At 49.8% G+C, this 220,557-nt stretch carries 252 protein-coding genes, 1 tRNA gene and 51 pseudogenes (2 of these 304 cut by a window edge); 156 read left to right on the top strand and 148 right to left on the bottom strand.

Annotation, left to right across the window (positions count from 1 at the left end; all coding sequences use genetic code 11):
* A protein-coding gene (uvrA, locus tag ACQGXV_RS12450) for an excinuclease ABC subunit UvrA (RefSeq protein ID WP_440866558.1) crosses the window boundary here: on the bottom strand, positions 1-1,044 show its 5' end (the start). Its footprint begins 1,788 nt before the window's first position; only the first 1,044 of its 2,832 coding nucleotides appear in the window; it begins with the start codon at positions 1,042-1,044; the stop codon falls past the left edge of the window.
* Positions 1,045-1,348: 304 nt separating this feature from the next.
* Between uvrA and ACQGXV_RS12445 the strand changes: the two genes are divergently transcribed.
* The gene (locus ACQGXV_RS12445; RefSeq protein ID WP_440866557.1) at positions 1,349-1,891 is read left to right on the top strand and encodes a single-stranded DNA-binding protein; all 543 of its coding nucleotides are present in this window, start codon (positions 1,349-1,351) and stop codon (positions 1,889-1,891) included.
* A gap of 331 nt (positions 1,892-2,222) precedes the next feature.
* Here the strand turns inward: ACQGXV_RS12445 and ACQGXV_RS12440 are convergent, their stop codons facing one another.
* The 3 genes and pseudogenes from ACQGXV_RS12440 to ACQGXV_RS12430 form a co-directional block, all read right to left on the bottom strand.
* Positions 2,223-2,435: a hypothetical protein gene (locus ACQGXV_RS12440; protein WP_440866556.1), complete on the bottom strand. Its 213-nt coding sequence runs from the start codon at positions 2,433-2,435 to the stop codon at positions 2,223-2,225.
* Positions 2,436-2,627: 192 nt separating this feature from the next.
* A pseudogene (locus ACQGXV_RS12435) lies at positions 2,628-2,879 on the bottom strand (3-phenylpropionate dioxygenase); the annotation flags it as partial.
* Between the two features lie 94 nt (positions 2,880-2,973).
* Positions 2,974-3,627: an SDR family oxidoreductase gene (locus ACQGXV_RS12430; RefSeq protein ID WP_440867397.1), complete on the bottom strand. Its 654-nt coding sequence runs from the start codon at positions 3,625-3,627 to the stop codon at positions 2,974-2,976.
* A gap of 97 nt (positions 3,628-3,724) precedes the next feature.
* Between ACQGXV_RS12430 and ACQGXV_RS12425 the strand changes: the two genes are divergently transcribed.
* Positions 3,725-4,531 (top strand): transposase family protein, encoded by an 807-nt coding sequence (locus tag ACQGXV_RS12425; RefSeq protein WP_440866555.1) that lies wholly within the window; start codon positions 3,725-3,727, stop codon positions 4,529-4,531.
* 13 nt (positions 4,532-4,544) lie between these two features.
* Here ACQGXV_RS12425 and ACQGXV_RS12420 read toward each other — a convergent pair whose 3' ends face one another.
* Complete coding sequence (locus ACQGXV_RS12420; RefSeq protein ID WP_440864265.1) at positions 4,545-5,756, bottom strand: IS256 family transposase; 1,212 nt, start codon at positions 5,754-5,756, stop codon at positions 4,545-4,547.
* A 29-nt stretch (positions 5,757-5,785) separates the two neighbouring features.
* On the opposite strand from ACQGXV_RS12420, the gene ACQGXV_RS12415 reads away from it, so the two are divergent.
* The 4 genes from ACQGXV_RS12415 (at position 5,786) to ACQGXV_RS12400 (ending at position 8,271) form a co-directional block, all read left to right on the top strand.
* A complete protein-coding gene (locus tag ACQGXV_RS12415) occupies positions 5,786-5,998 on the top strand; it encodes a hypothetical protein (protein ID WP_440866554.1) in 213 nt (70 codons plus the stop codon).
* Between the two features lie 405 nt (positions 5,999-6,403).
* Positions 6,404-7,209, top strand: a protein-coding gene (locus tag ACQGXV_RS12410; protein ID WP_440867396.1) for an IS5 family transposase whose coding sequence is annotated in 2 segments (ribosomal slippage) — positions 6,404-6,754 and positions 6,757-7,209 — 804 coding nt in all. Because the reading frame shifts where the segments join, the coding sequence is not laid out codon by codon here.
* A gap of 78 nt (positions 7,210-7,287) precedes the next feature.
* On the top strand, positions 7,288-7,875 hold the full coding sequence (locus tag ACQGXV_RS12405) for a LysR family transcriptional regulator (RefSeq protein WP_440866553.1): 588 nt from the start codon (positions 7,288-7,290) through the stop codon (positions 7,873-7,875).
* Positions 7,876-8,130: 255 nt separating this feature from the next.
* The gene (locus ACQGXV_RS12400; protein ID WP_440866552.1) at positions 8,131-8,271 is read left to right on the top strand and encodes a hypothetical protein; all 141 of its coding nucleotides are present in this window, start codon (positions 8,131-8,133) and stop codon (positions 8,269-8,271) included.
* Positions 8,272-8,298: 27 nt separating this feature from the next.
* Here ACQGXV_RS12400 and ACQGXV_RS12395 read toward each other — a convergent pair.
* The 5 genes and pseudogenes from ACQGXV_RS12395 to ACQGXV_RS12375 all read right to left on the bottom strand — a co-directional run.
* Positions 8,299-9,049 (bottom strand): annotated as a pseudogene (locus ACQGXV_RS12395) (IS256 family transposase); the annotation flags it as partial.
* A gap of 39 nt (positions 9,050-9,088) precedes the next feature.
* Positions 9,089-10,063, bottom strand: coding sequence for an IS30 family transposase (locus tag ACQGXV_RS12390; protein WP_440862690.1), 975 nt, complete (start codon positions 10,061-10,063; stop codon positions 9,089-9,091).
* Positions 10,064-10,098: 35 nt separating this feature from the next.
* Positions 10,099-10,332 carry a hypothetical protein gene (locus ACQGXV_RS12385; protein WP_440867863.1) on the bottom strand — a complete coding sequence of 78 codons (234 nt, stop codon included), beginning with the start codon at positions 10,330-10,332 and terminating at the stop codon, positions 10,099-10,101.
* 102 nt (positions 10,333-10,434) lie between these two features.
* Complete coding sequence (locus tag ACQGXV_RS12380) at positions 10,435-11,646, bottom strand: IS256 family transposase (RefSeq protein ID WP_440866551.1); 1,212 nt, start codon at positions 11,644-11,646, stop codon at positions 10,435-10,437.
* A 60-nt stretch (positions 11,647-11,706) separates the two neighbouring features.
* Positions 11,707-12,297, bottom strand: a pseudogene (locus ACQGXV_RS12375) (IS5 family transposase); the annotation flags it as partial.
* Between the two features lie 84 nt (positions 12,298-12,381).
* Here ACQGXV_RS12375 and ACQGXV_RS12370 point away from each other — a divergent pair.
* Both ACQGXV_RS12370 and ACQGXV_RS12365 read left to right on the top strand, forming a co-directional pair.
* Entirely contained in the window at positions 12,382-12,540 is a 159-nt protein-coding gene (locus tag ACQGXV_RS12370; protein WP_440866550.1) for a hypothetical protein, read from the top strand.
* Positions 12,541-12,594: 54 nt separating this feature from the next.
* A complete protein-coding gene (locus ACQGXV_RS12365; protein WP_440866549.1) occupies positions 12,595-13,599 on the top strand; it encodes an Rpn family recombination-promoting nuclease/putative transposase in 1,005 nt (334 codons plus the stop codon).
* On the opposite strand, the gene ACQGXV_RS12360 is transcribed toward ACQGXV_RS12365, so the two are convergent.
* From ACQGXV_RS12360 to ACQGXV_RS12340, 5 genes and pseudogenes are all read right to left on the bottom strand, one after another.
* Complete coding sequence (locus tag ACQGXV_RS12360; protein WP_440866548.1) at positions 13,583-14,242, bottom strand: tail fiber assembly protein; 660 nt, start codon at positions 14,240-14,242, stop codon at positions 13,583-13,585. The two genes, ACQGXV_RS12365 and ACQGXV_RS12360, sit on opposite strands and share 17 nt — an antisense overlap.
* On the bottom strand, positions 14,242-14,451 hold the full coding sequence (locus ACQGXV_RS12355; protein WP_440866547.1) for a hypothetical protein: 210 nt from the start codon (positions 14,449-14,451) through the stop codon (positions 14,242-14,244). The genes ACQGXV_RS12360 and ACQGXV_RS12355 overlap by 1 nt, the downstream gene beginning before the upstream one ends.
* Positions 14,439-14,702: a phage tail protein gene (locus ACQGXV_RS12350; protein WP_440866546.1), complete on the bottom strand. Its 264-nt coding sequence runs from the start codon at positions 14,700-14,702 to the stop codon at positions 14,439-14,441. Before ACQGXV_RS12350 ends, ACQGXV_RS12355 begins: the two co-directional genes overlap by 13 nt.
* Positions 14,703-14,767: 65 nt before the next feature.
* Positions 14,768-15,397 (bottom strand): annotated as a pseudogene (locus ACQGXV_RS12345) (IS256 family transposase); the annotation flags it as partial.
* A gap of 201 nt (positions 15,398-15,598) precedes the next feature.
* Positions 15,599-16,177 (bottom strand): annotated as a pseudogene (locus ACQGXV_RS12340) (IS256 family transposase); the annotation flags it as partial.
* A gap of 269 nt (positions 16,178-16,446) precedes the next feature.
* On the opposite strand from ACQGXV_RS12340, the gene ACQGXV_RS12335 reads away from it, so the two are divergent.
* From ACQGXV_RS12335 to groL, 3 genes are all read left to right on the top strand, one after another.
* The gene (locus ACQGXV_RS12335; protein WP_440866545.1) at positions 16,447-16,917 is read left to right on the top strand and encodes an FxsA family protein; all 471 of its coding nucleotides are present in this window, start codon (positions 16,447-16,449) and stop codon (positions 16,915-16,917) included.
* 209 nt (positions 16,918-17,126) lie between these two features.
* Positions 17,127-17,420 (top strand): co-chaperone GroES, encoded by a 294-nt coding sequence (locus tag ACQGXV_RS12330; RefSeq protein ID WP_440866544.1) that lies wholly within the window; start codon positions 17,127-17,129, stop codon positions 17,418-17,420.
* Positions 17,421-17,455: 35 nt separating this feature from the next.
* The gene (gene groL, locus ACQGXV_RS12325; protein ID WP_440866543.1) at positions 17,456-19,111 is read left to right on the top strand and encodes a chaperonin GroEL; all 1,656 of its coding nucleotides are present in this window, start codon (positions 17,456-17,458) and stop codon (positions 19,109-19,111) included.
* Here groL and ACQGXV_RS12320 read toward each other — a convergent pair whose 3' ends face one another.
* Positions 19,112-19,315 (bottom strand): hypothetical protein, encoded by a 204-nt coding sequence (locus ACQGXV_RS12320; RefSeq protein WP_440866542.1) that lies wholly within the window; start codon positions 19,313-19,315, stop codon positions 19,112-19,114.
* Between the two features lie 177 nt (positions 19,316-19,492).
* Between ACQGXV_RS12320 and ubiC the strand changes: the two genes are divergently transcribed.
* Together ubiC and ubiA are read left to right on the top strand one after the other, a co-directional pair.
* Entirely contained in the window at positions 19,493-20,041 is a 549-nt protein-coding gene (gene ubiC / locus ACQGXV_RS12315; protein ID WP_440866541.1) for a chorismate lyase, read from the top strand.
* 6 nt (positions 20,042-20,047) lie between these two features.
* The gene (gene ubiA, locus ACQGXV_RS12310) at positions 20,048-20,917 is read left to right on the top strand and encodes a 4-hydroxybenzoate octaprenyltransferase (RefSeq protein ID WP_440866540.1); all 870 of its coding nucleotides are present in this window, start codon (positions 20,048-20,050) and stop codon (positions 20,915-20,917) included.
* Between the two features lie 68 nt (positions 20,918-20,985).
* Here ubiA and plsB read toward each other — a convergent pair whose 3' ends face one another.
* Positions 20,986-23,451: a glycerol-3-phosphate 1-O-acyltransferase PlsB gene (plsB, locus tag ACQGXV_RS12305; protein ID WP_440866539.1), complete on the bottom strand. Its 2,466-nt coding sequence runs from the start codon at positions 23,449-23,451 to the stop codon at positions 20,986-20,988.
* 128 nt (positions 23,452-23,579) lie between these two features.
* Between plsB and ACQGXV_RS12300 the strand changes: the two genes are divergently transcribed.
* A complete protein-coding gene (locus ACQGXV_RS12300; RefSeq protein ID WP_440866538.1) occupies positions 23,580-23,948 on the top strand; it encodes a diacylglycerol kinase in 369 nt (122 codons plus the stop codon).
* 120 nt (positions 23,949-24,068) lie between these two features.
* Positions 24,069-24,680 carry a transcriptional repressor LexA gene (gene lexA / locus ACQGXV_RS12295; RefSeq protein WP_440866537.1) on the top strand — a complete coding sequence of 204 codons (612 nt, stop codon included), beginning with the start codon at positions 24,069-24,071 and terminating at the stop codon, positions 24,678-24,680.
* 67 nt (positions 24,681-24,747) lie between these two features.
* Here the strand turns inward: lexA and zur are convergent, their stop codons facing one another.
* Both zur and ACQGXV_RS12285 read right to left on the bottom strand, forming a co-directional pair.
* Positions 24,748-25,269, bottom strand: coding sequence for a zinc uptake transcriptional repressor Zur (gene zur / locus ACQGXV_RS12290; RefSeq protein WP_440866536.1), 522 nt, complete (start codon positions 25,267-25,269; stop codon positions 24,748-24,750).
* 97 nt (positions 25,270-25,366) lie between these two features.
* A complete protein-coding gene (locus tag ACQGXV_RS12285) occupies positions 25,367-26,068 on the bottom strand; it encodes a pirin family protein (RefSeq protein ID WP_440866535.1) in 702 nt (233 codons plus the stop codon).
* 108 nt (positions 26,069-26,176) lie between these two features.
* On the opposite strand from ACQGXV_RS12285, the gene ACQGXV_RS12280 reads away from it, so the two are divergent.
* Positions 26,177-27,073: a LysR family transcriptional regulator gene (locus ACQGXV_RS12280; RefSeq protein WP_440866534.1), complete on the top strand. Its 897-nt coding sequence runs from the start codon at positions 26,177-26,179 to the stop codon at positions 27,071-27,073.
* A gap of 28 nt (positions 27,074-27,101) precedes the next feature.
* Here ACQGXV_RS12280 and ACQGXV_RS12275 read toward each other — a convergent pair whose 3' ends face one another.
* From ACQGXV_RS12275 to ACQGXV_RS12260, 4 genes and pseudogenes are all read right to left on the bottom strand, one after another.
* Positions 27,102-28,097: a glutathione S-transferase family protein gene (locus ACQGXV_RS12275; protein WP_440866533.1), complete on the bottom strand. Its 996-nt coding sequence runs from the start codon at positions 28,095-28,097 to the stop codon at positions 27,102-27,104.
* Between the two features lie 478 nt (positions 28,098-28,575).
* A pseudogene (locus ACQGXV_RS12270) lies at positions 28,576-29,902 on the bottom strand (IS91 family transposase).
* Positions 29,886-30,152, bottom strand: a complete 267-nt coding sequence (locus tag ACQGXV_RS12265) for a hypothetical protein (RefSeq protein WP_440864957.1) — start codon at positions 30,150-30,152, stop codon at positions 29,886-29,888. The pseudogene ACQGXV_RS12270 and the gene ACQGXV_RS12265 overlap by 17 nt, the downstream one beginning before the upstream one ends.
* A complete protein-coding gene (locus tag ACQGXV_RS12260) occupies positions 30,136-30,483 on the bottom strand; it encodes a helix-turn-helix domain-containing protein (protein WP_440866532.1) in 348 nt (115 codons plus the stop codon). The genes ACQGXV_RS12265 and ACQGXV_RS12260 overlap by 17 nt, the downstream gene beginning before the upstream one ends.
* Before the next feature lie 90 nt (positions 30,484-30,573).
* On the opposite strand from ACQGXV_RS12260, the pseudogene ACQGXV_RS12255 reads away from it, so the two are divergent.
* A pseudogene (locus ACQGXV_RS12255) lies at positions 30,574-30,951 on the top strand (IS5 family transposase); the annotation flags it as partial.
* A 12-nt stretch (positions 30,952-30,963) separates the two neighbouring features.
* Here the strand turns inward: ACQGXV_RS12255 and ACQGXV_RS12250 are convergent.
* A protein-coding gene (locus ACQGXV_RS12250) for an IS3 family transposase (RefSeq protein WP_440866531.1) occupies positions 30,964-32,129 on the bottom strand; the annotation gives its coding sequence in 2 pieces (ribosomal slippage) (positions 30,964-31,886 and positions 31,886-32,129; 1,167 coding nt in all).
* A gap of 75 nt (positions 32,130-32,204) precedes the next feature.
* Here ACQGXV_RS12250 and ACQGXV_RS12245 point away from each other — a divergent pair.
* A pseudogene (locus tag ACQGXV_RS12245) lies at positions 32,205-32,669 on the top strand (IS5 family transposase); the annotation flags it as partial.
* Positions 32,670-33,143: 474 nt separating this feature from the next.
* Here ACQGXV_RS12245 and ACQGXV_RS12240 read toward each other — a convergent pair.
* Positions 33,144-33,434, bottom strand: a pseudogene (locus ACQGXV_RS12240) (transposase); the annotation flags it as partial.
* A gap of 21 nt (positions 33,435-33,455) precedes the next feature.
* Here ACQGXV_RS12240 and ACQGXV_RS12235 point away from each other — a divergent pair.
* Both ACQGXV_RS12235 and ACQGXV_RS12230 read left to right on the top strand, forming a co-directional pair.
* A complete protein-coding gene (locus ACQGXV_RS12235; protein WP_440862584.1) occupies positions 33,456-33,821 on the top strand; it encodes an IS630 transposase-related protein in 366 nt (121 codons plus the stop codon).
* Positions 33,745-34,278, top strand: a complete 534-nt coding sequence (locus ACQGXV_RS12230; RefSeq protein WP_440862665.1) for an IS630 family transposase — start codon at positions 33,745-33,747, stop codon at positions 34,276-34,278. The genes ACQGXV_RS12235 and ACQGXV_RS12230 overlap by 77 nt, the downstream gene beginning before the upstream one ends.
* 8 nt (positions 34,279-34,286) lie before the next feature.
* On the opposite strand, the pseudogene ACQGXV_RS12225 reads toward ACQGXV_RS12230, so the two are convergent.
* The 5 genes and pseudogenes from ACQGXV_RS12225 to ACQGXV_RS12205 all read right to left on the bottom strand — a co-directional run.
* Positions 34,287-35,343: pseudogene (locus ACQGXV_RS12225) on the bottom strand (IS256 family transposase); the annotation flags it as partial.
* 4 nt (positions 35,344-35,347) lie between these two features.
* Positions 35,348-35,998, bottom strand: a complete 651-nt coding sequence (locus ACQGXV_RS12220) for a transposase family protein (RefSeq protein WP_440866530.1) — start codon at positions 35,996-35,998, stop codon at positions 35,348-35,350.
* Between the two features lie 54 nt (positions 35,999-36,052).
* Positions 36,053-36,298 (bottom strand): hypothetical protein, encoded by a 246-nt coding sequence (locus ACQGXV_RS12215; RefSeq protein ID WP_440866529.1) that lies wholly within the window; start codon positions 36,296-36,298, stop codon positions 36,053-36,055.
* Between the two features lie 83 nt (positions 36,299-36,381).
* Complete coding sequence (locus tag ACQGXV_RS12210; protein ID WP_440866528.1) at positions 36,382-36,567, bottom strand: hypothetical protein; 186 nt, start codon at positions 36,565-36,567, stop codon at positions 36,382-36,384.
* A 27-nt stretch (positions 36,568-36,594) separates the two neighbouring features.
* Positions 36,595-36,999 carry an aspartyl protease family protein gene (locus ACQGXV_RS12205; RefSeq protein WP_440866527.1) on the bottom strand — a complete coding sequence of 135 codons (405 nt, stop codon included), beginning with the start codon at positions 36,997-36,999 and terminating at the stop codon, positions 36,595-36,597.
* Between the two features lie 604 nt (positions 37,000-37,603).
* Between ACQGXV_RS12205 and ACQGXV_RS12200 the strand changes: the two genes are divergently transcribed.
* The 3 genes from ACQGXV_RS12200 to ACQGXV_RS12190 all read left to right on the top strand — a co-directional run bounded on the left by ACQGXV_RS12200 (position 37,604) and on the right by ACQGXV_RS12190 (position 40,065).
* The gene (locus tag ACQGXV_RS12200; RefSeq protein ID WP_440866526.1) at positions 37,604-38,443 is read left to right on the top strand and encodes an ABC transporter substrate-binding protein; all 840 of its coding nucleotides are present in this window, start codon (positions 37,604-37,606) and stop codon (positions 38,441-38,443) included.
* A gap of 130 nt (positions 38,444-38,573) precedes the next feature.
* Complete coding sequence (locus tag ACQGXV_RS12195; protein WP_440866525.1) at positions 38,574-39,326, top strand: amino acid ABC transporter permease; 753 nt, start codon at positions 38,574-38,576, stop codon at positions 39,324-39,326.
* A gap of 1 nt (position 39,327) precedes the next feature.
* Entirely contained in the window at positions 39,328-40,065 is a 738-nt protein-coding gene (locus ACQGXV_RS12190; RefSeq protein ID WP_440866524.1) for an amino acid ABC transporter permease, read from the top strand.
* A gap of 15 nt (positions 40,066-40,080) precedes the next feature.
* Here ACQGXV_RS12190 and yieH read toward each other — a convergent pair whose 3' ends face one another.
* Positions 40,081-40,746, bottom strand: a complete 666-nt coding sequence (yieH, locus tag ACQGXV_RS12185) for a 6-phosphogluconate phosphatase (protein ID WP_440866523.1) — start codon at positions 40,744-40,746, stop codon at positions 40,081-40,083.
* Between the two features lie 320 nt (positions 40,747-41,066).
* On the opposite strand from yieH, the gene ACQGXV_RS12180 reads away from it, so the two are divergent.
* From ACQGXV_RS12180 to ACQGXV_RS12160, 5 genes are all read left to right on the top strand, one after another.
* Positions 41,067-42,404: an NCS2 family permease gene (locus ACQGXV_RS12180; protein WP_440866522.1), complete on the top strand. Its 1,338-nt coding sequence runs from the start codon at positions 41,067-41,069 to the stop codon at positions 42,402-42,404.
* Between the two features lie 612 nt (positions 42,405-43,016).
* A complete protein-coding gene (locus ACQGXV_RS12175; protein WP_440866521.1) occupies positions 43,017-43,916 on the top strand; it encodes a transposase family protein in 900 nt (299 codons plus the stop codon).
* Positions 43,917-44,034: 118 nt separating this feature from the next.
* On the top strand, positions 44,035-44,400 hold the full coding sequence (locus tag ACQGXV_RS12170; RefSeq protein WP_440866520.1) for an IS630 transposase-related protein: 366 nt from the start codon (positions 44,035-44,037) through the stop codon (positions 44,398-44,400).
* Entirely contained in the window at positions 44,324-44,857 is a 534-nt protein-coding gene (locus ACQGXV_RS12165; protein ID WP_440867179.1) for an IS630 family transposase, read from the top strand. The genes ACQGXV_RS12170 and ACQGXV_RS12165 overlap by 77 nt, the downstream gene beginning before the upstream one ends.
* A 594-nt stretch (positions 44,858-45,451) precedes the next feature.
* Positions 45,452-45,898: a transposase gene (locus ACQGXV_RS12160; RefSeq protein ID WP_440866519.1), complete on the top strand. Its 447-nt coding sequence runs from the start codon at positions 45,452-45,454 to the stop codon at positions 45,896-45,898.
* A 45-nt stretch (positions 45,899-45,943) separates the two neighbouring features.
* Here the strand turns inward: ACQGXV_RS12160 and ACQGXV_RS12155 are convergent, their stop codons facing one another.
* The 3 genes from ACQGXV_RS12155 to ACQGXV_RS12145 all read right to left on the bottom strand — a co-directional run bounded on the left by ACQGXV_RS12155 (position 45,944) and on the right by ACQGXV_RS12145 (position 47,310).
* Complete coding sequence (locus ACQGXV_RS12155) at positions 45,944-46,867, bottom strand: IS5 family transposase (RefSeq protein WP_440866518.1); 924 nt, start codon at positions 46,865-46,867, stop codon at positions 45,944-45,946.
* Positions 46,868-46,978: 111 nt separating this feature from the next.
* The gene (locus ACQGXV_RS12150; protein ID WP_440866517.1) at positions 46,979-47,119 is read right to left on the bottom strand and encodes a hypothetical protein; all 141 of its coding nucleotides are present in this window, start codon (positions 47,117-47,119) and stop codon (positions 46,979-46,981) included.
* Positions 47,113-47,310 (bottom strand): DUF1187 family protein, encoded by a 198-nt coding sequence (locus ACQGXV_RS12145; RefSeq protein WP_440866516.1) that lies wholly within the window; start codon positions 47,308-47,310, stop codon positions 47,113-47,115. Before ACQGXV_RS12145 ends, ACQGXV_RS12150 begins: the two co-directional genes overlap by 7 nt.
* 655 nt (positions 47,311-47,965) lie before the next feature.
* Here ACQGXV_RS12145 and ACQGXV_RS12140 point away from each other — a divergent pair.
* Positions 47,966-48,973 (top strand): hypothetical protein, encoded by a 1,008-nt coding sequence (locus tag ACQGXV_RS12140; protein WP_440866515.1) that lies wholly within the window; start codon positions 47,966-47,968, stop codon positions 48,971-48,973.
* Between the two features lie 616 nt (positions 48,974-49,589).
* On the opposite strand, the gene ACQGXV_RS12135 is transcribed toward ACQGXV_RS12140, so the two are convergent.
* Positions 49,590-50,081: a transposase family protein gene (locus ACQGXV_RS12135; protein WP_440867395.1), complete on the bottom strand. Its 492-nt coding sequence runs from the start codon at positions 50,079-50,081 to the stop codon at positions 49,590-49,592.
* Between the two features lie 85 nt (positions 50,082-50,166).
* Here ACQGXV_RS12135 and ACQGXV_RS12130 point away from each other — a divergent pair, with 85 nt between their 5' ends.
* The 3 genes and pseudogenes from ACQGXV_RS12130 (at position 50,167) to ACQGXV_RS12120 (ending at position 51,633) form a co-directional block, all read left to right on the top strand.
* Positions 50,167-50,400: a hypothetical protein gene (locus tag ACQGXV_RS12130; protein WP_440866514.1), complete on the top strand. Its 234-nt coding sequence runs from the start codon at positions 50,167-50,169 to the stop codon at positions 50,398-50,400.
* A 4-nt stretch (positions 50,401-50,404) separates the two neighbouring features.
* Positions 50,405-51,229: pseudogene (locus ACQGXV_RS12125) on the top strand (IS256 family transposase); the annotation flags it as partial.
* An 86-nt stretch (positions 51,230-51,315) separates the two neighbouring features.
* Complete coding sequence (locus tag ACQGXV_RS12120; protein WP_440866513.1) at positions 51,316-51,633, top strand: helix-turn-helix domain-containing protein; 318 nt, start codon at positions 51,316-51,318, stop codon at positions 51,631-51,633.
* Between the two features lie 37 nt (positions 51,634-51,670).
* Here the strand turns inward: ACQGXV_RS12120 and ACQGXV_RS12115 are convergent, their stop codons facing one another.
* A complete protein-coding gene (locus ACQGXV_RS12115; RefSeq protein WP_440866512.1) occupies positions 51,671-52,570 on the bottom strand; it encodes a transposase family protein in 900 nt (299 codons plus the stop codon).
* Between the two features lie 94 nt (positions 52,571-52,664).
* Here ACQGXV_RS12115 and ACQGXV_RS12110 point away from each other — a divergent pair, with 94 nt between their 5' ends.
* Together ACQGXV_RS12110 and ACQGXV_RS12105 are read left to right on the top strand one after the other, a co-directional pair.
* Complete coding sequence (locus ACQGXV_RS12110) at positions 52,665-53,330, top strand: IS30 family transposase (RefSeq protein WP_440866511.1); 666 nt, start codon at positions 52,665-52,667, stop codon at positions 53,328-53,330.
* 158 nt (positions 53,331-53,488) lie between these two features.
* Positions 53,489-54,061: a hypothetical protein gene (locus ACQGXV_RS12105; protein WP_440866510.1), complete on the top strand. Its 573-nt coding sequence runs from the start codon at positions 53,489-53,491 to the stop codon at positions 54,059-54,061.
* A 142-nt stretch (positions 54,062-54,203) separates the two neighbouring features.
* On the opposite strand, the pseudogene ACQGXV_RS12100 reads toward ACQGXV_RS12105, so the two are convergent.
* Positions 54,204-55,055, bottom strand: a pseudogene (locus tag ACQGXV_RS12100) (IS256 family transposase); the annotation flags it as partial.
* Between the two features lie 70 nt (positions 55,056-55,125).
* Here ACQGXV_RS12100 and ACQGXV_RS12095 point away from each other — a divergent pair.
* Entirely contained in the window at positions 55,126-56,049 is a 924-nt protein-coding gene (locus ACQGXV_RS12095; protein ID WP_440866184.1) for an IS5 family transposase, read from the top strand.
* 84 nt (positions 56,050-56,133) lie between these two features.
* On the opposite strand, the gene ACQGXV_RS12090 is transcribed toward ACQGXV_RS12095, so the two are convergent.
* Complete coding sequence (locus ACQGXV_RS12090) at positions 56,134-56,295, bottom strand: hypothetical protein (protein ID WP_440866509.1); 162 nt, start codon at positions 56,293-56,295, stop codon at positions 56,134-56,136.
* Here ACQGXV_RS12090 and ACQGXV_RS12085 point away from each other — a divergent pair.
* Positions 56,279-56,674 (top strand): phage antirepressor KilAC domain-containing protein, encoded by a 396-nt coding sequence (locus ACQGXV_RS12085; protein ID WP_440866508.1) that lies wholly within the window; start codon positions 56,279-56,281, stop codon positions 56,672-56,674. The two genes, ACQGXV_RS12090 and ACQGXV_RS12085, sit on opposite strands and share 17 nt — an antisense overlap.
* A 138-nt stretch (positions 56,675-56,812) precedes the next feature.
* On the opposite strand, the pseudogene ACQGXV_RS12080 reads toward ACQGXV_RS12085, so the two are convergent.
* Positions 56,813-57,604 (bottom strand): annotated as a pseudogene (locus tag ACQGXV_RS12080) (IS5 family transposase); the annotation flags it as partial.
* Positions 57,605-57,631: 27 nt separating this feature from the next.
* Here ACQGXV_RS12080 and ACQGXV_RS12075 point away from each other — a divergent pair.
* The 4 genes from ACQGXV_RS12075 (at position 57,632) to ACQGXV_RS12060 (ending at position 59,876) form a co-directional block, all read left to right on the top strand.
* Positions 57,632-57,820, top strand: coding sequence for an IS630 transposase-related protein (locus ACQGXV_RS12075; protein ID WP_440863229.1), 189 nt, complete (start codon positions 57,632-57,634; stop codon positions 57,818-57,820).
* Complete coding sequence (locus ACQGXV_RS12070) at positions 57,744-58,277, top strand: IS630 family transposase (RefSeq protein ID WP_440862665.1); 534 nt, start codon at positions 57,744-57,746, stop codon at positions 58,275-58,277. The genes ACQGXV_RS12075 and ACQGXV_RS12070 overlap by 77 nt, the downstream gene beginning before the upstream one ends.
* Before the next feature lie 45 nt (positions 58,278-58,322).
* The gene (locus ACQGXV_RS12065; protein WP_440867394.1) at positions 58,323-58,556 is read left to right on the top strand and encodes a tyrosine-type recombinase/integrase; all 234 of its coding nucleotides are present in this window, start codon (positions 58,323-58,325) and stop codon (positions 58,554-58,556) included.
* A 315-nt stretch (positions 58,557-58,871) separates the two neighbouring features.
* Positions 58,872-59,876: an Rpn family recombination-promoting nuclease/putative transposase gene (locus ACQGXV_RS12060; RefSeq protein ID WP_440866507.1), complete on the top strand. Its 1,005-nt coding sequence runs from the start codon at positions 58,872-58,874 to the stop codon at positions 59,874-59,876.
* Here the strand turns inward: ACQGXV_RS12060 and ACQGXV_RS12055 are convergent.
* The 7 genes and pseudogenes from ACQGXV_RS12055 to ACQGXV_RS12025 all read right to left on the bottom strand — a co-directional run bounded on the left by ACQGXV_RS12055 (position 59,860) and on the right by ACQGXV_RS12025 (position 64,426).
* Positions 59,860-60,519: a tail fiber assembly protein gene (locus ACQGXV_RS12055; protein ID WP_440866506.1), complete on the bottom strand. Its 660-nt coding sequence runs from the start codon at positions 60,517-60,519 to the stop codon at positions 59,860-59,862. The genes ACQGXV_RS12060 and ACQGXV_RS12055 overlap by 17 nt on opposite strands.
* Positions 60,519-61,715, bottom strand: coding sequence for a phage tail protein (locus tag ACQGXV_RS12050; protein ID WP_440866505.1), 1,197 nt, complete (start codon positions 61,713-61,715; stop codon positions 60,519-60,521). The genes ACQGXV_RS12055 and ACQGXV_RS12050 overlap by 1 nt, the downstream gene beginning before the upstream one ends.
* A complete protein-coding gene (locus tag ACQGXV_RS12045; RefSeq protein WP_440867179.1) occupies positions 61,676-62,209 on the bottom strand; it encodes an IS630 family transposase in 534 nt (177 codons plus the stop codon). Before ACQGXV_RS12045 ends, ACQGXV_RS12050 begins: the two co-directional genes overlap by 40 nt.
* Positions 62,133-62,498 (bottom strand): IS630 transposase-related protein, encoded by a 366-nt coding sequence (locus tag ACQGXV_RS12040; protein ID WP_440863104.1) that lies wholly within the window; start codon positions 62,496-62,498, stop codon positions 62,133-62,135. Before ACQGXV_RS12040 ends, ACQGXV_RS12045 begins: the two co-directional genes overlap by 77 nt.
* 67 nt (positions 62,499-62,565) lie before the next feature.
* Positions 62,566-62,844 (bottom strand): hypothetical protein, encoded by a 279-nt coding sequence (locus ACQGXV_RS12035; protein ID WP_440866504.1) that lies wholly within the window; start codon positions 62,842-62,844, stop codon positions 62,566-62,568.
* Between the two features lie 361 nt (positions 62,845-63,205).
* A pseudogene (locus ACQGXV_RS12030) lies at positions 63,206-64,141 on the bottom strand (IS256 family transposase); the annotation flags it as partial.
* A 156-nt stretch (positions 64,142-64,297) separates the two neighbouring features.
* Entirely contained in the window at positions 64,298-64,426 is a 129-nt protein-coding gene (locus ACQGXV_RS12025) for a hypothetical protein (protein ID WP_440866503.1), read from the bottom strand.
* A gap of 72 nt (positions 64,427-64,498) precedes the next feature.
* On the opposite strand from ACQGXV_RS12025, the gene ACQGXV_RS12020 reads away from it, so the two are divergent.
* Complete coding sequence (locus ACQGXV_RS12020; RefSeq protein WP_440867393.1) at positions 64,499-65,224, top strand: transposase family protein; 726 nt, start codon at positions 64,499-64,501, stop codon at positions 65,222-65,224.
* Between the two features lie 37 nt (positions 65,225-65,261).
* Here the strand turns inward: ACQGXV_RS12020 and ACQGXV_RS12015 are convergent, their stop codons facing one another.
* The 7 genes from ACQGXV_RS12015 to ACQGXV_RS11985 all read right to left on the bottom strand — a co-directional run bounded on the left by ACQGXV_RS12015 (position 65,262) and on the right by ACQGXV_RS11985 (position 67,807).
* A complete protein-coding gene (locus ACQGXV_RS12015; protein ID WP_440866502.1) occupies positions 65,262-65,408 on the bottom strand; it encodes a transposase in 147 nt (48 codons plus the stop codon).
* 116 nt (positions 65,409-65,524) lie between these two features.
* Positions 65,525-66,067: a transposase gene (locus ACQGXV_RS12010; RefSeq protein WP_440866501.1), complete on the bottom strand. Its 543-nt coding sequence runs from the start codon at positions 66,065-66,067 to the stop codon at positions 65,525-65,527.
* Between the two features lie 12 nt (positions 66,068-66,079).
* Positions 66,080-66,313 (bottom strand): integrase core domain-containing protein, encoded by a 234-nt coding sequence (locus ACQGXV_RS12005; RefSeq protein ID WP_440867392.1) that lies wholly within the window; start codon positions 66,311-66,313, stop codon positions 66,080-66,082.
* Between the two features lie 183 nt (positions 66,314-66,496).
* Complete coding sequence (locus ACQGXV_RS12000) at positions 66,497-66,622, bottom strand: hypothetical protein (protein ID WP_440866500.1); 126 nt, start codon at positions 66,620-66,622, stop codon at positions 66,497-66,499.
* Entirely contained in the window at positions 66,612-67,235 is a 624-nt protein-coding gene (locus ACQGXV_RS11995; RefSeq protein ID WP_440866499.1) for an IS3 family transposase, read from the bottom strand. The genes ACQGXV_RS12000 and ACQGXV_RS11995 overlap by 11 nt, the downstream gene beginning before the upstream one ends.
* Positions 67,232-67,510: a transposase gene (locus ACQGXV_RS11990; RefSeq protein ID WP_440862591.1), complete on the bottom strand. Its 279-nt coding sequence runs from the start codon at positions 67,508-67,510 to the stop codon at positions 67,232-67,234. Before ACQGXV_RS11990 ends, ACQGXV_RS11995 begins: the two co-directional genes overlap by 4 nt.
* 42 nt (positions 67,511-67,552) lie before the next feature.
* On the bottom strand, positions 67,553-67,807 hold the full coding sequence (locus ACQGXV_RS11985) for a hypothetical protein (protein ID WP_440866498.1): 255 nt from the start codon (positions 67,805-67,807) through the stop codon (positions 67,553-67,555).
* 536 nt (positions 67,808-68,343) lie between these two features.
* On the opposite strand from ACQGXV_RS11985, the gene waaA reads away from it, so the two are divergent.
* Together waaA and coaD are read left to right on the top strand one after the other, a co-directional pair.
* Entirely contained in the window at positions 68,344-69,630 is a 1,287-nt protein-coding gene (gene waaA / locus ACQGXV_RS11980; RefSeq protein ID WP_440866497.1) for a lipid IV(A) 3-deoxy-D-manno-octulosonic acid transferase, read from the top strand.
* Between the two features lie 22 nt (positions 69,631-69,652).
* Positions 69,653-70,141: a pantetheine-phosphate adenylyltransferase gene (gene coaD / locus ACQGXV_RS11975; protein WP_440866496.1), complete on the top strand. Its 489-nt coding sequence runs from the start codon at positions 69,653-69,655 to the stop codon at positions 70,139-70,141.
* 51 nt (positions 70,142-70,192) lie between these two features.
* Here the strand turns inward: coaD and ACQGXV_RS11970 are convergent, their stop codons facing one another.
* The 5 genes from ACQGXV_RS11970 to ACQGXV_RS11950 all read right to left on the bottom strand — a co-directional run bounded on the left by ACQGXV_RS11970 (position 70,193) and on the right by ACQGXV_RS11950 (position 73,030).
* Entirely contained in the window at positions 70,193-70,990 is a 798-nt protein-coding gene (locus ACQGXV_RS11970) for a glycosyltransferase (RefSeq protein WP_440867391.1), read from the bottom strand.
* A gap of 180 nt (positions 70,991-71,170) precedes the next feature.
* Positions 71,171-71,980 carry a bifunctional DNA-formamidopyrimidine glycosylase/DNA-(apurinic or apyrimidinic site) lyase gene (gene mutM, locus ACQGXV_RS11965; RefSeq protein WP_222158570.1) on the bottom strand — a complete coding sequence of 270 codons (810 nt, stop codon included), beginning with the start codon at positions 71,978-71,980 and terminating at the stop codon, positions 71,171-71,173.
* An 81-nt stretch (positions 71,981-72,061) separates the two neighbouring features.
* Positions 72,062-72,229: a 50S ribosomal protein L33 gene (gene rpmG / locus ACQGXV_RS11960; RefSeq protein WP_026738454.1), complete on the bottom strand. Its 168-nt coding sequence runs from the start codon at positions 72,227-72,229 to the stop codon at positions 72,062-72,064.
* Positions 72,230-72,240: 11 nt separating this feature from the next.
* Positions 72,241-72,477, bottom strand: coding sequence for a 50S ribosomal protein L28 (gene rpmB / locus ACQGXV_RS11955; RefSeq protein WP_195314938.1), 237 nt, complete (start codon positions 72,475-72,477; stop codon positions 72,241-72,243).
* Between the two features lie 322 nt (positions 72,478-72,799).
* The gene (locus ACQGXV_RS11950; RefSeq protein WP_440866495.1) at positions 72,800-73,030 is read right to left on the bottom strand and encodes a hypothetical protein; all 231 of its coding nucleotides are present in this window, start codon (positions 73,028-73,030) and stop codon (positions 72,800-72,802) included.
* Between ACQGXV_RS11950 and ACQGXV_RS11945 the strand changes: the two genes are divergently transcribed.
* Positions 73,029-73,706, top strand: a complete 678-nt coding sequence (locus ACQGXV_RS11945) for an IS30 family transposase (RefSeq protein ID WP_440866494.1) — start codon at positions 73,029-73,031, stop codon at positions 73,704-73,706. The two genes, ACQGXV_RS11950 and ACQGXV_RS11945, sit on opposite strands and share 2 nt — an antisense overlap.
* Before the next feature lie 37 nt (positions 73,707-73,743).
* On the opposite strand, the gene ACQGXV_RS11940 is transcribed toward ACQGXV_RS11945, so the two are convergent.
* Positions 73,744-74,643, bottom strand: coding sequence for a transposase family protein (locus ACQGXV_RS11940; protein WP_440862939.1), 900 nt, complete (start codon positions 74,641-74,643; stop codon positions 73,744-73,746).
* Between the two features lie 85 nt (positions 74,644-74,728).
* Between ACQGXV_RS11940 and ACQGXV_RS11935 the strand changes: the two genes are divergently transcribed.
* Positions 74,729-75,043, top strand: coding sequence for an IS30 family transposase (locus ACQGXV_RS11935; protein ID WP_440867322.1), 315 nt, complete (start codon positions 74,729-74,731; stop codon positions 75,041-75,043).
* Here ACQGXV_RS11935 and ACQGXV_RS11930 read toward each other — a convergent pair.
* From ACQGXV_RS11930 to ACQGXV_RS11910, 5 genes and pseudogenes are all read right to left on the bottom strand, one after another.
* Positions 75,029-75,799: a hypothetical protein gene (locus ACQGXV_RS11930; RefSeq protein ID WP_440866493.1), complete on the bottom strand. Its 771-nt coding sequence runs from the start codon at positions 75,797-75,799 to the stop codon at positions 75,029-75,031. The genes ACQGXV_RS11935 and ACQGXV_RS11930 overlap by 15 nt on opposite strands.
* A gap of 166 nt (positions 75,800-75,965) precedes the next feature.
* Positions 75,966-76,418, bottom strand: coding sequence for a transposase family protein (locus ACQGXV_RS11925; RefSeq protein WP_440867390.1), 453 nt, complete (start codon positions 76,416-76,418; stop codon positions 75,966-75,968).
* Positions 76,419-76,429: 11 nt separating this feature from the next.
* Positions 76,430-76,789 (bottom strand): annotated as a pseudogene (locus ACQGXV_RS11920) (IS5 family transposase); the annotation flags it as partial.
* 201 nt (positions 76,790-76,990) lie between these two features.
* Positions 76,991-77,448 (bottom strand): annotated as a pseudogene (locus ACQGXV_RS11915) (IS5 family transposase); the annotation flags it as partial.
* 20 nt (positions 77,449-77,468) lie between these two features.
* Positions 77,469-77,648 carry a hypothetical protein gene (locus ACQGXV_RS11910; protein ID WP_440866492.1) on the bottom strand — a complete coding sequence of 60 codons (180 nt, stop codon included), beginning with the start codon at positions 77,646-77,648 and terminating at the stop codon, positions 77,469-77,471.
* 46 nt (positions 77,649-77,694) lie between these two features.
* Here ACQGXV_RS11910 and ACQGXV_RS11905 point away from each other — a divergent pair, with 46 nt between their 5' ends.
* Positions 77,695-78,060, top strand: coding sequence for an IS630 transposase-related protein (locus ACQGXV_RS11905; protein ID WP_440862584.1), 366 nt, complete (start codon positions 77,695-77,697; stop codon positions 78,058-78,060).
* Entirely contained in the window at positions 77,984-78,517 is a 534-nt protein-coding gene (locus ACQGXV_RS11900) for an IS630 family transposase (protein ID WP_440862665.1), read from the top strand. Before ACQGXV_RS11905 ends, ACQGXV_RS11900 begins: the two co-directional genes overlap by 77 nt.
* Positions 78,518-78,536: 19 nt before the next feature.
* Here ACQGXV_RS11900 and ACQGXV_RS11895 read toward each other — a convergent pair whose 3' ends face one another.
* From ACQGXV_RS11895 to ACQGXV_RS11860, 8 genes are all read right to left on the bottom strand, one after another.
* Positions 78,537-78,707, bottom strand: a complete 171-nt coding sequence (locus ACQGXV_RS11895) for a transposase family protein (protein WP_440866491.1) — start codon at positions 78,705-78,707, stop codon at positions 78,537-78,539.
* Positions 78,685-79,896 carry an IS256 family transposase gene (locus tag ACQGXV_RS11890; RefSeq protein ID WP_440862551.1) on the bottom strand — a complete coding sequence of 404 codons (1,212 nt, stop codon included), beginning with the start codon at positions 79,894-79,896 and terminating at the stop codon, positions 78,685-78,687. Before ACQGXV_RS11890 ends, ACQGXV_RS11895 begins: the two co-directional genes overlap by 23 nt.
* Positions 79,897-79,946: 50 nt before the next feature.
* On the bottom strand, positions 79,947-80,147 hold the full coding sequence (locus ACQGXV_RS11885) for a hypothetical protein (protein WP_440866490.1): 201 nt from the start codon (positions 80,145-80,147) through the stop codon (positions 79,947-79,949).
* Between the two features lie 41 nt (positions 80,148-80,188).
* On the bottom strand, positions 80,189-80,722 hold the full coding sequence (locus ACQGXV_RS11880) for an IS630 family transposase (RefSeq protein WP_440862665.1): 534 nt from the start codon (positions 80,720-80,722) through the stop codon (positions 80,189-80,191).
* Positions 80,646-81,011, bottom strand: coding sequence for an IS630 transposase-related protein (locus tag ACQGXV_RS11875; RefSeq protein ID WP_440862584.1), 366 nt, complete (start codon positions 81,009-81,011; stop codon positions 80,646-80,648). Before ACQGXV_RS11875 ends, ACQGXV_RS11880 begins: the two co-directional genes overlap by 77 nt.
* 259 nt (positions 81,012-81,270) lie before the next feature.
* On the bottom strand, positions 81,271-81,513 hold the full coding sequence (locus ACQGXV_RS11870; protein ID WP_440866489.1) for a hypothetical protein: 243 nt from the start codon (positions 81,511-81,513) through the stop codon (positions 81,271-81,273).
* Between the two features lie 12 nt (positions 81,514-81,525).
* The gene (locus tag ACQGXV_RS11865) at positions 81,526-81,675 is read right to left on the bottom strand and encodes a hypothetical protein (protein WP_440866488.1); all 150 of its coding nucleotides are present in this window, start codon (positions 81,673-81,675) and stop codon (positions 81,526-81,528) included.
* Positions 81,676-81,757: 82 nt separating this feature from the next.
* A complete protein-coding gene (locus ACQGXV_RS11860; protein ID WP_440866487.1) occupies positions 81,758-82,219 on the bottom strand; it encodes a hypothetical protein in 462 nt (153 codons plus the stop codon).
* A gap of 141 nt (positions 82,220-82,360) precedes the next feature.
* Here ACQGXV_RS11860 and ACQGXV_RS11855 point away from each other — a divergent pair, with 141 nt between their 5' ends.
* The 7 genes and pseudogenes from ACQGXV_RS11855 to ACQGXV_RS11825 all read left to right on the top strand — a co-directional run bounded on the left by ACQGXV_RS11855 (position 82,361) and on the right by ACQGXV_RS11825 (position 87,035).
* Positions 82,361-82,708: a transposase gene (locus ACQGXV_RS11855; protein WP_440866486.1), complete on the top strand. Its 348-nt coding sequence runs from the start codon at positions 82,361-82,363 to the stop codon at positions 82,706-82,708.
* A gap of 162 nt (positions 82,709-82,870) precedes the next feature.
* A pseudogene (locus ACQGXV_RS11850) lies at positions 82,871-83,482 on the top strand (IS5 family transposase); the annotation flags it as partial.
* Positions 83,483-83,861: 379 nt separating this feature from the next.
* Entirely contained in the window at positions 83,862-84,947 is a 1,086-nt protein-coding gene (locus ACQGXV_RS11845) for a heavy metal translocating P-type ATPase (protein ID WP_440866485.1), read from the top strand.
* A gap of 82 nt (positions 84,948-85,029) precedes the next feature.
* Entirely contained in the window at positions 85,030-86,343 is a 1,314-nt protein-coding gene (locus tag ACQGXV_RS11840) for a heavy metal translocating P-type ATPase (RefSeq protein ID WP_440866484.1), read from the top strand.
* A gap of 57 nt (positions 86,344-86,400) precedes the next feature.
* Entirely contained in the window at positions 86,401-86,550 is a 150-nt protein-coding gene (locus ACQGXV_RS11835; protein ID WP_440866483.1) for a hypothetical protein, read from the top strand.
* Positions 86,510-86,707 (top strand): heavy-metal-associated domain-containing protein, encoded by a 198-nt coding sequence (locus ACQGXV_RS11830; protein ID WP_440866482.1) that lies wholly within the window; start codon positions 86,510-86,512, stop codon positions 86,705-86,707. Before ACQGXV_RS11835 ends, ACQGXV_RS11830 begins: the two co-directional genes overlap by 41 nt.
* Positions 86,691-87,035 carry a metal-sensitive transcriptional regulator gene (locus ACQGXV_RS11825; protein WP_440866481.1) on the top strand — a complete coding sequence of 115 codons (345 nt, stop codon included), beginning with the start codon at positions 86,691-86,693 and terminating at the stop codon, positions 87,033-87,035. The genes ACQGXV_RS11830 and ACQGXV_RS11825 overlap by 17 nt, the downstream gene beginning before the upstream one ends.
* Before the next feature lie 44 nt (positions 87,036-87,079).
* Here the strand turns inward: ACQGXV_RS11825 and cpxA are convergent, their stop codons facing one another.
* Together cpxA and cpxR are read right to left on the bottom strand one after the other, a co-directional pair.
* Positions 87,080-88,453 (bottom strand): envelope stress sensor histidine kinase CpxA, encoded by a 1,374-nt coding sequence (gene cpxA, locus ACQGXV_RS11820; protein ID WP_440866480.1) that lies wholly within the window; start codon positions 88,451-88,453, stop codon positions 87,080-87,082.
* 16 nt (positions 88,454-88,469) lie between these two features.
* Positions 88,470-89,168, bottom strand: a complete 699-nt coding sequence (cpxR, locus tag ACQGXV_RS11815; RefSeq protein ID WP_440866479.1) for an envelope stress response regulator transcription factor CpxR — start codon at positions 89,166-89,168, stop codon at positions 88,470-88,472.
* Positions 89,169-89,503: 335 nt separating this feature from the next.
* Between cpxR and ACQGXV_RS11810 the strand changes: the two are divergent.
* Positions 89,504-89,710, top strand: a pseudogene (locus tag ACQGXV_RS11810) (Spy/CpxP family protein refolding chaperone); the annotation flags it as partial.
* A gap of 392 nt (positions 89,711-90,102) precedes the next feature.
* Here the strand turns inward: ACQGXV_RS11810 and ACQGXV_RS11805 are convergent.
* From ACQGXV_RS11805 to ACQGXV_RS11785, 5 genes and pseudogenes are all read right to left on the bottom strand, one after another.
* Positions 90,103-90,750: a transposase family protein gene (locus ACQGXV_RS11805; protein WP_440866478.1), complete on the bottom strand. Its 648-nt coding sequence runs from the start codon at positions 90,748-90,750 to the stop codon at positions 90,103-90,105.
* A gap of 120 nt (positions 90,751-90,870) precedes the next feature.
* Complete coding sequence (locus ACQGXV_RS11800; protein ID WP_440866477.1) at positions 90,871-91,200, bottom strand: helix-turn-helix domain-containing protein; 330 nt, start codon at positions 91,198-91,200, stop codon at positions 90,871-90,873.
* A gap of 89 nt (positions 91,201-91,289) precedes the next feature.
* Positions 91,290-91,757 (bottom strand): annotated as a pseudogene (locus ACQGXV_RS11795) (tyrosine-type recombinase/integrase); the annotation flags it as partial.
* 35 nt (positions 91,758-91,792) lie between these two features.
* Positions 91,793-92,728: an IS3 family transposase gene (locus ACQGXV_RS11790; RefSeq protein ID WP_440867389.1), complete on the bottom strand. Its 936-nt coding sequence runs from the start codon at positions 92,726-92,728 to the stop codon at positions 91,793-91,795.
* 46 nt (positions 92,729-92,774) lie between these two features.
* Positions 92,775-93,404 (bottom strand): annotated as a pseudogene (locus ACQGXV_RS11785) (IS30 family transposase); the annotation flags it as partial.
* Between the two features lie 152 nt (positions 93,405-93,556).
* Between ACQGXV_RS11785 and ACQGXV_RS11780 the strand changes: the two are divergent.
* Positions 93,557-93,895, top strand: coding sequence for an IS630 transposase-related protein (locus ACQGXV_RS11780; protein WP_440862928.1), 339 nt, complete (start codon positions 93,557-93,559; stop codon positions 93,893-93,895).
* Positions 93,819-94,352, top strand: a complete 534-nt coding sequence (locus tag ACQGXV_RS11775; protein ID WP_440862665.1) for an IS630 family transposase — start codon at positions 93,819-93,821, stop codon at positions 94,350-94,352. The genes ACQGXV_RS11780 and ACQGXV_RS11775 overlap by 77 nt, the downstream gene beginning before the upstream one ends.
* Before the next feature lie 21 nt (positions 94,353-94,373).
* Here ACQGXV_RS11775 and ACQGXV_RS11770 read toward each other — a convergent pair.
* Positions 94,374-94,565: pseudogene (locus tag ACQGXV_RS11770) on the bottom strand (ATP-binding cassette domain-containing protein); the annotation flags it as partial.
* Positions 94,566-94,850: 285 nt separating this feature from the next.
* On the opposite strand from ACQGXV_RS11770, the gene ACQGXV_RS11765 reads away from it, so the two are divergent.
* Positions 94,851-95,930: an oxidoreductase gene (locus ACQGXV_RS11765; protein ID WP_440866476.1), complete on the top strand. Its 1,080-nt coding sequence runs from the start codon at positions 94,851-94,853 to the stop codon at positions 95,928-95,930.
* Between the two features lie 38 nt (positions 95,931-95,968).
* Here the strand turns inward: ACQGXV_RS11765 and ACQGXV_RS11760 are convergent, their stop codons facing one another.
* From ACQGXV_RS11760 to ACQGXV_RS11720, 9 genes are all read right to left on the bottom strand, one after another.
* Positions 95,969-96,400 (bottom strand): HipA domain-containing protein, encoded by a 432-nt coding sequence (locus ACQGXV_RS11760; protein WP_440867388.1) that lies wholly within the window; start codon positions 96,398-96,400, stop codon positions 95,969-95,971.
* Between the two features lie 165 nt (positions 96,401-96,565).
* Positions 96,566-97,336 (bottom strand): type II toxin-antitoxin system HipA family toxin, encoded by a 771-nt coding sequence (locus tag ACQGXV_RS11755; protein WP_440866475.1) that lies wholly within the window; start codon positions 97,334-97,336, stop codon positions 96,566-96,568.
* Positions 97,337-97,395: 59 nt separating this feature from the next.
* The gene (locus ACQGXV_RS11750) at positions 97,396-97,599 is read right to left on the bottom strand and encodes a hypothetical protein (protein ID WP_440866474.1); all 204 of its coding nucleotides are present in this window, start codon (positions 97,597-97,599) and stop codon (positions 97,396-97,398) included.
* Positions 97,556-97,900, bottom strand: a complete 345-nt coding sequence (locus ACQGXV_RS11745) for a helix-turn-helix domain-containing protein (protein WP_440866473.1) — start codon at positions 97,898-97,900, stop codon at positions 97,556-97,558. Before ACQGXV_RS11745 ends, ACQGXV_RS11750 begins: the two co-directional genes overlap by 44 nt.
* 288 nt (positions 97,901-98,188) lie before the next feature.
* The gene (gene rsmJ / locus ACQGXV_RS11740) at positions 98,189-98,935 is read right to left on the bottom strand and encodes a 16S rRNA (guanine(1516)-N(2))-methyltransferase RsmJ (protein WP_440866472.1); all 747 of its coding nucleotides are present in this window, start codon (positions 98,933-98,935) and stop codon (positions 98,189-98,191) included.
* Positions 98,932-100,974 carry an oligopeptidase A gene (prlC, locus tag ACQGXV_RS11735; RefSeq protein ID WP_440866471.1) on the bottom strand — a complete coding sequence of 681 codons (2,043 nt, stop codon included), beginning with the start codon at positions 100,972-100,974 and terminating at the stop codon, positions 98,932-98,934. Before prlC ends, rsmJ begins: the two co-directional genes overlap by 4 nt.
* A gap of 234 nt (positions 100,975-101,208) precedes the next feature.
* Positions 101,209-101,418 carry a DUF2623 family protein gene (locus ACQGXV_RS11730; protein WP_440867387.1) on the bottom strand — a complete coding sequence of 70 codons (210 nt, stop codon included), beginning with the start codon at positions 101,416-101,418 and terminating at the stop codon, positions 101,209-101,211.
* 56 nt (positions 101,419-101,474) lie between these two features.
* On the bottom strand, positions 101,475-102,398 hold the full coding sequence (locus tag ACQGXV_RS11725) for an IS5 family transposase (protein WP_440862815.1): 924 nt from the start codon (positions 102,396-102,398) through the stop codon (positions 101,475-101,477).
* 61 nt (positions 102,399-102,459) lie between these two features.
* Positions 102,460-102,600, bottom strand: a complete 141-nt coding sequence (locus tag ACQGXV_RS11720) for a DUF2623 family protein (RefSeq protein WP_440866470.1) — start codon at positions 102,598-102,600, stop codon at positions 102,460-102,462.
* A 260-nt stretch (positions 102,601-102,860) separates the two neighbouring features.
* On the opposite strand from ACQGXV_RS11720, the pseudogene ACQGXV_RS11715 reads away from it, so the two are divergent.
* Positions 102,861-103,879, top strand: a pseudogene (locus ACQGXV_RS11715) (IS3 family transposase); the annotation flags it as partial.
* 77 nt (positions 103,880-103,956) lie between these two features.
* On the opposite strand, the pseudogene ACQGXV_RS11710 reads toward ACQGXV_RS11715, so the two are convergent.
* From ACQGXV_RS11710 to ACQGXV_RS11685, 6 genes and pseudogenes are all read right to left on the bottom strand, one after another.
* Positions 103,957-104,508 (bottom strand): annotated as a pseudogene (locus ACQGXV_RS11710) (IS3 family transposase); the annotation flags it as partial.
* 457 nt (positions 104,509-104,965) lie between these two features.
* Complete coding sequence (locus ACQGXV_RS11705; protein ID WP_440862518.1) at positions 104,966-105,940, bottom strand: IS30 family transposase; 975 nt, start codon at positions 105,938-105,940, stop codon at positions 104,966-104,968.
* 142 nt (positions 105,941-106,082) lie between these two features.
* Positions 106,083-106,576, bottom strand: a pseudogene (locus tag ACQGXV_RS11700) (transposase); the annotation flags it as partial.
* 94 nt (positions 106,577-106,670) lie between these two features.
* Complete coding sequence (locus ACQGXV_RS11695) at positions 106,671-107,540, bottom strand: phosphoribulokinase (RefSeq protein WP_440866469.1); 870 nt, start codon at positions 107,538-107,540, stop codon at positions 106,671-106,673.
* Between the two features lie 110 nt (positions 107,541-107,650).
* Entirely contained in the window at positions 107,651-107,878 is a 228-nt protein-coding gene (locus ACQGXV_RS11690; RefSeq protein WP_196908059.1) for a YheU family protein, read from the bottom strand.
* A complete protein-coding gene (locus ACQGXV_RS11685; RefSeq protein ID WP_440867386.1) occupies positions 107,875-108,870 on the bottom strand; it encodes a hydrolase in 996 nt (331 codons plus the stop codon). Before ACQGXV_RS11685 ends, ACQGXV_RS11690 begins: the two co-directional genes overlap by 4 nt.
* 234 nt (positions 108,871-109,104) lie before the next feature.
* On the opposite strand from ACQGXV_RS11685, the gene ACQGXV_RS11680 reads away from it, so the two are divergent.
* On the top strand, positions 109,105-110,004 hold the full coding sequence (locus ACQGXV_RS11680; RefSeq protein WP_440866468.1) for a transposase family protein: 900 nt from the start codon (positions 109,105-109,107) through the stop codon (positions 110,002-110,004).
* Positions 110,005-110,016: 12 nt separating this feature from the next.
* On the opposite strand, the gene ACQGXV_RS11675 is transcribed toward ACQGXV_RS11680, so the two are convergent.
* The 7 genes and pseudogenes from ACQGXV_RS11675 to ACQGXV_RS11645 form a co-directional block, all read right to left on the bottom strand.
* A complete protein-coding gene (locus ACQGXV_RS11675; protein WP_440866467.1) occupies positions 110,017-110,448 on the bottom strand; it encodes a helix-turn-helix domain-containing protein in 432 nt (143 codons plus the stop codon).
* 207 nt (positions 110,449-110,655) lie between these two features.
* The gene (locus ACQGXV_RS11670; protein ID WP_440862665.1) at positions 110,656-111,189 is read right to left on the bottom strand and encodes an IS630 family transposase; all 534 of its coding nucleotides are present in this window, start codon (positions 111,187-111,189) and stop codon (positions 110,656-110,658) included.
* Positions 111,113-111,478 (bottom strand): IS630 transposase-related protein, encoded by a 366-nt coding sequence (locus ACQGXV_RS11665; protein ID WP_440862584.1) that lies wholly within the window; start codon positions 111,476-111,478, stop codon positions 111,113-111,115. The genes ACQGXV_RS11670 and ACQGXV_RS11665 overlap by 77 nt, the downstream gene beginning before the upstream one ends.
* Positions 111,479-111,516: 38 nt before the next feature.
* Positions 111,517-112,204, bottom strand: a pseudogene (locus tag ACQGXV_RS11660) (transposase); the annotation flags it as partial.
* Between the two features lie 48 nt (positions 112,205-112,252).
* Positions 112,253-112,513, bottom strand: a pseudogene (locus ACQGXV_RS11655) (helix-turn-helix domain-containing protein); the annotation flags it as partial.
* On the bottom strand, positions 112,510-112,992 hold the full coding sequence (locus ACQGXV_RS11650; RefSeq protein ID WP_440863617.1) for a transposase: 483 nt from the start codon (positions 112,990-112,992) through the stop codon (positions 112,510-112,512). The gene ACQGXV_RS11650 and the pseudogene ACQGXV_RS11655, both read right to left, overlap by 4 nt.
* A gap of 500 nt (positions 112,993-113,492) precedes the next feature.
* The gene (locus ACQGXV_RS11645; protein ID WP_440866466.1) at positions 113,493-115,400 is read right to left on the bottom strand and encodes an ABC transporter ATP-binding protein; all 1,908 of its coding nucleotides are present in this window, start codon (positions 115,398-115,400) and stop codon (positions 113,493-113,495) included.
* 133 nt (positions 115,401-115,533) lie between these two features.
* On the opposite strand from ACQGXV_RS11645, the gene kefG reads away from it, so the two are divergent.
* From kefG to ACQGXV_RS11610, 7 genes and pseudogenes are all read left to right on the top strand, one after another.
* Positions 115,534-116,088 carry a glutathione-regulated potassium-efflux system ancillary protein KefG gene (kefG, locus tag ACQGXV_RS11640; protein WP_440867385.1) on the top strand — a complete coding sequence of 185 codons (555 nt, stop codon included), beginning with the start codon at positions 115,534-115,536 and terminating at the stop codon, positions 116,086-116,088.
* The gene (kefB, locus tag ACQGXV_RS11635; RefSeq protein WP_440866465.1) at positions 116,088-117,902 is read left to right on the top strand and encodes a glutathione-regulated potassium-efflux system protein KefB; all 1,815 of its coding nucleotides are present in this window, start codon (positions 116,088-116,090) and stop codon (positions 117,900-117,902) included. The genes kefG and kefB overlap by 1 nt, the downstream gene beginning before the upstream one ends.
* A gap of 29 nt (positions 117,903-117,931) precedes the next feature.
* Positions 117,932-118,129 (top strand): YheV family putative zinc ribbon protein, encoded by a 198-nt coding sequence (locus tag ACQGXV_RS11630; RefSeq protein ID WP_440866464.1) that lies wholly within the window; start codon positions 117,932-117,934, stop codon positions 118,127-118,129.
* A gap of 92 nt (positions 118,130-118,221) precedes the next feature.
* Positions 118,222-118,752 carry a peptidylprolyl isomerase gene (gene slyD / locus ACQGXV_RS11625; RefSeq protein WP_440866463.1) on the top strand — a complete coding sequence of 177 codons (531 nt, stop codon included), beginning with the start codon at positions 118,222-118,224 and terminating at the stop codon, positions 118,750-118,752.
* Positions 118,700-118,990, top strand: a complete 291-nt coding sequence (locus tag ACQGXV_RS11620) for a hypothetical protein (RefSeq protein WP_440867862.1) — start codon at positions 118,700-118,702, stop codon at positions 118,988-118,990. Before slyD ends, ACQGXV_RS11620 begins: the two co-directional genes overlap by 53 nt.
* A 280-nt stretch (positions 118,991-119,270) precedes the next feature.
* A pseudogene (locus tag ACQGXV_RS11615) lies at positions 119,271-120,005 on the top strand (MFS transporter); the annotation flags it as partial.
* A gap of 210 nt (positions 120,006-120,215) precedes the next feature.
* Positions 120,216-120,553: pseudogene (locus ACQGXV_RS11610) on the top strand (transposase); the annotation flags it as partial.
* A 42-nt stretch (positions 120,554-120,595) separates the two neighbouring features.
* Here the strand turns inward: ACQGXV_RS11610 and ACQGXV_RS11605 are convergent.
* Positions 120,596-120,736: a hypothetical protein gene (locus tag ACQGXV_RS11605; RefSeq protein WP_440866462.1), complete on the bottom strand. Its 141-nt coding sequence runs from the start codon at positions 120,734-120,736 to the stop codon at positions 120,596-120,598.
* Between the two features lie 29 nt (positions 120,737-120,765).
* On the opposite strand from ACQGXV_RS11605, the gene ACQGXV_RS11600 reads away from it, so the two are divergent.
* Positions 120,766-121,977 (top strand): IS256 family transposase, encoded by a 1,212-nt coding sequence (locus ACQGXV_RS11600; protein WP_440863481.1) that lies wholly within the window; start codon positions 120,766-120,768, stop codon positions 121,975-121,977.
* A gap of 13 nt (positions 121,978-121,990) precedes the next feature.
* On the opposite strand, the gene ACQGXV_RS11595 is transcribed toward ACQGXV_RS11600, so the two are convergent.
* Positions 121,991-122,812, bottom strand: a complete 822-nt coding sequence (locus tag ACQGXV_RS11595; RefSeq protein ID WP_440866461.1) for a transposase family protein — start codon at positions 122,810-122,812, stop codon at positions 121,991-121,993.
* 86 nt (positions 122,813-122,898) lie between these two features.
* Here ACQGXV_RS11595 and ACQGXV_RS11590 point away from each other — a divergent pair.
* The 12 genes and pseudogenes from ACQGXV_RS11590 to ACQGXV_RS11535 all read left to right on the top strand — a co-directional run.
* Positions 122,899-123,678 (top strand): annotated as a pseudogene (locus tag ACQGXV_RS11590) (IS3 family transposase); the annotation flags it as partial.
* Between the two features lie 164 nt (positions 123,679-123,842).
* Positions 123,843-124,058 (top strand): annotated as a pseudogene (locus ACQGXV_RS11585) (C4-dicarboxylate ABC transporter); the annotation flags it as partial.
* Positions 124,059-124,166: 108 nt separating this feature from the next.
* On the top strand, positions 124,167-124,499 hold the full coding sequence (gene cutA, locus ACQGXV_RS11580; protein ID WP_440866460.1) for a divalent cation tolerance protein CutA: 333 nt from the start codon (positions 124,167-124,169) through the stop codon (positions 124,497-124,499).
* Positions 124,475-126,208, top strand: a complete 1,734-nt coding sequence (locus ACQGXV_RS11575; RefSeq protein WP_440866459.1) for a protein-disulfide reductase DsbD — start codon at positions 124,475-124,477, stop codon at positions 126,206-126,208. Before cutA ends, ACQGXV_RS11575 begins: the two co-directional genes overlap by 25 nt.
* A gap of 239 nt (positions 126,209-126,447) precedes the next feature.
* Positions 126,448-127,029 carry a transcriptional regulator gene (locus tag ACQGXV_RS11570; protein ID WP_440866458.1) on the top strand — a complete coding sequence of 194 codons (582 nt, stop codon included), beginning with the start codon at positions 126,448-126,450 and terminating at the stop codon, positions 127,027-127,029.
* Positions 127,030-127,159: 130 nt separating this feature from the next.
* Positions 127,160-127,235, top strand: a tRNA-Phe gene (locus ACQGXV_RS11565).
* A 285-nt stretch (positions 127,236-127,520) separates the two neighbouring features.
* On the top strand, positions 127,521-127,787 hold the full coding sequence (locus ACQGXV_RS11560; RefSeq protein WP_440864957.1) for a hypothetical protein: 267 nt from the start codon (positions 127,521-127,523) through the stop codon (positions 127,785-127,787).
* Positions 127,788-127,809: 22 nt separating this feature from the next.
* Positions 127,810-128,127: a transposase zinc-binding domain-containing protein gene (locus ACQGXV_RS11555; RefSeq protein WP_440866457.1), complete on the top strand. Its 318-nt coding sequence runs from the start codon at positions 127,810-127,812 to the stop codon at positions 128,125-128,127.
* A gap of 78 nt (positions 128,128-128,205) precedes the next feature.
* Positions 128,206-128,799 (top strand): transposase family protein, encoded by a 594-nt coding sequence (locus ACQGXV_RS11550; protein ID WP_440866456.1) that lies wholly within the window; start codon positions 128,206-128,208, stop codon positions 128,797-128,799.
* Positions 128,800-128,907: 108 nt separating this feature from the next.
* Positions 128,908-129,303 (top strand): transposase family protein, encoded by a 396-nt coding sequence (locus ACQGXV_RS11545; protein ID WP_440867384.1) that lies wholly within the window; start codon positions 128,908-128,910, stop codon positions 129,301-129,303.
* Positions 129,304-129,356: 53 nt separating this feature from the next.
* On the top strand, positions 129,357-129,677 hold the full coding sequence (locus tag ACQGXV_RS11540) for a transposase (RefSeq protein ID WP_440866455.1): 321 nt from the start codon (positions 129,357-129,359) through the stop codon (positions 129,675-129,677).
* On the top strand, positions 129,601-130,230 hold the full coding sequence (locus ACQGXV_RS11535) for a transposase (protein WP_440866454.1): 630 nt from the start codon (positions 129,601-129,603) through the stop codon (positions 130,228-130,230). The genes ACQGXV_RS11540 and ACQGXV_RS11535 overlap by 77 nt, the downstream gene beginning before the upstream one ends.
* Here ACQGXV_RS11535 and ACQGXV_RS11530 read toward each other — a convergent pair.
* The gene (locus tag ACQGXV_RS11530; protein ID WP_440866453.1) at positions 130,183-130,680 is read right to left on the bottom strand and encodes a hypothetical protein; all 498 of its coding nucleotides are present in this window, start codon (positions 130,678-130,680) and stop codon (positions 130,183-130,185) included. The genes ACQGXV_RS11535 and ACQGXV_RS11530 overlap by 48 nt on opposite strands.
* A gap of 231 nt (positions 130,681-130,911) precedes the next feature.
* On the opposite strand from ACQGXV_RS11530, the gene rph reads away from it, so the two are divergent.
* Together rph and pyrE are read left to right on the top strand one after the other, a co-directional pair.
* The gene (rph, locus tag ACQGXV_RS11525) at positions 130,912-131,649 is read left to right on the top strand and encodes a ribonuclease PH (protein WP_222158574.1); all 738 of its coding nucleotides are present in this window, start codon (positions 130,912-130,914) and stop codon (positions 131,647-131,649) included.
* Between the two features lie 148 nt (positions 131,650-131,797).
* A complete protein-coding gene (gene pyrE, locus ACQGXV_RS11520; RefSeq protein WP_222158573.1) occupies positions 131,798-132,445 on the top strand; it encodes an orotate phosphoribosyltransferase in 648 nt (215 codons plus the stop codon).
* A gap of 105 nt (positions 132,446-132,550) precedes the next feature.
* Here pyrE and slmA read toward each other — a convergent pair whose 3' ends face one another.
* From slmA to coaBC, 3 genes are all read right to left on the bottom strand, one after another.
* Positions 132,551-133,147, bottom strand: coding sequence for a nucleoid occlusion factor SlmA (slmA, locus tag ACQGXV_RS11515; protein ID WP_440866452.1), 597 nt, complete (start codon positions 133,145-133,147; stop codon positions 132,551-132,553).
* A 136-nt stretch (positions 133,148-133,283) separates the two neighbouring features.
* Positions 133,284-133,742, bottom strand: a complete 459-nt coding sequence (gene dut, locus ACQGXV_RS11510; RefSeq protein ID WP_264645462.1) for a dUTP diphosphatase — start codon at positions 133,740-133,742, stop codon at positions 133,284-133,286.
* Positions 133,711-134,955: a bifunctional phosphopantothenoylcysteine decarboxylase/phosphopantothenate--cysteine ligase CoaBC gene (gene coaBC, locus ACQGXV_RS11505; RefSeq protein ID WP_440866451.1), complete on the bottom strand. Its 1,245-nt coding sequence runs from the start codon at positions 134,953-134,955 to the stop codon at positions 133,711-133,713. Before coaBC ends, dut begins: the two co-directional genes overlap by 32 nt.
* Before the next feature lie 396 nt (positions 134,956-135,351).
* On the opposite strand from coaBC, the pseudogene radC reads away from it, so the two are divergent.
* A pseudogene (gene radC / locus ACQGXV_RS11500) lies at positions 135,352-135,780 on the top strand (RadC family protein); the annotation flags it as partial.
* A 10-nt stretch (positions 135,781-135,790) separates the two neighbouring features.
* On the opposite strand, the pseudogene ACQGXV_RS11495 reads toward radC, so the two are convergent.
* Positions 135,791-136,294 (bottom strand): annotated as a pseudogene (locus tag ACQGXV_RS11495) (IS30 family transposase); the annotation flags it as partial.
* A 127-nt stretch (positions 136,295-136,421) separates the two neighbouring features.
* On the bottom strand, positions 136,422-136,838 hold the full coding sequence (locus tag ACQGXV_RS11490; RefSeq protein WP_440866450.1) for a transposase: 417 nt from the start codon (positions 136,836-136,838) through the stop codon (positions 136,422-136,424).
* A gap of 89 nt (positions 136,839-136,927) precedes the next feature.
* Here ACQGXV_RS11490 and ACQGXV_RS11485 point away from each other — a divergent pair.
* Positions 136,928-137,299: pseudogene (locus tag ACQGXV_RS11485) on the top strand (IS256 family transposase); the annotation flags it as partial.
* A gap of 16 nt (positions 137,300-137,315) precedes the next feature.
* On the opposite strand, the gene ACQGXV_RS11480 reads toward ACQGXV_RS11485, so the two are convergent.
* Positions 137,316-138,454 (bottom strand): IS3 family transposase gene (locus ACQGXV_RS11480; protein WP_440866449.1). Its coding sequence is split into 2 segments (ribosomal slippage): positions 137,316-138,217 and positions 138,217-138,454, totalling 1,140 coding nucleotides; the frame shifts between segments, so codons are not numbered across the junction.
* 31 nt (positions 138,455-138,485) lie between these two features.
* Here ACQGXV_RS11480 and ACQGXV_RS11475 point away from each other — a divergent pair.
* Positions 138,486-139,007: pseudogene (locus ACQGXV_RS11475) on the top strand (IS256 family transposase); the annotation flags it as partial.
* Positions 139,008-139,110: 103 nt separating this feature from the next.
* Here ACQGXV_RS11475 and ACQGXV_RS11470 read toward each other — a convergent pair.
* Positions 139,111-139,563, bottom strand: coding sequence for a hypothetical protein (locus ACQGXV_RS11470; RefSeq protein WP_440866448.1), 453 nt, complete (start codon positions 139,561-139,563; stop codon positions 139,111-139,113).
* Between the two features lie 116 nt (positions 139,564-139,679).
* On the opposite strand from ACQGXV_RS11470, the gene ACQGXV_RS11465 reads away from it, so the two are divergent.
* Together ACQGXV_RS11465 and ACQGXV_RS11460 are read left to right on the top strand one after the other, a co-directional pair.
* Positions 139,680-139,802 (top strand): DNA-binding protein, encoded by a 123-nt coding sequence (locus ACQGXV_RS11465; RefSeq protein WP_440866447.1) that lies wholly within the window; start codon positions 139,680-139,682, stop codon positions 139,800-139,802.
* A 298-nt stretch (positions 139,803-140,100) separates the two neighbouring features.
* On the top strand, positions 140,101-141,024 hold the full coding sequence (locus ACQGXV_RS11460; protein WP_440862815.1) for an IS5 family transposase: 924 nt from the start codon (positions 140,101-140,103) through the stop codon (positions 141,022-141,024).
* 170 nt (positions 141,025-141,194) lie between these two features.
* On the opposite strand, the gene tpiA is transcribed toward ACQGXV_RS11460, so the two are convergent.
* Both tpiA and ACQGXV_RS11450 read right to left on the bottom strand, forming a co-directional pair.
* Positions 141,195-141,962, bottom strand: coding sequence for a triose-phosphate isomerase (gene tpiA / locus ACQGXV_RS11455; protein WP_440866446.1), 768 nt, complete (start codon positions 141,960-141,962; stop codon positions 141,195-141,197).
* A gap of 103 nt (positions 141,963-142,065) precedes the next feature.
* Positions 142,066-142,659, bottom strand: a complete 594-nt coding sequence (locus ACQGXV_RS11450; protein WP_440867383.1) for a DUF1454 family protein — start codon at positions 142,657-142,659, stop codon at positions 142,066-142,068.
* 715 nt (positions 142,660-143,374) lie between these two features.
* Between ACQGXV_RS11450 and ACQGXV_RS11445 the strand changes: the two genes are divergently transcribed.
* Entirely contained in the window at positions 143,375-143,701 is a 327-nt protein-coding gene (locus ACQGXV_RS11445) for an FAD-binding protein (protein WP_440866445.1), read from the top strand.
* 138 nt (positions 143,702-143,839) lie between these two features.
* Here ACQGXV_RS11445 and ACQGXV_RS11440 read toward each other — a convergent pair whose 3' ends face one another.
* On the bottom strand, positions 143,840-144,373 hold the full coding sequence (locus ACQGXV_RS11440; RefSeq protein WP_440862665.1) for an IS630 family transposase: 534 nt from the start codon (positions 144,371-144,373) through the stop codon (positions 143,840-143,842).
* Entirely contained in the window at positions 144,297-144,662 is a 366-nt protein-coding gene (locus tag ACQGXV_RS11435) for an IS630 transposase-related protein (protein WP_440862584.1), read from the bottom strand. Before ACQGXV_RS11435 ends, ACQGXV_RS11440 begins: the two co-directional genes overlap by 77 nt.
* Before the next feature lie 171 nt (positions 144,663-144,833).
* On the opposite strand from ACQGXV_RS11435, the pseudogene ACQGXV_RS11430 reads away from it, so the two are divergent.
* Positions 144,834-145,322: pseudogene (locus tag ACQGXV_RS11430) on the top strand (IS5 family transposase); the annotation flags it as partial.
* 156 nt (positions 145,323-145,478) lie between these two features.
* Positions 145,479-145,955: an IS5 family transposase gene (locus ACQGXV_RS11425; protein ID WP_440867382.1), complete on the top strand. Its 477-nt coding sequence runs from the start codon at positions 145,479-145,481 to the stop codon at positions 145,953-145,955.
* Between the two features lie 99 nt (positions 145,956-146,054).
* On the opposite strand, the gene ACQGXV_RS11420 is transcribed toward ACQGXV_RS11425, so the two are convergent.
* On the bottom strand, positions 146,055-146,195 hold the full coding sequence (locus tag ACQGXV_RS11420; RefSeq protein ID WP_440866444.1) for a hypothetical protein: 141 nt from the start codon (positions 146,193-146,195) through the stop codon (positions 146,055-146,057).
* On the opposite strand from ACQGXV_RS11420, the gene ACQGXV_RS11415 reads away from it, so the two are divergent.
* From ACQGXV_RS11415 to pitA, 3 genes are all read left to right on the top strand, one after another.
* The gene (locus tag ACQGXV_RS11415) at positions 146,178-146,738 is read left to right on the top strand and encodes an FAD-binding protein (protein WP_440866443.1); all 561 of its coding nucleotides are present in this window, start codon (positions 146,178-146,180) and stop codon (positions 146,736-146,738) included. The two genes, ACQGXV_RS11420 and ACQGXV_RS11415, sit on opposite strands and share 18 nt — an antisense overlap.
* Positions 146,739-146,773: 35 nt before the next feature.
* A complete protein-coding gene (locus ACQGXV_RS11410; protein WP_440866442.1) occupies positions 146,774-147,748 on the top strand; it encodes an IS30 family transposase in 975 nt (324 codons plus the stop codon).
* Positions 147,749-148,095: 347 nt separating this feature from the next.
* The gene (gene pitA / locus ACQGXV_RS11405) at positions 148,096-149,598 is read left to right on the top strand and encodes an inorganic phosphate transporter PitA (protein WP_440867381.1); all 1,503 of its coding nucleotides are present in this window, start codon (positions 148,096-148,098) and stop codon (positions 149,596-149,598) included.
* Positions 149,599-149,652: 54 nt separating this feature from the next.
* On the opposite strand, the pseudogene uspB reads toward pitA, so the two are convergent.
* Positions 149,653-150,027: pseudogene (uspB, locus tag ACQGXV_RS11400) on the bottom strand (universal stress protein UspB).
* Positions 150,028-150,516: 489 nt separating this feature from the next.
* Here uspB and ACQGXV_RS11395 point away from each other — a divergent pair.
* The 6 genes and pseudogenes from ACQGXV_RS11395 (at position 150,517) to ACQGXV_RS11370 (ending at position 153,432) form a co-directional block, all read left to right on the top strand.
* Entirely contained in the window at positions 150,517-150,654 is a 138-nt protein-coding gene (locus ACQGXV_RS11395) for a hypothetical protein (protein WP_440866440.1), read from the top strand.
* 120 nt (positions 150,655-150,774) lie between these two features.
* Positions 150,775-151,209: a universal stress protein UspA gene (gene uspA, locus ACQGXV_RS11390; RefSeq protein WP_252317672.1), complete on the top strand. Its 435-nt coding sequence runs from the start codon at positions 150,775-150,777 to the stop codon at positions 151,207-151,209.
* A gap of 488 nt (positions 151,210-151,697) precedes the next feature.
* Positions 151,698-152,471: an IS30 family transposase gene (locus ACQGXV_RS11385; RefSeq protein WP_440866439.1), complete on the top strand. Its 774-nt coding sequence runs from the start codon at positions 151,698-151,700 to the stop codon at positions 152,469-152,471.
* Positions 152,472-152,942 (top strand): IS630 transposase-related protein, encoded by a 471-nt coding sequence (locus ACQGXV_RS11380; protein ID WP_440863899.1) that lies wholly within the window; start codon positions 152,472-152,474, stop codon positions 152,940-152,942.
* Positions 152,828-153,295: pseudogene (locus tag ACQGXV_RS11375) on the top strand (IS630 family transposase); the annotation flags it as partial. The gene ACQGXV_RS11380 and the pseudogene ACQGXV_RS11375, both read left to right, overlap by 115 nt.
* Positions 153,256-153,432 (top strand): hypothetical protein, encoded by a 177-nt coding sequence (locus ACQGXV_RS11370; protein WP_440867861.1) that lies wholly within the window; start codon positions 153,256-153,258, stop codon positions 153,430-153,432. The pseudogene ACQGXV_RS11375 and the gene ACQGXV_RS11370, both read left to right, overlap by 40 nt.
* A gap of 368 nt (positions 153,433-153,800) precedes the next feature.
* On the opposite strand, the pseudogene ACQGXV_RS11365 reads toward ACQGXV_RS11370, so the two are convergent.
* Positions 153,801-153,923, bottom strand: a pseudogene (locus ACQGXV_RS11365) (glycine C-acetyltransferase); the annotation flags it as partial.
* 243 nt (positions 153,924-154,166) lie between these two features.
* Between ACQGXV_RS11365 and rfaD the strand changes: the two are divergent.
* The 12 genes from rfaD (at position 154,167) to ACQGXV_RS11305 (ending at position 166,243) form a co-directional block, all read left to right on the top strand.
* On the top strand, positions 154,167-155,099 hold the full coding sequence (gene rfaD, locus ACQGXV_RS11360; RefSeq protein WP_440866438.1) for an ADP-glyceromanno-heptose 6-epimerase: 933 nt from the start codon (positions 154,167-154,169) through the stop codon (positions 155,097-155,099).
* A gap of 129 nt (positions 155,100-155,228) precedes the next feature.
* Positions 155,229-156,278: an ADP-heptose--LPS heptosyltransferase RfaF gene (gene rfaF / locus ACQGXV_RS11355; RefSeq protein ID WP_440866437.1), complete on the top strand. Its 1,050-nt coding sequence runs from the start codon at positions 155,229-155,231 to the stop codon at positions 156,276-156,278.
* Positions 156,278-157,297 carry a lipopolysaccharide heptosyltransferase RfaC gene (rfaC, locus tag ACQGXV_RS11350; protein WP_440866436.1) on the top strand — a complete coding sequence of 340 codons (1,020 nt, stop codon included), beginning with the start codon at positions 156,278-156,280 and terminating at the stop codon, positions 157,295-157,297. The genes rfaF and rfaC overlap by 1 nt, the downstream gene beginning before the upstream one ends.
* 164 nt (positions 157,298-157,461) lie before the next feature.
* On the top strand, positions 157,462-158,655 hold the full coding sequence (locus ACQGXV_RS11345) for an O-antigen ligase family protein (protein ID WP_440866435.1): 1,194 nt from the start codon (positions 157,462-157,464) through the stop codon (positions 158,653-158,655).
* A gap of 388 nt (positions 158,656-159,043) precedes the next feature.
* On the top strand, positions 159,044-160,126 hold the full coding sequence (gene rfaQ, locus ACQGXV_RS11340; RefSeq protein WP_440866434.1) for a lipopolysaccharide core heptosyltransferase RfaQ: 1,083 nt from the start codon (positions 159,044-159,046) through the stop codon (positions 160,124-160,126).
* A 10-nt stretch (positions 160,127-160,136) separates the two neighbouring features.
* Positions 160,137-161,261 (top strand): glycosyltransferase family 4 protein, encoded by a 1,125-nt coding sequence (locus ACQGXV_RS11335; RefSeq protein ID WP_440866433.1) that lies wholly within the window; start codon positions 160,137-160,139, stop codon positions 161,259-161,261.
* The gene (rfaP, locus tag ACQGXV_RS11330; RefSeq protein WP_440866432.1) at positions 161,262-162,071 is read left to right on the top strand and encodes a lipopolysaccharide core heptose(I) kinase RfaP; all 810 of its coding nucleotides are present in this window, start codon (positions 161,262-161,264) and stop codon (positions 162,069-162,071) included.
* 20 nt (positions 162,072-162,091) lie between these two features.
* A complete protein-coding gene (waaB, locus tag ACQGXV_RS11325) occupies positions 162,092-163,174 on the top strand; it encodes a lipopolysaccharide 1,6-galactosyltransferase (RefSeq protein ID WP_440866431.1) in 1,083 nt (360 codons plus the stop codon).
* 30 nt (positions 163,175-163,204) lie between these two features.
* Complete coding sequence (gene waaO / locus ACQGXV_RS11320) at positions 163,205-164,224, top strand: lipopolysaccharide 3-alpha-galactosyltransferase (RefSeq protein ID WP_440866430.1); 1,020 nt, start codon at positions 163,205-163,207, stop codon at positions 164,222-164,224.
* A gap of 18 nt (positions 164,225-164,242) precedes the next feature.
* Positions 164,243-165,229 carry a glycosyltransferase family 8 protein gene (locus tag ACQGXV_RS11315; protein WP_440866429.1) on the top strand — a complete coding sequence of 329 codons (987 nt, stop codon included), beginning with the start codon at positions 164,243-164,245 and terminating at the stop codon, positions 165,227-165,229.
* 23 nt (positions 165,230-165,252) lie between these two features.
* Complete coding sequence (locus ACQGXV_RS11310; RefSeq protein ID WP_440866428.1) at positions 165,253-165,759, top strand: hypothetical protein; 507 nt, start codon at positions 165,253-165,255, stop codon at positions 165,757-165,759.
* Between the two features lie 187 nt (positions 165,760-165,946).
* The gene (locus tag ACQGXV_RS11305) at positions 165,947-166,243 is read left to right on the top strand and encodes a hypothetical protein (protein ID WP_440866427.1); all 297 of its coding nucleotides are present in this window, start codon (positions 165,947-165,949) and stop codon (positions 166,241-166,243) included.
* Between the two features lie 484 nt (positions 166,244-166,727).
* Here the strand turns inward: ACQGXV_RS11305 and ACQGXV_RS11300 are convergent, their stop codons facing one another.
* Complete coding sequence (locus ACQGXV_RS11300) at positions 166,728-167,048, bottom strand: CatB-related O-acetyltransferase (protein ID WP_440866426.1); 321 nt, start codon at positions 167,046-167,048, stop codon at positions 166,728-166,730.
* Between the two features lie 180 nt (positions 167,049-167,228).
* Here ACQGXV_RS11300 and ACQGXV_RS11295 point away from each other — a divergent pair, with 180 nt between their 5' ends.
* A complete protein-coding gene (locus ACQGXV_RS11295) occupies positions 167,229-168,152 on the top strand; it encodes an IS5 family transposase (RefSeq protein ID WP_440866425.1) in 924 nt (307 codons plus the stop codon).
* A gap of 682 nt (positions 168,153-168,834) precedes the next feature.
* Here ACQGXV_RS11295 and ACQGXV_RS11290 read toward each other — a convergent pair.
* Together ACQGXV_RS11290 and ACQGXV_RS11285 are read right to left on the bottom strand one after the other, a co-directional pair.
* Positions 168,835-169,401 carry a transposase gene (locus ACQGXV_RS11290; RefSeq protein WP_440867380.1) on the bottom strand — a complete coding sequence of 189 codons (567 nt, stop codon included), beginning with the start codon at positions 169,399-169,401 and terminating at the stop codon, positions 168,835-168,837.
* A 144-nt stretch (positions 169,402-169,545) separates the two neighbouring features.
* Positions 169,546-169,716 (bottom strand): annotated as a pseudogene (locus ACQGXV_RS11285) (IS256 family transposase); the annotation flags it as partial.
* A 135-nt stretch (positions 169,717-169,851) separates the two neighbouring features.
* Between ACQGXV_RS11285 and bhsA the strand changes: the two are divergent.
* Positions 169,852-170,112 (top strand): multiple stress resistance protein BhsA, encoded by a 261-nt coding sequence (bhsA, locus tag ACQGXV_RS11280; protein WP_222159009.1) that lies wholly within the window; start codon positions 169,852-169,854, stop codon positions 170,110-170,112.
* Between the two features lie 70 nt (positions 170,113-170,182).
* On the opposite strand, the gene yidA is transcribed toward bhsA, so the two are convergent.
* Positions 170,183-171,004 carry a sugar-phosphatase gene (gene yidA, locus ACQGXV_RS11275; RefSeq protein ID WP_440866424.1) on the bottom strand — a complete coding sequence of 274 codons (822 nt, stop codon included), beginning with the start codon at positions 171,002-171,004 and terminating at the stop codon, positions 170,183-170,185.
* 89 nt (positions 171,005-171,093) lie between these two features.
* Between yidA and ACQGXV_RS11270 the strand changes: the two genes are divergently transcribed.
* From ACQGXV_RS11270 to ACQGXV_RS11260, 3 genes are read left to right on the top strand one after another with little or no spacing between them, the layout of a single operon-like run.
* On the top strand, positions 171,094-171,606 hold the full coding sequence (locus ACQGXV_RS11270; protein WP_440866423.1) for a cache domain-containing protein: 513 nt from the start codon (positions 171,094-171,096) through the stop codon (positions 171,604-171,606).
* A 35-nt stretch (positions 171,607-171,641) separates the two neighbouring features.
* Entirely contained in the window at positions 171,642-171,908 is a 267-nt protein-coding gene (locus tag ACQGXV_RS11265) for a hypothetical protein (protein ID WP_440866422.1), read from the top strand.
* A complete protein-coding gene (locus ACQGXV_RS11260) occupies positions 171,892-173,112 on the top strand; it encodes an IS91 family transposase (protein ID WP_440866421.1) in 1,221 nt (406 codons plus the stop codon). Before ACQGXV_RS11265 ends, ACQGXV_RS11260 begins: the two co-directional genes overlap by 17 nt.
* 1,318 nt (positions 173,113-174,430) lie before the next feature.
* On the opposite strand, the gene ACQGXV_RS11255 is transcribed toward ACQGXV_RS11260, so the two are convergent.
* Together ACQGXV_RS11255 and ACQGXV_RS11250 are read right to left on the bottom strand one after the other, a co-directional pair.
* Positions 174,431-175,018, bottom strand: coding sequence for an IS91 family transposase (locus ACQGXV_RS11255; protein ID WP_440866420.1), 588 nt, complete (start codon positions 175,016-175,018; stop codon positions 174,431-174,433).
* A gap of 22 nt (positions 175,019-175,040) precedes the next feature.
* Positions 175,041-175,307, bottom strand: coding sequence for a hypothetical protein (locus tag ACQGXV_RS11250; protein WP_440864957.1), 267 nt, complete (start codon positions 175,305-175,307; stop codon positions 175,041-175,043).
* Positions 175,308-175,443: 136 nt separating this feature from the next.
* Here ACQGXV_RS11250 and ACQGXV_RS11245 point away from each other — a divergent pair, with 136 nt between their 5' ends.
* Positions 175,444-175,854 (top strand): hypothetical protein, encoded by a 411-nt coding sequence (locus ACQGXV_RS11245; RefSeq protein WP_440866419.1) that lies wholly within the window; start codon positions 175,444-175,446, stop codon positions 175,852-175,854.
* Between the two features lie 32 nt (positions 175,855-175,886).
* Positions 175,887-176,078 carry an IS630 transposase-related protein gene (locus ACQGXV_RS11240; protein ID WP_440866418.1) on the top strand — a complete coding sequence of 64 codons (192 nt, stop codon included), beginning with the start codon at positions 175,887-175,889 and terminating at the stop codon, positions 176,076-176,078.
* Here ACQGXV_RS11240 and ACQGXV_RS11235 read toward each other — a convergent pair.
* Positions 176,064-177,038, bottom strand: coding sequence for an IS30 family transposase (locus ACQGXV_RS11235; protein WP_440862690.1), 975 nt, complete (start codon positions 177,036-177,038; stop codon positions 176,064-176,066). The genes ACQGXV_RS11240 and ACQGXV_RS11235 overlap by 15 nt on opposite strands.
* A gap of 62 nt (positions 177,039-177,100) precedes the next feature.
* On the opposite strand from ACQGXV_RS11235, the gene ACQGXV_RS11230 reads away from it, so the two are divergent.
* Together ACQGXV_RS11230 and ACQGXV_RS11225 are read left to right on the top strand one after the other, a co-directional pair.
* The gene (locus tag ACQGXV_RS11230; RefSeq protein ID WP_440866417.1) at positions 177,101-177,358 is read left to right on the top strand and encodes an IS630 transposase-related protein; all 258 of its coding nucleotides are present in this window, start codon (positions 177,101-177,103) and stop codon (positions 177,356-177,358) included.
* On the top strand, positions 177,282-177,731 hold the full coding sequence (locus tag ACQGXV_RS11225) for a transposase (RefSeq protein WP_440867379.1): 450 nt from the start codon (positions 177,282-177,284) through the stop codon (positions 177,729-177,731). Before ACQGXV_RS11230 ends, ACQGXV_RS11225 begins: the two co-directional genes overlap by 77 nt.
* Before the next feature lie 54 nt (positions 177,732-177,785).
* Here ACQGXV_RS11225 and ACQGXV_RS11220 read toward each other — a convergent pair whose 3' ends face one another.
* On the bottom strand, positions 177,786-177,953 hold the full coding sequence (locus tag ACQGXV_RS11220; protein ID WP_440866416.1) for a hypothetical protein: 168 nt from the start codon (positions 177,951-177,953) through the stop codon (positions 177,786-177,788).
* Here ACQGXV_RS11220 and istB point away from each other — a divergent pair.
* Both istB and ACQGXV_RS11210 read left to right on the top strand, forming a co-directional pair.
* Positions 177,925-178,530 (top strand): annotated as a pseudogene (gene istB / locus ACQGXV_RS11215) (IS21-like element helper ATPase IstB); the annotation flags it as partial. The gene ACQGXV_RS11220 and the pseudogene istB sit on opposite strands and share 29 nt — an antisense overlap.
* Before the next feature lie 86 nt (positions 178,531-178,616).
* The gene (locus tag ACQGXV_RS11210) at positions 178,617-178,832 is read left to right on the top strand and encodes a hypothetical protein (RefSeq protein WP_440866415.1); all 216 of its coding nucleotides are present in this window, start codon (positions 178,617-178,619) and stop codon (positions 178,830-178,832) included.
* A 174-nt stretch (positions 178,833-179,006) separates the two neighbouring features.
* Here ACQGXV_RS11210 and ACQGXV_RS11205 read toward each other — a convergent pair whose 3' ends face one another.
* Entirely contained in the window at positions 179,007-179,471 is a 465-nt protein-coding gene (locus tag ACQGXV_RS11205; protein ID WP_222159112.1) for a tRNA (cytidine(34)-2'-O)-methyltransferase, read from the bottom strand.
* 135 nt (positions 179,472-179,606) lie between these two features.
* Between ACQGXV_RS11205 and ACQGXV_RS11200 the strand changes: the two genes are divergently transcribed.
* Entirely contained in the window at positions 179,607-179,882 is a 276-nt protein-coding gene (locus tag ACQGXV_RS11200; RefSeq protein ID WP_440866414.1) for a DUF2756 domain-containing protein, read from the top strand.
* 4 nt (positions 179,883-179,886) lie between these two features.
* Here the strand turns inward: ACQGXV_RS11200 and ACQGXV_RS11195 are convergent.
* From ACQGXV_RS11195 to ACQGXV_RS11180, 4 genes and pseudogenes are all read right to left on the bottom strand, one after another.
* Positions 179,887-180,916 (bottom strand): annotated as a pseudogene (locus ACQGXV_RS11195) (AEC family transporter).
* 175 nt (positions 180,917-181,091) lie between these two features.
* Positions 181,092-181,838 (bottom strand): annotated as a pseudogene (gene ugpQ / locus ACQGXV_RS11190) (glycerophosphodiester phosphodiesterase).
* On the bottom strand, positions 181,838-182,911 hold the full coding sequence (locus ACQGXV_RS11185) for a sn-glycerol-3-phosphate import ATP-binding protein UgpC (protein ID WP_440866413.1): 1,074 nt from the start codon (positions 182,909-182,911) through the stop codon (positions 181,838-181,840). Before ACQGXV_RS11185 ends, ugpQ begins: the two are co-directional and overlap by 1 nt.
* Positions 182,912-182,917: 6 nt before the next feature.
* Positions 182,918-183,121, bottom strand: a pseudogene (locus ACQGXV_RS11180) (glycerol-3-phosphate transporter); the annotation flags it as partial.
* A 35-nt stretch (positions 183,122-183,156) separates the two neighbouring features.
* On the opposite strand from ACQGXV_RS11180, the gene ACQGXV_RS11175 reads away from it, so the two are divergent.
* Entirely contained in the window at positions 183,157-183,522 is a 366-nt protein-coding gene (locus tag ACQGXV_RS11175; protein ID WP_440862584.1) for an IS630 transposase-related protein, read from the top strand.
* Positions 183,446-183,979: an IS630 family transposase gene (locus tag ACQGXV_RS11170; protein ID WP_440862665.1), complete on the top strand. Its 534-nt coding sequence runs from the start codon at positions 183,446-183,448 to the stop codon at positions 183,977-183,979. The genes ACQGXV_RS11175 and ACQGXV_RS11170 overlap by 77 nt, the downstream gene beginning before the upstream one ends.
* Positions 183,980-184,062: 83 nt before the next feature.
* Here the strand turns inward: ACQGXV_RS11170 and ugpA are convergent, their stop codons facing one another.
* Positions 184,063-184,908, bottom strand: a complete 846-nt coding sequence (ugpA, locus tag ACQGXV_RS11165) for a sn-glycerol-3-phosphate ABC transporter permease UgpA (protein ID WP_440867378.1) — start codon at positions 184,906-184,908, stop codon at positions 184,063-184,065.
* Between the two features lie 34 nt (positions 184,909-184,942).
* Between ugpA and ACQGXV_RS11160 the strand changes: the two genes are divergently transcribed.
* Both ACQGXV_RS11160 and ACQGXV_RS11155 read left to right on the top strand, forming a co-directional pair.
* Complete coding sequence (locus ACQGXV_RS11160; protein WP_440862584.1) at positions 184,943-185,308, top strand: IS630 transposase-related protein; 366 nt, start codon at positions 184,943-184,945, stop codon at positions 185,306-185,308.
* Positions 185,232-185,765, top strand: a complete 534-nt coding sequence (locus ACQGXV_RS11155) for an IS630 family transposase (RefSeq protein WP_440867377.1) — start codon at positions 185,232-185,234, stop codon at positions 185,763-185,765. The genes ACQGXV_RS11160 and ACQGXV_RS11155 overlap by 77 nt, the downstream gene beginning before the upstream one ends.
* A gap of 157 nt (positions 185,766-185,922) precedes the next feature.
* On the opposite strand, the pseudogene ACQGXV_RS11150 reads toward ACQGXV_RS11155, so the two are convergent.
* Positions 185,923-186,480, bottom strand: a pseudogene (locus tag ACQGXV_RS11150) (extracellular solute-binding protein); the annotation flags it as partial.
* Between the two features lie 85 nt (positions 186,481-186,565).
* Here ACQGXV_RS11150 and ACQGXV_RS11145 point away from each other — a divergent pair.
* Positions 186,566-187,411: a transposase family protein gene (locus tag ACQGXV_RS11145; protein WP_440866412.1), complete on the top strand. Its 846-nt coding sequence runs from the start codon at positions 186,566-186,568 to the stop codon at positions 187,409-187,411.
* Here the strand turns inward: ACQGXV_RS11145 and ACQGXV_RS11140 are convergent.
* Together ACQGXV_RS11140 and ugpB are read right to left on the bottom strand one after the other, a co-directional pair.
* Positions 187,408-188,619: an IS256 family transposase gene (locus tag ACQGXV_RS11140; RefSeq protein ID WP_440862551.1), complete on the bottom strand. Its 1,212-nt coding sequence runs from the start codon at positions 188,617-188,619 to the stop codon at positions 187,408-187,410. The two genes, ACQGXV_RS11145 and ACQGXV_RS11140, sit on opposite strands and share 4 nt — an antisense overlap.
* A 212-nt stretch (positions 188,620-188,831) precedes the next feature.
* A pseudogene (gene ugpB / locus ACQGXV_RS11135) lies at positions 188,832-189,611 on the bottom strand (sn-glycerol-3-phosphate ABC transporter substrate-binding protein UgpB); the annotation flags it as partial.
* A gap of 551 nt (positions 189,612-190,162) precedes the next feature.
* On the opposite strand from ugpB, the gene ACQGXV_RS11130 reads away from it, so the two are divergent.
* On the top strand, positions 190,163-191,206 hold the full coding sequence (locus ACQGXV_RS11130; RefSeq protein ID WP_440866411.1) for a methyl-accepting chemotaxis protein: 1,044 nt from the start codon (positions 190,163-190,165) through the stop codon (positions 191,204-191,206).
* Here the strand turns inward: ACQGXV_RS11130 and ACQGXV_RS11125 are convergent.
* Positions 191,199-192,364, bottom strand: a protein-coding gene (locus ACQGXV_RS11125; RefSeq protein ID WP_440866410.1) for an IS3 family transposase whose coding sequence is annotated in 2 segments (ribosomal slippage) — positions 191,199-192,121 and positions 192,121-192,364 — 1,167 coding nt in all. Because the reading frame shifts where the segments join, the coding sequence is not laid out codon by codon here. The genes ACQGXV_RS11130 and ACQGXV_RS11125 overlap by 8 nt on opposite strands.
* A 71-nt stretch (positions 192,365-192,435) precedes the next feature.
* A pseudogene (locus ACQGXV_RS11120) lies at positions 192,436-192,783 on the bottom strand (ABC transporter substrate-binding protein); the annotation flags it as partial.
* Positions 192,784-193,530: 747 nt separating this feature from the next.
* Here ACQGXV_RS11120 and panM point away from each other — a divergent pair.
* Positions 193,531-193,932 carry an aspartate 1-decarboxylase autocleavage activator PanM gene (panM, locus tag ACQGXV_RS11115; RefSeq protein WP_440867376.1) on the top strand — a complete coding sequence of 134 codons (402 nt, stop codon included), beginning with the start codon at positions 193,531-193,533 and terminating at the stop codon, positions 193,930-193,932.
* Between the two features lie 265 nt (positions 193,933-194,197).
* On the opposite strand, the gene ACQGXV_RS11110 is transcribed toward panM, so the two are convergent.
* The 7 genes and pseudogenes from ACQGXV_RS11110 to ACQGXV_RS11080 form a co-directional block, all read right to left on the bottom strand.
* The gene (locus ACQGXV_RS11110; RefSeq protein WP_440867375.1) at positions 194,198-194,596 is read right to left on the bottom strand and encodes a helix-turn-helix domain-containing protein; all 399 of its coding nucleotides are present in this window, start codon (positions 194,594-194,596) and stop codon (positions 194,198-194,200) included.
* Between the two features lie 171 nt (positions 194,597-194,767).
* Positions 194,768-194,890, bottom strand: coding sequence for a hypothetical protein (locus tag ACQGXV_RS11105; protein ID WP_440866409.1), 123 nt, complete (start codon positions 194,888-194,890; stop codon positions 194,768-194,770).
* Positions 194,891-195,207: 317 nt separating this feature from the next.
* Positions 195,208-195,942, bottom strand: a pseudogene (locus ACQGXV_RS11100) (IS5 family transposase); the annotation flags it as partial.
* Positions 195,943-195,951: 9 nt separating this feature from the next.
* Positions 195,952-196,293 (bottom strand): annotated as a pseudogene (locus ACQGXV_RS11095) (transposase family protein); the annotation flags it as partial.
* A 27-nt stretch (positions 196,294-196,320) separates the two neighbouring features.
* A protein-coding gene (locus ACQGXV_RS11090) for an IS3 family transposase (protein ID WP_440866408.1) occupies positions 196,321-197,480 on the bottom strand; the annotation gives its coding sequence in 2 pieces (ribosomal slippage) (positions 196,321-197,225 and positions 197,225-197,480; 1,161 coding nt in all).
* Positions 197,481-197,540: 60 nt separating this feature from the next.
* A complete protein-coding gene (locus tag ACQGXV_RS11085) occupies positions 197,541-197,672 on the bottom strand; it encodes a hypothetical protein (protein ID WP_440866407.1) in 132 nt (43 codons plus the stop codon).
* The gene (locus tag ACQGXV_RS11080; protein WP_440866406.1) at positions 197,673-197,999 is read right to left on the bottom strand and encodes a helix-turn-helix domain-containing protein; all 327 of its coding nucleotides are present in this window, start codon (positions 197,997-197,999) and stop codon (positions 197,673-197,675) included.
* A 29-nt stretch (positions 198,000-198,028) separates the two neighbouring features.
* Here ACQGXV_RS11080 and ACQGXV_RS11075 point away from each other — a divergent pair.
* The 6 genes and pseudogenes from ACQGXV_RS11075 to ACQGXV_RS11050 form a co-directional block, all read left to right on the top strand.
* A pseudogene (locus ACQGXV_RS11075) lies at positions 198,029-198,892 on the top strand (IS256 family transposase); the annotation flags it as partial.
* Positions 198,855-199,001 carry a hypothetical protein gene (locus ACQGXV_RS11070; protein ID WP_440866405.1) on the top strand — a complete coding sequence of 49 codons (147 nt, stop codon included), beginning with the start codon at positions 198,855-198,857 and terminating at the stop codon, positions 198,999-199,001. The pseudogene ACQGXV_RS11075 and the gene ACQGXV_RS11070, both read left to right, overlap by 38 nt.
* 32 nt (positions 199,002-199,033) lie before the next feature.
* Complete coding sequence (locus tag ACQGXV_RS11065) at positions 199,034-199,399, top strand: IS630 transposase-related protein (RefSeq protein ID WP_440862584.1); 366 nt, start codon at positions 199,034-199,036, stop codon at positions 199,397-199,399.
* Positions 199,323-199,931 (top strand): IS630 family transposase, encoded by a 609-nt coding sequence (locus tag ACQGXV_RS11060; RefSeq protein WP_440867374.1) that lies wholly within the window; start codon positions 199,323-199,325, stop codon positions 199,929-199,931. The genes ACQGXV_RS11065 and ACQGXV_RS11060 overlap by 77 nt, the downstream gene beginning before the upstream one ends.
* Before the next feature lie 148 nt (positions 199,932-200,079).
* On the top strand, positions 200,080-200,586 hold the full coding sequence (locus tag ACQGXV_RS11055) for a transposase (protein ID WP_440866404.1): 507 nt from the start codon (positions 200,080-200,082) through the stop codon (positions 200,584-200,586).
* A gap of 143 nt (positions 200,587-200,729) precedes the next feature.
* On the top strand, positions 200,730-201,362 hold the full coding sequence (locus ACQGXV_RS11050) for an aminotransferase class III-fold pyridoxal phosphate-dependent enzyme (RefSeq protein WP_440866403.1): 633 nt from the start codon (positions 200,730-200,732) through the stop codon (positions 201,360-201,362).
* A 79-nt stretch (positions 201,363-201,441) separates the two neighbouring features.
* Here the strand turns inward: ACQGXV_RS11050 and glyS are convergent, their stop codons facing one another.
* From glyS to ACQGXV_RS11035, 3 genes are all read right to left on the bottom strand, one after another.
* Positions 201,442-203,511: a glycine--tRNA ligase subunit beta gene (glyS, locus tag ACQGXV_RS11045; protein WP_440866402.1), complete on the bottom strand. Its 2,070-nt coding sequence runs from the start codon at positions 203,509-203,511 to the stop codon at positions 201,442-201,444.
* Positions 203,512-203,516: 5 nt separating this feature from the next.
* Entirely contained in the window at positions 203,517-204,431 is a 915-nt protein-coding gene (gene glyQ, locus ACQGXV_RS11040) for a glycine--tRNA ligase subunit alpha (protein WP_440866401.1), read from the bottom strand.
* 165 nt (positions 204,432-204,596) lie between these two features.
* Positions 204,597-205,409 carry a sulfite exporter TauE/SafE family protein gene (locus tag ACQGXV_RS11035; RefSeq protein WP_440866400.1) on the bottom strand — a complete coding sequence of 271 codons (813 nt, stop codon included), beginning with the start codon at positions 205,407-205,409 and terminating at the stop codon, positions 204,597-204,599.
* A gap of 220 nt (positions 205,410-205,629) precedes the next feature.
* Between ACQGXV_RS11035 and ACQGXV_RS11030 the strand changes: the two genes are divergently transcribed.
* The 20 genes and pseudogenes from ACQGXV_RS11030 to ACQGXV_RS10935 form a co-directional block, all read left to right on the top strand.
* Positions 205,630-205,896, top strand: a complete 267-nt coding sequence (locus ACQGXV_RS11030; protein WP_440862817.1) for a hypothetical protein — start codon at positions 205,630-205,632, stop codon at positions 205,894-205,896.
* Positions 205,897-206,293: 397 nt separating this feature from the next.
* Positions 206,294-206,734 (top strand): annotated as a pseudogene (locus tag ACQGXV_RS11025) (transposase); the annotation flags it as partial.
* 43 nt (positions 206,735-206,777) lie between these two features.
* Positions 206,778-207,143, top strand: coding sequence for an IS630 transposase-related protein (locus tag ACQGXV_RS11020; RefSeq protein WP_440862584.1), 366 nt, complete (start codon positions 206,778-206,780; stop codon positions 207,141-207,143).
* Positions 207,067-207,600 carry an IS630 family transposase gene (locus tag ACQGXV_RS11015; RefSeq protein ID WP_440867239.1) on the top strand — a complete coding sequence of 178 codons (534 nt, stop codon included), beginning with the start codon at positions 207,067-207,069 and terminating at the stop codon, positions 207,598-207,600. The genes ACQGXV_RS11020 and ACQGXV_RS11015 overlap by 77 nt, the downstream gene beginning before the upstream one ends.
* Before the next feature lie 43 nt (positions 207,601-207,643).
* The gene (locus ACQGXV_RS11010; RefSeq protein WP_440867373.1) at positions 207,644-207,880 is read left to right on the top strand and encodes a transposase; all 237 of its coding nucleotides are present in this window, start codon (positions 207,644-207,646) and stop codon (positions 207,878-207,880) included.
* A gap of 82 nt (positions 207,881-207,962) precedes the next feature.
* Positions 207,963-208,307 (top strand): transposase, encoded by a 345-nt coding sequence (locus tag ACQGXV_RS11005; protein ID WP_440866399.1) that lies wholly within the window; start codon positions 207,963-207,965, stop codon positions 208,305-208,307.
* Positions 208,249-209,223 carry an IS30 family transposase gene (locus ACQGXV_RS11000; protein WP_440862518.1) on the top strand — a complete coding sequence of 325 codons (975 nt, stop codon included), beginning with the start codon at positions 208,249-208,251 and terminating at the stop codon, positions 209,221-209,223. Before ACQGXV_RS11005 ends, ACQGXV_RS11000 begins: the two co-directional genes overlap by 59 nt.
* Before the next feature lie 12 nt (positions 209,224-209,235).
* Positions 209,236-209,415: a hypothetical protein gene (locus ACQGXV_RS10995; RefSeq protein ID WP_440866398.1), complete on the top strand. Its 180-nt coding sequence runs from the start codon at positions 209,236-209,238 to the stop codon at positions 209,413-209,415.
* A 233-nt stretch (positions 209,416-209,648) separates the two neighbouring features.
* Entirely contained in the window at positions 209,649-210,092 is a 444-nt protein-coding gene (mioC, locus tag ACQGXV_RS10990; protein ID WP_440866397.1) for an FMN-binding protein MioC, read from the top strand.
* Between the two features lie 405 nt (positions 210,093-210,497).
* Positions 210,498-212,390: a tRNA uridine-5-carboxymethylaminomethyl(34) synthesis enzyme MnmG gene (gene mnmG, locus ACQGXV_RS10985; protein WP_440866396.1), complete on the top strand. Its 1,893-nt coding sequence runs from the start codon at positions 210,498-210,500 to the stop codon at positions 212,388-212,390.
* Between the two features lie 83 nt (positions 212,391-212,473).
* Positions 212,474-213,094 carry a 16S rRNA (guanine(527)-N(7))-methyltransferase RsmG gene (rsmG, locus tag ACQGXV_RS10980; protein ID WP_440866395.1) on the top strand — a complete coding sequence of 207 codons (621 nt, stop codon included), beginning with the start codon at positions 212,474-212,476 and terminating at the stop codon, positions 213,092-213,094.
* A gap of 618 nt (positions 213,095-213,712) precedes the next feature.
* Positions 213,713-214,075: pseudogene (atpI, locus tag ACQGXV_RS10975) on the top strand (F0F1 ATP synthase subunit I); the annotation flags it as partial.
* Positions 214,076-214,117: 42 nt separating this feature from the next.
* Entirely contained in the window at positions 214,118-214,888 is a 771-nt protein-coding gene (gene atpB / locus ACQGXV_RS10970; protein ID WP_440867372.1) for a F0F1 ATP synthase subunit A, read from the top strand.
* 50 nt (positions 214,889-214,938) lie between these two features.
* On the top strand, positions 214,939-215,178 hold the full coding sequence (gene atpE, locus ACQGXV_RS10965; RefSeq protein WP_005976545.1) for a F0F1 ATP synthase subunit C: 240 nt from the start codon (positions 214,939-214,941) through the stop codon (positions 215,176-215,178).
* A 60-nt stretch (positions 215,179-215,238) separates the two neighbouring features.
* A complete protein-coding gene (gene atpF / locus ACQGXV_RS10960; RefSeq protein ID WP_440866392.1) occupies positions 215,239-215,709 on the top strand; it encodes a F0F1 ATP synthase subunit B in 471 nt (156 codons plus the stop codon).
* Between the two features lie 14 nt (positions 215,710-215,723).
* On the top strand, positions 215,724-216,257 hold the full coding sequence (atpH, locus tag ACQGXV_RS10955) for a F0F1 ATP synthase subunit delta (RefSeq protein ID WP_440866391.1): 534 nt from the start codon (positions 215,724-215,726) through the stop codon (positions 216,255-216,257).
* Between the two features lie 12 nt (positions 216,258-216,269).
* A complete protein-coding gene (gene atpA, locus ACQGXV_RS10950) occupies positions 216,270-217,811 on the top strand; it encodes a F0F1 ATP synthase subunit alpha (protein WP_440866390.1) in 1,542 nt (513 codons plus the stop codon).
* 52 nt (positions 217,812-217,863) lie between these two features.
* Positions 217,864-218,739: a F0F1 ATP synthase subunit gamma gene (gene atpG / locus ACQGXV_RS10945; protein WP_440866389.1), complete on the top strand. Its 876-nt coding sequence runs from the start codon at positions 217,864-217,866 to the stop codon at positions 218,737-218,739.
* A gap of 47 nt (positions 218,740-218,786) precedes the next feature.
* On the top strand, positions 218,787-220,169 hold the full coding sequence (gene atpD / locus ACQGXV_RS10940; protein ID WP_440866388.1) for a F0F1 ATP synthase subunit beta: 1,383 nt from the start codon (positions 218,787-218,789) through the stop codon (positions 220,167-220,169).
* A gap of 19 nt (positions 220,170-220,188) precedes the next feature.
* Positions 220,189-220,557, top strand: partial view of a F0F1 ATP synthase subunit epsilon gene (locus tag ACQGXV_RS10935; RefSeq protein WP_222158961.1) — the 5' portion only. It continues 51 nt past the right edge of the window; the window shows 369 of its 420 coding nt (coding positions 1-369); the start codon lies at positions 220,189-220,191; the stop codon falls past the right edge of the window.

The following is a 220,557-nucleotide window of genomic DNA, read 5'->3' as shown; positions in this document are numbered from 1 at the left end:
AAGAATGACGTGACGAATTTTTTCACTCAGGCTGTCGTAGGGTGCCTCGACATCAAAACGGTAATGCTCCGCCAGTGAACGCAGCATCTGAAAATAGTAAAAGTTGCGTCGATCCCAGCCGCGAATTGCACCACCCGCCAGCGACAGCTCACCGTTTTGCACCACACGCGCTGGATCGAAGAACTGTTGCACGCCCAACCCATCACAGCTCGGACAAGCGCCAGCCGGATTGTTAAAGGAGAACATGCGCGGCTCCAGCTCATGCATGCTGTAGCCACACTGCGGACAAGCAAAGTTGGCGGAGAACAGCAGCTCGGGCAACTTGCTGTCATCCATATCCGCCACGATGGCGCTACCGCCGGAAAGCTCCAGCGCGGTTTCAAACGATTCCGCCAGACGCTGTGCCAAATCTTCACGCACCTTGAAACGATCGACCACCACTTCAATGGTGTGTTTCTTCTGTAATTCCAGCTTGGGCGGATCGGAAAGATCGCACACTTCGCCGTCGATACGGGCGCGGATATAGCCTTGTGTCGCCAGGTTTTCCAGCGTTTTGGTGTGCTCCCCTTTGCGATCTTTAACAATGGGGGCGAGCAGCATCAGGCGAGTTCCTTCCGGCAGCGCCAGCACGTTATCCACCATCTGGCTGACAGTCTGTGCCGCCAGTGGCACGTCGTGATCCGGACAGCGCGGCTCACCCACGCGGGCAAAGAGCAGGCGCAAATAGTCGTGAATCTCGGTGATGGTACCCACAGTTGAGCGCGGGTTATGAGATGTGGATTTTTGCTCGATGGAAATCGCCGGTGACAACCCTTCGATATGATCGACGTCCGGCTTCTCCATTAACGAGAGAAACTGGCGCGCATAGGCAGACAACGATTCAACGTAGCGCCGCTGACCTTCCGCATACAGGGTATCAAACGCCAGCGACGATTTACCGGATCCCGACAACCCGGTGACCACAATCAGTTTATCGCGGGGAATTACCAGATTGATATTTTTGAGGTTATGAGTACGGGCACCACGAACTTCGATCTTATCCATTCACATACATCCCGAAGTTAACGCTATTTTCATCATCCCGCAGGCGGAGATAACCGGTACGAAACGTGCAATTATGACACAAAAAAACACCCGCTGCGTTTTTTAGCACCGCAGATGGCGGCTCAGTGGGGGACATGCAGAAGAAATACGCTAACAAAAAACTGAATAAACATCCAGCGCTCTGATGCAACAATGTAACCAATAAAAAAAGTGTGGATGCAACATCGCGGGTACTCAGCACAGTGCTGGCATGTTATGATTTCTGGCTTAGACTTTACGTATTGACTCATCAGGAGACACAAGCATGGCCAGCAGAGGCGTTAATAAAGTGATTCTTGTCGGGAATCTGGGGCAAGACCCGGAAGTCCGTTATCTGCCGAACGGTGGTGCCGTTGCTAACCTGACTCTGGCCACGTCGGATACCTGGCGCGACAAGCAGACCGGCGAGCAGAAAGAGCGCACAGAATGGCACCGCGTCACGCTGTACGGCAAGCTGGCTGAAGTGGCTGGAGAATACCTGCGTAAAGGCTCGCAGGTGTATGTCGAAGGTCAACTGCGCACGCGTAAATGGCAGGATCAGGGCGGGCAGGATCGTTACACCACGGAAGTGGTAGTAGACATTTCCGGCTCCATGCAGATGCTGGGCGGCCGTCAAGGCGCTGGCGCACCAGCAGGCGGCAACGCAGGCAACAGCGCACCGCAAGGTGGCTGGGGACAACCGCAGCAGCCTCAGGGCGGTCAGGCTTTCAGCGGTGGTGCACAGCAAGCACCGCGCCAGCAGAACAATGCCCCGATGCCTGGCGGCAATGAACCGCCGATGGACTTTGACGACGATATTCCGTTCTAAGTTTTTGGTTCAGCAAAACCATAACGTCCTGCTAAAGCAGGACGTTATGGTTGAAGGATTCATGTTAAAATGCATAACTGCACGACACCGCGCCCTCTCTACTATTTCACCATTCCCCCGTTATACAGCTCATCACCTCTTCCCGAATTAATCATTTCGTCAACATGCTGCCGACGCTCAGAACGAGCTCTCGCACTCTTCGCGCGCTCTTCCAGATATTTCTCTTCTCGTTGGCGTATAACTTGCATGTTTTTTTTGACCGATTAAAGCTGGCACAGGTGCTTTTACTCAACGTATCAATGGTTGCCTTGATCTTTTCCAAGTTAGCCATTTATGATTCATGATGCGGGTAAGAAGAGGTTTCTATTTTATTGGTCAGTTGCTTTGTACGCGCATTTACCGTATCTATGTCGTTTAACACCTGCATAAGACTCTTTGCATTAGGACGCTGCCAGAGTGTCGGATTTCGCAAATCGCAATTAAACGTCGTCACCTGATTTTCAACGTATTTCACGGCTTTTCTCAATCCCACGATATCCTTCATACGGACCGTTTTGGCACTGGTTGTGATTTCTCTATGGGCCGCACTGGTTTGATTACTGTTTACTGTCGAGATACTTATCATTACCGCTGATACCCTTACATTACTAAATTCAGCGGAAATGCTATAAGGTGATCGATGGGTAATATTCCATTTACAGTTCGCGATCAGGGCCCCGTCCGGCGTCTGAATCGATTATCGCAACGCGTGCTGAGTTTCCCGCTCAGCCACCTGTGCTTTTGCCGTTTTCTGCATCATTCGACGCAAGCGAGAGAGCCCAACATCATGTTGGTAGAGGTATTCGTAAGCGTTCGCGTCCGGTGCCAGGTTTTCCAGCAAGAGTCTATCCTGTTCCAGTACGGCCCAATGCAATTTCTCTAAACGGTTTCGGTACATAAAACGCCACATATCACGTTGCCAGCCCGCTACACGACGGAATTTGTTAAAAGGCGCTACCCCGACACAGGCAGCAGTGTTGACGAGAAAAGCAAGCAACGCAGACACGGCAAGGGCAACGCCAGAGAATTGACGTTGCCCACGCTTAACGTAAGGTATACCCACCATAACAATAGAGCGTGTTGCCCGTCATGTGCGTATTGTCGATCAGAAACAGCGCCGCGTCGGCCTGCTCTTCGACCGTAGCAGGGCGTTGCAATACATTGAGTTTGCACCACTGTTGGTAAGCCGCTTCGCGCACCTGCGCCGGACGTTGCTGCCACAATGTGCTGTCGGTCGTTCCCGGTGATAAGCAATTTACCCTGCGTGGCGCCAGTTCAACAGCCAGTCCGCGCGCCAAGCCCTCAAGGGCAGCATTGCACGCGGCATAAGCGGGCGCGCCAAGGGGACGCGCATAAGCGGCACCTGACATCAATACCACCGCCGCATCCGGCAACAACGAGGGCAACGCGGCATAAACCGCCCAATATTGACCCCAAAATTTTGCCTGAAACAGCGCTTCGCTGGTCTCCAGGCTTCCCTCCTGAAACGCGCCCGTGGTGTAGGATGCGGCGGGCGTAAACAGCCCGGCAAGCGAGGAAGTTTGCGCAAAGAAGGCGGCCAGAGAAGCGCGATCGGTAACGTCGACAACATAGGCAGATGCCCGATCGCCCAGCGCTCTGAGCGCAGTAGCCCGCTTTTCTGCCGAACGCCCACCAATTACCACGCGATCGCCGCGAGCGACCAGTCGCTGAGCCAGAGCGAATCCAATAAACTAGTTGCTGAATAGAGACTTGCATTTTTTGTCAGGCTATTGAGAATAAAAAGAGGTTTAACTTAGAGAATAAAGGTTTGAAATGATCAACAAAGAGCGGTTGTTACGAGATAATCGTTTATGTAAAGCAATCATTGGATTATCAGTCGAAGAATTGAAAAATTTAGCCGCTGAATTTTCAGCTTGTTATTTGATTTATCGGAAAAAGAATCGAAAAGATCACGAGCGGCAGATGGGTGCAGGGCAGAAAGGATTTATCCCAACCCCATTAGATAAACTGCTTTTTATTTTATTGTATTTAAAATGTTATCCGACCTATGATTTGCAAGGACTTCTTTTTGGTTTAGATAGAACACGGGTATGTCGCTGGGTAAAAATATTATTGCCGGTTTTAGAGATGACCTTGGGGCGAGAATGTGTTTTGCCCGCTCGTCAAATTCGCTCTGCTGAGGAATTTTTTCGCGCCTTTCCTGGAGTTAAAGACGTCTTTATTGATGGGACAGAGCGACCTGTCCAAAAGCCTAAGAATCTGCGTCGGCGAAAAAAAATGTATTCGGGAAAGAAAAGACAGACCACTCGAAAAGGGCTTATTATGACTGACGAAACAAGGCAAATTGGATTTATCCCCATGAGCAAAAATGGGCGCCGTCACGATAAACGCTTACTCGATAAAGTCGATATAATTCGCCATATTCCTCCTGGGGTAACCATCTGGGCAGATACCGGTTTTCAAGGTATAGATAAACAGCATCCTAATACACAAATCCCAAAAAAAGGAACTCGAAAAAGACCTTTATCGCCTGAACAAAAACAAGAAAATAAAATAATCTCGGGCATCCGTATTACAGTTGAACACGCCATCGCGGAGTCTGTAAAGAATTTTGTGTAAATGGCTCCATTGCTTAACCGGAGATTCGTTCTCCATACATCAACATGAATTGGCTCATAGCAGGTTTCCAGTCTCTGATTGGCAAGGTCCATTTAGCAGAGATATTATGCAAGGCTAGATAGAGTAATTTTATCACCGAGTCATCCGTTGGAAATATTCGTCGCGTTTTCGTTATCTTGCGCAATGAAGCATTTAACGACTCTATCGCGTTGGTGGTGTAGATAACCTTGCGGATCTCCGGCGGAAAGTCAAAAATGACGATGAGACGTTCCCAATTATTTCTCCACGACGGGCTGATCGTCGGGAACTGTTCATCCCATTTGGCCGCGAAGGCATCCAGGGCCTCTTCAGCGCCCTCTAGCGTTGCGGAACTATAGATGGTGCGCAGGTCAGCAGCAACGGCCTTACGCTCTTTCCAGCCGACGTAGCGCAGCGAGTTCCGCACCTGATGCACAATGCAGAGCTGTACCCGCGTATGCGGGTAAACAGCTTCAATGGCATCAGGAAAGCCTTTCAGGCCATCGCAGCAGGCGACGAAGATGTCCTTTAGCCCACGATTTTTCAGTTCTGTCATCACAGATAACCAGAACTTGGCCCCCTCAGTTTTGGCTATCCATAGCCCCAGCAGCTCTTTTTCGCCCTGGCCGTTGACGCCGAGGGCCAGATAAACAGACTTGTTGGCCACGGCTCCGCCGTCCTGGCTTTTGACAACAATACAGTCAAGGTAAACAATGGGATAAAGCGCATCCAGCGGCCGTTGCTGCCAGCGCTTAACTTCATCCATCACAGCATTGGTCACTTGAGAAATGAAGCCAGCGGAAACATCGACCCCGTAGACTTCTTTAAAGTGTGCCTGAATATCACGGGTTGATAACCCTCTGGAATAGAGAGAAATAATGCGGTCATCGAAGCCGTTAAGCTGTTTTTCGTTCTTACCGATCAGTGTCGGCTCGAAGGTACTGTTGCGGTCGCGCGGAATATCGAGCTCGATCTCCCCATTTTGGCTACGTACGCTCTTGGATGTCTTGCCATTGCGTGAGTTGCCTGAATGATTACCAGCCGGGTCATGCTTAGCATACCCAAGGTGCATCTCCATCTCAGCTTCAAGAACCCGTTCCGCCAGTCTTTTAGTCAGCACCTTGAGTAGGCCTGATTCACCCAGCAGATCCTGAGGGGAGTGACAATCTTGAAGCAGTTGGTCAATAAGTTCGTTGCTGATAGGCATTTTGTTATCCTTTGAAGGTTTTCCTCAAAATGCCATTTACACAGATTATTTTACAGTCTCCCATCGCGGGTATCAAGCGCCTCGGTTGCATGACCCAAATTTCACGGAATCGTAGACCCTTTATTGATGATATAGCCAACCGACTTAAAAATGATTACATCCTATGCCCTGATATGCGGCAAAGAAGCATAGCTGGCTGTTATCAAAATAATGTCGCTTGGCTATACCTTCTTACTCCTTAGCGCCGGTCTTTGGAATTTCCATCTCAGAACAGCGTAAAATTTACTTCAATCACCGAAACACCCTTATTTCACTATTAAGCAACACGCTTAATGCCTGAAGTGCCACCCAGGATGGCGTAAGTTTGTATATTTTTCATAACACAGAGCTTAGAACCTATCCCAAAAGGAATTGTCAGTTAATAAGTAATGGCAATTTCTGAGGGAAGTATGGGCTTTGTTGAATAATTTAACCGTTTGATTTACATCTCCTTTAGTTAGAATGCATTTACAGAGAATGTATTTTGTTAGAACGACAAATCAAATAGTTAGCACAATAAAAAGCATTCCGAGAGGAAAAACTAGTCGTTGAAATTTTATAATGCTTATATAAATCAGTATCTTAAATTATTCAACAAAGCCGGAAGTATGGCAATCAATAAGTGGCAGATCAGCGATGAACTCTGGGGGAAAATGGTTCCGTTGCTCCCGGAACACAAAACCCACCATCCGCTGGGTACGCATCGCAGGCGGGTTGATAATCGTGCCGCAATGAACGCCATTCTCTTTGTGCTCAGAACGGGTTGCCAGTGGAATGCCCTGAATGCCACCGGGATATGCTCGTCAAGCTCCGCTCACCGCCGCTTCCAGGAGTGGCGGGATGCAGGAGTTTTTGAACGGTTCTGGCAGAACGGGTTGCTGGCCTGCGAGCAGCTGGATGCTATCGACTGGTCATGGCTGTCGATGGATGGTTGTATGACGAAGTCACCGCTGGCAGGCTCAAAAAAACAGGACGGAATCCCACAGACCGGGGGAAACAGGGTGTAAAGCGTAGCCTGATGACCGATGCGAACGGGCTTCCCCTCTCTCTGGTTGTCTCAGGGGCAAATACCCACGACATAAAGCTGGTTGCTGATACTCTCGACGCCCTTCAGACGGGCAGACCCGGCAGAAAGCTCCGCCTCTGTCTGGACAAAGGCTATGAAGCCGGATGGCTGGAGGCCTGTCTGAAAAGTCGTCGTTACGAACCTCATATCCAGTCAAGGAAAGAGGAGTCGGAAGCCATCAAAAACACGGATTTTAAAGCTCACCGCTGGGTAGTGGAGAGAACGCACAGCTGGATGAATCGCTTTCGTCGGGTTCTGACTCGCTGGGAGAAGAAAGTCGAAAATTATGAGGCGATGCTGCATTTTACCTGCGGCATCATTGTCTGGAATAAAATCCTATTGGGATAGGCTCTTATTGGCGAATATCATTCCGGTAAAATGAAATAAACTATCAACATTTATTCCTGATATTCAGCAATAGGCGCTATGCGACATTACCCTGGAGATGACATCGGCGTATTTCTGGCCGTCTGTGACAGCGGCAACTTCACCGCAGCAGCAGACCTGCTTGGGCTCACCCCTTCAGCGGTCACCAAAGCCATTCAGCGATTGGAAAACCGCCTGAAAACGCCATTATTTACCCGCACCACCCGGCAGCAGACCATAACGGCAGAGGGTGTGATTTATCGGGATGCCTGCCGAGCAGCAAGACTCGAGGTTGATCGCGTCGAAATGCTGCTTGCCAGTATCACAGCAGAACCCGCAGGCCAGCTAGCGGTAAGCGTACCGCCGCTGCTCGGCGCACAGGTCATCACACCCGCTCTGTTGGCGCTGTGCCAGCAGTGGCCGCAATTGAGTATCAGTGTCTCGGCCTCTGTCGAAATGGCTGACCTGTTCGATGGGTCTGTCGATCTTGCCGTACGTGTAGGAGAATTGCCGGATGCGGCAAGGATTGTCGCAAAAAGATTGGGTACGCAACGCATCGTCCTGTGCGGTACGCCGGGTTACTTTGCTCACTCGCCACCGCTTCACGGCATCGACGATCTTCAGCGCCACACCGACTTTGTTGAATAATTTAAGATACTGATTTATATAAGCATTATAAAATTTCAACGACTAATTTTTCCTCTCGGAATGCTTTTTATTGTGCTAACTATTTGATTTGTCGTTCTAACAAAATACATTCTCTGTAAATGCATTCTAACTAAAGAAGATGTAAATCAAACGGTTAAATTATTCAACAAAGCCCGCCACACCCTGATTGGCACGCTGAAAGAGGGCTACGCCGCTCCCTGGCACTTTCAGTTGGCGGACAAAACACATCGGGTGATGACGCCCGATACCCGTTTATTACTGGATGGCGCACTACTGACCGTCAACGCTATCAAGGCTGGATACGGTCTCGGCAGGGTGCCCTACTGGTTAGTCAAGGAGGAACTCGAGCGCGGTTTGCTGGTTAGGAGTCTGTAAAGAATTTCGTGTAAATGGCTCCATCGCTTAACCGGAAATCCGATCTCCATACATCAACATGAATTGGCTCATAGCCGGTTTCCAGTCTCTGATTGGTAGGGTCCATTTAGCCGAGATATTATGCAAGGCTAGATAGAATAATTTTAGCACCGAGTCATCCGTTGGAAATATTCGTCGCGTTTTCGTTATCTTGCGCAATGAAGCATTTAACGACTCTATCGCGTTGGTGGTGTAGATAACCTTGCGGATCTCCGGCGGAAAATCAAAAATGACGATGAGACGTTCCCAATTATTTCTCCACGATGGGCTGATCGTCGGGAACTGCTCATCCCATTTGGCCGCGAAGGCATCCATGGCCTCTTCAGCGCCCTCTAGCGTTGCGGAACTATAGATAGTGCGGAGGTCAGCAGCAACGGCTTTACGCTCTTTCCAGCCGACGTAGCGCAGCGAGTTCCGCACCTGATGCACGATGCAGAGCTGTACCCGCGTATGCGGGTAAACAGCTTCAATGGCATCAGGAAAGCCCTTCAGGCCATCGCAGCAGGCGATGAAGATGTCCTGTAGCCCACGATTTTTCAGTTCTGTCATTATAGCCAACCGACTTAAAAATGATTACATCCTATGCCCTGATATGCGGCAAAGAAGCATAGCTGGCTGTTATCAAAATAATGTCGCTTGGCTATACAGATAACCAGAACTTGGCCCCCTCGGTTTTGGCTATCCATAGCCCCAGCAGCTCTTTTTCGCCCTGGCCGTTGATGCCTAGAGCCAAGTAAACGCACCATTCCCAGTCGAAACGCAACAAAACGGTAGGGCATTATGCCGCCTGTAAGTGCGTTAAAAATACCTCATTTGGAGAACGATAACCCAGCGATTTTCTGCCTCGCGTATTGAGCAGGTGTTCGAGTGCTGCAACCTTGCGATGGGTGACATAATTGAAGTCCGTTCCCTTCGGGTAAAAACGCCGTATCAGCCCGTTGGTATGCTCATTCAACCCGCGTTCCCAGGAATGATATGGCCGGGCAAAGTAGACCGGTGCCCCCGTGACTTTTGTAATTTCCCCGTGCTGGGAAAATTCAGAACCGTTGTCAGCAGTCAGGGTTTTAAACTCGCAGAAGGTATTGGCAACGATGTCCCTGAAGGCCGCTACCACTGTCTCTGCTCGCTTGTTGGGCAGTTTGCGAATGATGACCAGCTTGACGGCTTTATCGACCACCGTCAGCAGGAATGATTTCTGATCTTTGCCAAAGATGGTGTCAATCTCGAAATGCCCGGGTTCCTGCTTGAGGTCAGCAACGGCCGGCCGCTGCTCAATGCCAACACGGTTGGGAATAGGACCGCGTTTGTTCTCATCGGTCTGATAGTTATACCGTTTACCCCGATGAGGGAGCTGCTGATACAGCTCACCGCCGGCCCGGCGCTCCTGCTGGATATAGCGATAGAGCGAGTTCTTGCTGACGGACAGGCCAAATTCCAGGACCAGGCGCCCACTGATGACCTCAGGTGAGGTGTGGGTAGACAGCGCCGTTCTGATAAAGTCCTGAATGTGCGGTTCAAGCTGGTTAATCACGCTGTCCGGCCGTGTTTTCTGCCGCCGCCCTCTGGCCAACGTTTCGGCCCTTCTGCAGGAATAGACCCCGTTGAAAGCGGCGTCGGTATTGCGTCTGAGTTCCCTGCTGATGGTAGAACGAGGAAGCTCCAGTTCCCGGGCGATGGTGGCCTGGTTAACCCCATCACCACGCCGCTTTTCGATGTAGAACCGTTCTTTGTGAGTCAGATGTTTTCCCTGCATGCAACGGGATCTCCAGTAGGGCCAGAACGGTGATTTTATCCGACTCTGGCCAGTGGGTCACTTTGTTGCGTTTCGAGTGGGAATGGGGCAACAGACTTGTTGGTCACGGCTCCGCCGTCCTGGCTTTTGACCACAATACAGTCAAGGTAAACAATAAGCGTGTTGCTTAATAGTGAAATAAGGGTGTTTCGGTGATTGAAGTAAATTTTACGCTGTTCTGAGATGGAAATTCCAAAGACCGGCGCTAAGGAGTAAGAAGGTATCATCAATAAAGGGTCTACGATTCCGTAAAATTTGGGTCATGCAACCGAGGCGCTTGATACCCGCGATGGCGGAGTCTGTAAAGAATTTTGTGTAAATGGCTCCATTGCTTAACCGGAGATTCGTTCTCCATACATCAACATGAATTGGCTCATAGCAGGTTTCCAGTCTCTGATTGGCAAGGTCCATTTAGCAGAGATATTATGCAAGGCTAGATAGAGTAATTTTATCACCGAGTCATCCGTTGGAAATATTCGTCGCGTTTTCGTTATCTTGCGCAATGAAGCATTTAACGACTCTATTGCGTTGGTGGTGTAGATAACCTTGCGGATCTCCGGCGGAAAGTCAAAAATGACGATGAGACGTTCCCAATTATTTCTCCACGACGGGCTGATCGTCGGGAACTGCTCATCCCATTTGGCCGCGAAGGCATCCAGGGCCTCTTCAGCGCCCTCTAGCGTTGCGGAACTATAGATGGTGCGCAGGTCAGCAGCAACGGCCTTACGCTCTTTCCAGCCGACGTAGCGCAGCGAGTTCCGCACCTGATGCACAATGCAGAGCTGTACCCGCGTATGCGGGTAAACAGCTTCAATGGCATCAGGAAAGCCTTTCAGGCCATCGCAGCAGGCGACGAAGATGTCCTTTAGCCCACGATTTTTCAGTTCTGTCATCACAGATAACCAGAACTTGGCCCCCTCAGTTTTGGCTATCCATAGCCCCAGCAGCTCTTTTTCGCCCTGGCCGTTGACGCCGAGGGCCAGATAAACAGACTTGTTGGCCACGGCTCCGCCGTCCTGGCTTTTGACAACAATACAGTCAAGGTAAACAATGGGATAAAGCGCATCCAGCGGCCGTTGCTGCCAGCGCTTAACGTCATCCATCACAGCATTGGTCACTTGAGAAATGAAGCCAGCGGAAACATCGACCCCGTAGACTTCTTTAAAGTGTGCCTGAATATCACGGGTTGATAACCCTCTGGAATAGAGAGAAATAATGCGGTCATCGAAGCCGTTAAGCTGTTTTTCGTTCTTACCGATCAGTGTCGGCTCGAAGGTACTGTTGCGGTCGCGCGGAATATCGAGCTCGATCTCCCCATTTTGGCTACGTACGCTCTTGGATGTCTTGCCATTGCGTGAGTTGCCTGAATGATTACCAGCCGGGTCATGCTTAGCATACCCAAGGTGCATCTCCATCTCAGCTTCAAGAACCCGTTCCGCCAGTCTTTTAGTCAGCACCTTGAGTAGGCCTGATTCACCCAGCAGATCCTGAGGGGAGTGACAATCTTGAAGCAGTTGGTCAATAAGTTCGTTGCTGATAGGCATTTTGTTATCCTTTGAAGGTTTTCCTCAAAATGCCATTTACACAGATTATTTTACAGTCTCATAACGGGCGTCATAAGCACCGTCTGCTGACACTTCCCTGATTTTTCGGTGGGTTTGGTTAATCAGGCCCGGCAGTGCCTGCGCATCTGTCGTTCCGCTGAGCGATAAGTCGGCACAGATAATCTCATGCGTCGCACTGTCTGCTGCCAGATGAAGCTTGCGCCACACTCTTCGTCTGTCAGCCCCATGCTGCCTGACTTTCCATTCACCTTCGCCAAAGACCTTCAGACCGGTACTGTCGATGACCAGATGCGAGATTTCACCACGCGTTGGCGTTTTTATGCTGATACTGACGGTTTTTGCCCGCCGACTGACCAGAGAGTAGTCCGGGCAGCGCAGTGGCAGGCTCATCAGTGTAAAAACCGAGTCGACAAAGCCCTGTAATGCCCGGAGCGACAGGTTAAACACGCGCTTTATCATCAAAACCGTGGTAACAGCCATATCGGTGTAGTAAAGCGGCCGACCACGACCTTCAGGCGAAGAACTGTCAGTCCATGCAGCGATGGCCGACTCATCAAGCCAGACCGTCAGGGAGCCGCGGGCTTTGTTGAATAATTTAACCGTTTGATTTACATCTTCTTTAGTTAGAATGCATTTACAGAGAATGTATTTTGTTAGAACGACAAATCAAATAGTTAGCACAATAAAAAGCATTCCGAGAGGAAAAATTAGTCGTTGAAATTTTATAATGCTTATATAAATCAGTATCTTAAATTATTCAACAAAGCCGGAGCCGCGTTGTCTGAGTGCTTTGTTGTAGGTGGGCCAGTTGGTGATTTTAAACTTTTGCTTTGCCATGGGGAGCTGCTATCGGGAGCGATGATAGTGCTTTGATCCGGCGATCCCCTGAAAGTTCGATTTATTCAACAAAGCCCGTATACTGCGCCAATGACAACATCCTCACTCTCACAACACGATTCGCTGTTCAAAAAGTTTCTCGGCGATATCGCTGTGGCACGAGACTTTTTGGAAATCCATCTGCCGCCCCACCTGCGTGAACGCTGCGACTTCAGTACGTTGGCAATGGAGTCGGGCAGCTTTATCGAAGACGACCTGCGCACCCAGTGTTCGGATATGCTCTATTCCGTGCAGACGAATGCGGGGAAAGGCTACATTTATACACTCATCGAGCACCAGAGCAGGCCAGAAAAGCTCATGGCATTCAGGCTGCTACGGTACAGTGTGGCAGCCATGCAGCGGCACCTTGAGCAAGGTAACGAGACCTTACCCGTGGTCATCCCGCTCCTGTTCTACCACGGCACCACGTCGCCCTACCCCTACAGCACCCAATGGCTCGATTGCTTTGCTGACCCTGAACTGGCAGAATCAGTCTATACGCAGGCATTCCCGCTCGTTGATATCACCGCTATGCCGGATGACGAAATCCTGACCCATCGGCGCGTGGCGTTGCTGGAACTGGTGCAGAAGCACATTCGTACCCGTGATATGCTGGAACTGGTTAACGAACTGGCCGGATTGCTCGAGCAGTGGGCCGTACCAAAAGAGCAGTTCCGGGGCTTGATGTATTATATTCTCGAACGTGGCAATACCTCGAACGCCGAACAATTCTTGCAGGGGATCGCCACCAAAACCACGGATTACCGGGAGGACGTGATGACTATCGCAGAACAGCTTGAAGCTAAAGGCGAACAGCGCGGCATCGAAAAGGGAATTCTTCTCGGTCGCCAGGAAGGTCGCCAGGAAGGTCGCCAAGAAGGTCGCCAAGAAGGTCGCCAAGAAGGTCGCCAAGAAGGTCGCCAAGAAGGCGAGCATAGCGCCTCGCTCAAAATTGCAAGGCAACTTCTTGCTGATGGTGTAGGAAAATCAGCCATCAAGCGCTATACCGGCCTGTCCGATGATGAACTGGCTTCCCTGTTCAACCACGGGCATTAATCCCCGCCTTTTCCGCGTCCGGCGGCTCAGGCCAGTTTATATCCGCCGCTTTGCTTATATCCAGCCGATTAAGCAGCACGCGGTATTTCTTCCACGCAACAAGTTGCGCCCTTTCTGTCTCCGTGGCCATATCGAGGTCTACCGCATCCTGAAGTGGCTGAATACGCGTATTCGCCACGGTAAGACGTGAGGTTAACGCCTGTTGTGCCTCCTGCTGCGCAGCTCGTGATTCAGCCGCTTGCTGGGCTTGCGTGTCTGTCACCCATTTTTTCCCGTTCCGCACATCAAATTCGGTTTGTGGTTTCAGTAACGTGAGGTTATCCGGCAGTTCGCCGAATTGGGAAACAATCTGTTCCTGACGTGTTTCGGTACTGTAAACTGTCTGGCCGCGATTATCCTCCACGTGCTCCCATGACTTGCCATCTGCCGCGCGACATAGCGCTTGCCCAACAGGCGGTAACTCTGGCTTATCGGGGTAACTGTGGGCTGGAAGGCCTACATCGAACATGAGGTATTCCATGCTGGCGCTTTGGTATTCGCGCGTGACCGGGTGCGCTTGATAAACAGTGATCCAACCCGCCTTTTTGCTGATGCCGTTTGCGCCTAATTCTGCGGTTTCAATATCAGTTGAATAGATGCTCATTATGCGGCTCTCACGATGTAGTTAAAGGCAATGTTGCGTGGGCGGGTTTCGTTCGCGGTTCGCGTTTGGCGTGATGAATCAAAAACAGCACGGGCACCCGTATTAGTGCGCGTTGATGTTGCGTCGAAATTAACCAGCGCGGTGCGGTCGATGTATAAGGCCCCTGCAGGGGGATAATTGACAAATTTATCAGCGGTCATATCGTCCATTTTGCTGTTATCGGTTGCATCGCATCTCCCTGTGCACTGAGTAAGGCACGTCCGGCATCAACCCCGCGTCCATCATCAGCACCACGAATAAACTCACCGCGCAGGTCAGGTAAATGACCGGATGGGTAGAGCTCCGCGAGAATCGGATAGGCTGTTTTATCAAACGCCTGTCCGTTGCATTTCAGCCAACCAGATGGCGCAACGTCACCGGGATACGGCAGTGGAATGCCTGCAATCTCACGGATGGACAATGCGCCTATTGAGTCTGGTGTTAATGCAGAGTCTGTAAAGAATTTTGTGTAAATGGCTCCATTGCTTAACCGGAGATTCGTTCTCCATACATCAACATGAATTGGCTCATAGCAGGTTTCCAGTCTCTGATTGGCAAGGTCCATTTAGCAGAGATATTATGCAAGGCTAGATAGAGTAATTTTATCACCGAGTCATCCGTTGGAAATATTCGTCGCGTTTTCGTTATCTTGCGCAATGAAGCATTTAACGACTCTATCGCGTTGGTGGTGTAGATAACCTTGCGGATCTCCGGCGGAAAGTCAAAAATGACGATGAGACGTTCCCAATTATTTCTCCACGACGGGCTGATCGTCGGGAACTGCTCATCCCATTTGGCCGCGAAGGCATCCAGGGCCTCTTCAGCGCCCTCTAGCGTTGCGGAACTATAGATGGTGCGCAGGTCAGCAGCAACGGCCTTACGCTCTTTCCAGCCGACGTAGCGCAGCGAGTTCCGCACCTGATGCACAATGCAGAGCTGTACCCGCGTATGCGGGTAAACAGCTTCAATGGCATCAGGAAAGCCTTTCAGGCCATCGCAGCAGGCGACGAATATGTCCTTTAGCCCACGATTTTTCAGTTCTGTCATCACAGATAACCAGAACTTGGCCCCCTCAGTTTTGGCTATCCATAGCCCCAGCAGCTCTTTTTCGCCCTGGCCGGGCTTTGTTGAATAATTTAAGATACTGATTTATATAAGCATTATAAAATTTCAACGACTAATTTTTCCTCTCGGAATGCTTTTTATTGTGCTAACTATTTGATTTGTCGTTCTAACAAAATACATTCTCTGTAAATGCATTCTAACTAAAGAAGATGTAAATCAAACGGTTAAATTATTCAACAAAGCCCCCTGGCCGTTGACGCCGAGGGCCAGATAAACAGACTTGTTGGCCACGGCTCCGCCGTCCTGGCTTTTGACAACAATACAGTCAAGGTAAACAATGGGATAAAGCGCATCCAGCGGCCGTTGCTGCCAGCGCTTAACTTCATCCATCACAGCATTGGTCACTTGAGAAATGAAGCCAGCGGAAACATCGACCCCGTAGACTTCTTTAAAGTGTGCCTGAATATCACGGGTTGATAACCCTCTGGAATAGAGAGAAATAATGCGGTCATCGAAGCCGTTAAGCTGTTTTTCGTTCTTACCGATCAGTGTCGGTTCGAAGGTACTGTTGCGGTCGCGCGGAATATCGAGCTCGATCTCCCCATTTTGGCTACGTACGCTCTTGGATGTCTTGCCATTGCGGGAGTTGCCTGAATGATTACCTGCCGGGTCATGCTTAGCATACCCAAGGTGCATCTCCATCTCAGCTTCAAGAACCCGTTCCGCCAGTCTTTTAGTCAGCACCTTGAGTAGGCCTGATTCACCCAGCAGATCCTGAGGGGAGTGACAATCTTGAAGCAGTTGGTCAATAAGTTCGTTGCTGATAGGCATTTTGTTATCCTTTGAAGGTTTTCCTCAAAATGCCATTTACACAGATTATTTTACAGTCTCTTATTGCGCAATGAAATTTATGTCTACAGGTTGAAAATGCTCGCTTGCGCTACCACTTCATTAAATTATAAGGGTTGATGTTGGATCTCCGGTGATATGTCTTCATGATGGCCGGATACACAATAGATGACGGCAGCCTGTCAATCAGGCGGGCATCGTTCGTACTAGTTTCTTTTATAACAATCAGTTAAATAAATCAGGAGAATCCAGTGCGCTGGTTACCGCTATTCCTACTCTTTCTTTTTGCCTACATTGAAATTTCGCTGTTCATCCGCGTTGCGGAAGTGCTGGGCGTCGCGGTCACGTTGCTGCTGGTGGTGTTTACCTCCTGTATTGGCGTTTCTCTGGTGCGCAATCAGGGCGTGAAAACGTTTATTCAAATGCAGCAGAAAATTGCGGCAGGAGAGAGCCCTGCGGCGGAGATGGTCAAAAGCGTATCGCTGGTATTGGCGGGTTTTTTGCTGCTGCTGCCCGGTTTTTTCACCGACTTCCTCGGATTGCTGCTGCTGTTGCCTCCGGTGCAAAAGCGCTTGACGGTCAAACTGATGCCTCATCTGCACATTTGGCGCGGCGCTGGCACGACCTCGTCCGGCAGTAACGGTAATACCTTTGACGGTGAGTTCTACCGCAAAGATGACGAGCGCAATAACCTCGAACATAAAGATGATCAAGACAAATGATGTTGGTTGAGAAAAAGATTTTAACTATATGTCTTTTTTATCTTTTTTTAATTTCACCTCATCAGATTTTCATCGCTATCGCAAAAAAAACTTTTTTCTCCCTTGAAGGGAACCGAATCGTCCCCACTTAGAAATGCACAAGGCGTGTATGAGAATTTACCCGGCGTTAATCCCAAACTGATATGGACTTTATCAAAGGAGAGCTATCAATGAAAATTCGTCCATTGCATGACCGCTTGATCGTCAAGCGTAAAGAAGTCGAGTCCAAATCTGCTGGCGGTATTGTTCTGACCGGTTCTGCTGCGGCTAAATCTACCCGTGGTGAAGTACTGGCAGTGGGACATGGTCGCATTCTGGAAAACGGCGACGTAAAACCGCTGGATGTGAAAGTTGGCGATATCGTCATTTTCAATGATGGCTATGGCGTAAAAGCCGAGAAGATCGACAACGAAGAAGTCCTGATCATGTCTGAAAGCGACATCCTGGCGATTGTTGAAGCGTAATCATCTGAATCGAACGAATTTAAGGGAAATAAACCATGGCAGCTAAAGACGTAAAATTCGGCAATGACGCGCGCGTAAAAATGCTGCGCGGCGTGAACGTTCTTGCTAACGCAGTAAAAGTGACCTTAGGCCCGAAAGGCCGCAACGTCGTTCTGGATAAATCTTTTGGTTCTCCGGTCATTACCAAAGACGGTGTGTCCGTAGCGCGTGAAATCGAGCTGGAAGACAAGTTCGAAAACATGGGCGCGCAGATGGTGAAAGAAGTGGCCTCCAAAGCGAACGACGCGGCGGGCGACGGCACCACCACGGCAACCGTACTGGCACAGTCTATCGTTAATGAAGGTCTGAAGGCCGTTGCCGCAGGCATGAACCCGATGGATCTGAAACGCGGTATCGATAAAGCGGTTATCGCTGCGGTTGAAGAACTGAAAAAACTGTCCGTACCTTGTGCTGATACCAAAGCCATTGCTCAGGTCGGTACCATCTCTGCCAACTCTGATGACACAGTGGGTAAACTGATCGCTGAAGCCATGGAAAAAGTGGGCAAAGAAGGCGTTATCACTGTAGAAGAAGGCTCCGGCTTACAAGATGAACTGGCCGTTGTGGAAGGGATGCAGTTCGATCGCGGTTATCTCTCCCCGTATTTCATCAACAAACCAGAAACCGGTTCCGTTGAGCTGGAAAGCCCGTTCATCCTGCTGGCTGACAAAAAGATCTCCAACATCCGTGAAATGCTGCCAGTGCTGGAAGCTGTTGCCAAAGCAGGCAAACCGCTGCTGATCATTGCAGAAGATGTTGAAGGTGAAGCGTTGGCGACGCTGGTGGTGAACACCATGCGCGGTATCGTTAAAGTTGCCGCGGTGAAAGCACCGGGCTTCGGCGATCGTCGTAAAGCCATGCTGCAAGATATCGCAACCCTGACTGCCGGTACTGTTATCTCTGAAGAGATCGGTCTGGAACTGGAAAAAGCCAAGTTGGAAGACCTGGGTCAGGCAAAACGCGTTGTGATCAACAAAGACACCACCATCATCATCGACGGTGTGGGTGATGAAGTGGTGATTCAAGGTCGTGTTGGTCAGATTCGTCAGCAGATCGAAGACGCGACTTCTGATTACGATCGCGAAAAACTGCAAGAACGCGTTGCCAAACTGGCAGGCGGCGTTGCCGTTATCAAGGTTGGCGCAGCCACTGAAGTGGAAATGAAAGAGAAGAAAGCACGCGTTGAAGATGCGCTGCACGCGACCCGTGCTGCCGTTGAAGAAGGCGTGGTTGCCGGTGGTGGTGTGGCGCTGATTCGCGTCGCTAATGCCATTCGCCATCTGCAAGCTGAAAACGAAGATCAGAACGTCGGTATTCGTGTTGCGCTGCGCGCAATGGAAGCACCGCTGCGTCAAATCGTGGAAAATGCCGGTGAAGAACCTTCCGTTGTGGCTAACAACGTGAAAGCAGGCGAAGGTAACTACGGTTACAACGCCGCAACAGAAGTTTACGGCAACATGATCGACATGGGTATTTTGGATCCGACCAAAGTAACTCGTTCTGCACTGCAATATGCTGCATCCATTGCTGGCCTGATGATCACCACCGAATGTATGGTGACCGAGTTGCCGAAAGAAGATAAAGGCGACTTAGGTGCTGCTAGCGGTATGGGCGGCATGGGCGGTATGGGTGGTATGGGCGGCATGATGTAATCAACGCCGGGCACAGGCGCGTTGCGCTGAGGCCCGGATAGATAGCATCAACACGCTATTACGCTCAACATGAACACTATCTGGTATATCGCCAGATAGTGTTTTTTTATGTCCCTGTTTTCGTTTTTTTCTGAGCAAATGGCGATCAAATCTTGCCTGTGCGCTATCAAAGATTAAAAAAATGTTATCATATTGCGCACTCAACGGTGGCGGGGTGTGCCGAGGCGTGATGGTTGTGCGCTACAATAGGTGCCGCAGTATGCATTTCACCAAACCCGGCGAGCAAGACTAACGCTACCGGCGTGAATGATGAGAGTGCAACATATCGCAACGGTATCGAGGCCATCGTCATGCATCAACAGCCACCATTGGAGTAGGGATATGTCCGATGCAGCGCTAACACTGCTGCGCACCATTGAATGGTTGCACGCGACCGATTGGTTAAAAGAAACTCCGATGGCGTTGCCATCCCCCGTCGATACCTGGCTAAAAGAGACCGGTTCAATGACGCAGCGGCTGGAACGACATTGCACGCAGTTGACGGTGGTGCCGTACTATAATGGTTACATTGCGACTGAGATGCTGGGTGATGAACAGCGTGAGTTACCCGACAGCGCGCGTTATTGGTTGCGAGAGGTGATAATCTACGGTGATGGACAGCCCTGGGTGGCCGCCAGAACCTTGATTCCACCCTCGGCCATGGACACCTCGGTGTCGGCGTTGACAACGCTTGGTGATACACCGCTTGGGCGCTATCTGTTCAAACAGGATTCCCTGCAACGCGATTACATTCACATTGGACGCTGTGAAAACCTGTGGGCTCGGCGATCCCGCCTGCGTTTGTTTAATCAGCCAATACTGCTGACAGAATTGTTTTTGCCCTCGTCGCCTGCGTATCATTTTCAAGGCGTTGACCAGGGTAACCGTTAAGGAGAAATGACGTTGGAACGAAGTATGACAGCGGGAAAATGGGGCGCTTATTGTCGGTTAATGCGAATTGATAAGCCGATTGGTTCCCTGCTGTTGCTCTGGCCAACCCTCTGGGCATTATGGTTGGCGGGTGGCGACGTACCGAGACCGTGGACGCTGTTGGTCTTCGTCGCGGGGGTATTTCTGATGCGTGCGGCAGGTTGTGTGATCAATGATTACGCTGACCGCCATTTTGATGGGCATGTAAAACGTACCGCGTCTCGTCCCTTACCCAGCGGCCTGGTGAGCGAGCAATCGGCAAAAGTACTGTTTGTTGTTCTGGTGCTGATGGCGTTTGCGCTGGTGCTGACATTGAATCGGATGACCATTTGGCTCTCCGTGGCGGCGTTGGCATTGGCATGGATATACCCTTTCATGAAACGCGTCAGCCACCTGCCGCAGTTTGTGTTGGGTGCGGCATTTGGCTGGTCGATCCCCATGGCCTATGCCGCCGTGAGCGAATCCCTGCCGGCCAGCGCTTGGATTATGTTTTTAGCCTACATCTGCTGGACTGTCGCCTATGACACGCAATATGCCATGGTCGATCGCGATGATGACCTCAAAATTGGCATTAAATCCACCGCGATTCTGTTCGGGCGCTTTGATACCTTGATCATCGGCTTGTTGCAGGCGAGCATGCTGGCGTTGATGGTGGTGCTAGGCATGCAGATGAAACTGGGGGCGGTATTTTACCTCAGCGTGCTGATGGCGGCGGGGCTGTTCGGCTATCAGCAATGGCTGACCGCCGGGTGTGAGCGTGATGCCTGTTTCCGTGCGTTCCACAACAATAACTTTGTGGGGATGGTGTTGTTTGCGGGGATTGTGCTGGGGCTGTGATGGTACCCGGCATCACACATGGCGTGTGATGCCGGAGTAAAGCGGCAATAAACCGCGCAGTAGCGTAACTAAGCTTGCGTTACTTCCTGCTTCTCGTCTTCCGATTCAGCGCTGGCCGGTGTGCTGGCACTTTCAATTGTCAACCTGACTTCCGGTGTGATCAAATCGCTAAGGGTGCGGTAGAGTTCCAAGGTATTGCGCGTATCCACGCTGCTGCTGTCGCTGATGTAACCCTCTTGACGCAGCGTGGCAACCAGCGTTGAGAACACCGCCTTATCAAAGAACTCAGGCGCGTTAATGCCATGCAGCACGGACAGACGCTGCGCCATATTGCGGCTCTCTTTTTCCAACGTACCGCGGTTCATTTCCGGGTTAGAACCGAGCAATGACAGCGTAATCGCGTAGCGTTGCAGGGTTTCCCGCACGCCGGCAGCCAGCAGTTGGAGTGTGCGAATACGCAGCGGGTTCAGCACCAGCGTATCTTGCTTGATGACAATCAGTTCCTGACGCACCAGCTCAGCGGTCAACGTTTCAATGACGGCAGGCAGCGCTTCTTTGCTGTAATGCAAGAACAGTTCGGCTTGAATTAATGGGTAAATCAACGACATCTGTCGTGTTAATTCACCCGGCGTGATCCTTCCGCGGTGCATGACAATGCTGGCAATCATCGATGGCAGCACCAGCAAGTGCTGGATGTTATTGCGATAATAAGTCATCAACACGGCCTGTTCACGCGGCAGAATGATGATCTCGCCAATATTGTCTTGCTCGACTTCGAATTTATTCATCGCCAGCGCGTGTTCCAGCAGTTCCGGCGCGGTCTTTTTCGGTGCGGTGACATCTTTGCTGTAAGGCACATTGCGCAGCAGTTGCAAATAGCAGTCCAGTTGCTCATGCATTTGCTCACGGGTCAGCGCACGCTGACGTGACGCCAGCAGTGCCGTGGAACACAGGTTCATGGCGTTCGCGGCGGCAGCATTGTTAATGCGCACCATGATGATATCGGCAATATCCTGCACGGTAGGCGTGAGCCAGGTAGGGCGCTGTGCTTCAATCGGATCGATAGCTTCGCGCCATTGCGGCACGTGGTGGTTGAGGTAAGGCGTCAAAGACAGCGGTTCGCCAAAATTCACATAGCCTTGCCCCAGGTTGCGCAGCTTGCGTAACCCTCGCACCATCTTCATGAAGCCCTCTTTCTCTTTGGTGGCACCGCGCAGTTCTTTCGCATAGGTGCCCACTTCCATCACATGCTCATAACCCACATAGATCGGCACCAGCGTGATAGGGCGGGTACCGCCGCGCAGCATTGCCTGAAGGGTCATGGCCAGCGTGCCGGTCTTGGGCTCCAGCAATCGACCCGTACGCGAACGTCCCCCTTCCATAAAGTACTCAACGGAGTAGCCGCGTGAGAACAGTTCGCCGAGATATTCGCGGAAAATGGTGGAGTAGAGTTTGTTGCCTTTGAAGGTCCGGCGAATAAAGAAAGCCCCCAGGCGGCGGAAAATAGGACCTACGGGCCAGAAATTCAGGTTGATACCGGCCGCGATATGGGGAGGAACCAGACCTTGATGATACAGCACATAAGAGAGCAGCAGGTAGTCCATGTGGCTACGGTGACAAGGCACGTAAACCAGTTCATGGCCATCCTGTGCCAACTGGCGCACGCGCTCGGCATTATGCACATTGATGCCTTGATACAGGCGGTTCCAGGTCCAGCTCAGAATGCGATCGGAAAGTCGCACGGCTTCATAAGAGAAGTTCGCGGCGATCTCTTCCATCAGGGCGATGGCATTTTGCTGCGCTTTCTCATGGGAGATTTTCTTGCTGCGTGCCTCATCTTCAACGGCTTTCTTGATGGCCTTAGAATCCAGCAGCTTGTGGAATAACTCTTGACGTACTGGCAAGCGTGGGCCAACGGCGGCCAGACGCTGACGGGCAAAGTGCATGCGGGCGACACGCGCCAGTTTGTGCGCTATGGTTTTGTCAGTGCCGTGTTCGGTGGCCATGTGCCGCAGCGACACGATGCTGGAGAAGCGCACAAAGCTGTCGCGTCCCAGCCAGAGCACCGCAAAAAACTTCTCAATGCCATTCAACAGACGCAGGTGCGGCGTTGCGCCGTGCTGTCCTTCGCGGCCCGGAGAGCGGCCAAACATGACAGAAACGGGCACCATCTGTACATCGAGATAGGGATTGTTACGGTGCAGATCCAGATAATCATGGAACAGTTTGACGGATTCCTGCTTGGGCGTGTAATAGCGGAACACGCGCGGGCCATCGTTAATAAACACGTGGCTGGGCAGTGATACACCGTCAATTTCAGTCGGTTCCAGCGGATCGGGCAGTTCTAACGCTTTGCATTTTGCGCGCAGCGTCAGTAAATCCGCCTGTGAGTTATAGGGCAGCACATAAAGGATGGGGCGAGACGGATCTAGCCCTAACTCCGCCACGGGATCGTTAGGAATTATCTTGCTTTTCACTAACAATTTAAGTCGGAAATTCAGTAATTTATAGTAAATTTTACGCCAGCCGGACATAACAACCAGAAGCCTCATGAGTAGCAATGCGCCGCAAGGATACCAGAAAGTACACGGGAGATCTGTGGTGTGAGACAACGGTGTTACGGGAAAATTGCAAAAAATCTCTGATAAACGGGTGAAAAAACATGAATAAGGCTACCGGGGTAACTCGGATTATCAAGGCAACCGGGTACTCTCTCAAAGGGCTGAAACAGGCATGGCAGCACGAAGCTGCATTTCGGCAAGAACTGATGCTGCTGGTGGTGGCGGTGTTGGTTGCGTGTTGGTTCACCGTATCACTGCTGGAGCGGCTATTGCTGATTGGCGTGGTGGTGGTGGTGGTGCTAATGGAGTTAGTCAACAGCGCGATTGAGGCAGTAGTCGATCGCGTGGGGACGGAGCACCATGAACTGTCCGGGCGCGCCAAGGATATCGGATCGGCGGCTGTGTTTGTGGCCTTGGTCTTTGCCGCCGTTGTCTGGGTGAGCATTCTCTGGCCTCTGGTACTGGGGTGATTTCAGCATAATTTTGGGGCAATGCTCATAAAAACACGGGTATTTGCCTCTCTGTCATTCCCAAGCCGCGATGACCTGTATATACTCACAGGTAGACTGTATAAACAACCAGGGGGCGGGATGAAAGCATTAACAACCAGACAGCAGCAGGTCTATGATCTGATTCGCGATCATATTGCGCAGTCCGGCATGCCGCCAACGCGTGCCGAGATTGCCCAGCGACTGGGTTTCCGCTCACCGAACTCGGCGGAAGAGCATCTGAAGGCGCTGGCGCGTAAAGGCGTAATTGAAATCGTCTCCGGTGCATCACGCGGGATCCGCCTGCTGATGGAAGAAGAAAATGCCGGCCTGCCGCTGATTGGTCGTGTTGCTGCGGGTGAACCGCTGCTGGCGCAAGAACACATCGAGTGCCACTATCAGGTCGATCCGGCCATGTTCAAGCCGCACGCAGACTTTCTGCTGCGTGTCAGCGGTATGTCGATGAAGGACATCGGGATACTGGACGGTGATTTGCTTGCCGTGCATAAAACGCAAGAAGTGCGTAACGGACAGGTAGTGGTGGCGCGCATTGAAGATGAAGTGACGGTTAAGCGCTTGAAGCGTCAAGGTAATACCGTACAACTTCTGGCGGAGAATGAGGCCTTTGCTCCCATCGTGGTTGATTTGCGTGAGCAGAGCTTCAGTATCGAAGGGCTGGCCGTCGGCGTTATCCGCAACGGTGAGTGGAGTTAAATCCCGTTAACCGACAGGGCGTTTCTTTTCAGGAAAAGCCTTGTCGGGGACGTGATGCACTTTCAGATCAACGACCGGGTTTCGCATTTTTGATGGGCACCGTATGGTCGTGGTGGCAGTGCCCGTGTTCACGGCAATCAGCTACTTGCTGACAGGCCTCGCACAGGCCATGCGCTTCCACCACGCTGTGGCGCAGCGTAAAATTGGCGCTTTGTGCCAATTGCTGAAGAATGGCTTCAATGCCTTCCGTCTGACGTTCTGTCACTTGTCCGCAGCGATCGCAAATAAACAGCGCTGAAGTATGGCTATGCTCTTCAATGTGGTGACACATGACATAGCTGTTGGTCGATTCCACGCGGTGGATAAACCCTTGCTCCAGCAGAAAATCCAGTGCGCGATAGACGGTAGGGGGCTTGGCTTGCGGTTCTGAAGCGCGCAGCAGATCCAACAGATCGTATGCACTGATCGCGCCGTGTTGCTGCGCCATCAGCCGAAGCACTTCGAGTCGCTGTGGCGTAAGGCGTACGTTGCGCTGTTGGCAAATGCTTTCCGCCTGGGCAAGGAGTTTGTCTTGGTCGCTTGAATCCATTGGCCTGATCCTACCGCATGATGATGAACATGTTGTCCATCTTACCATGTAAGGCATGGATCGCGCTGTGATAATCCATCAGTGGGTTTAATGCGCCTCAGGCAACCAGATCGATAAGCAGCGCACGCAGCGGGGCTTTGGCGCGGATAGTCAGCTGTTTTTCCTGCTGAATGAAGGCGCCGTCTCCACACTGTAACATCGTTGCGTTCTCTTGCGGCGTCATGGCTTCCATTGCACCGTGAATCACCTGAAAATAGGCGCGATTGCCGTTGAGCGTAAACGTGTGCTGTTCGCCTTCTTCCAATTGCAGATGGTGTACCCAAACCTGCTGGCGAAGTTGCAGGATGCCGTTTTCACCTTCCGGTGAGGCGAGCAGTTTGACCTTTGCATCGCACAGTGCAAGCCGTTGCAGCGCGCTGTTTTCCCGTGACGGGCAGGCGTTGAACCACAGCTGCAAACGTGTCAGCGGCGTTGTATCGCTGATACTGTGCTCGCTGTAACTCACCGCAGGCTGTGCGGCTAATAGCAGGACGTCGCCCGCTTTTGCGCGGATATGGCCTCCGTTGCTGTCGCGATATTCCGCTTCACCTTGCAGCAGAATATTTAAAATATCGACCTGCGGGTAGGTGCGTGGCTGAAATGCCGAGCCAGGCTTGAGGACTTCCTGATTCAACACGCGCAGTGAGGCAAAGCCTAACAGCTCAGGATCGAAATAATGGCCGAAGGAGAAGGTGTAGCGCGCTTGCAGCCAGCCGTAGTCAGCTTGACCGCACTGTTCCGCTGTTCTGCATATGATCATGGTTCTGCACCTCAAAAATTACACTAAACAAATAGTAATTGTGTGGACGTTGGATTGTTAGCTAGTTAATCTGGTCGGTATATTCAAAATTCCTGAATGAGTGAATAAATGGCAAAAGAACGGGCATTAACGCTGGAAGCGCTGCGAGTTATGGGTGCCATCGATCGCCGTGGCAGCTTTGCGGCAGCGGCTGATGAGTTGGGGCGCGTGCCGTCGGCGCTGAGCTACACCATGCAGAAGCTAGAAGAAGAGCTCGACGTCGTGCTTTTTGATCGCTCAGGGCACCGCACAAAATTTACCAACGTGGGGCGTATGTTGCTCGAACGGGGGCGAATCCTGCTTGAAGCTGCCGATAAACTGACCACCGATGCGGAAGCGCTGGCGCGTGGCTGGGAAACCCATATTACCATTGTCGTTGAAGCGCTGATCCCTACCGAGAAATTGTCTCCCCTGTTGGATAAGCTGGCGCTGAAGGCCAATACCCAGGTGTCATTGCTGACCGAGGTACTGGCCGGTGCCTGGGAGCGTTTGGAGCAGGGGCGGGCCGATATCGTGATTGCGCCTGATATGCACTTTCGCGCTTCGTCTGAAGTGAATACGCGCAAGCTATACACCATGAACAACGTTTACGTCGCCAGTCCGGATCACCCTATTCATCAGGAGCCTGAGCCGCTGTCGGATGTGACACGCATTAAATATCGCGGGATTGCCGTGGCGGATACCGCGCGCGAACGACCGGTATTAACGGTGCAACTGCTGGATAAGCAGCAGCGTTTAACGGTGAGTTCTATTGATGATAAACGCCGTGCGCTATTGGCGGGATTGGGCGTGGCGACCATGCCTTATCCGATGGTCGCCCAGGATATTGCTGAAGGTCGCTTGCGGGTTGTCAGCCCGGAATATTCCATGGAGAGCCAGATTATCATGGCCTGGCGTCGTGACAGCATGGGCGAGGCAAAATCCTGGTTCTTGCGCGAATTGCCCAAAGCGCTGAACCAGGCGTGATGTGATGCTCGCGACGGTCTGTTACTGATTAATTCGTCCGCTGATTAAACCTGTCACGTCCGTGCGGCGCACTCAGGTCGTTTTCTGGCCCGATGGAAATAATGCCGTGCGGATTGATTGTGCCGTGACTGCGGTAGTAGTGATGGCGGATATGCGGGATGTTCACGGTTTCTGCAATGCCAGGAAGCTGGTAAATATCGCGCAGGAAGCCAAACAGATTCGGATAGTCGGCCAGCCGACGTTTGTCACACTTGAAGTGGGTATGATAAACCGGATCGAAACGCAGTAACGTGGTCCACAGACGAATATCCGCTTCGGTCAGTGCGTTGCCTGTCAGGTAACGCTGCTGCGCCAGACGGACCTCCAGTGTGTCCAATGCCTCAAATACGCCCTTGACCGCTTCATCATAGGCGCTTTGTGAGGTTGCAAATCCCGCTTTGTATACGCCGTTATTGATGGTGGGATAAATCCATTCGTTTAACGCATCAATCTGCGTGCACAGCGCCTCCGGGTAGTAATCGCCGGGCGTGGCCCACATTCCATCAAACGCCGAATTAAACATGCGGATAATATCGGCGGATTCATTACTGACGATGGTATGGCGCGCTTTGTCCCACAGTACCGGAACGGTAACGCGTCCACTGTAATCGGCATTGGCATGCAGGTAGAGCTGATAGAGAAATTCATGCTGATAGAGCGAATCACCGGTGGTGTCAGGAAAATCGATGCCGAAAGTCCAGCCCTGATCCAACATCAACGGATGCACTACGGATACACCGATGTGTTCCTGTAACCCTTTAAGCTGGCGCATGATCAAGGTGCGGTGCGCCCAGGGGCAGGCGAGCGAAACATACAGGTGGTAGCGATTAGTTTGGGCTTCAAAGCCACCTTCGCCCGTGATGCCAGGTGTACCATCCGGGGTTATCCAGTGGCGAAATTGTGCCGTGGTACGTTTGAAGTGACCGCCTGTCTTGCTGGTGTCATACCAGGTATCGTGCCATACGCCATCGATTAGTTGTCCCATGAGTCCTCCATCATCAATGTAAAAACCAGGGCACAGAGTGCTGCGCCGCTGGTGCGAGGGTTATGCCTGGTGTTGGCATCAAACTAGGTTGGTATAAAACTACGGTGTTACCACTTTTTAACGCCTAGGAATTTCAAACTTTTTGGGGCCCCTGATTTCGGGGGCTGGCAACGATGAAAACCGGCTTTTTTATCGTGAATGCCTCTGTGTTTGGGTGATTTTTGAACACATTGCGCGTTTTTTGATTACATCGCCGAATTCCAGGCAGAGTTTCCCCGCATTATGGCTTTGTTGAATAATTTAACATGCTGATTTACATAATTATTATAACACTTCAACAACTAAGTTTTCCAGCCGTAATGCTTTTTATTGTGCTAACTACTTGATTTGTCGTTCTAACAAAATACAGTCTCTGTACATGCATTCTACCTAAAGAAGATGTAAATCAAACGGTTAAATTATTCAACAAAGCCCCGCATTATCCAACGTAACGCATTCGCGCTATCTCCCCGGCGTTCGCGATTCGCTTCTCCAGGGCCGTTGCCGGCAGCGCCCGGCTGAACGCCATTTTTGCCCCGCACAGCAGGCAGGCAGGCAGGCAGGCAAACGGGTCTGTATTCAGTAATCCCTGACTCAGCGTTGTGTATGTCACTGGCGCTGCTTTTTTCACATTATCCTGCCCCAGGGCTTTTCTCACCAGAGGCAACAGTTTTCCCACTACGCGGTTAGCCAGAAAACCAAAGTAACGCACCATCCGGAAATGCTTCTCCGGTATATGCTTTATCAGCCGCAGTATAGCCAAGCGACATTATTTTGATAACAGCCAGCTATGCTTCTTTGCCGCATATCAGGGCATAGGATGTAATCATTTTTAAGTCGGTTGGCTATATCAGCTCACGCTGACTGAGCGCCAGGTCTTCATGCCTCCCCGTCCGGTGATCCAGAAAACGCAGGGTGATGCGGCTTCCCCCGTCGTAGTGTGCCAGTCGCGCACCCGACACAGGCAGTTTTTTCAGGTACCGGCCCAGGTACTTTGCTGTCTGCCGGGGATGTTTCGTCGGCTTCGCAAAATACACGTGCCAGTAAATCTCTCCCTGCTCATTTTTCCCCTGGCTGAGGATAAAGCGCTTCCATTCATCATAATCCCGGATGTGAGCCAGCTGCGGCGGCAGAACAAGAGACTCCCATGCAGACAGCAGATACTGGCGTACATTCCATACCCAGCGCGCCCTGACCTTCGGCAGGGCAAACGACAGTTTTTTCCAGGCACCGTGCTCATTTATGCCGCCGGAGGTCCACGACAGGTGAATATGGCAGTTCCAGTTAAGCTGGCGACCATACGTGTGAAGAGCGCCGAAAATACCGGTGGTCAGGCCCCGCTGCTCCGCAGCGTACAGCAGGTTGTCCGCCGCCAGCGCAAAGAGGCCATTCAGCAGCCAGCGGTTGGCTTCAAACAATGGCCACAGGGTATCCGGCATCGTGAATGTGCCGTGCTGGCACGGCGTATCCGGCAGGCGGGCCATCATGGTGGCAATCCACAGGTCGGTGGCCTTTTTGCCGCAGGTCGGACATCCGCGTCCGTGGCAGCTCTGATGGATGTAACGGTGGTGAGTGCAGTCGGGGTTGCTGCAGCGAAATTCCCGGCTGCCCGTCAGTGGGGTGCCGCAGGCCAGCATCTTTGTGACAACCTCAATCTCTACAGGCCGGAGCGGGTATGCCTCCATGATGTCAGCCCATGCCCTGTTGCGCTGAAACAGCGTCTTCATGGGGCGGGGCTGTATGCCGGTATCATCCGTGCGGGTCATCGGAGAGCATCTCCGCTTCGGTTTCGTACAGGTCAAACCGGCGACAGGTATGGCAGAAGGCAACGTAGTGGTACGGAGAATCAGGGAATTCACTGTAGAAGGTGGTCCAGAACCACTCTGTGCAGTCAGGATCGTTGTCAACGAAAAGGCGGAATTGCTGGTAAGGGAGGTTGCCCTGTCGGACCACCGTTTTGAAAATCTGCTTAACCATTTTTGTATGAACGCGCTGATGCTCAGGGGAATGTGACACGGGATAACCTTCGGCTGGCGGGTTTCAGAATATCGCTATTCTGCCACACTTCGATTTGCAGCCGCCAGGCTGCTTCGTTCTGAAGGTGTGGCTCCAACGGGTAAAAAGCATTGTTTGGCAGAGGCTTATGACGGCGTTCCCGGGCCAGAGTGTCCGCCCTTCTACAGCAGTAGACACCATTGAAAGTAGGGTCAGTATTGCGTCTGAGTTCCCTGCTGATGGTCGAGCGAGGCAGAGCAAGCTCTCTGGCGATGGTAGCTTGGTTGACACCTTCACCACGCCGCTTTTCGATGTAGAACCGTTCTTTCTGAGTCAGATGTTTTCCCTGCATGCAACAGGCTCTCCAGTATGGCCAGAACGGTGATTTTATCCGACTCTGGCAAGTGGGTCACTTTGTTGCGTTTCGAGTGGGAATGGGGCCTGGCTTGATGAGTCGGCCATCGCTGCATGGACTGACAGTTCTTCGCCTGAAGGTCGTGGTCGGCCGCTTTACTACACCGATATGGCTGTTACCTCGGTTTTGATGATAAAGCGCGTGTTTAACCTGTCGCTCCGGGCATTACAGGGCTTTGTCGACTCGGTTTTTACACTGATGAGCCTGCCACTGCGCTGCCCGGACTACTCTCTGGTCAGTAGGCGGGCAAAAACCGTCAGTATCAGCATAAAAACGCCAACGCGTGGTGAAATCTCGCATCTGGTCATCGACAGTACCGGTCTGAAGGTCTTTGGCGAAGGTGAATGGAAAGTCAGGCAGCATGGGGCTGACAGACGAAGAGTGTGGCGCAAGCTTCATCTGGCAGCAGTGTAGTGGTCAACTAAATTTGGCCACCCTACCTGACTGTTGATGGAACAGCCGTTCTGATTCATTTGGTGTTAACCCACCGTTATACCAGTGAGGTCTGACATCGCTATAATAATGGGTTATGTAGCGAATAATGGATGATTGAGCAGTACTAAAGCTTTGGTAGCCAGTCGTTGGCACCCATTCAGTCTTCAGACTACGGAAGAATCGCTCCATCGGACTATTATCCCAACAATTTCCTCTGCGACTCATACTTTGGGTCATCTGATAACGCCACAATGCCTGCCTATACTGACGACTGGTGTAATGGCTTCCTTGGTCACTATGAAACATGACTTGTTTGGGATGCCCACGCAGTTCCCAAGCCATTTGTAGTGCTTTGGCTGTTAATTCTGAATCTGGCGAAAACGACATTGCCCAACCCACGGGTTTTCGGGCAAATAAATCTAATACCACCGCCAGATACGCCCATCGGTCGCCTGTCCAAATATAGGTTACATCGCCGCACCAAACCTGGTCAGGCTTGGTAACAGCGAACTGCCTATTGAGCAGATTTGGAATATCAATACGTTCATTTCCACCGCGGTTGTATTGATGTTTTCTTGTTTGGCAACTAACGAGGGTTAATTCTTTCATCAACTTACCCGCTAACCACCGCCCAAGTTTCACGTCGTGTGTATTGGTAACCATCGTGGCGATAGTCCTTGCGCCCGCAGACCCGCCACTAACGTTCCACGCTTCGCTGACCAGGCTACGTTTTATCGTCCGCTCAATATCTGGCTCCTTAGGTCGACACCAATAGCGATAACTGCTTCGGTGAACATTAAAAATACGACACAACGCTTTCACTGGATAAAGCGCTCTTAGCTTTTCAACTACCGAGAATTTTTCAGTGAGTCGGACATTAAGAGCGCAGTAGCCTTTTTTAAGATGGCATTCTCCATTTCCAGTCGGTGGATTTTTTTCTTCATTTCTCTGAACTCAATTTGTTCAGGTGTTAATGGCAGACCAGGCGATGTTTTCCCTTGACGTTCTAAACGAAGGGCTCTTACCCACCGGCTAATCGCTGAAAGACTGACGTTAATGGCTTTCGCGGCTTCCTGGTAGGTATAATTTTGGTCAAGGACTAATTTGGCGGTTTCACATTTAAATTCAGCAGTAATTATTTTACTCATTTTGGCACCTATAAAAATTATGAGGTAAGCATATCACCTCTACTTAGGTGGCCAAATTCAGTATGCCACTACACAGACAGTGCGACGCATGAGATTATCTGTGCCGACTTATCGCTCAGCGGAACGACAGATGCGCAGGCACTGCCGGGCCTGATTAACCAAACCCACCGAAAAATCAGGGAAGTGTCAGCAGACGGTGCTTATGACGCCCGTTACTGCCACGATGCGTTGCTAAGAAAGAAAATCAGGCCCCTTATCCCGCCGCGAAGCGGAGCCAAATACTGGCCGGACAAGTACCATGAACGTAACCATGCGGTGGCGAATCAGCGTCTGAGCGGGAGTAATGATATGTGGAAAAAGAAAGTGGGTTATCACCGGCGTTCAGTGGCAGAAACAGCGATGTTCCGCATAAAAACTTTGCTGGGTGGCCATCTGAGCCTGCGTGACTATGAGGCTCAAGTAGGTGAAGCCATAGCGATGGTCAAAGCGCTGAACCGTATGACGTTGTTGGGTATGCCACACAGCGTCAGGATAGGATAACAGGTGTAGCAGAGGGAGTCATCCTGTCGGCTAATTCTGATTTATTCAACAAAGCCCGCCAGAAAACAAACGGCAATGGACGCCACCAGCAAACACCGCCGCCTAATAACGAACCGCCGATGAAATTCGACGACGAGCCACCATTCTGATTTAACCCAACCATCACCGCAGCGCTATATCCAACATGGAAGGATTTGTGCTGCCGAACGAAGCAGCCTGGCGGCTGCAAATCGAAGTGTGGCAGAATAGCGGAGTCTGTAAAGAATTTTGTGTAAATGGCTCCATTGCTTAACCGGAGATTCGTTCTCCATACGGCTTTATTTAATAATTTAACCGTTTGATTTACATCTTCTTTAGTTAGAATGCATTTACAGAGAATGTATTTTGTTAGAACGACAAATCAAATAGTTAGCACAATAAAAAGCATTCCGAGAGGAAAAATTAGTCGTTGAAATTTTATAATGCTTATATAAATCAGTATCTTAAATTATTCAACAAAGCCTCTCCATACATCAACATGAATTGGCTCATAGCAGGTTTCCAGTCTCTGATTGGCAAGGTCCATTTAGCAGAGATATTATGCAAGGCTAGATAGAGTAATTTTATCACCGAGTCATCCGTTGGAAATATTCGTCGCGTTTTCGTTATCTTGCGCAATGAAGCATTTAACGACTCTATCGCGTTGGTGGTGTAGATAACCTTGCGGATCTCCGGCGGAAAGTCAAAAATGACGATGAGACGTTCCCAATTATAGCTAAACGACTTAATTTTGATTACATTATTTAAATGAGCTATTCAATTGATTTTAGACGTAAAGTGATATCTACACGGAAAAACGAAGGGTTGAGTATCCGAGAAACAGCGAAGCAATTTCGGATTGGCCCTGCCTCTGTATCGCGTTGGATTAATCAAATAGAGTCAAAAGCATCGACCACGCGTCAGCGAAAGATCGATAAATCCGAGTTGATAAAAGATGTTGAACAATATCCAGATGCTTACCAAAAAGAACGTGCAGAGCGTTTTGGCGTTTGTCAGAAGGCCATTTGGCAAGCGCTTAAAAAGCTGGGATTGACCTATAAAAAAAACTCTACGTCATCCGAAAGCCGACGAAAACGCCCGGCAGGGATTTCAACAAAAAAAACAACAGTATGAAAAAGAAGGTAAACCTATTGTTTTTATTGATGAAAGTGGTTTTTCACACGATGCCCCACGGACTCACGGCTATTCCCCAAAAGGTCAACGGTGTTTTGGCCTGAAGAACTGGGGAGCTAGGGGAAGAACAAATGTTATCGGCGCTTTATTAGGCACAACGCTGTTTGCTATCGGATTATTTGATATCAATATTAACAGCGATGTTTTCTATGCCTGGGTCACACAAGTCCTTATCCCAGTACTCCCTAAAAACAGTGTAATCATGATGGACAATGCCACTTTTCACAAAAAACATAATATTCAACAAGTCATCATCGATGCAGGGTATATGGTGGAGTATTTGCCTACATATTCGCCAGATCTTAACCCAATTGAGCATAAATGGGCACAAGCAAAAAGCAAAAAAAGAGAGATGGGTTGCGATACAGAGAGTTTGTTCTCAGTCCATATGGTGTAATCAAAATTAAGTCGCTTGGCTATATTTCTCCACGACGGGCTGATCGTCGGGAACTGCTCATCCCATTTGTCCGCGAAGGCATCCAGGGCCTCTTCAGCGCCCTCTAGCGTTGCGGAACTATAGATGGTGCGCAGGTCAGCAGCAACGGCCTTACGCTCTTTCCAGCCGACGTAGCGCAGCGAGTTCCGCACCTGATGCACAATGCAGAGCTGTACCCGCGTATGCGGGTAAACAGCTTCAATGGCATCAGGAAAGCCTTTCAGGCCATCGCAGCAGGCGACGAAGATGTCCTTTAGCCCACGATTTTTCAGTTCTGTCATCACAGATAACCAGAACTTGGCCCCCTCAGTTTTGGCTATCCATAGCCCCAGCAGCTCTTTTTCGCCCTGGCCGTTGACGCCGAGGGCCAGATAAACAGACTTGTTGGCCACGGCTCCGCCGTCCTGGCTTTTGACAACAATACAGTCAAGGTAAACAATGGGATAAAGCGCATCCAGCGGCCGTTGCTGCCAGCGCTTAACTTCATCCATCACAGCATTGGTCACTTGAGAAATGAAGCCAGCGGAAACATCGACCCCGTAGACTTCTTTAAAGTGTGCCTGAATATCACGGGTTGATAACCCTCTGGAATAGAGAGAAATAATGCGGTCATCGAAGCCGTTAAGCTGTTTTTCGTTCTTACCGATCAGTGTCGGCTCGAAGGTATAGCCAACCGACTTAAAAATGATTACATCCTATGCCCTGATATGCGGCAAAGAAGCATAGCTGGCTGTTATCAAAATAATGTCGCTTGGCTATACTGTTGCGGTCGCGCGGAATATCGAGCTCGATCTCCCCATTTTGGCTACGTACGCTCTTGGATGTCTTGCCATTGCGGGAGTTGCCTGAATGATTACCTACCGGGTCATGCTTAGCATACCCAAGGTGCATCTCCATCTCAGCTTGAAGAACCCGTTCCGCCAGTCTTTTAGTCAGCACCTTGAGTAGGCCTGATTCACCCAGCAGATCCTGAGGGGAGTGACAATCTTGAAGCAGTTGGTCAATAAGTTCGTTGCTGATAGGCATTTTGTTATCCTTTGAAGGTTTTCCTCAAAATGCCATTTACACAGATTATTTTACAGTCTCCTGTTCTGAGATGGAAATTCCAAAGACCGGCGCTAAGGAGTAAGAAGGTATCATCAATAAAGGGTCTACGATTCCGTAAAATTTGGGTCATGCAACCGAGGCGCTTGATACCCGCGATGGCGTGTTCAACTGTAATACGGATGCCCGAGATTATTTTATTTTCTTGTTTTTGTGCAGGCGATAAAGGTCTTTTTCGAGTTCCTTTTTTTGGGATTTGTGTATTAGGATGCTGTTTATCTATACCTTGAAAACCGGTATCTGCCCAGATGGTTACCTCAGGAGGAATATGGCGAATTATATCGACTTTATCGAGTAAGCGTTTATCGTGACGGCGCCCATTTTTGCTCATGGGGATAAATCCAATTTGCCTTGTTTCGTCAGTCATAATAAGCCCTTTTCGAGTGGTCTGTCTTTTCTTTCCCGAATACATTTTTTTTCGCCGACGCAGATTCTTAGGCTTTTGGACAGGTCGCTCTGTCCCATCAATAAAGACGTCTTTAACTCCAGGAAAGGCGCGAAAAAATTCCTCAGCAGAGCGAATTTGACGAGCGGGCAAAACACATTCTCGCCCCAAGGTCATTTCTAAAACCGGCAATAATATTTTTACCCAGCGACATACCCGTGTTCTATCTAAACCAAAAAGAAGTCCTTACAAATCATAGGTCGGATAACATTTTAAATACAATAAAATAAAAAGCAGTTTATCTAATGGGGTTGGGATAAATCCTTTCTGCCCTGCACCCATCTGCCGCTCGTGATCTTTTCGATTCTTTTTCCGATAAGTCAAATAACAAGCTGAAAATTCAGCGGCTAAATTTTTCAATTCTTCGACTGATAATCCAATGATTGCTTTACATAAACGATTATCTCGTAACAACCGCTCTTTGTTGATCATTTCAAACCTTTATTCTCTAAGTTAAACCTCTTTTTATTCTCAATAGCCTGACAAAAAATGCAAGTCTCTATTCAGCAACTAGTTTATTGGTTGCTTTTTGTTAAGCCACCCGCCTCAGCCATCGGTTTATTGCTAAACAATAATTCAAGCGATAGCTTGTTCTCTTTGACATAATTGAGGAATTCATTGGAAACGAAACTGTGATCGGCACCGGTATCCATGCGAAAGGCCACATCATTATTTTTATATTTAAACCAGAGTTGTGGCATTCGGTTGTAACTGTCATCATAGCCGGTTCACGCTTGATAATCCGATGCGGAGGGGAGCGTGTCTGAAATAATCACCTTTTTCTTGTCATTATCGACTTTCCAATTGAAACGCCTAAAGGTATCGATGCCGATGATGCCGTCTATCTTTGTTCCCATCGATTGCGTCAGCAGTGACAAATCGAGTGAAACCCATATGTCGCTGTCATTGATCTCTTTTGTGCCAATGACGAAAGCGGTTGGTTTCAATAGGGAGAATCGATGGCCTTCTAAGCGTCCGGAAACCGTTGAGACATTTGAAAATTCCTGGCGATAATTCTGTGGGATTTCTGATGAGAGTAAGGGGCGAGTTATCGTGTTCGCTATTTTCTCATCAATAAAGGTTACGCTGGCACTGGTATCAACGAGAAAGTTTAATGTTTTGTTGTTTATCACGACCAGAATGACAATATCATCTTCGATACTCGTTTCGAGAACCGTCCCGTCTCTTTTATTATTTGGTGTTTCACGCTGGTTCTTTTACAGATAATCACATCCGGTCACGCTTGATAAACAAAGCTGATGCTATTTGGGTTATTTTTTCATTGCTTAGAGGCATTTTTATTCCTGTTTGCTGAATTTTTTTTGAAAATTCTATTGCTATTAACTTAAACAGTATATAAACAATTCTTTGGTTTGCGATAATTAGACTTATTCTTAAGTATGGGGCGCCTTGATTGGACGGTGTGTAATAGGGCAACGGAATTTTTTTACATGTTGAAAGCATAGTCGATTTCCAACCGCGATGGTTACCTGAACGAGGCTGACTGGCTCGGTGGTGATTTCAGTGTGCAATACACGATCTAAACCCACGCCCCGGACGAATCGTCCGATTTTGTCCTTCATCACCTGGGTTTTCTCTTTGCTCAAACGCCTTCTTCGAGTCTGAAACTCGGCTATGTGAAATAAGATTATAATATTATCCATTTTTATTATTTCCTGATTGCCTCGCGGGCTGTTAGCGTGCTGGCTAACAAAACGTAGAAGGGTGATAAGGGAAATGGCGAAAAAACAAGTTGTTACATTAACGTTATTGGCGGGTTTGATTTCTGTTTCCGGTATCGCTCAGGCGGACAAGCTGGATGATATTCAGAAAGCGGGCGTAGTAAAAATTGCGGTGTTTGACAGCAACCCGCCGTTTGGCTTTGTCGATCCGCAAACCAAAAAGCTGGTGGGTTATGATGTGGATATCGCGGAGGCCATCGGCAAAGCACTGGGTGTGAAAGTCGAACTGCGTGCTACCAACCCGGCTAACCGTATTCCCTTGCTGACCTCGCAGAAAGTTGATTTGATCGCCGCCAATTTCACCATTACCGATGAGCGCGCCAAGCAGGTTAATTTCAGTATTCCTTACTTCGCTACCGGACAGAAATTTATCGCCCGTAAAGGCGTGCTGAAAACGCCAGAAGATATTAAAGCGCTGCGTATCGGTGCGGATAAAGGGACCGTGCAAGAGATCACGTTGCGTGAACATTACCCGACGGCAAAAGTCATCTCTTATGACGACACACCTCTTGCTTTCGCCGCCTTGCGCAATGGTAACGTACAGGCCATTACTCAGGATGATGCCAAGCTGGTTGGCTTACTGGCCAACGTGCCAGATGCGCAAAAAGCCGAGTTTGAGATCTCTCCGTTTAGCATCACCAAGGAATACCAAGGGGTGGGCGTACCTAAGGGCGAAGATCGCCTGACAAAAAAGATGGATGAAACGCTGCTGCAACTGGAAAAAACCGGTGAAGCGAAACAGACCTACGATCGCTGGTTTGGGCCGACCACAAAATTTGCTCAACCGCGTGGTGATTTCACCTTTGCGCCGTTGGATAAACAACCTAAAGCCTGATGCCATTATTCGTCCACACGTGCCAACGTGAGGCTACAGGACGTTTCAGGTAACACTGCATTCTGCCCTCTGTCGACCAGAGGTCATTGTCGTTTCTGCAACAAAGCGTTTTTACTACCGCGAATAGGGTATGACATTGACTGAAAGCGTTGCTTCTTTTTTGGAAAACTGGCTGCTGGCACCTCGTTATCTGTCATGGTTGTGGCACGGTTTTTTGCTGACACTGTGGCTTTCACTGTGTGTGGTTGTGCTATCAACACTGCTGGGAATGGTGCTTGCCGCGGCAAGAGACAGCCAACGTAACCTCTTGCGCTGGCCGGTAATCGCTTACAGTGCTTTGTTTCGCAATACGCCGTTGCTGGTGCAGCTGTTCTTTTGGTATTTCGGTGCGGCGCAGTTGCTGCCGGGCGCACTGTTGCAATGGCTGAATTCACCCCATGATGTGGCCATTGCCTGCCATGTTTTGAGTTGGCCCTCTTTCGAGTTTCTTGCTGGATTGATTGGCCTGACGCTCTATTCTAGCGCGTTTATTGCCGAAGAGATTCGGGCAGGAATAGGTGGCGTCGCGCGTGGACAAAAACACGCATCGCTGGCATTGGGGCTGACGCCCTGGCAAGCCATGCGTTATGTGGTGCTGCCTCAGGCGCTGAAAATTGCTATGCCACCGCTGCTGGGGCAATACATGAATATCATCAAGAATTCCTCTCTAACGATGGCGATTGGCGTAGCTGAACTCTCTTACGCCTCACGTCAGGTAGAGACCGAAACCTTGCGAACCTTTCAGGCGTTCGGTGTGGCGACGGTGTTGTATATCGCTGTCATTGCGCTGATTGAGGGCTGGGGCATGTGGCGGCAACAACGTCAATTGGCGCGAGGGCACTAACGTGGATTTTACGATTATCAGCGATAACCTCAGCTATCTGCTGTGGGGCACCTTTCCTGAGGGGCCGCTTGGTGGCGCTGCATTGACGCTCGTCATCAGTGCATTGGCCGGTATCGCTTCTGCGGTTTTGGGCACGGTGCTGGGGGTGGCGCTGGCGATGTTTCGCGGCTGGCTGGGCGCGCTGTTGGCGCTGGTGCTGGGTTTTTTCCGCGCTATTCCAGTGATCATGCTGATTTTCTGGACTTACTTCCTGCTGCCCATCGTATTTGGTGTCGATATTCCTGAAATCACCACCGTGGTGTGTGCGCTGGCGTTTATTGGCGCGGCCTATCTGGCGCATGGCGTCAAGGCGGGGATTGTCGCTATCAGTCAGGGGCAGTGGCAGGCCGGGCTGTCGTTGGGTTTCAGTCGCTGGCGCGTACTCTGGTTTATCGTGCTGCCTCAGGCACTACGCATGATGGTGCCATCGTTTATCAACCAGTGGATTTCCTTAATCAAGGATACGTCGCTGGCGTATATCGTGGGTGTGGGCGAATTGACGTTTCTGGCCACGCAGGTTAACAACCGCAGTATGGTCTACCCCACTGAGGTGTTCCTGTTTGTGGCGCTGGTTTACTTTATTATCTGTGTGGCATTGGAGCTGCTGGCGCATCGCGTTAGCCAGCGCTATGCGGTGCATGCGCGGGTTGAAGCGCCAAAACGTCGGTTTTGGTGGCGCTGGCGGCCGCGCCCAGCGTAGCGCGGCCTGCTCCCGTCAGGCGGTGATGTTCCAGCCTTTTTCGCGCCACAGTTGCGGTAAGTCACCCATATTGTGGAAGGTGGTGACCAGCGGGTGATCGATGGGCGGATTGTGCGGGTCGGCGCAGTAGTAGTACACCGGAATGCCCGCCGCGATACCCGCTTCCACGCCTGAAAATGAATCTTCCACTAGTAGGCAGTTCTCCAGATTGACCTGCATCTGCTGAGCGGCGTGATAAATAACGGCAGGATCGGGTTTCCATTTTTTCAAATCGTAACCGCTATACAGACGATCGGCGAAATGCTCACGCAGCCCGGTTAATCCGAGCGAGTGGTGCATTTTGCTGACCGGACCGTTCGACACCACGCCCATTGGCACGGTAATCGCGGCAAGCAGTTCTGGAATGCCGTCAATAGGTTGCAGAGATTCTTCAAACAGCCGGGCGATCTCTGCACGGAAGTGTTTTTCCAGCGTTTCAGGCACCACCGTCAGACCATATTGTGCACTTACACGGTCGATAATGTCGTAGAGCTTGACGCCTTTGTAGGTCTTGATGACCTCTTCAAGCGACAACTGTAAGCCATACGGAATAAAAATATTCACATAGGCCTGGCAACAAATCACTTCGCTGTCGACCAGCGTGCCATCACAATCGAAAAAAACACAATCAATCGAAGACATGGGGTTCCTTATTGGTAACGCGTGTGGTTCATCCACTACTTTACCCCACGGCGTCAGTATTTTGACCTTACTGGGCATAAACACGATAAAAGCCTGTTTTTCACCTGGTTTTCATCTTTTGTTCTGAAGGCTTAGAGATATGGCTCGTTCGCTGTTTTTCTCGCGTATTTGCAGGAAAAAGGCTACCTGATGCCGTTGAAGGCGACGGTTGCGATAACGTCTGCTTATAGCAAGAAAAAAAACCGGCCAATGGCGTTAATCTCTGTACATTTTGTTATAGGATACCCACCGACCATAATTCCTTATCTGGAACGTTGATAATGAAAACATCACAACCCGAGCTTGCGGGAGAGCAAGGCTTATTGGAGCGCGTATTCAAACTGCGCCAACATGGCACTACGGCGCGTACGGAAACGATTGCTGGGTTCACGACCTTTCTTACCATGGTGTATATCCTTTTCGTAAACCCGCAGATTCTGGGTGTCGCGGGCATGGATACCCAAGCGGTATTTGTGACCACCTGTCTGATTGCTGCGTTTGGCAGTATTTTGATGGGACTGGTGGCTAACCTGCCGGTTGCATTGGCTCCTGCCATGGGGCTGAATGCCTTTTTTGCGTTCGTCGTCGTCGGCGCCATGGGGATTTCCTGGCAGGTCGCGATGGGCGCTATCTTCTGGGGCGCAGCCGGCTTTTTGATACTGACCCTTTTCCAAATTCGCTACTGGATGATCGCTAATATCCCGATCAGCTTGCGTTTAGGGATTGCCAGCGGTATCGGTTTTTTTATTGGCATGATGGGCTTGAAAAACGCCGGTATCATTGTTGCTAACCCGGAAACGCTGGTGACCATCGGTAATCTGACGTCTCATAGCGTTCTGCTGGGCGCGCTGGGCTTCTTTATCATTGCGGTACTGGCCTCACGTAACATTCACGCCGCTGTGCTGATTTCCATTGTGGTGACCACGTTTATTGGCCTGTTGCTGGGTGATGTGAAATTTTCTGGCGTGTTTTCTATGCCGCCAAGCGTCACGTCCGTGGTTGGTCATGTCGATCTGGCGGGATCGCTGAATTTGGCGCTTTCCGGCGTGATTTTCTCCTTTATGTTGGTCAACCTGTTCGATTCCTCCGGCACCCTGATTGGTGTGACGGATAAAGCCGGGCTCGTCGACGCACGCGGTAAATTCCCGCGTATGAAGCAGGCGCTTTACGTTGATAGCATTAGCTCGGTGGCCGGTTCCTTTATCGGTACCTCCTCCGTGACCGCGTATATCGAAAGTTCTTCCGGTGTTTCAGTTGGTGGGCGCACTGGGCTGACGGCGGTTGTGGTTGGTCTTCTGTTCCTGCTGGTGATTTTCCTCTCTCCATTGGCCAGTATGGTGCCTGCTTATGCGGCGGCTGGCGCGCTGATTTATGTCGGGGTGTTGATGACCTCAAGCCTGGCGCGCGTGAAATGGGACGATCTTACCGAAGCGGTGCCTGCGTTTATTACTGCGGTAATGATGCCGTTCAGCTTCTCCATCACGGAAGGGATTGCCCTGGGCTTTATCTCCTATGTGGTGATGAAAGCAGCGACTGGACGCTGGCGTGAAATCAGCCCTTGTGTGGTGGTGGTTGCTGCGCTGTTCCTGCTGAAATTTATCTTTATCGACGCGCATTAATTGCACGCGTAGCCAGTGATAAAAAGCCCCGCTTGCGGGGCTTTTTTTATGTCAAGCTGAAGGGACTTTCTCAGTGACGTGGCTGGTGAGCTTGATGTAACTGCGCGATTGTCGTTGCTGCTGGATTATCTCACCGGTTTTATGCATCACGCCGTTCCCCTGATAACGCCAGGTCATTAAATGGTTTATGGTCGGCGTCCGCGCGCAGGCCCAGGCCAGATAGCCATCGATATCACTGATGGCTTCCAGTGAGGGGAAGTATAGCCAACCGACTTAAAAATGATTACATCCTATGCCCTGATATGCGGCAAAGAAGCATAGCTGGCTGTTATCAAAATAATGTCGCTTGGCTATAGGTTGAGCGTAATCGACCGGAGGCAGGGTGCAGCGGCAGGTTATCGCCATGGCTAAACTCAGGGTCCGATATTTTCGTGATGGCTTGTCGGAGGGTACAGAGCTGTGTTGCAGCTTCTAAGGGATCGCTTTGGGCGTTGATCCAGGCGGTTTCTGCTGGCGTTTTCGTCTGTAAACTAGTTGCTGAATAGAGACTTGCATTTTTTGTCAGGCTATTGAGGATAAAAAGAGGTTTAACTTAGAGAATAAAGGTTTGAAATGATCAACAAAGAGCGGTTGTTACGAGATAATCGTTTATGTAAAGCAATCATTGGATTATCAGTCGAAGAATTGAAAAATTTAGCCGCTGAATTTTCAGCTTGTTATTTGATTTATCGGAAAAAGAATCGAAAAGATCACGAGCGGCAGATGGGTGCAGGGCAGAAAGGATTTATCCCAACCCCATTAGATAAACTGCTTTTTATTTTATTGTATTTAAAATGTTATCCGACCTATGATTTGCAAGGACTTCTTTTTGGTTTAGATAGAACACGGGTATGTCGCTGGGTAAAAATATTATTGCCGGTTTTAGAGATGACCTTGGGGCGAGAATGTGTTTTGCCCGCTCGTCAAATTCGCTCTGCTGAGGAATTTTTTCGCGCCTTTCCTGGAGTTAAAGACGTCTTTATTGATGGGACAGAGCGACCTTTCCAAAAGCCTAAGAATCTGCGTCGGCGAAAAAAAATGTATTCGGGAAAGAAAAGACAGACCACTCGAAAAGGGCTTATTATGACTGACGAAACAAGGCAAATTGGATTTATCCCCATGAGCAAAAATGGGCGCCGTCACGATAAACGCTTACTCGATAAAGTCGATATAATTCGCCATATTCCTCCTGAGGTAACCATCTGGGCAGATACCGGTTTTCAAGGTATAGATAAACAGCATCCTAATACACAAATCCCAAAAAAAGGAACTCGAAAAAGACCTTTATCGCCTGAACAAAAACAAGAAAATAAAATAATCTCGGGCATCCGTATTACAGTTGAACACGCCATCGCGGGTATCAAGCGCCTCGGTTGCATGACCCAAATTTTACGGAATCGTAGACCCTTTATTGATGATACCTTCTTACTCCTTAGCGCGGGTCTTTGGAATTTCCATCTCAGAACAGCGTAAAATTTACTTCAATCACCGAAACACCGGCTTTGTTGAGGCTTTGTTGAATAATTTAACCGTTTGATTTACATCTTCTTTAGTTATAGCTAAACGACTTAATTTTGATTACATTATTTAAATGAGCTATTCAATTGATTTTAGACGTAAAGTGATATCTACACGGAAAAACGAAGGGTTGAGTATCCGAGAAACAGCGAAGCAATTTCGGATTGGCCCTGCCTCTGTATCGCGTTGGATTAATCAAATAGAGTCAAAAGCATCGACCACGCGTCAGCGAAAGATCGATAAACCCGAGTTGATAAAAGATGTTGAACAATATCCAGATGCTTACCAAAAAGAACGTGCAGAGCGTTTTGGCGTTTGTCAGAAGGCCATTTGGCAAGCGCTTAAAAAGCTGGGATTGACCTATAAAAAAAACTCTACGTCATCCGAAAGCCGACGAAAACGCCCGGCAGGGATTTCAACAAAAAAAACAACAGTATGAAAAAGAAGGTAAACCTATTGTTTTTATTGATGAAAGTGGTTTTTCACACGATACCCCACGGACTCACGGCTATTCCCCAAAAGGTCAACGGTGTTTTGGCCTGAAGAACTGGGGAGCTAGGGGAAGAACAAATGTTATCGGCGCTTTATTAGGCACAACGCTGTTTGCTATCGGATTATTTGATATCAATATTAACAGCGATGTTTTCTATGCCTGGGTCACACAAGTCCTTATCCCAGTACTCCCTAAAAACAGTGTAATCATGATGGACAATGCCACTTTTCACAAAAAACATAATATTCAACAAGTCATCATCGATGCAGGGTATATGGTGGAGTATTTGCCTACATATTCGCCAGATCTTAACCCAATTGAGCATAAATGGGCACAAGCAAAAAGCAAAAAAAGAGAGATGGGTTGCGATACAGAGAGTTTGTTCTCAGTCCATATGGTGTAATCAAAATTAAGTCGCTTGGCTATAGAATGCATTTACAGAGAATGTATTTTGTTAGAACGACAAATCAAATAGTTAGCACAATAAAAAGCATTCCGAGAGGAAAAATTAGTCGTTGAAATTTTATAATGCTTATATAAATCAGTATCTTAAATTATTCAACAAAGCCCTTTGTTGAATAATTTAACCGTTTGATTTACATCTTCTTTAGGTAGAATGCATGTACAGAGACTGTATTTTGTTAGAACGACAAATCAAGTAGTTAGCACAATAAAAAGCATTACGGCTGGAAAACTTAGTTGTTGAAGTGTTATAATAATTATGTAAATCAGCATGTTAAATTATTCAACAAAGCCCGAAACACCCTTATTTCACTATTAAGCAACACGCTTTGTGTATGGATCGATGCGACATGGGCGGGACGCAGATGGACAATCTCGATATCAATCCCCACTTTCCCCTCTTCGCTAAGCAGTATTGACTGCATAGGCCAGGCTGAAATCAGGAAGCCCCATTCCCACTCGAAACGCAACAAAGTGACCCACTTGCCAGAGTCGGATAAAATCACCGTTCTGGCCCTACTGGAGAGCCTGTTGCATGCAGGGAAAACATCTGACTCACAAAGAACGGTTCTACATCGAAAAGCGGCGTGGTGAAGGTGTCAACCAAGCTACCATCGCCAGAGAGCTTGCTCTGCCTCGCTCGACCATCAGCAGGGAACTCAGACGCAATACCGACCCTACTTTCAATGGTGTCTACTGCTGTAGAAGGGCGGACACTCTGGCCCGGGAACGCCGTCATAAGCCTCTGCCAAACAATGCTTTTTACCAGTTGGAGCCACACATTCAGAACTTCATCAGTCAGGCGCTTTCCACTCACTCTTCACCTGAAATCATCAGTGGCCGTTTGCACCTGGAATTCGGTATATCTGTCAGCAAGAATACGCTATATCGCTATATCCTGCAGGAGAGACAGGCTGGCGGGGGGCTATATCAGCAACTTCCTCATCGGGGAAAACGTTACAGGTACAATGGGCTTTGTTGAATAAATCAGAATTAGCCGACAGGATGACTCCCTCTGCTACACCTGTTATCCTATCCTGACGCTGTGTGGCATACCCAACAACGTCATACGGTTCAGCGCTTTGACCATCGCTATGGCTTCACCTACTTGAGCCTCATAGTCACGCAGGCTCAGATGGCCACCCAGCAAAGTTTTTATGCGGAACATCGCTGTTTCTGCCACTGAACGCCGGTGATAACCCACTTTCTTTTTCCACATATCATTACTCCCGCTCAGACGCTGATTCGCCACCGCATGGTTACGTTCATGGTACTTGTCCGGCCAGTATTTGGCTCCGCTTCGCGGCGGGATAAGGGGCCTGATTTTCTTTCTTAGCAACGCATCGTGGCAGTAACGGCCGTCATAAGCACCGTCTGCTGACACTTCCCTGATTTTTCGGTGGGTTTGGTTAATCAGGCCCGGCAGTGCCTGCGCATCTGTCGTTCCGCTGAGCGATAAGTCGGCACAGATAATCTCATGCGTCGCACTGTCTGCTGCCAGATGAAGCTTGCGCCACACTCTTCGTCTGTCAGCCCCATGCTGCCTGACTTTCCATTCACCTTCGCCAAAGACCTTCAGACCGGTACTGTCGATGACCAGATGCGAGATTTCAACACGCGTTGGCGTTTTTATGCTGATACTGACGGTTTTTGCCCGCCGACTGACCAGAGAGTAGTCCGGGCAGCGCAGTGGCAGGCTCATCAGTGTAAAAACCGAGTCGACAAAGCCCTGTAATGCCCGGAGCGACAGGTTAAACACGCGCTTTATCATCAAAACCGTGGTAACAGCCATATCGGTGTAGTAAAGCGGCCGACCACGACCTTCAGGCGAAGAACTGTCAGTCCATGCAGCGATGGCCGACTCATCAAGCCAGACCGTCAGGGAGCTGCGTTGTCTGAGTGCTTTGTTGTAGGTGGGCCAGTTGGTGATTTTAAACTTTTGCTTTGCCATGGGGAGCTGCTATCGGGAGCGATGATAGTGCTTTGATCCGGCGATCCCCTGAAAGTTCGATTTATTCAACAAAGCCCTCATCATTGTAATGCCAGAACCCGTTGTCCAGATCTAGGGCTGTGTTGAATAAATCAGATTTAGCCGACAGTATAGCCAAACGACATTATTTTGATAACAGCCAGCTATGATTCTTTGCCGCATATCAGGGCATAGGATGTAATCATTTTTAAGTCGGTTGGCTATATTTACCACGTGTCCCTGTTTTTCACCTTGATGCAGAGGAAATCCTTCAGTTTCACCTTATCGCCGAACGACTTACCTGCCTCCTTAGGCTTAAAGAGCAATTTTTCGCATTCTGACATGGTGAGTTTCACCTCAGAGAACCGTATCCACTGAACATCCGAGCCGCCGGGCTTTTTGATCGTTGCCGTTATTTTGTACATTAAGTCTCTCTCAGGTTGTTTATGCCGCTACACCGTTCATCATGACGCCTAAGAGCCGTGGAAACAGGCTGTCGTAGAAATGGGGCTGCGTCTGGCGCGGATTAGCTGGGTAAGTGAGATTCTTGCCAAACTGCAAGCCTTTCTCCGTTAGCGACCAGAAAAGCTTCTCTTTGTCGGGATGCTTGCTGCTGGGACGTGACTAGCGCTCAGCGAGTCCGAGCAATTGCAGGCGTTTGAAACTAAACTGTCAATGAACCGGGCTGCCTGAGAGCATTGTTGTAGATGGACCAGTTGGTGATTTTAAACGTTTAAGAAAAGGCATTTACACAGAATTGTGTACAGGGTTCCGGCGGGAAGCATCCTGTCGCTAACTCTGATTTGGATTAAAATGCTGCTCACTCTGGCATGCATCACCACACTATGGATGTAACATACTGATTTTACGTTAAGGGAATCCGCAGCCTTTATGACTGTGCAGCATAATATCTATTTATTCAACAAAGCCGTTCATATCTATAAAATGGGCATTGCTTATGGAAAATCAAGCATTTTCAGTGATGATTACGAGTATAAAAATCAAGGTTTTTAGCTGATTTTAATTCTAAAGATAAAATACGATATTACTAATAATAAATTTATTCCTGAAAGGATTCTTATGTCCATCACGTTTTCAACACAACATATAAACCTAACAATGAATGACTCAAAACTTCATCAAGTTTTGAACGCTAATAGCTTAGAAGAAGCAACCAAAATAAATAATTTATCTGATTTTATTGATAAAATCATTGACTGGTTTAAAGGAGGAGTAAAACATCAAGCAATAAAAAATTTATTCTTTTCCATTCAAGATATTAAAAATAAAGATGAAATTAATCCCGAATCTAATCGTTTAAAAAAATTCATGGAACTTAGAAGTTTAGCAAACCCAGAACATCAAGGTAAATTTACATTAGAAATAGGTGAAAAAGATGTTAACACCGATTGGGGTTATAAGTTAAAGATAGATGGTTTAACATTGTATGAATGTGATAAGGTTTTTGAAAAAACTCATTCTTACGAAGAAAAAGCCAATCTTCCGATTTTTTGTGCGAAAAAAATTATGATAGAAGCTGAAAGAAACTATAATAAATTCAAAGAAAATTTAGAAAATAAAGAATCTTTTATTACCTCTAAAATTAAAGATATGATAGGCGATGAAGAGGCTAAAAAAATATTGAAAGAAAATTTATACGACTCTACTTATAGCAACGAAAATTTTATTGGTTTTGGTAAGAGCAACAATAAAAAACAAACGTTTGTAGCTCGCTTTAGTAACGAAAAAGAAATAGAATTCTCCAACATTGCGCCTATTAATTCTGAATTACGTGGATTGACGCTAAGACGTATTTTAGAGAACGGTAATTATAAAAATTTGAATGAACTAATATTAAGCAATCATCTGACTGAGCAAGATAGCTTATTTAAACGAACTATTACGGACAATGTTGTGTATTACCATTTCACACAAAGTAACCTCTATTTTGACGAAAAAGAAAAGGAGATTTTCCATAGGGAATTATCTCATATAAAAGTTGGAAATACCACATTGTTAAAATTGTGGAATATCGGAGAGAGAGGAAGCTGGTTATACGATACATGGCTACCTGGCTTTGTTGAATAAATCGAACTTTCAGGGGATCGCCGGATCAGAGCACTATTATCGCTCCCGATAGCAGCTCGCCATGGCAAAGCAAACGTTTAAAATCACCAACGGGTCCATCTACAACAATGCTTTCAGGCTGCGCGGGTCATTGACAGTCTGGCTTGATGCCCAATTCCCCCTCGAAAGGCGGCTGAGGGGTGAACTCATGCATAAATCATCTCCCCGGAGAGTTGAGTCAGTGGTGCTTCGTTCATCATGACGGCAAAGCTGCAGGCTGTTGTGGCTCTATTTTTATCTATAATTGGGCTTTGTTGAATAATTTAACCGTTTGATTTACATCTTCTTTAGTTAGAATGCATTTACAGAGAATGTATTTTGTTAGAACGACAAATCAAATAGTTAGCACAATAAAAAGCATTCCGAGAGGAAAAATTAGTCGTTGAAATTTTATAATGCTTATATAAATCAGTATCTTAAATTATTCAACAAAGCCCTATAATTGTTTCTTTTTTAAGCCAATAGACATAGCGAATAGCTAATGCAGGTACAACCCAAATGCCTGATTCAACGCCGCCATGCATTAAGCGTGGTGCTTAATAGTGAAATAAGGGTGTTTCGGTGATTGAAGTAAATTTTACGCTGTTCTGAGATGGAAATTCCAAAGACCGGCGCTAAGGAGTAAGAAGGTATCATCAATAAAGGGTCTACGATTCCGTAAAATTTGGGTCATGCAACCGAGGCGCTTGATACCCGCGATGGCGTGTTCAACTGTAATACGGATGCCCGAGATTATTTTATTTTCTTGTTTTTGTTCAGGCGATAAAGGTCTTTTTCGAGTTCCTTTTTTTGGAATTTGTGTATTAGGATGCTGTTTATCTATACCTTGAAAACCGGTATCTGCCCAGATGGTTACCTCAGGAGGAATATGGCGAATTATATCGACTTTATCGAGTAAGCGTTTATCGTGACGGCGCCCATTTTTGCTCATGGGGATAAATCCAATTTGCCTTGTTTCGTCAGTCATAATAAGCCCTTTTCGAGTGGTCTGTCTTTTCTTTCCCGAATACATTTTTTTTCGCCGACGCAGATTCTTAGGCTTTTGGACAGGTCGCTCTGTCCCATCAATAAACTAGTTGCTGAATAGAGACTTGCATTTTTTGTCAGGCTATTGAGAATAAAAAGAGGTTTAACTTAGAGAATAAAGGTTTGAAATGATCAACAAAGAGCGGTTGTTACGAGATAATCGTTTATGTAAAGCAATCATTGGATTATCAGTCGAAGAATTGAAAAATTTAGCCGCTGAATTTTCAGCTTGTTATTTGATTTATCGGAAAAAGAATCGAAAAGATCACGAGCGGCAGATGGGTGCAGGGCAGAAAGGATTTATCCGAGACTGTAAAATAATCTGTGTAAATGGCATTTTGAGGAAAACCTTCAAAGGATAACAAAATGCCTATCAGCAACGAACTTATTGACCAACTGCTTCAAGATTGTCACTCCCCTCAGGATCTGCTGGGTGAATCAGGCCTACTCAAGGTGCTGACTAAAAGACTGGCGGAACGGGTTCTTGAAGCTGAGATGGAGATGCACCTTGGGTATGCTAAGCATGACCCGGCTGGTAATCATTCAGGCAACTCACGCAATGGCAAGACATCCAAGAGCGTACGTAGCCAAAATGGGGAGATCGAGCTCGATATTCCGCGCGACCGCAACAGTACCTTCGAGCCGACACTGATCGGTAAGCACGAAAAACAGCTTAACGGCTTCGATGACCGCATTATTTCTCTCTATTCCAGAGGGTTATCAACCCGTGATATTCAGGCACACTTTAAAGAAGTCTACGGGGTCGATGTTTCCGCTGGCTTCATTTCTCAAGTGACCAATGCTGTGATGGATGAAGTTAAGCGCTGGCAGCAACGGCCGCTGGATGCGCTTTATCCCATTGTTTACCTTGACTGTATTGTTGTCAAAAGCCAGGACGGCGGAGCCGTGGCCAACAAGTCTGTTTATCTGGCCCTCGGCGTCAACGGCCAGGGCGAAAAAGAGCTGCTGGGGCTATGGATAGCCAAAACTGAGGGGGCCAAGTTCTGGTTATCTGTGATGACAGAACTGAAAAATCGTGGGCTAAAGGACATCTTCGTCGCCTGCTGCGATGGCCTGAAAGGCTTTCCTGATGCCATTGAAGCTGTTTACCCGCATACGCGGGTACAGCTCTGCATTGTGCATCAGGTGCGGAACTCGCTGCGCTACGTCGGCTGGAAAGAGCGTAAGGCCCCATTCCCACTCGAAACGCAACAAAGTGACCCACTCGCCAGAGTCGGATAAAATCACCGTTCTGGCCATACTGGAGAGCCTGTTGCATGCAGGGAAAACCTCTGACTCAGAAAGAACGGTTCTACATCGAAAAGCGGCGTGGTGAAGGTGTCAACCAAGCTACCATCGCCAGAGAGCTTGCTCTGCCTCGCTCGACCATCAGCAGGGAACTCAGACGCAATACCGACCCTACTTTCAATGGTGTCTACTGCTGTAGAAGGGCGGACACGCTAGCCCGGGAACGCCGTCATAAGCCTCTGCCAAACAATGCTTTTTACCCGTTGGAGCCACACATTCAGAACTTCATCAGGCAGGCGCTTTCCACTCACTCTTCACCTGAAATCATCAGTAAGCGTGTTGCTTAATAGTGAAATAAGGGTGTTTCGGTGATTGAAGTAAATTTTACGCTGTTCTGAGATGGAAATTCCAAAGACCGGCGCTAAGGAGTAAGAAGGTATCATCAATAAAGGGTCTACGATTCCGTAAAATTTGGGTCATGCAACCGAGGCGCTTGATACCCGCGATGGCGTGTTCAACTGTAATACGGATGCCCGAGATTATTTTATTTTCTTGTTTTTGTTCAGGCGATAAAGGTCTTTTTCGAGTTCCTTTTTTTGGAATTTGTGTATTAGGATGCTGCTTATCTATACCTTGAAAACCGGTATCTGCCCAGATGGTTACCTCAGGAGGAATATGGCGAATTATATCGACTTTATCGAGTAAGCGTTTATCGTGACGGCGCCCATTTTTGCTCATGAGGATAAATCCAATTTGCCTTGTTTCGTCAGTCATAATAAGCGCTTTTCGAGTGGTCTGTCTTTTCTTTCCCGAATACATTTTTTTTCGCCGACGCAGATTCTTAGGCTTTTGGACAGGTCGCTCTGTCCCATCAATAAAGACGTCTTTAACTCCAGGAAAGGCGCGAAAAAATTCCTCAGCAGAGCGAATTTGACGAGCGGGCAAAACACATTCTCGCCCCAAGGTCATCTCTAAAACCGGCAATAATATTTTTACCCAGCGACATACCCGTGTTCTATCTAAACCAAAAAGAAGTCCTTGCAAATCATAGGTCGGATAACATTTTAAATACAATAAAATAAAAAGCAGTTTATCTAATGGGGTTGGGATAAATCCTTTCTGCCCTGCACCCATCTGCCGCTCGTGATCTTTTCGATTCTTTTTCCGATAAATCAAATAACAAGCTGAAAATTCAGCGGCTAAATTTTTCAATTCTTCGACTGATAATCCAATGATTGCTTTACATAAACGATTATCTCGTAACAACCGCTCTTTGTTGATCATTTCAAACCTTTATTCTCTAAGTTAAACCTCTTTTTATTCTCAATAGCCTGACAAAAAATGCAAGTCTCTATTCAGCAACTAGTTTAGTGGCCGTTTGCACCTGGAATTCGGTATACCTGTCAGCAAGAATACGCTATATCGCTATATCCTGCAGGAGAGACAGGCTGGCGGGGAGCTATATCAGCAACTTCCTCATCGGGGAAAACGTTACAGGTACAATGCCGAAAACCTCAAATCAGGCCCTATTCCCAACCGTGTTGGTATTGAGTATCGCCCAGCTCAAGCCGAGCTTAAACAGGAGCCTGGCCACTTCGAAATTGACACTATTTTTGGCAAAGACCAGAAGTCATTCTTGTTAACCATCGTAGATAAAGCATTGAAAACCGTCATCATTCGCAAACTGCCTAATAAGCGTGCGGAGACTGTGGTTGCTGCTTTCAGGGACATTGAAGCTAATACCTTTTGCAAGTTTAAGACCCTAACAGCTGATAACGGCCCTGAATTCGCTCTGCACGAGCAAATTACTCAAATCACAGGGGCGCAGGTCTACTTTGCCCATCCTTATCATTCCTGGGAGAGGGGCTTGAATGAGCACACCAACGGGCTGATACGACGTTTTTACCCAAAGGGAACAGACTTCAGTCAGGTCAGTCATCGTAAGATTGCCGAACTCGAACACATACTCAATACAAGGGGCAGAAAATCGCTGGGCTATCGTTCTCCCAATGAGGTATTTTTAACGCACTTACTGGTGGCATAAGCCTCTACCGTTTTGTTGCGTTTCGAGTGGGAATGGGGCGCTCTACCTTGTGCAACGGCTGCGCGATGTAAATCATTCAGGCAGTAACGCCCGAAAGCGTCTTTTTGCAGATTGGCGGTCAGATCGCTTACACTTGGCTTAACACAGGAGGATCCGCTATGGGACAAATAGCATTTGATACATTGCAGGCGTCAGAAGAGCTTCAAACCGCCGGGCTTACCAGTGAGCAGGCCAAGGCGATTTCTCTCGTCGTACTCAAGTCTCATGAGGTGGCTGATGTGGCTACTAAGCGTGATCTCGAGGACGTGCGCAAAGACTTAAAAGCAGTTATTCAAAATCATGATGCTCAGTTACCTATCTGTTTTGAAAAAACTGAATCCAAAATAATGGATGTGCGTAAAGACTTCACTATCCAAATCACTGACGTTCGTAAAGAGATGCAAGCTCGCTTCGAGAAGACCGACGCGCAGATAGCCGATGTCCGCAAGGACCTATCCGCAGAGATCGCCGATGTCCGCAAGGATATTGACGCTCGCTTCGAGAAGAACGAAGCTCAGATACAGGCTCGCTTCGAGAAAACTGAAGCGCAGATATCTTTAGTCCGCAAAGACTTGCAGCTTGAGATGGCCGGTATCCGCTCTGAGCAGAGGTTAATTCGCTGGATGCTGAGTGCTGGAATTTTGGGTATTCTCTCTCTGGTTGTGAAAGCTTTTCTCGTTACGGCCCTCTAATTAATTATGCCACTACGGGTTGTTAGCTCATATGCAGGAGCAATGAAAATATGCAGGTGGTGCCCATATCGGGAGGTGTGCAGATCCTGCACAACCCACAATATTGAGTCTGTAAAAAATTTCGTGTAAATGGCTCCATCGCTTAACCGGAAATCCGATCTCCATACATCAACATGAATTGGCTCATAGCCGGTTTCCAGTCTCTGATTGGTAGGGTCCATTTAGCCGAGATATTATGCAAGGCTAGATAGAATAATTTTAGCACCGAGTCATCCGTTGGAAATATTCGTCGCGTTTTCGTTATCTTGCGCAATGAAGCATTTAACGACTCTATCGCGTTGGTGGTGTAGATAACCTTGCGAATCTCCGGCGGAAAATCAAAAATGACGATGAGACGTTCCCAATTATTTCTCCACGATGGGCTGATCGTCGGGAACTGTTCATCCCATTTGGCCGCGAAGGCATCCAGGGCCTCTTCAGCGCCCTCTAGCGTTGCGGAACTATAGATAGTGCGGAGGTCAGCAGCAACGGCTTTACGCTCTTTCCAGCCGACGTAGCGCAGCGAGTTCCGCACCTGATGCACGATGCAGAGCTGTACCCGCGTATGCGGGTAAACAGCTTCAATGGCATCAGGAAAGCCCTTCAGGCCATCGCAGCAGGCGATGAAGATGTCCTGTAGCCCACGATTTTTCAGTTCTGTCATTACAGATAACCAGAACTTGGCCCCCTCGGTTTTGGCTATCCATAGCCCCAGCAGCTCTTTTTCGCCCTGGCCGTTGATGCCTAGAGCCAAGTAAACAGACTTGTTGGTCACGGCTCCGTCGTCCTGGCTTTTGACCACAATACAGTCAAGGTAAACAATGGGATAAAACGCATCCAGCGGCCGTTGCTGCCAGCGCTTAACGTCATCCATCACGGCATTGGTCACTTGAGAAATGAAGCCAGCGGAAACATCGACCCCGCAGACTTCTTTAAAGTGAGCCTGAATGGCTTTGTTGAATAAATCGAACTTTCAGGGGATCGCCGGATCAAAGCACTATCATCGCTCACGATAGCAGCTCCCCATGGCAAAGCAAAAGTTTAAAATCACCAACTGGCCCACCTACAACAAAGCACTCAGACAACGCGGCTCCCTGACGGTCTGGCTTGATGAGTCGGCCATCGCTGCATGGACTGACAGTGCTTCGCCTGAAGGTCGTGGTCGGCCGCTTTACTACACCGATATGGCTGTTACCACGGTTTTGATGATAAAGCGCGTGTTTAACCTGTCGCTCCGGGCATTACAGGGCTTTGCCGACTCGGTTTTTACACTGATGAGCCTGCCACTGCGCTGCCCGGACTACTCTCTGGTCAGTCGGCGGGCAAAAACCGTCAGTATCAGCATAAAAACGCCAACGCGTGGTGAAATCTCGCATCTGGTCATCGACAGTACCGGTCTGAAGGTCTTTGGCGAAGGTGAATGGAAAGTCAGGCAGCATGGGGCTGACAGACGAAGAGTGTGGCGCAAGCTTCATCTGGCAGCAGACAGTGCGACGCATGAGATTATCTGTGCCGACTTATCGCTCAGCGGAACGACAGATGCGCAGGCACTGCCGGGCCTGATTAACCAAACCCACCGAAAAATCAGGGAAGTGTCAGCAGACGGTGCTTATGACGCCCGTTACTGCCACGATGCGTTGCTAAGAAAGAAAATCAGGCCCCTTATCCCGCCGCGAAGCGGAGCCAAATACTGGCCGGACAAGTACCATGAACGTAACCATGCGGTGGCGAATCAGCGTCTGAGCGGGAGTAATGATATGTGGAAAAAGAAAGTGGGTTATCACCGGCGTTCAGTGGCAGAAACAGCGATGTTCCGCATAAAAACTTTGCTGGGTGGCCATCTGAGCCTGCGTGACTATGAGGCTCAAGTAGGTGAAGCCATAGCGATGGTCAAAGCGCTGAACCGTATGACGTTGTTGGGTATGCCACACAGCGTCAGGATAGGATAACAGGTGTAGCAGAGGGAGTCATCCTGTCGGCTAATTCTGATTTATTCAACAAAGCCTCTCAGAACAGCGTAAAATTTACTTCAATCACCGAAACACCCTTATTTCACTATTAAGCAACACGCTTAGAGTGAAGCTGCACTGATATAGCCAAGCGACATTATTTTGATAACAGCCAGCTATGCTTTTTTGCCGCATATCAGGGCATAGGATGTAATCATTTTTAAGTCGGTTGGCTATACTGGTCAACAAAGAACAGGAGGCCGAAATCCACGACCTCAAGAGCTTGTTCAAGGAGGGTATGACCCCTACCCAGTTTTGCAAAATGCTCAACGGTGTTAACACCCAAAAGGTTAACGGCTGGCTCGCTGAGCGCAACTGGCTATACAACGAAAGTCAATCCGGTACCCGCTGGCGCGCCACGTCGTACTCTCGCGACAAATACCTGACTGAGCACCAGCATCTGATTAGCGTTCATGGTTCCGATGACTTCATTAAGCACCAGCCGGTACTCCTTCGCAAAGGCGCTGAGCGCATCTATGACTTATACCGTGGTGGCAAAGTGCCTATGAAACTCAACTGGAACGGCGATTTTACCCACCAGAAGCACGTCAGCCTTGCATCGTAAGAGGAGCAACGAATGAAACCTAAAATACCTGTCAGAATAAGAGAGCGGGAGAAGTTATTTAAGCGCTTATACCGTGAAGGACGGCTTTGTTGAATAAATCAGAATTAGCCGACAGGATGACTCACTCTGCTACACCTGTTATCCTATCCTGACGCTGTGTGGCATACCCAACAACGTCATACGGTTCAGCGCTTTGACCATCGCTATGGCTTCACCTACTTGAGCCTCATAGTCACGCAGGCTCAGATGGCCACCCAGCAAAGTTTTTATGCGGAACATCGCTGTTTCTGCCACTGAACGCCGGTGATAACCCACTTTCTTTTTCCACATATCATTACTCCCGCTCAGACGCTGATTCGCCACCGCATGGTTACGTTCATGGTACTTGTCCGGCCAGTATTTGGCTCCGCTTCGCGGCGGGATAAGGGGCCTGATTTTCTTTCTTAGCAACGCATCGTGGCAGTAACGGGCGTCATAAGCACCGTCTGCTGACACTTCCCTGATTTTTCGGTGGGTTTGGTTAATCAGGCCCGGCAGTGCCTGCGCATCTGTCGTTCCGCTGAGCGATAAGTCGGCACAGATAATCTCATGCGTCGCACTGTCTGCTGCCAGATGAAGCTTGCGCCACACTCTTCGTCTGTCAGCCCCATGCTGCCTGACTTTCCATTCACCTTCGCCAAAGACCTTCAGACCGGTACTGTCGATGACCAGATGCGAGATTTCACCACGCGTTGGCGTTTTTATGCTGATACTGACGGTTTTTGCCCGCCGACTGACCAGAGAGTAGTCCGGGCAGCGCAGTGGCAGGCTCATCAGTGTAAAAACCGAGTCGACAAAGCCCTGTAATGCCCGGAGCGACAGGTTAAACACGCGCTTTATCATCAAAACCGTGGTAACAGCCATATCGGTGTAGTAAAGCGGCCGACCACGCGTCAGCGAAAGATCGATAAATCCGAGTTGATAAAAGATGTTGAACAATATCCAGATGCTTACCAAAAAGAACGTGCAGAGCGTTTTGGCGTTTGTCAGAAGGCCATTTGGCAAGCGCTTAAAAAGCTGGGATTGACCTATAAAAAAAACTCTACGTCATCCGAAAGCCGACGAAAACGCCCGGCAGGGATTTCAACAAAAAAAACAACAGTATGAAAAAGAAGGTAAACCTATTGTTTTTATTGATGAAAGTGGTTTTTCACACGATGCCCCACGGACTCACGGCTATTCCCCAAAAGGTCAACGGTGTTTTGGCCTGAAGAACTGGGGAGCTAGGGGAAGAACAAATGTTATCGGCGCTTTATTAGGCACAACGCTGTTTGCTATCGGATTATTTGATATCAATATTAACAGCGATGTTTTCTATGCCTGGGTCACACAAGTCCTTATCCCAGTACTCCCTAAAAACAGTGTAATCATGATGGACAATGCCACTTTTCACAAAAAACATAATATTCAACAAGTCATCATCGATGCAGGGTATATGGTGGAGTATTTGCCTACATATTCGCCAGATCTTAACCCAATTGAGCATAAATGGGCACAAGCAAAAAGCAAAAAAAGAGAGATGGGTTGCGATACAGAGAGTTTGTTCTCAGTCCATATGGTGTAATCAAAATTAAGTCGCTTGGCTATAGTGCTTTGATCCGGCGATCCCCTGAAAGTTCGATTTATTCAACAAAGCCCTGCATTTCGTGAGGCACGCAACGCATCAGGGTTAACATGGGAACGTAACGCTCCCTCATTTCATGAAATCAGAAGTTTGGCGGCGCGACTCTACACTGATGAGAAAGGGAAGGATTATGCGCAAAAATTGCTCGGACATAAGTCCTCAGAGATGACGGATAAATACCGAAATGTCAGGGGCGCTGAGTGGACTGAGATTCAATAATTTCGATCGAATTTCGAGTAATTTCGACCGATACGCGATAACTTATTGAATAATAATCTCGGTATTTTTATGCCGCTATGGCATGCACAGCAGAGCAAAAGAACATAAAAACTATTAATATCAATGCATTGACTGAATTTATCGTTCAAAAAATAGGCAACAAAACACAACAAAGCACGACAATACACAACATTTTTATCAATACGTTACCGTCCATTTCGACTTGCCAACTACGCCAGAATCGCCCAGATTTGACAGACTTGAAGGAGGGGATTTCGATGGCGTAGCCTAACCTGAGCAAGGTATACTGCGCCAATGACAACATCCTCACTCTCACAACACGATTCGCTGTTCAAAAAGTTTCTCGGCGATATCGCTGTGGCACGAGACTTTTTGGAAATCCATCTGCCGCCCCACCTGCGTGAACGCTGCGACTTCAGTACGTTGGCAATGGAGTCGGGCAGCTTTATCGAAGACGACCTGCGCACCCAGTGTTCGGATATGCTCTATTCCGTGCAGACGAATGCGGGGAAAGGCTACATTTATACACTCATCGAGCACCAGAGCAGGCCAGAAAAGCTCATGGCATTCAGGCTGCTACGGTACAGTGTGGCAGCCATGCAGCGGCACCTTGAGCAAGGTAACGAGACCTTGCCCGTGGTCATCCCGCTCCTGTTCTACCACGGCACCACGTCGCCCTACCCCTACAGCACCCAATGGCTCGATTGCTTTGCTGACCCTGAACTGGCAGAATCAGTCTATACACAGGCATTCCCGTTGGTTGATATCACCGCTATGCCGGATGATGAAATACTGTCCCATCGGCGGGTAGCCCTGCTAGAATTGGTGCAAAAACACATCCGTACACGGGACATGCTGGGACTGGCAACCGATATCGCCCGCCTACTCAATCTATGGGCGATACCGAAAGAGCAGTTCCGTAGCCTGATATACTATATTGCAGAGCGGGGAAATACGTCGGATGAAGAGCAATTCCTACAATATATCGCCGCCACAGCCATTGACTATCGGGAGGACATCATGACCATTGCAGAGCAGCTTGAAGCCAAGGGCATCCAGAAGGGCAAGCAGGAAGGCTACCAGTTAGGCCGACAGGATGGTGTTCATGAAGGCGTACAACTCGGTCGCCAAGAAGGTCGCCAAGAAGGTCGCCAAGAAGGTCGCCAAGAAGGCGAGCATAGCGCCTCGCTCAAAATTGCAAGGCAACTTCTTGCTGATGGTGTAGGAAAATCAGCCATCAAGCGCTATACCGGCCTGTCCGATGATGAACTGGCTTCCCTGTTCAACCACGGGCATTAATCCCCGCCTTTTCCGCGTCCGGCGGCTCAGGCCAGTTTATATCCGCCGCTTTGCTTATATCCAGCCGATTAAGCAGCACGCGGTATTTCTTCCACGCAACAAGTTGCGCCCTTTCTGTCTCCGTGGCCATATCGAGGTCTACCGCATCCTGAAGTGGCTGAATACGCGTATTCGCCACGGTAAGACGTGAGGTTAACGCCTGTTGTGCCTCCTGCTGCGCAGCTCGTGATTCAGCCGCTTGCTGGGCTTGCGTGTCTGTCACCCATTTTTTCCCGTTCCGCACATCAAATTCGGTTTGTGGTTTCAGTAACGTGAGGTTATCCGGCAGTTCGCCGAATTGGGTGACAATCTGTTCCTGCCGTGCTTCGGTACTGTAAACTGTCTGGCCGCGATTATCCTCCACGTGCTCCCATGACTTGCCATCTGCCGCGCGACATAGCGCTTGCCCAACAGGCGGTAACTCTGGCTTATCGGGGTAACTGTGGGCTGGAAGGCCTACATCGAACATGAGGTATTCCATGCTGGCGCTTTGGTATTCGCGCGTGACCGGGTGCGCTTGATAAACAGTGATCCAACCCGCCTTTTTGCTGAGGCCGTTTTCGCCTAATTCGGCATTTTCAATATCAGTTGAATAGGTGTTCATTATGCGGCTCTCACGATGTAGTTAAAGGCAATGTTGCGTGGGCGGGTTTCGTTCGCGGTTCGCGTTTGGCGTGATGAATCAAAAACAGCACGGGCACCAGTATTAGTGCGCGTTGATGTTGCGTCGAAATTAACCAGCGCGGTGCGGTCGATGTATAAGGCCCCTGCAGGGGGATAATTGACAAATTTATCAGCGGTCATATCGTTCATCGTCCATTTTGCTGTTATCGGTTGCATCGCATCTCCCTGTGCACTGAGTAAGGCACGTCCGGCATCAACCCCGCGTCCATCATCAGCACCACGAATAAACTCACCGCGCAGGTCAGGTAAATGACCGGATGGGTAGAGCTCCGCGAGAATCGGATAGGTTGTTTTGTTAAAGGCCTGCCCGTTGCATGTCAGAAAACCCGGTGGCGCAACGGCCCCAGGGAACGGGAGCGGAATACCTGCAAACTCCGATGCTGATATAGGGTTTGGTAGGTTTTGGTTTGTCCACAATTCATAAGATTGAGTTTCCGAACCGCTGTTATTCCCGCTCGATATTCTTACGCCGTTTACATCAGGACCGCCCGCGATAGCTCCTACAGAAATTAGGGACCATGTATCACCAGCCCTCATAAAAACGCCTGAGCCGTATCGTTTGCTGTATGGTGTAGGCGTGTCGTTGCGAAAAACCCTACTGCCATTTGCCGCATTTCTCGCCCATGTGAGAAATGTTTCAGCGGTCCACACTTGATTGTAGCCAGACCCGCCCCAACCCCACGCACCATTTATCAATAGCGCGCCAGCTGTTGCGTCAAACGGGCCTGTTTGCTTAACCCCGGCTACCTTTGAATTCAGCGCGGTGTCGATTTCCTGCTTGGAGTATGCCCCGACATCGCCAGCGCCCAGCGTGATATCTGCCGACAGCGCCTTACCGTTTACCGTGCGCCCGGACGGTACGCGCCCATTGGCATTATCGTTGGCAGCCTTTACCGCTTTCGGTGTTGCGGCCATCGTTTCATCGTTACTGTTGGTTGCGCTGCTGAGTTTGGTAATACCGGCTACCGTGGTTGACGCTGCTGGCACAGTGTTACTGACGTTTTTCGAAAGCGCACTTATCAAGCCCGTTTTAAGCGCGTCCAAATCACCATTATAGCCAAGCGACTTAATTTTGATTACACCATATGGACTGAGAACAAACTCTCTGTATCGCAACCCATCTCTCTTTTTTTGCTTTTTGCTTGTGCCCATTTATGCTCAATTGGGTTAAGATCTGGCGAATATGTAGGCAAATACTCCACCATATACCCTGCATCGATGATGACTTGTTGAATATTATGTTTTTTGTGAAAAGTGGCATTGTCCATCATGATTACACTGTTTTTAGGGAGTACTGGGATAAGGACTTGTGTGACCCAGGCATAGAAAACATCGCTGTTAATATTGATATCAAATAATCCGATAGCAAACAGCGTTGTGCCTAATAAAGCGCCGATAACATTTGTTCTTCCCCTAGCTCCCCAGTTCTTCAGGCCAAAACACCGTTGACCTTTTGGGGAATAGCCGTGAGTCCGTGGGGTATCGTGTGAAAAACCACTTTCATCAATAAAAACAATAGGTTTACCTTCTTTTTCATACTGTTGTTTTTTTTGTTGAAATCCCTGCCGGGCGTTTTCGTCGGCTTTCGGATGACGTAGCGTTTTTTTTATAGGTCAATCCCAGCTTTTTAAGCGCTTGCCAAATGGCCTTCTGACAAACGCCAAAACGCTCTGCACGTTCTTTTTGGTAAGCATCTGGATATTGTTCAACATCTTTTATCAACTCGGATTTATCGATCTTTCGCTGACGCGTGGTCGATGCTTTTGACTCTATTTGATTAATCCAACGCGATACAGAGGCAGGGCCAATCCGAAATTGCTTCGCTGTTTCTCGGATACTCAACCCTTCGTTTTTCCGTGTAGATATCACTTTACGTCTAAAATCAATTGAATAGCTCATTTAAATAATGTAATCAAAATTAAGTCTTTTAGCTATATCAGCCACATCGCTGTTATAGCCAACCGACTTAAAAATGATTACATCCTATGCCCTGATATGCGGCAAAGAAGCATAGCTGGCTGTTATCAAAATAATGTCGCTTGGCTATATTGGTATCCGCAATAAACTGCGCCACCACATGTGCAATGACTGACGCCTGCCGCCAGACAGTATTCAGTTCCTGAGAACGCGCCACACCTGCGCTAAATCCATTGCTGCGCGAGGTTAATTTTTGATACTCATCAGCAGACAATACGTTAGCGCCATCTGCGGTAGCAAACGGTAAAAAATCATTCTTTGCAATCACTGTTTCCTTAAAATCAAAGCCCTGCCAGTTTATCTATCACACTGGCATGTTTATCCTGTATGTGCTGGAGTGCATGGATAAATCGCAGCGATTTATCCATATCCATCAGTACCTGTCGAGAATCACCGCCAAGAGCCTCCTGAACCGTTCTGTCATCCAGAAGTTTTTGATAATCAAGGCTTTGTTGAATAATTTAACCGTTTGATTTACATCTTCTTTAGTTAGAATGCATTTACAGAGAATGTATTTTGTTAGAACGACAAATCAAATAGTTAGCACAATAAAAAGCATTCCGAGAGGAAAAATTAGTCGTTGAAATTTTATAATGCTTATATAAATCAGTATCTTAAATTATTCAACAAAGCCCGTTGGTGGTGTAGATAACCTTGCGGATCTCCGGCGGAAAGTCAAAAATGACGATGAGACGTTCCCAATTATTTCTCCACGACGGGCTGATCGTCGGGAACTGCTCATCCCATTTGGCCGCGAAGGCATCCAGGGCCTCTTCAGCGCCCTCTAGCGTTGCGGAACTATAGATGGTGCGCAGGTCAGCAGCAACGGCCTTACGCTCTTTCCAGCCGACGTAGCGCAGCGAGTTCCGCACCTGATGCACAATGCAGAGCTGTACCCGCGTATGCGGGTAAACAGCTTCAATGGCATCAGGAAAGCCTTTCAGGCCATCGCAGCAGGCGACGAAGATGTCCTTTAGCCCACGATTTTTCAGTTCTGTCATCACAGATAACCAGAACTTGGCCCCCTCAGTTTTGGCTATCCATAGCCCCAGCAGCTCTTTTTCGCCCTGGCCGTTGACGCCGAGGGCCAGATAAACAGACTTGTTGGCCACGGCTCCGCCGTCCTGGCTTTTGACAACAATACAGTCAAGGTAAACAATGGGATAAAGCGCATCCAGCGGCCGTTGCTGCCAGCGCTTAACTTCATCCATCACAGCATTGGTCACTTGAGAAATGAAGCCAGCGGAAACATCGACCCCGTAGACTTCTTTAAAGTGTGCCTGAATATCACGGGTTGATAACCCTCTGGAATAGAGAGAAATAATGCGGTCATCGAAGCCGTTAAGCTGTTTTTCGTTCTTACCGATCAGTGTCGGCTCCAAGGTACTGTTGCGGTCGCGCGGAATATCGAGCTCGATCTCCCCATTTTGGCTACGTACGCTCTTGGATGTCTTGCCATTGCGGGAGTTGCCTGAATGATTACCTGCCGGGTCATGCTTAGCATACCCAAGGTGCATCTCCATCTCAGCTTCAAGAACCCGTTCCGCGGCTTTGTTGAATAATTTAAGATACTGATTTATATAAGCATTATAAAATTTCAACGACTAGTTTTTCCTCTCGGAATGCTTTTTATTGTGCTAACTATTTGATTTGTCGTTCTAACAAAATACATTCTCTGTAAATGCATTCTAACTAAAGAAGATGTAAATCAAACGGTTAAATTATTCAACAAAGCCCCGTTCCGCCAGTCTTTTAGTCAGCACCTTGAGTAGGCCTGATTCACCCAGCAGATCCTGAGGGGAGTGACAATCTTGAAGCAGTTGGTCAATAAGTTCGTTGCTGATAGGCATTTTGTTATCCTTTGAAGGTTTTCCTCAAAATGCCATTTACACAGATTATTTTACAGTCTCCAGAAAGGATTTATCCCAACCCCATTAGATAAACTGCTTTTTATTTTATTGTATTTAAAATGTTATCCGACCTATGATTTGCAAGGACTTCTTTTTGGTTTAGATAGAACACGGGTATGTCGCTGGGTAAAAATATTATTGCCGGTTTTAGAGATGACCTTGGGGCGAGAATGTGTTTTGCCCGCTCGTCAAATTCGCTCTGCTGAGGAATTTTTTCGCGCCTTTCCTGGAGTTAAAGACGTCTTTATTGATGGGACAGAGCGACCTGTCCAAAAGCCTAAGAATCTGCGTCGGCGAAAAAAAATGTATTCGGGAAAGAAAAGACAGACCACTCGAAAAGGGCTTATTATGACTGACGAAACAAGGCAAATTGGATTTATCCCCATGAGCAAAAATGGGCGCCGTCACGATAAACGCTTACTCGATAAAGTCGATATAATTCGCCATATTCCTCCTGAGGTAACCATCTGGGCAGATACCGGTTTTCAAGGTATAGATAAACAGCATCCTAATACACAAATCCCAAAAAAAGGAACTCGAAAAAGACCTTTATCGCCTGAACAAAAACAAGAAAATAAAATAATCTCGGGCATCCGTATTACAGTTGAACACGCCATCGCGGGTATCAAGCGCCTCGGTTGCATGACCCAAATTTTACGGAATCGTAGACCCTTTATTGATGATACCTTCTTACTCCTTAGCGCCGTTCTTTGGAATTTCCATCTCAGAACAGCGTAAAATTTACTTCAATCACCGAAACACCCTTATTTCACTATTAAGCAACACGCTTATTATCCTGCCCCAGGGCTTTTCTCACCAGAGGCAACAGTTTTCCCACTACGCGGTTAGCCAGAAAACCAAAGTAACGCACCATCCGGAAATGCTTCTCCGGTATATGCTTTATCAGCCGCAGTATAGCCAACCGACTTAAAAATGATTACATCCTATGCCCTGATATGCGGCAAAGAAGCATAGCTGGCTGTTATCAAAATAATGTCGCTTGGCTATATCAGCTCACGCTGACTGAGCGCCAGGTCTTCATGCCTCCCCGTCCGGTGATCCAGAAAACGCAGGGTGATGCGGCTTCCCCCGTCGTAGTGTGCCAGTCGCGCACCCGACACAGGCAGTTTTTTTCAGGTACCGGCCCAGGTACTTTGCTGTCTGCCGGGGATGTTTCGTCGGCTTCGCAAAATACACGTGCCAGTAAATCTCTCCCTGCTCATTTTTCCCCTGGCTGAGCATAAAGCGCTTCCATTCATCATAATCCCGGATGTGAGCCAGCTGCGGCGGCAGAACAAGAGACTCCCATGCAGACAGCAGATACTGGCGTACATTCCATACCCAGCGCGCCCTGACCTTCGGCAGGGCAAACGACAGTTTTTTCCAGGCACCGTGCTCATTTATGCCGCCGGTGGTCCACGACAGGTGAATATGGCAGTTCCAGTTAAGCTGGCGACCATACGTGTGAAGAGCGCCGAAAATACCGGTGGTCAGGCCCCGCTGCTCCGCAGCGTACAGCAGGTTGTCCGCCGCCAGCGCAAAGAGGCCATTCAGCAGCCAGCGGTTGGCTTCAAACTGCACTGGTCAAGTAAATCAGGACACTTTTTTCTCAGCCATTTGTTCATAACGCACCGGAGACAGATCACCGTTAGCGGCATGATGCCTGTCTAGGTTGTAGTAGCGGATATACGTCGCCACATCATGCTCCATGTAAGCCCGTGTTGGCTGGGGTACCAGCAGCAACCATTCATGTTTCAGACTGCCCCAAAAGCGCTCCATCACCGCATTATCCCAGCAGGCACCCACGTCTCCCATACTGCTCCTCAGCCTGTAGCTGGCTTTGTTGAATAATTTAACGTTTTGATTTACAACTTCTTTAGGTGGGATGCATGTACAGAAAATGTATTTTGTTAGAGCGATAAATCAAATAGTTAGCACAATAAAAAGCATTACGGTAGTAAAATTTAGTCGTTAAAATTTTATAATACCCATTTAAATCAGTATTTTAAATTATTCAATAAAGCCCCTGTAGCTGCTCAGCAGCGCCTGAAAGCGTTGTCCCGTGTACTGCGCCCCCCTGTCCGTATGCACCACCAGGCCCGGCGGGGGAGTTCGCAGGTTATAGCTAAGCGACATTATTTTGATAACAGCCAGCTATGCTTCTTTGCCACATATCAGGGCATCGGCTGTAATCATTTTTAAGTCGGTTGGCTATATATGCCTTCATCAGGGCCCCGCAGACCAGCGATGAGGTCATCCGTCTGTCCACCTGCCAGCCCACTATCTGCCGGGAGTACAAATCCATAATAGCCGCCAGATACAGCCAGCCTTCACCGGTCTTCAGATACGTGATGTCACTCGCCCACACCTGATTTGGCCTCGGCGGGTTAAAATTCTGGTTCAGCAGGTTTGGGGCCACCTCTGCACCCGGGCGGGGTTTTGTCGTGACCTTATAAGTCCGGCGCTGTCGGCAGACCAGCCCCTCTTCCTGCATGAGTTTCCTCACCCGCCAGCGGCTGATTATGATGCCTTCTCCACGAAGCCTTTTGACCAGCGTCCGGCTTCCTGCTCCCTGCCTGCTGGCGGCGAACAGCGCCTTTAACCTGACCCGGACCTCCACGTCTTTTTGCAGCGGTTCGGCGGGCTTTTTTCGCCATGCATACCAGGCAGAGGCCGTCACACGCATGACCCGACAGAGTGTACGAACGCTGAAGTCAGTGGCATTGTCGAGAATGAACCGGTATCTCACGACATATGTTTCGCGAAGAAGGCACTCGCCTTTTTTAGTATCTCCTTCTCTGTACGTAACTCTTTGTTTTCCTTTTGTAACCGTTTTAACTCTGCACGTTCATCATCGCTGAGTACGCCGTTGCTCTGCTCGCGTGCCAGCGAGACCCATGTATGCAGGGTTTTGTTGCTTATGCCCAGCGATGCTGCTGCCCTGGCTATCGTATAGCCCTGCTCTGTTACCAGGGCAACGGCTTCCTTTTTAAACTCAGGGGTAAATTGTCGTTTATGGTTCACTAAACACCTCCGTTTTGGATGTAAGTTTAGTGTCCTGATTATTCAACCACTACACATCTCCGCTTCGGTTTCGTACAGGTCAAACCGGCGACAGGTATGGCAGAAGGCAACGTAGTGGTACGGAGAATCAGGGAATTCACTGTAGAAGGTGGTCCAGAACCACTCTGTGCAGTCAGGATCGTTGTCAACGAAAAGGCGGAATTGCTGGTAAGGGAGGTTGCCCTGTCGGACCACCGTTTTGAAAATCTGCTTAACCATTTTTGTATGAACGCGCTGATGCTCAGGGGAATGTGACACGGGATAACCTTCGGCTGGCGGGTTTCAGAATATCGCTATTCTGCCACACTTCGATTTGCAGCCGCCAGGCTGCTTCGTTCAAAACGATAGGTATCGTCGATAATACAGCGCAACAACGCTATCATCAACGTTACTGATAACTAAGAAGACGTTACCAGAACTCGCGAGTAGGCACATTTAAGAATAACGCCACCGCCCACACTGCCATAAAAAAATACCCTGCCCCCGTTACTTACAAGTCAATAATTTAAAATTGGAGCGTGGTGATAACACCAGAGATTTAAAATCCCAATGTTAATTAAGGCGATAAAGAAATATTTCCAGAAAAGAATTTCGGATTTGCAGCATAAATAGTTATTTTATGCAAATAATCAACTAACCACCTCAGGTATATTTATCATACTTTTGTCACCAGTTTACATTTTCATGTGTATTTACAGCTTAATTAACAGGGATATCTCAATAAATCCATAGCCTTGCTCTTATTTACGCGATAAAATCCCCCCCCAGCGATAACCTAATAATAGCCACTAGAGATGCTACAAACCCTTTACACCATCTTGCTTTACCTCATTCAACCATTAATCTGGCTCCGTCTGTGGCTAAGAGGACGCAAAGCGCCTGCATATCGTCGCCGCTGGAGTGAACGCTATGGATTCTGTGCGGAGAAGGTCAAACCCAACGGTATCATGCTGCATTCGGTCTCTGTTGGTGAAACATTGGCGGCCATTCCCTTGGTCAGAGCGCTTCGTCACCGCTACCCTTCTTTGCCGATTACAGTCACCACCATGACGCCGACCGGTTCAGAGCGTGTCCGCTCCGCCTTCGGCAATGATGTCTATCATGTGTATCTGCCTTACGATCTCCCCTGCGCCCTTAAGCGCTTCTTCGATCAGGTGAACCCAAAACTGGTGATCATCATGGAGACCGAACTGTGGCCAAACCTGATCACTGAACTGCATCGCCGTGATATCCCGCTGGTTATCGCTAACGCACGGCTTTCTGAACGCTCAGCGGCAGGCTATAAAAAAATCGGATCGCTGACACGCCGAATTTTGCGTCGAACGACCTTGATCGCCGCTCAAAACCAAGAAGACGGTGAGCGCTTTATCGACCTCGGTTTACCGCGCTCACACCTAGCTGTCACTGGCAGTTTGAAATTTGATATTTCTGTCACACCGGAATTAGCGGCGAGAGCCGTGGCACTACGGCGCCAATGGGCTTCGCGACGCCCGGTGTGGATTGCAACCAGCACTCATGACGGTGAAGAGGCGATTATTTTGGCCGCGCACCGTGAATTGCTAAACCGGTTTCCTGATTTGCTGTTGATTCTGGTACCTCGTCATCCAGAGCGTTTCCCGACAACTCAGGCACTTACCCAGAGTCTGGGGTTTAGCTACACCCTGCGCAGCAGTGGCGACGTCCCTGCGGCGGACACACAAGTGGTGATTGGCGATACCATGGGTGAGTTGATGATGCTGTATGGCATCGCAGACATCGCTTTTGTCGGTGGAAGCCTGGTGGAACGGGGAGGTCATAATCCCCTGGAACCTACAGCACATGCCATCCCTGTACTCATGGGCCCGCATACGTTTAACTTCAAAGATATTTGCCTTAAATTGTCAGAAGCGGGCGGTTTGATCACCGTGAAAGATACTGACAGTATTGTCAAAGAAGTGAACAGCTTGCTGACGGATGAAGATTACCGGCTCTATTATGGGCGACACGCCGTAGAAGTGCTGCACCAGAATCAGGGAGCACTTCAGCGCTTGCTCACACTGCTGGAGCCCTATCTTCCTCCGCGTGCAAACTCATCTATCTAACCCACTGGTGTTAAGGATTCCCATGGCGACCAAAGCAATCTACCCAGGTACCTTCGATCCCTTAACCAATGGGCATCTGGACCTGCTCACCCGCGCTTCGCGTTTGTTTGATCATCTCGTGTTAGCCATTGCCGCCAGCCCCAGTAAAAACACGATGTTCAGTTTGGATGAGCGTGTCGCATTAGCACGGCAGGCAACGCAACATTTGACGAATGTTGAGGTAGTGGGGTTTTCCGATCTTATGGTGCATTTCGCCCAACAGCAGCAAGCGAATGTGCTAATTCGCGGGTTGCGCGCAGTATCGGATTTTGAATATGAGCTTCAGTTGGCAAAAATGAATACTCACTTAATGCCAACCCTGGAGAGCGTGTTCCTGATGCCATCGGAAGCATGGTCATTTATCTCTTCTTCTCTGGTCAAAGAGGTTGCCCGCCACGGAGGGGATGTCTCGCACTTTCTTCCCGATGCGATTGGCTCAGCACTTAAGCAAAAGCTGGCGCAGGGTAAGTAAGGCATCATCCGGCGGGCAGATGGGTTCTTCCGCCGGAAAATGGCAACATGATTAACGCGCCATAGCACCGCATAGATAGCGGAACCACCACAGTGGGCGCCACCATGTCTTTAACGGAGGCAATGCCGCTGGCATTACGTTGTTACGGTATTTAATTTCCCAGGTAAAGTTGAGAAAAATACGGCTTTGCCCATATTCATCACCGAACAAGCTACACTCTTGCTTCTTACGCTTATCAATCGGCGTATTGGCGGAAAGGTCGCGGTGTAACGTATGGTAACTCTCTTCCCGGTCCACATCCCGTTCAAAACAACGAATGTTCTTCGGCAGGTAATGTTGGCGCGAACCTTGGTATTTCTGGTATTTCACGAAGCGGAAATCTTCTGAGCCATAATTTCCGGCAAACTCCTCGTCATAGCCAAAGAAACGCATAAGGCGCGCACGCGACATAAAGAACGTGTTCGGATGACCATAATACCTGTCGCCCACGTTACACACTTGGCCGCGTTTTTTGATGCCGTCTTCACGACTTTCCCGATAGATTTTGTAAAAATTGCGGCCTGGGTTACGGCAATTGATCAAATAGCGGAATGAGGATTCCGGCAATTCGTGGTCAAGATCGGTGATAAAAATTTTGTCAGACTTCGCGTAAGTCACCCCTAAATTGCGCGCGCCAGCCTGGTTCCATGGAATATCTTCATTAATACGCAGCCAGGTGATGTTCAGGTCAAACGTGCCAATGTCGTACTTAATCGGTGAACCGTCATCAACAATAACGAACTCAACCGCAGTTCTGATATTTTCCGGCAACTGCTCATACAGCCGCAGCAACGAAAATACGGAATCCATATTGTCCTGATTGCAGTAAAAGTGCGTAACGTAGGTTAACTTTATATGCTGCTTATCAAGCGGATGCCGTGCGGCAGTAGCGTACTCGTGGTTCACCGATAAAATCCTCAGTTTTGTAATCTTGTTGGTGCTTTTCCAGATTCGCCCTTTAAACGGCAACCTGGCGTTATTTATCCAGCATCACTTCTGGCAGCAACGACAATAAAATGTACTACGCTGCCCATGTTTTTTCGTTAACAACGGTGTTCCGCATACGCGGCAACGTTCCCCCGCACGACCATAAACCTGCAATTCCTGCGCAAAATACCCCGGTTTACCATCTGATTGTAAAAAATCCCTTAACGTCGTCCCGCCTTGCTCAATCGAACGCTGTAGTACCTGCTTTATCGACTGAACGAAATGCGCAGATTCTGATTCGCTCAGCGAACCTGCCGCACGATCGGGATGAATGCCCGCCATAAAAAGGGATTCGCTGGCATAAATGTTTCCTACGCCAACCACCACCTTGTTATCCATCACCCACTGCTTAATCGCCGTGTGTTTACCGCGAGAACGTTGATAGAGATAGTCGGGGGAGAATTCCTCACTCAAGGGTTCCGGGCCAAGATGAGCAAGTACGCTGCTGGTTTCAAGATCCGTCGTCCACAACCAGGCACCAAAACGTCGGGGATCGGTATAACGCAGGACATGGCCGTTGTCCATGACCATATCCACATGATCGTGCTTATCGGGAGGGAGATATTCCGGCAGAATGCGTAAGCTGCCAGACATGCCCAAATGTACAATAATCCAGCCGTCAGGCAGTGCAAACAGCAGGTATTTTGCCCGGCGCGCTATGCTCAAAATAGGCTGGTCACTCAACGCGAGGATCTCGTTGGACACTGGCCAACGCAAGCGGGGATTACGCACGTCAACGTGCAGGATGGTGTGTCCGACAAGATAGGGGGATATCCCGCGGCGGCTCGTTTCAACCTCTGGTAATTCCGGCATTTTCTCCTCCTGAACACTCCCGCGGCTAACGTAGCATAAAAAAACCCGGCCTTGGCCGGGTTTTTAATAAGTCCACTAAAATTACTTGATTTTAGCTTCTTTATAGATCACATGCTGACGGACAACCGGATCGAATTTCTTCAGTTCCAGTTTTTCCGGCTTAGTGCGCTTGTTCTTCGTCGTCGTGTAGTAATGACCAGTACCGGCAGAAGAAACCAGCTTGATCTTCTCGCGAACACCTTTAGCCATGATTCAGTTCCTTAGTACTTTTCACCACGGGTACGCAGATCGGCCAGGACCGCTTCGATACCCTTCTTATCGATAACACGCATACCTTTAGCAGATACGCGCAGCGTTACAAAGCGTTTTTCGCCTTCAACCCAGAAACGATGGGAATGCAGGTTCGGCAGAAAACGGCGTTTGGTCGCATTCAGTGCGTGGGAACGGTTATTACCGGTCACCGGACGCTTGCCAGTAACTTGGCAGACTCGGGACATGTCTATTCTCCAAAAATCAAATCAGCTCGAGCTTCGTAGAGGATGTTGGCCGCCTCGTCAGGCTTTAGAGCCCATCTCAGCAGCTTTACAAGTAAAGATGCTGTCATCAGGGTAAACCTGCTGAGATAGGCTCTTAACGCCACACCCAAGATTCTCAAAGGTGGCGTAGTATACGCTCTAGCGCGGATGTGCTCAAGTCCCGAGCAGCGAAAGATCTCTAAGGATCGCGGGAAATATGCGAACGAAGCAGCCTGGCGGCTGCAAATCGAAGTGTGGCAGAATAGCGATATTCTGAAACCCGCCAGCCGAAGGTTATCCCGTGTCACATTCCCCTGAGCATCAGCGCGTTCATACAAAAATGGTTAAGCAGATTTTCAAAACGGTGGTCCGACAGGGCAACCTCCCTTACCAGCAATTCCGCCTTTTCGTTGACAACGATCCTGACTGCACAGAGTGGTTCTGGCCCCATTCCCACTCGAAACGCAACAAAGTGACCCACTTGCCAGAGTCGGATAAAATCACCGTTCTGGCCATACTGGAGAGCCTGTTGCATGCAGGGAAAACATCTGACTCAGAAAGAACGGTTCTACATCGAAAAGCGGCGTGGTGAAGGTGTCAACCAAGCTACCATCGCCAGAGAGCTTGCTCTGCCTCGCTCGACCATCAGCAGGGAACTCAGACGCAATACCGACCCTACTTTCAATGGTGTCTACTGCTGTAGAAGGGCGGACACTCTGGCCCGGGAACGCCGTCATAAGCCTCTGCCAAACAATGCTTTTTACCCGTTGGAGCCACACATTCAGAACTTCATCAGGCAGGCGCTTTCCACTCACTCTTCACCTGAAATCATCAGTGGCCGTTTGCACCTGGAATTCGGTATATCTGTCAGCAAGAATACGCTATATCGCTATATCCTGCAGGAGAGACAGGCTGGCGGAGAGCTATATCAGCAACTTCCTCATCGGGGAAAACGTTACAGGTACAATGCCGAAAACCTCAAATCAGGCCCTATTCCCAACCGTGTTGGTATTGAGTATCGCCCAGCTCAAGCCGAGCTTAAACAGGAGCCTGGCCACTTCGAAATTGACACTATTTTTGGCAAAGACCAGAAGTCATTCTTGTTAACCATCGTAGATAAAGCATTGAAAACCGTCATCATTCGCAAACTGTCTAATAAGCGTGCGGAGACTGTGGTTGCTGCTTTCAGGGACATTAAGCGTGTTGCTTAATAGTGAAATAAGGGTGTTTCGGTGATTGAAGTAAATTTTACGCTGTTCTGAGATGGAAATTCCAAAGACCGGCGCTAAGGAGTAAGAAGGTATCATCAATAAAGGGTCTACGATTCCGTAAAATTTGGGTCATGCAACCGAGGCGCTTGATACCCGCGATGGCGTGTTCAACTGTAATACGGATGCCCGAGATTATTTTATTTTCTTGTTTTTGTTCAGGCGATAAAGGTCTTTTTCGAGTTCCTTTTTTTGGAATTTGTGTATTAGGATGCTGTTTATCTATACCTTGAAAACCGGTATCTGCCCAGATGGTTACCTCAGGAGGAATATGGCGAATTATATCGACTTTATCGAGTAAGCGTTTATCGTGACGGCGCCCATTTTTGCTCATGGGGATAAATCCAATTTGCCTTGTTTCGTCAGTCATAATAAGCCCTTTTCGAGTGGTCTGTCTTTTCTTTCCCGAATACATTTTTTTTCGCCGACGCAGATTCTTAGGCTTTTGGACAGGTCGCTCTGTCCCATCAATAAAGACGTCTTTAACTCCAGGAAAGGCGCGAAAAAATTCCTCAGCAGAGCGAATTTGACGAGCGGGCAAAACACATTCTCGCCCCAAGGTCATCTCTAAAACCGGCAATAATATTTTTACCCAGCGACATACCCGTGTTCTATCTAAACCAAAAAGAAGTCCTTGCAAATCATAGGTCGGATAACATTTTAAATACAATAAAATAAAAAGCAGTTTATCTAATGGGGTTGGGATAAATCCTTTCTGCCCTGCACCCATCTGCCGCTCGTGATCTTTTCGATTCTTTTTCCGATAAATCAAATAACAAGCTGAAAATTCAGCGGCTAAATTTTTCAATTCTTCGACTGATAATCCAATGATTGCTTTACATAAACGATTATCTCGTAACAACCGCTCTTTGTTGATCATTTCAAACCTTTATTCTCTAAGTTAAACCTCTTTTTATTCTCAATAGCCTGACAAAAAATGCAAGTCTCTATTCAGCAACTAGTTTATTGAAGCTAATACCTTTTGCAAGTTTAAGACCCTAACAGCTGATAACGGCCCTGAATTCGCTCTGCACGAGCAAATTACTCAAATCACAGGGGCGCAGGTCTACTTTGCCCATCCTTATCATTCCTGGGAGAGGGGCTTGAATGAGCACACCAACGGGCTGATACGACGTTTTTACCCAAAGGGAACAGACTTCAGTCAGGTCAGTCATCGTAAGATTGCCGAACTCGAACACATACTCAATACAAGGGGCAGAAAATCGCTGGGCTATCGTTCTCCCAATGAGGTATTTTTAACGCACTTACTGGTGGCATAAGCCTCTACCGTTTTGTTGCGTTTCGAGTGGGAATGGGGCCCCCAGACAATTGGTGGCGTGAGCGTCATTCGGCCGCTTATTTAACGTGGATACCACCGTGGTCAGCGCTGTGCATTGATACCCCTCTTCGGTATCGCTGCCATCCCAGGTGAACGCGGTGAGGTCTTCCATATTCCAACTGGCGTTTTCTGCGCTTTTCAACGGCGCAATGGTGCGTAACAGCTCGCTGTCTTTGAGATAGGCCGCATAGTCACGGTGTACCAGCGATTGGGTCAGCAGCGTGTGCAGTGCCACGGCGCGTTCTTCATGGGTCTGTTGTTCGCCGGTTTGTTGGCGCAGCAGGTCGGCATTGGCAGCGCTTTTCAGCACCGCTGAGCGGAAACGCAGATTTTTAACCGGGCTGTCAGGCGCAAAAATAGCCTCAGGGTGGCCTGCTTTGACCAGCGTTTCTGCCAGCGACAGTTGCAGATACTGCTGCTGAGTTTCGTTGGTTTTCAACGTCAGCAGGTGCCGCCAGTGCGTTTCTGCCGCCTGCCAGCCGTGTTCGGCCTCCAGCGCCAAACCGCGCAGTACCTGGAGGCTGAAATGGGTGGTGTCCGTCAGATCCTTGCCCGTTTCTTCCGGAATCAACGCCAGCGTGGCCACCGCATCCCGCTGCTGATAATAGTGGAAGGCGGCGTGCAGGTAGCGATACTGCTGCTGCATACCGGCATCGTCAAACATCGCCTGCTGGGCGAACAGTTCGGCTTCTGACAATGCAGGCCACTGCATCTAGCCTTTATCACTGCGCAGCCGTTTCAGATCTTGCACCAGCATCAGCAACGGTGCGTCTGGCGTCTGAATAAAGCTGCTGCTTTCCAGCAATTTATTAAGCGTGTTGCTTAATAGTGAAATAAGGGTGTTTCGGTGATTGAAGTAAATTTTACGCTGTTCTGAGATGGAAATTCCAAAGACCCGCGCTAAGGAGTAAGAAGGTATCATCAATAAAGGGTCTACGATTCCGTAAAATTTGGGTCATGCAACCGAGGCGCTTGATACCCGCGATGGCGTGTTCAACTGTAATACGGATGCCCGAGATTATTTTATTTTCTTGTTTTTGTTCAGGCGATAAAGGTCTTTTTCGAGTTCCTTTTTTTGGGATTTGTGTATTAGGATGCTGTTTATCTATACCTTGAAAACCGGTATCTGCCCAGATGGTTACCTCAGGAGGAATATGGCGAATTATATCGACTTTATCGAGTAAGCGTTTATCGTGACGGCGCCCATTTTTGCTCATGGGGATAAATCCAATTTGCCTTGTTTCGTCAGTCATAATAAGCCCTTTTCGAGTGGTCTGTCTTTTCTTTCCCGAATACATTTTTTTTCGCCGACGCAGATTCTTAGAATCTATCCCAATAGGATTTTATTCCAGACAATGATGCCGCAGGTAAAATGCAGCATCGCCTCATAATTTTCGACTTTCTTCTCCCAGCGAGTCAGAACCCGACGAAAGCGATTCATCCAGCTGTGCGTTCTCTCCACTACCCAGCGGTGAGCTTTAAAATCCGTGTTTTTGATGGCTTCCGACTCCTCTTTCCTTGACTGGATATGAGGTTCGTAACGACGACTTTTCAGACAGGCCTCCTGCCATCCGGCTTCATAGCCTTTGTCCAGACAGAGGCGGAGCTTTCTGCCGCGTCTGCCCGTCTGAAGGGCGTCGAGAGTATCAGCAACCAGCTTTATGTCGTGGGTATTTGCCCCTGAGACAGGCTTTGTTGAATAATTTAAGATACTGATTTATATAAGCATTATAAAATTTCAACGACTAATTTTTCCTCTCGGAATGCTTTTTATTGTGCTAACTATTTGATTTGTCGTTCTAACAAAATACATTCTCTGTAAATGCATTCTCTGTAAATGCATTCTAACTAAAGAAGATGTAAATCAAACGGTTAAATTATTCAACAAAGCCCCTGAGACAACCAGAGAGAGGGGAAGCCCGTTCGCATCGGTCATCAGGCTACGCTTTACACCCTGTTTCCCCCGGTCTGTGGGATTCCGTCCTGTTTTTTTGAGCCTGCCAGCGGTGACTTCGTCATACAACCATCCATCGACAGCCATGACCAGTCGATAGCATCCAGCTGCTCGCAGGCCAGCAACCCGTTCTGCCAGAACCGTTCAAAAACTCCTGCATCCCGCCACTCCTGGAAGCGGCGGTGAGCGGAGCTTGACGAGCATATCCCGGTGGCATTCAGGGCATTCCACTGGCAACCCGTTCTGAGCACAAAGAGAATGGCGTTCATTGCGGCACGATTATCAACCCGCCTGCGATGCGTACCCAGCGGATGGTGGGTTTTGTGTTCCGGGAGCAACGGAACCATTTTCCCCCAGGGTTCATCGCTGATCTGCCACTTATTGCTTGCCATACTGCCCTCAGAAATTGCCATTACTTATTAACTGACAATTCCTTTTGGGATAGGTTCTTAGGCTTTTGGACAGGTCGCTCTGTCCCATCAATAAAGACGTCTTTAACTCCAGGAAAGGCGCGAAAAAATTCCTCAGCAGAGCGAATTTGACGAGCGGGCAAAACACATTCTCGCCCCAAGGTCATCTCTAAAACCGGCAATAATATTTTTATAGCTAAACGACTTAATTTTGATTACATTATTTAAATGAGCTATTCAATTGATTTTAGACGTAAAGTGATATCTACACGGAAAAACGAAGGGTTGAGTATCCGAGAAACAGCGAAGCAATTTCGGATTGGCCCTGCCTCTGTATCGCGTTGGATTAATCAAATAGAGTCAAAAGCATCGACCACGCGTCAGCGAAAGATCGATAAATCCGAGTTGATAAAAGATGTTGAACAATATCCAGATGCTTACCAAAAAGAACGTGCAGAGCGTTTTGGCGTTTGTCAGAAGGCCATTTGGCAAGCGCTTAAAAAGCTGGGATTGACCTATAAAAAAAACTCTACGTCATCCGAAAGCCGACGAAAACGCCCGGCAGGGATTTCAACAAAAAAAACAACAGTATGAAAAAGAAGGTAAACCTATTGTTTTTATTGATGAAAGTGGTTTTTCACACGATGCCCCACGGACTCACGGCTATTCCCCAAAAGGTCAACGGTGTTTTGGCCTGAAGAACTGGGGAGCTAGGGGAAGAACAAATGTTATCGGCGCTTTATTAGGCACAACGCTGTTTGCTATCGGATTATTTGATATCAATATTAACAGCGATGTTTTCTATGCCTGGGTCACACAAGTCCTTATCCCAGTACTCCCTAAAAACAGTGTAATCATGATGGACAATGCCACTTTTCACAAAAAACATAATATTCAACAAGTCATCATCGATGCAGGGTATATGGTGGAGTATTTGCCTACATATTCGCCAGATCTTAACCCAATTGAGCATAAATGGGCACAAGCAAAAAGCAAAAAAAGAGAGATGGGTTGCGATACAGAGAGTTTGTTCTCAGTCCATATGGTGTAATCAAAATTAAGTCGCTTGGCTATACCCAGCGACATACCCGTGTTCTATCTAAACCAAAAAGAAGTCCTTGCAAATCATAGGTCGGATAACATTTTAAATACAATAAAATAAAAAGCAGTTTATCTAATGGGAGTCTGTAAAGAATTTTGTGTAAATGGCTCCATTGCTTAACCGGAGATTCGTTCTCCATACATCAACATGAATTGGCTCATAGCAGGTTTCCAGTCTCTGATTGGCAAGGTCCATTTAGCAGAGATATTATGCAAGGCTAGATAGAGTAATTTTATCACCGAGTCATCCGTTGGAAATATTCGTCGCGTTTTCGTTATCTTGCGCAATGAAGCATTTAACGACTCTATCGCGTTGGTGGTGTAGATAACCTTGCGGATCTCCGGCGGAAAGTCAAAAATGACGATGAGACGTTCCCAATTATTTCTCCACGACGGGCTGATCGTCGGGAACTGTTCATCCCATTTGGCCGCGAAGGCATCCAGGGCCTCTTCAGCGCCCTCTAGCGTTGCGGAACTATAGATGGTGCGCAGGTCAGCAGCAACGGCCTTACGCTCTTTCCAGCCGACGTAGCGCAGCGAGTTCCGCACCTGATGCACAATGCAGAGCTGTACCCGCGTATGCGGGTAAACAGCTTCAATGGCATCAGGAAAGCCTTTCAGGCCATCGCAGCAGGCGACGAAGATGTCCTTTAGCCCACGATTTTTCAGTTCTGTCATCACAGATAACCAGAACTTGGCCCCCTCAGTTTTGGCTATCCATAGCCCCAGCAGCTCTTTTTCGCCCTGGCCGTTGACGCCGAGGGCCAGATAAACAGACTTGTTGGCCACGGCTCCGCCGTCCTGGCTTTTGACAACAATACAGTCAAGGTAAACAATGGGATAAAGCGCATCCAGCGGCCGTTGCTGCCAGCGCTTAACTTCATCCATCACAGCATTGGTCACTTGAGAAATGAAGCCAGCGGAAACATCGACCCCGTAGACTTCTTTAAAGTGTGCCTGAATATCACGGGTTGATAACCCTCTGGAATAGAGAGAAATAATGCGGTCATCGAAGCCGTTAAGCTGTTTTTCGTGCTTACCGATCAGTGTCGGCTCGAAGGTACTGTTGCGGTCGCGCGGAATATCGAGCTCGATCTCCCCATTTTGGCTACGTACGCTCTTGGATGTCTTGCCATTGCGTGAGTTGCCTGAATGATTACCAGCCGGGTCATGCTTAGCATACCCAAGGTGCATCTCCATCTCAGCTTCAAGAACCCGTTCCGCCAGTCTTTTAGTCAGCACCTTGAGTAGGCCTGATTCACCCAGCAGATCCTGAGGGGAGTGACAATCTTGAAGCAGTTGGTCAATAAGTTCGTTGCTGATAGGCATTTTGTTATCCTTTGAAGGTTTTCCTCAAAATGCCATTTACACAGATTATTTTACAGTCTCTCTAATGGGGTTGGGATAAATCCTTTCTGCCCTGCACCCATCTGCCGCTCGTGATCTTTTCGATTCTTTTTCCGATAAATCAAATAACAAGCTGAAAATTCAGCGGCTAAATTTTTCAATTCTTCGACTGATAATCCAATGATTGCTTTACATAAACGATTATCTCGTAACAACCGCTCTTTGTTGATCATTTCAAACCTTTATTCTCTATAGCCAAGCGACTTAATTTTGATTACACCATATGGACTGAGAACAAACTCTCTGTATCGCAACCCATCTCTCTTTTTTTGCTTTTTGCTTGTGCCCATTTATGCTCAATTGGGTTAAGATCTGGCGAATATGTAGGCAAATACTCCACCATATACCCTGCATCGATGATGACTTGTTGAATATTATGTTTTTTGTGAAAAGTGGCATTGTCCATCATGATTACACTGTTTTTAGGGAGTACTGGGATAAGGACTTGTGTGACCCAGGCATAGAAAACATCGCTGTTAATATTGATATCAAATAATCCGATAGCAAACAGCGTTGTGCCTAATAAAGCGCCGATAACATTTGTTCTTCCCCTAGCTCCCCAGTTCTTCAGGCCAAAACACCGTTGACCTTTTGGGGAATAGCCGTGAGTCCGTGGGGCATCGTGTGAAAAACCACTTTCATCAATAAAAACAATAGGTTTACCTTCTTTTTCATACTGTTGTTTTTTTTGTTGAAATCCCTGCCGGGCGTTTTCGTCGGCTTTCGGATGACGTAGAGTTTTTTTTATAGGTCAATCCCAGCTTTTTAAGCGCTTGCCAAATGGCCTTCTGACAAACGCCAAAACGCTCTGCACGTTCTTTTTGGTAAGCATCTGGATATTGTTCAACATCTTTTATCAACTCGGATTTATCGATCTTTCGCTGACGCGTGGTCGATGCTTTTGACTCTATTTGATTAATCCAACGCGATACAGAGGCAGGGCCAATCCGAAATTGCTTCGCTGTTTCTCGGATACTCAACCCTTCGTTTTTCCGTGTAGATATCACTTTACGTCTAAAATCAATTGAATAGCTCATTTAAATAATGTAATCAAAATTAAGTCGTTTAGCTATAAGTTAAACCTCTTTTTATTCTCAATAGCCTGACAAAAAATGCAAGTCTCTATTCAGCAACTAGTTTATTGTCGATTTCGTTATTGATGGTATGTAACGCATCCAGATCTTTCTGCGCGGCGATTACGCGCTGATAGCGTGCCGACAAGGCATTTTCATCGCCGATCACCCAGTAGGCGCGTCGATAAAGTCCACGGGCAGAATCGGCATAACGGCCCTTCGGTTAGGCTTGCAGATAGGCGTCAATACGTTCGACCGCGCGACAACCTTGCTCTTTATCCGCCTTATCGACATTGAACATGTTGTATTCATCCAGCGCATTTTCCATCGCTTGATTCAGCGACACGCGAATCAACATGTAGCGCGCGGTTTCGGCCACCCACGGCTGGTTGGCTGTGGTGAGCGATTGAAAGCCACTGTTGGCCTGTTCAAACAGACCCTGATAAAAGGCCACCGCGTTAATCAAATACTGCTTGAGCTATCCGACATGGCCGTCCGCAGGCAGCGTCGCGAGGTAGCCGGTCATGGTGGCTAAGGTGGTTGCGGAAGAGAGCATATTGATACGGGCTTGTGCCAACGTGATGCGCTGCGGTTCGGTGAGTTGGGTATTTGCCAGCAGTATAGCCAACCGACTTAAAAATGATTACATCCTATGCCCTGATATGCGGCAAAGAAGCATAGCTGGCTGTTATCAAAATAATGTCGCTTGGCTATACATCAAAAAAGGCTTCGACTGCGCTGGTATCGTTGGAGATATGACGCCCTTCGTTTTCCTCTGGTGCCAGCGTATCCATCTGCGCTTGCACCTCGGCAGGAAGGTTTAGCTGTTTGGCTTTGGCTGCCAGCGGTGAGAGTTTATTCACACTGTCCGCCGTGGCGTCGTCCTCGCTGGTCTCACTGGCTGTCAGCCCCATGACGCGATAGGCGGTAAACGGGTTCACGCGGGTTCGTGTCTGATCGGGCAATGGCTGTGGCAGTGGAATGGCCAAATGGTGGCGGCTGCTTTGCAGTAGGATCAGATTGACGCGGGTGTCGTTATTGGGCTCCAGATAAGGCAGCGCCGCAATGCCGCATTCGGCATCGGAAAATCCGCATACATCATCACCTGAACTCAACGCCTGGCCGCTGAAAAGAAGTGCAAGTGCGCCAGCCAATAAGGAAACACCTTTCATTATCACTTCCTGTTTGACGGACAAGGAGCAACGCGGTCGCACCACGCGTTACTCAAACTGACTGCGGCTTTGTTGAATAAATCGAACTTTCAGGGGATCGCCGGATCAAAGCACTATCATCGCTCCCGATAGCAGCTCCCCATGGCAAAGCAAAAGTTTAAAATCACCAACTGGCCCACCTACAACAAAGCACTCAGACAACGCGGCTCCCTGACGGTCTGGCTTGATGAGTCCGCCATCGCTGCATGGACTGACAGTGCTTCGCCTGAAGGTCGTGGTCGGCCGCTTTACTACACCGATATGGCTGTTACCACGGTTTTGATGATAAAGCGCGTGTTTAACCTGTCGCTCCGGGCATTACAGGGCTTTGTCGACTCGGTTTTTACACTGATGAGCCTGCCACTGCGCTGCCCGGACTACTCTCTGGTCAGTCGGCGGGCAAAAACCGTCAGTATCAGCATGGCTTTGTTGAATAATTTAACCGTTTGATTTACATCTTCTTTAGTTAGAATGCATTTACAGAGAATGTATTTTGTTAGAACGACAAATCAAATAGTTAGCACAATAAAAAGCATTCCGAGAGGAAAAATTAGTCGTTGAAATTTTATAATGCTTATATAAATCAGTATCTTAAATTATTCAACAAAGCCTATCAGCATAAAAACGCCAACGCGTGGTGAAATCTCGCATCTGGTCATCGACAGTACCGGTCTGAAGGTCTTTGGCGAAGGTGAATGGAAAGTCAGGCAGCATGGGGCTGACAGACGACGAGTGTGGCGCAAGCTTCATCTGGCAGCAGACAGTGCGACGCATGAGATTATCTGTGCCGACTTATCGCTCAGCGGAACGACAGATGCGCAGGCACTGCCGGGCCTGATTAACCAAACCCACCGAAAAATCAGGGAAGTGTCAGCAGACGGTGCTTATGACGCCCGTTACTGCCACGATGCGTTGCTAAGAAAGAAAATCAGGCCCCTTATCCCGCCGCGAAGCGGAGCCAAATACTGGCCGGACAAGTACCATGAACGTAACCATGCGGTGGCGAATCAGCGTCTGAGCGGGAATAATGATATGTGGAAAAAGAAAGTGGGTTATCACCGGCGTTCAGTGGCAGAAACAGCGATGTTCCGCATAAAAACTTTGCTGGGTGGCCATCTGAGCCTGCGTGACTATGAGGCTCAAGTAGGTGAAGCCATAGCGATGGTCAAAGCGCTGAACCGTATGACGTTGTTGGGTATGCCACACAGCGTCAGGATAGGATAACAGGTGTAGCAGAGGGAGTCATCCTGTCGGCTAATTCTGATTTATTCAACAAAGCCACTGACTGCCCTGATAAATAGCGGGAAATACCGCTCACTCTACTGAAGGAGCAGCAAAACACAACAGGCAGATGACTGAAATTCGAGTCACGGCAGGCTTCTGTGTACTGTGATGATTTGCCTCTGTCCGCTGGCGTGATGGGGCTGAACGTACCGCCTTCCTGCAACTCGAATTATTTAGGGTATAAATATATTTAGCACTATGTTGCTAACAATATACCCGTATGGGGTATATTGTTAGCAACATCAGGGGGAGTGTTATCCCCTCACCGACAAGGCTGATATAGACGCCTTTTAACGGAAAGTCTAAGGATAACAACGAAATGAATAATGCTAGCGATCCTCTCTCATTGCACCTTCCCATTAGCGGCATGTCCTGCGCGGCCTGTGCAGTACGCCTTGAGCGTGTGTTGAACCGCTTGCCGGGGGTGGAAGCCAACGTTAATTTCGCCAGCGAGCGTGCGCGTGTCCGGCTGCAAGGGGAAAGCAGTACGGTGCAGGATGTGGTCGCGGCGATTCATAAGGTCGGTTTTGACGTGGTGGAACAGAATCTCACGTTGGAACTCTCCGGCATGAGCAGCGAGCTCTGTGCTGAACGTATTCAGGCGGCACTCGAAGCCCTGCCGGATGTACATGCGACGGTACTGTTTGCCAGCAGCCGAGCCAGTGTGCGCTATCGTCCCGGCGTGGTTAGCCCGGAACAGATGGTGCGCGCGATTGAGCAAGGTGGCTTTCAGGCTCATGTGGTCGATGGCGCTCAGCGCGGTGAGGAACGCGAATGGCGCGAACGTGCCTGGCAGCGCGAACGCCGCGAGTTTCTGATTGCGGCTGTGCTCACTGTGCCGCTGATGGCGGAAATGGTCGGGATGTTTTTCGGCAGTGGGCATCTACTGCCCGGCTGGCTGCAAGCCTTGTTGGCAACGCCGGTGCAGTTCTGGAGCGGACGTCATTTCTACCACCGCGCCTGGAGCGCATTACGCAGCGGCACCTCCAACATGGACGTACTGGTCACGCTGGGGACCAGCGTAGCTTATCTGTTCAGTCTGTTTACATTACTGACCACGCCGCACGATCATCTCTATTTTGAAGCCAGCGCCGCGATCATTACGCTGGTGCTGTTGGGTAAGCTGCTGGAAAGCAGAGCGAAAACCAAAACCGGTGCCGCCATTGAAGGCTTGCTCAACCTGCAACCGTCCATCGCCCATGTGGAAGTGGACGGTGAGATTGAGGATCGCGATGTGGCCAGTCTGCACAGTGGCGATATCTTTGTGGTGCGTCCCGGTGAGAGTATTCCTGTCGACGGCGTCATTCTTGATGGTCTCTCAGAGGTCAATGAATCGATGCTCACCGGTGAAAGTGTGCCAGTGGTGAAAGCGGTGGGTGCCGAGGTGTTTGGTGCGACGCTATAGCCAACCGACTTAAAAATGATTACATCCTATGCCCTGATATGCGGCAAAGAAGCATAGCTGGCTGTTATCAAAATAATGTCGCTTGGCTATAAATCAAAGCGGTATGCTGCGCGTCAAAGCCACCGGGGTGGGGAGCAATACGGCACTGGCACGCATTATTCGCATGGTAGAAGATGCACAGGGTTCTAAAGCAGCAGTACAGCGTCTGGCGGATAAAATTTCATCGGTGTTTGTGCCGGTGGTAGTCGCCATCGCGCTGCTGACCTGGTTGACACACTGGTTTATCAGCGGGGATTTGGCCTCCAGTTTGGTGAGTGCGGTGGCGGTGCTGGTGATTGCCTGCCCTTGTGCACTCGGGTTGGCGACGCCGACGGCGATAATGGTGGGTACTGGGCAAGGGGCGCGTGCCGGTATCTTGTTCCGCAATGCCAATGCGTTAGAGCAAGTACAACGCTTGCAAGTGCTGGTGTTGGATAAAACGGGCACCATCACAGAGGGTAAGCCTTCGGTCAGCGATGTACTGCCAGACGCTGCGGTGGCCGACGCCGAGCTGCTGCGTGTCGCGCTTTCTCTGGAACAGTATTCTGAGCACCCGCTCGGACAAGCGCTAGTACAGCATGCGCGGGATGCCGGTGTGGAAGCCGTCGAGGTGAGTGCGTTTCAGGCGGTGATTGGCCGGGGAGTAAAAGGTGAAGTCGCCGGTGAAACCTGGCTGTTGGGGTCACCGCGTTTTCTGGATGAAAATGACATCGTGCTCGATCAGGCGCAGATTGCCACACTGGAAGCGCAGAGAAAAACGGTGATTGCTGTGGCTCGCGCTGGCCTTCTGTTGGGGTACATTGCGCTGGCAGACAAGGTGCGCGACGATGCACGCACTGCGATCGCCGACCTGCAACATCAAGGCATCGAGGTCATGATGTTGACGGGAGACAATCCCCGTGCCGCGGCGGTAATCGCCAAACAGGTGGGGATCACCAACGTGGTGGCTCAGGTGCTGCCGGAGCACAAAGCGGCGGAGATACAGCGCCTTCAGGCCAGTGGACGCTGTGTCGGTATGGTGGGCGACGGTATCAATGATGCGCCCGCATTGGCGGCGGCGGATGTGGGCTTCGCCATTGGCGCGGGCTCGGACATTGCGCTGGATACGGCGGATGTGGTGCTGATGCGTAACCGTCTTGATAGCCTGCTGGATGCCATCAGCCTGTCGCGTGCGACGCTTGGCAAGGTGAAACAGAATCTGTTTTTTGCGTTTTTCTACAACGTGCTGGGCATTCCGCTGGCGGCGTTGTCGTTACTGAATCCGGTTATTGCCGGGAGTGCCATGGCGCTCAGTTCGATTTCGGTGCTGAGCAATTCATTGCTGTTACGTCATTGGAAACCGACCCGGCGCGATTGATATTCTGAGCCTTACCGCTCCGCCCGGTGTCACACAATGTGAAATGGAGAGTATTTTATGTCCTATGCTACAATCAACGTCGAAGGTATAGCCAACCGACTTAAAAATGATTACATCCTATGCCCTGATATGCGGCAAAGAAGCATAGTTGGCTGTTATCAAAATAATGTCGCTTGGCTATATGTCCTGCGGCGGCTGCGCCAGTAAGGTCAAGAACGCGCTGGAAGCGCTCAATGGGGTTCAGGGTGTGCAGGTCACGCTGGAAACCGGTCTGGTAAACGTGGAGTACAATGAGACAGAAAAAGCCAACCCAGACGTCTTCCGCGACACTGTCGAAGGACTCGTCTTTGACGTCGTCGCGTAAATGCGAGTTTTGTGCCGCTGACACGGAAGCGGCCAATTCTGCCGATGAACCGGGCGTGCGCCGTGTGGTTCAGCCGCGTAAGAAAGCGCTGCTGAACCGGCTCAACCGGATCAACGGTCAGGTTAACGGTATCGGTCAGATGATCGAGCAAGACCGTTATTGCGTTGATATCCTTAATCAGATTTCTGCGGCGCGTTCCGCCCTTAACGCTGTCGCCAACCAATTGCTGGCCGATCACACCAACGGTTGCGTGCGTAAGGCGGTATTGGACGATGGCGGGGAAGACGCGATAGCAGAACTGCTGCAAGTGATTCAGCGTATGCGCTAGCGGGGCGGCGCATACGCGCCGTACCCCAGTTCGTTATTTTGTGCTTAGCGTTCGTTTAGCGGCAGCCAGATGGTCAGACGCAACCCCCCTAACGGGCTGTCTCCTGCTTTAACCCAGCCTTTATGTTGCGTAATCGCATTCTCCACAATCGCCAACCCTAGCCCCGTGCCGCCCGATGCCCGATCGCGCGCTTCATCGGTGCGATAGAACGGACGGAAGATTTGCTCGCGATCTTCAGGGTTAACGCCAGGGCCATCATCGTCAACGTTAATGGTGAATCCTTGATTATCAACGGCAAAGGCGACGCTGATATGCGTGTTTGAGTAACGCAGGGCGTTGCGCACCACGTTTTCGAAGGCGCTTTCCAGTGCGGAACGGTTACCGAACAGCGGCCAGGGGCCGGGTGGATAGGGCACGTCCAGCGTTTTGCCCATTTGCTCGGCTTCAAAACGGGCATCGTCCAGCACATCTCCCCACAGTTCGTCGGCACGGATATATTCACGCCCCAGCTCGTTCTTGTGCTGATTACGCGATAACACCAACAGGTCGTTGATCATGCTGTCCAGCCGCTGCGTTTCGGTTTCAATGCGGTTCAGCTCGTTGTTCTCGCCCTGGCGACGGCGCAGTAACGCGGAAGCCAATTGCAAGCGTGTCAACGGCGTGCGCAGCTCATGGGAAATATCAGAAAGCAGACGTTGTTGCGCGGTCACCATGCGTTCCAGCGCGCTGACCATTTGGTTAAAGCTGACGCCAGTGGCAAGGAACTCTTGCGGCCCGGCTTCCAGTTCGGGGTGCTGGCGCAGGTTGCCTTGCGCCACTTCATCCGCAGCAATTTTCAGCTTACGTGCCGGTTTTGCCAGGCTCCAGGCCAACCAGAGCAGCAGCGGTGTGCTGATTAGCATGGTGACAATCAGTAACAGCAGCGGGCGGTCCAGCAGCAAATTGATAAAATCGGACTGCGGGCTGTTGGCCATGCGGATCAGGTAAACCTGGTAATTATCCTCACCGTCGCGCACGGAAAACGGCCCAAGCAGCTCGAGCCGGCCATAATTTTTCTTCTGCGGATGGTCGGCATTATCGGACTGGCCGATAAAGTTACGCACAATCTGCATTTCGGTTTTTTGCAGCGTACCGAAAATGCGCCCTTCGCTTGTGACGAAAACCAGACGCTGCCCCGGCGGTGACCATTTTTCGATCACGCGAAACAGGCGTCGCCACCAAAACAGATCGTTGGGCGGATCGGCGGCAAGATCGGCTTCGATATGCTGCTCCAGCATCACGCCCTGACGATACTCATTTTCCAGCAGCGCCGTCATCTGGCGTGAGTCCAGCTTGGGCAACATCAGCACCAGCATTAGTACCAACGCCAGCGTCAGCCAGAAAATGGCGAAAATGCGCGAAGTCAAACTGTCGATCACGCCGCAGATACCTATCTTAACTTGTTGATACCATTAAATAACCACGTCCACGCAGCGTCTTAAACCAGGGTTGCCCGTCCTTACGTTCCGGCAGTTTACGTCGCAGGTTGGAAATGTGCATGTCTATCGCACGATCGAACGGCGTCAGACGTTTACCCAGCACTTCCTGACTGAGATGTTCGCGCGACACCACTTGTCCCAACCGCTGCGCTAGCAGGTAGAGCAGCGTAAACTCGGTGCCAGTGAAATCCAGAACTTCGGTGTCGAAGCTCGCTTCCTGACGCCCCGGATTGAGGCGCAGACCGTCCACTTCAAGGGTCGGTGAACCGTTATCCGTGGTCTGCTGCTGCTCAGTCCACGATGAGCGGCGTAAAATGGCGCGAATGCGGGCCACCAGTTCACGATCGTTAAACGGTTTAGGCAGATAGTCATCTGCCCCCAGTTCCAGCCCCAGAACGCGATCCAGTTCGCTACCGCGAGCGGTTAGCATGATGACGGGCGTCTGATGCTGCTGCCGCACCTCTTTCAAGGTGTCGATGCCGTTTTTCTTCGGCATCATGACGTCCAACAGCAGCAAATCTACCGTACTGTCCAATACGTTTAATGCCTGTTCGCCATCGTGGGCAACGACAACGTTAAAGCCTTCCATTTCGAGCAACTCTTTCAACAAAGCGGTGAGTTCTTTGTCGTCATCCACCAACAGAATCTTGTTCATGATTAGGCTACCTCCAGGGGAAAAATACGTCATAGATCGACGCTATTCCATGACTTTACGTAGTTTTACATCCTCTGACGCATGTTTGCAGCAAGGTGTTTAGACTTGTGTTCATTGATTCACAGATTGGCGCATTATACCGGGGGGTGATGATGCTACGGCGCATAAAAATCTCTCTCATTTCATTGCTGATGTTCGGTGTCGTTAACGTATCAGTAGCCGATAGCGATAGTGCGTCACTACCCGGTTGGCACCATGGCGATGCAGCCTTGCGAAACGCCATCAGTCAGCGCGGTCTGTTTGACGGTGTGAAACTGACGTAGCAACAGCGTAAACACATGCGTGACCTGATGCAACAGGAAAGGCAAGACGCGCCCGTGCTGCACTTAAATGATATAGAAAAAATGCATACTTTGGTGACCGCTGAGAAATTTGATGAAGCGGCCGTCAGAAAACAGATTTCGCAGATGATGCAAGCGCAGGTTGAGCGCAAGATAGAAATGACACGTGTGCGAAATAAAATGTATAACTTGCTGAATTAAGACAAAAAATTAGTTCTTGAACAGCGATATCAACAGCGAATGAACGAGATGCGGCAGCAGTTATCCCAGGCTGAAGCATCCATGTCCCCCCTCTGGGGCGCTGAACAGTGAACCGAATCCCTGAGTAACCCTGTAGTGAGAGTAGTAAGAAGTTGATTTCCTTGCCATAGACACAATCCCTGTCTTTTAGCCCTCCATGATGGAGGGCCTTTTTTTTGCGGTTTTTCAGATAATGCTTTCAAAAACAATTGCCTGTTAAGCGATTACAAGCAATCACAAGCGGTTAAATAGTGGTCAGTAATGGGCCATTTTCCGCAAGTGTGGACGACATGTGGACGATAAGCGTGTTGCTTAATAGTGAAATAAGGGTGTTTCGGTGATTGAAGTAAATTTTACGCTGTTCTGAGATGGAAATTCCAAAGACCGGCGCTAAGGAGTAAGAAGGTATCATCAATAAAGGGTCTACGATTCCGTAAAATTTGGGTCATGCAACCGAGGCGCTTGATACCCGCGATGGCGTGTTCAACTGTAATACGGATGCCCGAGATTATTTTATTTTCTTGTTTTTGTTCAGGCGATAAAGGTCTTTTTCGAGTTCCTTTTTTTGGGATTTGTGTATTAGGATGCTGTTTATCTATACCTTGAAAACCGGTATCTGCCCAGATGGTTACCTCAGGAGGAATATGGCGAATTATATCGACTTTATCGAGTAAGCGTTTATCGTGACGGCGCCCATTTTTGCTCATGGGGATAAATCCAATTTGCCTTGTTTCGTCAGTCATAATAAGCTCTTTTCGAGTGGTCTGTCTTTTCTTTCCCGAATACATTTTTTTTCGCCGACGCAGATTCTTAGGCTTTTGGACAGGTCGCTCTGTCCCATCAATAAAGACGTCTTTAACTCCAGGAAAGGCGCGAAAAAATTCCTCAGCAGAGCGAATTTGACGAGCGGGCAAAACACATTCTCGCCCCAAGGTCATCTCTAAAACGGCTTTGTTGAATAATTTAAGATACTGATTTATATAAGCATTATAAAATTTCAACGACTAATTTTTCCTCTCGGAATGCTTTTTATTGTGCTAACTATTTGATTTGTCGTTCTAACAAAATACATTCTCTGTAAATGCATTCTAACTAAAGAAGATGTAAATCAAACGGTTAAATTATTCAACAAAGCCCTCTAAAACCGGCAATAATATTTTTACCCAGCGACATACCCGTGTTCTATCTAAACCAAAAAGAAGTCCTTGCAAATCATAGGTCGGATAACATTTTAAATACAATAAAATAAAAAGCAGTTTATCTAATGGGGTTGGGATAAATCCTTTCTGCCCTGCACCCATCTGTCGCTCGTGATCTTTTCGATTCTTTTTCCGATAAATCAAATAACAAGCTGAAAATTCAGCGGCTAAATTTTTCAATTCTTCGACTGATAATCCAATGATTGCTTTACATAAACGATTATCTCGTAACAACCGCTCTTTGTTGATCATTTCAAACCTTTATTCTCTAAGTTAAACCTCTTTTTATTCTCAATAGCCTGACAAAAAATGCAAGTCTCTATTCAGCAACTAGTTTGATCTTAAACATCAATTTTCCCTCGCAATGGGTTGAGGGTAATTGCATGTTGCAGGTAGTCCGGGGCAAGGTGAGCATACGTCATAGTTTGCTGTATGCTGGCGTGCCCTAAGATCTGCTGTAACGCTACCAAGTTCCCTCCATTCATCACAAAATGACTGGCAAACGTGTGGCGCAAAATGTGTGATGCCTGGCCTTTTGGAATGTCTGGCTTTACTGCCCTGATTTGCTCACAGAACGCCGGATAATCCACTTTAAACAGCTTTCCGGTTTCACTGGTTTTGATGATCTGTGAAACTTCCTCCGATATGGGGATCGTTCGGTTCTTGCCGTTTTTCGTTTCCATGAATGTTACCCTGCTGTTTATCACTTGTTCAGCCCGTAGTGAGCTGGCCTCACCCCATCGTGCGCCAGTGCTCAGGCATAACACTGCCAGCCTGTATGCATCGCCATCTAACACTGATAAAAGCCTCGGTGCGTGTCAAGGTAGTTGTCGCCCCAGTTGATTCATACGGCCTGTTTTTCCCGTTCCGGATTTAGCCACACTTCGTCCTGCCGCTCCCAGTTTCTTGTTGGCCCTGACCAACGATGCGGGTTCTGCATTTTTGCTGCCTCATACACCGATTTTCGCTTTACCAGCAACTGGCTGTCTTCGCCTCTGTGCCGCTGGCCCGGCGTGACATACCGGATACCGCTATGGCGATGTTCCTCGTTGTACCAGCCGACGAAGGTTTCCACCCAGGCTCGCGCATCTTCCAGCGTTGCAAAGCCTTTTTCAGACCATGCAGGCACGTATTTCTGCATCCTGAACAGCGATTCCGCGTGGGCGTTGTCGTTGCTTACCCGCGGCCGACTGTGTGACGGGGTTATCTTCAGCTCCGCAAGCTTCACCTGCAGCACCTGTGACTTCATCGGTGCACCGTTATCCGCATGCAGTACCAGCGGCTCCTGCCAGCAGCGCTCGCTCAGCACCGTTCGCTTCAGCAGTTCTGCTGCATACTCGCCGCTTTCGACCGGGTACACCTCATAACCCACTATTTTGCGACTGAACACATCTTCTATGAGATACAGGTAGAACCAGTGACCCGCCGTCAGCGACTTCAGCCAGGTGATGTCCCACGACCACACCTGGTTCGGCGCGATCGCCTTCCATGTCGACAGCGGCTTACTTTGCGGGGCCTGCTGACGCCCGCGATGACTGACCTCTCCGGCACGGCGCAACACCCGGTAAAACGTCGATTCACTGGCAACGTAACGCCCCTCATCGGCTAGTGCCGGTACGATTTGCGCCGGCGACAGACTGGCGAATCGTGGCTCATGGCAGATGGCCAGCACCTGCTGTTCCTCTTCAGCACTGAGCCTGTTTTTCGGCATCGGCCGTGATGCCGTCGGTCGCCGGTCGTCAGGACTTAGCCGCCAGCGCTGGAACGTCCGCTCGCTAATACCTACAGCCCCATCCCCACTCGAAACGCAACAAAACGGTAGAGGCTTATGCCACCAGTAAGTGCGTTAAAAATACCTCATTGGGGGAACGATAGCCCAGCGATTTTCTGCCCCTTGTATTGAGTATGTGTTCGAGTTCGGCAATCTTACGATGACTGACCTGACTGAAGTCTGTTCCCTTTGGGTAAAAACGTCGTATCAGCCCGTTGGTGTGCTCATTCAAGCCCCTCTCCCAGGAATGATAAGGATGGGCAAAGTAGACCTGCGCCCCTGTGATTTGAGTAATTTGCTCGTGCAGAGCGAATTCAGGGCCGTTATCAGCTGTTAGGGTCTTAAACTTGCAAAAGGTATTAGCTTCAATGTCCCTGAAAGCAGCAACCACAGTCTCCGCACGCTTATTAGGCAGTTTGCGAATGATGACGGTTTTCAATGCTTTATCTACGATGGTTAACAAGAATGACTTCTGGTCTTTGCCAAAAATAGTGTCAATTTCGAAGTGGCCAGGCTCCTGTTTAAGCTCGGCTTGAGCTGGGCGATACTCAATACCAACACGGTTGGGAATAGGGCCTGATTTGAGGTTTTCGGCATTGTACCTGTAACGTTTTCCCCGATGAGGAAGTTGCTGATATAGCTCCCCGCCAGCCTGTCTCTCCTGCAGGATATAGCGATATATAGCTAAACGACTTAATTTTGATTACATTATTTAAATGAGCTATTCAATTGATTTTAGACGTAAAGTGATATAGCCAAGCGACATTATTTTGATAACAGCCAGCTATGCTTCTTTGCCGCATATCAGGGCATAGGATGTAATCATTTTTAAGTCGGTTGGCTATATCTACACGGAAAAACGAAGGGTTGAGTATCCGAGAAACAGCGAAGCAATTTCGGATTGGCCCTGCCTCTGTATCGCGTTGGATTAATCAAATAGAGTCAAAAGCATCGACCACGCGTCAGCGAAAGATCGATAAATCCGAGTTGATAAAAGATGTTGAACAATATCCAGATGCTTACCAAAAAGAACGTGCAGAGCGTTTTGGCGTTTGTCAGAAGGCCATTTGGCAAGCGCTTAAAAAGCTGGGATTGACCTATAAAAAAAACTCTACGTCATCCGAAAGCCGACGAAAACGCCCGGCAGGGATTTCAACAAAAAAAACAACAGTATGAAAAAGAAGGTAAACCTATTGTTTTTATTGATGAAAGTGGTTTTTCACACGATGCCCCACGGACTCACGGCTATTCCCCAAAAGGTCAACGGTGTTTTGGCCTGAAGAACTGGGGAGCTAGGGGAAGAACAAATGTTATCGGCGCTTTATTAGGCACAACGCTGTTTGCTATCGGATTATTTGATATCAATATTAACAGCGATGTTTTCTATGCCTGGGTCACACAAGTCCTTATCCCAGTACTCCCTAAAAACAGTGTAATCATGATGGACAATGCCACTTTTCACAAAAAACATAATATTCAACAAGTCATCATCGATGCAGGGTATATGGTGGAGTATTTGCCTACATATTCGCCAGATCTTAACCCAATTGAGCATAAATGGGCACAAGCAAAAAGCAAAAAAAGAGAGATGGGTTGCGATACAGAGAGTTTGTTCTCAGTCCATATGGTGTAATCAAAATTAAGTCGCTTGGCTATAGTGCTCATGCGCACCGGAAAGTACCGCCATCAGCGTGGATTTGCCTGCGCCATTGGCACCGGTCAGCGCGTGGATAGAGCCGCCTTCTAGCGTGAAATCGACCTGCGTCAGCGCAGCGAAGCCGGAAAAGGCAATGGAAATCCCACGCATTTCCAGTTTGTGTGGCGTTGGCGGATGTGTGTGCGTCATGGCGGTTATCCCAGGAAAAAAGACATCTGATCGGCCAGATCTTTCACGGGGTGATAACGCCTGGCAATGAACGAAAACGCATAAGAATAAGATAAAGCAAAATGTTATTAGCCGTCCAGATGTCCAGACGTAACATGAAGATAATTCATAAAACAGGCGCTTACCGAGCAACATGAAAAAAATGCATCATGATGCTTTCGATGTTTATAGCCATCTAGAAGTCTTTTTGTGGTAAGGTAGTGATTATTCACCGATGACAATCAACACACAACAGGACGTAGCATCATGACCAGCACCGCAATTCGCGTGGTAACCGGCCCCGCCAACTATTACTCCTACCCCGGCGCATTGCAGGAGTTGGAAACCCTTTATACCCCGGCACAGCTGGGAAGCGCGGTCTGGATTTATGGTGAACGGGCGATTGCGGCAGCTACCTCGTTTTTGCCTGCGGCATTCACCCTGGCCGGTGCAAAGCACATTGCTTTTGGCGGCCATTGCAGCGAAAGCGCGGTGGCGCAACTCTGTGCACAAGCGGGTGACGATCGTCAGGTGGTGATTGGTGTCGGTGGCGGTGCGCTGTTGGACACTGCTAAAGTGGTGGCGCGTCGCCTCGGTTTACCGCTGGTGGCTATCCCTACCATCGCCGCGACCTGTGCCGCTTGGACGCCGCTTTCCGTGTGGTATAACGATGAAGGTCAGGCGCTGCGTTTTGAAATTTTCAACGATGCCAACCATCTGGTGCTGGTGGAACCCACTATCATTCTGCGCGCGCCGCAGGAATATTTGCTGGCAGGGATCGGCGATACGCTGGCGAAATGGTATGAGGCGGTGGTGTTGAGCCCACAACCAGAAAATCTGCCGCTAACGGTGCGTTTGGGGATTGAAGCGGCGCTCTCTATTCGTAATGTGCTGCTCAACAGCAGTGAACAGGCGCTGGCCGATCAACGGCATGGCGAACTGACGCAGGCCTTCCTTGATGTGGTCGATGCGATTGTCGCTGGTGGGGGTATGGTCGGCGGCTTAGGTGAACGCTACACCCGCGTGGCAGCGGTGCATAACGGGCTGACCACCTTACCGCAAACCGAGCATTTCCTGCACGGCACCAAAGTGGCTTATGGCATTCTGGTGCAGAGTGAACTGCTCGGACAGCGCGACGTGACCGAGCAACTGATTGCGGCGTTTGCGCGTTTCAACCTGCCCACCAGCTTGAAGGCGCTCGGTGTTGATATCCATAATCACGCCGATGTGGAGAAAGTGATTGCGCGCACGCTGGCACCGTTCGAATTGATCCACGCGCTGTCTGTGCCGCTGAGTGCAGAAAGCCTGCGTGGCGCCATCGAGCGGGTTGAGGCGTTGTCGGCGTAAAGTTGCTAAGCGGTTTTCAGGTGTTGACTGGCCGTGCGTTATCTTATCAACTGCGCGGCGCGCTGCATTTGTGGATTCTCGAATGCGGGGATAAAGGCGTCGATATCCGTTTTGGTCATGCCTACGGTGTTGAGGATTGCTGATGCTCTCCAGTTATCCACCGTATGGTAGACTTGCGCAAGGATCGCATTAGCCTGCTGCGGTGATAAACGGAAGTCAGTGGCTTTTGCCAGAACGGCGTCGATCGAATCGACGGTGCCGTAGTCTTCATCGAGCCAAAGTTTTAATTCTTGATCCTTATCTGGGAACGGATTGACGTCAAAGGCAGGAGCCAGTCGCCATTGCCCGTGTTCAACGTGCAGAAAACCGTGATTTTGTAGATGGTCGTCCACATTGGTGATCAGCAGATTAAAGACAATGCGCCGCCATAATTCTGCCAAATCTTCTAACGGTGAGAGGCTTTGTTGAATAATTTAAGATACTGATTTATATAAGCATTATAAAATTTCAACGACTAATTTTTCCTCTCGGAATGCTTTTTATTGTGCTAACTATTTGATTTGTCGTTCTAACAAAATACATTCTCTGTAAATGCATTCTAACTAAAGAAGATGTAAATCAAACGGTTAAATTATTCAACAAAGCCACGGTGAGATGCTGTACGTGAGAATAACGTCGGCAATTTGGCTGTAGGCATAGTCTTCCGTGCGCGTGGCTTGCAGCATGGAACCTGCGGAAAGGTAAGGAATTCGACCACCATTTGGGATACGATCAAAGCGACGTATTAACGCCACTGGAATATCCTCAGACATAACGACGCGTGATTCGGCCACCCGAATACCTGCCGTTGCCGCGAGTTGTAGTGCTAACACTTCACCCCGCGTGACGCTGCGATCGTCCTGTACGCTGGGAAATTTACCGATAGCCAGATGCCCGTCATCATCCATGACGGAACATTTTGGGCGCATGCCACCCAGTGAAGTCCCTCTTCCTCGTAGGTATTTCAGATCGGCGGTCGTTTCTTGGTTCATTTCGACAGCGCGTGTAGCACCAATCAGTTGCTGTAATTCAAGTAGCGGTGGTGTACCTAGACCACCGTCTATCGCGGAACGTAAAAAATTACCGTCAGCATCTATTAGTCGCAGTGCACCGATACGGCTCGCATCATCCACACCTAATAGAAAATCCATTTCTGTCAGAGCAGGACTTGCGCCCAGGCTCCCCTGTGCGATCTTGCGGCGTTTAGCGTGATCGCGTGCAATCACACGGCAGCCCCATCCGTCAGGTTCCGTGTCGGCAAAAGCAAAATGGAACAGAGAGTCTTCCTTGCTGGGCGCTTTACGGTATTGATAGCCTGCAATCAGCGCGAGGTCGGGAGATATTTCAAAACGGTTGGCCGCCGCCAACCATGTATCATCATAAGAAAACGCGGAAAATTCTCTGCGCCCTTCCTTGCTATATATAGCTAAGCGACATTATTTTGATAACAGCCAGCTATGCTTCTTTGCCACATATCAGGGCATCGGCTGTAATCATTTTTAAGTCGGTTGGCTATACCAATTCTCCTACCGGCAGTGCTGATTGGCCGATGGCGACCCGGACGGCCTGCTGTTTTGCCGACATTACTATAACCCTCCCGAACCTGACGTGAGGCGTTTGGTGCGTACACGTTGAGGAAGTGCATCGTTCATCATCATCAGACCAATGTCATCCGTGGCGGTGTCCAGTAATCCGTTTATTTTCTCTAATTCGCCCAGTATCAGCAGCGACTGAGCCAGCGTTCCCATCGAGATACGCGGATCGCCCTTTTCCAAACGACGTAATGTAGCGACGGAGATGCCAAGGCGTTCTGCCATGGATACCTGTGTAATATGCCGTCGCCGCCGTGCCAAAGCGAGATCAGTGCCCAGCTTTTTGAGTGCCCGAACGGCAGGAGCAGAAAGCGACCGATTATTAGGTTTAGCGCTCACATATTTCCTCTTAATAAAGTTAAGCGCGCATATGTGAGCGCTTAAAAAGTTTTCGCATTTCTTTCCCCAAGTGTAGCAGTCGTTATAGCCAACCGACTTAAAAATGATTACATCCTATGCCCTGATATGCGGCAAAGAAGCATAGCTGGCTGTTATCAAAATAATGTCGCTTGGCTATATTTTTTAATCAATGCATAAAGGGATAAGCGATCATGGATAATTGCTAATACTCGTTAAGCGCTCATATATGAGCGCTTAACGGTAAAAAGACAAAATAAAGACGATGAACTACAGCGGCAAATAAAAATCAAAGCGGTGGCTTTTGGTGGTCAGCATCGATTGGGCGGCAATGCCTGCCAGCGGCGGAGCGTAGTCGGGGCGTTTTACCACCACGCGCTTTTTCGCCAACGCCCGCGCGGGAGCCAGTAGGGCATCCGCATCGTCGTCCGCGCCCACCAGCGATTGAAACACCCGCATCTCTTTCTTTACCAGCGCACTTTTTTGCCGATGAGGAAACATGGGATCGAGATAGACCACATCCGGTGGCGGTGTGATATCGCTTAGGGCGGTGTGGCTTGAGGCATGAATCAGCGTCAATCTTTCGCGTAGCCACGCGCCTATCTCGGCATCTTCATAGCCGCGGCGCAAGCCATCGTCGAGCAGTGCGGCAACTACCGGTTTACGTTCCAGCATGCGTACACGACAGCCTAACGAGGCCAGCACAAACGCGTCACGGCCCAACCCGGCGGTAGCATCCACGACGTCCGGCAGATAATCCTTTTTGATGCCCACCGCTTTGGCAACCGCTTCACCACGTCCGCCGCCAAAACGACGGCGGTGGGCCATTGTGCCAGTGACGAAATCGACATAGATAGCGCCGAGCTTCTCTTCATCCTGCTTGCGCAGCTCCAGACGTTCTGGCGTTAGCACCAGCGCCAGCGTCGCGCTGGTGTCGTCCTGCAACCCCCAGCGTGCCGCTAGTGCATCAAGGTCGCCTCTATCGGCGCCCCCTTCTGTCAGCAGGCTGATGTTCACCCTTTAATGCCATAATGGTGCAGCATGGCATCAAGCTGTGGTTCACGGCCACGGAAGCGCTTGAACAGATCCATCGGCGCTTCGGAACCGCCGCGCGACAGAATGTTATCCAAGAAAGACTGGCCGGTAGTGCGGTTGAAAATGCCTTCTTCTTCAAAGCGCGAGTAGGCGTCCGCTGCCAGAACATCCGCCCACAGGTAGCTGTAGTAGCCTGCGGCATAGCCGCCTGCGAAGATATGGCTGAAAGCGTGCGGGAAGCGATTCCAGCTTGGGCTGGGCACGACGGCGACCTTGGCTTTGACATCGGCCAGTGTCGGCAGAATTTGTGCCCCTTTTGCCGGATCGTATTCCGCGTGCAGACGGAAATCGAACAGGCCGAACTCAAGCTGGCGCAGGATAAACAGCGCTGCCTGATAGTTTTTTGCCGCCAGCATTTTGTCCAACATGGCTTGTGGCAACGGTTCGCCGGTTTCGTAGTGACCGGAGATAAATGCCAGCGCCTCCGGTTCCCAGCACCAGTTTTCCATAAACTGGCTCGGCAATTCGACGGCATCCCATGGCACACCGCTAATGCCAGCCACCCCAGCGGTATCGATCTGCGTCAGCATATGGTGCAGGCCGTGACCAAACTCATGGAACAGGGTGGTGACTTCATCGTGGGTGAACAGCGCGGGTTTGCCGTTGACTGGACGGTTGAAGTTACATACCAGATAGGCCACCGGTTTTTGCAGTTCGCCGTTACTCTTGCGCAGGCGTCCCGCGCAGTCATCCATCCAGGCACCGCCACGCTTGTGTTCCCGTGCATAGAGATCGAGGTAGAAACTGCCGCGCAGCCCGCCGTTTTCATCAAACAGGTCGAAGAAACGCACTTCGGGGTGCCACACGTCTACGTCGTGGCGCTCTTTGGCGGTAATGCCGTAAATGCGCTTCACCACTTCAAACAGCCCTTCAACCGCGCGTTGTTCCGGGAAATAAGGGCGCAGTTGCTCATCGCTGATGGTGTAGAGGTGCTGCTTTTGCAATTCGCTGTAGTAAGTAATGTCCCACGGTTGCAGTTCGCCAGCGCCATAATGCGCTTTGGCGAAGGCGCGCAGCTGTGCCAGTTCCGCTTCCCCTTGTGGGCGAGCACGCGTTGCCAGATCGTTGAGGAAATCCAGCACCTGCTGCGGGTTTTCTGCCATTTTGGTAGCAAGGGATTTATCCGCGAAGCTGCCAAAACCCAACAGTTGTGCCAGTTCATGGCGCAGCGCCAGTTCCTCTGCCATCACTTCGCTGTTGTCCCATTGACCTGCGTTCGGCCCCTGATCGGAGGCGCGGGTTGCATAGGCGCGATACATCTCTTCACGCAGCGCCTGATTGGCGCAGTAGGTCATGACAGGCAGATAGCTGGGGATATCCAGCGTCAGCAGCCAACCTTCCAGCCCTTTTGCCTCGGCTTGTGCAGCAGCGGCGGCCAGCGCGCTTTCCGGCATTCCTTCAAGCTGCGCGACGTCAGTGATGTGCTTATTCCAACCCATGGTGGCGTCGAGTACATTGTTACTGTACTGCGCGCCCAGTTCAGACAGGCGCGCGGCAATTTCGCCATAGCGCTTCTGTTTTTCCGGCGGCAAACCGATACCGGACAGTTCGAAGTCACGCAGCGTATTATCCACCGCTTTTTTCTCCGCGACGCTCAATGCCGCGTAGTGGGCCCCTTCTTTAAGGTCGCGATACGCCTGATACAACCCGGTGTGTTGTCCAACCCAGGTCCTGTATTCAGAGAGCAGCGGCAAACATTGCTCATAGGCAGTACGCAGCTCAGGGCTATTTTTCACGGCATTGAGATGGCCGATCGGGGAAAACAGGCGACCCAAACGATCGTCGCTCTCTGCCAGCGGTTGACACAGATTTTCCCAGGTGAACGGTGCCCCCTGCGCGACGACGCGCTCAACCGCACTGCGGCAGTCTGCCAGCGCAGATTGAACGGCGGGGACGATGTCATCAATGTTAATGGCGGAAAACGGGGGCAGGGTAAACGGGGTCAATAATGGATTCGTCATATCACGGTCCTATCGTTATGTGTCAGCCAGCGATAAGGGCAGTCGCGCGAGCGGCAGCGCTGGCAAAAAAAGCGAATTATTGATTAACATGAGGCCAGAAAGGGCAAAAATCAATGAACGGTGGAAAATTCCCTGAGCATGAGAAAACCGCGCGTATTGCACACGTTAGCATGGGGTACTGCGCAGAGGTTTCACCGCGGTGTGGCGGACAGTGTGAAGAGGACGGCATGGTGTTTAACGTGCCATACGTACTGCCTCATTCCCTCCCGGCGTATCATAACCGGCATAAAAATAGACCACGGTTTGTTGATTGCCGTATTCACTAAAAAACTCAGCGATACGGTCACGCTCCAGCCCATAGCGCCGTGAGAGCAGACCTGCCTCAAACGCGGCTTTTTGCCGATCGCCCACCGCCTCCGCCAGGTTATACGCATATCCACAGATGGCTTTGTTGAATAAATCAGAATTAGCCGACAGGATGACTCCCTCTGCTACACCTGTTATCCTATCCTGACGCTGTGTGGCATACCCAACAACGTCATACGGTTCAGCGCTTTGACCATCGCTATGGCTTCACCTACTTGAGCCTCATAGTCACGCAGGCTCAGATGGCCACCCAGCAAAGTTTTTATGCGGAACATCGCTGTTTCTGCCACTGAACGCCGGTGATAACCCACTTTCTTTTTCCACATATCATTACTCCCGCTCAGACGCTGATTCGCCACCGCATGGTTACGTTCATGGTACTTGTCCGGCCAGTATTTGGCTCCGCTTCGCGGCGGGATAAGGGGCCTGATTTTCTTTCTTAGCAACGCATCGTGGCAGTAACGGGCGTCATAAGCACCGTCTGCTGACACTTCCCTGATTTTTCGGTGGGTTTGGTTAATCAGGCCCGGCAGTGCCTGCGCATCTGTCGTTCCGCTGAGCGATAAGTCGGCACAGATAATCTCATGCGTCGCACTGTCTGCTGCCAGATGAAGCTTGCGCCACACTCTTCGTCTGTCAGCCCCATGCTGCCTGACTTTCCATTCACCTTCGCCAAAGACCTTCAGACCGGTACTGTCGATGACCAGATGCGAGATTTCACCACGCGTTGGCGTTTTTATGCTGATACTGACGGTTTTTGCCCGCCGACTGACCAGAGAGTAGTCCGGGCAGCGCAGTGGCAGGCTCATCAGTGTAAAAACCGAGTCGACAAAGCCCTGTAATGCCCGGAGCGACAGGTTAAACACGCGCTTTATCATCAAAACCGTGGTAACAGCCATATCGGTGTAGTAAAGCGGCCGACCACGACCTTCAGGCGAAGAACTGTCAGTCCATGCAGCGATGGCCGACTCATCAAGCCAGACCGTCAGGGAGCCGCGTTGTCTGAGTGCTTTGTTGTAGGTGGGCCAGTTGGTGATTTTAAACTTTTGCTTTGCCATGGGGAGCTGCTATCGGGAGCGATGATAGTGCTTTGATCCGGCGATCCCCTGAAAGTTCGATTTATTCAACAAAGCCTCCACAGATATAACCGCGTCGATATTCGAGACCGTGGTGCTGAATTTCGCTCAAGGGTTGTGGCGTCTGGGCCTTAAGCCCGTCCATAACGCCGTCGCCAAAGGGGTTTGCCATGATGATCTCCACTTACTACCGTTATATATTCAATAATATAACGATCGATCGGCCCTTTCGGCAAGGGGGATTGCAAGAGGATTGCGTTATGGTTTTCCGGTGATATTTTCTGCGGCAGAACGTTTATACTGTGCGGGACATGATCTTGCCTTCGGGCACCCTGCTTATTTCACCGGAACAAAAACCGTTATGTTGAGTTTGTAGTGGCATACTGAATTTGGCCACCTAAGTAGAGGTGATATGCTTACCTCATAATTTTTATAGGTGCCAAAATGAGTAAAATAATTACTGCTGAATTTAAATGTGAAACCGCCAAATTAGTCCTTGACCAAAATTATACCTACCAGGAAGCCGCGAAAGCCATGAACGTCAGTCTTTCAGCGATTAGCCGGTGGGTAAGAGCCCTTCGTTTAGAACGTCAAGGGAAAACATCGCCTGGTCTGCCATTAACACCTGAACAAATTGAGTTCAGAGAAATGAAGAAAAAAATCCACCGACTGGAAATGGAGAATGCCATCTTAAAAAAGGCTACTGCGCCCTTAATGTCCGACTCACTGAAAAATTCTCGGTAGTTGAAAAGCTAAGAGCGCTTTATCCAGTGAAAGCGTTGTGTCGTATTTTTAATGTTCACCGAAGCAGTTATCGCTATTGGTGTCGACCTAAGGAGCCAGATATTGAGCGGACGATAAAACGTAGCCTGGTCAGCGAAGCGTGGAACGTTAGTGGCGGGTCTGCGGGCGCAAGGACTATCGCCACGATGGTTACCAATACACACGACGTGAAACTTGGGCGGTGGTTAGCGGGTAAGTTGATGAAAGAATTAACCCTCGTTAGTTGCCAAACAAGAAAACATCAATACAACCGCGGTGGAAATGAACGTATTGATATTCCAAATCTGCTCAATAGGCAGTTCGCTGTTACCAAGCCTGACCAGGTTTGGTGCGGCGATGTAACCTATATTTGGACAGGCGACCGATGGGCGTATCTGGCGGTGGTATTAGATTTATTTGCCCGAAAACCCGTGGGTTGGGCAATGTCGTTTTCGCCAGATTCAGAATTAACAGCCAAAGCACTACAAATGGCTTGGGAACTGCGTGGGCATCCCAAACAAGTCATGTTTCATAGTGACCAAGGAAGCCATTACACCAGTCTTCAGTATAGGCAGGCATTGTGGCGTTATCAGATGACCCAAAGTATGAGTCGCAGAGGAAATTGTTGGGATAATAGTCCGATGGAGCTATTCTTCCGTAGTCTGAAGACTGAATGGGTGCCAACGACTGGCTACCAAAACGGCTTTGTTGAATAAATAGATATTATTCTGCGCAGCCATAAAGGCTGCGGATTCCCTTGAGGTAAAATCTGTAGTGGTCAACTAAATTTGGCCACCCTACCTGACTGTTGATGGAACAGCCGTTCTGATTCACTTGGTGTTAACCCACCGTTATACCAGTGAGGTCTGACATCGCTATAATAATGGGTTATGTAGCGAATAATGGATGATTGAGCAGTACTAAAGCTTTGGTAGCCAGTCGTTGGCACCCATTCAGTCTTCAGACTACGGAAGAATCGCTCCATCGGACTATTATCCCAACAATTTCCTCTGCGACTCATACTTTGGGTCATCTGATAACGCCACAATGCCTGCCTATACTCACGACTGGTGTAATGGCTTCCTTGGTCACTATGAAACATGACTTGTTTGGGATGCCCACGCAGTTCCCAAGCCATTTGTAGTGCTTTGGCTGTTAATTCTGAATCTGGCGAAAACGACATTGCCCAACCCACGGGTTTTCGGGCAAATAAATCTAATACCACCGCCAGATACGCCCATCGGTCGCCTGTCCAAATATAGGTTACATCGCCGCACCAAACCTGGTCAGGCTTGGTAACAGCGAACTGCCTATTGAGCAGATTTGGAATATCAATATAGCCAAGCGACTTAATTTTGATTACACCATATGGACTGAGAACAAACTCTCTGTATAGCCAAGCGACATTATTTTGATAACAGCCAGCTATGCTTCTTTGCCGCATATCAGGGCATAGGATGTAATCATTTTTAAGTCGGTTGGCTATACGTTCATTTCCACCGCGGTTGTATTGATGTTTTCTTGTTTGGCAACTAACGAGGGTTAATTCTTTCATCAACTTACCCGCTAACCACCGCCCAAGTTTCACGTCGTGTCTATTGGTAACGGCTTTGTTGAATAATTTAAGATACTGATTTATATAAGCATTATAAAATTTCAACGACTAATTTTTCCTCTCGGAATGCTTTTTATTGTGCTAACTATTTGATTTGTCGTTCTAACAAAATACATTCTCTGTAAATGCATTCGCCCCATTCCCAGTCGAAACGCAACAAAACGGTAGGGCATTATGCCGCCTGTAAGTGCGTTAAAAATACCTCATTTGGAGAACGATAACCCAGCGATTTTCGGCCTCGCGTATTGAGCAGGTGTTCGAGTGCTGCAACCTTGCGATGGGTGACATAATTGAAGTCCGTTCCCTTCGGGTAAAAACGCCGTATCAGCCCGTTGGTATGCTCATTCAACCCGCGTTCCCAGGAATGATATGGCCGGGCAAAGTAGACCGGTGCCCCCGTGACTTTTGTAATTTCCCCGTGCTGGGAAAATTCAGAACCGTTGTCAGCAGTCAGGGTTTTAAACTCGCAGAAGGTATTGGCAACGATGTCCCTGAAGGCCGCTACCACTGTCTCTGCTCGCTTGTTGGGCAGTTTGCGAATGATGACCAGCTTGACGGCTTTATCGACCACCGTCAGCAGGAATGATTTCTGATCTTTGCCAAAGATGGTGTCAATCTCGAAATGCCCGGGTTCCTGCTTGAGGTCAGCAACGGCCGGCCGCTGCTCAATGCCAACACGGTTGGGAATAGGACCGCGTTTGTTCTCATCGGTCTGATAGTTATACCGTTTACCCCGATGAGGGAGCTGCTGATACAGCTCACCGCCGGCCCGGCGCTCCTGCTGGATATAGCGATAGAGCGAGTTCTTGCTGACGGACAGGCCAAATTCCAGGACCAGGCGCCCACTGATGACCTCAGGTGAGGTGTGGGTAGACAGCGCCGTTCTGATAACGTCCTGAATGTGCGGTTCAAGCTGGTTAATCACGCTGTCCGGCCGAGTTTTCTGCCGCCGCCCTCTGGCCAACGTTTCGGCCCTTCTGCAGGAATAGACCCCGTTGAAAGCGGCGTCGGTATTGCGTCTGAGCTCCCTGCTGATGGTAGAACGAGGAAGCTCCAGTTCCCGGGCGATGGTGGCCTGGTTAACCCCATCACCACGCCGTTTTTCGATGTAGAACCGCTCTTTGTGAGTCAGATGTTTTCCCTGCATGCAACGGGATCTCCAGTAGGGCCAGAACTGTGATTTTATCCGGGTCTGGCCAGTGGGTCACTTTGTTGCATTTCGACTGGGAATGGGGCTTCTAACTAAAGAAGATGTAAATCAAACGGTTAAATTATTCAACAAAGCCATTGGTAACCATCGTGGCGATAGTCCTTGCGCCCGCAGACCCGCCACTAACGTTCCACGCTTCGCTGACCAGGCTACGTTTTATCGTCCGCTCAATATCTGGCTCCTTAGGTCGACACCAATAGCGATAACTGCTTCGGTGAACATTAAAAATACGACACAACGCTTTCACTGGATAAAGCGCTCTTAGCTTTTCAACTACCGAGAATTTTTCAGTGAGTCGGACATTAAGAGCGCAGTAGCCTTTTTTAAGATGGCATTCTCCATTTCCAGTCGGTGGATTTTTTTCTTCATTTCTCTGAACTCAATTTGTTCAGGTGTTAATGGCAGACCAGGCGATGTTTTCCCTTGACGTTCTAAACGAAGGGCTCTTACCCACCGGCTAATCGCTGAAAGACTGACGTTAATGGCTTTCGCGGCTTCCTGGTAGGTATAATTTTGGTCAAGGACTAATTTGGCGGTTTCACATTTAAATTCAGCAGTAATTATTTTACTCATTTTGGCACCTATAAAAATTATGAGGTAAGCATATCACCTCTACTTAGGTGGCCAAATTCAGTATGCCACTACAGCGGGCTGCGTGTGTTTAATCTCAGCCCGCGCTACGCCCTTCTGCCAGCCGTTTTACCAACGGTGCCATGATCAGCTCCATGGCGAGCCCCATTTTTCCCCCCGGCACCACCAACGTATTGATGTGTGAAATAAACGAGCCTTGCAGCATGGCCAGCAGGTAGGGATAGTCAATATGCTCGACGCCCTGGAAATGGATCACTACAAAGCTCTCGTCCAGCGAAGGGATCGCCTTGGCCGCAAAGGGGTTTGAGGTATCGATAGTCGGTACGCGCTGGAAGTTGATGTGGGTGCGAGAAAACTGCGGCGTGATGTAGGTAATGTAATCCTCCATGGAACGCACCACCGAATCCATCACGGCTTCACGCGAGTGACCGCGTTCGTTGATATCGCGCACCAGCTTTTGAATCCATTCCAGATTGACGATGGGAACCACACCGACCAGTAGGTCAACGTGCTGGGCAACATCGTACTGGTCAGTGACCACGGCACCGTGCAGCCCCTCATAAAACAGCATATCGGTAGGATGCTGCATCGGCTCCCATGGGGTAAAGGTGCCGGGCACCTGATTGTAGGGGATCGCCTCATCATAAGTGTGCAGGTATTTGCGCGTTATTCCGGTACCGTTGCGGCCATATTCGATAAACGCCTGCTCAAGCAGGCTGAAATTATTGGCCTCTGTGCCGAAATAGCTGATATGGCGACCCAAATCTTTCGCTTTGCGAATCGCCATGTCCATCTCTGGCCGGGTATAACGATGAAAGCTATCACCTTCCAGTGAAGCGGCTTTTATCTGCAACTGCTGGAAGATCTTCCTGAACGCGAGGCTGGTCGTGGTGGTGCCTGCTCCACTGGAGCCGGTAACGGCAATGATCGGGTGTTGTTGCGACATGCGGTTGCACTCCGTCGGATTAGGCATTTGGCTAACATGGCTCTCACTGTATAACAGACCCGGTGACGCAAGACGACCCCCCGCAAGTCAGGAAACGGTGATTTATCACGTTACGGCGTATTTTCATTTAGCTGGGTGCGCGGCATGATATTCAGCGTTTCATGCAGCTCTGACCACACCAGCACCACATCGCCGGAGGCAAGCTGGCGGCGTATATCCCTGACCTTTTCCTCCAGTGAGCGCTCCTGCTCGCCGTAATCCGTGCCTTCACGTAACACAAAGGATTCAATAATATTTTGCAGGGTATCGCTATCAAGCTGCTGCCAGGGAATCATCATGCTATTGCCTCTGCGGTGTCCGCCGATAGAAAGCGCGTGAACCAGGCCGTAATGCGTTGTTCCAGCCACATTTCCGGTTTCAGTAATGTACCGCCGACAAACCCGACGTGTCCGCCGTGCGCTGTCAGTTGGTATTCGATAGTGTCGGGCAGGTGGCTGATGTCTGGGATCACCTCGGGTGTCATGAAAGGATCGTCCTGCGCATGGATGATCAGCGTTGGCGTGCGAATGGTGGGCAGCAACGCCAGTGCACTGCACTGATGGTAGTAGTCGGCAGCATCCTGAAAACCATGAATACGGGCGGTGATTGCATCATCAAACTCACGCAATCCTTTGATACCTTGCAACTGTGCCGGAATAATCGGTAACGAACCCGGGTAGCGCGCCAGCTTACGCCGGGCATTCTGTTTCAACTGCCCTACCAGATAACGCTGATAAATACGGGAAAATCCCTGCTCGATTCTGCGGCTACAGGCGTCGAGATGAAACGGCGCGGAGACAATCGCCGCAGCGCAGAGCAACCGGGCTTCTTCCCGTTTAGCCAGCAGGCAAGCCAACATGTTGCCGCCCAGAGAAATGCCGATGGCCGCGGTTGGCACGTCGCCTAGCGTATCTCGCATCCAGCGTAGCAGATAGCTGCCATCGTCCGTTTCACCCGAATGGTAGATACGATTCAGACGGTTGGGACGTCCGCTACAGCCGCGAAAATGCATAATCACCGCCAGCCAGCCTTGTTGACGGCACGCTTGCAACAAACCGTGTGCATAGGGACTGTGAAAGCTGCCTTCCAGACCGTGAAACAGCACCACGCGGGGTTTATGGCATGCGCCTTGCGGCGCTTCGCTCCAAGCCAGATCGACAAAATCGCCGTCAGGCAGATCGAGTTGTTGCCACACCGGTTGCAAGCGAGCACGGCGGCGAATCAAGCGCGGCAACAGCGTTTGTACATGCGGGTTATCAGCCCCGCGTAACGGGCGAAATGTTGAGCACAGCATGGGAATCGAAACGACCTCGGGAAATAATTGTGCGATATTGATCACACTGCGCTAACCTGCTTGCGCCGCTCAGCGAGCATTGCGGTGTAACAGACGGGCTAACGCTCAGTCAGGTCAATAAATCATACCGTAACGGTGGGGACAAGAAACTAGTTGCTGAATAGAGACTTGCATTTTTTGTCAGGCTATTGAGAATAAAAAGAGGTTTAACTTAGAGAATAAAGGTTTGAAATGATCAACAAAGAGCGGTTGTTACGAGATAATCGTTTATGTAAAGCAATCATTGGATTATCAGTCGAAGAATTGAAAAATTTAGCCGCTGAATTTTCAGCTTGTTATTTGATTTATCGGAAAAAGAATCGAAAAGATCACGAGCGACAGATGGGTGCAGGGCAGAAAGGATTTATCCCAACCCCATTAGATAAACTGCTTTTTATTTTATTGTATTTAAAATGTTATCCGACCTATGATTTGCAAGGACTTCTTTTTGGTTTAGATAGAACACGGGTATGTCGCTGGGTAAAAATATTATTGCCGGTTTTAGAGATGACCTTGGGGCGAGAATGTGTTTTGCCCGCTCGTCAAATTCGCTCTGCTGAGGAATTTTTTCGCGCCTTTCCTGGAGTTAAAGACGTCTTTATTGATGGGACAGAGCGACCTGTCCAAAAGCCTAAGAATCTGCGTCGGCGAAAAAAAATGTATTCGGGAAAGAAAAGACAGACCACTCGAAAAGGGCTTATTATTACTGACGAAACAAGGCAAATTGGATTTATCCCCATGAGCAAAAATGGGCGCCGTCACGATAAACGCTTACTCGATAAAGTCGATATAATTCGCCATATTCCTCCTGAGGTAACCATCTGGGCAGATACCGGTTTTCAAGGTATAGATAAACAGCATCCTAATACACAAACCCCAAAAAAAGGAACTCGAAAAAGACCTTTATCGCCTGAACAAAAACAAGAAAATAAAATAATCTCGGGCATCCGTATTACAGTTGAACACGCCATCGCGGGTATCAAGCGCCTCGGTTGCATGACCCAAATTTTACGGAATCGTAGACCCTTTATTGATGTTACCTTCTTACTCCTTAGCGCCGGTCTTTGGAATTTCCATCTCAGAACAGCGTAAAATTTACTTCAATCACCGAAACACCCTTATTTCACTATTAAGCAACACGCTTAGCTCACCGCCGGCCCGGCGCTCCTGCTGGATATAGCGATAGAGCGAGTTCTTGCTGACGGACAGGCCAAATTCCAGGACCAGGCGCACACTGATGGCCTCAGATGAGGTGTGGGTAGACAGCGCCGTTCTGATAAAGTCCTGAATGTGCGGTTCAAGCTGGTTAATCACGCTGTCCGGCCGTGTTTTCTGCCGCCGCCCTCTGGCCAACGTTTCGGCCCTTCTGCAGGAATAGACCCCGTTGAAAGCGGCGTCGGTATTGCGTCTGAGTTCCCTGCTGATGGTAGAACGAGGAAGCTCCAGTTCCCGGGCGATGGTGGCCTGGTTAACCCCATCACCACGCCGTTTTTCGATGTAGAACCGCTCTTTGTGAGTCAGATGTTTTCCCTGCATGCAACGGGATCTCCAGTAGGGCCGGTGCGTGTCAAGGTAGTTGTCGCCCCAGTTGATTCATACGGCCTGTTTTTCCCGTTCCGGATTTAGCCACACTTCGTCCTGCCGCTCCCAGTTTCTTGTTGGCCCTGACCAACGATGCGGGTTCTGCATTTTTGCTGCCTCATACACCGATTTTCGCTTTATAGCCAAGCGACTTAATTTTGATTACACCATATGGACTGAGAACAAACTCTCTGTATCGCAACCCATCTCTCTTTTTTTGCTTTTTGCTTGTGCCCATTTATGCTCAATTGGGTTAAGATCTGGCGAATATGTAGGCAAATACTCCACCATATACCCTGCATCGATGATGACTTGTTGAATATTATGTTTTTTGTGAAAAGTGGCATTGTCCATCATGATTACACTGTTTTTAGGGAGTACTGGGATAAGGACTTGTGTGACCCAGGCATAGAAAACATCGCTGTTAATATTGATATCAAATAATCCGATAGCAAACAGCGTTGTGCCTAATAAAGCGCCGATAACATTTGTTCTTCCCCTAGCTCCCCAGTTCTTCAGGCCAAAACACCGTTGACCTTTTGGGGAATAGCCGTGAGTCCGTGGGGCATCGTGTGAAAAACCACTTTCATCAATAAAAACAATAGGTTTACCTTCTTTTTCATACTGTTGTTTTTTTTGTTGAAATCCCTGCCGGGCGTTTTCGTCGGCTTTCGGATGACGTAGAGTTTTTTTTATAGGTCAATCCCAGCTTTTTAAGCGCTTGCCAAATGGCCTTCTGACAAACGCCAAAACGCTCTGCACGTTCTTTTTGGTAAGCATCTGGATATTGTTCAACATCTTTTATCAACTCGGATTTATCGATCTTTCGCTGACGCGTGGTCGATGCTTTTGACTCTATTTGATTAATCCAACGCGATACAGAGGCAGGGCCAATCCGAAATTGCTTCGCTGTTTCTCGGATACTCAACCCTTCGTTTTTCCGTGTAGATATCACTTTACGTCTAAAATCAATTGAATAGCTCATTTAAATAATGTAATCAAAATTAAGTCGTTTAGCTATACCAGCAACTGGCTGTCTTCGCCTCTGTGCCGCTGGCCCGGCGTGACATACCGGATACCGCTATGGCGATGTTCCTCGTTGTACCAGCCGACGAAGGTTTCCACCCAGGCTCGCGCATCTTCCAGCGTTGCAAAGCCTTTTTCAGACCATGCAGGCACGTATTTCAGCATCCTGAACAGCGATTCCACGTGGGCGTTGTCGTTGCTTACCCGCGGCCGACTGTGTGACGGGGTTATCTTCAGCTCCGCAAGCTTCACCTGCAGCACCTGTGACTTCATCGGTGCACCGTTATCCGCATGCAGTACCAGCGGCTCCTGCCAGCAGCGCTCGCTCAGAACCGTTCGCTTCAGCAGTTCTGCTGCATACTCGCCGCTTTCGACCGGGTACACCTCATAACCCACTATTTTGCGACTGAACACATCTTCTATGAGATACAGGTATAGCCAACCGACTTAAAAATGATTACATCCTATGCCCTGATATGCGGCAAAGAAGCATAGCTGGCTGTTATCAAAATAATGTCGCTTGGCTATAGAACCAGTGACCCGCCGTCAGCGACTTCAGCCAGGTGATGTCCCACGACCACACCTGGTTCGGCGCGATCGCCTTCCATGTCGACAGCGGCTTACTTTGCGGGGCCTGCTGACGCCCGCGATGACTGACCTCTCCGGCACGGCGCAACACCCGGTAAAACGTCGATTCACTGGCAACGTAACGCCCCTCATCGGCTAGTGCCGGTACGATTTGCGCCGGCGACAGACTGGCGAATCGTGGCTCATGGCAGATGGCCAGCACCTGCTGTTCCGCTTCAGCACTGAGCCTGTTTTTCGGCATCGGCCGTGATGCCGTCGGTCGCCGGTCGTCAGGACTTAGCCGCCAGCGCTGGAACGTCCGCTCGCTAATACCTACAGACCTGCAGGCATCGCTTTGCCGGACGCCGGCAGTGGCAGCCTCCTCCAGCATCTTCATCAGCCGTAACCTGTCGGCTGTGCGCGTCATTCGACCTCGCGTTCTTCGTCGAAGAACGCCTTGAGCTTTTTTTCCAGAATGAGCAGTGCCGCCGCTTCGGCGAGGGCTTTGTCCTTGCGGGCTATTTCACGATTAAGCTGCTGAATTTCTTTTTGTTGTTTCTTTATTAAGGCTCTTTCTGCACGCTGACCTGGCTGCATAAACTCGTCCTTCCACTGCTGAATCTGTTCAGGATAGAGGCCTTTACGGCGACAGTATTCAGCCACAGCATGAGCAGAAAGCGGCGCGGTTTCAACGATAACGGCGAAGCGCGCATCCTGAGACCACTCCAGGTGGAGTTTACTCTCACTGGCTGCCGACTGAGTCGGAATTCCAGCCTGAGACCGCCAGCCATAAAGCGTATTGGCGGGAATGCCTTCCAGGCGGGATATCTGGTAAATAGACTGACTATGCGGCGGCAACATTCTGGCGATCACAGCCGCTTTACGTTCTGGCGAATAGCTTCCCATGAACAGCTTCTCCAGCCCCCTAGATTTTTTTCACTCAGAGGCGACAACTACCCTGACATGGGGGGGGCCAGAACGGTGATTTTATCCGGGTCTGGCCAGTGGGTCACTTTGTTGCATTTCGACTGGGAATGGGGCCGCTTACCGCGGCCTGTGTACTGCTGATCTGGCACTGATGATGGCCTGATTTTAGCCTGTTGGTTTTTGCCATTAATCGCGTTCAGAATCGCGCTGGGGTGGGCGTGTCCCCCGGGTGAGCGGCCTGGATGCCGCGAAAAGCAGCGCCGCGCCGGGAGCGCGTCGCTGGTGGCCCGAGATTCGGACACGAACGCCGAGGGGACCGTGTAGCGGCGTGATTCCTCGCGAAAAGGCTGGAGCCACGAGGCGACGGCGATTATGCGCCTCGTATCGGGCGCTGCTACAGGGGTAGCAGAAACCAGAGCCTGTTAACGCGCACGAAAGATGCACTGTGTTAACCGATATCCCCTTTCAGGGAACCTGAACTACCCCTCATTAAGCATCTGTTCTAACTGCTCTTGTGCGTCCAGCCAGGCCATTTCTGCCGCTTCCTGTTCGCCTTTGAGTTTGGCCTGTTGTTGCAGACATTCCGTCAGTTCAGCTTTGCGGCTTTGGTCGTACAGTTCGCTGTCCGATAAACGCGCTTCGACTTTTGCCAACGCCTCGGCGAGTTTCTCCATCTGCTGCTCATACTGAGCAATCTTTTTACGCAACGGCTGGGTTTGGGTGCGCAACTCTGCTTCGCGCCGCTTTTGGTCCTTGCGCGCCTGTGCGTTGTTGGTTGATGTGGTCTTATCGATGGATTCAGCGGCGCTGTTTTGCCGCTGCACGTCCGTCAGCCATTGCTGGTAATCCTCCAGATCGCCATCAAACGGCTCCACTTTGCGATCGTGCACCAGATAGAGATCGTCCGTGGTGGATCGGATCAGGTGTCGATCGTGGGAGACCACCACCAGCGCGCCTTCGAAATCGATCAACGCTTCTGTCAGTGCCTGGCGCATGTCCAAATCGAGGTGGTTGGTCGGTTCATCGAGCAGCAGCAGGTTAGGGCGTTGCCACACGACCAGTGCCAGCACCAGGCGGGCTTTTTCGCCACCCGAGAAACGCTCGGTCACTTCCGTCACTTTATCGCCTTGAAAACCGAAGCCGCCGAGATAATCGCGCAGCTGCTGCTCGGTTTCCCGTTCTGCCAAACGGACGAGGTGTTGCAACGGAGATTCATCCGCACGCAGAAACTCAAGCTGATGCTGGGCAAAATAGCCAAGTTTTACGCCCTTCGCCAGCCCGATTTCGCCGTGCAACGGGGCCAATTCACCCGCTAACAGCTTGATCAGTGTCGATTTACCGGCACCGTTGTGCCCAAGCAGGCCAATGCGTGAACCAGGAACCAGGTTGAGATTGATGGATTCAAGAATCAGTTTGTCACCGTAGCCTGCGCTCACCTTTTCCATGCGCAGCAGCGGATTCGGCAGCGATTCTGGCGCGCGGAAACTGAAGCGGAACGGATTGTCGACGTGTGCCGGGGCGATAAGCTCCATGCGTTCAAGCATTTTAATCCGGCTTTGCGCCTGCTTGGCTTTGGTGGCCTGTGCACGGAAGCGGTCGATATAGTGTTGCAAGTGCGCCACGCGCTCTTGCTGGTGTTCATACAATGCCTGCTGTTGTGCTAAACGTGTAGCGCGCTGACGTTCGAACGAGGAGTAGTTACCGGTGTATTCGAACAGCGTCTCTTGCTCAATGTGCAGGATCTTGTTGACGATGGGATCGAGGAAGTCGCGATCGTGGGAGATCAGCACTAGCGTGCCCGGATAGCTTTTCAGCCATTTCTCCAGCCAGATCACCGCGTCCAGATCGAGGTGGTTGGTCGGTTCGTCGAGCAGCAGCAGATCGGAGCGGCAAATCAGCGCTTGGGCCAAGTTAAGGCGCATGCGCCATCCGCCGGAAAAATCACGTACTGGCTGCTGTAATTGGGTCTGGGTAAAGCCAAGGCCATCGAGCAAGCTGGCGGCACGCGCAGAAATGCTCCAGGCTTGAATCGCATCCAGTTTGCCGTGTGCACGGGCGATGGCATTACCATCGTTAATGTCGTTGGCGTGCTGAAGTTCAGCTTCTAACTGGCGAAATTCACGATCGCCGTCAATAACATAGTCAATGGCAGGCACATCCAGCGCGGGCGTTTCCTGATTGACCCAGGCCAATGCCCAGTTATTCGGAAACATGGCGCTGCCGCAATCGGCACTTATCTCGCCTTTTAACAACGAGAGTAGCGTGGATTTGCCGCAGCCGTTTTTACCGACTAACCCGACCTTTTGGCCTGGATTGATGGTGGCACTGGCGTTATCAAGCAAGACGCGCACGCCGCGCCGAATTTGCAAAGCGGAGAAAACAATCATAAAGCGTCACATCTTCAGAGTATGTTAAATTATCACGGTTATCTCGGGACCGCGAACGTCCTGTTTGTCGTATCGTTATCGCGCAGCATGGTAGCGGAAAACCGCGCTCATGACGACGCTTTGGAGGGGAATGATGTCGCAGCCACCTAAGATTTTGCTGCTGTATGCCCATCCGGAATCGCAAGACTCAGTCGCGAACCGGATTTTGCTGCAACCGGCGCACCAGTTAGCCCATGTTACCGTACACGATCTGTACGCTCACTATCCGGACTTTTTTCTTGATATTCACTACGAGCAACAGTTGCTGCGCGAACATCAGGTGATTGTGTTTCAGCATCCACTCTATACCTATAGCTGTCCGGCGCTGCTAAAGGAGTGGTTTGATCGCGTGCTATCACGCGGGTTTGCTAATGGCATTGGCGGTAATGCGCTGGCAGGTAAATATTGGCGTTCGGTGATCACCACGGGTGAGCCGGAAGAGAGCTATCACCTGGAAGGCAATAACCGTTACACCATGGAAGACGTGCTGCGTCCGTTTGAAATGACGGCGGCCATGTGTCGTATGCATTGGCTACCGTCGCTGATGGTCTATTGGGCGCGCAGACTGCCCGCCGATGTGCTGGCAAGCTATGCTGAAGCGTATAGCGAGTGGCTGGCGTCCCCGTTACCCAAAATGGAGGGTGAGTGATGGAGAGTTCCCCCCTGTTGAGTGCGGGTATTCTATTTTTATTTGTCGCGGTGTTGATGGTGCCCATTGCCAGTCGGTTGGGTATTGGTGCGGTATTGGGGTATTTGATTGCGGGTATCGCCATCGGTCCTTGGGGGCTGGGCTTTATCCGCGATGTTGACGCTATCCTGCATTTCTCCGAGCTTGGCGTGGTGTTCCTGATGTTTATCATCGGGCTGGAGCTGAATCCGCAAAAGTTATGGACACTGCGGCGCTCCATCTTCGGGATTGGTGCCGCGCAGGTTGGGCTGAGTGCTGCGGTACTTGGCGGCTTGCTCTACCTGACCGGCTTTTCCTGGCAGTCGGCGCTGATTGGTGGCGTTGGGTTGGCGATGTCTTCCACCGCGATGGCGCTGCAACTGATGCGCGAGAAGGGAATGAACCGCAGCGAATCCGGTCAGTTGGGTTTCGCGGTGCTGCTGTTTCAGGACTTGGCAGTTATCCCGGCTTTGGCGCTGGTGCCGGTGTTGGCCGGTGTGCAGGGCGAAGTGACCGACTGGAAAGACGTTGCCATTAAGGTCGCTGCCTTTATCGGTATGTTGATCGGTGGACGCTATCTGGTGCGCCCGCTGTTCCGCTTTATCGCCGCTTCCGGCGTGCGTGAGGTATTTACCGCGGCGGCGCTGCTGTTGGTGCTTGGCTCTGCGGTCTTTATGGATGCGCTGGGTTTCTCCATGGCACTGGGCACCTTTATCGCAGGCGTGTTGCTGGCGGAGAGTGAGTATCGCCACGAACTGGAAATTTCCATCGAGCCTTTTAAAGGGCTGCTGCTCGGGCTGTTTTTTATCTCCGTCGGCATGGCGCTCGATCTGGGCGTGCTGTTTACCCACATCGACGAAGTGTTGCTGGGGGTCTTCCTTCTGGTCACGGTGAAGGGGGTTGTGCTGTACGTATTGGCGCGTGTAAACCGGATGCGGCGCTCTGAACGGCTTCAGTTTGCCGGGGTGCTCAGCCAGGGCGGGGAGTTTGCCTTTGTGCTGTTTTCTGCGGCAGCGGCGCACAAGGTGCTACAGGGCGAACAGCTCCCGTTGCTGCTGGTCACGGTAACCCTCTCCATGATGACCACACCGCTGTTGATGCAGGGGATAGACCGCATTCTGGCGCACCGTTATAACGCCACGGAAGAACATGACGAAAAACCCTATGTGCAAGATGATGAGCCGCAGGTGATTATTGTCGGGTTTGGACGTTTTGGGCAGGTGATCGGGCGTTTGCTGATGGCAAACAAAATGCGCATCACGGTACTGGAACGTGATATCAGCGCCGTCAGTTTGATGCGCAGCTATGGTTACAAAGTATACTACGGTGATGCCACTGAACTGGAACTGCTGCGCGCGGCTGGTGCTGAACAGGCGCGCGCGATTCTGGTTACCTGCAATGATCCGGAAGACACCATGGCCATTGTGCATCTGTGCCAAAAGCATTTTCCCAATCTGGAAATTCTGGCGCGGGCACGCGGACGCGTTGAAGCCCATGAGTTATTGCAGTCTGGGGTCAAACATTTCGCGCGTGAAACCTTTTCGAGTGCGCTGGAGTTGGGGCGTAAAACGTTGACGTCGGTGGGGATGCATCCTCATCAGGCTTACCGGGCACAGCAACATTTTCGGCGTTTGGATATGCGTATGCTGCGTGAATTGATGCCGATACGTCAGGGCGATGCCGATGTGGCGCAGGTTTCGCGCGTCAAGGAGGCTCGACGGGAGCTGGAAGACATTTTCCAACGCGAAATGCAGCACGAACGCCGTCGTCTGGATGACTGGGATGAGTACGAATAGCACGCACCGCGTGCAGCGAGGAAGGCAAGATGCAACGTAAACGGTTTATCGCGGGTGCTGTGTGTCCTCAGTGTCAGGCGCAGGATACGCTGGCCGTAGGGCAGGAAGATCAGGAAGATGTGTTTACCTGTGTCAAGTGCGGCTATCGTCAGCGTCAGTCCGATCCACCGCCTGCCGCGCCAGAGCGGCAGGATGAGCATATCATCGGCATTTTTCATCCTGATTGATCGTTGGGTCATTTTTTTATCCCAGACGGTACATGGGGATTTTTTTCAGCTACAATTTGCGCCAGTTTTGATTTCCAACGGTAGGAGATGTCATGAAAGTTGCAAAAAATCTGGTGGTCAGCTTGGCCTACCAGGTACGTACAGAAGATGGTGTATTGGTTGATGAGTCTCCGGTGAGCGCGCCGTTGGACTACCTGCACGGTCAAGGTTCCCTGATTTCTGGTCTGGAAAAAGCGCTTGAAGGCCGCGAAGTGGGTGAGAAGTTTGACGTTGCTGTTGGCTCTAACGACGCCTACGGCGAATACGACGAAAACCTGGTGCAACGCGTGTCGAAAGACGTCTTTATGGGCGTTGATGAGCTGCAAGTGGGCATGCGCTTCCTGGCTGACACCGATCAGGGTCAGGTGCCGGTTGAGATCACCGAAGTGGAAGATGACCACGTGGTGGTTGACGGTAACCACATGCTGGCAGGCCAAAACCTGAAGTTCAACGTGGAAGTGGTTGCTATCCGTGAAGCAACGGAAGAAGAGCTTGCTCACGGCCATGTTCACGGCGAGCACGATCACCACCATGAGCACGGTGACGGTTGCTGTGGCGGTCATGGTCACGACCACGATCACTAACATGGTAAAGGCGGCTGGGGCGGTCACGGCGGCTGCGGTTGCCATTGATTTTCGGCTTATGCCTGTGAGGCGAGACCTCACCGCTAAAAACCCGGAGTGCCAGGCGCGACCGGTTTTTTTTCGTGCTGCAAACAACGCCATTAGCGCTGAACGCGTTGATTTTACCCGTCTTTCATCGTGTTATTTTCGTATCACGCTTTCCTGCCTTTCTGCCCAACTAGGGATATTCATCACATAACCGGTTAAAAGCCGCGGGGGGCTTATTGACACTTATCGGTGCTTTGGTGAACAATGTGCAAACGTTCCCGAGAGCGTTATCTTTATAAGATACACCCTAGAACATCCAGGAAAGAGAACCTCTACCATGACCTACATGAATATCGAGTTACGTGGCCTGATCCCCACCTCCTTCACGCCCCTTCATCGTGATGCTCAACTGCCGCGCGTCGGCTAATGGCATGCAAGCCGCTGCGCAAGCGTATCGCGGCTAACACACTATCCTTTTTGGAGAACAAACTATGTCAACGCATGACATGAGTGCCGGTGTGATCAATGCAGACGCCAGTACTGTCACCGCAAGCGGGACATCCAATGCTGAATTGGTCGCCCGTCTTGAACGGATGCCGATCACGCGCCAACTGCTGACCATCCGCGTGGTGGTCGGTCTTTCTACCTTTTTCGATGCTTACACCGTACTGGCTATCGCCTTCGCCATGCCACAGCTCGCCGCGGAATGGGGGCTGAGCGCAGCAGATATCGGCCTGATTATTGCTGCCAGCTATGTTGGGCAACTGTTTGGTGCCGTTTTCTTCGGTTCTCTGGCCGAGAAAATCGGGCGTTTGGGCGTGTTGAAGATCACCATCATCCTGTTTGTGATTATGGATGCGGCCTGTCTGTTTGCCTGGAGTGGGCTGTCAATGATGGTCTTCCGCTTTTTACAAGGGGTGGGGATTGGTGCGGAAGTGCCCGTGGCGAGCTCCTATATCAATGAGTTTGTTGGTGCCAAAAAGCGTGGGCGTTTCTTCCTACTCTACGAGGTGATTTTCCCTATCGGTATGATGTTTGCGGGAATTGCAGGGTATTTTCTGGTCCCTGTTTATGGCTGGAAAGCCATGTTCATCGTCGGCCTTATTCCGTCAATAATCACCGTTCCCCTGCGTTGGTTAATGCCTGAATCGCCACGGTGGTTAGCCTCGAAAGGCCGTTTGGCCGAAGCCGATAAAGTGGTGAGTAAACTGGAGAATGAGGTGCTATAGCCAACCGACTTAAAAATGATTACATCCTATGCCCTGATATGCGGCAAAGAAGCATAGCTGGCTGTTATCAAAATAATGTCGCTTGGCTATACGTCGTGGAGGAACGTTACCCGAACCGGTTATTCGCACTGTAGTGTAGTGGCATACTGAATTTGGCCACCTAAGTAGAGGTGATATGCTTACCTCATAATTTTTATAGGTGCCAAAATGAGTAAAATAATTACTGCTGAATTTAAATGTGAAACCGCCAAATTAGTCCTTGACCAAAATTATACCTACCAGGAAGCCGCGAAAGCCATTAACGTCAGTCTTTCAGCGATTAGCCGGTGGGTAAGAGCCCTTCGTTTAGAACGTCAAGGGAAAACATCGCCTGGTCTGCCATTAACACCTGAACAAATTGAGTTCAGAGAAATGAAGAAAAAAATCCACCGACTGGAAATGGAGAATGCCATCTTAAAAAAGGCTACTGCGCTCTTAATGTCCGACTCACTGAAAAATTCTCGGTAGTTGAAAAGCTAAGAGCGCTTTATCCAGTAAGCGTGTTGCTTAATAGTGAAATAAGGGTGTTTCGGTGATTGAAGTAAATTTTACGCTGTTCTGAGATGGAAATTCCAAAGACCGGCGCTAAGGAGTAAGAAGGTATCATCAATAAAGGGTCTACGATTCCGTAAAATTTGGGTCATGCAACCGAGGCGCTGAGACTGTAAAATAATCTGTGTAAATGGCATTTTGAGGAAAACCTTCAAAGGATAACAAAATGCCTATCAGCAACGAACTTATTGACCAACTGCTTCAAGATTGTCACTCCCCTCAGGATCTGCTGGGTGAATCAGGCCTACTCAAGGTGCTGACTAAAAGACTGGCGGAACGGGTTCTTGAAGCTGAGATGGAGATGCACCTTGGGTATGCTAAGCATGACCCGGCTGGTAATAATTCAGGCAACTCCCGCAATGGCAAGACATCCAAGAGCGTACGTAGCCAAAATGGGGAGATCGAGCTCGATATTCCGCGCGACCGCAACAGTACCTTCGAGCCGACACTGATCGGTAAGCACGAAAAACAGCTTAACGGCTTCGATGACCGCATTATTTCTCTCTATTCCAGAGGGTTATCAACCCGTGATATTCAGGCACACTTTAAAGAAGTCTACGGGGTCGATGTTTCCGCTGGCTTCATTTCTCAAGTGACCAATGCTGTGATGGATGAAGTTAAGCGCTGGCAGCAACGGCCGCTGGATGCGCTTTATCCCATTGTTTACCTTGACTGTATTGTTGTCAAAAGCCAGGACGGCGGAGCCGTGGCCAACAAGTCTGTTTATCTGGCCCTCGGCGTCAACGGCCAGGGCGAAAAAGAGCTGCTGGGGCTATGGATAGCCAAAACTGAGGGGGCCAAGTTCTGGTTATCTGTGATGACAGAACTGAAAAATCGTGGGCTAAAGGACATCTTCGTCGCCTGCTGCGATGGCCTGAAAGGCTTTCCTGATGCCATTGAAGCTGTTTACCCGCATACGCGGGTACAGCTCTGCATTGTGCATCAGGTGCGGAACTCGCTGCGCTACGTCGGCTGGAAAGAGCGTAAGGCCGTTGCTGCTGACCTGCGCACCATCTATAGTTCCGCAACGCTAGAGGGCGCTGAAGAGGCCCTGGATGCCTTCGCGGCCAAATGGGATGAACAGTTCCCGACGATCAGCCCGTCGTGGAGAAATAATTGGGAACGTCTCATCGTCATTTTTGACTTTCCGCCGGAGATCCGCAAGGTTATCTACACCACCAACGCGATAGAGTCGTTAAATGCTTCATTGCGCAAGATAACGAAAACGCGACGAATATTTCCAACGGATGACTCGGTGATAAAATTACTCTATCTAGCCTTGCATAATATCTCTGCTAAATGGACCTTGCCAATCAGAGACTGGAAACCTGCTATGAGCCAATTCATGTTGATGTATGGAGAACGAATCTCCGGTTAAGCAATGGAGCCATTTACACAAAATTCTTTACAGACTCGAGGCGCTTGATACCCGCGATGGCGTGTTCAACTGTAATACGGATGCCCGAGATTATTTTATTTTCTTGTTTTTGTTCAGGCGATAAAGGTCTTTTTCGAGTTCCTTTTTTTGGGATTTGTGTATTAGGATGCTGTTTATCTATACCTTGAAAACCGGTATCTGCCCAGATGGTTACCTCAGGAGGAATATGGCGAATTATATCGACTTTATCGAGTAAGCGTTTATCGTGACGGCGCCCATTTTTGCTCATGGGGATAAATCCAATTTGCCTTGTTTCGTCAGTCATAATAAGCCCTTTTCGAGTGGTCTGTCTTTTCTTTCCCGAATACATTTTTTTTCGCCGACGCAGATTCTTAGGCTTTTGGACAGGTCGCTCTGTCCCATCAATAAAGACGTCTTTAACTCCAGGAAAGGCGCGAAAAAATTCCTCAGCAGAGCGAATTTGACGAGCGGGCAAAACACATTCTCGCCCCAAGGTCATCTCTAAAACCGGCAATAATATTTTTACCCAGCGACATACCCGTGTTCTATCTAACCCAAAAAGAAGTCCTTGCAAATCATAGGTCGGATAACATTTTAAATACAATAAAATAAAAAGCAGTTTATCTAATGGGGTTGGGATAAATCCTTTCTGCCCTGCACCCATCTGCCGCTCGTGATCTTTTCGATTCTTTTTCCGATAAATCAAATAACAAGCTGAAAATTCAGCGGCTAAATTTTTCAATTCTTCGACTGATAATCCAATGATTGCTTTACATAAACGATTATCTCGTAACAACCGCTCTTTGTTGATCATTTCAAACCTTTATTCTCTAAGTTAAACCTCTTTTTATTCTCAATAGCCTGACAAAAAATGCAAGTCTCTATTCAGCAACTAGTTTAGTGAAAGCGTTGTGTCGTATTTTTAATGTTCACCGAAGCAGTTATCGCTATTGGTGTCGACCTAAGGAGCCAGATATTGAGCGGACGATAAAACGTAGCCTGGTCAGCGAAGCGTGGAACGTTAGTGGCGGGTCTGCGGGCGCAAGGACTATCGCCACGATGGTTACCAATACACACGACGTGAAACTTGGGCGGTGGTTAGCGGGTAAGTTGATGAAAGAATTAACCCTCGTTAGTTGCCAAACAAGAAAACATCAATACAACAGCGGTGGAAATGAACGTATTGATATTCCAAATCTGCTCAATAGGCAGTTTCCTGTTACCAAGCCTGACCAGGTTTGGTGCGGCGATGTAACCTATATTTGGACAGGCGACCGATGGGCGTATCTGGCGGTGGTATTAGATTTATTTGCCCGAAAACCCGTGGGTTGGGCAATGTCGTTTTCGCCAGATTCAGAATTAACAGCCAAAGCACTACAAATGGCTTGGGAACTGCGTGGGCATCCCAAACAAGTCATGTTTCATAGTGACCAAGGAAGCCATTACACCAGTCGTCAGTATAGGCAGGCATTGTGGCGTTATCAGATGACCCAAAGTATGAGTCGCAGAGGAAATTGTTGGGATAATAGTCCGATGGAGCGATTCTTCCGTAGTCTGAAGACTGAATGGGTGCCAACGACTGGCTACCAAAGCTTTAGTACTGCTCAATCATCCATTATTCGCTACATAACTCATTATTATAGCGATGTCAGACCTCACTGGTATAACGGTGGGTTATAGCCAACCGACTTAAAAATGATTACATCCTATGCCCTGATATGCGGCAAAGAAGCATAGCTGGCTGTTATCAAAATAATGTCGCTTGGCTATAACACCAAATGAATCAGAACGGCTGTTCCATCAACAGTCAGGTAGGGTGGCCAAATTTAGTTGACCACTACAGTGTAACGCCAGTCACTGCCGTGGCGTCTTTTGCCGCGGTATCAGCGCTGTTCGTGTTGCCCACTTATCCCACGCTGCTCGCCGCTGTGGAAATGGATGACACCGGTTCAACGCGCATCGGCAAGTACGTCTTCAACCACGCGTTCCTGGTGCCTGGCGTTCTGGCGATTACGCTATCCGTTATCTTTGGCTTTGTTCTGGGAAATATGGTGCTGTAACGTCCCTCCGGTATTCACCCCGTGCGGTGCGCCACCGCCCGGCATCCATTCCCCTCGGCCCCCAAAGCAGGGTATAGTACCCCCAGTTCCTCTTTCACTGGGGTGACCATGGAAAATCCTGCAAGCTGCACCGCCATCGTTGTCCTGTGTACTGCACCTGACGAACCCATAGCACAACAGTTGGCAACGGATGTGCTCACTGCCGGGCTGGCAGCCTGTGTCACAGTACTGGCTGGCGCGCACTCTTTCTATGTCTGGGAAGGTAAGTTGGAGCAGCAAAGGGAAGTGCAACTGGTGATCAAGAGCTATACCTTGCATCAACATGCGCTGCTGCAACGCCTGAAACAGCAACACCCTTATCAAACGCCGGAACTGCTGGTGGTTACGATCACTGATGGCGACAAAGATTACCTGACATGGCTAACCGCATCCTTACGCTGATCCTGCTGTTAAGCACGCTGATCTGCCCTCAACTGGCAGGCGCATCCCTGTTTTCGCCGTCATCTGCGGTGCAAAACAGCCGTTTTTTGACGGTGGATCGCGCATTTGCTTTCGATTTTCAGCAACAGCAAGAGACGCTGACGCTACGCTGGCAAATCCACCCGGGCTATTACCTCTATCGCGACAAAATCACGCTGGCTCCCGGCCAAGCCGTGTTAGGCGACATATCCATACCCGCCGGCCTGCCGCACAAAGACGATTTTTTTGGCGAAGTGGCAATCTTTCGCGATAGCCTCACGGTAACCGTCCCTATTAGGCAGAGCACGGCGGGCGCCACCGTGCGTGTTACCTATCAGGGCTGTGCCGATGCGGGTTTTTGCTACCCACCTAAAACGCGGGAAATTCCGTTAAGTGCCGTGACCGCAGACCAGCAGCCAACGCACAGCAATACGATTTCCCCCGTCACAGCACCGGTAGCACCTGCGCCGCTGCCGTTTTCTCCACTTTGGGCGCTGTTGATCGGTATCGGTGTTGCCTTCACCCCCTGCGTGCTCCCGATGTACCCACTGATTTCCGGGCTGATTCTTGGCCGGAAACAGCAATTATCCGCGCGCCGCACCCTGCTGCTGGCGTTCACCTATGTGCAAGGCATGGCCCTGACCTACACGTTGCTCGGCATTGTCATCGCGGCAGCGGGGCTGCGCTTTCAGGCGGCGCTACAGCATCCGGCCGTGTTAATCGGTTTGTCACTGCTGTTTATCGCACTCGCGCTGTCGATGTTTGGTCTCTATAACCTACAAATGCCCTCCGCCCTGCAAACACGTCTGGCGCTGTGGAGCAATCGACAACAAAGCGGCTCTCTTGGCGGGGTCTTTTGCATGGGGGCACTAGCAGGGCTGATTTGCTCGCCTTGCACCACCGCGCCTCTCAGCGCCATCCTGCTCTACATTGCGCAAAGCGGTAATAGCGTCGCTGGCGGCGGCATCCTTTATCTCTATGCGCTCGGTATGGGCTTGCCGCTTATCGCGGTAACGCTGTTCGGCAATCGCTTTTTACCCCGCAGCGGCCCCTGGATGCAGCACATCAAAACGGCTTTTGGGTTTGTCATTTTGGCCTTGCCGGTTTTTCTGCTGGAACGCGTTGTAGGCGATATCTGGGGGGCTCGCCTGTGGAGCCTGCTGATAATTTCCTTCCTGGCATGGCTGATCATGCTGGGTTTGCGCAGCCATTGGCGCGGAATGCGTTTGATACAACTGCTGCTTTTGATTGGTGCCGTGACCGTGGCTCGTCCATTGCAAGAATGGCTAATGCCTTCATCAAGCCAAGCCAGCACCGTTCATACATCAACCCTGCCGTTTATACCTGTTCATCATCTGGAGGGGTTGAACCAATCCCTCACCAGCAGTCAGCGCCCTGCTATGCTGGATTTATATGCCGACTGGTGTGTCGCCTGCAAAGAGTTTGAGAAGTACACCTTCAGCGATGCGAGCGTTAAACAGGCGCTGGCTGGTTTTCAACTTCTTCAGGCGGATGTGACCGCCAACAATGCGCAGCAAAATGCATTGCTAAAAAAATTTCAGGTTATGGGGTTACCAACCATACTCTTTTTTGACAGTAACGGCCGGGAGATTCCCGAGTCACGCATTACGGGTTTTATGGATGCCGAGGCGTTCCGGACACATTTGCAAAAACTGGGCAATACACCTTAAATAATTCGAGTTGCAGGAAGGCGGCACATGAAGGACCCCCGATGCGCTTACTCAAGTCAGTGATCCGGGTGACAAATCTGCCGGGAGCTGATCTAAACGCCGCGTGCGGCGGCCTCGTAAACGGTGAGGCCCAAGGATGGGCCGAATAACGAGAGCAGCCAACGCACATGCAACTTGAAGTATGACGGGTATAAGCCACTGCGACGGTGGCGGTCCCAGTCTGAATCAAGGGGAATATCATGCAACTACAGCGGGACGAGGTACTTGAGAACGCGCTGATCTTACTGGAACAACAGGGCGTTGCCGCCTTAACGTTAGACACCTTGGCTGAGAAGCACAGCATCACCGCCGAGGCCATGACCGATTTCTGGCCAGATCGTGAGGCACTTCTCTATGATTGCCTGCGGCACCATAGTCAGCAGGTGGATACCTGGCGGCGCCAGCTATTACTGGATGAAACGCTCTCCGTTGAGGAAAAGCTGCTGGCACGCTATCAGGTATTGCATGAAGCGTTGCAAAACCAACGCTATCCCGGCTGCTTGTTTATTGCCGCATGCAGTTTCTACCCTGATATCCATCACCCCATTCACCAGATTGCAGAGCGTCAAAAACAGGCATCGCTTTTCTACACGCGAGAACTGCTGACGCAGTTGGAGACGGACGATCCAGAAATGGTCGCTCAGCAGATGGAATTGATTCTCGAAGGGTGCCTGAGCCGGTTAATGGTCAAACACCATGCTGATGACATCTCAACCGCCCGCCGCCTGGCAGAGGATGTACTGCGTTTTGCGTTATGCCGCAAAAACGGTGCGCTGACCTGACAGAATACGGGGCGCGACGCTGAGAAATGCGTCATCCTGACTGAAAAGTCGGCAATCAATGTGGTTTTGATGCTTTTCCTGCACAAATCCGTTGACGGCAAGCGGCCAATACGGTTTAATGCGCCCCGTTGCCCGGATAGCTCAGTCGGTAGAGCAGGGGATTGAAAATCCCCGTGTCCCTGGTTCGATTCCGGGTTCGGGCACCACTCTTCAGAGCCTGTTCGTTAAGAGATGAGATCCTTAACGGGCAAGACAGAGGGTCCCCTCAGCACAATGTTGGTAAATATGCTTACCACACATATGTTGAACACGGGACTTTAAAGTCCAGAGGATGTCTCTAGCATCCTCTGGACATCTCATATACATTAAAAACACTTCAGCAACGTATTTACCTGTTCTCCTGCCTCTCTGGAACGAAGCAGCCTGGCGGCTGCAAATCGAAGTGTGGCAGAATAGCGATATTCTGAAACCCGCCAGCCGAAGGTTATCCCGTGTCACATTCCCCTGAGCATCAGCGCGTTCATACAAAAATGGTTAAGCAGATTTTCAAAACGGTGGTCCGACAGGGCAACCTCCCTTACCAGCAATTCCGCCTTTTCGTTGACAACGATCCTGACTGCACAGAGTGGTTCTGGACCACCTTCTACAGTGAATTCCCTGATTCTCCGTACCACTACGTTGCCTTCTGCCATACCTGTCGCCGGTTTGACCTGTACGAAACCGAAGCGGAGATGCTCTCCGATGACCCGCACGGATGATACCGGCATACAGCCCCGCCCCATGAAGACGCTGTTTCAGCGCAACAGGGCATGGGCTGACATCATGGAGGCATACCCGCTCCGGCCTGTAGAGATTGAGGTTGTCACAAAGATGCTGGCCTGCGGCACCCCACTGACGGGCAGCCGGGAATTTCGCTGCAGCAACCCCGACTGCACTCACCACCGTTACATCCATCAGAGCTGCCACGGACGCGGATGTCCGACCTGCGGCAAAAAGGCCACCGACCTGTGGATTGCCACCATGATGGCCCGCCTGCCGGATACGCCGTGCCAGCACGGCACATTCACGATGCCGGATACCCTGTGGCCATTAAACTAGTTGCTGAATAGAGACTTGCATTTTTTGTCAGGCTATTGAGAATAAAAAGAGGTTTAACTTAGAGAATAAAGGTTTGAAATGATCAACAAAGAGCGGTTGTTACGAGATAATCGTTTATGTAAAGCAATCATTGGATTATCAGTCGAAGAATTGAAAAATTTAGCCGCTGAATTTTCAGCTTGTTATTTGATTTATCGGAAAAAGAATCGAAAAGATCACGAGCGGCAGATGGGTGCAGGGCAGAAAGGATTTATCCCAACCCCATTAGATAAACTGCTTTTTATTTTATTGTATTTAAAATGTTATCCGACCTATGATTTGCAAGGACTTCTTTTTGGTTTAGATAGAACACGGGTATGTCGCTGGGTAAAAATATTATTGCCGGTTTTAGAGATGACTTTGGGGCGAGAATGTGTTTTGCCCGCTCGTCAAATTCGCTCTGCTGAGGAATTTTTTCGCGCCTTTCCTGGAGTTAAAGACGTCTTTATTGATGGGACAGAGCGACCTGTCCAAAAGCCTAAGAATCTGCGTCGGCGAAAAAAAATGTATTCGGGAAAGAAAAGACAGACCACTCGAAAAGCGCTTATTATGACTGACGAAACAAGGCAAATTGGATTTATCCCCATGAGCAAAAATGGGCGCCGTCACGATAAACGCGGCTTTGTTGAATAATTTAAGATACTGATTTATATAAGCATTATAAAATTTCAACGACTAATTTTTCCTCTCGGAATGCTTTTTATTGTGCTAACTATTTGATTTGTCGTTCTAACAAAATACATTCTCTGTAAATGCATTCTAACTAAAGAAGATGTAAATCAAACGGTTAAATTATTCAACAAAGCCGATAAACGCTTACTCGATAAAGTCGATATAATTCGCCATATTCCTCCTGAGGTAACCATCTGGGCAGATACCGGTTTTCAAGGTATAGATAAACAGCATCCTAATACACAAATCCCAAAAAAAGGAACTCGAAAAAGACCTTTATCGCCTGAACAAAAACAAGAAAATAAAATAATCTCGGGCATCCGTATTACAGTTGAACACGCCATCGCGGGTATCAAGCGCCTCGGTTGCATGACCCAAATTTTACGGAATCGTAGACCCTTTATTGATGATACCTTCTTACTCCTTAGCGCCGGTCTTTGGAATTTCCATCTCAGAACAGCGTAAAATTTACTTCAATCACCGAAACACCCTTATTTCACTATTAAGCAACACGCTTATTGTTTGAAGCCAACCGCTGGCTGCTGAATGGCCTCTTTGCGCTGGCGGCGGACAACCTGCTGTACGCTGCGGAGCAGCGGGGCCTGACCACCGGTATTTTCGGCGCTCTTCACACGTATGGTCGCCAGCTTAACTGGAACTGCCATATTCACCTGTCGTGGACCTCCGGCGGCATAAATGAGCACGGTGCCTGGAAAAAACTGTCGTTCGCCCTGCCGAAGGTCAGGGCGCGCTGGGTATGGAATGTACGCCAGTCATCTGCTGTCTGCATGGGAGTCTCTTGTTCTGCCGCCGCAGCTGGCTCACATCCGGGATTATGATGAATGGAAGCGCTTTATCCTCAGCCAGGGGAAAAATGAGCAGGGAGAGATTTACTGGCACGTGTATTTTGCGAAGCCGACGAAACATCCCCGGCAGACAGCAAAGTACCTGGGCCGGTACCTGAAAAAACTGCCTGTGTCGGGTGCGCGACTGGCACACTACGACGGGGGAAGCCGCATCACCCTGCGTTTTCTGGATCACCGGACGGGGAGGCATGAAGACCTGGCGCTCAGTCAGCGTGAGCTGATACTGCGGCTGATAAAGCATATACCGGAGAAGCATTTCCGGATGGTGCGTTACTTTGGTTTTCTGGCTAACCGCGTAGTGGGAAAACTGTTGCCTCTGGTGAGAAAAGCCCTGGGGCAGGATAATGTGAAAAAAGCAGCGCCAGTGACATACACAACGCTGAGTCAGGGATTACTGAATACAGACCCGTTTGCCTGCCTGCTGTGCGGGGCAAAAATGGCGTTCAGCCGGGCGCTGCCGGCAACGGCCCTGGAGAAGCTAATCGCGAACGCCGGGGAGATAGCGCGAATGCGTTACGTTGGATAATGCGGGGAAACTCTGCCTGGAATTCGGCGATGTAATCAAAAAACGCGCAATGTGTTCAAAAATCACCCAAACACAGAGGCATTCACGATAAAAAAGCCGGTTTTCATCGTTGCCAGCCCCCGAAATCAGGGGCCCAAAAAAGTTTGAAATTCCTAGGCGTGCACTTAAGCGCCACAGTGCGCAATCGAGTGCGTTGCGTGCCGCACCAGGAGGGAGCAGCGTTTGGATTTCATCCCTCGACGCGCCGCGTGTAACCGCACCACGCACGGCGTCAAGTTGACGGCAGACGCTGGCGGCAGATTCTTGATATTCAAACGCGGGCGTACATTCGCCTAAACCGATAAATCCCTGTTCTTCAACGGTGATCCTGACTACGCTTACGGCATTGCGCAATTCCTGCGCACGCTTGCACGGGCGTGCCAGAGAGAGTTTGACGGTCTCAACCTGCATCTGGCGCATCTCGTGTATCCCTCTGGTGAATGAATAATCAAAACTATTTCATGCAGGGTAATCGCTGACGAATACTTGTTTGTCGGGAGGGTATAACCTCAGGCTATGCCTTGATGCAGACGCCAACATTCCCTTGCCGATATCGCGAAACGCGCGGCAGCTAAAGTAGGAATTGTTGTCCGAAGGCCGTATAATGCGCGCCAATCAACAGCGCATAACCCGGAGAATCTCATGCGTCCGTCAGGCCGAAGTGCACAACAGGTGCGTCCCATCACGCTAACGCGTGGCTATACCAAGCATGCGGAAGGTTCCGTGTTAGTAGCGTTCGGCGACACGAAAGTACTGTGTAACGCGACGGTAGAAGAAGGCGTACCACGCTTTCTGAAAGGGCAGGGAAAAGGCTGGGTAACCGCTGAATACGGCATGCTGCCGCGTGCGACCCATAGCCGCAATGCGCGTGAGGCTGCCAGGGGGAAACAAGGCGGAAGAACGCTGGAAATTCAGCGCCTTATTGCACGTTCTCTGCGCGCTGCCGTTGATCTGGAAAAGCTCGGTGAATACACCATCACGCTGGATTGCGATGTGTTGCAGGCTGATGGCGGCACGCGTACCGCTTCCATTACTGGCGCGTGTGTTGCGCTGGCGGATGCGTTCAATCGCATGGTGGCAAAAGGCCAACTCAAATCCAGCCCGCTCAAAGGCATGGTCGCGGCGGTTTCCGTGGGGATTGTTGCCGGTGAAGCTGTGTGCGATCTCGAATATGTGGAAGATTCTGCCGCGGAAACGGACATGAACGTGGTCATGACCGAAGATGGCCGCATGATTGAGGTGCAGGGCACCGCCGAAGGCGAGCCGTTCAGCCATGAAGAGCTGCTGGCGCTGCTCGCTCTGGCGCGTGGTGGCATTGACACTATCGTCGAGGCGCAGAAAGCGGCATTGACGCAAGCGCCGGTCGCGGACCTCAAGTAAACATGATTGGCATAAACCGCCTGTCATCTCATTAGCCGTTGCCTGGCAGCGGCGTTGTCCATTTTTGCAAAGCGACCCCGGCGTCGCTTTTTTTATGGCTGGAATTCCAGCCATAACCATACTCACCGTGATACGAGGAGATACAGTAATGAAAGCCTATCAGCGCCAATTTATTGAATTCGCGCTTAGCAAACAGGTATTAAAATTCGGCGAATTCACATTGAAGTCCGGGCGTGTCAGCCCCTATTTCTTCAATGCCGGGCTGTTCAATACCGGGCGCGACCTGGCACTTTTGGGCCGTTTTTATGCTGAAGCGTTAGTGGATGCCAGTATCACCTTTGATGTGCTGTTTGGGCCGGCTTACAAGGGGATTCCGATCGCCACGACCACCGCGGTGGCGCTGGCTGAACATCATGAAACCGATGTGCCTTACTGCTTTAACCGTAAAGAAGCCAAAGATCACGGGGAAGGGGGCAATCTGGTCGGTAGCGCGCTGCAAGGCCGAATCATGCTGGTCGATGATGTGATTACCGCAGGTACCGCCATTCGTGAATCCATGGGGATTATCGCGGCAAATGGCGCGACGCTTGCCGGGGTGTTAATTGCACTGGATCGCCAAGAGCGCGGTACAGGAGCCATTTCGGCCATTCAGGAAGTGGAACGCGATTACCAGTGTCAGGTGATTTCCATCATTGCGCTGCAAGACCTGATCAGCTTTTTGGCCGAAAAACCAGAGATGGCCGTGCATCTGGATGCGGTGAAGGCTTATCGCGATCGGTATGGTATAACGGCGTAGTCACCGGTGCACAGGTGTTGATGTTGCCTGAGAGGTTTCTGGCCAGCCTGTTACTTGTGTAAACAGGCCTTGGTGCAGAGGCTCTTAGGCAAAAGCGAGGTGAAGTTAATAGAGTTGGGCGGCAAGCAGTGGCCAACGTGTCTCAAAATCCTGCGTAGGCCGAAAGCGAAATTCTGAGCGCACATAGCGTGACAGCATCCCTTCACAGAAGGCGAGCAGTTGGCTGGCAAGCAGTGACTCGTCATGGACAAGGGTTTTCCCCTCTCGCAGTTTGTGCTCACGCAGCACTTGCTTAAGCTGCGATTCAATGCGCTCAAACAGCTGGTTGATGCGTCCTTGTAAACGATCCTGTTCGAACATCAGCGCATGACCAGTCAAGATGCGCGTCAGGCCGGGGTTGCGTTCAGCAAAACCCAACATGAGTAACAAAATCAACCGCAAGCGTTGGAACGTATCTTTCTCATCTTGCAGGATCAGATTGATACGTGTTGTCAGCGAATCCTCAATAAACTCGATAAGGCTGTCAAACATCCGCGTTTTGCTGGGAAAGTGCCGATAGAGTGCGGCTTCGGAAACCCCGACCATTGCGGCAAGCTTTGCGGTAGTGATGCGTTGGCTGCCATCACTGGATTCCAGCATTTGCGCCAACGCTTGCAAGATTTCCTCGCGGCGATTCCTTTTCGTATTCTCTTTCTCTGCCATGTCAGAAAAGACCCTTGATCAAAAAGAAGCTGACAACTATTTAGAATTATTTAGGGCAACGTCTTGAATAAACGCTACAAAGACACGCGATTGACCGCGTGTCCAAGGGGTAACGCAGGGTATACCCCTTTTCGAATCAACGACGACCTGAATGGCCGAAGCCGCCTTCTCCGCGTTCTGTTCCTACAAAATCATCGACAATGTTGAATTCGGCCTGAACGACGGGAACAAATACCATCTGTGCGAGGCGTTCACCGGGTTCGATAGTGAAAGCTTGCTGGCTACGGTTCCAAACGGAAACCATCAGTTGTCCCTGATAATCAGAGTCGATAAGCCCGACCAGATTACCTAATACCACACCGTGCTTATGCCCCAGCCCTGAGCGAGGGAGGATCACAGCAGCCAGGCTGGGATCGGCGATATGGATAGCGATACCCGTTGGCACCAGTATCGTCTCGCCTGCGGCTAGCGCGATCCCTTCATCAATACAGGCTCGAAGGTCAAGGCCAGCCGAGCCTGCGGTGGCATAGGTCGGTAACGGGAACTGTTGACCAATGCGTGCATCAAGAATTTTTACGTCGATTTTTTTCATCATAACGGCGGACAATCTCATCGATTAAATGTTGGCCAAGGAGGCGCTTTTCGCACAGAGGTAAACGGGTGTCACCCTCCGGCCAAAACAGCTGCAACGCGTTGGTGTCACTGTTGAATCCCTGCCCTGAAAGGGACACATCATTCGCGCAAATCAGATCCAGATTCTTACGCGTCAGTTTTTGTCGCGCGTATTCTTCCACATTCTGGGTTTCGGCAGCAAATCCAACGACGAAAGGGCGACCCGCTGACATGGCCGCAACCCCGGCAATAATATCTGGGTTTTTAACCAGTGTGATACTGATTTCATCACCCTGTTTTTTAATTTTGTCGTTGGCTATCTGTTTAGCCCGGTAATCGGATACGGCGGCACAGCCGATGACAATCTGCTGCTGTGCCGCATGAGACATCACCGCCTGCTGCATGTCCAACGCGCTGGTTACGTCAATGCGCTGAACGCCAGCGGGTGTGGGTAATGACACAGGACCGGTGACCAGCGTCACGTGAGCGCCACGCTCTGCCGCTGCTTGAGCGATGGCAAATCCCATCTTGCCGGAACTGTGATTGGTAATGAAACGTACCGGATCAAGCGCCTCACGCGTTGGTCCCGCCGTGATCATAATGTTGAGATGTTGCAGATCGTTGACGCGCGAGAAATACCCGTCGGCAAGTTCAACGATCGCCGACGGATCAATCATTCTACCAGGACCCACATCACCGCAGGCCTGACTGCCGCTGTCGGGGCCCCACACCAGGCCACCGCGCCGTGCCAATGTGGCGAGATTATCCTGTGTTGGTGTCGCACGATACATCTGCTGATTCATGGCAGGTGCAATAGCGACGGAGGCTGCCGTTGCCAGACAAAGCGTGGTGAGCAAATCGTTAGCCATGCCAGCGGCTAAACGTGCAATCACATCTGCCGTTGCGGGAGCAAGAATAACCAGGTCCGCCCATTTTCCCAGCTCAATGTGCCCCATCGACGCTTCGGCTGCAGGATCGAGCAGATCGTCTGATACTGGGTATCCTGAAACCGCCTGAAGCGTGAGCGGTGTAATAAATGCCTTGGCGGCAGGTGTCATTACCACGCGGACTTCTGCACCGCGATCGCGCAGACGACTGACAATTTCTGGGCACTTGTAAGCGGCGATACCGCCGCTGATGCCGAGCACGATTTTTTTACCGGAGAGCCCAGGCTGATTGGAAAATCCCGTCATCATCTTTGTCCGATTAACGCCTAAGAGGAAACATTTTATCATAACCTTGCCGGATGAGCGGAATCTTGCTCGCGTTTGTGTATGCTCATGACGCTTTGTTGCAGGACGTCTTGCGTGAGGTTATGCAGGTGTTTGCTTGAGCCCTCGCCGCGCCACCGCGAGCCTGCCATGATAGGGTAACGATGGAAAGGAGGCGCAACGGGCTTTGTTGAATAATTTAACCGTTTGATTTACATCTTCTTTAGTTAGAATGCATTTACAGAGAATGTATTTTGTTAGAACGACAAATCAAATAGTTAGCACAATAAAAAGCATTCCGAGAGGAAAAATTAGTCGTTGAAATTTTATAATGCTTATATAAATCAGTATCTTAAATTATTCAACAAAGCCGGCGCAACGGTGTGGATTGACGATCAGGCTCCACGTGAAAAGCTTATTGTTTCGGGGGCTGAAGCGCTTACGGATGTGGAACTGCTGGCCATTTTTCTGCGCACTGGGTTGCCGGGAGTTCACGTGATGGCCTTGTCAGAGCAACTGCTGCATCATTTTGGCTCCCTCTACCATGTCATGATGGCAGAGCAACGAACATTTTGCGCCGTGAAAGGGATGGGCGTTGTTAAATTTGTGCAATTTCAGGCGGTAGCGGAGTTGGCGCGGCGACTATACGCCACGCGTTTGGTGAAAGAAAAAGCGATGCTGAATCCCGATCTGACCCTGCGATACCTGCAATCGGCGTTGGCTCATCAGGCGCGAGAGATTTTTACCGTGCTATTTCTCGATAATCAGCACCGTGTGATTCGACATCAAGAGATGTTTGCCGGTAGTATAGCCAACCGACTTAAAAATGATTACATCCTATGCCCTGATATGCGGCAAAGAAGCATAGCTGGCTGTTATCAAAATAATGTCGCTTGGCTATACGATGACTGACCTGACTGAAGTCTGTTCCCTTTGGGTAAAAACGTCGTATCAGCCCGTTGGTGTGCTCATTCAAGCCCCTCTCCCAGGAATGATAAGGATGGGCAAAGTAGACCTGCGCCCCTGTGATTTGAGTAATTTGCTCGTGCAGAGCGAATTCAGGGCCGTTATCAGCTGTTAGGGTCTTAAACTTGCAAAAGGTATTAGCTTCAATGTCCCTGAAAGCAGCAACCACAGTCTCCGCACGCTTATTAGGCAGTTTGCGAATGATGACGGTTTTCAATGCTTTATCTACGATGGTTAACAAGAATGACTTCTGGTCTTTGCCAAAAATAGTGTCAATTTCGAAGTGGCCAGGCTCCTGTTTAAGCTCGGCTTGAGCTGGGCGATACTCAATACCAACACGGTTGGGAATAGGGCCTGATTTGAGGTTTTCGGCATTGTACCTGTAACGTTTTCCCCGATGAGGAAGTTGCTGATATAGCCAACCGACTTAAAAATGATTACATCCTATGCCCTGATATGCGGCAAAGAAGCATAGCTGGCTGTTATCAAAATAATGTCGCTTGGCTATATAGCTCCCCGCCAGCCTGTCTCTCCTGCAGGATATAGCGATATAGCGTATTCTTGCTGACAGATATACCGAATTCCAGGTGCAAACGGCCACTGATGATTTCAGGTGAAGAGTGAGTGGAAAGCGCCTGCCTGATGAAGTTCTGAATGTGTGGCTCCAACTGGTAAAAAGCATTGTTTGGCAGAGGCTTATGACGGCGTTCCCGCGCCAGAGTGTCCGCCCTTCTACAGCAGTAGACACCATTGAAAGTAGGGTCGGTATTGCGTCTGAGTTCCCTGCTGATGGTCGAGCGAGGCAGAGCAAGCTCTCTGGCGATGGTAGCTTGGTTGACACCTTCACCACGCCGCTTTTCGATGTAGAACCGTTCTTTCTGAGTCAGATGTTTTCCCTGCATGCAACAGGCTCTCCAGTATGGCCAGAACGGTGATTTTATCCGACTCTGGCAAGTGGGTCACTTTGTTGCGTTTCGAGTGGGAATGGGGCAGAGGGCTATCAACCCGTGAGATTCAGGCTCACTTTAAAGAAGTCTACGGGGTCGATGTTTCCGCTGGCTTCATTTCTCAAGTGACCAATGCCGTGATGGATGACGTTAAGCGCTGGCAGCAACGGCCGCTGGATGCGTTTTATCCCATTGTTTACCTTGACTGTATTGTGGTCAAAAGCCAGGACGGCGGAGCCGTGACCAACAAGTCTGTTTACTTGGCTCTAGGCATCAACGGCCAGGGCGAAAAAGAGCTGCTGGGGCTATGGATAGCCAAAACCGAGGGGGCCAAGTTCTGGTTATCTGTAATGACAGAACTGAAAAATCGTGGGCTACAGGACATCTTCATCGCCTGCTGCGATGGCCTGAAGGGTGCACTGGTCAAGTAAATCAGGACACTTTTTTCTCAGCCATTTGTTCATAACGCACCGGAGACAGATCCCCGTTAGCGGCATGATGCCTGTCTAGGTTGTAGTAGCGGATATACGTCGCCACATCCTGCTCCATGTAAGCCCGTGTTGGCTGGGGTACCAGCAGCAACCATTCATGTTTCAGACTGCCCCAGAAGCGCTCCATCACCGCATTATCCCAGCAGGCACCCACGTCTCCCATACTGCTCCTCAGCCTGTAGCTGCTCAGCAGCGCCTGAAAGCGTTGTCCCGTGTACTGCGCCCCCCTGTCCGTATGCACCACCAGGCCCGGCGGGGGAGTTCGCAGGTTATATGCCTTCATCAGGGCCCCGCAGACCAGCGATGAGGTCATCCGTCTGTCCACCTGCCAGCCCACTATCTGCCGGGAGTACAAATCCATAATAGCCGCCAGATACAGCCAGCCTTCACCGGTCTTCAGATACGTGATGTCACTCGCCCACACCTGATTTGGCCCCGGCGGGTTAAAATTCTGGTTCAGCAGGTCTGGGGCCACCTCTGCACCCGGGCGGGGTTTTGTCGTGACCTTATAAGTCCGGCGCTGTCGGCAGACCAGCCCCTCTTCCTGCATGATTTTCCTCACCCGCCAGCGGCTGATTATGATGCCTTCTCCACGAAGCCTTTTGACCAGCGTCCGGCTTCCTGCTCCCTGCCTGCTGGCGGCGAACAGCGCCTTTAACCTGACCCGGACCTCCACGTCTTTTTGCAGCGGTTCGGCGGGCTTTTTTCGCCATGCATACCAGGCAGAGGCCGTCACACGCATGACCCGACAGAGTGTACGAACGCTGAAGTCAGTGGCATTGTCGAGAATGAACCGGTATCTCACGACATATGTTTCGCGAAGAAGGCACTCGCCTTTTTTAGTATCTCCTTCTCTGTACGTAACTCTTTGTTTTCCTTTTGTAACCGTTTTAACTCTGCACGTTCATCATCGCTGAGTACGCCGTTGCTTTGCTCGCGTGCCAGCGAGACCCATGTATGCAGGGTTTTGTTGCTTATGCCCAGCGATGCTGCTGCCCTGGCTATCGTATAGCCCTGCTCTGTTACCAGGGCAACGGCTTCCTTTTTAAACTCAGGGGTAAATTGTCGTTTATGGTTCACTAAACACCTCCGTTTTGGATGTAAGTTTAGTGTCCTGATTATTCAACCACTACAGGGCTTTCCTGATGCCATTGAAGCTGTTTACCCGCATACGCGGGTACAGCTCTGCATCGTGCATCAGGTGCGGAACTCGCTGCGCTACGTCGGCTGGAAAGAGCGTAAAGCCGTTGCTGCTGACCTCCGCACTATCTATAGTTCCGCAACGCTAGAGGGCGCTGAAGAGGCCCTGGATGCCTTCGCGGCCAAATGGGATGAGCAGTTCCCGACGATCAGCCCATCGTGGAGAAATAATTGGGAACGTCTCATCGTCATTTTTGATTTTCCGCCGGAGATCCGCAAGGTTATCTACACCACCAACGCGATAGAGTCGTTAAATGCTTCATTGCGCAAGATAACGAAAACGCGACGAATATTTCCAACGGATGACTCGGTGCTAAAATTATTCTATCTAGCCTTGCATAATATCTCGGCTAAATGGACCCTACCAATCAGAGACTGGAAACCGGCTATGAGCCAATTCATGTTGATGTATGGAGATCGGATTTCCGGTTAAGCGATGGAGCCATTTACACGAAATTCTTTACAGACTCGCGACCGATGGATTAAGAGTCCACTGCTCTACCAACTGAGCTAACAACCCGTAGTGGCATAATTAATTAGAGGGCAGTGACGAGAAAAGCTTTCACAACCAGAGAGAGAATACCCAAAATTCCAGCACTCAGCATCCAGCGAATTAACTTCTGCTCAGAGCGGATACCGGCCATCTCAAGCTGCAAGTCTTTGCGGACTAAAGATATCTGCGCTTCAGTTTTCTCGAAGCGAGCCTGCATCTGAGCTTCGTTCTTCTCGAAGCGAGCGTCAATATCCTTACGGACATCGGCGATCTCTGCGGATAAGTCCTTACGGACATCGGCTATCTGCGCGTCGGTCTTCTCGAAGCGGGCTTGCATCTCTTTACGCACGTCCTCAAGGTCACGCTTGGTAGCTACATCCGCCACCTCATGAGATTTACGAACGACGAGCGAAATCGCCTTGGCTTGCTCACTGGTAAGCCCGGCGGTTTGAAGCTCTTCTGACGCCTGCAATGTATCAAATGCAACCTGGCCCATGGGAAATCCTCCTGTGTTAAGCCAAGTGTAAGCGATCTGACCGCCAATCTGCAAAATTTTACAAGTGAGTCTGCTAATACCTTTAACCACATCCGTTTCATTATGGAGAAATCGTTATGTCTAAATTAGTTGTCATTGAAAATACGGTCGTCCGTCAGGACGCTTTTTGGCTTTACTGCCTTAACGATTTGCACCGCGCCGCCGTTGCACAAGGTAAAGCGCTACCCATTAATAAATAGTCAAAATTATTTTTAATGCATGGCGCTATACATTGATTATATTAGAAAATGCTATGGACAGCCCCTTAAAGAAACGTCTATTTATTAGTGGTCATAGCTATATTGAAAAGGATATAGCGATCAGATGCGCCAATCTCCTAATAGTTTGATTTATTTAACAAAGTCGTATGAAGCATGAGAGTTAGGCTGTGTCCCTTAATTGCTTGAGCTATAGTATCCATCGGCTTTGTTGAATAAATCGAACTTTCAGGGGATCGCCGGATCAAAGCACTATCATCGCTCCCGATAGCAGCTCCCCATGGCAAAGCAAAAGTTTAAAATCACCAACTGGCCCACCTACAACAAAGCACTCAGACAACGCGGCTCCCTGACGGTCTGGCTTGATGAGTCGGCCATCGCTGCATGGACTGACAGTTCTTCGCCTGAAGGTCGTGGTCGGCCGCTTTACTACACCGATATGGCTGTTACCACGGTTTTGATGATAAAGCGCGTGTTTAACCTGTCGCTCCGGGCATTACAGGGCTTTGTCGACTCGGTTTTTACACTGATGAGCCTGCCACTGCGCTGCCCGGACTACTCTCTGGTCAGTCGGCGGGCAAAAACCGTCAGTATCAGCATAAAAACGCCAACGCGTGGTGAAATATCGCATCTGGTCATCGACAGTACCGGTCTGAAGGTCTTTGGCGAAGGTGAATGGAAAGTCAGGCAGCATGGGGCTGACAGACGAAGAGTGTGGCGCAAGCTTCATCTGGCAGCAGACAGTGCGACGCATGAGATTATCTGTGCCGACTTATCGCTCAGCGGAACGACAGATGCGCAGGCACTGCCGGGCCTGATTAACCAAACCCACCGAAAAATCAGGGAAGTGTCAGCAGACGGTGCTTATGACGCCCGTTACTGCCACGATGCGTTGCTAAGAAAGAAAATCAGGCCCCTTATCCCGCCGCGAAGCGGAGCCAAATACTGGCCGGACAAGTACCATGAACGTAACCATGCGGTGGCGAATCAGCGTCTGAGCGGGAGTAATGATATGTGGAAAAAGAAAGTGGGTTATCACCGGCGTTCAGTGGCAGAAACAGCGATGTTCCGCATAAAAACTTTGCTGGGTGGCCATCTGAGCCTGCGTGACTATGAGGCTCAAGTAGGTGAAGCCATAGCGATGGTCAAAGCGCTGAACCGTATGACGTTGTTGGGTATGCCACACAGCGTCAGGATAGGATAACAGGTGTAGCAGAGGGAGTCATCCTGTCGGCTAATTCTGATTTATTCAACAAAGCCGTGCCTGGTGTGAGGCGGCATAAGAGTTTCAGAAAAGGAGTACAGCGAGGGGCGGGAACGAGAGGGTAAAACAGCGCATCTGTAAAACAGACACGCTGTTGCAGTATTACCGTATTACGCGCGCTTGGCTTCTGCGGCGGCTTTTACGATCACGGCAAAAGCATCTGCTTTCAGCGACGCGCCACCTACCAGTGCGCCGTCGATGTCCGGCTGCGTAAAGAGTTCAGCCGCGTTGGCCGCGTTGACCGAGCCGCCGTACTGAATGATGACCTGGTCGGCGACTGCTTTGTCCTGCTTGGCGATATGGTCACGGATAAACTTATGCACCGCTTGTGCCTGAGCAGGTGTTGCTGATTTGCCGGTGCCAATCGCCCATACGGGTTCGTAGGCGATAACCGCACCGTTAAAAGCGGTGGCACCCAATGTGCTCAATACCGCATCCAACTGACGGGAGACAACCGCTTCAGTTTCACCGGCTTCGTTTTCGGCTTCGGTTTCACCGATGCACAGCACGGGGATCAATCCGGCTTCTTTCAACACGCCAAATTTTTTCGCAATGAATGCATCGCTTTCTTTGTGGTAGGTGCGGCGTTCGGAGTGGCCGATGATGATGTATTTTGCACCGATGTCTTTCAACATGGTGGCAGAGGTTTCGCCCGTGTAGGCGCCGGACAGGTTAACATCGACGTTCTGTGCGCCGAGGGCAATGCGACCACCGGCCAATTGATGATTTGCCTGATCCAGATACAGCTCGGGCGGCGCGATGGCGACGTTGCAGCCAGTCACTGTGCTGAGTTCTTTACGCAAACCGGCGATCAGCTCGATAACCATGTGCGTGCTGCCGTTCAGCTTCCAGTTACCCATTACTAATGGATGACGCATCTTTTTTCCTCCGAATAGGGATAGCAAGTAATTTTATTTTTCAGACAGTATAGAGACCAAAGCCGCGAGAAACTCGGATTTTCATCACTCAATGCCAGCGCGATCACGGTTCAGATAACGTTAGCTTAATCGGTTCAACAGCGAATGTTATCCCGTTTTCCCCATTATCTGCCACTACATATCGCAATGCGCCTTCCGTTTGTTGGTAAAAGCCCTGACGTTTGCCGATATCCAGCAATTCCGTGATCTTCTTGCTGCTTTGTTCTTCGGAGAGCGAAGGAATAAAGTGGCGCAGCAGCGCGGCCATATACTGGATAGACTGCGCGCGGCGCGCACCGGTTTCAGGATCGCCCACCTGAGGGTGGTAGGTCAGCTGCATGGTTTTTATTTTGCCAGTGCCTCGCTCCAGGGCCGTTGACGCGTAGAGTTGGGCATTGATTCTGCTCGCAGCCCGCGTCAGCGGTCCGGCGGGCTCGCCGGTATCCACCGCGCGGAATTCCACGATCGGTAATGAGGGGTTGCTGAGGTTATAGCGCGTGCGAAATTGTGGGATAGTCTGGTCGAACGTGGGCGCGTCGGGCAGCAGGTACGGTGCCACCATGGCGTCTTTTGACGGCACAAGGGGTTGCGCGTGAACCTCCGGTCCAGACGTCAGTAAGAGCAGGAGTAACGCTGGGGCAACGAGCCGTATATTCATAGTTCCGCTATTGAAGTGTTCCGTTTTCAAAAGAGAGCGTTATCAGAGCAAGAAGGGAGGCTCTGACAACGGGCGCTTGTCTCATTAAAGCGGGATTTGGGCGTGATTGTCAAAAGGCTCGTGCTGGCACACCCTTGTTGACCCCTTCTGTCAGTAAGCGGTATTCACCTTGAGAATAAATGTGCTGATGAGAGAAGATACAATATCTTTTCTTTGTTAGCGTTATATTACGCATTGTTGTTTATTTGTGGTTGTAGGGTGAATAAATATTATCGACCAAAATGAGAGATTATTAACAGTATTTAAAATATTCGCGATAATGTATCACGGTATACGTAAGTGACGATTTCTCTTGATATATAACCCGTTAAGCTTTGTGTAAATTACATCGGTTTCAACATAATAATATAGAGTATTGAGGGGAGCGAAATGAGCGTAAAATCAATATTAACTGCCGCTATTCTTTCGTGTTTTGGGATGACCGCCCATGCGGAACAAGTCATGGACACGGATGTGGTGGTGGGGGGGCGGGGCATCAGGGTCTGCGGCAGCCTATGCATTAACCGAACAGGGGCTGAAGGGCTTTGTTGAATAATTTAACCGTTTGATTTACATCTTCTTTAGTTAGAATGCATTTACAGAGAATGTATTTTGTTAGAACGACAAATCAAATAGTTAGCACAATAAAAAGCATTCCGAGAGGAAAAATTAGTCGTTGAAATTTTATAATGCTTATATAAATCAGTATCTTAAATTATTCAACAAAGCCGGGCTGAAGGTCATTAATCTGGAGAAACTTCCGCAGACCGGGGGAACCGGACAATTTTCGGAAGGGATATTTGCGGTAGAAAGTAAAATACCGCGGGAAAATAACCATGTATTTACTCGCGATCATGCCTTTAAGTTAGTGATGGATTACAGCCACTGGCGACCTAATGCCAAGCTGGTACGCAATTATATTAATAAATCAGCGGATACCATCGATTGGCTACAAGCGCTCGGCGTTCATTTTGAGGCTTTGTTGAATAACTTAACATACTGATTTATATAAGCATTATAAAATTTCAACGACTAATTTTTCCTCTCGGAATGCTTTTTATTGTGCTAACTATTTGATTTGTCGTTCTAACAAAATACATTCTCTGTAAATGCATTCTATAGCCAAGCGACTTAATTTTGATTACACCATATGGACTGAGAACAAACTCTCTGTATCGCAACCCATCTCTCTTTTTTTGCTTTTTGCTTGTGCCCATTTATGCTCAATTGGGTTAAGATCTGGCGAATATGTAGGCAAATACTCCACCATATACCCTGCATCGATGATGACTTGTTGAATATTATGTTTTTTGTGAAAAGTGGCATTGTCCATCATGATTACACTGTTTTTAGGGAGTACTGGGATAAGGACTTGTGTGACCCAGGCATAGAAAACATCGCTGTTAATATTGATATCAAATAATCCGATAGCAAACAGCGTTGTGCCTAATAAAGCGCCGATAACATTTGTTCTTCCCCTAGCTCCCCAGTTCTTCAGGCCAAAACACCGTTGACCTTTTGGGGAATAGCCGTGAGTCCGTGGGGCATCGTGTGAAAAACCACTTTCATCAATAAAAACAATAGGTTTACCTTCTTTTTCATACTGTTGTTTTTTTTGTTGAAATCCCTGCCGGGCGTTTTCGTCGGCTTTCGGATGACGTAGAGTTTTTTTTATAGGTCAATCCCAGCTTTTTAAGCGCTTGCCAAATGGCCTTCTGACAAACGCCAAAACGCTCTGCACGTTCTTTTTGGTAAGCATCTGGATATTGTTCAACATCTTTTATCAACTCGGATTTATCGATCTTTCGCTGACGCGTGGTCGATGCTTTTGACTCTATTTGATTAATCCAACGCGATACAGAGGCAGGGCCAATCCGAAATTGCTTCGCTGTTTCTCGGATACTCAACCCTTCGTTTTTCCGTGTAGATATCACTTTACGTCTAAAATCAATTGAATAGCTCATTTAAATAATGTAATCAAAATTAAGTCGTTTAGCTATAACTAAAGAAGATGTAAATCAAACGGTTAAATTATTCAACAAAGCCTCATTTTGAGAAAGGCTTTGTTGAATAAATCGAACTTTCAGGGGATCGCCGGATCAAAGCACTATCATCGCTCCCGATAGCAGCTCCCCATGGCAAAGCAAAAGTTTAAAATCACCAACTGGCCCACCTACAACAAAGCACTCAGACAACGCGGCTCCCTGACGGTCTGGCTTGATGAGTCGGCCATCGCTGCATGGACTGACAGTTCTTCGCCTGAAGGTCGTGGTCGGCCGCTTTACTACACCGATATGGCTGTTACCACGGTTTTGATGATAAAGCGCGTGTTTAACCTGTCGCTCCGGGCATTACAGGGCTTTGTCGACTCGGTTTTTACACTGATGAGCCTGCCACTGCGCTGCCCGGACTACTCTCTGGTCAGTCGGCGGGCAAAAACCGTCAGTATCAGCATAAAAACGCCAACGCGTGGTGAAATATCGCATCTGGTCATCGACAGTACCGGTCTGAAGGTCTTTGGCGAAGGTGAATGGAAAGTCAGGCAGCATGGGGCTGACAGACGAAGAGTGTGGCGCAAGCTTCATCTGGCAGCAGACAGTGCGACGCATGAGATTATCTGGGCTTTGTTGAATAATTTAAGATACTGATTTATATAAGCATTATAAAATTTCAACGACTAATTTTTCCTCTCGGAATGCTTTTTATTGTGCTAACTATTTGATTTGTCGTTCTAACAAAATACATTCTCTGTAAATGCATTCTAACTAAAGAAGATGTAAATCAAACGGTTAAATTATTCAACAAAGCCGATTATCTGTGCCGACTTATCGCTCAGCGGAACGACAGATGCGCAGGCACTGCCGGGCCTGATTAACCAAACCCACCGAAAAATCAGGGAAGTGTCAGCAGACGGTGCTTATGACGCCCGTTACTGCCACGATGCGTTGCTAAGAAAGAAAATCAGGCCCCTTATCCCGCCGCGAAGCGGAGCCAAATACTGGCCGGACAAGTACCATGAACGTAACCATGCGGTGGCGAATCAGCGTCTGAGCGGGAGTAATGATATGTGGAAAAAGAAAGTGGGTTATCACCGGCGTTCAGTGGCAGAAACAGCGATGTTCCGCATAAAAACTTTGCTGGGTGGCCATCTGAGCCTGCGTGACTATGAGGCTCAAGTAGGTGAAGCCATAGCGATGGTCAAAGCGCTGAACCGTATGACGTTGTTGGGTATGCCACACAGCGTCAGGATAGGATAACAGGTGTAGCAGAGGGAGTCATCCTGTCGGCTAATTCTGATTTATTCAACAAAGCCTTTGAGAAACTGACCTCGAATTATCCCGGTGGCTATTATATAGCTAAGCGACATTATTTTGATAACAGCCAGCTATGCTTCTTTGCCATATATCAGGGCATCGGCTGTAATCATTTTTAAGTCGGTTGGCTATACCTGGCATATTTATCAGGGCCGTGGGCGCGCAGTGATTGATGTTCTGCAACAGCATTTTGCCGACAAGGGAGGGAAACTGCTGGTGAAAACAGCAGGCAAACAGCTCATTACCGATGAAAAAGGAAAAGTCGTAGGACTCATGGCCGAAAGCTCTGCCGGCGAAGCCATTCGTATCAATGCCAAAACCGTGGTTATTGCCACCGGTGGTTTCGGCAGCAATAAAGAGATGCTAACGGAGTATACGCGCTTTCCCGATGTGGAAGTGGTTGGTATTCCGGGGAAAGTGGGTGACGGTATTAAAATGGCCTGGGCAGCCGGCGCAGCAAAAGATGGCCGTGAATTTATCAATATGTCCTATCGTCCGGGGCCATCAAAAGAGTCCACCACCAACCATTACGCGGCTTCTGCCAAACAGCCCCACTTGTGGCTAAACACCAAGGACGAACGATTCACCAACGAAGCCAATATCGAACAGAGGCCCTTTGCTGGTAATGCCTTGGAAAACCAGGGGGGAACAATGTTTGTGTTGTATGACGAGGCCCCATTCCCAGTCGAAATGCAACAAAGTGACCCACTGGCCAGACCCGGATAAAATCACCGTTCTGGCCCTACTGGAGATCCCGTTGCATGCAGGGAAAACATCTGACTCACAAAGAGCGGTTCTACATCGAAAAACGGCGTGATGATGGGGTTAACCAGGCCACCATCGCCCGGGAACTGGAGCTTCCTCGTTCTACCATCAGCAGGGAACTCAGACGCAATACCGACGCCGCTTTCAACGGGGTCTATTCCTGCAGAAGGGCCGAAACGTTGGCCAGAGGGCGGCGGCAGAAAACACGGCCGGACAGCGTGATTAACCAGCTTGAACCGCACATTCAGGACTTTATCAGAACGGCGCTGTCTACCCACACCTCACCTGAGGTCATCAGTGGGCGCCTGGTCCTGGAATTTGGCCTGTCCGTCAGCAAGAACTCGCTCTATCGCTATATCCAGCAGGAGCGCCGGGCCTGCGGTGAGCTGTATCAGCAGCTCCCTCATCGGGGTAAACGGTATAACTATCAGACCGATGAGAACAAACGCGGTCCTATTCCCAACCGTGTTGGCATTGAGCAGCGGCCGGCCGTTGCTGACCTCAAGCAGGAACCCGGGCATTTCGAGATTGACACCATCTTTGGCAAAGATCAGAAATCATTCCTGCTGACGGTGGTCGATAAAGCCGTCAAGCTGGTCATCATTCGCAAACTGCCCAACAAGCGAGCAGAGACAGTGGTAGCGGCCTTCAGGGACATCGTTGCCAATACCTTCTGCGAGTTTAAAACCCTGACTGCTGACAACGGTTCTGAATTTTCCCAGCACGGGGAAATTACAAAAGTCACGGGGGCACCGGTCTACTTTGCCCGGCCATATCATTCCTGGGAACGCGGGTTGAATGAGCATACCAACGGGCTGATACGGCGTTTTTACCCGAAGGGAACGGACTTCAATTATGTCACCCATCGCAAGGTTGCAGCACTCGAACACCTGCTCAATACGCGAGGCAGAAAATCGCTGGGTTATCGTTCTCCAAATGAGGTATTTTTAACGCACTTACAGGCGGCATAATGCCCTACCGTTTTGTTGCGTTTCGACTGGGAATGGGGCCCCCTGCACCCACAATGACAACATCAAACGATTCCACAGTGCGTTCTCCTACCAATGGTGATATAAAAAATAAGCATTTTTCCCGATAACCTACGGGCGGCTGATTGTAGTGTCAGGCACGAAGGGATGCCAGTGTAACAAAATGTATATTTATACAAGAATATGTATTTTTTAAATTTTATTAAGATAAATCCGATCAATAGCCGAATTGGTCATCTTTTCGTCAAAAAAAGTCATATTTTCCTTTTCCCGTTTAGGCTTGTCGCAGATAATGCGCCGCGTTCATGACCACAAATGGCCTAACGCTTATGCTACATTTATTTACCGGGGTTGATTTTCATACCGGTCTGATGCTGATTTTGGCACTGGTATTTGTTCTGTTCTATGAAGCCATCAACGGCTTTCACGATACGGCGAATGCTGTTGCCACCGTTATATATACGCGCGCGATGCGGGCGGAATATGCGGTTGTCATGGCCGGACTGTTTAACTTTTTCGGCGTGATGCTAGGTGGGTTGAGCGTGGCTTATGCCATCGTGCATTTGCTGCCTACTGATTTGCTGCTTAACGTCAGTTCTGCGCACGGCCTGGCCATGGTGTTCTCCATGCTGCTGGCGGCGATTATCTGGAACCTGGGCACCTGGTACTTTGGTTTGCCAGCCTCCAGTTCCCACACCTTGATTGGTTCTATCATCGGGATTGGTTTAACCAACGCCCTGCTCACCGACACCTCTGTCGTGGATGCGCTCAACGTTCCCAAAATGATCAGTATTTTCCTGTCACTGATTCTTTCTCCGATTGTGGGGATGGTGGTCGCGGGCTTGGTGTTGTTTGTGCTGTTGCGCTTTTGGAATAGCAACAAGAAACGTAAACGCGTTCACTTAACGCCAGCCGATCGTGAAAAGCTGGATGGCAAACGTAAGCCGCCGTTCTGGACGCGTACCGCGCTGATTATCTCTGCTATTGGCGTCAGCTTCTCCCACGGCGCTAACGATGGTCAGAAAGGTATCGGCCTGATCATGCTGGTGCTGATTGGCGTTGGACCGGCTGGCTTTGTTGTCAACATGAGCGCTTCCGGCTATGAGATCAGCCGCACGCGTGATGCAGTTGTCAATTTGCAGGAGTTCTACCAGCAGCACGGCGATGCGCTCAAACATGTTATCGACCTCTCTACGCCGGTAGCGGCGACAGAAACGGTGTTGCCTGATAATGGCGTTAAAGAGTTCCACTGCGACAGTTCGCGCGTAATGATCGCCATCGAACGTTCACTGGGCCTGCTGAATAACCTGAAGAGTTATGATCAGTTGAATGCCGAGGATCGCGGTCGCGTGCGTCGCTTACTGATGTGCATCGCGGATACCATGGACAAGGTGGCAAAATTGCCGGAAACCACGTCGGAAGATCGCCGTTTTCTGAACAACCTGCGTCAGGATATGTTGAAAACCGTTGAGTACGCGCCGTTATGGATTATCGTTGCCGTCGCATTGGCGCTCTCATTGGGCACCATGGTGGGCTGGCGTCGCGTCGCGGTAACTATCGGCGAGAAGATCGGTAAACGTGGCATGACCTACGCACAAGGGGTGTCTGCACAGGTGACGGCTGCGCTGTCAATTGGTGTGGCGAGCTATACCGGTATGCCGGTGTCCACCACCCATGTGCTCTCCTCTGCGGTTGCGGGCACCATGATCGTGGATGGCGGCGGCGTACAGGGTAAAACGGTTAAGAACATCCTGTTGGCATGGGTGTTTACGCTGCCGGTTTCTCTGGTGATGTCTGGCGTGCTGTATTGGTTGGCGCTGAAACTGATTTAATCCGTCAGGATTGATACTGCACGTAATAAAAAGGCGATTCGAGAGAATCGCCTTTTATATTTCTAGATTACACATTGTTAAGTACCCAATCGCTAAATACCAAATCATCATGGACAGCAAACTTACCAGTATCAGCCCGCACAGTGCGGAGGTCAGCATAAACTGGCCTCGTACTCGCTCACAGCGGCGCATAAATGCTTCATCGTGATGCTCCAGATAGCGCTGTGCGTAAATGTAGCGAACCAGCCGAATCTGCTTACTGGGTTGTCCGTGGGAAGTGAAAAATCCTCCGCCATCCACATACTGGTACAACAGCGGGTCTCAATCGCGCAGGATCGTCAGCAGTACGCGCAAAGAAGAATAATAGCGCGCCATGTTGATGACACAGACGATGCACAAGGCCCAGAAAAGCGCAAATGTACTGATCATGCTCCCCTCCCGGATTATGTTATTCGTCAGAACGAGGATGTGGTGAACATCCTACGGCGTTTCTGCGAATCGTTTTGCCACACGTTCATTACGCGATTTTATTAAGCGGGCGAAGAAAGGGTAAATCGCCCTTGTCTTTTGCTCTACCGGGCGGTATGCAGTACGGTAATCGAAAGACCTCAAGCACCGCAACGGAACACCGCTCGCCTCACCCTGAATGAGAGGCTCAGCAACCGAATGGCACGCTGATATCCCCCTCACTGTTATTGTAGAAGAGGAAAACAGATTTTTGCCACAGAGTGACCGATATCAAATAATTTTGACGATTTTCCCTACTCTTTTTCCCGGTTTTGTAGCGGATTGTCGTGAATCCAGACGTGATAGGGAGCCGTTTCTACTACACTTATCAATGAGTACGAGAATTTTACGGTCAGATTGCCGTTCCCGTGAGCCGTTGTGCAATAATCGCTTGCACGTAGCGCGGGCGCTGTGCGGGTTATAGCCAACCGACTTAAAAATGATTACATCCTATGCCCTGATATGCGGCAAAGAAGCATAGCTGGCTGTTATCAAAATAATGTCGCTTGGCTATATCTCGCAAAATGCGGTAAATATGTGGCGGTGTGATCTGCTGAACATAACAAAAATCGGCAGGGGTGGTATTCTATAGCCAAGCCGTTAAGTATCAGATTAGCAGGCGGAAAAATCTGCTGAACCATTAATGTGTCTTTACGGAAGAAGCTTATTATGGCTTATAAACATATCCTGATTGCTGTTGACCTTTCTCCAGAAAGTAAAGTGTTAGTTGAAAAGGCGGTCTCGATGGCAAGGCCGTACAATGCCAAAGTCTCGTTGATCCATGTCGATGTCAATTACTCCGATCTCTACACCGGCCTGATTGACGTGAATCTGGGCGACATGCAGCAGCGTATTTCTGAAGAAACGCAAAACGCGTTAACCGATCTCTCTAAAAACGCCGGTTATCCGATCACGGAAACCTTGAGTGGCAGTGGCGATCTTGGGCAGGTATTGGTGGATGCTATCAAGAAATATGATGCTGACCTGGTGTTATGTGGGCACCACCAGGACTTCTGGAGCAAGCTGATGTCTTCCGCGCGTCAACTGATCAACACCGTGCATGTTGACATGCTTATCGTTCCGTTGCGTGATGACGAAGAGTAACACCCTCGTTCTCTCCCCGGTTAAGGCCGGGGAGCCTTTTCAGCCAGTGCATTTTTTTGCAAGTTGACCGATTTTTTAGTCGATCGCATTTTTTTACCTCCCCGCTGCAAACCGCTTTTTTGTGCACTGAATTGCGCTTTCTTTTGTTATATAACATAAACTTATGACCTGTTTTTGTCATTTTCCATGCAAAGATATAGCCAAGCGACATTATTTTGATAACAGCCAGCTATGCTTCTTTGCCGCATATCAGGGCATAGGATGTAATCATTTTTAAGTCGGTTGGCTATAAGTGCCTATCTCATTGGTTTTTAAGCATATAAAACGTTAAAAAACGCTTGCTTGAATATCCACCAGCAGTGCTATAGTCGAAGCAGCACAACATCATTCAACCGCGATGCCCCATTCCCAGTCGAAATGCAACAAAGTGACCCACTGGCCAGACCCGGATAAAATCACCGTTCTGGCCCTACTGGAGATCCCGTTGCATGCAGGGAAAACATCTGACTCACAAAGAGCGGTTCTACATCGAAAAACGGCTTGGTGATGGGGTTAACCAGGCCACCATCGCCCGGGAACTGGAGCTTCCTCGTTCTACCATCAGCAGGGAACTCAGACGCAATACCGACGCCGCTTTCAACGGGGTCTATTCCTGCAGAAGGGCCGAAACGTTGGCCAGAGGGCGGCGGCAGAAAACTCGGCCGGACAGCGTGATTAACCAGCTTGAACCGCACATTCAGGACTTTATCAGAACGGCGCTGTCTACCCACACCTCACCTGAGGTCATTAGTGGGCGCCTGGTCCTGGAATTTGGCCTGTCCGTCAGCAAGAACTCGCTCTATCGCTATATCCAGCAGGAGCGCCGGGCCGGCGGTGAGCTGTATCAGCAGCTCCCTCATCGGGGTAAACGGTATAACTATCAGACCGATGAGAACAAACGCGGTCCTATTCCCAACCGTGTTGGCATTGAGCAGCGGCCGGCCGTTGCTGACCTCAAGCAGGAACCCGGGCATTTCGAGATTGACACCATCTTTGGCAAAGATCAGAAATCATTCCTGCTGACGGTGGTCGATAAAGCCGTCAAGCTGGTCATCATTCGCAAACTGCCCAACAAGCGAGCAGAGACAGTGGTAGCGGCCTTCAGGGACATCGTTGCCAATACCTTCTGCGAGTTTAAAACCCTGACTGCTGACAACGGTTCTGAATTTTCCCAGCACGGGGAAATTATAGCTAAACGACTTAATTTTGATTACATTATTTAAATGAGCTATTCAATTGATTTTAGACGTAAAGTGATATCTACACGGAAAAACGAAGGGTTGAGTATCCGAGAAACAGCGAAGCAATTTCGGATTGGCCCTGCCTCTGTATCGCGTTGGATTAATCAAATAGAGTCAAAAGCATCGACCACGCGTCAGCGAAAGATCGATAAATCCGAGTTGATAAAAGATGTTGAACAATATCCAGATGCTTACCAAAAAGAACGTGCAGAGCGTTTTGGCGTTTGTCAGAAGGCCATTTGGCAAGCGCTTAAAAAGCTGGGATTGACCTATAAAAAAAAACGCTACGTCATCCGAAAGCCGACGAAAACGCCCGGCAGGGATTTCAACAAAAAAAACAACAGTATGAAAAAGAAGGTAAACCTATTGTTTTTATTGATGAAAGTGGTTTTTCACACGATACCCCACGGACTCACGGCTATTCCCCAAAAGGTCAACGGTGTTTTGGCCTGAAGAACTGGGGAGCTAGGGGAAGAACAAATGTTATCGGCGCTTTATTAGGCACAACGCTGTTTGCTATCGGATTATTTGATATCAATATTAACAGCGATGTTTTCTATGCCTGGGTCACACAAGTCCTTATCCCAGTACTCCCTAAAAACAGTGTAATCATGATGGACAATGCCACTTTTCACAAAAAACATAATATTCAACAAGTCATCATCGATGCAGGGTATATGGTGGAGTATTTGCCTACATATTCGCCAGATCTTAACCCAATTGAGCATAAATGGGCACAAGCAAAAAGCAAAAAAAGAGAGATGGGTTGCGATACAGAGAGTTTGTTCTCAGTCCATATGGTGTAATCAAAATTAAGTCGCTTGGCTATACAAAAGTCACGGGGGCACCGGTCTACTTTGCCCGGCCATATCATTCCTGGGAACGCGGGTTGAATGAGCATACCAACGGGCTGATACGGCGTTTTTACGGCTTTGTTGAATAATTTAAGATACTGATTTATATAAGCATTATAAAATTTCAACGACTAATTTTTCCTCTCGGAATGCTTTTTATTGTGCTAACTATTTGATTTGTCGTTCTAACAAAATACATTCTCTGTAAATGCATTCTAACTAAAGAAGATGTAAATCAAACGGTTAAATTATTCAACAAAGCCCGTTTTTACCCGAAGGGAACGGACTTCAATTATGTCACCCATCGCAAGGTTGCAGCACTCGAACACCTGCTCAATACGCGAGGCCGAAAATCGCTGGGTTATCGTTCTCCAAATGAGGTATTTTTAACGCACTTACAGGCGGCATAATGCCCTACCGTTTTGTTGCGTTTCGACTGGGAATGGGGCAAAGGGCCGCCGTCGGCCACCTCGATATCCGCACGTTGCGCAGTAGTGATAATCCTTTCTTCTTTAAACATACCGTCGGTTCGCGCCGCCATCAGTTGCGCGGAGAGACGCTGATAAAACGATGCAGGCATGATGTTACTCCTTTGTGTAAGCCCGTACACAGCTTAATCAATCCTGTTTATTACGGTGACAGATAACGCCACAGAATCTGAAAAATGCCAGACGGGTCACGACATGCCACAACACCAACTCGGTAAAACCTTGCGGCAGCGCAAAATGGTGTACTGTCTGTAGTGCAACGAAATGTTATGATAGCAGTCATAAATAGTGTGGAGCGTGGTGCTTCACCCACGAGATTTACAAGGGTTACTCCCATGATCATCGTCACAGGCGGAGCCGGCTTTATCGGCAGCAATATTGTTAAATCATTGAATGACATCGGTTATCGAGACATTTTGGTGGTGGATAACCTGAAAGACGGCACCAAGTTTGTCAATCTGGTCGATCTGGATATTACCGATTACATGGACAAGGAAGACTTCATCGCCAGTATCGTTGCAGGCGACGATCTGGGCGATATCGATGCCATCTTCCATGAAGGTGCATGCTCCTCCACCACGGAGTGGGACGGCAAGTACATGATGGACAATAACTATCAGTACTCGAAAGAGGTGCTGCACTACTGTCTGGAACGTAGCATCCCGTTCCTGTATGCCTCTTCCGCCGCCACGTATGGTGGGCGCACCAGCGATTTTATTGAAGAACGTCAATACGAACAGCCGCTGAACGTTTACGGCTATTCCAAATTCCTGTTCGACCAGTACGTGCGCGACATTCTGCCGCAAGCAGACTCGCAGATTTGCGGCTTCCGCTACTTCAACGTCTACGGCCCGCGCGAAGGGCACAAAGGCAGCATGGCAAGCGTCGCGTTTCATCTGAATAATCAGATCAATCAGGGCGAAAATTCGAAACTGTTCTGCGGCAGTGAAAATTTCCAACGTGACTTTATCTATGTTGGTGATGTGGCTGCGGTTAATCTGTGGTTCTGGCAGCACGGTGTTTCCGGTATTTTCAACTGCGGTACGGGCCGTGCTGAGTCGTTCCAGGCTGTCGCCGATGCCGTGTTGGATTTCCACCAGAAAGGCCAGGTGGAATACATTCCTTTCCCTGAAAAACTGAAAGGCCGTTATCAGGCCTTCACGCAAGCCGATTTGACCAAACTGCGCGCGGCGGGCTATTACAAGCCCTTCAAAACGGTAGCTGAAGGTGTCAGCGACTACCTGACCTGGCTGAATCGCTCCGCGTAAATGCCACAACAATGTGCGGCCGCACGCAGGGGTATGGCCGCACGTTCCCGGTAAGCAGCAGGCACTGGATTGCATCCTTCGATGGCATTTTTCTGGCCGCCAAGCAACAGAACATAAAAGATAAACTCTATGAAAATCCTGGTGATTGGCCCATCGTGGGTGGGTGACATGATGATGTCCCACAGCCTGTATCGTTCGCTCAAAGCACAGTACCCGGATGCACAGATTGATGTCATGGCGCCAGCCTGGTGCCGTCCGCTGTTGGACCGGATGCCGGAAATCCGTCAGGCGCTGGCAATGCCGCTTGGTCACGGGGCGCTGGCGCTGGGTGAACGTAGGCGTTTAGGGGTGTCGCTGCGTGAGCAAGGCTACGATCGTGCCTATGTGCTGTCGAACTCATTTAAATCCGCGCTGGTGCCTTTCTTTGCCAAGGTGCCAACGCGCACCGGTTGGCGCGGCGAAATGCGTTATGGCTTACTGAACGATGTGCGGATATTGGACAAAACCGCGTTTCCCCTGATGGTGCAGCGCTATGTCGCGCTGGCCTATCCACGCGACCAGATTCACCGTGCTGAAGATCTTCCTCAGCCGCTGTTATGGCCGCAACTACAGGTTGCACAGGCAGAAATCGACGCCGTGCTCCCCTCGTTTGATTTAGTAAGCGAGCGCTCACTTATTGGTTTCTGCCCCGGCGCTGAATTTGGTCCCGCCAAGCGCTGGCCGCACTATCACTATGCCAGTCTAGCACAAACGCTGATCGAACGCGGTCATCAGGTTGTACTGTTCGGCTCAGCCAAGGATAACGAGGCGGGAGAAGCGATACGCGATACGTTACCCGAACCGCTGCGCGCCTTTTGCAGCAATCTGGCAGGCAAAACGTCACTGGATCAAGCCGTGGTGCTGATCGCCGCCTGCCACGCAGTGGTCAGCAATGACTCCGGATTAATGCACGTGGCCGCCGCGCTAAACCGCCCTCTGGTAGCACTCTACGGCCCCAGCAGTCCGGATTTCACACCACCGTTGTCACACCAGGCCAACGTTATCCGCCTGATTACCGGCTATCATCGCGTGCGTAAAGGCGATGGTGAGCAGGGATATCACCAAAGCCTGATTGATATTCAACCCGAGCGCGTGTTGGAAGCCTTGACGCCTTACCTCCAGACACAGGAACATCGCTAATGCGGTTGCTGATCGTTAAAACCTCTTCCATGGGTGATGTCTTGCATACGCTGCCTGCCTTGACGGACGCCATGCGCATCATCCCCAATTTGCGGTTCGACTGGGTGGTGGAAGAAGGGTTTGCCCAGATCCCTACCTGGCACGTCGCCGTTGACCGTGTGATCCCCGTTGCCATCCGCCGCTGGCGTAAAAGCTGGTTCAGCGCAGAAATGCGGCGTGAACGCGCGCAATTTAAGCAACAACTGCGAGAACGTCAGTACGATGCGGTCATTGACGCTCAGGGTTTGCTAAAAAGTGCACTGTTAGTCACACGTCTTGCGCGTGGGAAAAAGCATGGTTTAGACAGCAGCAACGCGCGTGAGCCTCTGGCCAGCATTTTCTATAACTATCGGCACCGCATTGCACGCCAGCAGCACGCTGTCGAGCGCATTCGTGAACTTTTCGCGGCCAGCCTGAGCTATCGCAAGCCCAGTGAGCGAGGGGACTACGGTATTGCCCAGCATTTTCTGGCAGCACCGTCGGAAGATGCCGGACGCTATCTGGTATTTCTGCACGCCACCACCCGTGATGAAAAACATTGGCCCGAATCTCACTGGCTCGCCCTGATCGCCAGCCTGCAATCGTCAGGATTGCGCATCAAACTCCCCTGGGGCGCAGAACATGAACACCAGCGTGCGCAGCGCCTTGCCGCTGAATTTCCACACGTCGACGTGTTACCGCGCCTGAGTTTGCAGCAGGTAGCCGCCGTGCTGGCGCAAGCACAGGCGGTTGTATCCGTCGATACCGGCCTGAGTCACCTGACGGCCGCATTGGATCGCCCCAACATCACACTCTATGGCCCTACTGATCCTGGGCTTATTGGCGGATATGGTCTCAATCAGGTGGTAGAACAATCTGAAAATCATCACATGAGCGCTATCTCTGCCGATGCGGTCCGGCAAAAGCTGTCAGAGTTGGTAGACTTACAGCCTCTCGACGCGACCTCCCTGCACACACCGGTGCAAAGCGCGCTTCCGTAAAGGTTCGCACCGGGGCTACACTCGTGCCATTCCTGATGGTCGGGATAACGGGGATAGCCCTTGCTACGTGACTCAATGATATGTTGAATGATTTAAGATACAGCTGGGCAAAATACCCCGCAGTAAGCGCTTCGTTAACCACAAATACGCTGTTTCCGGGGTGCATGCTGACCCTGGCCGTTATGCCGTTTAGCACCATTATCGCAGGATGGCTGTTTTATTTGACCGGGGTGTCTGCTGCTCTGTATGTCGTTACGCATGTGAAACAGATCTTAGCCGCAAAACGGCTGTTGATATTGCCCCTGTTGTTGCTACTGATGGGCTGCCTCAACCTCGTTTGGTTTTCACTTTACTATCAACCCGACACACTGTTTACCGATGTCTACTCCGCCTATCGCACCGCCGGGCATGCGGCGATTCTCGGTGCATTTATTCTGTTAGCCGCATGCCACTTGCCACATAAAAATCAGCCTATGCTGCAAGTTGGCTGCCTGGCAATCTGCATAATGACGCTGGTTTATGTGCTATTTCAGTCAGTTTTTCACGAAATGCACCGTGTGAGTCTGATCTTTGGTCCGGCAACCAGCGCAGCCTATTTTATGACGTTTATCGGTGCCTTGAGTGCACAGGCATTACTCACGTTGAAGGTGCGCTACAAATATTATCTCTATTTACTCCATTTCTTGCTGGTAACCAGCGCCATTATTCTGACCCAGACACGGGCGGCCATTTTTGTTTATCCCCTGATTGGGGCGCTGATCCTGTTATCGGAAGTACGTCATAATAAACGTAAATTGCTTAAGGGCATGCTGGGCTCCTTCGTCACGCTAATGCTCTGCATCGCGCTGTTCCACGACACGATCCATAAACGCGCCAACGATTTGATCAATGACATGCGCAGCTACAGCCAGAACAACAGTCAAACCTCGGTAGGCGCACGGTTTGCCATGGTGCAATCCGGCATGGACGCAGGGCTTGTTGCACCCTTCGGGCAATCCGCCGAGCAGCGCGCGGAAGAGATCACCGCCGTCGCTCAGCAGACGCCAGCCATGAAGGGGGCGGTAAGCTACTTGAACGTGCATCTTCATAACGATGTCATTGAGGCTTTTTCTCTGAAAGGCTGGCCCGGAGCGCTACTGGTTATTTTGTTTTATGTCGCACTCTCTTATTTTTCGATTTTTGTGCTGCGCAGCCACTTCTCCATTGCGCTGTTATTTGCCTTACTTATGTTTGGCTTGAGTGATGTCATTCTCTTTGCGCGGGATATGTTGATGGCGTGGCTGGTCACATTCTGCCTTGGCATGACGCTGACAGGAAAATGGACCCGTCCCCCCCGCACAGACGCCCCCTCAGCCTAGCGTAATTATCGCTGTGAGAGGCATACAGCTTTTAGTACCATAGCGGTATAACATAGTAGAGCGTGTGTATTTATTTACGTTACGCCTGATAACAATCCGGATAATAGCGCAAAGTCCACTGGTAGCTGGAAAGCCAGGGGCGGTAGCGTGGTCATTTTCTGGTTTAAGTGGGCTTTGTTGAATAATTTAAGATACTGATTTATATAAGCATTATAAAATTTCAACGACTAATTTTTCCTCTCGGAATGCTTTTTATTGTGCTAACTATTTGATTTGTCGTTCTAACAAAATACATTCTCTGTAAATGCATTCTAACTAAAGAAGATGTAAATCAAACGGTTAAATTATTCAACAAAGCCGTTTAAGTGCGTTAACTGAAGGAAAGCGAGTGAGCCTCAAAACCCTAACCTATAACCGGATCTTGATCGTAAAGCTGCGTTTTCATGGGGATATGCTGTTGACTACGCCGCTTATCAGCACGCTAAAAGCGCGCTACCCAGAAGCCGCTATTGATGTACTGCTCTACGAGGATACCAGCCCTATCCTTTCCAAGCATCCGGATATCCACCGGTTATACGGTTTGAAAAGAAAAACCGCTGGCGCAATGGAGAAAATCAGTGATTTTATCACCATGCGCAACACCCTCAAACGCAACAGCTATAACCTGATTGTGAACCTGGCCGACCAATGGCCAATAGCGCTGCTGATTAAGTCATTGAACTGCCCTTACAGTCTCTCCATCCAACGCGGAGGGGCCCGGCAGTTACTATGGCGCGCCTGTTTCACCCGCTGTCTGGAACCAACAGGGCAGCATATCGTTGAGCAGAACTTCTCTTTGCTCGCCCCCCTGGATGTGCCAGAAGAAGACAGGACACGGCCGCTGTCGCTGTACTATGGCCCGGAAGACGCTGAACGCGTTTTTGCCCTCGCGCCTGCGTTAACGGCAACGCCTTATGTGGTCATTCAGCCGACTGCCCGACAGTATTTTAAATGCTGGGATAACGATAAATTTGCACAGGTCATTGATCATCTGAAACAGCAAGGATTAGAGGTCGTCCTTACCTGTGGCCCTGGAGCCGAAGATTTGGCGGTGGTGAATGAGATCCATACCCTGTGCGAACACAAACCTACTCTGTCGCTTGCCGGTAAAACGCATTTTCTCGAACTGGCCGAGTTAATCGACAAGGCCGTACTTTATATCGGCGTCGACTCAGCACCAATGCACATGGCGGCAGCGCTCGCGACGCCAACGGTTTGTCTGTTTGGGCCGACGGATCACCGTAAATGGAGTCCCTGGTCAGATAACCATATTGTTCTGTGGGCAGGGGACTACACCGCGATGCCTGAAAGAGAACATCTCGATAGAAATAAAAAATACCTGTCATGTATCCCTGCTCAGGACGTTATTCACGCCGCAGAAAAGTTGCTGACCCACACTACGGGTGCTCCGCTAAATACCGCAGAAAGATAAGGAATTTTGCATGAATATTGCCTTCTGCTTGTATAAATATTTCCCCTTTGCCGGCTTGCAACGCGATTTTCTCAGTATTGCTCAGGCCTGTGTCAGGCATGGTCACCGCGTGCGCGTGTATGTCTTGTCCTGGCAGGGAGAAGAGCCAGAAAATCTTGAGATCATTTTGGTGCCCACGGTGGGTATTAGCAATAACACGCGGCATCAGCGCTACAGTGAATGGGTGCAACACCATCTGCAATTACACCCTGCCGATCGCGTGGTGGGGTTTAACAAAATGCCGGGACTGGATTTTTATTACGCCGCCGATGTGTGCTATGCAGAAAAAGTCGAGCAGGAGAAAGGATTTTTCTATCGCTTAACGCCGCGCTATAAGCACTATGCCGCTTTTGAAAAAGCGGTGTTCAGCCCGGATGTGAAAACCAAAATGCTAATGCTGACTCAGCGCCAGATTGCAGATTTTAAAAAACATTATGGTACGCAGGATGCGCGTTTCCTGATTCTACCGCCGGGCATTGCGCTGGACAGAAAATATGACCAGCAGACACCCGGCGTTCGCCAAACCTTTCGTCATGCGCAAAATATCCCAGAAAACGCGCTGGTACTGCTGCAAGTCGGCTCAGATTTCAAGCGCAAGGGTGTCGAGCGTAGCCTGCGCGCCGTTGCCAGCCTGCCGGAAGACCTGCGGAAAAAGGTCGTGTTCCTGGTTGTAGGCCAAGATAAACCCGACCGTTATCAGACGCTGGCGGGTCAGTTAGGGATTGATAAACAGGTGCGTTTTTTCGCTGGGCGTAGCGATGTTCCTGATTTTATGGCCGCCGCAGACGTGCTGCTCCATCCTGCACATCAGGAGGCCGCAGGCATTGTGCTCCTTGAAGCGATTACTGCCGGGCTACCGGTTATCGTGACGGAAGTCTGTGGCTACGCGTTCCATATTGATAAAGCACAAGCGGGCCAGGTTATCGCCGCCCCCTTCAGTCAGCAAGCGCTGAACGCTGCGCTGCACAAGGCATTAGGACAAACGGAAACCTTGCATCACTGGTCGGAGAATGCCCGGCATTATGCCGATACGGAAGATCTTTACAGCTTACCGGAAAAAGCCGCCCTGCTGATTTCGGGCCAGGATCGTCACTAAATGAAAAGTGTCATTACGTTAAAAGAGCCGTTCGCCTCACTCTGGCAGAAACACGACCCGTTCGAAGAAGTCAAAAAACTGGATGGTGAGGTCTTTCGCGCATTAGAGAGCCGTAAAACATTACGTTTTACCTTGGCCGGACGTTCGTGGTTTATCAAAATACATCGCGGCACGGCATTGAAAGATGCCCTAAAAAACCTGTTTTCATTGCGTCTGCCCGTATTGGGCGCCGATCGCGAATGGAACGCGATTCACCGCTTGCACGAACTCGGTGTAGACACCATGACTGGCGCAGCATTTGGCCAGCGGGGAGTAAACCCGCTACAGCGCGAATCTTTTATCATTACTGAGGATTTAAGCCCAGCCATCAGTCTGGAAGATTATTGCGCCAACTGGCCGAAAAATCCGCCAATGCATGCCGAAAAACGGCGACTGATTCGCCGTGTGGCTGAAATGGTGAGAAAGATGCATGCCGGCGGCGTTAATCATCGCGATTGCTACATTTGCCATTTCTTCCTACGCCAGCCTTACCAGCCGACTGATAAACAATTTACACTTTCGGTTATTGATCTGCATCGGGCGCAACTCCGCAAGCGTGTTCCTCTGAGATGGCGTAATAAAGATCTTATCGGCCTCTATTTCTCCTCACTCGATATTGGACTGAGCAAACACGATCTTTTGTTTTTCCTTAAGATCTACTTTGATCATCAACCATTACGTACTACGCTGCATCAGGAACAAGCGCTATTTCACGAAGCGTTTACCAAAGCAGAAAAGATTCGAGAGAGAACGGAGCGTAAGGCACTTTAACCCGAGCCCTGAATAACATTATGAATATAGTTTTCGTCGGTGAGGCCACATCCGGTTTCGGCGGGATTGAAACAGTAATAAAAAAAGTCACCCGCTTTTTGGAAAGTGACCAAGACACTAAAAACACCTATACCCTGTATTTCCTCTGCCGCGATAACCGCATGGATAAAGCCTGGTTGGAAGGAAAGCACTTTATTTGCCATCATTCCGCCATCAAGATCTCCTTTCTGCGTAGAATGAGTCACGCGTTTGCGCTGACGCGCTTCATTAAACAGAACCAACCGGATACGGTTATTGCTTTTGATGCACCATCCTGTCGAATTGCGGCACAAGCGATCCGTCACAGCAAGAAAACGCTGCCGCTAATTTCATGGCTGCACTACTCACTCGATCATAAAAAACATGCAGAACAGGCACTGGTCGCAGATCATCACTTGGCGATCAGCTCCGGTATCAAGCAGCAATTAATAAAGCGCGGTGTTCCTGCCGAACGCATCTCTGTGATTTTCAATCCGGTCACGCCACAAACCATTGTCATCCCTCGCCCCGCACACGGCGAAAATGCGGTGTTTATCTATGTGGGCCGACTGAAGTTTGAAGGGCAAAAACGCCTGAAAGACATGCTGGATGCCTTTGCTGGCGTAACGGACAAGTGGGAATGCCATTTTATTGGTGATGGATCAGATGCCGAGACGTGTAAAGCCTATGCGCAGCAACTCGGTATTCATCAACAGATATATTGGCATGGCTGGCAGGCAGACCCTTGGGGTTACATTCAGAACCATATCAAAACCGTTTCTGCGTTTGTCATGAGTTCCGCCTTTGAAGGACTCCCGATGACACTGCTCGAAGCTATGTCCTATGGTGTCTATTGTGTGAGCAGTGACTGTCCGTCTGGGCCGGGAGATATCATTCGCAATGGGGTTAATGGGCAGCTATATCCCGTGAAGGATTTGAATAATTTACAAGCTATCCTCTCTTCCATTATTGTGAGTAGAGAAATATCTGATGTAGAAACAATAAAAGCCTCTATTCATGATTTTTATGATGATAAGTATTATCGCACCTTTAAAAAGGTCATAACTACCGCATCACAAAAATAATTAAATTGAACAACGTAAAATGGTGAAAGTATGTATTTTACCCCTCAAACAGTGATTATCAAGAAGCTGGTTTTAAACGAAAATATATCGTTAGACGCGTCGAAAAAAACGCTAAACATCGCCTATGGAATTGACAAAAATTTCATCTTTGGTTGCGGGATATCTATAGCCTCTATTTTACTGAACAATAAGCAAACGAATTTCACATTTCATGTTTTCACTGATTTTTTTGATAAAAAAAATAGAGAGGAATTCACTAAACTAAGTCATCAGTACAATGCTCAAATCATAATTTACATTGTGAATTGTGACGAACTCAAGTCACTTCCCAGCACCAAGAATTGGTCCTACGCCACATACTTCAGATTTATCATTGCCGACTATTTTTACGAATTAAAAGACAAAATTCTTTATCTCGATGCCGATATCATCTGTAACGGCAATGTAGATGAATTAGTTGAACTAGAATTGGACAATTATCTTGCTGCGGTAGTCACTGAAGGCGAGAGCCCTTGGTGGACCAAGCGGGCGCAGGCGCTGCGAGATGATAGAATCAGCGCAGGTTATTTTAATGCAGGTTTTCTGTTGATCAATGTTGCTCAATGGGGAAAAGAAGACATTAGTCGTCAAGCCATGACGATGCTTGACAATGATGAGGTCAAAAATAGAATTTCGTTTTTAGATCAAGACATTCTAAATATGCTATTTGTTGATAAAGTTTTGTTCCTTTCAAAGAAATACAATAACCAATATAGCATTAACTACGAACTAAATAAAAATAAAGACACGACACATTTTATTACAGATAACGCCATCTTTATTCATTATATCGGGCCAACAAAACCTTGGCATGAATGGGCTGATTATCCTAATAGTCACTGTTTTCAAATCGCGAAATCGCATTCTCCTTGGGCAAATTCACCGCTGGAAAAGGCAAGATCGTCAACTCAACTAAGATACTGCGCCAAACATTATGCTCACAAAGGGAATATATTCCCTTCGTTGATAAGCTACGCTAAGTATTTTACGAAGAAATTACTAGCCCGATAATTACGTAAGAGAGCGAACATGTATTTTGATAAATCAGCCATTGTAGAGAGAACGGTTGATATTATTGGTAACAATTCAGCGGTCACGTTCTTTAATATCGCCTATGGCATAGATAAAAACTTTATGCTAGGTGCCGCTATTTCCGCAACGTCGATTGTCATCAATACTACTATTCCGTTGGCATTTCATTTTTTCACATACTATATTGACAGTGAGACCACATCCCGCTTTGAAGCCATGGCGAATCGGTATCATGTCAATATTCACATCTATAAAGTCAATACCAAGTTATTAGCTGATCTACCACAAGATAAATGGCCTTGCTCTGCGTATTTTCGCCTTACAGCCTTTGATTATCTTGCAGAGAAGCTAGATACCTTGCTGTATCTTGATGCTGATGTGATGTGTAAGAACAACCTGGCAGAATTATCCACTCTCGATTTTAAAACTAACATATGCGCAGTAGTTCCAGATATTAGTACCATCCGGGAACAATGTGCACTTCGCTTAGAAAACCCAGCAATGAAGACTGATTACTTCAATTCAGGCGTAATGTTTACGCACCTGAAAAACTGGACAGCGAATCAACTCACTGAAAGAACCCTGGCGTTTATTAAAGAAAACACAACCCTAAAATATCCAGATCAAGATGCCCTTAATATTCTGTTGTGTGGTAAAACTGTTCTCTTACCGCGAAAGTTCAATTGTATCTACAGTATAAAAAGCGAGCTTCAAGATAAAACACACCTAAAATTTAAAAATATTATTAATGACGAAAGTGTATTTATCCATTATGTCGGTACGACAAAACCGTGGAGCGCATGGGGACAATATCCATCAACGATCTATTTCCAAACCGCCTACAAGGCATCCACATGGCATGATGTCAAACTGCTAACGCCAGCAAATGCATTACAATGGAAGAAAAAATCTAAGCATGCATTTAGAAAATATCACTTTCTGGATGGTATTCTCGCTAGAATTGCCTATTACTATTTAAAATAATTTTTCACTCCAGATAATATTTTATGAATATCTACTTTATTGAGTGGAATGCTAATTATGAAAAATTAATGATTGCAAATTTATCAAAACTTGGCATAAAAGAAAAAAACAATGTGATGAAACACTTCACAAAAAACAATATTAAATTAAAAAAACTCGGCATCAGCAATAAATTATTCGTAAAAATACATCATTTTCTAAAGCTGCGAGAAATAAAGCACGATGATTTGATTATTTGCAATGGCTTTAGTGTTTTAGGTTGTCTGGATTTAATAAAAAGCATCGACTGCAAGAAAGTGTTGATCATTCGTGATACCATCATTCATCTTGAAAAAGGGATGAAGGAAAACAAAAAATGGCTCCTTCCAAAAGATGATTTTATCAATACCGTTCGGAATCAATTTGATATAATCTATAGTTTCGATCCTGATGACTGCAAAAAATTCAATCTAACCTTTCTAAATCAATTTTTACCCTACACGAACAAAAATATCTCGGATATTTTGAAAGACACAAATTCTCTCGAATGAGAAATCTTGTTTTTTTATTGGTGAATATAGAGAGGAAAGAGAAACTTATCTTAATGAAATCCATGATTGTTTAAACAGTGTCAATTACCAATCTGATTTTTATTTAGTCGACAAGAAAAAACAATCTAAGAATTACCCGTCATTCTGTAAAAATGAATCTCTGAGCTATGATGAGAATGTAAAAAAAGTGATTAGAAGCGACGTCATCATAGAAATAAATCATGCAGGGCAGAAGGGTGTCACTTTACGTGCCATAGAAGCGCTGGTCTTTGATAAAAAATCAATAACCAATAATGTACACATTATGGAATATGATTTTTATAATCCAGACAGATTTTTTATATTATCACACGATGATATAAAATCATTACCTAACTTCCTCAACGCAAAAACGACGCCTACTTTAGATTCAATAGCGAATAAATACAGCGCTGATTATATGGTCAAAACAATCATGACTGATATTAATCATTTAGAAAAATGATTACCCTGCGAAAAATGTGAGGCGTTATATTGGCGCATTGAAGATGTTTTATGATGACATATTTAACGCTTTTACCGCCAGCCACCGTTTACTCCCCCCAGCGATGATCGAATAATAGCTAATATCGATACTTCAAGCCCTTTACACCGTTCTACTTTACCCTTAATTCCACCGATGCTCTGGCTATGTACGGGGCTGTAGGGCTCTCCCTGTCGCCATCGCTGGAGTAGCCCCCTCCCGGTTTTACCACCATCAATACGGATATTCTTCGTTATCTTCTGTGCGCTAATCGCCTTCTCGTACGCATACTTCTGACTCGTTCCTAAAAGAAAAATTAACACAATGATTTAAAAACATCTGATAAATGGATTTTTTTGTATTCTTGCTTAGATATATCACCCATGGAGATTTTCTTTTCAAGGCTCTCCACGAATTCATTGATATCCATTTTTTGATGACGAAGGTCATAGGGTTTGTAATTCCACTATTCGAGCGATAATAACTTTTGAATGACATCATTCTCAAATCTAAATCGAATTACTCTTGCTGGAACTCCACCAACAATAGCATAGGGGGGAACATCTTTCGTGACCACAGATCTCGCAGCAATAACAGCCCCATGACCAATTGTAATCCCTGTTTTCAAGGTCACATCTTCACCAATCCACACATCGTTGCCGATTATTGGTGCGGGCCGATGTAATTTATCATATTCAGTTGGCGTTACATTGGCCATTTTGGCTTCAACACCTATATAGGTAAACAAATGACTGGTAAATCGATCGGTGGGGTGGTCAGGCCCCATTACTTTTACTCCCCCTGCGATGCTACAGAATCGGCCTATCTGAGTGTCACCACGTAACCGACTGTTAGGCTGTGTCCCTTAATTAATTTTCACTGATTGGAAATGGCTTTGTTGAATAAATCGAACTTTCAGGGGATCGCCGGATCAGAGCACTATCATCGCTCCCGATAGCAGCTCCCCATGGCAAAGCAAAAGTTTAAAATCACCAACTGGCCCACCTACAACAAAGCACTCAGACAACGCGGCTCCCTGACGGTCTGGCTTGATGAGTCGGCCATCGCTGCATGGACTGACAGTTCTTCGCCTGAAGGTCGTGGTCGGCCGCTTTACTACACCGATATGGCTGTTACCACGGTTTTGATGATAAAGCGCGTGTTTAACCTGTCGCTCCGGGCATTACAGGGCTTTGCCGACTCGGTTTTTACACTGATGAGCCTGCCACTGCGCTGCCCGGACTACTCTCTGGTCAGTCGGCGGGCAAAAACCGTCAGTATCAGCATAAAAACGCCAACGCGTGGTGAAATCTCGCATCTGGTCATCGACAGTACCGGTCTGAAGGTCTTTGGCGAAGGTGAATGGAAAGTCAGGCAGCATGGGGCTGACAGACGAAGAGTGTGGCGCAAGCTTCATCTGGCAGCAGACAGTGCGACGCATGAGATTATCTGTGCCGACTTATCGCTCAGCGGAACGACAGATGCGCAGGCACTGCCGGGCCTGATTAACCAAACCCACCGGAAAATCAGGGAAGTGTCAGCAGACAGTGCTTATGACGCCCGTTACTGCCACGATGCGTTGCTGAGAAAGAAAATCAGGCCCCTTATCCCGCCGCGAAGCGGAGCCAAATACTGGCCGGACAAGTACTATGAACGTAACCATGCGGTGGCGAATCAGCGTCTGAGCGGGAGTAATGATATGTGGAAAAAGAAAGTGGGTTATCACCGGCGTTCAGTGGCAGAAACAGCGATGTTCCGCATAAAAACTTTGCTGGGTGGCCACCTGAGCCTGCGTGACTACGATGCTCAGGTGGGTGAAGCCATGGCGATGGTCAAAGCGCTGAATCGTATGACGTTGTTGGGTATGCCACACAGCGTCAGGATCGGATAACAGGTGTAGCAGAGGGAGTCATCCTGTCGGCTAATTCTGATTTATTCAACAAAGCCATTGGAAATGAGAAAAACACATCGAATCTGTTCGTTTTTTGGACTGATTTTGGTTTTTTTTACTGTCAAAAACAGCCTGCTTTTTACGATTTTTCATCTATCGTGCAATTAAGGGACACAGCCTAGCATAGGAAAACGCACCCATTGAGCAAAAACTACGTTGGTGCATAGTGGCAAAGCTTTCAACCCAAACATTCTGGGTTATTTTAACGCTCGAGCCTTTTTGAAATAACAGCAGATTTCTGGTTTTATAAACACCTTTAATATTGAATGGCTGCTGAAGAAAAATATTTTCTGAGATGCAAAAATCGTCGTGACGTTTCGTCCATCTAAATTTAAAAGGATCCATCTGCTTTTGCTCCACCGGCCTTAAAACGTAAATATTATGTCAGTATAACGCCAAGATTGCGTTAATGTCATAAGGTTTCTCTCGGCTGTTAGTTTATTATTCTGCCTGACCGCCTTGACGCCTAGGAATTTCAAACTTTTTGGGGCCCCTGATTTCGGGGGCTGGCAACGATGAAAACCGGCTTTTTTATCGTGAATGCCTCTGTGTTTGGGTGATTTTTGAACACATTGCGCGTTTTTTGATTACATCGCCGAATTCCAGGCAGAGTTTCCCCGCATTATCCAACGTAACGCATTCGCGCTATATCCCCGGCGTTCGCGATTAGCTTCTCCAGGGCCGTTGCCGGCAGCGCCCTGCTGAACGCCATTTTTGCCCCGCACAGCAGGCAGGCAAACGGGTCTGTATTCTGTAATCCCTGACTCAGCGTTGTGTATGTCACTGGCGCTGCTTTTTTCACATTATCCTGCCCCAGGGCTTTTCTCACCAGAGGCAACAGTTTTCCCACTACGCGGTTAGCCAGAAAACCAAAGTAACGCACCATCCGGAAATGCTTCTCCGGTATATGCTTTATCAGCCGCAGTATCAGCTCACGCTGACTGAGCGCCAGGTCTTCATGCCTCCCCGTCCGGTGATCCAGAAAACGCAGGGTGATGCGGCTTCCCCCGTCGTAGTGTGCCAGTCGCGCACCCGACACAGGCAGTTTTTTCAGGTACCGGCCCAGGTACTTTGCTGTCTGCCGGGGATGTTTCGTCGGCTTCGCAAAATACACGTGCCAGTAAATCTCTCCCTGCTCATTTTTCCCCTGGCTGAGGATAAAGCGCTTCCATTCATCATAATCCCGGATGTGAGCCAGCTGCGGCGGCAGAACAAGAGACTCCCATGCAGACAGCAGATATAGCCAACCGACTTAAAAATGATTACATCCTATGCCCTGATATGCGGCAAAGAAGCATAGCTGGCTGTTATCAAAATAATGTCGCTTGGCTATACCAGCAGGGTCATGCTTAGCATACCCAAGGTGTATCTCCATCTCAGCTTGAAGAACCCGTTCCGCCAGTCTTTTAGTCAGCTCCTTGAGTAGGCCTGATTCACCCAGAAGCTCCTGAGGGGAGTGGCAATCCTGAAGCAGTTGGTCAATAAGTTCGTTGCTGATAGGCATTTTTTGTCCTCTGAAGGTTTTCCTCAAAATGCCATTTATACAGATCTTTTTACACTCTCTTAGCATGGGTGTAACATTCCCTTCATCGAAAGACATGGTCTTTCAACAACACATTCAAAAACAGGATAAGACATCATGAAAAACGTAAAAACCATCGCTGCTGCTGCCGTACTTGCTTCCCTTTCCTTTGGTGCTTTTGCTGCTGAAAGCGTTAGCGCTCAACAAGCCACTAAATACCAGGAATTCGGCGTCATTTCCGTAAGCGGTGCGCATGACCTGAGTTCACTTCAAGAACAACTGGCTGAAAAAGCAGATAAAGCAGGCGCGAAAGCCTTCTCTATCACCAACACCACCGGTAGCGACCTGCTGCGCGGCACGGCGATTATCTACAAATAATCACCTGCGATAGCCAAAAAAAGGCGCTTCTCCGTGAGGAAAAGCGCCTTTTTTTTATAACCAGAAAAACTCAGTTCGTTGTTTTCAGAACAAATTTTTCAATCGCGTAGGCCACACCGTCTTCCGTATTGGGACGGGTGACAAACTGGCTGATCGCCTTGACCTCATCAATGGCGTTCCCCATGGCAACCCCAGTGCCTGCATAGCTAATCATGGCCAGATCGTTTTCATGATCGCCAATCGCCATCACGTTTTCCGCTGTCAGTCCAAGATACTCCGCCAGCAAACGCACCCCCTCACCTTTGTTAACCCGCTTATCCATAATTTCTAAATAGTAGGGGGCGCTCTTGATAATGGTGTAACGCGCTCGCGCTTCGTCAGGAATATGGCGAATCGCGTTATCCAGAAGCTCTGGCTCATCAATCATCATCACTTTCGGGAAGGTCAGGGTGCTGTCCATCTCCTCAACGGCCCGATATTTCAACGGCATGCCTGTCAGGTGAGATTCATAAACGGTATAGCGACTGATGTCTTTATTGGCGGTATAGACGGTGTTGAAGTCTAACGCGTGCAGGTGCACGTTCAAGGTGCGGGAAAGTGCTTCGCAGTAGAGATAATCGTCAAAACTCAGCGGCGTTTGCGCCACACATTCTCCGGTATCGGTACGCTGAACCAACGCGCCGTTGTTGGTAATGCAATAGCCGCCGGTTTTATCCAGCCCAAGTATCTCCAGATAGCGTTTTACCCCAATAAAGGGCCGCCCGGTGGCCAGCACCACGTGCACTCCCTGATTCCGCGCCGCCGCAATCGCCGCACTTACTGCGGGCGAAATCTGGTGTTGCGGGTTAAGCAACGTGCCATCCATATCAATTGCAATCAGCTTTATCGTCATGCTTCATCCTGCCGTAATGGTTTTTTTGCATGCTAACGCGAGTTATCGCCGTGAGCCAGTGAAGGATAAAGATTTACGGAATTCTGCCGATGATCATGCTGTTGGCAGGTATCGTGACTATCGGCCTTGGCTTTGCCATCACCATCGGTTTATTGATTTGGCAGTCGACACAGCAGCAAAAAAACGATGCACAGCAGTATCTGGCCCAAAGCGCCTATACCAATAGCTATCTGGTGCAACGCAAACTGGATCTGGCGTTAACGGTGGCGCGCAATCTGGGGCAAAGCGTACTCAGCCTGCGCAATAGCGGCCACGCCGATCGCGACATGGCGGACACCCTGCTGAAAAATGCCCTGCAAAATAACCCTGATTTTCTGTCGATGTCACTGGCATGGGAGCCGAACGCCTTTGATGGCAAAGATGCGCAATTTGCCGGACAACCAGAGCACGATCCGAACGGCCGCTATGTGCGCTATGTCGATCGCGACACGGCGGGCACCGTGGTGCTGCACAATCTGACTGACTATGAAACCCCCGGCAGCGGCGACTACTATAGCGAACGAAGCAGCCTGGCGGCTGCAAATCGAAGTGTGGCAGAATAGCGATATTCTGAAACCCGCCAGCCGAAGATTATCCCGTGTCACATTCCCCTGAGCATCAGCGCGTTCATACAAAAATGGTTAAGCAGATTTTCAAAACGGTGGTCCGACAGGGCAACCTCCCTTACCAGCAATTCCGCCTTTTCGTTGACAACGATCCTGACTGCACAGAGTGGTTCTGGACCACCTTCTACAGTGAATTCCCTGATTCTCCGTACCACTACGTTGCCTTCTGCCATACCTGTCGCCGGTTTGAACTGTACGAAACCGAAGCGGAGATGCTCTCCGATGACCCGCACGGATGATACCGGCATACAGCCCCGCCCCATGAAGACGCTGTTTCAGCGCAACAGGGCATGGGCTGACATCATGGAGGCATACCCGCTCCGGCCTGTAGAGATTGAGGTTGTCACAAAGATGCTGGCCTGCGGCACCCCACTGACGGGCAGCCGGGAATTTCGCTGCAGCAACCCCGACTGCACTCACCACCGTTACATCCATCAGAGCTGCCACGGACGCGGATGTCCGACCTGCGGCAAAAAGGCCACCGACCTGTGGATTGCCACCATGATGGCCCGCCTGCCGGATACGCCGTGCCAGCACGGCACATTCACGATGCCGGATACCCTGTGGCCATTGTTTGAAGCCAACCGCTGGCTGCTGAATGGCCTCTTTGCGCTGGCGGCGGACAACCTGCTGTACGCTGCGGAGCAGCGGGGCCTGACCACCGGTATTTTCGGCGCTCTTCACACGTATGGTCGCCAGCTTAACTGGAACTGCCATATTCACCTGTCGTGGACCTCCGGCGGCATAAATGAGCACGGTGCCTGGAAAAAACTGTCGTTTGCCCTGCCGAAGGTCAGGGCGCGCTGGGTATGGAATGTACGCCAGTATCTGCTGTCTGCATGGGAGTCTCTTGTTCTGCCGCCGCAGCTGGCTCACATCCGGGATTATGATGAATGGAAGCGCTTTATCCTCAGCCAGGGGAAAAATGAGCAGGGAGAGATTTACTGGCACGTGTATTTTGCGAAGCCGACGAAACATCCCCGGCAGACAGCAAAGTACCTGGGCCGGTACCTGAAAAAACTGCCTGTGTCGGGTGCGCGACTGGCACACTACGACGGGGGAAGCCGCATCACCCTGCGTTTTCTGGATCACCGGACGGGGAGGCATGAAGACCTGGCGCTCAGTCAGCGTGAGCTGATACTGCGGCTGATAAAGCATATACCGGAGAAGCATTTCCGGATGGTGCGTTACTTTGGTTTTCTGGCTAACCGCGTAGTGGGAAAACTGTTGCCTCTGGTGAGAAAAGCCCTGGGGCAGGATAATGTGAAAAAAGCAGCGCCAGTGACATACACAACGCTGAGTCAGGGATTACTGAATACAGACCCGTTTGCCTGCCTGCTGTGCGGGGCAAAAATGGCGTTCAGCCGGGCGCTGCCGGCAACGGCCCTGGAGAAGCTAATCGCGAACGCCGGGGAGATAGCGCGAATGCGTTACGTTGGATAATGCGGGGAAACTCTGCCTGGAATTCGGCGATGTAATCAAAAAACGCGCAATGTGTTCAAAAATCACCCAAACACAGAGGCATTCACGATAAAAAAGCCGGTTTTCATCGTTGCCAGCCCCCGAAATCAGGGGCCCCAAAAAGTTTGAAATTCCTAGGCGTCAAGCGACATTATTTTGATAACAGCCAGCTATGCTTCTTTGCCGCATATCAGGGCATAGGATGTAATCATTTTTAAGTCGGTTGGCTATATCTACTGCCGCGCAAGATGAAACAGGAGGTGATTCTTGAACCCTACAGCTATCCCTATAATGGCGTAGAGGTGCTGCTCACCTCGATGGCGGTGTCCATCGTGGTTGACGGCAACTTTCTTGGCTCGGTAACGGCAGATTTTTCATTGGATACGCTGCAACAGCTTATCAATGCCATCAAGCCCTATAAAGGCACCGGCTACGCCGAGCTGTTATCACAATCCGGTGCCTATATCGCCTACCCCGATAAGGCGCAGGTAACCAAACCCGCCGCCCATGCTGATAGCCTGCTAAAATCAGCGTCTGAAGGGGTCTCGATACGCACCAGCGCTGAAAACCCGGTACTCAAAACGGCATCCTACGACCTCACCATTCCGGTGACCATTGGCAACACCGGCACGCCGTGGCTATTGGGGCTGTCGGCTCCCATTGATGCCGTGCTTGCCGCAACGGAGCGCCAGCGCAATATCGCGTTACTGCTGATGGTCATCAGCATTGTTGTGGTCTCTGCCGCACTGGGCATCATCTTTACACGGAAAGTGTTGCGCCCCATCGGTGGCGAACCGGCAGAAGCGGCACGCATCGCGTTGTCCGTGTCCAATGGGCAACTCACCAACACCATCCCGGTGCAGCCCAAAGACACCCGCAGCCTGTTCTATGCGATTCACACCATGCAAAACCAGTTGCGCGATATCGCTCAGCAATTGCTGACCACCAGCGAATCGGTGAGTCTCGCCGCCACAGAAATCGCCGCAGGCAATATCGACCTGGCCTCACGTACCGAACAACAAACCGCCGCATTACAGCAGACAGCCGCAAGCATGGAGCAGATCACCGCGACGGTAAAACTTAATGCCGACAATGCGCACAGCGCCACCGCACTGACGAAAAACGCGACCGACATCGCTCATCAGGGGAATACCATCGTAGGGCAAGTCGTCAGCATTATGGATGATATTGACGACAGTTCACGTAAAATCGCCGACATTACTAGCATTATAGCCAACCGACTTAAAAATGATTACATCCTATGCCCTGATATGCGGCAAAGAAGCATAGCTGGCTGTTATCAAAATAATGTCGCTTGGCTATACTGGCGTACATTCCATACCCAGCGCGCCCTGACCTTCGGCAGGGCAAACGACAGTTTTTTCCAGGCACCGTGCTCATTTATGCCGCCGGAGGTCCACGACAGGTGAATATGGCAGTTCCAGTTAAGCTGGCGACCATACGTGTGAAGAGCGCCGAAAATACCGGTGGTCAGGCCCCGCTGCTCCGCAGCGTACAGCAGGTTGTCCGCCGCCAGCGCAAAGAGGCCATTCAGCAGCCAGCGGTTGGCTTCAAACAATGGCCACAGGGTATCCGGCATCGTGAATGTGCCGTGCTGGCACGGCGTATCCGGCAGGCGGGCCATCATGGTGGCAATCCACAGGTCGGTGGCCTTTTTGCCGCAGGTCGGACATCCGCGTCCGTGGCAGCTCTGATGGATGTAACGGTGGTGAGTGCAGTCGGGGTTGCTGCAGCGAAATTCCCGGCTGCCCGTCAGTGGGGTGCCGCAGGCCAGCATCTTTGTGACAACCTCAATCTCTACAGGCCGGAGCGGGTATGCCTCCATGATGTCAGCCCATGCCCTGTTGCGCTGAAACAGCGTCTTCATGGGGCGGGGCTGTATGCCGGTATCATCCGTGCGGGTCATCGGAGAGCATCTCCGCTTCGGTTTCGTACAGGTCAAACCGGCGACAGGTATGGCAGAAGGCAACGTAGTGGTACGGAGAATCAGGGAATTCACTGTAGAAGGTGGTCCAGAACCACTCTGTGCAGTCAGGATCGTTGTCAACGAAAAGGCGGAATTGCTGGTAAGGGAGGTTGCCCTGTCGGACCACCGTTTTGAAAATCTGCTTAACCATTTTTGTATGAACGCGCTGATGCTCAGGGGAATGTGACACGGGATAACCTTCGGCTGGCGGGTTTCAGAATATCGCTATCCTGCCACACTTCGATTTGCAGCCGCCAGGCTGCTTCGTTCTGGCCAACAAACACCGGCACAGTGAATGGTTGCGTCTCGGGAGTAAGGAAAATGGCATGCTGACCGCCCGGGATCTTGACTGGATCCCTGATAAATGGTGGGGACTGGTTACCGGAGAAACAAAGCGTAATAACACTCCACACAGACTGAATCGACGAGTTTTTGAGGTTTGCGTTTGCCGCCAGCTGGTTCAGGAACTGAAATCTGCAGATATTTGCGTACCCGGAGGGGATAGTTATTCCGATACCCATGCTCAGCTTTTACCTATGGAAAAATGCACAGAAACACAGGCTGAATATGGTGGACTGGTCGGCCTGCCAGTGGAGGGTAAATCCTTCGTCGGGCATTTACAGACTCGACTGAAAGAGGTGGCTGACAGCGTTGACCGGGGTTATATGGCTAATTCGTACTTCACCATAACCAACGACCGGCCTGTTCTGACAAAAATGGTCAAAAAACCGTTATAGCTAAACGACTTAATTTTGATTACATTATTTAAATGAGCTATTCAATTGATTTTAGACGTAAAGTGATATCTACACGGAAAAACGAAGGGTTGAGTATCCGAGAAACAGCGAAGCAATTTCGGATTGGCCCTGCCTCTGTATCGCGTTGGATTAATCAAATAGAGTCAAAAGCCCCATTCCCAGTCGAAACGCAACAAAACGGTAGGGCATTATGCCGCCTGTAAGTGCGTTAAAAATACCTCATTTGGAGAACGATAACCCAGCGATTTTCTGCCTCGCGTATTGAGCAGGTGTTCGAGTGCTGCAACCTTGCGATGGGTGACATAATTGAAGTCCGTTCCCTTCGGGTAAAAACGCCGTATCAGCCCGTTGGTATGCTCATTCAACCCGCGTTCCCAGGAATGATATGGCCGGGCAAAGTAGACCGGTGCCCCCGTGACTTTTGTAATTTCCCCGTGCTGGGAAAATTCAGAACCGTTGTCAGCAGTCAGGGTTTTAAACTCGCAGAAGGTATTGGCAACGATGTCCCTGAAGGCCGCTACCACTGTCTCTGCTCGCTTGTTGGGCAGTTTGCGAATGATGACCAGCTTGACGGCTTTATCGACCACCGTCAGCAGGAATGATTTCTGATCTTTGCCAAAGATGGTGTCAATCTCGAAATGACCGGGTTCCTGCTTGAGGTCAGCAACGGCCGGCCGCTGCTCAATGCCAACACGGTTGGGAATAGGACCGCGTTTGTTCTCATCGGTCTGATAGTTATACCGTTTACCCCGATGAGGGAGCTGCTGATAAAGCTCACCGCCGGCCCGGCGCTCCTGCTGGATATAGCGATAGAGCGAGTTCTTGCTGACGGACAGGCCAAATTCCAGGACCAGGCGCCCACTGATGACCTCAGGTGAGGTGTGGGTAGACAGCGCCGTTCTGATAAAGTCCTGAATGTGCGGTTCAAGCTGGTTAATCACGCTGTCCGGCCGTGTTTTCTGCCGCCGCCCTCTGGCCAACGTTTCGGCCCTTCTGCAGGAATAGACCCCGTTGAAAGCGGCGTCGGTATTGCGTCTGAGTTCCCTGCTGATGGTAGAACGAGGAAGCTCCAGTTCCCGGGCGATGGTGGCCTGGTTAACCCCATCACCACGCCGCTTTTCGATGTAGAACCGTTCTTTGTGAGTCAGATGTTTTCCCTGCATGCAACGGGATCTCCAGTAGGGCCAGAACGGTGATTTTATCCGACTCTGGCCAGTGGGTCACTTTGTTGCGTTTCGAGTGGGAATGGAGCAAAGCATCGACCACGCGTCAGCGAAAGATCGATAAATCCGAGTTGATAAAAGATGTTGAACAATATCCAGATGCTTACCAAAAAGAACGTGCAGAGCGTTTTGGCGTTTGTCAGAAGGCCATTTGGCAAGCGCTTAAAAAGCTGGGATTGACCTATAAAAAAAACTCTACGTCATCCGAAAGCCGACGAAAACGCCCGGCAGGGATTTCAACAAAAAAAACAACAGTATGAAAAAGAAGGTAAACCTATTGTTTTTATTGATGAAAGTGGTTTTTCACACGATGCCCCACGGACTCACGGCTATTCCCCAAAAGGTCAACGGTGTTTTGGCCTGAAGAACTGGGGAGCTAGGGGAAGAACAAATGTTATCGGCGCTTTATTAGGCACAACGCTGTTTGCTATCGGATTATTTGATATCAATATTAACAGCGATGTTTTCTATGCCTGGGTCACACAAGTCCTTATCCCAGTACTCCCTAAAAACAGTGTAATCATGATGGACAATGCCACTTTTCACAAAAAACATAATATTCAACAAGTCATCATCGATGCAGGGTATATGGTGGAGTATTTGCCTACATATAGCCAAGCGACATTATTTTGATAACAGCCAGCTATGCTTCTTTGCCGCATATCAGGGCATAGGATGTAATCATTTTTAAGTCGGTTGGCTATATTCGCCAGATCTTAACCCAATTGAGCATAAATGGGCACAAGCAAAAAGCAAAAAAAGAGAGATGGGTTGCGATACAGAGAGTTTGTTCTCAGTCCATATGGTGTAATCAAAATTAAGTCGCTTGGCTATATCAGGCCTACCGGTGATCAAGACGCTGGAGCAGTTTGATTTCGCCTTTGCGAGTGGCGTACCTCGCAATCAGATCCAGGAGTTGGCCGGGCTGGCGTTTATCGAGCGTCAGGAGAACCTGGTCTTGCTGGGTCCGTCCGGGGTAGGTAAAACGCACCTGGCGACAGCACTCGGCTACAGAGCCGCGATGGCAGGAATGAGTATTCGGTTCGTCACAGCCGCAGATCTGATGCTACAGCTGCTCGCATCACATCGTCAGGGGGAGTTAAAAAGCTATCTTAATCGCGTTATGGGTAAGCCTAAGTTGTTGATCATAGATGAGGTTGGCTACCTTCCCTTCGGTAAAATGGAAGCCAATCTGTTCTTCCAGGTTATCGCTAAACGGTATGAGTCAGGCAGCGTGGTCCTGACCAGCAACCTGCCGTTTACCCAGTGGTCGGGGACATTCGGAGATGATGAAACGCTGACGGCGGCGATGCTGGATCGGCTGCTTCACCATGCGCATATAGCGCAAATCAGCGGTCAAAGCTATCGACTGAAAGATAAGCTGAAAAGCGGTCAGATCCAGAAGAAAACTAAAGCAGCTACGCTCGAGTAATTCAAAGGGGGTGGGTCAGTTTTACTTTGGCAGGGTGGGTCAGAATTCAATCGGTATTGACAGCTAACCGCGTAGTGGGAAAACTGTTGCCTCTGGTGAGAAAAGCCCTGGGGCAGGATAATGTGAAAAAAGCAGCGCCAGTGACATACACAACGCTGAGTCAGGGATTACTGAATACAGACCCGTTTGCCTGCCTGCTGTGCGGGGCAAAAATGGCGTTCAGCCGGGCGCTGCCGGCAACGGCCCTGGAGAAGCTAATCGCGAACGCCGGGGAGATAGCGCGAATGCGTTACGTTGGATAATGCGGGGAAACTCTGCCTGGAATTCGGCGATGTAATCAAAAAACGCGCAATGTGTTCAAAAATCACCCAAACACAGAGGCATTCACGATAAAAAAGCCGGTTTTCATCGTTGCCAGCCCCCGAAATCAGGGGCCCCAAAAAGTTTGAAATTCCTAGGCGTTAAATAGCGGCGCGTTAGCTGCCGCCGCCAAATCCGTTTTGCCGCCACGCTTCGTAGCTGATGATGGCAACCGCATTCGAGAGGTTGAGGCTGCGATTGTTCGATTGCATGGGAATGCGAATACGCTGTTCCGGCGTAAAACCGTTACGAATCGCATCCGGTAATCCGGCGGTCTCCGAACCGAACAGCAGCACATCCCCCGGCTGATAGTCCGGTTGATCGTAAGGACGGCTGCCTTTGGTGGTGCAGGCAAAAATGCGCTGACCGGCTACGGCAGCCAGAAAATCCTGATAATTTTTATGGCGGCTGACATTCGCCAGATCGTGATAATCCAGTCCGGCGCGACGCACCTTTTTCTCATCCAGATCGAAACCCATCGGTTCAATCAGATGCAGTTTGCAGCCATTATTGGCAACCAGACGGATGATATTACCGGTGTTCGGGGCAATTTGTGGCTCATAGAGCGCAATATGAAACATAAGAATTGGTCAACAAAAGCGTTTTCAGGCCGCCAGTATATAACACGCCGCCCCTGACCCCTAAGCAGGAATTCAGACAACATACCGCGACGTTTTTCGGCCGGACGCGTACACTGTATACAGGAGGTACGCATCATGACCCGTTATCTGATTCCGATAGTTTGCCTGGCCTTGGTGTCGCTGGGCACGCAGGCAAATACCCAAAGGCTCACCACCCAGCAACAACAGCTTGAAAACACTATCCCCAGCCAGCAACGCCTGCAACAGCAAATGCAGCAGAACCAACAGTTGCAGAAACAGCAGTTGAATCAGGATATTCAGCGCCGTAGCGAGCAGCAACAGCAAGAGTTGCGGCGTCAGCTCCAGCAAAATCAGCAGCGGACGCAGCAGCAAAATCAGCCCCGCTACTGATACGCTACAGACTCACCCCCATCAGCGCCAGAATCAGCGCTGTCGATAGCAGCAGGCTGGCGGCAATGGGGCCGCCCAGCACGTTAAACTGGCACGACATCAGGTAGAGGTTAACCCCTACCGCCATTGAGCCCAGCAGAACCACCACGCGGGTTTCCATTTCCGGCAGCCCAAGCATTACCGCCAGCCCCCAGATAACCAAAGGCTGCACCAGCAGTTTGAGCACACATATAGCCAACCGACTTAAAAATGATTACATCCTATGCCCTGATATGCGGCAAAGAAGCATAGCTGGCTGTTATCAAAATAATGTCGCTTGGCTATACTACGGCGCTGATTTGCCAGCCATCGCGCACCCGGTATTCCGCCAACCCCATACCGAGTGAAATCAACGAGAGCGGCACCGCCGCCTGTGACAACATCCCTACCGGCTGATCGACAAAGTCCGGTAGGGAGAACCCGGTCAGGCTGAACAGCGTGCCGGACAAGATACCGATGATCAGCGGGTTTTTCAGCACCCCGACCGCCGTTTTGCCAAATCCTTGCAGCGACAGCGAGCCGTTGCGCGCCCACTCCACCGACACGGTGACGAGCGTCCACAAAATCAGGCCGTTAAACACCAACACCAGCGCCACGGAAGGCACTGCTTCTTCGCCAAGAATCGTGGTCGCCAGCGGCAACCCCAGCATAACGTTGTTGGAAAAGATACCGCTCAGCGCAAAAACCGAGCCGGAGACGCCATCCAAATCAAACACCTTGCGGGCAACGATACGGCCAATCACGAACACGATCAGGCAACTGCCGAAAAACGCGATCAGCAACCGGGCATCCACCGGGGGGCGTTTGGAAAAATCACTCATCATGCGGAACAGCATGGCAGGCAGGGCGACAGAGAAGACAAAGCGACTGACGCCATCGGTAAAGGCAGTGGGCCATTTGGCAAACCGGATCAGGCTGTAGCCAAGAATAATCAATACAAACAGCGGCAGTGAAATCACCACCTGGTGCCAAAAGGAGAGTACAAAGGGGGGCATAGGGTAATACTTCAATGCCTCACTCAGCAGCGCCAGATAGCCTGATTAATGTAAGCGCCCACTAACAAGTCCGGACACCTCAGGCAACCTCGCGCATACGGAAAGGGGCGCCATCACCGGCTTGTTAGACGAATTATTATCTCCCCTGAGCATCGCTCAGGGGATGTGGGCGGATTTAGCCGGCGACAAATTCCGCGCCGATTAAATCTATCCGGTCTGTACAGATACAGTCAACGCCCCAGGCCAGCAAATCACGCGCGCGCTGGCGCGTTCACGGTATAGACCAAAATGCGCAGTCCAGCCGCTTTCAGTAGCGCCACCCGTTGCGCATCCAGCAGCTCATGGTTGAGGTGAATAGAAACGCAGCCAAGATCGCGCGTCAGACGCAGCCAGTCTTCTTCCCATTCATCCAGCAACAGCCCGCGCGGCAGCGCTGGCACCGCCTGCTGTGCGGCGGCCAGTGCGTCAACGGAGAAAGAAGAGAGCAGCGGCTCAATCGGGTGATCGCGCCACAACTGCGCCGCCGCTTGCGCGACCATGCGACCGGTGAGGGTTTCTTGCCCGGTAGTAGGTTTGATCTCGATATTGGCCGCTAAGCCTACTGCTTGCAGCGCGACGCCACTTCGGATAACAGAGGTAAGCGCTCACCAACAAATTGCGTGTTGTACCACACACCCGCGTCCAACCCCACCAGCTTATCCCAAGGCAAATCGCCCGCCACGCCCCAGCCGTTAGTGGTTCTCTCCAACGTATCATCATGCAGCAAAAAGATTTCGCCATCCTGAGAGAGCTTGGCATCAAACTCGATCATTTTATGCCCGTGATGCGCCCCCATATCGATGGCGGCCAGCGTGTTCTCCGGTGCCAATGCGCCGCCGCCGCGATGGGCGACAATTGCCGGATAAGGCCACTGTTTTTCCATTATTCCACCCGCAATCCGCTTTCAGTATCAAAGAAATGCCACGCCTGCGCTGGCAGAGCCAGCCACAAGGTGTCGCCGCGCGCCGGGCACTGCTCGTGGGAAAGGCGCACCACTACCCGCTGTTCCCCCCATGCACCGTGCGCCAGGTTATCCGCGCCCAGCAGCTCAAGGGTGGTCAGCAATAGCGGTATGCCACCCGCCTCACGCGTGGTCAACTGAATATGCTCCGGTCTGACGCCCAACGTCAATGCCCGTCCGCCCCACGCGTGTTTTGCCACCGGTAACGGCAAGACAAACTCCGCGCTGAACATAAACTGCGTGCCGTCATCGCTAATGCGCCCAGCCCACAAGTTCATGGCGGGAGAGCCGATGAAACTGGCGACGAACAGCGAGGCCGGGCGGCGATAAATTTCCGTCGGCGGCCCAATCTGTTCGGCAATCCCTTTGTTCATCACAATCACGCGTTCTGCCAGCGTCATGGCTTCCACCTGATCGTGTGTGACATACAGACTGGTGGTGCGCAAGCGCTGATGCAGTTGCTGGAGCTCAAGCCGCATCTGCACACGCAGTTTAGCATCCAGGTTGGAGAGCGGTTCATCGAACAAAAATACTGCGGGCTCGCGCACGATAGCGCGGCCCATGGCGACACGCTGACGCTGTCCGCCGGAAAGCTCGCGCGGTTTACGCTGCAACAGTGGCAAAAGCTCGAGAATACGCGCAGCATCTTCAACACGCTGGCGGATTTGCGCCTTACCAAACCCGCGGATTTTCAGTCCATAGGCCATGTTGTCATAGACACTCATGTGCGGGTACAGCGCGTAGTTCTGGAATACCATGGCGATACCGCGATCTTTCGGTTCCCGCTCGGTCACCCGTTCGCCATCAATATAAATATCACCGCTGGTGTTGCGTTCCAATCCGGCCACCATGCGCAGCAGGGTTGATTTCCCGCAGCCAGAAGGCCCCACCATCACCACAAACTCACCGTCTGCCACATCCAGATCGATGGGCTGAATTACCTGTGTTTTACCGTCATAGGATTTGGTGACGGCCTGAAGTTTTAAACCAGCCATATCGTTTTATTTCTCACTATCCACCAGACCACGCACAAACCAGCGCTGCATCAACAGCACTACCAACAGCGGCGGCAACAACGTCATCAACATCGCCGCCATCACGTGGTTCCACTGGGTGGCAACATCGCCAGAGGCGATCATGCTTTTCAGCCCGGCCATGGCGGTGCCAAGATTAACGTCGTTGACGATCAGCAGCGGCCAGAGATATAGCTAAACGACTTAATTTTGATTACATTATTTAAATGAGCTATTCAATTGATTTTAGACGTAAAGTGATATCTACACGGAAAAACGAAGGGTTGAGTATCCGAGAAACAGCGAAGCAATTTCGGATTGGCCCTGCCTCTGTATCGCGTTGGATTAATCAAATAGAGTCAAAAGCATCGACCACGCGTCAGCGAAAGATCGATAAATCCGAGTTGATAAAAGATGTTGAACAATATCCAGATGCTTACCAAAAAGAACGTGCAGAGCGTTTTGGCGTTTGTCAGAAGGCCATTTGGCAAGCGCTTAAAAAGCTGGGATTGACCTATAAAAAAAACTCTACGTCATCCGAAAGCCGACGAAAACGCCCGGCAGGGATTTCAACAAAAAAAACAACAGTATGAAAAAGAAGGTAAACCTATTGTTTTTATTGATGAAAGTGGTTTTTCACACGATGCCCCACGGACTCACGGCTATTCCCCAAAAGGTCAACGGTGTTTTGGCCTGAAGAACTGGGGAGCTAGGGGAAGAACAAATGTTATCGGCGCTTTATTAGGCACAACGCTGTTTGCTATCGGATTATTTGATATCAATATTAACAGCGATGTTTTCTATGCCTGGGTCACACAAGTCCTTATCCCAGTACTCCCTAAAAACAGTGTAATCATGATGGACAATGCCACTTTTCACAAAAAACATAATATTCAACAAGTCATCATCGATGCAGGGTATATGGTGGAGTATTTGCCTACATATTCGCCAGATCTTAACCCAATTGAGCATAAATGGGCACAAGCAAAAAGCAAAAAAAGAGAGATGGGTTGCGATACAGAGAGTTTGTTCTCAGTCCATATGGTGTAATCAAAATTAAGTCGCTTGGCTATATCAACATCAAGTGGCTGAACATATCCAGCCCACGACGATTTTCGATCATCGGTTCCCCCTTAATAATTGACCTTGCGTTCCACAAAGCGGAACTGAAGGACTGTCAAACCCACCACCAGCAGCATCAACACCACCGACTGCGCCGCAGAGCTGGAAAGATCCAGACCGGCAAACCCTTCACGGTAGATTTTGAAAATCAGGGTAGTCGTGGCCTGCATCGGACCACCCGCCGTGGCGGCATCGATGATGGGAAAGGTGTCGAAAAAGGCATAGACCAGATTGACCACCAGCAGAAAGAAGCTAACCGGAGAAATCAGCGGCAGCACCAGATTGAAGAAACGGCGCACCGGGCCTGCGCCGTCAATGGCCGCCGCTTCCACCAGAGAGCGCGGAATGGACTGCAACGCAGCCAGAAAAGACAGAAAGTTATAGCTTATCTGCTTCCAGATAGACGCCAACACCACCAGAAACATCGCCTGTCCACTGTGGGTGGCGTGATTCCAGTCATAACCCCACTGACTTAAGCCATAGGTGATTAATCCGCCGGGGCTGAACAAAAACATCCACAGTGCGGCCGCTACCACAGGCGCTACCGCGTAAGGCAGAATAAACAGGGTTTGGTAGAGGCGGCGACAGCGCAGCACATAATCCACCAACGCCGCCAGCAGTAACGACACGCCCATGCCGCACACCGTTACCAGTGAACTAAACACCAGTGTGGTATAGAACGCGTCCAGATAGTAACTGTCGTTCATCAGGTTGCGGAAGTTTTCCAGACCGACAAACTCGCTAGAGAGGCCAAAGGGATCAATACGTTGCGTGGAGTACAACAGCGCCTGACCAGCAGGCCAGATAAAGAAAATCACCGTAATAGCCAGTTGGGGAAACACTAACGCATAAGGTATAGCTAAACGACTTAATTTTGATTACATTATTTAAATGAGCTATTCAATTGATTTTAGACGTAAAGTGATATCTACACGGAAAAACGAAGGGTTGAGTATCCGAGAAACAGCGAAGCAATTTCGGATTGGCCCTGCCTCTGTATCGCGTTGGATTAATCAAATAGAGTCAAAAGCATCGACCACGCGTCAGCGAAAGATCGATAAATCCGAGTTGATAAAAGATGTTGAACAATATCCAGATGCTTACCAAAAAGAACGTGCAGAGCGTTTTGGCGTTTGTCAGAAGGCCATTTGGCAAGCGCTTAAAAAGCTGGGATTGACCTATAAAAAAAACTCTACGTCATCCGAAAGCCGACGAAAACGCCCGGCAGGGATTTCAACAAAAAAAACAACAGTATGAAAAAGAAGGTAAACCTATTGTTTTTATTGATGAAAGTGGTTTTTCACACGATGCCCCACGGACTCACGGCTATTCCCCAAAAGGTCAACGGTGTTTTGGCCTGAAGAACTGGGGAGCTAGGGGAAGAACAAATGTTATCGGCGCTTTATTAGGCACAACGCTGTTTGCTATCGGATTATTTGATATCAATATTAACAGCGATGTTTTCTATGCCTGGGTCACACAAGTCCTTATCCCAGTACTCCCTAAAAACAGTGTAATCATGATGGACAATGCCACTTTTCACAAAAAACATAATATTCAACAAGTCATCATCGATGCAGGGTATATGGTGGAGTATTTGCCTACATATTCGCCAGATCTTGACCCAATTGAGCATAAATGGGCACAAGCAAAAAGCAAAAAAAGAGAGATGGGTTGCGATACAGAGAGTTTGTTCTCAGTCCATATGGTGTAATCAAAATTAAGTCGCTTGGCTATAACCAGCTACGGCCAAAGACAGGGCGGGATGAGGTCATGCCACATACTCAATCAATGAAGGGGAAAACAGGGCAACAGAAGTCGCCCTCCGTCATTCCCGCCTGCGCGGGAATGACGAGAAAGTGCCTGAAACCTTACTTGGTGGACTGCTCGAAGCGACGCAACAACACGTTGCCGCGTTCAACCGCGGTATCCAACGCTTGCTGCGGCGTTTTCTTACCGGTCCAGACGCTTTCCAACTCTTCATCCACGATGGTACGGATCTGCGGCATATTGCCTAAGCGCAACCCTTTGGTGAACGCCAACGGCGGCTTGTTCAGCATCTGACGCGTCGCAATGTCCGCACCGGGGTTCTTCTCATAAAAACCCTGCTGCTTAGTCAGCTCATACGCGGCGGTAGTGATCGGCAGATAGCCGGTCTTCTGGTGCCATTCGGCGGCCATTTCCGGCTGCGCCAGGAACTGCATAAACTGCGCGACGCCTTTGTAAGTGGCATCGTCTTTGCCGCCCATAACCCACAGGCTGGCACCGCCAATAATGGCGTTCTGCGGCGCGTTCGGCACCTCAGCGTCATACGGCATCATTCCTACGCCATAGTTGAATTTAGCGTGAGCGCGGATGTTAGCCAACGAACCGGACGATGCCGTGGTAATGGCGCAATCACCGTTGTAGAACTTCTCAGTCGACTCATCAAACTAGTTGCTGAATAGAGACTTGCATTTTTTGTCAGGCTATTGAGAATAAAAAGAGGTTTAACTTAGAGAATAAAGGTTTGAAATGAGCAACAAAGAGCGGTTGTTACGAGATAATCGTTTATGTAAAGCAATCATTGGATTATCAGTCGAAGAATTGAAAAATTTAGCCGCTGAATTTTCAGCTTGTTATTTGATTTATCGGAAAAAGAATCGAAAAGATCACGAGCGGCAGATGGGTGCAGGGCAGAAAGGATTTATCCCAACCCCATTAGATAAACTGCTTTTTATTTTATTGTATTTAAAATGTTATCCGACCTATGATTTGCAAGGACTTCTTTTTGGTTTAGATAGAACACGGGTATGTCGCTGGGTAAAAATATTATTGCCGGTTTTAGAGATGACCTTGGGGCGAGAATGTGTTTTGCCCGCTCGTCAAATTCGCTCTGCTGAGGAATTTTTTCGCGCCTTTCCTGGAGTTAAAGACGTCTTTATTGATGGGACAGAGCGACCTGTCCAAAAGCCTAAGAATCTGCGTCGGCGAAAAAAAATGTATTCGGGAAAGAAAAGACAGACCACTCGAAAAGGGCTTATTATTACTGACGAAACAAGGCAAATTGGATTTATCCCCATGAGCAAAAATGGGCGCCGTCACGATAAACGCTTACTCGATAAAGTCGATATAATTCGCCATATTCCTCCTGAGGTAACCATCTGGGCAGATACCGGTTTTCAAGGTATAGATAAACAGCATCCTAATACACAAATCCCAAAAAAAGGAACTCGAAAAAGACCTTTATCGCCTGAACAAAAACAAGAAAATAAAATAATCTCGGGCATCCGTATTACAGTTGAACACGCCATCGCGGGTATCAAGCGCCTCGGTTGCAGAGTCTGTAAAGAATTTTGTGTAAATGGCTCCATTGCTTAACCGGAGATTCGTTCTCCATACATCAACATGAATTGGCTCATAGCAGGTTTCCAGTCTCTGATTGGCAAGGTCCATTTAGCAGAGATATTATGCAAGGCTAGATAGAGTAATTTTATCACCGAGTCATCCGTTGGAAATATTCGTCGCGTTTTCGTTATCTTGCGCAATGAAGCATTTAACGACTCTATCGCGTTGGTGGTGTAGATAACCTTGCGGATCTCCGGCGGAAAGTCAAAAATGACGATGAGACGTTCCCAATTATTTCTCCACGACGGGCTGATCGTCGGGAACTGTTCATCCCATTTGGCCGCGAAGGCATCCAGGGCCTCTTCAGCGCCCTCTAGCGTTGCGGAACTATAGATGGTGCGCAGGTCAGCAGCAACGGCCTTACGCTCTTTCCAGCCGACGTAGCGCAGCGAGTTCCGCACCTGATGCACAATGCAGAGCTGTACCCGCGTATGCGGGTAAACAGCTTCAATGGCATCAGGAAAGCCTTTCAGGCCATCGCAGCAGGCGACGAAGATGTCCTTTAGCCCACGATTTTTCAGTTCTGTCATCACAGATAACCAGAACTTGGCCCCCTCAGTTTTGGCTATCCATAGCCCCAGCAGCTCTTTTTCGCCCTGGCCGTTGACGCCGAGGGCCAGATAAACAGACTTGTTGGCCACGGCTCCGCCGTCCTGGCTTTTGACAACAATACAGTCAAGGTAAACAATGGGATAAAGCGCATCCAGCGGCCGTTGCTGCCAGCGCTTAACTTCATCCATCACAGCATTGGTCACTTGAGAAATGAAGCCAGCGGAAACATCGACCCCGTAGACTTCTTTAAAGTGTGCCTGAATATCACGGGTTGATAACCCTCTGGAATAGAGAGAAATAATGCGGTCATCGAAGCCGTTAAGCTGTTTTTCGTGCTTACCGATCAGTGTCGGCTCGAAGGTACTGTTGCGGTCGCGCGGAATATCGAGCTCGATCTCCCCATTTTGGCTACGTACGCTCTTGGATGTCTTGCCATTGCGTGAGTTGCCTGAATGATTACCAGCCGGGTCATGCTTAGCATACCCAAGGTGCATCTCCATCTCAGCTTCAAGAACCCGTTCCGCCAGTCTTTTAGTCAGCACCTTGAGTAGGCCTGATTCACCCAGCAGATCCTGAGGGGAGTGACAATCTTGAAGCAGTTGGTCAATAAGTTCGTTGCTGATAGGCATTTTGTTATCCTTTGAAGGTTTTCCTCAAAATGCCATTTACACAGATTATTTTACAGTCTCCGGTTGCATGACCCAAATTTTACGGAATCGTAGACCCTTTATTGATGATACCTTCTTACTCCTTAGCGCCGGTCTTTGGAATTTCCATCTCAGAACAGCGTAAAATTTACTTCAATCACCGAAACACCCTTATTTCACTATTAAGCAACACGCTTATCCTTGCGACCGTAGTAGGTGAAGTCCCCTTTCTTGTTCATGTCCTGCAACAGCTGGATATGTTTGATTTGCGTCGGCTTGTTGAATTCCAGCACCGCATCCGTGCCGTCGAAGCCGTTATTCTTACTGGCAATCGGCAAGGCATGCCAGGCGCTGAAGTTTTCAATCTGAATCCAACCCTGCCAGCCGCTGGCGTAGCCACACTTCATGCCTGCGGCGCGCAGTTTGGCCGTGTACTCCGCCATTTGCTGCCAGGTTTTCGGTGGTTGTTCCGGGTCCAGCCCGGCTTTTTGGAAAGCGTCTTTGTTGTAATAAAGCACCGGCGTTGAGCTGTTGAACGGCTGTGACAGCAGGTGCCCCGTTTTCGCGTCGGCGTAGTAACCGGAGACGGTTGGCACAAACACGCTCTCATCAAAATCGATCCCGGCATCTTTAAATACCTGATACACCGGTTTGATCGCCTTGCTCGCCATCATGGTGGCGGTGCCCACTTCATACACCTGAAGGATGGCGGGCGCGTTACCGGTGCGGTAAGCCGCAATCCCTGCCGCCAGGCTCTGCTCGTAGTTGCCTTTGTATACCGGCACAATTTTGACATCGGGGTGCGATTGGTTAAAACGCGTCGCCAGTGAATCCACCGTTTTCCCCAGTTCGCCTTCCATCGAATGCCAGAAAGGGATCTCGGTCACTGCGTTGGCGTTAGCCTGATACGCCAACGTCAGCGCCACCAGAACTGCCGCATTACGCAGCGTCCGTGTCTTAAGCGCGTTAAACATGCCTGTCTCCTGCCATAAAGGTGAGCACCTGTGCAAAGGGGTGCGTTTCTTGGTCGAGGGGTAACATGGCACGGACGCATGACAGCAAGATGACCAAACGATGACACCCGCATGACACCCTGCCCGTCACGCTTGCGTAGCAGAATTACCGACAAGATTTGTGGCCCATATCGCGGTCCGGAATAAATGTTTACCGACGGAGTGCCGATACCAAAGATATCATCTGTTTTTTTACTCATTTACCGCGTGAAATCACACAGCAAACGAATAATAAAGTAAATAACCCATTGATGATGCAAGCATAACTATCACTGTGCGTTCGTAACACCGTTCTCGTGAATGGACGCATTGAGCAATGCCAGGGTGACTCACCTCTTCTTATGCCGTGCAGAGGCGAACCTGCTTTACCGACAAACGGCTTTGTTGAATAATTTAACCGTTTGATTTACATCTTCTTTAGTTAGAATGCATTTACAGAGAATGTATTTTGTTAGAACGACAAATCAAATAGTTAGCACAATAAAAAGCATTCCGAGAGGAAAAATTAGTCGTTGAAATTTTATAATGCTTATATAAATCAGTATCTTAAATTATTCAACAAAGCCCCGACAAACTCGAAAAAAAATGGGGAACATATGCAGCGCATACGCAACATCAAATTGGGAACATTACTCGGCAGTGGGTTTGCTGCTGTGATCATTATCGGCGTACTGGTCGCGGGTTTTGGCCGCATGCATCTTGCCGGTTTGGGCCAAACCACTGACGGCCTGGCCAAACAGCACCTGAACAACCTGTTTGTATTACAGGAACTGAAAGACAACCTGAACGTCACCATTAAAGCCACGCTGCGCATGCTGCTGATGACAGACAAAAATGAGCTGAGCGACAGCCAGGCATTGATTGAAAAAACCAGCGCGCAAAACGGCAAACTGGTGGAGCAACTGGAAGCCAATCTGCATGCCAAAGAGATACGCGCCATCTTGGGAGAGCTTCAGCAAAATCGCGTCGCCTTTGCCAAACTGGGACGTGAAGCGATCGGCATGACGCTGACCGATCTTCAGACAGAAGCGGCGGTGCTGGTGAAAGGTCAGTTGGAGCCGGTGCAAACGGCCATGTTCGGCAACCTCAACACCATGATCAAACTGCAAAAAGATCTCACGACCCAGATAGCGACCAATGCCGTGGCTGAGGCCGAGGAGGATGGTAACAGCCTGCTGATGCTTGCGGCCATTTCCGCGCTGTTAGCCGCCGTTATCGCCTGGTTTATCACCCGCCATATTAAAAAGCTGCTGGGCGGCGAACCGCTCTACGCGATGCAAGTGGTACAAGAAATTGCGCAGGGTAATCTGGCCGTTCCGGTAACGCTCGCCGACGCGGATAACAGCAGCCTGCTGGCCGCCATGAACCATATGCGTGACAGCCTGAGCAAACTGGTGATTCAGGTGCGGGAAAGCAGCGAGTCTATCTCGACCGGTGCCAGTGAAATCGCCGCTGGCAGCACCGATCTCAGCCAGCGCACCGAAGAACAGGCCGCCAGTCTGCAACAAACGGCGGCCTCGATGGAGCAGATAAGCCAGACTGTAGTGGTCAACTAAATTTGGCCACCCTACCTGACTGTTGATGGAACAGCCGTTCTGATTCATTTGGTGTTAACCCACCGTTATACCAGTGAGGTCTGACATCGCTATAATAATGGGTTATGTAGCGAATAATGGATGATTGAGCAGTACTAAAGCTTTGGTAGCCAGTCGTTGGCACCCATTCAGTCTTCAGACTACGGAAGAATCGCTCCATCGGACTATTATCCCAACAATTTCCTCTGCGACTCATACTTTGGGTCATCTGATAACGCCACAATGTCTGCCTATACTGACGACTGGTGTAATGGCTTCCTTGGTCACTATGAAACATGACTTGTTTGGGATGCCCACGCAGTTCCCAAGCCATTTGTAGTGCTTTGGCTGTTAATTCTGAATCTGGCGAAAACGACATTGCCCAACACACGGGTTTTCGGGCAAATAAATCTAATACCACCGCCAGATACGCCCATCGGTCGCCTGTCCAAATATAGGTTACATCGCCGCACCAAACCTGGTCAGGCTTGGTAACAGCGAACTGCCTATTGAGCAGATTTGGAATATCAATACGTTCATTTCCACCGCGGTTGTATTGATGTTTTCTTGTTTGGCAACTAACGAGGGTTAATTCTTTCATCAACTTACCCGCTAACCACCGCCCAAGTTTCACGTCGTGTGTATTGGTAACCATCGTGGCGATAGTCCTTGCGCCCGCAGACCCGCCACTAACGTTCCACGCTTCGCTGACCAGGCTACGTTTTATCGTCCGCTCAATATCTGGCTCCTTAGGTCGACACCAATAGCGATAACTGCTTCGGTGAACATTAAAAATACGACACAACGCTTTCACTGGATAAAGCGCTCTTAGCTTTTCAACTACCGAGAATTTTTCAGTGAGTCGGACATTAAGAGCGCAGTAGCCTTTTTTAAGATGGCATTCTCCATTTCCAGTCGGTGGATTTTGTTCTTCATTTCTCTGAACTCAATTTGTTCAGGTGTTAATGGCAGACCAGGCGATGTTTTCCCTTGACGTTCTAAACGAAGGGCTCTTACCCACCGGCTAATCGCTGAAAGACTGACGTTCATGGCTTTCGCGGCTTCCTGGTAGGTATAATTTTGGTCAAGGACTAATTTGGCGGTTTCACATTTAAATTCAGCAGTAATTATTTTACTCATTTTGGCACCTATAAAAATTATGAGGTAAGCATATCACCTCTACTTAGGTGGCCAAATTCAGTATGCCACTACACAATATAGTTAGCGGCGGTCGGGCCCTGATCGGAATCCAGACCGGTGGTGCGTAACACCAGCTTGTAACCACGGGTGGTCAGATCCGGTGCAGTCGCCGCTGGCGTAATCATCAGCACGCCTTCGTCTTCATAGATATCAGAGGCCGGCTGGGTGGAAGAGGAGCACAGGTGACCAATCACGTAACGAATACCATCGTTAATCACTTTGTTGGCAACGGCAACCGCCTGTTTCGGGTCACAAGCATCATCATATTCCACGGCAACCAATTTGTTGCCCTTCACGCCACCTTTGGCGTTGATGTCAGCAATCGCCTGACGCGCACCGATAAATTCCATGTCGCCATGGCTTTGTTGAATAATTTAACCGTTTGATTTACATCTTCTTTAGTTAGAATGCATTTACAGAGAATGTATTTTGTTAGAACGACAAATCAAATAGTTAGCACAATAAAAAGCATTCCGAGAGGAAAAATTAGTCGTTGAAATTTTATAATGCTTATATAAATCAGTATCTTAAATTATTCAACAAAGCCTGTCGCCATACTGGGCAACCGGGCCGGACATGGCACCGACAACGGCAACCTTTATGTCTTTTGCATGGGCCATGTGTGCGAACGCTGCTGCCATACACCCTAACAGTACGACTTTACCTTTAGCTACTTTCATTCGATTCACCCTATCTGTCGTTATGGAGTTCGCCTGAAAACCTGTATCAACCCGCCGTACTCAATCTTTTTCTTATAAGTAAGAACAGGTTAGGCTTTTTATTAGCTATACTTCGCTAATAAGGCGTTATTTTTCATGTCATTAAACAGGAATTTTATGCTGCAAATCAACTACCGCAATCAGAAAAAAGCGGTGTAAACAGCATAAAACACCAGCCTTATAAGCCACTATTTATTTTATAGATAGTCAGTTATGCTGCTTTATGCGGCAATGGGCAACTCAATACTCGAAAAATCATCGGCGAGGAAAACATTTTCCCTATTAACCGTACAGAAAAACTTACACAACTGTTTATCTACATCGCTACTACATTATGCTTTAGGCTACAGCTATGCTTTATGCAAACGCATTGAGAGGGTTATCGAAATGAAGCTCGCCGTCGAATGTCTCTCGTTATTCAGCGACCAGGATAGAATTGATCTCGCCAAGATTTGGCCCCACCAGAATCTCGACCTACTGGAACAGAGCCTTGATCTGCACCAGCGCCTGTTCGCGTCACGTTTCAATGGCCGCCTGCTGGCAGCGGTAATGGTGGAAATTGATGGCGAATACGCGGAACTCGATGATCTGATGGTCAGAGAGGCTACGCGCCGCCGTGGCGTTGGCCTTCACCTGATTCAGGAAGTCGTGCGTCAACTACCGGACGTGAAGGAATTTTGGCTGACAGCAGCCGATCATGCTGGCGTTAATGAGACCGTGCTGGACCGCTTTATGGAAAGCTGTGGATTCTTTCCGGTGTCAGGAGGGTGGCTCTACACCCGAAGTTAACCGCTAACAAATGGCATGACGCTCCAATACGGCAGCAGAGCAAAGTCATGCCGAACCAGTACGCGTGATGGCACAACCGACGCGTACTGGTATTGCCCATCCCTATAAGCCGCTCATTGCACCCTCTTTAAAAATCGCTTCTTCTACTAAGAAAGGGCATCCTCTGAATAGCGGATCAGATATATTTCTTCCTTATAGCCAACCGACTTAAAAATGATTACATCCTATGCCCTGATATGCGGCAAAGAAGCATAGCTGGCTGTTATCAAAATAATGTCGCTTGGCTATACAGGTAGAACCAGTGACCCGCCGTCAGCGACTTCAGCCAGGTGATGTCCCACGACCACACCTGGTTCGGCGCGATCGCCTTCCATGTCGACAGCGGCTTACTTTGCGGGGCCTGCTGACGCCCGCGATGACTGACCTCTCCGGCACGGCGCAACACCCGGTAAAACGTCGATTCACTGGCAACGTAACGCCCCTCATCGGCTAGTGCCGGTACGATTTGCGCCGGCGACAGACTGGCGAATCGTGGCTCATGGCAGATGGCCAGCACCTGCTGTTCCGCTTCAGCACTGAGCCTGTTTTTCGGCATCGGCCGTGATGCCGTCGGTCGCCGGTCGTCAGGACTTAGCCGCCAGCGCTGGAACGTCCGCTCGCTAATACCTACAGACGGCTTTGTTGAATAATTTAACCGTTTGATTTACATCTTCTTTAGTTAGAATGCATTTACAGAGAATGTATTTTGTTAGAACGACAAATCAAATAGTTAGCACAATAAAAAGCATTCCGAGAGGAAAAATTAGTCGTTGAAATTTTATAATGCTTATATAAATCAGTATCTTAAATTATTCAACAAAGCCCCTACAGACCTGCAGGCATCGCTTTGCCGGACGCCGGCAGTGGCAGCCTCCTCCAGCATCTTCATCAGCCGTAACCTGTCGGCTGTGCGCGTCATTCGACCTCGCGTTCTTCGTCGAAGAACGCCTTGAGCTTTTTTTCCAGGATGAGCAGTGCCGCCGCTTCGGCGAGGGCTTTGTCCTTGCGGGCTATTTCACGATTAAGCTGCTGAATTTCTTTTTGTTGTTTCTTTATTAAGGCTCTTTCTGCACGCTGACCTGGCTGCATAAACTCGTCCTTCCACTGCTGAATCTGTTCAGGATAGAGGCCTTTACGGCGACAGTATAGCCAAGCGACATTATTTTGATAACAGCCAGCTATGCTTCTTTGCCGCATATCAGGGCATAGGATGTAATCATTTTTAAGTCGGTTGGCTATATCATTACTCCCGCTCAGACGCTGATTCGCCACCGCATGGTTACGTTCATAGTACTTGTCCGGCCAGTATTTCGCTCCGCTTCGCGGCGGGATAAGGGGCCTGATTTTCTTTCTCAGCAACGCATCGTGGCAGTAACGGGCGTCATAAGCACCGTCTGCTGACACTTCCCTGATTTTCCGGTGGGTTTGGTTAATCAGGCCCGGCAGTGCCTGCGCATCTGTCGTTCCGCTGAGCGATAAGTCGGCACAGATAATCTCATGCGTCGCACTGTCTGCTGCCAGATGAAGCTTGCGCCACACTCTTCGTCTGTCAGCCCCATGCTGCCTGACTTTCCATTCACCTTCGCCAAAGACCTTCAGACCGGTACTGTCGATGACCAGATGCGAGATTTCACCACGCGTTGGCGTTTTTATGCTGATACTGACGGTTTTTGCCCGCCGACTGACCAGAGAGTAGTCCGGGCAGCGCAGTGGCAGGCTCATCAGTGTAAAAACCGAGTCGACAAAGCCCTTTAATGCCCGGAGCGACAGGTTAAACACGCGCTTTATCATCAAAACCGTGGTAACAGCCATATCGGTGTAGTAAAGCGGCCGACCACGACCTTCAGGCGAAGAACTGTCAGTCCATGCAGCGATGGCCGACTCATCAAGCCAGACCGTCAGGGAGCCGCGTTGTCTGAGTGCTTTGTTGTAGGTGGGCCAGTTGGTGATTTTAAACTTTTGCTTTGCCATGGGGAGCTGCTATCGGGAGCGATGATAGTGCTTTGATCCGGCGATCCCCTGAAAGTTCGATTTATTCAACAAAGCCCTAAGGAGTAAGAAGGTATCATCAATAAAGGGTCTACGATTCCGTAAAATTTGGGTCATGCAACCGAGGCGCTTGATACCCGCGATGGCGTGTTCAACTGTAATACGGATGCCCGAGATTATTTTATTTTCTTGTTTTTGTTCAGGCGATAAAGGTCTTTTTCGAGTTCCTTTTTTTGGGATTTGTGTATTAAGATGCTGTTTATCTATACCTTGAAAACCGGTATCTGCCCAGATGGTTACCTCAGGAGGAATATGGCGAATTATATCGACTGATCTGGCCCAGACTTGGTGGACACGCCCTTAAGAGAGGACTTGTCGTTCAAATACCATCGGGCTGACATAGCCCAGCGTGCTATGCCGCCGTTTCTGATTGTAATCCACCTCAATGTAGTTAAACACCTCAGATTTCATGGTTTCCCGGTCAGGAAAGTGTTCGCCGTGGATCAGCTCCACCTTCAAACTGTGAAAAAAACTTTCAGCACACGCGTTATCATAATAGTTGCCTTTTCCACTCATGCTACATGTTAATTTACTGATTTTAATTAACTTCTGATAATCATCAGAACAGTACTGACTGCCACGATCCGAGTGGACGATGACGCCCTCTGGGGAACCCCGTCGGCTCAGGGCCATCTGCAGGGCATCGCAGACCAGGCCCGACTTCATCCTTACCGACATTGACCATCCCACAACGGCTCGTGAAAATAAATCAATTATTACAGCCAGATAAACCCAACCCGCTTCCGTCCATAAGTAAGTGATGTCACCGACCCATTTCTGGTTCGGGGCTGATGCTGTGAAATCCTGCTGTAGCAGATTCGGCGCCACCGGACGATTATGCTTCGAATCTGTTGTCACCCTGAATTTTTTTGCCGCTTTCGCCTTCAGCCCCTGCCGGCGCAGGCTGGCAGCGATGGTTTTGCGATTGTAATGATAACCGGCATCCTGCAGGTCCAGGCGCAGCCTGCGGGCACCGTTGCGTCCTTTCTGTTCCGTAAAGGCGCTGGCTACCCGGGTATCGCAAAGCTCCCGTCGCTGCTGTGAAACCGTTTTCTGCCCACATCGTCGGCTCCAGGCATAAAATCCGCTGCGGCTGACGACCAGAACACGCGCCATAGACTTAACCCGAAACTCAGCCTGATATTGTTGCATAAAGACGTACCTCACTTCAGGCGTCTGGCGAAGTACGTCGCGGCCTTTTGGAGGATGGCTAACTCCTCAGCCTGATCAGCCAGTTGACGTTTAAGCCTGACAATTTCAACAGATTGCTGCTGTTCACGTTCGGAGCAGGATAGCGCCATTTGCTGTTTTTTACGCCAGGCATAAAGCTGCGATTCGTGAAGATTCAACTCACTGGCTGCTTTGGCTACGCCAATCCGCTGAGCAAGTAGCAGAGCATTCTCCCGAAACTCGTCCGGATAGCGATTGTTGCTCATTTTACGACCGTTCGATTGAGTCATTTTCCACCTCTGTCAGCAATTTTACTCACTTAACAGCGTGTCCACGATCTCTGGGCCGGATCAGACTTTATCGAGTAAGCGTTTATCGTGACGGCGCCCATTTTTGCTCATGGGGATAAATCCAATTTGCCTTGTTTCGTCAGTCATAATAAGCCCTTTTCGAGTGGTCTGTCTTTTCTTTCCCGAATACATTTATTTTCGCCGACGCAGATTCTTAGGCTTTTGGACAGGTCGCTCTGTCCCATCAATAAAGACGTCTTTAACTCCAGGAAAGGCGCGAAAAAATTCCTCAGCAGAGCGAATTTGACGAGCGGGCAAAACACATTCTCGCCCCAAGGTCATCTCTAAAACCGGCAATAATATTTTTACCCAGCGACATACCCGTGTTCTATCTAAACCAAAAAGAAGTCCTTGCAAATCATAGGTCGGATAACATTTTAAATACAATAAAATAAAAAGCAGTTTATCTAATGGGGTTGGGAGATAAAGAGACTGTAAAATAATCTGTGTAAATGGCATTTTGAGGAAAACCTTCAAAGGATAACAAAATGCCTATCAGCAACGAACTTATTGACCAACTGCTTCAAGATTGTCACTCCCCTCAGGATCTGCTGGGTGAATCAGGCCTACTCAAGGTGCTGACTAAAAGACTGGCGGAACGGGTTCTTGAAGCTGAGATGGAGATGCACCTTGGGTATGCTAAGCATGACCCGGCTGGTAATCATTCAGGCAACTCCCGCAATGGCAAGACATCCAAGAGCGTACGTAGCCAAAATGGGGAGATCGAGCTCGATATTCCGCGCGACCGCAACAGTACCTTCGAGCCGACACTGATCGGTAAGAACGAAAAACAGCTTAACGGCTTCGATGACCGCATTATTTCTCTCTATTCCAGAGGGTTATCAACCCGTGATATTCAGGCACACTTTAAAGAAGTCTACGGGGTCGATGTTTCCGCTGGCTTCATTTCTCAAGTGACCAATGCTGTGATGGATGACGTTAAGCGCTGGCAGCAACGGCCGCTGGATGCGCTTTATCCCATTGTTTACCTTGACTGTATTGTTGTCAAAAGCCAGGACGGCGGAGCCGTGGCCAACAAGTCTGTTTATCTGGCCCTCGGCGTCAACGGCCAGCGCGAAAAAGAGCTGCTGGGGCTATGGATAGCCAAAACTGAGGGGGCCAAGTTCTGGTTATCTGTGATGACAGAACTGAAAAATCGTGGGCTAAAGGACATCTTCGTCGCCTGCTGCGATGGCCTGAAAGGCTTTCCTGATGCCATTGAAGCTGTTTACCCGCATACGCGGGTACAGCTCTGCATTGTGCATCAGGTGCGGAACTCGCTGCGCTACGTCGGCTGGAAAGAGCGTAAGGCCGTTGCTGCTGACCTGCGCACCATCTATAGCCAACCGACTTAAAAATGATTACATCCTATGCCCTGATATGCGGCAAAGAAGCATAGCTGGCTGTTATCAAAATAATGTCGCTTGGCTATATCAGGAAGCCGAGAGTCAGCGGGTATAGCTAAACGACTTAATTTTGATTACATTATTTAAATGAGCTATTCAATTGATTTTAGACGTAAAGTGATATCTACACGGAAAAACGAAGGGTTGAGTATCCGAGAAACAGCGAAGCAATTTCGGATTGGCCCTGCCTCTGTATCGCGTTGGATTAATCAAATAGAGTCAAAAGCATCGACCACGCGTCAGCGAAAGATCGATAAATCCGAGTTGATAAAAGATGTTGAACAATATCCAGATGCTTACCAAAAAGAACGTGCAGAGCGTTTTGGCGTTTGTCAGAAGGCCATTTGGCAAGCGCTTAAAAAGCTGGGATTGACCTATAAAAAAAACTCTACGTCATCCGAAAGCCGACGAAAACGCCCGGCAGGGATTTCAACAAAAAAAACAACAGTATGAAAAAGAAGGTAAACCTATTGTTTTTATTGATGAAAGTGGTTTTTCACACGATGCCCCACGGACTCACGGCTATTCCCCAAAAGGTCAACGGTGTTTTGGCCTGAAGAACTGGGGAGCTAGGGGAAGAACAAATGTTATCGGCGCTTTATTAGGCACAACGCTGTTTGCTATCGGATTATTTGATATCAATATTAACAGCGATGTTTTCTATGCCTGGGTCACACAAGTCCTTATCCCAGTACTCCCTAAAAACAGTGTAATCATGATGGACAATGCCACTTTTCACAAAAAACATAATATTCAACAAGTCATCATCGATGCAGGGTATATGGTGGAGTATTTGCCTACATATTCGCCAGATCTTAACCCAATTGAGCATAAATGGGCACAAGCAAAAAGCAAAAAGCAAAAAAAGAGAGATGGGTTGCGATACAGAGAGTTTGTTCTCAGTCCATATGGTGTAATCAAAATTAAGTCGCTTGGCTATATTCAGCCACAGCATGAGCAGAAAGCGGCGCGGTTTCAACGATAACGGCGAAGCGCGCATCCTGAGACCACTCCAGGTGGAGTTTACTCTCACTGGCTGCCGACTGAGTCGGAATTCCAGCCTGAGACCGCCAGCCATAAAGCGTATTGACGGGAATGCCTTCCAGGCGGGATATCTGGTAAATAGACTGACTATGCGGCGGCAACATTCTGGCGATCACAGCCGCTTTACGTTCTGGCGAATAGCTTCCCATGAACAGCTTCTCCAGCCCCCTAGATTTTTTTCACTCAGAGGCGACAACTACCCTGACATGGGGGGAAGCCGCATCAACCTGCGTTTTCTGGATCACCGGACGGGGAGGCATGAAGACCTGGCGCTCAGTCAGCGTGAGCTGATACTGCGGCTGATAAAGCATATACCGGAGAAGCATTTCCGGATGGTGCGTTACTTTGGTTTTCTGGCTAACCGCGTAGTGGGAAAACTGTTGCCTCTGGTGAGAAAAGCCCTGGGGCAGGATAATGTGAAAAAAGCAGCGCCAGTGACATACACAACGCTGAGTCAGGGATTACTGAATACAGACCCGTTTGCCTGCCTGCTGTGCGGGGCAAAAATGGCGTTCAGCCGGGCGCTGCCGGCAACGGCCCTGGAGAAGCTAATCGCGAACGCCGGGGAGATAGCGCGAATGCGTTACGTTGGATAATGCGGGGAAGCTCTGCCTGGAATTCGGCGATGTAATCAAAAAACGCGCAATGTGTTCAAAAATCACCCAAACACAGAGGCATTCACGATAAAAAAGCCGGTTTTCATCGTTGCCAGCCCCCGAAATCAGGGGCCCCAAAAAGTTTGAAATTCCTAGGCGTTAAATACGGCGTACTGTTGATCGCCGATGAAGTCGTCACCGGATTTGGCCGCAGCGGGGCGATGTTTGGTTCACGCGGTTGGGGCGTAAAACCAGACATCATGGTGTTTGCCAAAGCGCTCACCGCCGGATATGTGCCGCTGTCGGCGACCGTGCTGAATCAGCGTATCGAAGCGGCCTATCTGGACAACCGCAATGCGCGTGGGTTACTGATGACTGGCTTTACCTACGGCGGCCACCCGTTAGCCTGCGCCGCCGGGCTGGCAGTGTTGGATATTGTTGAGCGGGAGAATCTGCCAGCCAATGCCGCGCATCAGGGGGAATACTTGCTGGGTCAACTGCTGCCGTTTGAGTCACGTTTCCGCTCCGTAGGCAACGTACGTGGCAAAGGGCTGATGCTGGCGCTGGATCTGGTGGAGGACAAAGTGAGCAAGCGCGCATTAGCGCCGGATAACGGGCTGGCATTCCGTATTGCAGAAGCGGCACGCAATGCTGGCGCGGTAGTACGTCCGGTAGGACCGAGACTGGTGTTGGCACCGCCGTTAACCATCGATAAAGCCGGATGCGATACGCTGGTGCTGGCACTGCAAACCGCGTTTGAGAAGGAAGACCGGTAGCAAGGCAGCCGTAGAAAAAAGGGCCGTTCCTGCATGAACGGCCCTTATTTGTTTAGATGCTACGCGTCGCGCTGTCCGCTTACTGCAATACGGAAATATCCGCCACTTTCAGGAACAGATTACGCAGTTGGTTGAGCAGCGTCAGACGGTTCAGGCGCACGCTTTCGTCTTCCGCGTTAACCATCACCTTATCAAAGAAGTTATCAACCGGTTCACGCAGTTCGGCCAGCTCGGCCAACGCTTCTTGATAACGCCCTTCAGCGAACCACGGTGCCAGCTTGCTTTCCAACGCGATAACGTAGGTGGCCAGTTGAACTTCCTCTTTCTCTTTGAGCAGAGCAGCATCAACGTTGGCGTTCAGCGTATCCGTAGCTTTCGCCAGAATGTTAGACACACGCTTGTTGGCCGCCGCCAGCGCGGTGGCAGCCTCCAGCGAACGGAAGTGGCTCACCGCTTTCACACGGGCATCAAAATCTGCCGGGCGGGTCGGGCGACGGGCCAGTACCGCTTGGATAGTGTCCACGCTATGACCTTCTTCCTGATACCAGGCGCGGAAACGGCCCAGCATGAATTCGATCACGTCATCGACCACATTAGCGTTGGTCAGCTTGTCGCCATACAGGCGTACCGCTTCTTCCGTCAGCGTTTGCAGATCGAGCGGCAGCTGTTTCTCAACGATAATACGCAGCACACCCAGCGCAGCACGGCGCAGCGCGAACGGGTCTTTATCCCCTTTCGGGTGTTGACCGATACCGAAAATCCCCGCCAGCGTGTCCATCTTGTCAGCGATCGCCAACGCGCAGGCAACGCCAGATGCAGGCAGTGCATCCCCGGCAAAACGCGGCTGGTACTGTTCGTTAAGGGCAACGGCAACGTCTTCGGCTTCACCGTCGTGACGCGCGTAGTGCATCCCCATTACGCCCTGAGTGTCGGTAAATTCGAACACCATGTTGGTCATCAGGTCGCACTTGGAGAGCAAACCGGCACGTTGCGCGTGAGCGACGTCGGCACCGATTTTCTCCGCCACCCAGCCCGCTAAGGCCTGAATGCGATCGGTCTTGTCACGCAGCGTACCCAGTTGCTGTTGGAACAGCACGGTTTGAAGACGCGGCAGATGATCTTCCAGACGTTTTTTACGGTCGGTGTTAAAGAAGAATTCGGCATCCGCCAGACGTGGGCGCACCACTTTCTCGTTACCCGAAATAATCTGCTGTGGATCTTTGGATTCAATGTTGGCAACAAAGATGAAATTCGGCAGCAGCTTTCGGGCGTTGTCATACACCGGGAAATACTTCTGGTCGCCCTTCATGGTGTAAACCAGCGCTTCGGCAGGCACCGCCAGGAATTTCTCGTCAAAGCGCGCAGTCAGCACCACTGGCCATTCAACCAGTGAGGTCACTTCTTCCAGCAGGCTTTCGCTCAGATCGGCATTACCCCCGATCTGACGCGCAGCCGCTTGCGCATCGGCTTTGATCAACGCCTTACGTGCTTCATAATCGGCGATAACCTTGCCGCGCTCCAGCAGGATGCTCGGGTATTGGTCAGCGTTATCGATGGTGAATTCGGGCTCGCCCATAAAGCGATGGCCGCGCTCGGTGCGAGCGGATTCAATGCCCAGCACCTGACCGGGGATCAGTTCATCACCCAGCAGCATCGTTACCGTATGCACCGGACGCACAAACTGGGTCTCTTTATAGCCCCAGTGCATCAGTTTCGGGATTGGCAGTTTAGCCAGCGCGTTCGCGACCATATCCGCCAACAGCGCCTGCGCGCTGCCGCCTTTTACCAGCGCGCGATACAGCAGCCACTCGCCTTTGTCGGTCGTCAAACGTTCTGCCTGATCGACAGTGATACCGCAGCCGCGCGCCCAGCATTCGGCCGCTTTGGTCGGTTTGCCCTCAGCGTCATACGCCTGAGCAATGGCCGGGCCACGTTTTTCGACTTCACGATCCGGCTGTGCAGCGCTCAGTTGCGCCACTTTCAGCGCCAAACGACGCGGCGCGGCAAACCAGCTCACGTCACCGTGTGTCAGCCCGGCATTATCCAGTTCAGTGGTGAAGTTGGCGGCAAAGGACTCCGCCAGAGAACGCAGCGCCTTTGGCGGCAGCTCTTCCGTGCCGATTTCCACCAGAAAAGTCTTGTCAGTCATTGCTGTTAGCTCTCTTTCTTGTTACACATCGGGAAGCCCAGCGCTTCACGGGAAGCGTAGTAGGCTTCAGCCACCGCTTTGGTCAGCGTGCGAATGCGCAGGATGTAGCGCTGACGTTCGGTAACGGAAATGGCTTTACGCGCGTCCAGCAGGTTAAAGCTGTGCGCCGCTTTCAGAATGCGCTCGTAGGCAGGCAGCGGCAGCGGTTTTTCCAGCGCCAGCAGCTGTTGCGCTTCTTTCTCGTACTGCTCAAAGCAGGTAAACAGGAAATCAACGTCGGCGTATTCGAAGTTATAGGTGGATTGTTCCACCTCGTTTTGATGGTACACATCACCGTAGGTGGTTTTACCCAGCGGGCCATCGCTCCACACCAGGTCATAGACGCTGTCTACGCCCTGAATGTACATTGCCAGACGTTCCAGACCATAGGTGATCTCGCCAGTGACCGGCTTGCACTCAAGACCGCCCACCTGCTGGAAGTAGGTAAACTGCGTGACTTCCATACCGTTCAACCACACTTCCCAACCCAGCCCCCAGGCACCCAGCGTCGGGTTCTCCCAGTTATCTTCCACGAAACGAATATCGTGGATAGTCGGGTCCAGCCCCAGCGCTTTCAGCGAACCGAGATACAGTTCTTGAATGTTGTCGGGTGACGGCTTGATGATGACCTGAAATTGATAATAGTGCTGCAGGCGGTTCGGGTTTTCCCCGTAACGACCGTCGGTAGGACGACGCGACGGCTGGACATAGGCAGCGGCAATAGGCTCTGGCCCCAGCGCGCGTAGACAGGTCATCGGATGAGAAGTGCCAGCGCCGACTTCCATATCCAAAGGTTGGATAATGGTGCAGCCTTGGCGAGCCCAGTAATCCTGCAACGTCAGGATCAGGCCCTGAAAGGTCTTGGTATCAAACTTTTGCATGTCAGATTCACGCGATACATGTGGATTTATATGGAATGCGCCAGTATACCCTGTGAGTGCAAGATATACAGCCAGAATGCTGCAACAACTTCACTTCAGGGGCACTTTATTGATGTTGAGGTCAGTTTCACACGGCGCGGCCCGTGGCTGGCCGCGCCCAGCGGATCACGCGCTGAACACCGTTTGCAGCATTTTCAGGCTCAGCACCAGCAGCAGCAGCAGTGCAGCAAAGATTTTTTTCAGGGTAGCCACCGGCAAACGATGCGACAAACGCGCACCAAACGGTGCGGTAAAGAATCTCACCGCCGAGATCAGCAGCACAGCAGGCACTGAAACATAGCCCAACGTATAGGCAGGCATCCCCGCCGTGGACCAGCCGTTAATCATATAGCCCAGCGCCCCCGCCAGCGCGATAGGCAGCCCTACTGCCGCCGATGTGCCGATCGCCTGCTGAATGCGCACATTACACCAGGTCAGAAACGGTACGGTGAGCGAGCCCCCTCCAATCGCCACCAGCGCAGAAATACCGCCGATGATCAGACCCGCCAACGATACCCCAGCGACACCCGGCATTTGGCGCTGCACTTTGGGTTTGATGTTGAGTACCATCTGCACGGCAACATAGGCCATAAAGCAGGAAAAGAAGATCGCCAGCGCCCGCGTAGGCAGCAGTGTAGCCAACCAGGTGGCGGCAAAGGTGCCGATAAGAATCGCAGGCGTGATACGCAGCACCACAGGCCACAGCACCGCCTGATGCTGATGATGGGTGCGCAAGCTGGATATCGCAGTAATGACAATCGCCGCCATTGAGGTGCCCAGCGCCAAATGCACCAGATGCTCGCCTTGCACACCCTGCGCAGCAAACAGTGCCGTTAAAATCGGCACCATGATACCGCCGCCGCCAATCCCCAACAGCCCCGCCACAAACCCGACAACGCCGCCCAACACCAGATAGGCAACGATCCACTCAATAGCCATGTGCTTCCCCTTCCCCGCTTGCAATGTGTAGTAGTTTATAACCTGTGCAGTGCCTTTCACGCGCCGATCTTATTGATTTCTTGTGAGCACGCACACAAGCAACTGGTTGCATATACAGCTAAATTTTGTCATGATCGTGAGAACGAAGCAGCCTGGCGGCTGCAAATCGAAGTGTGGCAGAATAGCTATATTCTGAAACCCGCCAGCCGAAGGTTATCCCGTGTCACATTCCCCTGAGCATCAGCGCGTTCATACAAAAATGGTTAAGCAGATTTTCAAAACGGTGGTCCGACAGGGCAACCTCCCTTACCAGCAATTCCGCCTTTTCGTTGACAACGATCCTGACTGCACAGAGTGGTTCTGGACCACCTTCTACAGTGAATTCCCTGATTCTCCGTACCACTACGTTGCCTTCTGCAATACCTGTCGCCGGTTTGACCTGTACGAAACCGAAGCGGAGATGCTCTCCGATGACCCGCACGGATGATACCGGCATACAGCCCCGCCCCATGAAGACGCTGTTTCAGCGCAACAGGGCATGGGCTGACATCATGGAGGCATACCCGCTCCGGCCTGTAGAGATTGAGGTTGTCACAAAGATGCTGGCCTGCGGCACCCCACTGACGGGCAGCCGGGAATTTCGCTGCAGCAACCCCGACTGCACTCACCACCGTTACATCCATCAGAGGGCTTTGTTGAATAATTTAAAACACTGATTTAAATGGGTATTATAAAATTTTAACGACTAAATTTTACTACCGTAATGCTTTTTATTGTGCTAACTATTTGATTTATCGCTCTAACAAAATACATTTTCTGTACATGCATCCCACCTAAAGAAGTTGTAAATCAAAACGTTAAATTATTCAACAAAGCCCCATCAGAGCTGCCACGGACGCGGATGTCCGACCTGCGGCAAAAAGGCCACCGACCTGTGGATTGCCACCATGATGGCCCGCCTGCCGGATACGCCGTGCCAGCACGGCACATTCACGATGCCGGATACCCTGTGGCCATTGTTTGAAGCCAACCGCTGGCTGCTGAATGGCCTCTTTGCGCTGGCGGCGGACAACCTGCTGTACGCTGCGGAGCAGCGGGGCCTGACCACCGGTATTTTCGGCGCTCTTCACACGTATGGTCGCCAGCTTAACTGGAACTGCCATATTCACCTGTCGTGGACCACCGGCGGCATAAATGAGCACGGTGCCTGGAAAAAACTGTCGTTTGCCCTGCCGAAGGTCAGGGCGCGCTGGGTATGGAATGTACGCCAGTATCTGCTGTCTGCATGGGAGTCTCTTGTTCTGCCGCCGCAGCTGGCTCACATCCGGGATTATAGCTAAACGACTTAATTTTGATTACATTATTTAAATGAGCTATTCAATTGATTTTAGACGTAAAGTGATATCTACACGGAAAAACGAAGGGTTGAGTATCCGAGAAACAGCGAAGCAATTTCGGATTGGCCCTGCCTCTGTATCGCGTTGGATTAATCAAATAGAGTCAAAAGCATCGACCACGCGTCAGCGAAAGATCGATAAATCCGAGTTGATAAAAGATGTTGAACAATATCCAGATGCTTACCAAAAAGAACGTGCAGAGCGTTTTGGCGTTTGTCAGAAGGCCATTTGGCAAGCGCTTAAAAAGCTGGGATTGACCTATAAAAAAAACTCTACGTCATCCGAAAGCCGACGAAAACGCCCGGCAGGGATTTCAACAAAAAAAACAACAGTATGAAAAAGAAGGTAAACCTATTGTTTTTATTGATGAAAGTGGTTTTTCACACGATGCCCCACGGACTCACGGCTATTCCCCAAAAGGTCAACGGTGTTTTGGCCTGAAGAACTGGGGAGCTAGGGGAAGAACAAATGTTATCGGCGCTTTATTAGGCACAACGCTGTTTGCTATCGGATTATTTGATATCAATATTAACAGCGATGTTTTCTATGCCTGGGTCACACAAGTCCTTATCCCAGTACTCCCTAAAAACAGTGTAATCATGATGGACAATGCCACTTTTCACAAAAAACATGATATTCAACAAGTCATCATCGATGCAGGGTATATGGTGGAGTATTTGCCTACATATTCGCCAGATCTTAACCCAATTGAGCATAAATGGGCACAAGCAAAAAGCAAAAAAAGAGAGATGGGTTGCGATACAGAGAGTTTGTTCTCAGTCCATATGGTGTAATCAAAATTAAGTCGCTTGGCTATATGATGAATGGAAGCGCTTTATCCTCAGCCAGGGGAAAAATGAGCAGGGAGAGATTTACTGGCACGTGTATTTTGCGAAGCCGACGAAACATCCCCGGCAGACAGCAAAGTACCTGGGCCGGTACCTGAAAAAACTGCCTGTGTCGGGTGCGCGACTGGCACACTACGACGGGGGAAGCCGCATCACCCTGCGTTTTCTGGATCACCGGACGGGGAGGCATGAAGACCTGGCGCTCAGTCAGCGTGAGCTGATATAGCCAACCGACTTAAAAATGATTACATCCTATGCCCTGATATGCGGCAAAGAAGCATAGCTGGCTGTTATCAAAATAATGTCGCTTGGCTATACTGCGGCTGATAAAGCATATACCGGAGAAGCATTTCCGGATGGTGCGTTACTTTGGTTTTCTGGCTAACCGCGTAGTGGGAAAACTGTTGCCTCTGGTGAGAAAAGCCCTGGGGCAGGATAATGTGAAAAAAGCAGCGCCAGTGACATACACAACGCTGAGTCAGGGATTACAGAATACAGACCCGTTGCCCCATTCCCAGTCGAAATGCAACAAAGTGACCCACTGGCCAGACCCGGATAAAATCACCGTTCTGGCCCTACTGGAGATCCCGTTGCATGCAGGGAAAACATCTGACTCACAAAGAGCGGTTCTACATCGAAAAACGGCGTGGTGATGGGGTTAACCAGGCCACCATCGCCCGGGAACTGGAGCTTCCTCGTTCTACCATCAGCAGGGAGCTCAGACGCAATACCGACGCCGCTTTCAACGGGGTCTATTCCTGCAGAAGGGCCGAAACGTTGGCCAGAGGGCGGCGGCAGAAAACTCGGCCGGACAGCGTGATTAACCAGCTTGAACCGCACATTCAGGACGTTATCAGAACGGCGCTGTCTACCCACACCTCACCTGAGGTCATCAGTGGGCGCCTGGTCCTGGAATTTGGCCTGTCCGTCAGCAAGAACTCGCTCTATCGCTATATCCAGCAGGAGCGCCGGGCCGGCGGTGAGCTGTATCAGCAGCTCCCTCATCGGGGTAAACGGTATAACTATCAGACCGATGAGAACAAACGCGGTCCTATTCCCAACCGTGTTGGCATTGAGCAGCGGCCGGCCGTTGCTGACCTCAAGCAGGAACCCGGGCATTTCGAGATTGACACCATCTTTGGCAAAGATCAGAAATCATTCCTGCTGACGGTGGTCGATAAAGCCGTCAAGCTGGTCATCATTCGCAAACTGCCCAACAAGCGAGCAGAGACAGTGGTAGCGGCCTTCAGGGACATCGTTGCCAATACCTTCTGCGAGTTTAAAACCCTGACTGCTGACAACGGTTCTGAATTTTCCCAGCACGGGGAAATTACAAAAGTCACGGGGGCACCGGTCTACTTTGCCCGGCCATATCATTCCTGGGAACGCGGGTTGAATGAGCATACCAACGGGCTGATACGGCGTTTTTACCCGAAGGGAACGGACTTCAATTATGTCACCCATCGCAAGGTTGCAGCACTCGAACACCTGCTCAATACGCGAGGCCGAAAATCGCTGGGTTATCGTTCTCCAAATGAGGTATTTTTAACGCACTTACAGGCGGCATAATGCCCTACCGTTTTGTTGCGTTTCGACTGGGAATGGGGCGTTTGCCTGCCTGCTGTGCGGGGCAAAAATGGCGTTCAGCAGGGCGCTGCCGGCAACGGCCCTGGAGAAGCTAATCGCGAACGCCGGGGATATAGCGCGAATGCGTTACGTTGGATAATGCGGGGAAACTCTGCCTGGAATTCGGCGATGTAATCAAAAAACGCGCAATGTGTTCAAAAATCACCCAAACACAGAGGCATTCACGATAAAAAAGCCGGTTTTCATCGTTGCCAGCCCCCGAAATCAGGGGCCCCAAAAAGTTTGAAATTCCTAGGCGTGGACGATCACCCCGTAAACGTCAACAGGTATATCCCTATTATTCACAGGTAGATAACAGCTCGATCACAGCGTACAATACAGCATCTTTTATTCGGGCGGGATCGAGCATGGCAGACATTACGCTTATCAGCGGCAGTACGTTAGGCAGTGCGGAGTATGTAGCAGAACATCTGGCAGAGTTACTGGAACAGCAAGGCTTTTCCACTGATATTCAGCATGGCCCGCAACTGGACGACCTCCCGCAGAGCGGAATATGGCTACTGGTGAGCTCAACCCACGGTGCCGGTGAATTACCGGATAACCTGCAACCACTGTTTAAGCAGATCAGCGATCGCAAAGCAGATCTTTCGCAGGTTCGTTACGGTGCAATCGGGATCGGCAGTAAAGAGTACGACACCTTCTGCGGAGCGATCGTTACCGTGGATCGTATTCTTGCGGATCGTGGCGCAAAAAGGATCGGCGAGATGTTGCAGATCGACATCACCGAGCACGATATTCCCGAGGATCCAGCAGAAATTTGGTTGGCTCCGTTGGTAGAATTACTCAATTAAGCGGTTTATTTATCCACTTAATTGTGTATAACTTTATGTATATCCGGGTGAAAACCGGTAGTTACCCCAATAACAACCGCTGTTCGTTTTTTGACATGTGAATAACAGCCTGTTTTGATCCCAGGCTATACGGTGCAGGATCACCGATCATTCACAGCAAACGATCGTCAACAATCTGTTGATCTTCATCTGGAAAAAGTACTTATTCACAAGCAGTATGGATCCTAATAATAGATCCAATAAAAAGATCTCTATATAAAAAGATCTTTCTTTAACTACCGACGATCCAACGGGCTTGTCGTTTGCGTAACTTGAGTAGAATCCCCTTCCCCAAGGCAAGCAATGATCTTAGGCACACATCGTTAACCCGACTATTCTCGTTAACACCACGCGAGGTGCAGTACCATGTTTTATCCAGATCCTTTTGACGTCATCGTGCTCGGCGGTGGTCATGCGGGCACAGAAGCCGCCATGGCAGCGGCACTCATGGGGCGTCAAACCCTGTTATTGACACACAATATCGATACGCTGGGACAAATGTCCTGCAATCCGGCTATTGGTGGGATCGGAAAGGGACATCTGGTTAAAGAGATCGACGCCATGGGCGGCTTGATGGCTCGCGCGGTCGATCGGGGCGGTATTCAGTTTAGAATACTAAACAACAGTAAAGGCCCTGCCGTTCGCGCCACCCGTGCACAGGCGGATCGCGTGCTTTATCGTCAGGCAGTACGCACTGCGCTGGAGAATCAGCCGAACCTGACGATCTTCCAACAGGCGGTTGATGATCTTATTGTTGAGAACGATCGTGTGGTCGGTGCTGTCACCCAAATGGGACTGAAATTCCGTGCCAAAACGGTGGTGCTGACCGTTGGGACATTCCTTGACGGCAAAATTCACATCGGCCTGGATAACTACAGCGGTGGACGTGCTGGCGATCCGCCCTCCATTCCGCTATCGCGCAGACTGCGTGAGCTGCCGCTGCGTGTCAGCCGTCTTAAAACCGGTACGCCACCGCGTATCGATGCGCGCACCATTGATTTCAGCGTACTGGCGCAACAGCACGGTGATGACCCAATGCCAGTGTTCTCGTTCCTGGGGAATGCCAGCGAGCATCCGGCACAGATGCCGTGCTACATCACGCACACCAATGAAAAAACCCATGAGGTGATCCGCAATAACCTGGATCGCAGCCCGATGTATGCCGGTGTGATCGAGGGGATTGGCCCACGTTATTGCCCATCGATCGAAGACAAGGTGATGCGCTTTGCCGATCGCAATGCGCATCAGATTTTCCTTGAGCCTGAAGGGTTGACCAGTAACGAGATCTATCCCAACGGCATTTCAACCAGCCTGCCCTTCGACGTACAGTGGCAAATCGTCCGTTCGATGCAAGGCATGGAAAACGCTAAAATCGTGCGCCCCGGCTATGCTATCGAATACGATTTCTTCGATCCGCGCGATCTTAAACCCACGCTGGAGAGCAAATTTATCCACGGTTTGTTCTTTGCAGGACAGATAAACGGCACAACCGGTTACGAAGAAGCCGCTGCTCAGGGCATGCTGGCTGGCTTAAACGCGGCACGTCTGGCGTTCGATCAGGACGGTTGGTTCCCACGTCGCGATCAGGCGTATCTGGGCGTGCTGGTGGACGACCTGTGCACGCTCGGCACCAAAGAACCCTACCGCATGTTCACCTCGCGTGCTGAATACCGTCTGATGCTGCGTGAAGACAATGCCGATCTGCGTCTCACTGAAATTGGCCGTGAACTCGGTATGGTGGACGATTATCGCTGGGCGCGCTTTAACGAGAAGCTGGAACAGATTGAGCAGGAACGCCAGCGCCTGCGCGAAATTCGCGTTCATCATCACAGTGAGCAGCGAGAAGCCGTGAATGCGTTGCTGAAAACGCCGCTGTCGCGTGAAGCGACCGGTGAGGAACTGCTGCGTCGCCCTGAGATGGATTACGCCACCCTGACCTCGTTACCGATGTTCTCGCCTGCGTTGACGGATGTTCAGGCGGCAGAGCAGGTTGAAATTCAGGTTAAGTACGAAGGGTACATTGCGCGCCAGCAGGATGAGATTGAAAAACAGCTGCGCAATGAGAGTTCCGTGCTGCCAGCGGATCTGGATTATGGCCAGGTGAGTGGGCTTTCTAACGAAGTTAAAGCCAAACTCAACGACCACAAACCGGGATCTATTGGTCAGGCATCGCGTATTTCGGGAATTACCCCAGCAGCTATCTCTATTCTACTGGTTTGGCTGAAAAAACAAGGGCTGCTGCGCCGCAGCGCCTTATAACCGGTGCGGATAGCGCACTACGGTGTGTCATTTGGTGGCTGTTCCTGACAGCCACGTTTCATCAGATATGGCAGGATAAGCGCGTGAAACACAAATTAGACGCTCTGTTGCAGCGGGCTGGCATTTTGGTCAGTGAACAACAAAAAAATTCGCTAATCCAGTATGTCGAAATGCTACACAAATGGAACAAGGCTTATAATCTCACGTCAGTGCGCGACCCGCAGGAGATGCTGGTTCGGCACATCATGGATAGCATCGTGGTTGAACCGCATTTGCAGGGCGATCGGTTTATCGATGTGGGAACCGGGCCGGGATTACCGGGTATTCCACTGGCGATTGTACGTCCGTCAGCGTCATTCACTCTGCTGGATAGCTTGGGAAAACGCGTGCGTTTTCTGCGTCAGGTTCAGCATGAACTTAAGCTGGATAATGTCTTTCCGGTGCAGTCTCGGGTTGAAGAATTCACCGCCGAACCGCCTTTCGATGGCGTTATCAGCCGTGCTTTTGCCTCTTTGCTTGATATGCTGGAGTGGTGCAAACATCTGCCTGCATCGGCAAACGGACGTTTTTATGCCCTGAAAGGGGTAGTGCCGGAAGAGGAATTAACCGCATTACCTGCATCGATAGTGGTAGAGCGTATTGTGCGTTTATCGGTACCTGAATTGGACGGTGAACGCCATTTGGTGATTCTTAAAGCAAACTAATTTTGCGTTTTATCAAATAAATTATAACTAATTGTATCAGAGAGACCTTTTAAGTCAGAAGGGTATTATTTGCGGAAAAATGGACACAGATCACCATTTTTTTACAAAACCTGGCCGCCTTGCACACTATTTGTTTTTCTTCGAATAGTAACCTGAGAAATTAATTGTCGTTGTAGATTGCGAATGAAAAATCCAGATATTAAAGACATAAAGAAATAATGTTAATGATGTCAATACGCAGTGCACGGGATGTTTTCGAGGCGTTTTAAAAAGAGTCGTTATTTAACTATTTGAATTTAATTAAGATAAATAGCTATTTTTGCTAAAGACTTAAAAAAATCAGATCTGATATAAAGCCTATATGTCATTTTTATGTGATTGATGTCACATATTATCGGGTTATTGAAAGGCTTGCGGGCCGCGGCTGCTGTCAGGATTGTTAGTAAAAATAGGGCTTGAATAAGAAATTTAAATTATTATTCACCTTTTTGCTACTTATCGATTGAATTCGCAGGCGTGAACCGTATAATTTGCTCGTTTTTTGCCGCTTGACTCGATGGAATAAAGGCAGTTTTATACGTCAGTCAGCCTCTGGAACAGGAATGAAGAGCAAAACGCATGTCTGTCTCCCTTTACAGTGGAAAACCGGCCTTTTTGGGGTTGATGCTACAGGCGGCTACGTTCATTTTGGTCAGCGCCGTTTTTTGCCTGCGGAGCGTTGAGGCGGGAGTTTCCGCTTTAGCCGGGGGACTGGCGGTGTGGCTGCCGAACGTGTGTTTTGTGCTGTTCGCCTTGCGTCATCAGGCGGGTGAGCCCATAGCGGGGCGCGTTGCCTGGTCGTTTGCCATTGGCGAAGCGTTAAAAGTATTTATCACCATCGCGTTGCTGGTGGTGGCGTTAGGGTTGTTCAAGGCGGCGTTTGTTCCCCTTGGTCTGACCTACCTGGCGGTGCTGATAATGCAGATAGTGGCGCCAGCCATCGTTAACCGTTACCGTATTAACAACAACAGGGTAAGGAACATCATGTCTGCATCTACTCCCCAAGAATATATCGGTCATCACCTGAAACATTTACAGGTAGGTTCGGGGTTATGGTCGATTAACGTCGATTCGATGTTTTTCTCAATCGCACTTGGGATCCTGTTTCTGGTCATTTTCCGCAGGGTTGCAAAGAACGCGACCAGCGGTGTGCCCGGTAAACTGCAAACCTTTGTGGAGATGATCATCGGTTTTGTTGATGGCAACGTGCGTGACATGTTCCATGGCAAAAGCAAACTTATCGCCCCTTTGGCGTTGACCATTTTCGTTTGGGTGTTCCTGATGAACGCCATGGACCTGCTGCCGATCGATCTTCTTCCCTTTATCGGTGAGCATTGGATTGGATTACCTTACCTGCGCGTAGTACCGACAGCGGATGTCAACATCACTCTGTCAATGGCGTTGGGCGTGTTTATCCTGGTGCTGTTCTACAGCATCAAAATGAAAGGCGTTGGCGGTTTTGTTAAAGAACTGACCATGCAACCTTTCAACCATCCGGTCTTTATTCCCATCAACCTGATTCTTGAAGGTGTCAGCCTGCTGTCCAAACCGGTTTCACTCGGCTTGCGACTGTTTGGCAACATGTATGCGGGTGAGTTGATCTTCATCCTGATTGCCGGTTTGCTGCCGTGGTGGTCGCAATGGTTGTTGAATGTGCCTTGGGCAATATTCCACATCCTGATCATTACGCTTCAGGCCTTTATTTTCATGGTTCTGACGGTTGTTTATCTCTCGATGGCATATGAAGAACATTGATTTTTCTTTCAACATAATAACGTTCTAACTGAAACAAACTGGAGACTGTCATGGAAAACCTGAGTGTGGATCTGCTGTACATGGCTGCCGCGTTGATGATGGGTCTGGCTGCGATCGGTGCTGCGATCGGTATCGGCATTCTGGGTGGTAAATTCTTGGAAGGCGCGGCTCGCCAGCCTGACCTGATTCCTCTGCTGCGTACACAGTTCTTTATCGTTATGGGTCTGGTTGACGCCATCCCGATGATTGCTGTTGGTCTGGGCCTGTATGTGATGTTTGCGGTCGCCTAAACCGGTAACGCCGGTTAGGTATTCAACATCAATTATTTAACTTAAAAGAGGCATTGTGCTGTGAATATTAATGCAACAATCCTCGGCCAAGCCATTGCGTTCGTCCTGTTTGTCTGGTTTTGCATGAAGTTTGTATGGCCGCCGTTGATGGCTGCCATCGAGAAGCGTCAGAAAGAGATTGCTGACGGTTTAGCTTCTGCGGAACGTGGCAAAAAAGATTTGAACTTAGCGCAGGCCAATGCCACCGATCAGCTGAAAAAAGCCAAAGCGGAAGCTAAGGTGATCGCCGAGCAAGCCAATAAACGCCGTGCTCAGATCCTGGATGAGGCTAAAGCGGAAGCAGAAGCTGAACGTAGCAAAATCGTGGCGCAGGCGCAGGCTGAAATTGAAGCCGAACGTAAACGTGCTCGTGAAGAGCTGCGTAAACAGGTTGCCATGCTGGCGATTGCCGGTGCCGAGAAGATTATTGAACGTTCCGTGGATGAAGCTGCTAACAGCGACATCGTTGATAAACTGGTCGCTGAACTGTAAGGAGGGAGGGGCCGATGTCTGAATTTGTCACGGTAGCTCGCCCCTACGCCAAAGCAGCTTTTGACTTTGCGGTTGAACATCAGGCCGTTGAACGCTGGCAGAATATGCTGGCGTTTGCCGCTGAGGTCACACGTAATGAACAGGCTGCCGCTCTGCTGTCCGGTGCTATGGCACCGAATCTGTTGGCGAGCACGTTCATTCACGTGTGTGGCGATCAGCTGGATGAGCCCGGCCAGAACCTGATTAAGGTGATGGCAGAAAATGGGCGTTTACTGGTGCTTCCTGAAGTTCTGGAACAGTTTGCGCAACTCCGCGCCGCGCAGGAGTCGACGGTTGACGTCGAAGTCACTTCCGCGAGCGCACTGAGTGAACCGCAGCTGGACAAGATTACTTCCGCCATGGAAAAACGCCTGTCACGCAAAGTGAAGCTGAATTGCAAAATTGATAAGTCTGTTGTCGCAGGCGTGGTGATCCGCGCGGGCGACATGGTGATAGATGGCAGTATTCGCGGCCGTCTGGAACGCCTCGCAGACGTCTTGCAGTCTTAAGGGGACTGGAGCATGCAACTGAATTCCACCGAAATCAGCGAACTGATCAAGCAGCGCATTGCTCAGTTCAATGTGGTGAGCGAAGCTCACAATGAAGGTACTATTGTTTCCGTCAGTGACGGGATCATTCGCGTACACGGTCTGGCCGATGTAATGCAGGGGGAGATGATCTCCCTGCCTGGCAACCGTTACGCTATCGCCCTGAACCTGGAGCGCGACTCCGTTGGTGCGGTGGTGATGGGTCCGTACGCTGACCTCGCCGAAGGCATGAAGGTCAAGTGTACCGGCCGTATTCTGGAAGTGCCGGTTGGCCGTGGTCTGCTGGGCCGCGTGGTGAACACCCTGGGTGCACCTATCGACGGCAAAGGCCCGGTTGAGAACGACGGGTTCTCTCCGGTAGAAGCGATCGCACCGGGCGTTATCGAACGTCAATCCGTTGATCAGCCGGTACAGACGGGCTACAAGTCCGTTGACGCCATGATCCCGATTGGTCGTGGTCAGCGTGAATTGATTATCGGCGACCGTCAGACGGGTAAAACCGCACTGGCTATCGACGCCATCATCAACCAGCGCGATTCCGGCATCAAGTGCGTGTACGTTGCCATCGGCCAGAAAGCCTCCACTATCTCCAACGTGGTGCGTAAACTGGAAGAGCACGGCGCATTGGCCAACACCATTGTTGTGGTCGCAACGGCGTCTGAATCTGCCGCACTGCAATATCTGGCGCCGTATGCCGGTTGTGCGATGGGTGAATACTTCCGTGACCGCGGTGAAGATGCACTGATCATTTACGATGACTTGTCCAAACAGGCCGTCGCTTATCGTCAAATTTCCCTGCTGCTCCGTCGTCCGCCAGGTCGTGAAGCTTACCCAGGCGACGTTTTCTACCTCCACTCCCGTTTGCTGGAGCGCGCGGCACGCGTTAACGCCGATTACGTAGAAGCGTTTACCAAGGGTGAAGTTAAAGGGCAAACCGGTTCATTGACGGCGCTGCCGATCATCGAAACTCAGGCGGGTGATGTTTCCGCGTTCGTTCCGACCAACGTAATCTCGATTACCGATGGTCAGATCTTCCTGGAATCGAACCTGTTCAACGCCGGTATCCGTCCTGCGGTTAACCCAGGGATTTCCGTATCCCGCGTGGGTGGTGTAGCACAGACCAAGATCATGAAAAAACTGTCCGGTGGTATCCGTACCGCGCTGGCACAGTATCGTGAACTGGCGGCGTTCTCCCAGTTTGCTTCGGATCTGGATGATGCAACGCGTAAGCAGCTGAATCACGGTCAGAAAGTAACTGAACTGCTGAAACAGAAACAGTATGCGCCGATGTCGGTTGCGCAGCAGTCTCTGGTGCTGTTCGCTGCGGAACGTGGCTATCTGGCTGATGTAGAACTGGCGAAAGTAGGCAGCTTCGAAGCGGCGCTGTTGGCGTATGCCGACCGCGAGCACGGCGATCTTCTGCAACAAATCGACCAGACTGGCGCTTATAACGATGAGATCGAGGGTAAGTTCAAAACTATCCTTGATACCTTCAAGGCAACCCAGTCCTGGTAACGCCCGTAGGCCTGCCTGATGGCAGGCCTTCAGGCATTGAGGAGATGCAAAGATGGCCGGCGCAAAAGAGATACGTAGTAAGATCGCAAGCGTCCAGAACACGCAGAAGATCACTAAAGCGATGGAAATGGTCGCCGCTTCCAAAATGCGTAAATCGCAGGATCGTATGGCGGCCAGCCGTCCTTATGCAGAGACCATCCGCACGGTGATTGGTCACCTGGCGTTAGGGAATCTGGAATATAAACATCCGTACCTGGAAGAGCGTGACGTTAAGCGCGTCGGGTATTTGGTGGTGTCCACGGACCGTGGACTGTGTGGTGGTTTGAACATTAACCTGTTCAAAAAACTGCTGGCAGACATGAAAGCCTGGAGCGATAAAGGCGTACAGAGCGATATTGCGATGATCGGTTCCAAAGGGGTTTCGTTCTTCTGTTCTGTGGGCGGTAACGTTGTTGCTCAGGTTACCGGCATGGGGGATAACCCTAGCCTGTCCGAACTGATCGGGCCGGTAAAAGTGATGCTGCAAGCCTATGACGAAGGTCGTCTGGACAAGCTGTACATCGTGAGTAACAAGTTCATCAATACCATGTCTCAGGAACCCCAAGTGGTTCATCTTCTGCCTCTGCCTCTGCCTCTGCCGCCTGCGGACGATGGCGAACTGAAGAAGAAATCCTGGGATTACCTGTATGAACCCGATCCTAAGTCGCTGCTGGATACCCTGTTGCGCCGCTATGTGGAGTCTCAGGTTTATCAGGGCGTCGTAGAAAACCTGGCCAGTGAACAGGCCGCTCGTATGGTTGCGATGAAAGCCGCAACGGACAACGGCGGTAGCCTGATCAAAGAGTTGCAGTTGGTTTACAACAAGGCTCGTCAGGCCAGCATCACGCAGGAACTCACCGAGATCGTATCGGGAGCCTCCGCGGTTTAAACCAGTTTTACGAATTACGTATTGTCGAATTACGTAGAGGATTCAATATGGCAACTGGAAAGATCATCCAGGTAATCGGCGCCGTGGTCGACGTCGAGTTCCCGCAAGATGCCGTACCTAACGTGTACGATGCGCTTGAGGTTGAAAACGGTGCTGAAAAACTGGTGCTGGAAACGCAGCAACAGTTGGGCGGCGGCGTTGTTCGTTGTATTGCAATGGGTTCTTCTGATGGTTTGCGTCGTGGGCTGAAAGTGAACAGCCTGGGCCATCCGATCGAAGTCCCGGTAGGTAAAGCCACGCTGGGCCGTATCATGAACGTACTGGGCGAACCGGTCGATATGAAAGGCGAGATTGGCGAAGAAGAGCGTTGGGCTATTCACCGCCAGGCGCCGAGCTACGAAGAGCTCTCCAACTCCCAGGAACTGCTGGAAACGGGTATCAAGGTTATCGACCTGATGTGTCCGTTCGCCAAGGGCGGTAAAGTGGGCCTGTTCGGTGGTGCTGGTGTAGGTAAAACGGTAAACATGATGGAGCTGATCCGTAACATCGCGATCGAGCACTCCGGTTATTCCGTATTTGCCGGTGTAGGGGAACGTACCCGTGAAGGTAACGACTTCTACCATGAAATGACCGACTCCAACGTTATCGACAAAGTATCATTGGTCTATGGCCAGATGAATGAGCCGCCAGGTAACCGTCTGCGCGTAGCTCTGACAGGCCTGACCATGGCGGAAAAATTCCGTGATGAAGGCCGTGACGTACTGCTGTTCGTCGATAACATCTACCGTTATACCCTGGCCGGTACGGAAGTATCCGCACTGCTGGGTCGTATGCCTTCTGCGGTAGGTTATCAGCCGACGCTGGCGGAAGAGATGGGCGTGCTGCAAGAACGTATCACCTCCACCAAAACCGGTTCTATTACGTCTGTACAGGCCGTATACGTCCCTGCGGATGACTTGACTGACCCGTCGCCAGCCACCACCTTCGCCCACTTGGATGCGACCGTGGTACTGAGCCGTCAAATCGCGTCTCTGGGTATCTACCCGGCCGTTGACCCCCTGGATTCCACCAGCCGTCAATTGGATCCGCTGGTGGTTGGTCAGGAACACTACGACGTTGCGCGTGGCGTGCAGTCTATTCTGCAACGCTATCAGGAACTGAAGGATATCATCGCGATCCTGGGTATGGACGAGCTGTCTGAAGAAGACAAACTGGTCGTTGCCCGTGCGCGTAAAATCCAGCGCTTCCTGTCGCAGCCGTTCTTCGTGGCAGAAGTATTTACCGGTTCTCCGGGCAAATACGTGTCACTGAAAGACACCATCCGCGGCTTTAAAGGCATCATAGACGGTGAATACGACCATCTGCCGGAGCAGGCGTTCTACATGGTTGGCTCCATTGACGAAGCAGTGGAAAAAGCCAAGAAACTGTAACGTCTGTTAGGAGGTTGATATGGCTATGACTTACCATCTGGATGTCGTTAGCGCAGAACAGGAAATGTTCTCCGGCCTGGTGCAAAAGATCCAGGTGACGGGGAGTGAGGGTGAGCTGGGGATTTACCCTGGCCACGCCCCGCTGCTCACTGCCATTAAACCTGGTATGGTGCGTATCGTTAAGCAACACGGCGAAGAAGAGTATATCTATCTGTCCGGCGGAGTCCTTGAGGTGCAACCGAACTCCGTGACCGTGCTGTCCGATACCGCCATCCGTGGGCAGGACCTTGATGAAGCGCGCGCGCTGGAATCCAAGCGTAAAGCTGAAGATCACATTCGCAATTCCCATGGCGATGTGGATTTCGCACAGGCTTCCGCAGAATTGTCG

Source organism: Symbiopectobacterium purcellii (assembly GCF_052050035.1).
Classification (GTDB): domain Bacteria; phylum Pseudomonadota; class Gammaproteobacteria; order Enterobacterales; family Enterobacteriaceae; genus Symbiopectobacterium; species Symbiopectobacterium purcellii_A.
This window is presented reverse-complemented; position numbering and strand designations above follow the sequence as displayed.

What these genes read in the sequence shown, in the direction of transcription:
- ACQGXV_RS12445 (WP_440866557.1), top strand. Translation starts at nt 1,349, where the DNA reads ATGGCCAGCAGAGGCGTTAATAAAGTGATTCTTGTCGGGAATCTGGGG.
- ACQGXV_RS12440 (WP_440866556.1), bottom strand. Translation starts at nt 2,435, where the DNA reads ATGAAGGATATCGTGGGATTGAGAAAAGCCGTGAAATACGTTGAAAAT.
- ACQGXV_RS12425 (WP_440866555.1), top strand. Translation starts at nt 3,725, where the DNA reads ATGATCAACAAAGAGCGGTTGTTACGAGATAATCGTTTATGTAAAGCA.
- ACQGXV_RS12420 (WP_440864265.1), bottom strand. Translation starts at nt 5,756, where the DNA reads ATGCCTATCAGCAACGAACTTATTGACCAACTGCTTCAAGATTGTCAC.
- ACQGXV_RS12415 (WP_440866554.1), top strand. Translation starts at nt 5,786, where the DNA reads ATGCCATTTACACAGATTATTTTACAGTCTCCCATCGCGGGTATCAAG.
- ACQGXV_RS12405 (WP_440866553.1), top strand. Translation starts at nt 7,288, where the DNA reads ATGCGACATTACCCTGGAGATGACATCGGCGTATTTCTGGCCGTCTGT.
- ACQGXV_RS12400 (WP_440866552.1), top strand. Translation starts at nt 8,131, where the DNA reads ATGACGCCCGATACCCGTTTATTACTGGATGGCGCACTACTGACCGTC.
- ACQGXV_RS12390 (WP_440862690.1), bottom strand. Translation starts at nt 10,063, where the DNA reads ATGCAGGGAAAACATCTGACTCACAAAGAACGGTTCTACATCGAAAAG.
- ACQGXV_RS12380 (WP_440866551.1), bottom strand. Translation starts at nt 11,646, where the DNA reads ATGCCTATCAGCAACGAACTTATTGACCAACTGCTTCAAGATTGTCAC.
- ACQGXV_RS12365 (WP_440866549.1), top strand. Translation starts at nt 12,595, where the DNA reads ATGACAACATCCTCACTCTCACAACACGATTCGCTGTTCAAAAAGTTT.
- ACQGXV_RS12360 (WP_440866548.1), bottom strand. Translation starts at nt 14,242, where the DNA reads ATGAGCATCTATTCAACTGATATTGAAACCGCAGAATTAGGCGCAAAC.
- ACQGXV_RS12355 (WP_440866547.1), bottom strand. Translation starts at nt 14,451, where the DNA reads ATGGACGATATGACCGCTGATAAATTTGTCAATTATCCCCCTGCAGGG.
- ACQGXV_RS12330 (WP_440866544.1), top strand. Translation starts at nt 17,127, where the DNA reads ATGAAAATTCGTCCATTGCATGACCGCTTGATCGTCAAGCGTAAAGAA.
- groL (WP_440866543.1), top strand. Translation starts at nt 17,456, where the DNA reads ATGGCAGCTAAAGACGTAAAATTCGGCAATGACGCGCGCGTAAAAATG.
- ubiC (WP_440866541.1), top strand. Translation starts at nt 19,493, where the DNA reads ATGTCCGATGCAGCGCTAACACTGCTGCGCACCATTGAATGGTTGCAC.
- ubiA (WP_440866540.1), top strand. Translation starts at nt 20,048, where the DNA reads ATGACGTTGGAACGAAGTATGACAGCGGGAAAATGGGGCGCTTATTGT.
- plsB (WP_440866539.1), bottom strand. Translation starts at nt 23,451, where the DNA reads ATGTCCGGCTGGCGTAAAATTTACTATAAATTACTGAATTTCCGACTT.
- ACQGXV_RS12300 (WP_440866538.1), top strand. Translation starts at nt 23,580, where the DNA reads ATGAATAAGGCTACCGGGGTAACTCGGATTATCAAGGCAACCGGGTAC.
- lexA (WP_440866537.1), top strand. Translation starts at nt 24,069, where the DNA reads ATGAAAGCATTAACAACCAGACAGCAGCAGGTCTATGATCTGATTCGC.
- zur (WP_440866536.1), bottom strand. Translation starts at nt 25,269, where the DNA reads ATGGATTCAAGCGACCAAGACAAACTCCTTGCCCAGGCGGAAAGCATT.
- ACQGXV_RS12285 (WP_440866535.1), bottom strand. Translation starts at nt 26,068, where the DNA reads ATGATCATATGCAGAACAGCGGAACAGTGCGGTCAAGCTGACTACGGC.
- ACQGXV_RS12280 (WP_440866534.1), top strand. Translation starts at nt 26,177, where the DNA reads ATGGCAAAAGAACGGGCATTAACGCTGGAAGCGCTGCGAGTTATGGGT.
- ACQGXV_RS12275 (WP_440866533.1), bottom strand. Translation starts at nt 28,097, where the DNA reads ATGGGACAACTAATCGATGGCGTATGGCACGATACCTGGTATGACACC.
- ACQGXV_RS12260 (WP_440866532.1), bottom strand. Translation starts at nt 30,483, where the DNA reads ATGCAGGGAAAACATCTGACTCAGAAAGAACGGTTCTACATCGAAAAG.
- ACQGXV_RS12235 (WP_440862584.1), top strand. Translation starts at nt 33,456, where the DNA reads ATGAGCTATTCAATTGATTTTAGACGTAAAGTGATATCTACACGGAAA.
- ACQGXV_RS12215 (WP_440866529.1), bottom strand. Translation starts at nt 36,298, where the DNA reads ATGATCAACAAAGAGCGGTTGTTACGAGATAATCGTTTATGTAAAGCA.
- ACQGXV_RS12210 (WP_440866528.1), bottom strand. Translation starts at nt 36,567, where the DNA reads ATGCCACAACTCTGGTTTAAATATAAAAATAATGATGTGGCCTTTCGC.
- ACQGXV_RS12200 (WP_440866526.1), top strand. Translation starts at nt 37,604, where the DNA reads ATGGCGAAAAAACAAGTTGTTACATTAACGTTATTGGCGGGTTTGATT.
- ACQGXV_RS12195 (WP_440866525.1), top strand. Translation starts at nt 38,574, where the DNA reads ATGACATTGACTGAAAGCGTTGCTTCTTTTTTGGAAAACTGGCTGCTG.
- yieH (WP_440866523.1), bottom strand. Translation starts at nt 40,746, where the DNA reads ATGTCTTCGATTGATTGTGTTTTTTTCGATTGTGATGGCACGCTGGTC.
- ACQGXV_RS12180 (WP_440866522.1), top strand. Translation starts at nt 41,067, where the DNA reads ATGAAAACATCACAACCCGAGCTTGCGGGAGAGCAAGGCTTATTGGAG.
- ACQGXV_RS12175 (WP_440866521.1), top strand. Translation starts at nt 43,017, where the DNA reads ATGATCAACAAAGAGCGGTTGTTACGAGATAATCGTTTATGTAAAGCA.
- ACQGXV_RS12170 (WP_440866520.1), top strand. Translation starts at nt 44,035, where the DNA reads ATGAGCTATTCAATTGATTTTAGACGTAAAGTGATATCTACACGGAAA.
- ACQGXV_RS12160 (WP_440866519.1), top strand. Translation starts at nt 45,452, where the DNA reads ATGCAGGGAAAACATCTGACTCACAAAGAACGGTTCTACATCGAAAAG.
- ACQGXV_RS12155 (WP_440866518.1), bottom strand. Translation starts at nt 46,867, where the DNA reads ATGGCAAAGCAAAAGTTTAAAATCACCAACTGGCCCACCTACAACAAA.
- ACQGXV_RS12145 (WP_440866516.1), bottom strand. Translation starts at nt 47,310, where the DNA reads ATGTACAAAATAACGGCAACGATCAAAAAGCCCGGCGGCTCGGATGTT.
- ACQGXV_RS12140 (WP_440866515.1), top strand. Translation starts at nt 47,966, where the DNA reads ATGTCCATCACGTTTTCAACACAACATATAAACCTAACAATGAATGAC.
- ACQGXV_RS12130 (WP_440866514.1), top strand. Translation starts at nt 50,167, where the DNA reads ATGATCAACAAAGAGCGGTTGTTACGAGATAATCGTTTATGTAAAGCA.
- ACQGXV_RS12120 (WP_440866513.1), top strand. Translation starts at nt 51,316, where the DNA reads ATGCAGGGAAAACCTCTGACTCAGAAAGAACGGTTCTACATCGAAAAG.
- ACQGXV_RS12115 (WP_440866512.1), bottom strand. Translation starts at nt 52,570, where the DNA reads ATGATCAACAAAGAGCGGTTGTTACGAGATAATCGTTTATGTAAAGCA.
- ACQGXV_RS12105 (WP_440866510.1), top strand. Translation starts at nt 53,489, where the DNA reads ATGGGACAAATAGCATTTGATACATTGCAGGCGTCAGAAGAGCTTCAA.
- ACQGXV_RS12095 (WP_440866184.1), top strand. Translation starts at nt 55,126, where the DNA reads ATGGCAAAGCAAAAGTTTAAAATCACCAACTGGCCCACCTACAACAAA.
- ACQGXV_RS12060 (WP_440866507.1), top strand. Translation starts at nt 58,872, where the DNA reads ATGACAACATCCTCACTCTCACAACACGATTCGCTGTTCAAAAAGTTT.
- ACQGXV_RS12055 (WP_440866506.1), bottom strand. Translation starts at nt 60,519, where the DNA reads ATGAACACCTATTCAACTGATATTGAAAATGCCGAATTAGGCGAAAAC.
- ACQGXV_RS12040 (WP_440863104.1), bottom strand. Translation starts at nt 62,498, where the DNA reads ATGAGCTATTCAATTGATTTTAGACGTAAAGTGATATCTACACGGAAA.
- ACQGXV_RS12025 (WP_440866503.1), bottom strand. Translation starts at nt 64,426, where the DNA reads ATGCCTATCAGCAACGAACTTATTGACCAACTGCTTCAAGATTGTCAC.
- ACQGXV_RS12000 (WP_440866500.1), bottom strand. Translation starts at nt 66,622, where the DNA reads ATGTCGCTTAGCTATAACCTGCGAACTCCCCCGCCGGGCCTGGTGGTG.
- waaA (WP_440866497.1), top strand. Translation starts at nt 68,344, where the DNA reads ATGCTACAAACCCTTTACACCATCTTGCTTTACCTCATTCAACCATTA.
- coaD (WP_440866496.1), top strand. Translation starts at nt 69,653, where the DNA reads ATGGCGACCAAAGCAATCTACCCAGGTACCTTCGATCCCTTAACCAAT.
- ACQGXV_RS11970 (WP_440867391.1), bottom strand. Translation starts at nt 70,990, where the DNA reads ATGGATTCCGTATTTTCGTTGCTGCGGCTGTATGAGCAGTTGCCGGAA.
- mutM (WP_222158570.1), bottom strand. Translation starts at nt 71,980, where the DNA reads ATGCCGGAATTACCAGAGGTTGAAACGAGCCGCCGCGGGATATCCCCC.
- rpmG (WP_026738454.1), bottom strand. Translation starts at nt 72,229, where the DNA reads ATGGCTAAAGGTGTTCGCGAGAAGATCAAGCTGGTTTCTTCTGCCGGT.
- rpmB (WP_195314938.1), bottom strand. Translation starts at nt 72,477, where the DNA reads ATGTCCCGAGTCTGCCAAGTTACTGGCAAGCGTCCGGTGACCGGTAAT.
- ACQGXV_RS11945 (WP_440866494.1), top strand. Translation starts at nt 73,029, where the DNA reads ATGCAGGGAAAACATCTGACTCAGAAAGAACGGTTCTACATCGAAAAG.
- ACQGXV_RS11950 (WP_440866495.1), bottom strand. Translation starts at nt 73,030, where the DNA reads ATGCAACAGGCTCTCCAGTATGGCCAGAACGGTGATTTTATCCGACTC.
- ACQGXV_RS11940 (WP_440862939.1), bottom strand. Translation starts at nt 74,643, where the DNA reads ATGATCAACAAAGAGCGGTTGTTACGAGATAATCGTTTATGTAAAGCA.
- ACQGXV_RS11905 (WP_440862584.1), top strand. Translation starts at nt 77,695, where the DNA reads ATGAGCTATTCAATTGATTTTAGACGTAAAGTGATATCTACACGGAAA.
- ACQGXV_RS11895 (WP_440866491.1), bottom strand. Translation starts at nt 78,707, where the DNA reads ATGGAGAACGAATCTCCGGTTAAGCAATGGAGCCATTTACACAAAATT.
- ACQGXV_RS11890 (WP_440862551.1), bottom strand. Translation starts at nt 79,896, where the DNA reads ATGCCTATCAGCAACGAACTTATTGACCAACTGCTTCAAGATTGTCAC.
- ACQGXV_RS11885 (WP_440866490.1), bottom strand. Translation starts at nt 80,147, where the DNA reads ATGATCAACAAAGAGCGGTTGTTACGAGATAATCGTTTATGTAAAGCA.
- ACQGXV_RS11875 (WP_440862584.1), bottom strand. Translation starts at nt 81,011, where the DNA reads ATGAGCTATTCAATTGATTTTAGACGTAAAGTGATATCTACACGGAAA.
- ACQGXV_RS11860 (WP_440866487.1), bottom strand. Translation starts at nt 82,219, where the DNA reads ATGAAAGGTGTTTCCTTATTGGCTGGCGCACTTGCACTTCTTTTCAGC.
- ACQGXV_RS11855 (WP_440866486.1), top strand. Translation starts at nt 82,361, where the DNA reads ATGGCAAAGCAAAAGTTTAAAATCACCAACTGGCCCACCTACAACAAA.
- ACQGXV_RS11845 (WP_440866485.1), top strand. Translation starts at nt 83,862, where the DNA reads ATGAATAATGCTAGCGATCCTCTCTCATTGCACCTTCCCATTAGCGGC.
- ACQGXV_RS11835 (WP_440866483.1), top strand. Translation starts at nt 86,401, where the DNA reads ATGTCCTATGCTACAATCAACGTCGAAGGTATAGCCAACCGACTTAAA.
- ACQGXV_RS11830 (WP_440866482.1), top strand. Translation starts at nt 86,510, where the DNA reads ATGTCGCTTGGCTATATGTCCTGCGGCGGCTGCGCCAGTAAGGTCAAG.
- cpxR (WP_440866479.1), bottom strand. Translation starts at nt 89,168, where the DNA reads ATGAACAAGATTCTGTTGGTGGATGACGACAAAGAACTCACCGCTTTG.
- ACQGXV_RS11800 (WP_440866477.1), bottom strand. Translation starts at nt 91,200, where the DNA reads ATGATCAACAAAGAGCGGTTGTTACGAGATAATCGTTTATGTAAAGCA.
- ACQGXV_RS11765 (WP_440866476.1), top strand. Translation starts at nt 94,851, where the DNA reads ATGACCAGCACCGCAATTCGCGTGGTAACCGGCCCCGCCAACTATTAC.
- prlC (WP_440866471.1), bottom strand. Translation starts at nt 100,974, where the DNA reads ATGACGAATCCATTATTGACCCCGTTTACCCTGCCCCCGTTTTCCGCC.
- ACQGXV_RS11725 (WP_440862815.1), bottom strand. Translation starts at nt 102,398, where the DNA reads ATGGCAAAGCAAAAGTTTAAAATCACCAACTGGCCCACCTACAACAAA.
- ACQGXV_RS11705 (WP_440862518.1), bottom strand. Translation starts at nt 105,940, where the DNA reads ATGCAGGGAAAACATCTGACTCACAAAGAGCGGTTCTACATCGAAAAA.
- ACQGXV_RS11695 (WP_440866469.1), bottom strand. Translation starts at nt 107,540, where the DNA reads ATGTCGCAACAACACCCGATCATTGCCGTTACCGGCTCCAGTGGAGCA.
- ACQGXV_RS11690 (WP_196908059.1), bottom strand. Translation starts at nt 107,878, where the DNA reads ATGATGATTCCCTGGCAGCAGCTTGATAGCGATACCCTGCAAAATATT.
- ACQGXV_RS11680 (WP_440866468.1), top strand. Translation starts at nt 109,105, where the DNA reads ATGATCAACAAAGAGCGGTTGTTACGAGATAATCGTTTATGTAAAGCA.
- ACQGXV_RS11675 (WP_440866467.1), bottom strand. Translation starts at nt 110,448, where the DNA reads ATGCAGGGAAAACATCTGACTCACAAAGAGCGGTTCTACATCGAAAAA.
- ACQGXV_RS11665 (WP_440862584.1), bottom strand. Translation starts at nt 111,478, where the DNA reads ATGAGCTATTCAATTGATTTTAGACGTAAAGTGATATCTACACGGAAA.
- ACQGXV_RS11650 (WP_440863617.1), bottom strand. Translation starts at nt 112,992, where the DNA reads ATGGGAAGCTATTCGCCAGAACGTAAAGCGGCTGTGATCGCCAGAATG.
- ACQGXV_RS11645 (WP_440866466.1), bottom strand. Translation starts at nt 115,400, where the DNA reads ATGATTGTTTTCTCCGCTTTGCAAATTCGGCGCGGCGTGCGCGTCTTG.
- kefG (WP_440867385.1), top strand. Translation starts at nt 115,534, where the DNA reads ATGTCGCAGCCACCTAAGATTTTGCTGCTGTATGCCCATCCGGAATCG.
- kefB (WP_440866465.1), top strand. Translation starts at nt 116,088, where the DNA reads ATGGAGAGTTCCCCCCTGTTGAGTGCGGGTATTCTATTTTTATTTGTC.
- ACQGXV_RS11630 (WP_440866464.1), top strand. Translation starts at nt 117,932, where the DNA reads ATGCAACGTAAACGGTTTATCGCGGGTGCTGTGTGTCCTCAGTGTCAG.
- slyD (WP_440866463.1), top strand. Translation starts at nt 118,222, where the DNA reads ATGAAAGTTGCAAAAAATCTGGTGGTCAGCTTGGCCTACCAGGTACGT.
- ACQGXV_RS11620 (WP_440867862.1), top strand. Translation starts at nt 118,700, where the DNA reads ATGAGCACGGTGACGGTTGCTGTGGCGGTCATGGTCACGACCACGATC.
- ACQGXV_RS11605 (WP_440866462.1), bottom strand. Translation starts at nt 120,736, where the DNA reads ATGCCATTTACACAGATTATTTTACAGTCTCAGCGCCTCGGTTGCATG.
- ACQGXV_RS11600 (WP_440863481.1), top strand. Translation starts at nt 120,766, where the DNA reads ATGCCTATCAGCAACGAACTTATTGACCAACTGCTTCAAGATTGTCAC.
- ACQGXV_RS11595 (WP_440866461.1), bottom strand. Translation starts at nt 122,812, where the DNA reads ATGATCAACAAAGAGCGGTTGTTACGAGATAATCGTTTATGTAAAGCA.
- cutA (WP_440866460.1), top strand. Translation starts at nt 124,167, where the DNA reads ATGGAAAATCCTGCAAGCTGCACCGCCATCGTTGTCCTGTGTACTGCA.
- ACQGXV_RS11575 (WP_440866459.1), top strand. Translation starts at nt 124,475, where the DNA reads ATGGCTAACCGCATCCTTACGCTGATCCTGCTGTTAAGCACGCTGATC.
- ACQGXV_RS11570 (WP_440866458.1), top strand. Translation starts at nt 126,448, where the DNA reads ATGCAACTACAGCGGGACGAGGTACTTGAGAACGCGCTGATCTTACTG.
- ACQGXV_RS11555 (WP_440866457.1), top strand. Translation starts at nt 127,810, where the DNA reads ATGAAGACGCTGTTTCAGCGCAACAGGGCATGGGCTGACATCATGGAG.
- ACQGXV_RS11550 (WP_440866456.1), top strand. Translation starts at nt 128,206, where the DNA reads ATGATCAACAAAGAGCGGTTGTTACGAGATAATCGTTTATGTAAAGCA.
- ACQGXV_RS11535 (WP_440866454.1), top strand. Translation starts at nt 129,601, where the DNA reads ATGTACGCCAGTCATCTGCTGTCTGCATGGGAGTCTCTTGTTCTGCCG.
- ACQGXV_RS11530 (WP_440866453.1), bottom strand. Translation starts at nt 130,680, where the DNA reads ATGCAGGTTGAGACCGTCAAACTCTCTCTGGCACGCCCGTGCAAGCGT.
- rph (WP_222158574.1), top strand. Translation starts at nt 130,912, where the DNA reads ATGCGTCCGTCAGGCCGAAGTGCACAACAGGTGCGTCCCATCACGCTA.
- pyrE (WP_222158573.1), top strand. Translation starts at nt 131,798, where the DNA reads ATGAAAGCCTATCAGCGCCAATTTATTGAATTCGCGCTTAGCAAACAG.
- slmA (WP_440866452.1), bottom strand. Translation starts at nt 133,147, where the DNA reads ATGGCAGAGAAAGAGAATACGAAAAGGAATCGCCGCGAGGAAATCTTG.
- dut (WP_264645462.1), bottom strand. Translation starts at nt 133,742, where the DNA reads ATGATGAAAAAAATCGACGTAAAAATTCTTGATGCACGCATTGGTCAA.
- coaBC (WP_440866451.1), bottom strand. Translation starts at nt 134,955, where the DNA reads ATGATGACGGGATTTTCCAATCAGCCTGGGCTCTCCGGTAAAAAAATC.
- ACQGXV_RS11490 (WP_440866450.1), bottom strand. Translation starts at nt 136,838, where the DNA reads ATGCAGGGAAAACATCTGACTCAGAAAGAACGGTTCTACATCGAAAAG.
- ACQGXV_RS11470 (WP_440866448.1), bottom strand. Translation starts at nt 139,563, where the DNA reads ATGGGCCAGGTTGCATTTGATACATTGCAGGCGTCAGAAGAGCTTCAA.
- ACQGXV_RS11465 (WP_440866447.1), top strand. Translation starts at nt 139,680, where the DNA reads ATGTCTAAATTAGTTGTCATTGAAAATACGGTCGTCCGTCAGGACGCT.
- ACQGXV_RS11460 (WP_440862815.1), top strand. Translation starts at nt 140,101, where the DNA reads ATGGCAAAGCAAAAGTTTAAAATCACCAACTGGCCCACCTACAACAAA.
- tpiA (WP_440866446.1), bottom strand. Translation starts at nt 141,962, where the DNA reads ATGCGTCATCCATTAGTAATGGGTAACTGGAAGCTGAACGGCAGCACG.
- ACQGXV_RS11450 (WP_440867383.1), bottom strand. Translation starts at nt 142,659, where the DNA reads ATGAATATACGGCTCGTTGCCCCAGCGTTACTCCTGCTCTTACTGACG.
- ACQGXV_RS11435 (WP_440862584.1), bottom strand. Translation starts at nt 144,662, where the DNA reads ATGAGCTATTCAATTGATTTTAGACGTAAAGTGATATCTACACGGAAA.
- ACQGXV_RS11410 (WP_440866442.1), top strand. Translation starts at nt 146,774, where the DNA reads ATGCAGGGAAAACATCTGACTCACAAAGAGCGGTTCTACATCGAAAAA.
- pitA (WP_440867381.1), top strand. Translation starts at nt 148,096, where the DNA reads ATGCTACATTTATTTACCGGGGTTGATTTTCATACCGGTCTGATGCTG.
- uspA (WP_252317672.1), top strand. Translation starts at nt 150,775, where the DNA reads ATGGCTTATAAACATATCCTGATTGCTGTTGACCTTTCTCCAGAAAGT.
- ACQGXV_RS11385 (WP_440866439.1), top strand. Translation starts at nt 151,698, where the DNA reads ATGCAGGGAAAACATCTGACTCACAAAGAGCGGTTCTACATCGAAAAA.
- ACQGXV_RS11380 (WP_440863899.1), top strand. Translation starts at nt 152,472, where the DNA reads ATGAGCTATTCAATTGATTTTAGACGTAAAGTGATATCTACACGGAAA.
- rfaD (WP_440866438.1), top strand. Translation starts at nt 154,167, where the DNA reads ATGATCATCGTCACAGGCGGAGCCGGCTTTATCGGCAGCAATATTGTT.
- rfaF (WP_440866437.1), top strand. Translation starts at nt 155,229, where the DNA reads ATGAAAATCCTGGTGATTGGCCCATCGTGGGTGGGTGACATGATGATG.
- rfaC (WP_440866436.1), top strand. Translation starts at nt 156,278, where the DNA reads ATGCGGTTGCTGATCGTTAAAACCTCTTCCATGGGTGATGTCTTGCAT.
- ACQGXV_RS11345 (WP_440866435.1), top strand. Translation starts at nt 157,462, where the DNA reads ATGCTGACCCTGGCCGTTATGCCGTTTAGCACCATTATCGCAGGATGG.
- ACQGXV_RS11335 (WP_440866433.1), top strand. Translation starts at nt 160,137, where the DNA reads ATGAATATTGCCTTCTGCTTGTATAAATATTTCCCCTTTGCCGGCTTG.
- rfaP (WP_440866432.1), top strand. Translation starts at nt 161,262, where the DNA reads ATGAAAAGTGTCATTACGTTAAAAGAGCCGTTCGCCTCACTCTGGCAG.
- waaB (WP_440866431.1), top strand. Translation starts at nt 162,092, where the DNA reads ATGAATATAGTTTTCGTCGGTGAGGCCACATCCGGTTTCGGCGGGATT.
- waaO (WP_440866430.1), top strand. Translation starts at nt 163,205, where the DNA reads ATGTATTTTACCCCTCAAACAGTGATTATCAAGAAGCTGGTTTTAAAC.
- ACQGXV_RS11315 (WP_440866429.1), top strand. Translation starts at nt 164,243, where the DNA reads ATGTATTTTGATAAATCAGCCATTGTAGAGAGAACGGTTGATATTATT.
- ACQGXV_RS11310 (WP_440866428.1), top strand. Translation starts at nt 165,253, where the DNA reads ATGAATATCTACTTTATTGAGTGGAATGCTAATTATGAAAAATTAATG.
- ACQGXV_RS11300 (WP_440866426.1), bottom strand. Translation starts at nt 167,048, where the DNA reads ATGGGGCCTGACCACCCCACCGATCGATTTACCAGTCATTTGTTTACC.
- ACQGXV_RS11295 (WP_440866425.1), top strand. Translation starts at nt 167,229, where the DNA reads ATGGCAAAGCAAAAGTTTAAAATCACCAACTGGCCCACCTACAACAAA.
- bhsA (WP_222159009.1), top strand. Translation starts at nt 169,852, where the DNA reads ATGAAAAACGTAAAAACCATCGCTGCTGCTGCCGTACTTGCTTCCCTT.
- yidA (WP_440866424.1), bottom strand. Translation starts at nt 171,004, where the DNA reads ATGACGATAAAGCTGATTGCAATTGATATGGATGGCACGTTGCTTAAC.
- ACQGXV_RS11270 (WP_440866423.1), top strand. Translation starts at nt 171,094, where the DNA reads ATGATCATGCTGTTGGCAGGTATCGTGACTATCGGCCTTGGCTTTGCC.
- ACQGXV_RS11260 (WP_440866421.1), top strand. Translation starts at nt 171,892, where the DNA reads ATGACCCGCACGGATGATACCGGCATACAGCCCCGCCCCATGAAGACG.
- ACQGXV_RS11255 (WP_440866420.1), bottom strand. Translation starts at nt 175,018, where the DNA reads ATGAAGACGCTGTTTCAGCGCAACAGGGCATGGGCTGACATCATGGAG.
- ACQGXV_RS11245 (WP_440866419.1), top strand. Translation starts at nt 175,444, where the DNA reads ATGCTGACCGCCCGGGATCTTGACTGGATCCCTGATAAATGGTGGGGA.
- ACQGXV_RS11240 (WP_440866418.1), top strand. Translation starts at nt 175,887, where the DNA reads ATGAGCTATTCAATTGATTTTAGACGTAAAGTGATATCTACACGGAAA.
- ACQGXV_RS11235 (WP_440862690.1), bottom strand. Translation starts at nt 177,038, where the DNA reads ATGCAGGGAAAACATCTGACTCACAAAGAACGGTTCTACATCGAAAAG.
- ACQGXV_RS11205 (WP_222159112.1), bottom strand. Translation starts at nt 179,471, where the DNA reads ATGTTTCATATTGCGCTCTATGAGCCACAAATTGCCCCGAACACCGGT.
- ACQGXV_RS11200 (WP_440866414.1), top strand. Translation starts at nt 179,607, where the DNA reads ATGACCCGTTATCTGATTCCGATAGTTTGCCTGGCCTTGGTGTCGCTG.
- ACQGXV_RS11185 (WP_440866413.1), bottom strand. Translation starts at nt 182,911, where the DNA reads ATGGCTGGTTTAAAACTTCAGGCCGTCACCAAATCCTATGACGGTAAA.
- ACQGXV_RS11175 (WP_440862584.1), top strand. Translation starts at nt 183,157, where the DNA reads ATGAGCTATTCAATTGATTTTAGACGTAAAGTGATATCTACACGGAAA.
- ACQGXV_RS11160 (WP_440862584.1), top strand. Translation starts at nt 184,943, where the DNA reads ATGAGCTATTCAATTGATTTTAGACGTAAAGTGATATCTACACGGAAA.
- ACQGXV_RS11145 (WP_440866412.1), top strand. Translation starts at nt 186,566, where the DNA reads ATGAGCAACAAAGAGCGGTTGTTACGAGATAATCGTTTATGTAAAGCA.
- ACQGXV_RS11140 (WP_440862551.1), bottom strand. Translation starts at nt 188,619, where the DNA reads ATGCCTATCAGCAACGAACTTATTGACCAACTGCTTCAAGATTGTCAC.
- panM (WP_440867376.1), top strand. Translation starts at nt 193,531, where the DNA reads ATGAAGCTCGCCGTCGAATGTCTCTCGTTATTCAGCGACCAGGATAGA.
- ACQGXV_RS11105 (WP_440866409.1), bottom strand. Translation starts at nt 194,890, where the DNA reads ATGACGCGCACAGCCGACAGGTTACGGCTGATGAAGATGCTGGAGGAG.
- ACQGXV_RS11085 (WP_440866407.1), bottom strand. Translation starts at nt 197,672, where the DNA reads ATGTATTCGGGAAAGAAAAGACAGACCACTCGAAAAGGGCTTATTATG.
- ACQGXV_RS11080 (WP_440866406.1), bottom strand. Translation starts at nt 197,999, where the DNA reads ATGCCATTTACACAGATTATTTTACAGTCTCTTTATCTCCCAACCCCA.
- ACQGXV_RS11065 (WP_440862584.1), top strand. Translation starts at nt 199,034, where the DNA reads ATGAGCTATTCAATTGATTTTAGACGTAAAGTGATATCTACACGGAAA.
- ACQGXV_RS11055 (WP_440866404.1), top strand. Translation starts at nt 200,080, where the DNA reads ATGCGGCGGCAACATTCTGGCGATCACAGCCGCTTTACGTTCTGGCGA.
- glyS (WP_440866402.1), bottom strand. Translation starts at nt 203,511, where the DNA reads ATGACTGACAAGACTTTTCTGGTGGAAATCGGCACGGAAGAGCTGCCG.
- glyQ (WP_440866401.1), bottom strand. Translation starts at nt 204,431, where the DNA reads ATGCAAAAGTTTGATACCAAGACCTTTCAGGGCCTGATCCTGACGTTG.
- ACQGXV_RS11035 (WP_440866400.1), bottom strand. Translation starts at nt 205,409, where the DNA reads ATGGCTATTGAGTGGATCGTTGCCTATCTGGTGTTGGGCGGCGTTGTC.
- ACQGXV_RS11020 (WP_440862584.1), top strand. Translation starts at nt 206,778, where the DNA reads ATGAGCTATTCAATTGATTTTAGACGTAAAGTGATATCTACACGGAAA.
- ACQGXV_RS11000 (WP_440862518.1), top strand. Translation starts at nt 208,249, where the DNA reads ATGCAGGGAAAACATCTGACTCACAAAGAGCGGTTCTACATCGAAAAA.
- mioC (WP_440866397.1), top strand. Translation starts at nt 209,649, where the DNA reads ATGGCAGACATTACGCTTATCAGCGGCAGTACGTTAGGCAGTGCGGAG.
- mnmG (WP_440866396.1), top strand. Translation starts at nt 210,498, where the DNA reads ATGTTTTATCCAGATCCTTTTGACGTCATCGTGCTCGGCGGTGGTCAT.
- atpB (WP_440867372.1), top strand. Translation starts at nt 214,118, where the DNA reads ATGTCTGCATCTACTCCCCAAGAATATATCGGTCATCACCTGAAACAT.
- atpE (WP_005976545.1), top strand. Translation starts at nt 214,939, where the DNA reads ATGGAAAACCTGAGTGTGGATCTGCTGTACATGGCTGCCGCGTTGATG.
- atpH (WP_440866391.1), top strand. Translation starts at nt 215,724, where the DNA reads ATGTCTGAATTTGTCACGGTAGCTCGCCCCTACGCCAAAGCAGCTTTT.
- atpA (WP_440866390.1), top strand. Translation starts at nt 216,270, where the DNA reads ATGCAACTGAATTCCACCGAAATCAGCGAACTGATCAAGCAGCGCATT.
- atpG (WP_440866389.1), top strand. Translation starts at nt 217,864, where the DNA reads ATGGCCGGCGCAAAAGAGATACGTAGTAAGATCGCAAGCGTCCAGAAC.
- atpD (WP_440866388.1), top strand. Translation starts at nt 218,787, where the DNA reads ATGGCAACTGGAAAGATCATCCAGGTAATCGGCGCCGTGGTCGACGTC.